Origin of the sequence: Devosia submarina (assembly GCF_003056345.1) — a bacterium.
Taxonomy (GTDB): domain Bacteria; phylum Pseudomonadota; class Alphaproteobacteria; order Rhizobiales; family Devosiaceae; genus Devosia; species Devosia submarina.
In genome coordinates this window covers 165,850-355,164 of sequence record NZ_PYWB01000003.1, presented here as the reverse complement: position 1 = coordinate 355,164, position 189,315 = coordinate 165,850, and the positions used below count along the sequence as shown (strand labels likewise).

Genomic DNA, 189,315 nt, shown 5'->3' with positions numbered 1-189,315 from the left:
ACGGAAGTAATCACTTCGACCCGTCGAAACGGCTCATCGGCACTCTTGGACATAGTCGTACTCATAGGCGTATGCCTATGCCTTATCAGCTATGCCACATGTCCGGTCAAAATAGGGTGCGCTCCACGACAAAACTCCCGCCAACGGGGTATACATCGACAACTGCACTTTCCGAGGTTGTTCATTTAAGCGGTTAACGATCGTAGTGCCGCAACTGGCCTACGACAATTTTGCCTACCTGGACTGGCTCAACTGGTTGAATGTCGAAGATGTAGAGCCGCAACTTCCTGGCCTTCATCTGGAAGAAGCTCCAGAAGTGGAGTCGACTACATTACTTCCTTCCTAAGTCTGTAGTCCTCCCGTGACTGTTTTGCTGCTAGATCCCGAACTGTTTGCAACAACAAGCTCCACAACTTGAAGCTTACATTTGGACATGCTCGAGGGTGTCGGCCTAGCTAATGGTGAGGTGATCAGGAGACTTCGCCGCTCAACGTATCCAACTCCATCTCCCGCAGCCGCTTCACCTCGTCCCTCAACCTCGCCGCCTTTTCGAACTCCAAATTCGTCGCCGCTTCGCGCATCTGGGCTTCCATGTCCTTGATGACGGCAGCGAGGTTGGCGCCGACCTGGATCTGTTCCTTTCCGTCGCGGCCTTTGCCGATGCTGACCGTGACGTGGTCGCGTTCGGCGACGGAGTCCACGATGTCGTGGATGTTGGAGCGGACGGACTGGGGGGTGATGCCGTGTTCGGCGTTGTAGGCGAGTTGTTTCTCACGACGCCGGTTGGTTTCGGCCAACGCCCGTTCCATGGAGCCGGTGGTTTTGTCGGCGTAGAGGACGACCTTGCCATCGACGTTGCGCGCGGCGCGGCCGATCGTTTGGATCAGGGAGGTTTCGGAGCGCAAGAAGCCTTCCTTGTCGGCGTCGAGAATGGCGACGAGGCCGCATTCGGGAATGTCGAGGCCTTCGCGCAGGAGGTTGATGCCGACGAGGACGTCGAAGGCGCCCAGGCGCAGATCGCGGATGATCTCGATGCGCTCGATGGTGTCCACATCGGAGTGCATGTAGCGCACGCGAATGCCCTGCTCGTGGAGGTATTCGGTGAGGTCCTCGGCCATGCGCTTGGTGAGGACGGTGAGGAGGGTGCGGTAGCCCTTCTTGTTGGTCTGGCGGATCTCGTCGACGACGTCATCGACCTGCGCCTTGGCGGGGCGGATTTCCACCGGCGGGTCGATCAGCCCGGTGGGGCGGATGACCTGTTCGGCAAAGACGCCGCCGGTCTGCTCCATTTCCCATGAGCCGGGGGTGGCCGAGACATAGACCGATTGAGGGCGCATGGCGTTCCACTCCTCGAAGCGGAGGGGGCGATTGTCCATGCAGGAGGGGAGGCGGAAGCCGTATTCGGCCAGGGTGGCCTTGCGGCGGAGGTCGCCGCGGTACATGGCGCCGAGCTGGCCGATGGTGACGTGGGATTCGTCGACGAACACTAGGGCGTTGTCGGGCAAATATTCGAACAGGGTCGGTGGTGGCTCGCCGGGCTTGCGGCCGGAGAAGTAGCGCGAATAGTTCTCGATGCCGGCGCAGGAGCCGGTGGCTTCCATCATTTCGAGATCGAACAGTGTGCGCTGTTCAAGGCGCTGGGCTTCAAGGAACCGGCCGGCGCCGTTGAGCTCCTGCAGGCGAGACTGCAGCTCCTGGCGGATCAGCTTGATCGCCTGGTTCATGGTGGTGCGGGGCGTGACGTGGTGCGAGTTCGCGAAGACGCGGATAAAGGAAAGGTCGGCCGATTTCTTCCCCGTAAGCGGGTCGAACTCGGTGATGGCCTCGATCTCGTTGCCGAACAGGGTCACGCGCCAGGCGGCGGCTTCATAGTGGGCGGGGAATATCTCAACCGTATCGCCGCGCACGCGAAACGTGCCGCGCACGAAGCCGGTGTCGCCGCGCTTGTACTGGAGGGCCACCAGCTTGGCGAGCAGCTCGCGCTGGTCGATTTTTTGGCCTTTTTGAACGTCGATCGTCATGGCGGTGTAGTCTTCCACCGAGCCGATGCCGTAGATGCAGGAGACCGAGGAGACGATGATCACGTCGTCCCGCTCGAGGATCGCCCGCGTCGCCGAGTGGCGCATGCGGTCGATCTGCTCGTTAATGGTGGATTCCTTTTCGATATAGGTGTCCGTGCGCGGCACATAGGCTTCGGGCTGGTAGTAGTCGTAGTAGGACACGAAATATTCGACGGCGTTGTCGGGAAAAAAGGTCTTGAACTCGCCATAGAGCTGGGCGGCGAGAGTCTTGTTGGGCGCAAGGATCAGCGCGGGGCGATTGGTCTGGGCGATGACCTGGGCGGCGGTGAACGTCTTGCCCGAGCCGGTGACGCCGAGCAGGACCTGATCAGTCTCGCCATTGTTGATGCCTTCCACGAGCTCGGCAATGGCAGTGGGCTGGTCGCCGGCGGGCTTGTAGTCGGTGACGAGGCGGAAGGGCTTGCCGCCCATGCGCCGTTCTAGCCGGTTCTGCGCCTTGTGCGGCACCCAGGGGGAGGAGCCTTCCACTTCCTTGCGGCCATGGAGGATGATCTGCTCGAGCGCCTTCACCGTGGCGGTGATGCCGACGGTCTGTGCGTTCTCCAGCGACTCGCCCTTACGCGCCTTGTTCTTCTTGATGGAGGCGTCGAGCGCATCCAGCATGTCCGCCTTCTTCTGGGGATCGCCAATCATGCCTGCGACGGTCTTGGCCGAAGGCATGTGGTTGAAGCCAGCCTGGGGCGCTTCGCCCATGCCGTCGAAGTCCGGGCGGACGACGGAGTTGATCTTGGTCTTGTTGGGCTTTGCCGCCATGCCGGTGACGGTGTCGTGCGAGGCCTTGCGGGTGCGGCGCTTTTCTAGCGGGGTCTTGGGCTCGGCAGCAGCGGCTTTCTCGGCGGCTTCGGCGCGATCCAGCGCGCGCTTGTTGCGCATCCTTTCGGCATAAAGCGGCTTGCTCGCGGCGAGATCCTCGGCCTTTTCGATCTCACCCAGGAAATCGTCGATAGAGAATTCAGCTTTGCCGGGGCGAGCGGATTTGGAGGCCATGGGTAAACACCGTGCGCTGGGGGAGCTCAACAGATGGGGATCATAGCAGGGAAATGCAATGTTCCCGGCAGTGTACCGGCAAACGAACGGAGAGGGAACAGGTGGTGCTGACAGGGGGTGTCAGGATGGTGTGATCGGGTAATATTCCCCCACCTAGCCTCCCCTTGGGAGGGGGAGGGACAGATCTGGGCTTTCCTTCGTCACCACCCGACTTGTTCGGGTGGTCCATGCGATGGCTGGGCGGAACTGGATTGCCCGGACGAGCCAAGCAATGACGACGAATGGAGGGCAGTGCGTCAGTATACCCGAACCGACGTCAGATTGCGGCGGAGGTATTGGTCGAGCACGGGTTGCGAGACGATGATGCGCTCGCAATAGCTCTGGAAGAAGCGGTCGCGGCAGGCGGCGACGGAGACGTTGCCGATCAGTTCAACGGACTGGAACTGGTTGTCGAGGTTGAGAAGGGCAAAATCCTGCACCACGCGACCCGTTTCGGCGCAGAAGCGGAAGCCGGTGTAGTTGGTACCGCTATAGAAGCAGACCTCGCCCGGGCCACCGGCGGGGTAATCGGGATTGATGCCGCCGGGCCAGTCGGTCGGAGTCTTGCCAAAGGCGATGCGGTCCTTGCTTGTCCAGCCGCGGCCGCCGGGGCCATCGACAAGGCACCAGAGGCGCTGGCAGCGCAAAACCTTGATGGCGGCGTTCTCCGGGATTTCGCCTGTCGTGTGATAGGCCGTGCCAGGGCCGGAGCTCAGCACCAGGGGGCGTGTGCTCCAGGCGTGGGTGCCCGATTCCGAATAGGCCAGGGCAGGGGCGGCGAGCCCGAGGAAAAGAAGAAAGGCGGCGAGAAAACTGGGGCGACGCATGGGAGTTTTCCTGGCTGAACGATGATGTGGCTTAGCAAAACCATTGGCTGATACCAAGAGCAACGAAAAAAGGCGCCAAACGATGCTGGCGCCTTTTCTTATTCGTAGATCGGCCAAGAACCGACGGGTTTAGCGGACGCGAACCGAGACGATGAAGTCGTCGAACTCACCCAGCGAAGAGGCTGAGGTGGTGTAGGTGCGGCAATTACGGAAATTGCGCTCGGAGCAGACCTGAACCTCCAGGCCATCGGGGTTCTCGATGGAGGACGCCCGATCGGCAAATGCGCCGAGGTTGCGGATGCTTTCGCCCTCTGCAATGCAATAGCTTTCGCCACGGAAGCGGGTGCGATCATAAAGGCAGACTTCGCCGGCAAAATCGGGCTCTTCGATCACGGGCGGACGCGGACGGCGGGGATTGTCATTGCCGCCACCGACGCCAATGGTGATCTCCGGGCCGCCATTGCCGCCGAAGTTGAACGAAATACCGGGCTGGGTCGGATTAACCGGGCGCCCGCCGGCACTGAGATAGGTGGCCGAAACCCAGCCGTCAGGGCCTGGCTTGCTGATGAAGCACCATGAGCCCTGGCACTGCTGCACATCCACCTGCGTGCCGCGCCGAACAGTGTCGACGACGCCGTAATTGGTGCCGGGGCCGGAGCGCACATTGATGTTGCTGGTAACAACGCCGGGCGCTGCATAGGCGGCCGGCACAAACACGGCAGCGGCTGTTGCAGCAACGGCGATCCCCGTCGCCACATTGAGCAGCATCTTGCGGGTATTGCGCTTCATAGATTGGCTCCTGAACTGGCGAACCGCGCTTTTGGGTGAAAACAAAAGAGGCGGCGCGCCGGATGATTATTGATCGGCCAAGAAACGAAGGCAGAAACCAAAGAGTTCCGCCCGCGCTGAAATGTCGAGCTAGAACTCGATGCTAGCTCAGTAGACTTCCACGGAGGATGCGCGCCGGTCAATGTCGGAGGGGAGCCGGCCGGTGTCGCGGCGCAGGGTTACGCAGGCGCCATAAAGATTGCGGTCGCTGCAAAGATCTACCTTGGCGCCACCGAAGACTTCCACCGAGCGGATCCGGTTGTCCCAGGTGCGGAAGCGGGCAAGTTCTTCACCTTGCTCCAGGCAGAAGCTGGCGCCCCCGAAATTGCGTTCGGCATAGAAGCAGGCGCCGGCATCCTGCTGCTCGGGGACAGGGGCGGGGATGGTAGGACGCGGCGGCCGCGGCCGGTCGGGACCCTGATGGGGCCGGCCAGAACCAGGCTTGGACCAATCCGGCTGCGGCCAATTGGGCTGAGGCTGAGTGGGCGGCTGTGGCTGAGGTTGTGGCTGTGGGCTGGGGAGCGGGGCGTCCACAAGGTATTGGCTGGAAACCCAGCCGGAGAGGCCGTAGCTCGAAATCTGGCACCAATCGCCGCGGCACTGCCCCAGATCTACTACAGTATTGCGCGGAACGGAGCCGACCGCCCGGTACTCGACGCCCGGACCACTGCGCACATTCACATGGGCTGTGACGGTCGCGGGTGCCGCAAAGGCGCCCAAGGTGCTGGCCAAAAGCGACAGCGTAGCAACAAGGCCGAGACGAACGGATTTCATGAGCTTTCGCACTCCAAGCGATGGGCCACTTGCTGGCCTGAACTGGTCCTGTTTTTACGTAAGCGCATGTGAACGCTGGCTGAACAGGGCGTTTAGGAACAGCTTGGTAGGCGTCGGCAGCCTATTGTTCGATACGGCGCTTTTGCCCGTCTTCGCCTAGCGCCACATAAACAAAGCGTCCTTCAGTGACCTTGTGGCGGCCTTCTAGGCGCCGCCGCGCCCAGGCCTCGATGGACACGGTGACCGATGTGTTTCCCACCCGTTCAATGGACGTGTAGACGCACAAGACGTCGCCGACCTTGACCGGGGCAATAAAAGTCATGGCTTCCACGGCCACGGTAACGACGCGGCCCTGGACGCGCTCCACGGCGGCGATGGAGCCGGCAATGTCCATCTGGCTCATGACCCAGCCGCCAAAAATGTCACCGGCCGGATTGGTGTCGGCCGGCATGGCTAGGGTACGGATGGTGAGGGCGCCTTGCGGCTCGGCTTGCGTGTCGTTCATGCATGAACTCCTTGTTCAGGGCCCCAGAACCGGCCAGCGGCCCACCGCTTCTTCCCAATGCTTGCGGCACAAGGAAACATAGACCGATTTTTCGATGGAAACCTGCTCTCCTTCAACAAGGACGCGGCCATCTGGGCTTTGGCGCACCACCATGGTCGCCTTGGCACCGCACTCGCAAATGGTGCGGATTTCGCGCAGCACATCGGCAATTGCCAGCAGTTCTGCGGAGCCGGGAAAGAGCTTGCCACGGAAGTCGGTACGCAGGCCAAAGCACATGACCGGGATCCTGAGGCGGTCGCTGACTCGGGCGAGCTGCCAGACCTGTTCGGGCGTGAGGAACTGCGCTTCGTCCACAAAGACGCAGTCGACCTTGCCTGCTTCCGTGTGGTCGCGAATGGCGAGGTAAAGGTCATCCTCGGCGCGGTAGAGTTCGGCGGGTTCGCTGATGCCGATGCGGGAGGAGATGAGGCCGACGCCGTCAGTTGCGTAGAGCGCCGATGTGTAGAGGAGGGGCCGCATGCCGCGCTCGCGATAATTATACGCGGCCTGCAGCAGCAAGGTCGATTTGCCGGCATTCATTGCCGCGAAGGAAAAGTAGAGCTTGGCCATGAGCAGGGCATAGCGCGGCCGGCGGCTGGGATGAAGGGGCTGGTGACCGGGATCAACAGGTGAATGGATGTTGTGCCTGCCGGGTAAGCTTGCAGGCCCGGATGACACTCGGGTCGATGAGGGGCAAGTGAAGCGATCCAGTTCGTAAAAAAAGGCCACCCGGTGGGCGGCCAAGTGCCGATTGGTCGGCGGGGAAGGGGTTGGCAACCGCTTTCCGCTGGGGCCAAGCGTACGTGGGCACGTAGGCTCGGCAGTCCCGGCTGCATGGGAAAGCCGGGATGGCTGAAGGCTATTGCGTCCGTGTGACGCCGGCATGACGCCCCTGTTCAGCCGGTATTCAGATGAAGGCGGACAAGGTGCTGGCAGTTCAGGCAGGAGTTTGGTTATGCGTTTCCTTCGATCGGTTTTTGCAGCGATGGTTGTAGCGGGCTCCATCATGCCCGCAACAGCGGCGTCGCCGGATGGAGTTTGGGAGCTGGAAACGCGGGACACGCGCATCCAGCTCAATACCTGTGGCGATGGGCAGCAATTATGCGGTGCGCTGGTCTGGCTGTCTGACGCTGACTACAACGAGCGCTATAAGCCCTTGCTCAACAAGCCAATGATGGAGCGGGTCACGCAGGTCAGCCCCACCCAATGGCGCGGCAAGATGCGGTTGTTCGGCCATTCGGCGCAGGGCACCATTACCCAGGTCAGCGAGGATCAACTGACACTCGAGGGCTGTGTCCTTCTGGTCGTCTGCAAGAGCTACCAGATGTATCGGCACGGGAAATAGGACGCCGATTCCGCCTCAATACCCCTTACGCAGCAGTGCTGCCGATAGGCCCCAGGGTATTGCGGCGCTTGCGCCGGGCGAGCATGGGGGGCAGGGCTTCGACCATAACGATGGCGGCGAACAAGAGCGTGGCGCCGGCATAGCCGATCGGGGTCAAGCGCTCCGCCATGAAAATGGCGCCGCCAAGCGCTGCGAACAAGGATTCCGAGGACAGGATGATCGCGGCATTGGCCGCGGGTACGTGTTGCTGGCCGACCGCCTGGAGCGAGAAGGCAATGGCGGTGGAGAAGATGCCGGCATAGGCGATCTGCTGCCAGCCCGCGAGGATGCCGGAGAGATTCGGTGTTTCAAGAATAAAGGCGAGGATCAGCCCGGCGGCGCCCACCAGAAGGAAGCTGACGCTGGAGACAAGAACCGGCTGGCCAGCCGTGCGCATGATGAAACCCAGCATGATGACCTGAATGGCCCAGAACACTGCGCCAACGACCACGAGGCCATCGCCGCTGTTGAGCCGGTCGAGCCCGCCGCCATTGAGATAGTAGATCCCGACAAGCGCCAGGGGAATGCCGATCCAGACGATCGCGTGCGGCCAATTGCGGAACAGGAGGAGGCCGATCAGCGGCACGAACAGCACATAAAGGCTGGTCAGGAAGCCACCATTGGTGGCCGTGGTGGTCATCAATCCCGCTTGCTGCAGCCAGGCGCCAAGAAAAAATGCCATGCTCATGGCGAACACGAACCACCATTGCCGCGCAGAGAGGCTCTGTGGGGCGCGGCGCGCGAGAAGCAATGCCAGGGGCAGGATGACAATGCCGCCCAGGAGATAGCGCACCCCTATAAAGGTGAGCGGGCCCATGCTGTCCATGGCCGATTTCTGCACCACAAAGGCAAAGCCCCAAAGAGATGTGCAGATCAGCAGGAGGAGGATGGCGATGGGGCGGGACATGGGCGCTTCTCGGGCCAGAGAGAGGTCTGCTGATGGATGGTGCTTGAAGGGCTTCTGGATAGATGAAGGATCGCCGAAAGCATAGCCTGCCAGAAGCCGAAAAGAAAAAGGCCGGCGCAAGGCCAGCCTCTAAGTCACTCTGCTTTGGAGGAATCAGTTTTCGGCGTGACGATCCGAAAGGGGAGGGCGACGGCTTCTGGCGGGTAGTTCGGCAGGAACGGCGCCGCGCAGCACCATTCGCGTGACTTCAAACATCACCGCCAGCACCAGAATGGTCAGGGGGATCATGAATACGGCGATCTGCGTGTCGGGCTGTTGCGCAAGACTGGCAGCGGTGGCGGGTGTGACACCCGCGATGAGCCCCGTTGCAGCGCCAGCGACAAGGAGGAGCGAAGTCGCAACGGCGTAGGGCGTGAGCTTCCGCTTGGAAGACGTAGTTTTTTGCATGGGATCAACGTCTTGGTTTGTCTTGACGATGAGCAGAGTAGGCCATCCGATTGCGGTTCGAGTTTGTATCGAATGGGGTTGGTTCCAGACCATTTCAGGGCATAAATGTGGCGCGTGTAATGCACTGGTATTGAGAAGCAGCCGGCATTGAGTGGTTGCGCCGGCTGCAGGACTTCAATCATAGGCATGAACACCGAGGGAGTGGCGGTGGGCGCCTATGCGATGCAGCAAGAACTTGAGCAGGCGATGGACGATGATGAGGTGACCCGATTGGGGCGCCTGCTGGGCGCCTTGAACCGGCCCGGCTTCCTGCTCCCAATGCTGATGGTAGTATCCTCTATACAAATAGCTTGCGGGAATCATACTAGCGCTCCTTGAATCGATTCAATTAGGGCATGCAGAAGCTTGTTGAACCGGTTCAAGATACGCCTGCGACACCTGAAGTCAAGCGGAGATTTGAACCGGTACAAAACTCCTGCTATGATGCGGTTTTAAGGATGAGGACTTAGGTGGCAGCACAAGGCGACAAACCCATCAAGCTGCGGGACGTGGCAAAGGCTGCCGGCGTTTCGCAAGGCACGGCATCGAATGCTTTCAGCCGGCCCGAAATCGTGCGCGAGGAAGTGCGCGAGCATGTGCTTAAGGTCGCAACGGAACTTGGCTACAGCGGACCAAGCATTACCGGCCGTCTGCTGCGGGGCGGCAAGGTCAATGCGGTGGGCGTCGCTGCCATCGAGCCGCTCAGCTATTTCTTCGAGGATCTCTGGGCGCGCCATCTGATGGCGGAAATTTCCGAGATCTGCGATGCGCGTGGGGCAGGGGTGGCGCTGGTTTCGGCGCTCAGCGGTGAACGGTTGGACTGGAACATCCAATCTGCCCTGGTGGACGGCTTTATCTTGCTGTGCGTCGAGGGCGGCGAGCGTCTCGTGGAACTCACCCGACAACGGCAATTGCCCTATGTGGCGCTGGCGATCGGTGCAGCCGACAATTCCATCCCCGCCATCGGCGTCAACAATCGCGGGGGCGCCCGAATGGCGGCCGAACACCTGCTTGCCTTGGGTCACCGGCGGCTTGCCATCCTGTCGACCGCCTTGAGCGAGAAGCATCAGGGGCCGGTCACTGCCGGGGAGATCGACGCTGCCGTTTATTCCACCTCGAGCACCCGTGTGCGCGGCTACTGGGACGCAATGGACGCCGCCGGCATTCCCCGCGTTTCCGTCCCCATCCACGAGACGCGGGAAAGCCGCGCCAGCACAATTGCAGCTCTGGAAGCTATCTTTGCCGCGGCCGAGGTTCCGACGGGCATTCTTGCGATGTCGGATATGGTCGCCATGTTTGCCATCGACTGGTTGATCCAGAACGGGTGGTCAGTGCCTGGCGATGTCTCGGTGATCGGCTTTGACGGCGTGCCGGAAGCGGCTTTGTCCACGCCCAAGCTCACCACCATTGAGCAGCCCATGAAGGAGATTGCGCGGCTTGCCGTCGAGGCCGCATTGGATGGCACGCAGGTAACGGGGCGCCGGGTGTTGGAGCCGCGGCTGGTGATCCGCGAATCGACGGCGTCGCCCCGCGATTGATCTGTTGCCCGTGGTCGCAGGAGCCCTTATCAATCCGGGCGTTCATGGGAGGCTTGATTGGCGTTTTTATCTGATGCCCTGGCGCGGGTTGCGCCCTCTGCTACGGTTGCGATTACCCAGAAGGCGCGTGTTCTTGCCGCAGAAGGGCGCGATATCATTGCACTCGCCGCTGGCGAACCGGATTTCGACACTCCGCAGCATGTACGCGATGCTGCCGTTCGGGCGATGAACGAGGGCAAGACGCGCTACACCAATGTGGACGGCATTCCCGAGCTCAAGGAGGCAGTGGCCGCCAAGTTCCGTCGCGACAACGGGCTCGATGTTACCGCTGCCGATTGCTTTGTGTCCTCGGGTGGCAAGCAGATCATTTTCAATGCCATGATGGCGACCCTTAACGCGGGCGACGAAGTGGTGGTGCCGGTGCCCTATTGGGTCAGCTATCCCGAGATCGTCCGGCTTTGCGGAGCCGAGCCCGTGTTCGCGGTCGCGGGTGCATCGACCGGGTTCAAGCTCAGCCCCGAGGCGCTCGAAGCAGCCATTTCGCCCCGAACCAAATGGCTGATCCTCAACACGCCATCCAATCCGACCGGTGCGGCCTATACAGCGCAGGAGCTCAAGGGCCTGGCGGAGGTGCTGATGCGGCACCCCCATGTACACATTCTGACCGACGACATTTATGAAGTGCTGGTTTATGACGGGGGCAGTTTCACTACCATTGCACAGGTGGAGCCAGCGCTTCAGGCGCGCACGCTCACCATGAATGGGGTGTCCAAATCCCATGCCATGACCGGCTGGCGCATTGGCTATTGCACGGGACCCCGCCCGCTACTTGCAGCCATGACAAAGCTGCAGGGGCAATCGACCACCAATCCAAGTTCTATTTCGCAATGGGCGGCGGTCGAGGCGCTCAACGGGCCGCAGGAATTCTTGGCTGAGTGGCGGGAAGTGTTCCAGCAAAGGCGCGATCTGGTGGTGGCAGGGCTGAACGCCAATACGGGGCTCGATTGCCTCACGCCGGAGGGGGCATTCTATGTGTTTCCCTCGTGCCAGCGCCTTCTGGGCAAGACGAGCGCCGGTGGCGCCCGGCTCGGAACGGACGAAGATTTTGTTATGGCTCTGCTCGAAGAGACCGGCGTGGCACTGGTGCATGGTGCAGCGTTTGGCCTGCCAGGGCATTTCCGCCTGAGCTATGCGGCGAGCAACAAGGAACTGGAAGAGGCTGTACGGCGCATACAGGAGTTCTGTGCCGGAATTCGGTAAGGACCGCCTGGCTGTCGCCGGAACGGCTCTACCCGCAAGCATGAATCGGGGGTCGAACCCGGGACAACAGGGCTATGGAGCTGCGGCTCCAGCATTACAGCAGATTGCTTTGGCGCTTTGCTACAGGGCCTTAGATCCCGGAAGAAAAAGGCCCCGCCCGAGGGGATGGGCGGGGCCAGGGGTCATCGGCCGAAGCGTCTGACCTTGGAGGGAGCGGCACCACGAATGCCGCCTGATCACGCGCAAAGATGTGGACCTGCCGTGACATTGGCGCAAATGCCGAATGGGAAGTGCAGCCATGCAAATTTCGTGACGGCCAAAAAAAGAGGCTCCAACCGAAGTTGGAGCCTTATGATAGGGCCGAAGCCAAATCTACAGTAATGGCCCGATGCAAGGGAGGAGGATATGCACCAAACCGAGTGGACCCAAGCCGAGGGAGGAGGATACGGCTTCGATCCGATGTCGCTTAAACGCGGGTCCGAGGGAGGAGGATACGGAGCGGCGTTTCCGGCGACAAAGCCAATATAGATTTTGACCATTTGGTCAGCAATAGATGGGTCAACATGCCTGCCATGCATTGCAAACAGCGACAAACTGTCAACCGGCGATACCAAGGCATCACTGCTTCATCTAATGCACATGGCGTCCTGCGGTTCCCAACTCGCCCAGGTTGATTTCTGCTGCACGGCAGGCAAACGAAAAAAAGGCCCTGTCCGAAGACAGGGCCTGCATGACTGGGCCGAAGCCAAATCCAGAGTCTTGGCAGAGGGCAAGGGAGGAGGAGATGCGCTCTGCCGGTGAGCCTTGATCGTGGGAGGAGGATACGATCGCGGCTCGGTGTTGCGATGCGGGGTCCGAGGGAGGAGGATACGGAGCGCGCCTCAGCAACGATACCTATATGAACTCTATTGCCTTGGTCGACAATACGGCGGCGGGCATGTCAGCCATGCGAAACCTGCAGATGAGAAGAAAAAAAATATGGCCCCGCCCGAGGGGAGAGCGGAGCCATAAGGCTAGCAGGATTTTTCACCAAGCTAGGAGGGAACGCAGGGGGCGCAAGGGAGGAGGAGGGAAGCGCCCGCTGTGTGTGGCCCATATAAGAGGCACGCGCCTGCCCAACAATCGGGCACCTGGCATATAAGATATGCAGTCAGCGCATGAGCTCTGAAAGGCTCCTAGAAGCTCCACTCACGCGCTTTACCCACGAGGAAATCGCGGAACACGCCGACGCGCTTGGAATTCTTCAGCGCTGGCGGATAGACGAAATAGGCCTCATAGGCCGGCAGCTCGATTTCTGGCAGCACCTGGACCAACCCGTCTTCTTCCTCGGTCACATAGTCTGGCAGCATGGCAATGCCGATGCCGGCGCGGCAGGCTTGCATCATGCCATATACAGCGTTGACCTTGAGCACGGCGCGGCGCGGGCTGGAATCAGTACGGCCCATGCGCTCAAGGAAGTTGATGTCGCCGAGATAAGAGGGGACTGGCTCGCCGAAGCTGATGATGCGGTGATCGTCCAGCTGCTCGGCGCTGGTAGGTACGCCGTGTTCCTCGATATAGCTGTTGGATGCGTAAAAATGGTTGTGCACCGTGAACAGCTTGCGCTGGATCATCTCGGACTGGTTTGGCCGGTGGAGGCGAATGGCCACGTCCGCCTCGCGCATGGCAAGGTCGAGTTCGGCGTCGTTGAGGCGGATCTCGAGCTGGATGAGGGGATAAAGCTTGAGAAACTCATCAAGCCGCGAAGACAGCCAGGTGGAGCCGATACCGACAGTCGTGGTGACGATCAGCGGCCCGGTCGGAACATCCTGGGACTCCGACATCTGCGTTTCCACCTGCTGCAGTTCCCAGTGCATGCGGTGGGCAGTGCGGAACAATTGCTCGCCCACCTCGGTCAGCACCAGGCCACGAGCATGGCGGATAAAGAGCTTCAAGCCCAAATCGTCTTCCAGCGCCGAGATCTGCCGCGACACCGCCGACTGACTCATGCCGAGCTTTTCGGCAGCGTGAGTGAAGCTGCCGGATTCTGCGGCGGTATGGAAAATTCTCAGTTTGTCCCAGTCGAGCATTTTGACGCTTTCTCGTTAGGTGGGCGGGCGGCGCTTACTCCGCCGCTTCGGCAAGTTCGTGTTCGGCCAGATATCGTTCGGCTTCCAGGGCCGCCATGCATCCCATGCCGGCGGCAGTGATGGCCTGGCGATAGACATCGTCGGTCACGTCGCCGGCGGCAAAGACGCCGGGGATGTTGGTTTCGGTCGTGCCGGGTTTGACCTTGAGATAGCCGCCCGGTTTCATCTCCAGCTTGCCCGCAAAAATGGACGTTGATGGTGCATGGCCAATGGCAATGAAAATGCCATCGATGGGCTGCTCGTAAGTGCGGTTTGCGGCAAGATCACGGAGCGTCACTGAATTCACCGATGGCGGCATGGCGGAACCACCGATGTCAGCGATTTCGGTGTTCCAGCGCACTTCGATCTTGGGGTTCTTGAACAGGCGTTCCTGCAGGATGCGCTCGGCGCGGAACTCGTTGCGACGATGAACCAGGATGACCTTGGAGGCAAAGTTGGTGAGGAAAAGGGCTTCCTCGACAGCCGTATTGCCCCCGCCAACCACCAGCACTTCCTTGTTGCGATAGAAAAAGCCGTCGCATGTGGCGCAAGCGGAAACGCCAAAGCCCTGGAATTTCTGCTCGGAAGGTAGGCCTAGCCATTTCGCCTGGGCGCCTGTGGCGATGATGATGCTGTCAGCGGTGTAGATCTCGCCGCTGTCGCCGGTCAGGACAAAGGGGCGGCGGTCGAAGTCGACATGGGTGATCAGGTCGCTCACCATCTTGGTGCCGACATGCTCGGCCTGAGCCTTCATCTGATCCATGAGCCATGGACCCTGGATCACATCGGCAAAGCCTGGATAGTTTTCCACATCGGTAGTGATGGTGAGCTGGCCGCCCGGTTGCAGACCCTGAATCATCACAGGTTCGAGCATGGCGCGCGCTGCATAGATGGCGGCAGTGTAGCCGGCAGGTCCCGAACCGATGATGACGACTTTGGCGTGCATCGCAGCGCTCTCCGACTTTCTGCCCTTTCCCGCACCACTAGTTAATGGGGGAAAGAGCAAGGTTTCAAGGCAAACTGTGCCACAAGGCGAGCGCGCCTGTGGTTAACAAACCGAAATATGGCGCCATGCAGGGCAAACGCCCTGCCAAGCAGCGCTAAATGTATTGGATCTTGATGATCTCGTAGCTTCTTGCGCCGCCCGGCGCCGATACTTCAAACGAATCGCCTTCTTCCTTGCCGATCATGGCGCGGGCGATGGGCGAGGAGATCGAGATGCGGCCTGCCGAGGCGTCGGCTTCCGGATCGCCCACCACTTGGTAGGTTTTTTCTTCCTCGGTGTCCTCGTCGATATAGGTGACGGTCGCGCCGAACTTGACCGTCTTGCCGCCGATTTTGGTGACATCGATGATGTCAGCGAGCGCGAGAATGGTCTCGAGTTCCTTGATGCGGCCTTCGTTGAGGCTCTGCTGTTCCTTGGCGGCGGAATATTCCGCGTTTTCGGACAGGTCCCCATGCGCGCGCGCTTCAGCAATGGCGTCGATGATGCGACGGCGCTCGTTAGAGGTGCGGTGCTCAAACTCGGCGGTCAGGGCCTTGTGGCCGCCTATCGTCATCGGGATCTTGTCCATTCATACGCCTCCATCGGCACGGCACAATAATAGGCTCACCCTCAGCCAAAATCCGTTCGGCCTGCGCTTCAGGAATAGTTCTGAGGGGAATAGGGGCAAATTGCCTGCCCGCCGCGTTGCGGTCAAGCAGGCGCCCACAAGTAGATGGGCATAATTATGCGCCTGTTCAAGTTTTTGACGAGATGGAAGGCATAGATAGGCCACCCCGCTCAATTAGGAGGGGGTGGCCGGGTCGTCAGGGCTGTGTCGCGGCTTCGATCACCGCACAGGCGATGCGGTCGCCAGAATTGCCGGAAGGGTCGGTGGCATAGTCGTCGGCATCGGCGTGAAGGACCAGGGCGGTGCCGTCATCGTCAAACACATAGGCGTCATCGCCTTCATCGAGCGAGACCATGTCGGTGCTGAGGTCCAGCGACACCGTTCCGGCTTCGCTTGCTGTGACATTGGGCAGATCGCCGGCATGCGGGCCATCCGGGTTCTCGTGCCCATGCTTGTGATCGGTGGGGTTGAAGTGCGATCCGGCTGATTCAAAAGCGGTGCTGGCGTCACAGTCACCGGTCTGGTGGAAGTGAAAACCATGCTCGCCTGCGGGGATTCCGGTCAGCTCGCCTGTGATGGCGACACCATCCTCGCCTTGGGTCAGTGTCGCAGTGCCGATCGCCACGCCCTCCGCGTTCACGAAGTTCGCGGTGGCGCTTGTTTCGCTCTGGGCCAGTGCGGGCAGTACCAGCGCCAGGGCAAGAGCTGAACTCAGGGCCATTTTCTGCATGATGCTTTATCCACAAGTGCGTCAGATGCTGCCCCAACGACGAGGAGGCGTGCTTGTTCCTTCTTGCGATCATGCTTACCGATTGTGAACGATCACAGCTCCAAGCGAAACCCTAGGGTGTAGGTTCCGCCTTGGGCCCGAGCAACATGGTAGTGGGCTTGGTGCCCAGAAGCTGGGCTGCGGCCGCCCGGACGTCCTCCATTTCAACCGCCTGCAGCATGGCGCTGCGTTCATTGATGTAGTCAGCGCCAAGACCGCGCAATTGCAGACCCACAATGGTGTTGGCGATGGCGCTCGAGGACGACAGCTCATTGAGCGCATAGGAGCCGATGAGGTATTTCTTGGCCAGGGCCAGTTCCTCGGGTGTCGGGCCCTCGGCAGCCATTCGGGCGACCACGTCCTTGATGACGCCCAGCGTTTCGCCGGCTCGTTCGGCATTGGTCGAGGTGCCGATCACCAGGGCATCGGCATGCTTGAGATTAAGCAGGTTCGCGCCGACGCCATAGCTCAGCCCCCGCTTCTCACGCACTTCCTGGTTGAGGCGGGACAATAGGCTGTCGCCACCCAGGATGTGGGTCATCAAATAGGCGGCAAAGAATTGCGGGTCGGTGCGCTCCATGCCGGGGAAAGCCATGTAGATCGAGGTCTGGGGCAGGGGGTATTCCACTGCAAGATCCTGCCCCAGGTTCAGCGCTGCGTCGGGCACGGGCTGGAGGTCTGGTTTTTCTGGCAGGGCGCCAAACAAATCATCCAGCGCACGCTCCGCATCTTCGGCATTGATGGCGCCGACAATGCCCACATGAAGGCGCTCGCGGGCAAAAACGGCGCGATGGAAGGCCCGCAGATCCTCAGCTGTCACTGCGGCTAGGCTTTCCGGCGTGCCTTCGCGCGGGCGGGCATAGGGGTGGTCGCCATAGATAGCCTGCGCCCACATTTTCTGCGCTGCCGTTTGCGGATTGCGCGCGGCGGCGCGAAGGCCGGAAACCAGTTGCGCCCGCATGCGATCGATCGGATTCTGGTCGAACCGGGGCTGCTGGATGGCGAGCTTGAGAAGGCCCAATGCTTCATCGCGCTGATCGGCAAGCAGGCGCATCGAACCATAAACTGCATCCAGATCAGACGCGAAGGCCATTTCAGCACCGGCATCATCAAGCCTGATCTGGAAGGCTTCGCTATCGAGATCGCCAGCGCCCTCGTCGAACAGGGCTGTGATGAGGTCCGACAACCCCTCCTTGCCGATGGGGTCCTGCGTGGCGCCTCCTTCAAAGGCGAAGCGGATGGTGATGATGGGGACCGAGTAATCCTCCACCAGCCAGGCATCGACGCCACCGGGCGAGGTGATTTCCTGGAACTCGACCACGGCAAAGGCGGGTGCCGTCCCCAGAAGAACGGCGAAGGTGACAAGGAGCGAGCGGAAGGCGCGGACGATGGTCATGGCTTACTCCTCTTCCTGCTCGGCAGGGAGCAGATAGCTGGTCACGGCAATGGATGGGTCGAGATATTTGGCAGCGACCGCCTGCACCTGTTCGGGCGTAACCGCGCGAATGCGATCAGGCCACTCTTCGATGTCCTGGAGGGTACGGCCGGTCGCGAGCATGCTGCCATAAATATTGGCCATGCTAGCCTGCTGGTCGCGGGCAAAGATCAGGCTGCGCACAAAGCGCATCTTGGCGCTTTCAAGTTCCCGCTCCGTAATGCCGTCGCGGATCAGCCGTTCCAGTTCACGATCAACCGCGGCTTCAACGTCTGCAATGGTGTGCTCGCCCTGCGGCGCGCCATAGACCGTGAAGGCTGATGGATCATAGGCGCCGCCGGCGTAACCGGCGCCGGCACCCGCTGCAATACCTGTTTTCACGACGATTTCCTGGTAGAATCGCGACCGCGTGCCGCCGCCCAGGATTTCGCTCAGGAGATCCAGCGCTTCGGCCTCGCCCGGCTCAGCCGTGCGGTAATTGGGGACGATCCAGTTGCGCGAAAAACTAGGCAGGCCCACGCGCTGGTCGGTGAGGGTCACGGTGCGGGCAGTGTCCTGCTTGGGCTCGGACGGGCGGATGCGCGGGGGGAGATCGGCTCCGCGTGGCACCCGGCCATAGCTTGCTTCGGCCAAAGTCCGAACTGTTTCGGGATCGACGTCGCCGGCGACAACCAGCACGGCATTATTGGGTGCATAGAAGCGCTTGTAGAACGCCATGGCGTCTTCCCAGTTGAGCTGCTCCACCTCGTGCATCCAGCCAATGGTGGGAATGCCATAGGGGTGGTTCTGGTACAGCGTTGCCGTCAACTCCTCCCCCAGCAAACCTTGCGGATTGTTGTCGGTCCGCTGGCGGCGTTCCTCGATCACCACATCGCGCTCGGCGCCAACGATCTCCGGCGTCAGTACCAGGCCAATCATGCGATCGGCCTCGAAATCCATCATCGTGCCGAGCGCCTCGGGCGGGATGGTCTGCATATAGGCCGTGACGTCGCTGGTGGTGAAGGCGTTGTGATTGCCGCCCAATTCATTGACCACGCGGTCCAGCTCGCTTGCCGGGTGCTTGGCCGTGCCCTTGAACATCAAATGCTCAAGGAAATGGGCATTGCCCGACTTACCCGGCAGATCATCGGCGCTGCCGACCTTGTACCACACCATATGGGTGACGATCGGCGCCCGCCGGTCTGGGATAACGACAACCTCCAGGCCATTGTCCATGGTCCAGCTGGCAATCTCCGTTTGCGGCGGCGGTTCCTGCGCCAGGGTCGGCATGGCAAGAACAAAACTAAGCGTCAGCGCCAACAGGTCGCGAAAGATCATGGAGGGCTCCGGAAAAACACCAAGGGCAGGTCGGGCAGCAATCATCGGCTAACGGGGCTGAATTGAGGCCGGTTGCCCTTCATGCCCGCATCCCTTAGATACGGGCCCAAATCCCTCAATGCCAAGGACTGCGCCGCATGGCTCGCCAGTTTATCTATCATATGCACGGAATGTCGAAATCCTATGCCGGCGGCAAAAAGGTGCTCGATAACATCCATCTCAGCTTCTACCCCGACGCCAAGATTGGTGTGCTGGGCCCCAATGGCTCGGGTAAATCGACCCTGCTCAAGATCATGGCGGGCATCGATACCGAGTTCCAGGGTGAAGCCTGGGCCGCGCAGGGCGCCAAGATCGGCTACCTCGCGCAGGAGCCCGAGCTTGACCCCAATCTGAACGTGCTGGGCAACGTGATGACCGGCGTCAAGGAAAAGAAGGCGATCGTTGATCGCTACAACGAGCTGATGATGGAGTATTCGGACGAAACGGCCGATGAAGCATCGCAGCTGCAGGACAAGATTGATGCCGAAAACCTCTGGGATCTGGAATCGCAGGTCGAGGTAGCCATGGAAGCCCTCGGCTGCCCTCCGGGCGATGCCGATGTAACCAAGCTTTCTGGTGGTGAGCGCCGCCGCGTGGCTCTTTGTGCGCTGCTGCTGAGCAAGCCCGATTTGCTGCTGCTCGACGAACCCACCAACCATCTCGACGCCGAAACTACGGCATGGCTGGAGCGCCACCTGCGCGAGTTCGAAGGCGCCGTTCTGATCATCACCCACGACCGCTACTTCCTCGACAATGTGACCGGCTGGATCCTCGAGCTCGATCGCGGTCGCGGCGTACCCTATGAAGGCAATTATTCTGCCTATCTGGAAGCCAAGGCGAAGCGCTTTGCTCAGGAAAAATCCGAAGACGCAGCGCGCGCCAAGGTGCTGGAGCGTGAACGCGAATGGATGGGTCAAAGCCCGCAGGCGCGCCAGTCCAAGTCCAAGGCCCGCCTCAAGGCCTATGACGAACTGGTCAAGCTCAACGAAGCTCGCACCCAGTCTACCGCAGCGCAGATCATTATTCCCCCGGGCGAACGGTTGGGCCACAATGTCATCGACGTGGAAGGGCTCAGCAAGTCTTTTGGCGATCGCCTGCTGATCGATAATCTCAGCTTCAAGCTGCCGCCCGGTGGCATTGTGGGCATTATCGGGCCAAACGGCGCCGGCAAGACCACCTTGTTCCGCATGCTGACGGGCCAAGAAAAGCCCGACGCGGGATCCATCACCGTGGCGGAGAATGTACACCTTGGCTATGTCGACCAAAGCCGGGACTCGCTTAATCCCAACAAGACCGTCTGGGAGGAAATCTCGGAAGGCGACGAGGTGCTCCTTCTGGGCAAGCGCGAGGTGAACTCACGCGCCTATACCTCCTCGTTCAACTTCAAGGGCGGCGATCAGCAGCAAAAGGTCGGCAATCTTTCGGGCGGCCAGCGCAATCGCGTTCACTTGGCCAAGATGCTCAAGAGTGGCGCGAACGTCCTACTCCTTGACGAGCCCACCAACGATCTGGACACCGAAACCCTCGCGGCGCTTGAAGAGGCGCTGGAGGAATTCGCCGGTTGCGCCGTGATCATCAGCCACGATCGCATGTTCCTTGATCGCCTGGCGACCCATATGCTGGCCTTTGAGGGCAACAGCCATGTGGAATGGTTCGAAGGCAATTTCGCCGACTACGAAGCCGACAAGATCCGCCGCCTGGGCGCCGATGCGGTGAACCCCAAGCGCGCGACCTACAAGCCGCTGACGCGGTAAGCTCCACACACCCACCCCCGATGTCATCCCGGCCTCCAGCCGGGATCCATCACGGGATGGGGCCACAGCCGCAAGGTGGATGAGATGATGCAGGATGGACCCTGGGCTGAGCCCGGGGTGACATCCAGCGTGGGTGCGGGCTGGTGCCCGAACCAGCGCATCGCCTCATTCACTCAACTCACTACAAACCCAAGACAAAGCCCTGCTTCTCACGCTAAACATGGTGGGACGCAGGCGTGACGAGGACTTAGGGGACGGGGTTGAACAAGAAGATGATGCTTGCGGCGGCGATCTTTGCTGCCGCAGCAATGGGTGGACCGGCAGCGGCACAGCCGGGGCAGTGCAGCGTTACCGGATGGGGCATATTCGATTGCGACGTGGTTGTTGATGGCGGCGGGTTCAGCTTCGGCTTGCCCGACGGGGCAATGCTGGCGTTCACCCTGACCGAGCCAGACGTCGGCCTGGCTTTTCTCCTTCCGTCAAACTCCGAGCCTGGCCAGCGTCCTCGCCCACAGGGTGAGTTCCAGCCTGCCAAGGGCAAGCCGGGCTGCTGGACGAATGGGGATGGCTTTGAGTTCTGCGCCATGGTGTTGGAGGAGCAAGGCACATGAAAGCCGAGGGATTTACGGTTGAGGTGAATGGCGCAACGCTCGCGGCGGTCCAGGTCGGCGAGGGCCTGCCCGTGGTGTTCCTTCACGCGGGCGTCTGTGACAAGCGCATGTGGGAAGCGCAGATGGCAGCTGTTGCCGAGGATGGCTGGCAGGCTCTCGCCTATGACCGGCGCGGCTATGGCGACACGGAAAGCGCCGATGTGTCGTTCAGCCACATCGATGATCTGGATGCCGTGCTGCGGCAACTGGACATCCATGCGGCTGTATTTGTCGGCTGCTCGCTGGGCGGTGGCCTCGTCGTCGACTTTGCCCTGCGCTATCCCGGTCGGGTGCTCGGCCTCGTGCTGATCGGTACTTCGGTGACAGGATCGCCGTGGACAGCGACAGAAGCAGAGCAGCAGATCGAAGCCGCCGAGGAAGATGCCTTTGAGCGTGGCGATTGGGACATGCTCAATCGCGTGCAGGCGCATGAATGGCTGGATGGCCCTCGGGGGCCAAATGGCCGCGTTGGCGGCGCCGTACGCGAGCTGTTCCTTGACATGAATAGCAAGGCCCTGAGCAAGCCATGGCTCGGGAAGGAAGAGCGCCCACTTGAAGCCTGGAGCCGGGTAGGGCAGATCGGCGCTCCCACGATGCTCCTGGTGGGAGACCAGGATTTCACCGCCCTGATCGAGCGGCACGACTATCTGTCCGAAGAAATGCCCAACGCCTTCGCCGCGGTGCTCGAAGGGGTCGCGCACATCCCCAGCATCGAGCGGCCAGATCTGGTCAATTCATTGCTGCTGGAATTCCTCGACGCCATCGATGGTGTGGATGATGAGGAGGCGGACGAAGAGTAAGCCCGAAGTGCTTCAAACCCGCGGTGTCATCCCGGCCTTGAGCCGGGATCCATCTTGAGATGTACGGTTGCGCCGCTAGCTTGATCATGCAGACCAACTTGCGGCTGTGGCGCGATCCTGAGATGGGCCCCGGGTCGAGCCCGGGGCGACACGCGCGTGCGACAGGCTTAAGCCGCAATAATCCCGTCGAAATGCTGGTCCAACTGCGCAGTGGGCAGATTGGTCAAATCCTTGTTCAGTTCCGCCACGATGGTCTTTTTCACCGCCGGCGACATGGCCTTGCGGATGTCGCCCAGAGCAATAGGCGCGGCGGCGATGATAAGCCGGTCGAACGAGCCCTGTTGCTGGTGCTTGTCGAGAATAACGGCCAGGTTCTTCACGAAATCCTGCTCGCGCTGTTCCACGGGGTCGACGCGCGGCGCCATGGACCCACCAGTCGCGCCGCCGCCAGGACGGTCGGTCACGAGGTCCTTGGCGCGCAACGGCTCATTGGACCATTGCAGACCTTCCACTTGCTTGAGCCCTTTTCCCGGACCAGTGTTTTCCAGAACGCGCGCCTGCGCACCGTCTGCGATCAAAACCCAGGTGACGGTCTTTTTCATGTGTAGCTCCTGCTGGTATCGGTCAAGACGCCCGGAATCGGGCCAAGGGTTCAACGCCGCGTCGGGCAAAAGGTTGGGGGAGCAATCAGCTTTTAGCCTGAATGTGATCACAAACTCTCATTGGTCGGCCGCCTCGGGCGCTGCTATCAGACCGGCGGTGCACCTGGTTTGAAGGTGCGGAGTTTGCCTGATGTCCCTGCCTGAAGCGGCCCCCGAAGCGCCCCTCTCTCCTGCCCAGTCGTCCCTTCCTGCCGTCGATGCACGCGACACACGCAACGGCGTCGTTGCCGCGCTTGTGGCCTACTTCGCCTGGGGTTTCCTGCCCATCCTGTTCCGTCAGCTGGATTCTGCCGGCTCGGTGCTGATTGTGGCGGAGCGCACCGTCTGGTCGCTGGTGCTGCTGGCGATCATCCTGCGGCTGATGGGCGGATTCGGCGAGGTGCGGGCGCTGTTTGCCGACCGTCGCCGGGTATTGGTCACCCTTCTTTCGGCGGTTCTGCTGGCCGGCAATTGGCTGCTTTATGTCTGGGCGGTGGAAACGGGGCAGGTGCTGGAGGCTAGCTTTGGCTATTTCATCAACCCCCTGGTCAATGTCGCCATGGGCATGGTCTTGCTGGGCGAGCGGCAGAACCGGCTGCAGACCGTTTCCATCCTGATCGCCATTGTCGCCATCGCCATTCAGGCTGTGGGCCTGGGCGCCATCCCCTTTGTGGCGCTTGGTCTAGCCCTGTCCTTCGGCTTTTACGGCTACTTCCGCAAGACCGCGCAATTGGGCCCGGCCAATGGGCTTTTTGCCGAAACCCTGATGATCGCACCTGCTGCGCTTGGCTATGTCATCTACGACATAGTCTCCCATGGCGCAGGGCCCCACGCCGATCCATATCTCATGACGCTGCTGGTGCTGACTGGTCCCGCCACGGCCGTGCCGCTGCTGCTGTTTGCCTATGCCGTGCGGCGCCTGCGCCTCACCACGATTGGCATGTTCCAGTATATCGCCCCGTCCATTCAGTTCCTGGTGGCGATCTTCCTGTTCGGCGAACACCTCAATGGATTGCGGCTCCTAAGCTTTGCGCTGATCTGGGTGTCGTTGGCCGTGTTCAGCTATGACAGCTTTCGCAGACGCAGCAGGTAGGGCAGGTCTATAAGGCTGGCTCAGCCCTCCGGATCAGCTCGACCATCCTTTCGAATATAGCGGCAAAGGGCGCTCCTTCGCGCCAAACGAGAGACAGCAGGCGCCCGGCGCCTGGAGACTCCAGCCTGTGAATGGCAATGCGCGGATCATTGGCTTCCTTGCGCAGGGCAATCTGCGGCAGGAGCGTCACGCCCTGACCATTGGCAACGAATTCCACGATGGTGGACAAGGAAGTCGCCGCAAAGGTGCGTATCGAGGATGCGCTTTGGAGCCGGCAAGCGGCTATTGTCTGGTCGCGAAAGCAATGGCCTTCATCCAGAAGCAGGATTCGCTCTGGCTCGAGGGCGTTGAGTGTGATCGGCCCGGGCGGCGCTTCGCCGGCCTTTGTTGCTAAAACGAAGGGGTCCTGGAAAAGGGGGCGGCTCACGATGCGCGGGCTGCCGCCGGGCGCTTCCGTGCCGATCAGCGCCACATCGAGGCTGCCATCCACCAAAGCCTCGATCATGGCTTCGGTGCGGTTTTCGCTCACGGTGAAGCCGACGGCCGGCAGTTCGGCAGTTAGGCGAGGAAATATCTCGGGCAGCAGATACGGCGCTACAGTGGGTATGAGGCCAAAGCGCAAGGGGCGGTCGGGCTGACCGCCATTGCCGCGCGCAAAGGTCCACAAGCCATCTGCCTCCTGCAGCACCTGGCGTGCCCGAGCAACAAACTCCTGACCAAACGGGGTCAGCCGCGTGCCGCCCCTGAGCCGATCGAACAAGGGCGTGCCGCAAATATCCTCAGCCATCTGGACTTGCTGGCTTAGCGCCGGCTGGCTGATGTTGCACAAGGCTGCCGCGCGGCCAAAGTGTCCTGTGTCTGCGACGGCCACGATATAGCGCATCTGCTTGAGGGTGAACGTCATAATAGGCCCAGCTTATCACATCAAGAAGATCAATCAATTTGCCTAATTGGTCTGCGGCGGCCAGAAGGGGCGTGGACACCATTCAGGGGAGAAAACAACATGGGCGATAGACCCATTATGACCACCAGCGCCGGCGCACCGGTGCCCGACAACCAGAACTCGGAATCCGCCGGCCCGCGCGGTCCGCTGCTGATGCAGGACTACCAGCTTATGGAAAAGCTGGCGCATCAGAATCGCGAGCGCATTCCCGAGCGCGTCGTGCATGCCAAAGGCTGGGGCGCCTATGGTACGCTGACCATCACCAACGATTTGTCCAAGTACACCATCGCCAAGATTTTCGGGGAAGTGGGCAAGAAGACGGACCTCCTGATCCGCTTTTCCACCGTTGCCGGCGAGATGGGCGCAGCCGATGCCGAACGCGACGTGCGCGGCTTCGCCGTCAAGTTCTATACGGACGAAGGCAATTGGGACCTAGTGGGCAACAACACGCCTGTGTTCTTTGTGCGTGATCCGCTGAAGTTCCCGGACTTCATCCACACGCAAAAGCGCAATCCGCGCACCAATATGCGCTCCAAGACTGCCATGTGGGATTTCTGGAGCCAGAGCCCGGAATCGCTGCATCAGATCACGACGCTCTTCTCGGACCGTGGCCTGCCGGTCGCGCCCATGTTCATGAACGGCTATGGCTCGCACACCTATTCCTTCTGGAACAAGGACGGGGAACGCTTCTGGGTGAAGTTCCACTTCAAGACCCAGCAGGGGCACAAGTTCTACACCAATGCGGAGGCCGAGAAGGTCATCGGGCAGGATCGCGAGAGCTATCAGGCCCATCTGTTCGGCACGATCGACCGGGGCGAGTTCCCGCGCTGGACCATGCAGGTCCAGATCATGCCAGAACTCGATGCCGACAAGACCGCTTACAACCCGTTCGACCTCACCAAGGTGTGGCCACATGCCGAATATCCGCCGATCGATGTCGGCGTGGTCGAGCTCAACCGCAACGCGGACAACTACTTCGCCGAGATCGAGCAGGCGGCCTTCTCGCCCTCCAACAAGGTGCCGGGCATCGGCTATTCGCCCGACAAGATGCTGCAGGCGCGCGTGTTCTCCTATGCCGATGCGCAGCGCTATCGCCTGGGCACGCACTACAACGCCCTGCCGGTGAACCAGCCCAAGGTGCCGGTGCATCACTACCACAAGGACGGAGCCATGCGCTTCTTCCCCAACAATCCCAACCCCAATGCCTATTACGAGCCGAACTCGTTTGGTGGCCCGGTTGAGGATCCATCGGTAAAAGAGCCGCCGCTGCGGATCGTTGGAGATGCGGATCGGTATAATCACCGCGATGGCAATGACGACTACAGCCAGCCCCGCGCCCTGTGGAATCTGTTCGACGACGCGCAAAAGGGCCGGCTCTACGACAATCTTGCCGCCGCCATGGATGGCGTTCCCGACGAGATCATTGAGCGGCAACTGGTGCATTTCGAGCGGATCGATCCCGCCTATGCCCAAGGCATTCGTGCCGCGCGCGCGGCGCTGATCGCAAAGGCCACGGACACGATCTCCGACAGCGAAAGCGCCGTCGCGGCGGAATAAGGCAAAGCGCGGCTTCACCACCGCGCGTCACCCTCGGGCATAAACCCGAGGGTTCTGTACTTGCCTCAGCAATGTGAAGTGAAGAGCCCGAGGGTGACGATCTATATGTGTTAAACCCATGGTTTCACCTCCTGGCCTTGTCGCCAAGGAGACCTCATGGTGAGCCTGTCGAACCATGAGGTTTGGTGCAGCAATGGTGCCACACCCTTGTCCTTCGACAGGCTCAGGATGAGGGCTACTACCGCCCCTCGGCAAATCTCATAAAATTTAAATCAAATCGCCCGCCCACGTTTGACTACGTACGAGCGAGTTCGGTCCAGATTGTGCCCATCTTTCCACGGGCAGGACCGGGGTCGCAGGGCAAATGAACAGAGAACTTGATCAAGGCGAGCGGGCGTTTTCGAGCTTTCGCGTATTGAATGGCGACGACAACCATTCCGAGCGCGAGCATCTGTTCCGCAATATGGCGCAGCTGTTCAGCTATGTCTCGGACCGGTGCGATGACGAGCAGGTTGCCCAATATGATGAGGTTCTGTGCCAGCTCGCTGAGCTTGTGGAAGTGGAGGCGCGGGCTCATGTCGCCAAGCTCCTAGCACCGCTGGAGCGGGCACCGGGCACGGTTGTCGTGAAGCTCGCCAACGACAATATCGAAGTGGCCGAGCCACTGCTGCAATTTTCCAATGTGTTGAGTGATGATGATCTAATCGACATTATCGGTCACCAGAGCGAAGAACATCGCATCGCCATTGCCGGGCGCAACAATGTGCCAGAGCGCGTGGGCGAAGCCATTGTGGAGCATGGCGACACTTCATCCGTGAAACGCCTCGTGCGCAATTCCAATGCCGAGTTCGACAAGGCCACGCTACAGAAGCTGGTGCGCCGTGCGACCGAGGACGCCGAGATTGCCGCCGATCTGCGGGGTAGGAGCGATCTGGATTGGAAGTCCCTGCGCAGTGAGATCGACAACGTTTCCACCAAGGTTCTCGAAAACCTTGGGCCCGCGAGCCAAATGGATCCCGTAGCAGCCGGCAAGATCAATGCCGTCGTCTACAACCGCATGCGCAACCGCGCCGGCTTCTCCGCGACCGAATGGAAAGTGGCCTATAACCAAGTAAAGGCCCTGAGCGATCGCAAGCAGCTCGATGAGCGCGCTCTCGCCCGTTTTGCCCGCTTTGGCTATGGCCACCACGCGGCAGCCGCGCTCGCGGTGATCCTGCGCGTCGGCCCCGAAGTGTTCGTAAAATGGCTGGCCAGCCAGGACTATGTGGCCATCACCGTCGCTCTGCGCGCCGCAGGTCTCAGCTCTGATATGTTCGAAGCGCTATTTGCGACCTTGCCCTGGCGGGACCTTCCCACCGAAGCCGACAAATCCATGGTCCTTTCCCGCTTCAGCGCGTTGGATGAGGACGAAGCGACCAGCATCTTCCAACTCTGGCGCGCCCATTCCTTCCGCAAGCGCGCCGCGAGCGAGCACAGGGAACAGATGAGCGCCTAGCACACGCAGGGCTGTAGACCATCAACTTCCCAACCATTGCGTGGCCCTCGGACCAGATCCGGGGGGCACTTTATTTGTCGTGAAGGACCTAGGCCAAACCGGATCGCCTACACTTGGAAAAAAGCGGGGGCGATCCTTTCATCTTTGAGAAACAACAAACTTCCCCCTAGACGAGCCCTGCATATCACATATAAAGATATCTTTATATCACATGTGGGGCGCTGGTGGCGGATCTCGGAGAATTGGTTGGCGTGCTGAAAGCCGCGGGGGAGGGGACGCGTTTGCGGCTCCTGGCCTTGCTGGCCGATGGCGATCATTCGGTCAAGGATCTGACCGAGATTCTCAAGCAAAGCCAGCCGCGCGTCTCGCGTCATCTCAAGCTTCTCGCCGATGCCGGGCTAATCCAGCGCAATGCTGAAGGGGCGTGGGCCTATTATGGCCTGGCTGAAGATGGCGATGGCGCCGCTCTGGCGCAGTGGCTGATCGGTCGGATCGACGGCGACCATCCCGACCGGCGCCGCGATGTGGAACGCCAGCAGGCGGTTCGCGCGCACCAGCAGGAACAGGCGACGCAATATTTCGCCAAGGTGGCGGGCAGTTGGGATCTGCTCAAGACGCTCCATGTTCCCGAAGAAGCGGTGGAAGCTGCAGTTGTTGAGGCCTTGGGCGGGCGCAGGGTCGATACGCTGATTGATTTGGGCACCGGTACTGGCCGCATGCTGGAGTTGCTTTCGGGCAGCTACAAGCGTGGCATCGGGCTTGATTCCAGCCGGGAAATGCTGGCCGTGGCCCGGTCACGCCTGGCCACCAGCGGCATCGGCCATGCCCAGGTGCGCCTTGGCGATATTGGCGATCCCGATGTGGTGGTGGGGCCCGCCGACGTGATCGTGATCCATCAGGTGCTGCATTATTTCGATGATCCCGGCCGAATGCTGGGGCAGGCCCGGCGCCTGCTCAAACGCGGCGGAGAGATGATCATCGTCGATTTCGCACCGCACAATCTTGAATTCCTGCGCACCGAACATGCCCATCGCCGGCTTGGTTTGTCGCAGGCACAAATGAGCGGTTGGGCTGCTGCGGCGGGCCTGGAAATTGCCCAAACGCGCGAATTCCCCAGCCAGGACAATGAAAATGGCCTGACGGTCTGCCTTTGGCGCCTCAGCGACCAAGTTGAACGGAACAGCAATGCTTGACGACAATCTTCGCGCCAGCCGCCAGACCGCTGCCCAGCGCCCGGACCTGCAGATTTCCTTTGAATTCTTCCCGCCCAAGACAGATGCGATGGAGGAGAAATTCTGGGATAGCGTCCACAAGCTGGCGCCGCTCAAGCCGCGTTTTGTGTCCGTGACCTACGGCGCGGGCGGCTCGACGCGCGAGCGCACCTTGCGCATGGTGCGCTCGATCAAGGCAGAGACCGGCGTTAACGCCGCAGCGCACCTCACCTGCGTCGGTGCCACGCGCGAGGAAGTGGATGATGTGGTGCGCGGCTACCAGGCTGCGGGCGTCAACGGCATCGTGGCCTTGCGCGGTGACCCGCCGGAGGGCGTTGGCCAGCCTTTTGTGCCGCACCCGCAAGGGTATCAAAATGCTGCCGACCTGGTTCGTGGCATTCGGCAGATCGGCGACTTCGATATCTCCGTTGCGGCCTATCCCGAAAAGCATCCGCAGAGCCCCGATTGGGCCACCGAGATCGACAATCTCAAGCGCAAGATCGATGCTGGCGCCAACCGGGCCATCACCCAGATGTTTTTCAGCAATGCAGATTATCTGCGCTATCTCGAGCGTGCTCGGGCGGCGGGGATCACGGCACCGATCGTGCCCGGCATTCAGCCCATCCACAGCTTCCGGCAGATTGCGAGCTTTGCGGCGCGCTGCGGCACCTCTATTCCCGCCTGGCTGGCTGAGCGCTTCGGCGGGCTCGACGATGAGCCCGAAACCCACGCCCTAGTAGCCTCGGCCGTTGCAGCCGAACAGGTGACCGAATTGCTCGATGAAGGCGTCACCGAATTTCACATCTATACGCACAACCGCTCCCCGCTGGCACTGGCGCTGGCGCGTATCCTTGGCCGGCGGCCCGCTGCACATTAGAGTGTTAACTATCTGTTCACCATGATCTGATGCCATGGTGCCAGCTGCGCTAAACAGATAGAAGACGGCGTTCAGGTTCTGTTCAGCTTGCCCTCCATACAAGGGCAGGCTGGAGCCGCTTCATAAAAAGGCCATGAAAACCGGCTTTGTCGCCGCCCGGGGGCGGAATAATTCGGGACGTTAGACCATGCAGATGAATCGCCGCTTGACCAATGGCCTGGCTTGGGCCGGTGCCTTTCTTGTTGTTGGCGTGCCCGCGGCTGACTTGCTGTCCGCCCAGCTTCTGGGTGACCGCACCGCTCCGCCGGCAGCGCAAGTCGCTGTGATCGAGCCCCAGACCGTTGCGCCCGTGCCCGCGCCACAAAACCAGCGTCCGGCCGCCAAGCCTGTCGAGGTTGCAGCCGTCGAGCCCAAGGCGCCTGCGGCAGCTGCGCCCGCCGAGCCGGCGGCGAGCGAGGATGTGGTCGACAAGTTTGTGCAGTCTGGCAAGCCCTTGCCGAGCTATATTACCGGTGCTCCTGCGCAAGCGGCTGCACCCAAGCCGGCGCCTGCTGCCGCGCCCAAGCCTGCCCAGACGGCAGCCGTCCAGCCCGCACCAGTTTCCGCGCCCAAGCCGGAACAGCCTGCCCCAGTGTCTCCGCCGCAGAACGCTGCTGCGCCCGCCGCACCAGCTCCGATCGGACCGCAGCCCGCTCCAGCCGCTCCCCCAGCGGATCCCGTGCAGACTGCTTCCATTCCTGCCAAAACTGCGCCCGTGCCCATGCCGCTCTCCATGCGACCCAAGCCGGTTGCCGTTGCTGCTGCCAACCCCGTTGTCAATCAGCCGGCTTTTGTGGTGAACGAGCCTGTCTTCGTGCCGCCTACGGTTGAGCGCGTTCCGTCCAGGGAGATCACGGCCGAGGATCTGGAGGACTGGGAAACCGGACCATTGGCCGACTTCCTAGCTCGCCGTGAGGCCCCGCGCCAAGCCGAGGCACCCGTTTTTGCTGAAGACGAAGAGTTCTTTGTTGAGCGTGAGCCGCGTTTTCCGCGCCGCGACCGTCTGGTTGGACCCGAGCTGTTCTTTTACGGGCAGTAAACCAACAAGGCCCCCATGCGCTGGAGCATCTGTACCTCCGCGCATGGACCCGCTAGCGTCCTCTTTTTGGCAAATCACTCGTCTCGATGAAAGGCGAAGGCATTTCCTTGCAACCCGGCCCTCAAGAGAAGTCCGACATGTGGCAGAAATTGTCAGAACGTGTCGGCTCATTCAGCCAGCGGACCGGTCTCGCCGGCTCGCTCGCCAATGCGCTTGACCCGGATAATTGGCTGCCCGGAGGGCGCGATGCTGCCTTCACACTGGCCTTGATTGCCCTTGCCGCCAAAATGGCGGTCGCGGACGGATTGGTGACCGCTTCCGAGGAACGTGCATTTCGCGCGACCGTCGAGATCGCCCATGGCCATGAAGAACAGGTGGCGCGGGTGTTCAACCTCGCCAAGCAGGACGTCGCCGGTTTTGACGCCTATGCCCGCAAGGTGCGTCGCTTTTTTGCCGACAGCCCGGAAACGCTGGAGCATGTTCTCGATTCGCTCTTCTATATCGCCACGGCAGACGGCATGGTGCATGAGGGCGAGCTGGAATACCTCCGCTCCGTCAGCAACATTTTCGGCTTTGATGAAGCTCGTTTCGAGCAATTGGCGAGCCAGCATGTCCAGCTCGAAGCAGGGATCGATCCCTATGCCGTTCTGGGCCTCTCGCCCGATGCACCACCAGACGAGATCCGCCGGGTTTACCGCGTCCTTGCGGCCGAGCACCATCCGGACCGGCTAATCGCACGCGGCGTGCCCGAGGATTTGATCGATGTGGCGACAGCCCGCATGAAGGCGATCAATCTCGCTTATCAGGCCCTGACGAGGCCCCGGCAAACCCCGCTTCTGCCCGCCAGCGCTTGACGGGGCAGGCCGGTTCTCTCTACACCACCCCAGCCAGTTGACCGGGTGGCCGCTGGCAGTGGGGTAACCTGCTGCTGGAGGAAAGTCCGGGCTCCTTCGAAACACGGTGCCGGCTAACGGCCGGCGGGGGCGACCTCAGGGAAAGTGCCACAGAAAGCAAACCGCCTCGGCATGCCGAGGCAAGGGTGAAAGGGTGCGGTAAGAGCGCACCGCGGACCTGGCAACAGGGACGGCACGGTAAACCCCACCGGGAGCAAGACCAAATAGGGATGACGCGGAACTTCGGTTCCAGCCAGTTTTGAGGCCAGATCATCCGGGTTGGTTGCACAAGGCGTCTGGCAACAGGCGTCGCAGATGAATGGTCACCACGTCCACGCCGCAAGGCGCGGGCCCTACAGAACCCGGCTTATAGGTCAACTGGCGTTTTCCTTTTGCACGCGATGTTCGTGACAGCGCGTGCGACCTTGGCTCTCGCCGCCCTTCTGTGAACATCCCCCACAAACCGCTTATGGGAAACAGATTCTTAAGCGTCCTTGTGCAAAGTGCGACAGAGTTTACGAACCGGTATTCTTGGCCGGGGATGGAGTAGTCGCAGCAATGGGCAAGCGTTCCGTGCCCGAAAGCAGCCCCCTTGGTGGTCCGCACGTGCCGGTCCTTATGGACGAGGTGTTGGCGTCGCTTTCTCCGCTCGCGGGCAAGCGCATCGTGGATGGTACGTTTGGCGCTGGTGGCTATTCGCGTGCCTTGCTGGAAGCGGGCGCCGCTGTGGTCGCCATTGATCGCGACCCAAGCGTGCAGCCTTTTGCCGATGCGCTCCGCGCGGACTTTTCCGATAGCTTCACCTTTGTCCCCGGCACGTTTTCCGAGCTCGACAGCCTCGCCGCGGAGCATGGGCCCATCGACGGGGTCGTGCTCGACATTGGTGTGTCCTCCATGCAGCTCGACCAAGCCGAGCGCGGCTTCTCCTTTATGCGCGAAGGACCGCTCGACATGCGCATGAGCGGGCAGGGGGAGAGCGCGGCTGACCTCGTCAACAATCTTGAGCCCGAAGCTTTGGCAAATCTGCTTTATGCCTTTGGCGAAGAGCGCAAATCGCGTCGCATCGCGCAGTTCATCGTCCAGGCCCGCGAAGCCGCTCCTATTGATACCACGACCGAGCTGGCGCGCATCATTGAAAAGGCCATTGGCCGCAAGCCGGGCGACGCCCATCCGGCAACCCGTTCCTTTCAAGCCTTGCGCATTGCCGTCAACGGGGAGTTCGACCAATTGGTGGAAGCCTTGTTCGCGGCCGAGCGCCTTCTTGATGAGGGCGGCCGGCTGGCTGTGGTCACCTTCCACTCGTTGGAAGACCGCATCGTCAAGCGTTTCTTTGACCCCGACAAGGGTGGCCCGGCACAGTCGCGCCACTTGCCGCAGGTGGAAACCGAGGCGCGGCGCTGGGCTGAGGTCGCAAAGGCCCGGAAGCCCGGCGAAGCCGAACTCAGCCGCAATCCACGCGCCCGTTCCGCCATTCTCAGGGCAGCCACACGCTCCGATGCCCCGGCGCGCCCGACGCGGTTCGATGGCCTCGGCGTGCCGCAGATAAGAGGCGCATAATGATCCGCAATCTCAACATCCTGCTGATCTTTTCCAGCGTCCTGATGCTCTCGGGCGTGTATGCGCTCAAATTCTCCATCGAGAATACGGCAAGCGAGCGGACTGCCCTGATCGCGCTGATCGATTCCCAGGAAGGGGATCTATCCATTCTCAAGGCAGACGAAGCCGTGCTGAGCCAGCCCGGCCATATCGAGCCTATCATCAAGCGGCATCAATATGCCCTGCTGATCGAGCCGGTGAAGCAAGAGCAGTTCGGCTCTTTCACCGCCATTCCCATGCGCCCGGCCAAGCCAAACAGCGCCGCCATGGATTCCCTGTTCCTTTCGCTGGAAGCCGGCATCGACCCGATCGACGCCATCCTGGAACTGGAGGGCATTGAATAATGGCTATGACTGCTGACGAGCTGGGCTCGACCATTTCGCTCGATGGCGCGCGCAAGGTGCGCGGCAACCTCACCCAGGCGCGCATTCGCTGGATGATCCTGGCGCTGGTGCTGGGCTTTGGCCTTGTTGGCGGGCGCCTCGTGCAGCTTGGCATGGTGGTGCCCGACAGCACGATCGAGGGACAGGCGCGCGATGTGATCACGGCGACTCGCCCCCCCATCCTGGACCGCAATGGCCTTGAGATGGCCGTCGATATTCGCGTGCCCTCGCTTTATGCCGAGCCGCGGCGCATCATCGATGTGGAAGAGGCGGTCCGCAAGATCAGGACCGTCTTGCCTGATCTTAGCGAAGACTGGCTGCGCAAACGCCTCACCGGCGACAAGGGCTTTGTCTGGGTGCAGCGCGAACTCTCGCCCGCCATCCAGGACCGCATCATGCGCCTGGGTATTCCCGGCATTGAATTCCTGACCGAATCCAAGCGCTTCTACCCCGGCATGAGCGAAGCGTCCCACATCCTCGGCTCCACCAATATCGACAACCAGGGCATTGCCGGCATCGAGCGGCACATGGATGGCGAGGATGTTGCGCTGCTCCAGGAGCTGGGCCTTGCCCGCGGCAATGCGCTCAAGCCTGTCGAGCTCTCCGTCGACATGCGCGTGCAACACGTCATGCACGAGCAATTGATGGACGCCATGACGCGCTACCAGGCCATCGCGGCCGCTGGCGTGATGATGGACATCCACACCGGCGAAGTCATTGCGCTGGCATCGGTCCCGGACTTCAACCCCAACGAGCCGGCAACCGCCCTGGTCAAGGACAGTTTCAACCGTATCACCGCTGGCATTTTTGAGCCCGGCTCCATCTTCAAGACCGTGACCCTGGCCGGCGCGCTCAGCAGTGGTGCCGTGTCCATCAACGAACAATTGGATGCCCGCTTCGGCATCCGCTTTGGTCGCTTCACCATCGACGACTTTCACGGCAAGCACCGCATCTTGAGCCTGCCGGAAGTTTATAAGTACTCGTCCAATATCGGCACCATCCGCATCATGCAGGCCATGGGCAAGGAAAACTTCCGCGCCTTCCTGACCACGATGGGCTTTGACGCACGTGTACAATTTGAACTCCCCGAAATGCGCCTGCCCACTGTCCCCAAGCAATTGTCGGAAGTGGGCGCCGCAACCGCCTCGTTCGGCCACGGTTTATCCGTTTCGCCGCTCCACATGCTCACCGCCTATGCGGCCTTCGTCAACGGGGGCAATTACGTTCCTCCCACGCTCTACAAGCGCGACAAGGCGGAAGCCGAACAGCTTTACCGCCGCGTCATCACCGAGGATGCAAGCGCCCAGATGCGCTACCTCATGCGCCTCAACGCCCTTGAGGGCTCGGGCTCTCAGATGAACAAGGCGGCCCTTGGCTATCGTGTCGGCGGCAAGACCGGCACTGCTGAAAAAGTGGTCGATGGGCGCTATTCCTCAAGCAAGGTCACCAATTTCTTCGGCTCGGCCTTCCCGCTCGACAATCCACGCTATGCCATGATCATCATGGTCGACGAGCCCAAGGCCGAAAATCCGCAGTCTGGCACCACGGCCGGCTGGAATGCCGGCGCCCTCACGGGCCGCATCGTGCAGCGCGTTGCCCCCATGCTCGGAATTGCGCCCGATTTCTCGCCCTTGATTGACGAACAACTCGTCCCACCTGAACTTCGCTGATATCCAGAAGGATCGCCTGCTTTGTCCCTAAGCGTCACACAATTGCTCGAAGGCTCCGGCGCCCGGCCCAAGAAGGGCCTCGGTGCGGTTTTCGGGCTGAATTCCGACAGCCGCCGGATCGAGCCGGGGGACATTTTCTTTGCCCTGCCGGGGAATAATGTGCACGGCAACCAGTTCGTGCCCGACGCCGTTCGCCGCGGCGCGCTCGCCATTATCACCGATATAGCGCCGCCCGGCGATCCCGGCGTGCCGGTGATAGTGGTCAAGGATGTGCGCGCTGCCTATGCGCGTGCTGCCTCCCGCATTTTCGAGCCGCAGCCTGAAATCACCGTCGCCGTCACTGGCACCAACGGGAAAACCTCCGTCGCTTCATTTGTGCGCCAGATCTGGGACTATGCCGGCATTCCTGGCGCGAGCGTTGGCACCTTGGGCGTGCAGACCGCCCGCCGGCTGATCGAGGGGAGCCTCACCACGCCCGATTCCCGCACGCTGCATCAATCCATGCGCTCCCTCAAGGCCCAGGGGATAGACCATGTGGCGATCGAGGCTTCTAGCCATGGCCTCGACCAGCGCCGGCTTGATGGCATGCACTTCGAAGCGGTCGCCTTCACCAATCTCAGCCGCGACCATCTCGACTACCACAAGGACATGGACGAGTACCGCAACGCCAAGCTGCGCCTCTTCACCGATTTGCTGGTGGATAGTGGCCCGGCAGTGGTTAATGTGGATGATCCCGAGCACGAACCCTTCATGTTCGCCGCGCTCAGCGCCAGCGCCACGCTTTTGACCGTGGGCCGCGAGGGCGCTTACATCGAAATCCTGTCCATCAAGCCCGAGGGCTATGGCCAGCGCGTTGAAGTGCGCCATATCGGGGAAAAGCTCAGTTTCCACCTGCCGCTCACTGGCGAGTTCCAGGTCAGCAATGCCCTGATTGCTGCCGCGCTCGCCATGTCGACGGGCGTGGAAAAGGCGCAGGCCTTTCCCGCCCTTTCCGAGCTCAAGGGGGCCAAGGGGCGTCTTGAATTGGTAGCCGAACACAATGGCGCGGCGGTGTTCGTCGACTATTCGCACACACCCGACGCCCTTAAGACCGCTCTTGAAGCGCTGCGCCCTTATGCCAAGCGCAAGCTCGTCGTGGTTTTCGGCTGCGGCGGCGATCGCGACAAGGGCAAGCGCCCGCAAATGGGTGCCATCGCCAACAAGCTGGCCGACATTGTTATCGTTACCGACGATAACCCTCGCACGGAAGACGCCAAGACCATTCGCAGCGAAATCCTCGCTGCTGCTCCCAACGCCAAGGAAATCGCCGATCGCAAGTCGGCCATCACCGAAGCGGTTACAAGCTTGCAGCCCGGAGACGTTTTACTGGTTGCAGGCAAGGGCCACGAGAACTACCAGATCGTGGGAACCACCAAACACCATTTCTCCGATCATGAAGCTGTGGCGGAGGCGATCAAGGGGTAGGCTGCTTCCTCCCTCATAGGCGATCGTCACCCTCAGGCTCGCCCCGATGGTTCTACACTTGCTGGCCGCTGCATAAGTGCAGTGCCCTCGGGTCGAGCCCGAGGGTGACGATCGATAGTGAGCATCGTCTCCATTCTCCTTGCAGTGTCAGGCAGGAGGGGGCTAGGGGTGGCATAGAACACTGAGGTATTTGTCCACTCATGACTAAGCCGCTCTACACGATCGAGGACATATGTACCGCCACCGGTGGACGCGTCACCGACCTCGATCCAGCCACCCCCATCAACTCCATCTCCATCGATTCCCGCGATCTTGGCCCCGACGCCCTGTTCGTAGCCATACGGGGCGACCGTTTCGATGGGCATGACTTCGTTGACGCCGCCCTGGCCAATGGCGCCGTTGCGGCCTTGGTGAGCCGGGGCGAGGGCCCGCGCCGGATCGTTGTCGGCGACGCCCTTGAAGGCCTCCGCAACATCGCCCGTGCTGCGCGTGAACGCAGCCGCGCCACGATCGTCGGCGTCACTGGAAGCGTAGGCAAGACCACCACCAAGGAAGCCATCCGTGTCGTGTTCGAGGCGGCAGGTGCCACCCACGCCTCCATCAAGAGCTTCAACAATCACTGGGGCGTGCCGCTCATGCTGTCGCGCCTGCCCCGCGAGGCGCAGTTCGGCGTCTTCGAAATGGGCATGAACCATGCCGACGAGATTCGTCCGTTGAGCCGCCTGGTACGGCCCCATATTGCGGTGATCACCACCATTGCCCCAGCGCATCTGGAAAACCTCGGCTCCCTCGATGCCATTGCCCGCGCAAAGGCGGAAATCTTTGCCGGCCTCGAGCCAGGCGGTACCGCCGTGCTGAACGCCGATCATCCGCAACTCCCCGTCCTGCTCGACGAAGCCAATGCCGCAGGCGTCCGCAGCATCGTCACATATGGCGAGGCCCGTGGTGCCGACTGGCAGATCATCGAGATGCAAACCGAAGCAGACCGCAGCATTGCCATGGTCGAGCACCGGGGCGTCCGCCACGAACTGGCGCTGTCCGTTCCCGGGCGCCACATGGTTGCCAATGCAACGGCCGCCCTTGCGGTTTCTTTCCTGGCCGGCGTCGAGCCTGCTGTCGCCCTGCGGGCTTTGGCAAGCTTTGGTGCCCAGGCCGGTCGCGGTCAGCGCAGCATACTCGGGCCTCAGGGCAACCCGCTTTTCCTGATCGATGAAAGCTACAACGCCAACACTGCCTCCATGAACGCGGCACTTGACGTTTTTGCCGCGCAGGCCGCTCCCAATGGGCGCAAGATCATCATTCTGGGCGACATGCGGGAGCTTGGGCCGCAGAGTCCGGCCCTTCATGCCGGCCTCAAGCCGGCCGTTGTCGCCTCGGGAGCCGAACGCGTTTATCTTGTGGGGCAGGAGATGGCGGCGCTTGCCGAAGCGCTTGGTCCCGGTCCTGTTGCCGCCCATACACAAACAGCGGCGGAGATGGCGGAGATCGTGTTGAACGATCTTGCCTATGGCGATGCAGTTATGATCAAAGGGTCCAACGGCGTGGGGCTGACGACCATCGTGGAACAAATTCGGCAAAAGTTCACGAACAACTGACTCCAAGCCAACAAGGACGCTTCCCCACATGCTCTATTTTCTCGGCCAGCTCGGTGAAGCGTTCGCGGCCTTCAACGTCTTCCGCTACATCACCTTCCGCACGGCCGGAGCCGTCATAACGGCACTGTTCTTTGTGTTCATGTTCGGCCCCGGCATGATCGCGCTGCTGCGCCTGAAGCAGGGCAAGGGCCAGCCGATCCGCGAGGACGGACCCGCCGGCCATTTGCTGACCAAGAAGGGCACGCCCACCATGGGCGGGCTGATGATCCTTTCGGGCGCGGTGATTTCCACCCTGATCTGGGCCAATCTCAGTAATGGCTATGTTTGGGTGGTGTTGTTTGTCACCGTCGGTTTCGGCGCCATCGGCTTTTACGACGACTATCTTAAGGTCAAGCGCATGAGCCACAAGGGCTTCGGCTCGCGCCAGCGCCTTCTGCTCGAAGCGCTGATCGGCTCCATCGCCGCCTTTGCCATTTCCCAACTCGCCTCAGGGGCTTACGGGACATCGCTCCTGTTTCCCTTCGTCAAGGATCTCGCGCTCAACCTTGGCTATTTCTATATCCTTTTTGGCGGTTTCGTCGTTGTGGCCGCCGGCAATTCGGTGAACCTTACCGATGGCCTTGATGGCCTTGCCATTGTTCCCGTGATGGTTGCCGCCGCCTGTTTTGCCCTTATCGCCTATCTCGTGGGCAGCCAGAATTTCTCCGATTACCTCCTGCTCAACCACGTTCCCGGCACGGCCGAACTCTCCGTGGTCTGCGGCGCCCTGATCGGCGCGGGCCTGGGTTTCCTCTGGTTCAACGCGCCACCGGCCCAGATCTTCATGGGCGACACCGGCTCGCTTGCCCTGGGCGGCGCGCTCGGCTCGATTGCCGTTGCCACCAAGCACGAGATCGTCCTCGCCATTATCGGGGGCCTGTTTGTGCTGGAAACCGTCTCGGTGATCGTCCAGGTCACGTCCTTCCGCCTCACCGGCAAGCGCGTCTTCCGCATGGCGCCCATTCACCACCATTTCGAGCATCTGGGCTGGACCGAGTCCCAGGTCGTGATCCGCTTCTGGATCATCAGCTTCGTTCTGGCTCTGGTAGGACTTTCGAGCCTCAAGCTTCGCTAGCGGCAGGGTCGCAATCCACCATAGTCGTCACCCTCGGGCTCGACCCGAGGGCTCTGCACTTTCTTTTTGCTGCAAAACTATAGTCCCCCTGGGTCAAGCCAAGGGTGACGAGCAGCATGTCCCTCGACTCGCAAATTGCACTTCGAGTTCGGACTTCGGTAACCATCGGCCTGCTACAATTGCACCGAGTTTGTACCGATTACCCCTGGCCATTCCCATGATGTTTTCCCGTGCTGAAAAGACACCGCTCGCCGAGTGGTGGTGGTCCATTGATCGGGAATTGCTTGGCGCCCTTATTCTGCTGATGACTTGCGGCATGGTGCTGAGCTTTGCTGCAAGCCCACCTGTGGCGGAGCGCATTGGCCTGTCGCCGTGGTTCTTCGTTATTCGCCACGCGCTGTTTTGCGTCGCTGCATTGCCGGTGATGATCGCCGCGTCCTTCCTCAATCATCGCCAGGCACGCATCGCTGCCCTTGTTACCCTCGTGGTGAGCCTGGCGCTCCTTTGGGCGACCCTCCGGTTCGGCACGGAAGTGAAAGGCGCCCGGCGCTGGATTTCACTCGCCGGGCAATCCATCCAGCCTTCCGAATTCGTCAAGCCGGCCTTCGCCGTGCTGGGGGCGTGGCTCTTTTCGGAATCCATGATCCACCGCAACGTGCCGGGCCGCATCCTTGCGACCTTGATCATGATGGCCATTGTCGGTGGCCTCCTGCTGCAGCCTGACATCGGCCAGACCGCGCTGGTTTCGGCCACCTGGGCAGTGCTGCTGTTTATCAGCGGCATTTCCTGGTTCATCATCTTTGGCCTAGCCGGAGCCGCCGGCGCGCTGATCTTTGGCGCCTACCTCCTCTTCCCCCACGTGTCGCGCCGCATAGATACCTTCCTCAACCCCGAAGGCGGCGGCAATACGTACCAGATCGACCGCGCGCTCCAGTCCCTGCTGGAAGGGGGCTGGTTCGGCCGCGGCCCCGGTGAATCCATCGCCAAAAAACTCATCCCCGACGCCCTCGCCGACTATGTATTCTCGGCCGCGGCGGGCGAATACGGCATTCTCTTTTGCATGGTGCTGGTGGCGCTGATCGCCTTTATCGTGCTGCGCGCCATGATGGGTGCCCAGCGCCAGTCGAGCCTCTTCTCGCGTCTGGCGGCGTCGACTTTGGCGATCCAGTTCGCTATGCAGTCTGGCATCAATCTGGCGGTGAACCTCAACCTCATCCCGCCCAAGGGCATGACGCTGCCTTTTGTGTCCTATGGTGGAACGTCCATGATCGCCATCGCTTTTGGCATGGGGCTGATGCTCGCCTTCACCCGCACCAAGCCTGAGGAACGCATGGCAACCGGAATTCCAAGCTACAAGAGCGCCGTGGCGCCACTGGTCCCCGCCGAATGAGCAAGTTCATGTTGATGGCAGGCGGCACGGGAGGACATCTCTTCCCGGCCATGGCTCTCGCGCAGGAACTGGGCCGGCGCGGCCATGTGGTCGAGCTGATGACCGACCATCGCGTCGAAAGCTATGGCGCCGATTTCCCCGCCAGCGCCATCCACATAGTCCCTTCTGCCACCCCCTCGGGCAAGAACCCGCTCCTGATGGCCGGGGCAGGGGTCAAGATCCTGCGTGGCCTTGCGGTGGCTGCGGGCAAGCTACGCGCGTCCAAGCCGCAATGCGTGATCGGCTTTGGTGGCTATCCGACCTTCCCCCCTTTCCTTGCCGCGCACTTCCTCGGCATTCCCGGCATCCTGCATGAACAGAACGCCGTCATGGGCCGCGCCAATCGTGCGCTTGGGCGCTTCGCCAACGTCCAGGCGCTGAGCTTTGCCACCACGAAATACGCCGACAAATTCGCCGGTGAGAAAGTCGTCACCGGCAATCCCGTGCGCGACCGTGTCCGCACCGTTGCGCAAACCCCATATCCGCCGCTGGAACAGGGCGGGGAAATCCGGCTCGTCATTTTTGGCGGCAGTCAGGGCGCCAAGGCTCTGTCCGATATCGTGCCATCCGCCATCGCCACGCTCCCACCAGAGCTGCGCCAGCGCATCAAGCTCGTCCAGCAATGCCGCGCCGAAGATGTCGAGCGGGTAGCGGCCGTGTACCGCGACGCCCAGATCAATGCCGAACTTGGCGCCTTCTTCACCGATCTGCCCGAGCGCATAGCCCAAAGCCACCTCGTGATCGGCCGTTCTGGCGCCTCCACCATTGCCGAGCTGACCGTGCTTGGCCGCCCCGCCATTCTGGTGCCCTTGCCAGGCGCGCTTGATGCCGATCAGAATAACAATGCGCTGATCATGGAAGCAGCGGGCGCGGGTTGGGTTGCCGAGCAGGCCACGCTGTCGCCGCAATCGCTAGGCACTCGCCTCACGACCCTGTTAACTGATCCGGCCACCCTGACAAAAGCGGCAGCCGCTGCCCGCACCCTCGGTCAGCCCCACGCCGTGGAAAAGCTGGCAGACCTTGCCGAAAAGCTGTCCGGCACGGACGCATCCAGAATGGAAAAACACTCATGAAAATGCCGCGCAATATCGGGCCAGTCCACTTCATCGGGATTGGCGGCATCGGCATGAGCGGCATTGCCGAGATCCTCCACAACCAGGGCTATACCGTCCAGGGTTCGGACGCTTCGCTCAACCCCAATGTGCAGCGGCTCCTCGACATGGGCATCAAGGTCGAGATCGGGCAGAGCGCCGACAATCTGGGTGCTGCCGAAGTGGTCGTCGTGTCCTCCGCCATCAAGAAGGACAATCCCGAACTCCTGGCCGCTCGTGCCAAGGCGCTGCCCATCGTGCGCCGTGCCGAGATGCTGGCCGAAATCATGCGCTTCAAGACGGCCATTGCCATTGGCGGCACGCATGGCAAGACCACAACCACAACACTGGTTGCAACCCTGCTAGACGCCGGCAATCTCGATCCCACCGTCATCAATGGCGGCATCATCAACGCCTATGGTACCAATGCGCGCCTTGGTGGCGGCGAATGGATGGTGGTCGAGGCCGACGAAAGCGACGGCACTTTCGTGAAACTCCCTGCGGACGTTGCAATCGTTACCAATATCGATCCTGAGCATCTCGACCATTACGGCGATTTCGATGGGGTCAAGAAGGCGTTCCTCCAGTTCGTCGAAAACGTGCCCTTCTATGGCTTTGCAGTGATGTGCCTCGACCACCCTGAAGTGCAGGCGCTCGTAGGCGAGATCAAGGACCGCCGCGTCATTACCTATGGCCGCAATCCCCAGGCCGATGTGCGTTTGATCGATCTGGAAAACCACGACGGCGTGCAACATTTCTCCGTCGAAATCCGCGACCGTATTCGCCTGACCCAGTTACGGATTGATGGGCTCGAGCTGCCCATGCCCGGCATTCATAACGCCCTCAATGCAACCGCCGCCATCGCTGTCGCCGACCAGCTCCATGTTCCCGCAGAGGCAATCCGCAAGGGGCTTAAGGGCTTTACGGGCGTCAAGCGCCGCTTCACCAAGACCGGTGTGGTCGGCGGCATTACCGTGATCGACGATTATGGCCACCATCCCGTGGAAATCGCCGCCGTGCTGCGCGCCGCTCGCCAGTCCACCAAGCGCGACGTGATCGCCGTGGTGCAGCCACACCGCTATTCGCGCCTGCATGATCTGTTTGACGATTTCTCCGCCTGCTTCAACGACGCCGACACGGTCATCATCGCCCCGGTCTACGCCGCTGGCGAGCAGCCCATCGCGGGCGTCACCCACGAAGAACTGGTCAACCGCATCCGTGCCCGCGGCCATCGTGACGCGCGCGTAATCGACCGCGCGGAAGCGCTGGCGCCCTTGCTGGCAAGCCGCGCTGCCGATGGCGACTATGTCGTGTGCCTCGGCGCTGGCAATATTACGCAATGGGCCGCGGCTCTTCCGGCAGAACTCGGGGCCCTGCTTGGGGCCGATCCGCAATGAGCTATCCGGACCTTGTCCCACAGTTCCAGCCCTGGATCGGTGAGGTCCGAGGCCGGCTGATCCCCAATCAGCCCTTGAGTGAAGTGACCTGGTTTCGCGTCGGCGGTCCGGCGCAGCTGTTCTTTACGCCCGCCGATGAAGAAGACCTCGCCTTCTTTCTGCGGCACTTGCCGGCCGATATCCGCGTCACCGTGATCGGGCTGGGCTCGAACCTTCTTATCCGCGACGGCGGCATAGATGGCGTGGTCATCAGGCTCGGGGGCAGGGCCTTCGGGCAGATAGAAATCCTCCCTCATCACAAGATCCGCGTCGGCACATCCTTGCCGGACGTGAAGGTCGCCAACGCCGCAGCTGAAGCGGGCATTGATGGCCTCACCTTCTATCGCGGCATTCCCGGCGGCATTGGCGGCGCCCTCTATATGAATGCGGGCTGCTACGGCACAGAAACGCGCGACCGCATGGTGGAATTGCGCGCCGTGACGCGCCGGGGCGAGATCATCACCCTCACCAATGCCGACATGGGCTATCTCTACCGCAAGAGCAACGGCCCGCGTGGCGCCGTTTTTACCTCCGCCGTTTACCAGGGCTTTCCCGGTGATCCCGCCGATATTCTCGAGCGAATGCGCGAAATCACCGAAAAGCGTGAAGCCTCCCAGCCAACCAAGGCCAAGACGGGCGGCTCCACCTTCAAGAATCCCGAAGGCCATTCCAGCTGGAAGCTGATCGACGCCGCCGGTTGCCGCGGCTTGGTCGTCGGGGGCGCGCAGATGAGCGAACTGCACGCCAATTTCCTCCTCAACATCGACAACGCCACAGCTCACGACATCGAAACCCTGGGCGAAACCGTGCGCAACCGCGTCCGCGCCCATTCCGGCATCGAACTTCAATGGGAAATCCGCCGCATGGGCCACTTCCTCCCGGGCCAGCAAGTGCGGCAGTTCCTCGATGGCGATGTGTTCACGGGGGCGGTTTAGCTTGGCCCGGTTCACGCACCGCCATCTCCCCACACACGGTGTCATCCCGGCCTTGAGCCGGAATCCATCCCAAGATCTGGCCGAACGCCGCAAGAGCAGGTGTAGATCGATCTCAAGATGGGCCCCGGCTCAAGGCCGGGGTGACATCGTGGATGGGGTTAAATGGTGCTCTTATTGCTTTCCAATTTACGCCGCACCTTCGGTGCGCGCCCACCGCGTTCTCCATTCAACCACCGGCGCCTCCCTCGGACTTGATCCGGAGGTCACGCGCCGCTTGTGCCGGGTGGAGAATGGCCCTCGGATCAAGTCCGAGGGAGGCGCCAGCGGTTGCGATAGATCTGGACCCACAAATAACAGGACCACACCATGACCAAACACGTCGCCGTTCTCATGGGTGGATGGTCTAATGAGCGCCCCGTCTCCCTAAAATCGGGCGCTGGCTGCGCTGCGGCCCTGCGCCGCGCCGGCTACCAGGTCACCGAAGTCGATGTCGATCGCAACATCGCCAACATGCTGGTCGAGCTCAAGCCAGACGTCGCCTTCAATGCGCTGCATGGCCCGTTCGGTGAAAGCGGCATGATCCAGGGCGTGCTGGAACTGCTGGAAATTCCCTATACCCATTCGGGCGTCATGGCCTCGGCGCTGGCCATGAACAAGCACCAGGCCAAGATCGTGATGAAGGCGGCCGGCATTCCGGTCACCGACCACGTCATCGTTCCGCGCTCGGAAGCAGCCCGCGCTCATGTCATGGCGCCGCCCTATGTAATGAAACCCATCGCCGATGGTTCGAGCTTTGGTGTCTTCATCGTCAAGGGCGACACCAGCCATCCGCCGCAGGAAATCCTGCGCGAAAACTGGAACTCTGGCGAAGAGCTCATGGTCGAGCGTTACATTCCCGGGCGCGAACTCACCTGCGCCGTGATGGGCGACGTCGCTCTTGGCGTCACCGAAATCGTAACCGACGCTGCCTTTTACGACTACGAGGCCAAATACTCTAAAGGCGGATCAGTCCACGTAATTCCAGCCCAGCTGAAACCGAAAATTTACGACAAAGTGCAAAAGTTGAGCCTGGCCGCCCATGCGGCTCTCGGCTGCCGGGGCGTGACGCGGTGTGACTTCCGCTACAATGACGCGGCAGGCGAGGATGGCGAACTGGTGTGCCTCGAGATCAATACCCAGCCGGGCATGACCGAGACATCGCTGGTGCCGGAGCAGGCCCTGCATGCAGGCCACTCCTATGAAGAACTGGTCGCCTGGATGGTGGAGGACGCGAGTTGCAACAGGTAAAAAGCGAGACCTTTCTCGCTGGTGCGCGGATCATCGATCCCAGCGCGCTGCCTGTTCCCATGCGCTCTCCGCGGCGCAAAATCGCCAATAATTGGGGCCGCGCCTGGGTCCTGCACCGCACGGCCATGGTGCGCAGCATCAGCGCGGTGGCGCTGCTCGCCCTTGGGGTAGGGCTCTATCAGGTGCGCGAACCCATCATGTTTGGCGCCATGACGCTGGGCGAAATGGCTCAAGGGCGCTTTGCCGCTGCGGGCTTCGCCATTGGCGAAATTTCCATCACCGGTCAGACCCTCACCAGCGAGCAGGCGATCTTTGATGCCCTGGGCATCGAGCCGCATACCTCCACTGTTAGTTTCGATGTGGAAGCCGCCCGCCAACGTATCGCCGAGCTGCCGGCCATCAAGACGGTCAGCGTACGCAAGACCTATCCCGGTGACGTTGTTGTTGAAGTCACGGAAAAAAAACCCGTGGCGCGCTGGCGCGTTGATGGCATCACCTTTCTGGTGGATGCCAAGGGCGAGCAGATCGGGGAAGACCGGGGCGCCTATGGCGAGCTGCCGCTCGTTGTTGGCGATGGCGCCAGCGACGACGCCCTCGTCATGATCCGCGCGCTTGACCAATATCCCAGCCTCAAGGAAGGCCTCGTGGCCCTCTCGCGCATTGCCGACCGCCGCTGGGATTTGATCTACGACACCGGCCTTCGCGTCCAATTGCCCGAGCTGGGCGTCGCCCGCGCGTTGCGCAATCTGGTCATGTACCAGGATCATTACCAGCTGCTCGATCGCGACGTGAACCTTGTGGATCTGCGCGTCGCCAACCTCGTCGCCGTCCGCCCCAACAAGACCGAAGAACAGCTGGCCGAGGACGAAAAGAAGCGCAAGGCCGAGCTGGCCGAACGCATTCGCTCGCCTAAGCCTTATCCGCTTCCGCCGCGCAACCTTCCCTCCCAAACACTTCCCCAACCGGCCGCCCCGCAATGATGACCGACGCCATGACCTCCCGGCTTCGCCCCGTGCAGCCGGGCAAGACCACCCTTGTCGCCGTGCTCGACATCGGCTCCACCAAGATCTGCTGCGTGATTGCGCGCCTGACGCCGCGTCCGGAAGGAAAGGCCCTGCGCGGCCGCTCGCACCAGGCCGAGGTAATTGGCTTCGGCTATGGTCCCTCTGCAGGCGTCAAGTCCGGGGTCGTCACCGATATCGAAAAGGCCGAGCACACCATTCGCTCCGTGGTCGGCATGGCCGAGCGCGCCGCCGGCCTCACGCTTGAATCGGTCCTCGTCAATGTCACTGCGGGCCGCCTGGGCTCCGAAACCTTCTCGGCTGCCGTGTCGCTGGATGGCCAGGAAGTTGAAAAAACCGACATCCACCGCGTCTTGCGGGCCGTCAATGAGCGCTCCGTCCGGCCTGAGCGCTCCATCATCCATGCGATGCCGATCGGTTACGCGATTGATGGGCAAAAAGGCATTCGTGATCCCAAGGGCATGGTGGGGGACAAGCTGGGCGTCGATGTGGCCGTGGTCAGCTCCGAGACGCTCGCCATGCGCAATCTCGAACTGGTTCTTCATCGCTGCCATCTGCAGATCGAGGCGCTGGTCGCCACCCCTTATGCGTCGGGCCTGGCTACCCTGGTCGATGATGAAGCCCAGCTTGGCGTTGCCTGTGTCGATTTCGGCGGCGCCACCACAACCGTGTCCGTCTTCAACGAAGGCCATCTGGTTTATGCCGATGCCATCGCCATTGGCGGCCATCACCTTACCCTGGACATTGCCCGCCAGCTCTCGGTTTCCATTGCCGACGCCGAGCGGCTCAAAACGTTCTATGGCTCCGTGCTTCCCGGTCAGGCCGATGAGCGCGATTTGATCCCGATCCAGCCGGTTGGCTCCATGCATGACGAAGCGCCGGGACAGGTGGCCCGTTCGGTGCTGACCCGCATCATGCGCCCCCGGATCGAGGAAATCCTCACCGCCATTCGCGACCGCATGCAGGCGACGGGCATGATGGATGTCTGCGGCCGCCGCTTTGTGCTGACCGGCGGCGCCAGCGAAATGACCGGCCTGCCCGAAGTCGCCCGCCGCACCCTTGCGCGCAATGTCCGCAACGGCCGGCCGATGGGTATTGCCGGCCTGCCCGAAATGGCAAAAGGCGCCGCCTTTGCCACGGTCGCGGGCATGCTGATCTACCCCCAGGTTTGCAGCCGCGAATACGCCGAACCCCGCGCCAGCCGCAAACTCACCGGCACCGACGGCTATTTCGCCCGCGTCGGCTCCTGGCTGCGCTCGAGCTTCTAACGAGACAAGCGGCTCGGATCAGCCCCCGCGCGTCCCCGATTACCGCTCGTCACCCTCGGGCTCGACCTGAGGGTGACGATCCGTAGAGGTTGGATGAGTCCGGTGCATGGCAAGATCTTTGGCGAACACCGCATTGTCCCCTACCGCTGCCAAGGGGAGAGGAGGTGGGGTCGGATCGAAATCCCACCCAAACCATTCTCCGACCAACACCCCCGGAGAACCTCTATGCTTCGATCCCTCCTTATTGGCCTTGTCGCGGGCCAGCGCGGCATCACCCCGCTTGCTACCATCGGCCTTGCCACCTATCGCGGCGAAGTGGATGACGACCTTCCCCTGCAGAAACTTTTCCACCACCCCATCGTCACTGCCGGCGCCATTGCCTTTGCGGTGGCTGAAATGGGCGGCGACAAGATGAAGACCGCGCCTGATCGCACCATTCCGGTGGGGCTCGCCGTGCGCAGCATCACCTCCGCCTATGCCGGCGCAGCGCTTGCCCCACGCGGTCAGCGCGCCACCGGTGCCGCTATCGCCGTGGGCGCAGCGCTCGTCTCCTCCTATATTGGGCTCAGCCTGCGCAAAAAGGCCATGAGCCGCGTCGGGCAAACACCGAGCGGCCTTGTCGAAGATGCCCTCGTGTTCGGCGCCGGCCTTGCCATCACCAATCCCGAATTGACGGGCACCAAGGCGCTGCTGCAGGCGCCCTAAGTGCCCGCATAGGCCTTCTGCAGATCCGCAACGATCAGCTTGCGCATGCCCATCATGGCCTGCATGGCGCGTTCGGCCCCGGCCTTGTCAGGGCCAAGAACGGTCTCATAGATCTGCTTGGGCGCAACCTGCCAGCTGAGACCAAACTTGTCCTTGCACCAGCCGCACATGCTTTCTTCCCCGCCATCGGCTGTCAGCCTGTCCCAGAAATAATCGACCTCCGCCTGATCCTGGCAGTCGATCATGAAGCTGACCGCTTCCGTGAACCGGAACTGCGGCCCGCCATTGAGCAGCATGAATTTATGCCCCTCAAGCTCGATCACAGCCGTGAGCGCCGGCTTATCGGGCGCCTGCCGCACCAGCTGATGAACCTTCGTGGCTCGGAAGGTTGAGGTATAAAAATCGACGGCCTGCTCGATCCGATCGTCGAACCAAAGGCAGGGCATGATCTTGGTCATCGGCTTTCTCCCATGTTGAACCCGAAGTCATGACGAACGAGGCGTGCCTCTTCCGACATCGACGTGGTTAACGAGAAACAAATCTGTTGCGGATTTGTCTCGCAAAATGCGTGTCCGTTAACACCGGTGGGACAATTGTTAGGAGCCGGTTAACGTTTGGCGGGGTAAATATTAACCCAACAACGCCACCACGAGGCCATTCATGACCATCAACCTCACCATCCCGGACATTCAGGAACTAAAGCCTCGCATCACCGTATTCGGTTGCGGTGGCGCTGGCGGCAACGCTGTAAACAACATGATCGAATCCGGGCTTGATGGCGTGGATTTCGTTGTGGCCAACACCGACGCGCAGGCGCTGGCCCTCTCCAAGGCTCAGCGAATCATCCAGCTCGGCGTCGGCGTCACCGAAGGCCTGGGCGCAGGCTCGCACCCCGAAGTGGGCCGCGCTGCCGCCGAGGAAAGCTGGGACGAGATCAATGATCACCTTTCCGGCTCGCACATGGTGTTCATCACTGCCGGCATGGGTGGTGGTACCGGCACCGGCGCTGCGCCTGTGGTGGCCCGCGCTGCTCGCGAGCAGGGGATCCTGACCGTTGGTGTTGTGACCAAGCCCTTCAACTTCGAAGGCAATCGTCGTGCCCGCCTTGCCGAAGACGGTATCGATGAGCTCCATCGCCATGTCGATACGCTGATCGTTATCCCGAATCAGAATCTGTTCCGGGTTGCCAACGAGAAGACCACCTTCGCCGACGCTTTCGCGATGGCCGACCAGGTGCTGTTCTCCGGCGTTGCCTGCATCACCGATCTGATGGTCAAGGAAGGCCTTATCAACCTCGACTTCGCCGACGTGCGCGCCGTGATGCGCGGCATGGGCAAGGCGATGATGGGTACCGGCGAAGCCTCAGGCGAAGATCGTGCCCGCCACGCCGCTGAAGCCGCCATTGCCAATCCGCTGCTTGATGATGTTTCGATGCAGGGTGCGCGTGGCCTCCTGATCTCCATCACCGGCGGTCCGGACCTTACCCTCTACGAAGTCGATGAAGCAGCCAGCCGCATCCGCGAGGAAGTGGATCCCGATTGCAACATCATCCTGGGCGCTACCTACGATCCGAGCCTCACCGGCACCATCCGCGTGTCCGTGGTTGCCACTGGCACCGATGCGGCCATGGTCCAGGCTCTGGAGCCCGCCAAGCCACATGCATCGCGCACCCCGCTTGAAGTGCGCCGCCATGTTCCCGTGGAGCCGACCCGCGTCCAGATGGAACGCGCCGCCGAGCGTCCGCAGGCTGCCCCTGCTGCGGCCCCTGTTGTTCCTCAGCAGATCGAGCATCAGGTTGAACAAGCCGTTGCCGAAGCCTTCAGCTTTGAAACGCCCGCGCCGAGCTACCAGCACGGGGAAGACGACGGCGTCTTCGTCGAGCCCTATATCCCTGCCGCTCCCGTGACGCACGAGATCGAAGAGCCCACCATGGTGCACGACGAATCGCCCGTGCCGAGCGTCTACGTGCCATCCAGCGCCGCCCGTCCCGAAACCCAGCGCCGCATGCCGCGGACCGAGGAGCTTCCGGTTGTTGCGCGCCGGACACAGGAGGTGCAGGAACGTCAGGACGCAGAGCCACGCAATGCCCGTGCCCTGTTCAAGCGTCTGGCTTCCAATGTTGGCCTCAATCTGGGCCAGCCGGCAGCCGGTGGCCGTGATGATACGGGTTATTCCCAAGCCGACGACAATGCCGCTCGCAGCGCCATTGAAGCAGGCGGCGCAAGGACTTCGCGTGTTCCCCACGCTTCGGAAGGCGCTCGTGGCAACCTCGATGCGCAGGGCCGGCAACCCGCTGCTGCGCCGCAAAAAGAAAGCCTGGAAATCCCAGCCTTCCTGCGTAAACACGGGTAAACCTGCCTTGTCCGGCAGACAAAACATGGCTCGGTGCGACTTTCGCACCGAGTTTTTTTTGGCTAACACAGCCTCGAGCTTTCGAGCTTGTTCGGAGTAGTTCCAGTATGCAGAAACTTTCCACGCGCCAGCGTACACTTGCCGCGGCCCTCAGCTTTTCGGGCTATGGCGTTCACAGCGGCCAGCCCGTTACGCTGACGATCAGGCCCGCTGCGGCCGATACTGGAATCACCATTTCACGCGATTTGGGTGACGGCCGTGTGACCATGCCCGTCCCGGTGCATTTTTCCCGCGTCACGCGGACCACGCTTTGCACTACGCTCGATCTGGGCGACAGCATCAGCGCCGCAACCATCGAGCATGTGATGTCGGCCCTTTCAGGCATGGGTGTCGACAATGCTTTGATCACTCTCGATGGTAGCGAATGCCCCATTCTTGATGGCAGCGCTCGGCCCTTTGCCGAAGCGATCCTCAATGTCGGTCTCGAAATCCAGCCCGCACAGCGCAAATTCCTCAAGATCATGCGCGCCGTTACGGTTCGGAACAACGACGCTTTTGCTGCGCTTGAGCCATACAATGGTCGCGCGCTCGATCTCGAGATCGATTTTGACTCCCAGGTGATCGGCCGCCAGCGCATGATCTTCGACTGGACGCCACGCCGCTATTACGAAGACGTTTCGCGCGCCCGCACCTTTGGCTTTGTGCGCGACGCCAAGATCCTGCGCCAGGCCGGCTATGCGCTGGGGTCGAGCCTTGATAATTCGGTCACCATCGACAATGACCGGATCCTGAACCCGCAAGGTCTGCGCTACGAAGACGAATTCGTGCGCCACAAGCTGCTCGATGCCATCGGCGATCTGGCGCTTGGTGGCCTTCCGATCTGGGGCCGCTTCCGCTCCTATAAGGGCGGTCACGCACTCAACGCACATGTGTTGGCCGGTCTCTTTTCGAGCGAAGCCAATTATGAAATAGTCAGCGCGGATAATCTGCCGCTGGAATTCGATGCCTTCGAAGACCAGCCGGCGGGTTTGGCAGTTAATCCATACCTGCGCGCAGTTCGCTAGCCTCTAAAGGCCGCCGGCCTGCGCCACAGTTTTGGACCAATTGCTGAATACTTCGCGGCAAAGACAAAGCTTTCAAGAACGGGGCACTTCGTGACAGGTGAATTTATTGGTGGTTTGACCACTCGGGCAGGTCGGATTGCGTCTGTTGCCCTGCTCACGCTCATTCTGGCCGGCTGCTCCGGCATGAATCTGTTTGGGCCGCCCAAGCTCAAGGAAGCGCCCGTTATTCCCGCCCAGGCGCTTTACCAAAAAGCGCTGGACGACATGGACCGCCAGTATTTCCAGACCGCCATCAAGGGCCTGGAGCAACTCGACCGCCAGCATCCGCGCGATCCGCTGGTGGAAAAGTCCAAGCTTATGCAGGTCTACGCCAACTACCGTGGCGGCGAGCTTGAACAGGCAATCCTTGCAGCGGACCGGTTCCTGGCCATCTACCCCAATGGCAAGGACGTGCCTTATGTCCTTTACCTCAAGGGCAATGCCTATTTCGCCCAGATCAAGGACATCACTCGCGACCAGCAGCTGTCGCGTGATGCGATCGACACCTACAACCTCCTGATCAGCAATTATCCCAAGTCCGAATACGCCAAGGACGCGCAGGAAAAGCTCCTTGTTGCCTATGACCAGCTCGCGGGCAAGGAAATGTCGGTTGGCCGGTACTATCTGGGCAATGGCCAGTACACCGCGGCCATCAACCGCTTCCGCACAGTGGTGGAAACCTGGCAGACTTCCACTCATATCGAAGAAGCCCTGTATCGCCTAACCGAAGCCTACCTCTCGCTCGGCCTCACCAATGAGGCCACCACCGCCGCTGCCGTTCTGGGACACAATTACCCGTCCAGCACCTGGTACCAGCAGGCCTTTGCGCTCCTGGGCAAGCAAGGCCTCGCGCCCGCCGTCAACAGCGGCAGCTGGATGGCCGGCCTGCGCACCTAGCCTGCCGCCGACTGCGCACCTAGTCTGTCATCCGGATAAGCAGTCGACACCCTCCCCCTTGCGGGGCTTGGGCGCGGCCCGAAGGGACAATTTGCTCCGGTGGAGCAAATTGAGCAACAAGGCCATGAGAGCTACGCTCGATTGGCAGATCAAGGGGGCTGTTTAGTCCCTATGCCGCCGCAGCTCTCCGTCTATCTTTTGTGCGATTACGGTGAAGCTTCTCCACAACTCACTTATTTGTTGCTAGTTTGTTCCGCGTCGCTAATATGCCTCCCGGTTCGCTAATTCTACACTTGGGCAAGACCCCGACGCGGCAGGGTAGAAGCGTGCGCGAGCGCACACGGAATTTGGGAATGGTACGCGCATGCTGAACGCGCTTTCGGTTCGCAATATCGTCCTGATCGACCAGCTCGATCTGGCGCTCGATGAGGGCATGACCGTGCTGACCGGCGAAACCGGCGCCGGCAAATCCATCCTTCTCGATGCCCTGACCCTGGCCCTGGGTGGCCGCGGCGATGCTTCGCTCGTGCGCAGTGGGCATGACAGCGGCCAGGTGGTGGCCGTACTCCAACTCGCCCCCAACCATCCCGCCCGCACCGCCCTGCGCGACAACGCCATCCCCGACGACGAGGACGTGATCCTGCGCCGCGTGCAGTTCGCCGATGGCCGCACCCGCGCCTTCATCAACGACCAGCCCGTCTCCGCCGCCCTGCTGCAAAAGGTCGGTGCGCAGATCGTTGAAATCCACGGCCAGCACGATGACCGCGCCCTGGTCGATGTCGCAACGCACCGCGCCGCCCTGGACGCCTTTGGCGAGCTGGAATCCATTGCCGCCAAGGTGCGCGACGCCTGGCAGGACCTTGCAGACGCCCAGGAAGCCGTTGCTGCGCAAAAGGCTCTCGTGGCCGAGGCGCTTGCCGCCGAAGATTATGCCCGCCACACCGTGGACGAGTTGGGCAAGCTCAAGCCGCAGCCCGGCGAAGAAGAAGAACTCGCCGAGCGCCGCCAGCATCTGCAGCAGGCCGAACGCGCCGCCTCGGATGTGGTCGAGATCGACGACATGCTCAACGGTCCTTCCGCACCAGGCCCGGCGCTGGCCGGCCTCATGCGCCGCCTCATGCGCAAGATCGATGGCGGGGCAACGCTGTTCCAGCCCTTGGTCGATACGCTCGATGGCTCGCTCGCTGCGCTTGATCGCACCACCGACGCGCTTGAAGAGCTCAAGCGCGAAATGGCCTATGACCCTAACGAGCTCGAAGCGGTCGAGGAGCGTCTTTTTGCCCTGCGCGCCGCGGCGCGCAAGCACCAGACAACTTGTGACGAGCTCAGCGAAGTGCTTGCGAAATATTCCGCCGATCTCGACACGCTCCAGAGTGGAGAGACCAAGCTCGCTGCGCTTGAGGCCTCTGAAGCCAAGGCCATGGAAACCTATCGCAAGCTCGCGGAAACCCTGAGCAAGGCCCGCGCAAAATCGGCCAATGCGCTCGGCAAGGCAGTTGGCGCCGAACTCCCCGACCTCAAGCTAGGCGCTGCAAAGTTCATCGTCGACCATCAGGTCGACACCAACCGCATTGCGCCATCGGGGTTCGACCAGATCGCCTTTCACGTCCAGACTAATCCGGGCACGGCCGCCGGCCCCTTGCTCAAGGTCGCCTCGGGCGGCGAGCTCAGCCGGTTTCTCCTCGCGCTCAAGGTCGTGCTGGCCGACCGCGGCTCGGCCCCCGTGCTCATCTTTGACGAAATCGACACGGGCGTTGGCGGCGCGGTGGCGGACGCCATCGGCCGGCGCTTGGCTCGGCTTGCCGGCAAGGTCCAGGTCCTCGCCGTCACCCACGCGCCCCAGGTCGCCGCTCGCGCCCAGCGTCACCTGCTGATCGAAAAGCAGGCCGTCAAGGAAGGCGCCTTCATGCGCACCCACGTCAAACTCCTCGACAGCGCCGCGCGCCAGGAAGAAGTCGCCCGCATGCTGGCAGGCGCTCAGGTTACGGACGAAGCCCGCGCTGCCGCCAGCAAATTGCTGAGCGAAGTGGGGTAGGGACCCCCACCCAACCTCCCCCTGATAGGGGGAGGGACAGATTGCGTTTGGGGCGGGGTGGTAGTTCGGCTACAGGCTGGTTCCTCCCCCTTCCAGGGGGAGGTTAGGTGGGGGTACTCGCCTTTGCCGGCTAGAAACCATTTCGCAGTAGACCTCATCCTGAGCCTGTCGAAGAACGAGGTCGTGGCATCGCACTGCCCCCAGTTCACAAGCTCACCATGAGGTCTATGATGATATCGTGCGGGGGCTAAAAAGAGACATGACCGACCTGTCCACCAAACCTGTCGAAGACCTTTCCCCTGACGAAGCCGAAGCCGAACTCGCGCGTCTCGCCGAAGCGATCGCCGCCGCTGATATCGCCTACCATCAAAACGACGCGCCCGAGATCACGGATGCCGAATACGACGCCATGCGGCGGCGCAATGATGCGATCGAGGAAGCCTTCCCTCATCTGATCCGTCCCGACAGTCCCGGCAACGCCGTGGGCGCGCCGCCGGTCGAAGGCTTTGCCAAGGTGCGCCACCAGGTGCCGATGCTCAGCCTCGCCAAGGCCTATACCGAACAGGACGTATTGGATTTCCTCGAGCGGGGCCGCCGCTTTTTCGAACGCGACAAGGATCTCGAACTCGCCTTCACCGCCGAGCCCAAGATCGACGGGCTTTCGGCTTCGCTGCGTTACGAAAATGGCGTGTTCGTTCAGGGCGCGACGCGCGGCGACGGGAGTGTGGGCGAGGACATCACTGCCAATCTGCGCACCATCAAGGATATTCCTCACAAGCTCAAGGGTTCCGGCTGGCCGCGGACCATTGAAATCCGTGGCGAGGTCTACATGACCTATGCCGAGTTCCAGGCGCTCAAGGCTCGCTCTGCGGCCTCCGGCGGGCAGCACTATGTCAACCCGCGCAACACCGCGGCCGGCTCCCTTCGCCAGAAGGACCCCTCCATAACTGCCAGCCGAAACTTACGCTTTTTCGCCTATGCCTGGGGCGCGACCAGCGAGGACCCAGCGCCCACGCAGTTCGAGGCCGTCCATAAATTTGCCGAATGGGGCTTCCCGATTAGCCCGCTCATGGCGCGCGCCAAAACGGTGGACGAGCTGATCGGCCACTACAAGAAGATCGAGGAACAGCGCTCCTCGCTGGGCTATGACATTGATGGCGTCGTCTACAAGGTCGACCAGCTCGAGCTGCAGCGCCGCTGGGGCTATGTTACCGGCGAGCCGCGCTGGGCCATTGCCCATAAATTTCCGGCCGAACAGGCAACAACCGTCGTGCGCCGCATCGATATCCAGGTCGGCCGCACCGGCACGCTCGCCCCCATCGCCCGGCTTGAGCCGGTGACCGTCGGTGGCGTGGTGGTGGAAAACGCGACGCTCCACAACGAAGACTATATCGCGGGCATCGACAGCAATGGTCTGCCTATTCGCGGCGACGTGCCGATCGATATCCGTATCGGCGACACGGTAGTGATCCAGCGGGCAGGGGACGTCATTCCCCAGATCGTGCGTGTCGTGCTCGAAAAGCGCACCGCCGACGCCGTGCCGTATGAATTTCCGCACACATGCCCGGTCTGCGGCTCCCCCGCCACGCGTGACCTCAACGAGAAAACAGGCAAGGAAGATTCCCGCCGCCGTTGCACGGGCGAATTGATCTGCCCTGCCCAGGCCATTGAGCGCCTGCGGCACTTCGTGTCGCGCGGCGCCATGGACATCGAGGGCCTCGGCGCTGAAAACATGGACTTGTTCTTCAATGCTGGTCTGGTCAAGACGGCCGCCGATATCTTCACCCTGCGTGATCGCCGCCCCGAAGTGCAGAAGGCCCTGGCCGAACGCCGCGAGCAACAGGCGCGCCAGCGCGAGGTCCTATCAGGCAAGACGCGCAAGAACGTGCGCAGCGTCGAAGACCGGAACTATGAAGGGCTCGACAAGCTCTTTGCTGCCATCGACGCCCGGCGCGAACCCGAGCTCGACCGCTTCATCTTTGCCCTGGGCATCCGCCATATCGGGGAAACCACCGCGGCAGCGCTGGCCCGAACCTTCTCCACCGTGGAAGAGCTCATCCGCGTCGGCAAGGAAACCGCGGCTGCAGCGGATCCCAAATCGGTGTTTCCCTCGATCGACGGCATCGGCGGCACGGTAATTGAAGCGCTGGTGGATTTCTTTGGCAACCAGCGCAATGACGACGTGCTCGATGCGCTGCTGGCCCAGGTCCGGCCAAAGCCCTATGTTGTCGCTGTTTCCGCCAACAGTGTTGTGGCCGGCAAGACGGTGGTGTTCACCGGCACGCTCGAGAAAATGTCGCGCTCGGAAGCCAAGGCCATGGCCGAGCGGCTGGGTGCGAAGGTTGCAGGTTCGGTCTCGGCAAAAACCGATATACTTGTGGCCGGCCCCGGTGCAGGCTCCAAGCTCAAGACGGCCGAAGCGCTGGGCGTCGAGGTCATCAGCGAAGACGAGTGGTTCGCGCGCGTCGGTCAGTAGGGGCCAGTCACGAGGAGACAGGCGATGAGGCTAGGATTGGCTGTTGCGGCGCTGGTGCCTCTGCTCTTTCCGGCGATCGCCCTTGGCGGCGAAGCCGCGGATGCCCTTGCCGACCACCTTTATGCCGGCACAGCGGCGCAGGGACTCGCTGCTGCAACCGAAGGGTGTTCGCGCAACGATGCCGAGGCATGCTTTGCCCGCGGCATCATCCAGCTCGTCACCGCCTATGAGGGGCTCGCGCAGGATCTTTACCGCCACGGCGCCACAGTCCCAGGCACGGCGCCCGCAGCCCTGCTGTTCGGGATCGAGGATGGTTTCGACACCGCCCCAGCCAATCCCAACCCCGAGCCGCTAAGCTACACGGGATTGCGCAGTCTGCTTGGCGATTTCCTCGCCGATGTAGACCAGGCGCGGCTCAGCTTCGAGCGTGCTGGCAACGGCGGCGACTATGTCGTCTCGCTCGAACCCATGCGGGTGCGGCTCGATCTTGATGGTGACGGCACGGCCGGGGAAGGCGAAAACCTTGGGGCCTTGCTCGGCGGCTTGTGGGAATCTGATGACATTCCCGCCCCGGATGCGCCGCCGCCTGGCAACAAGACGAAGACTAAGCGCGACCAGGCTGCCACAACACGATTCACCATCGGGTTCGATCGCGCCGATGCCATCTGGTTTGCCGGCTATATGCAGATCACCGCCGCACCTGTCGATCTCGTGCTGGCGCATGATTTCTCCGGGTTTTTCGGCGCCTTTCTGCATCGCGTCTTCCCAAAGGCCGGGCTGCCGATGGAAAACTATTCGCGCGGCGGCACGCTGCTCATGGACCCCGAGAGCGATACCAACATCGCCGATTTCATCGCTGCCATTCACACGCTCGATTTTCCTGTCACCGAGCCGGCGCGCCTTGCTGGAGTGCTCGATCGGCTCCGGGAAATCACAAGGCTATCGCGCCGCAATTGGGAGCTGATCCTGGCCGAAACCGATGACAATCGGGAACTCGTGCCATCGCCACGGCAGACGTCGCTCGCGCCCGATATGCCTGTGACCCAGCCGGTGGTTGATGCCTGGCTCGCCACGCTGGAAACTGTTGACCAGGTGCTCGCGGGCGAGTTGCTCGTGCCCCATTGGCGCTTCCGGCAGGGCTTTGATCTCAAGCATTATTTCGAGACAGCTACCGAAACGGACCTTGTCATGATCCTGACTGGGTCGGGCGCGCTGCCCTATCTCAAGGATGGCCCGATTGCCGATGCCGCGGCTTTTTCGCAGGCCAATGAGGTGCTTGGCACCAATTGGCTCGGCTACGCCTTCTGGTTCAACTGACACGTAACGCTTTTTCCGGAGTCGCTAATGCGCCTTGCTGCACTTGTTGCCGGCCTTTTCCTGTCGCTCACCGCCTTTGCCGCGGCCCAGTCCTATGACACACCGGAAGCCTTGCTTGAGGCTTTCTATGCGCCATACCTCGATGGCGAATTTCCCGAGGATGACGCGCACTTCCGCTCGGCCGCGCTGCAGGCCCTCTACGAGGGCGACGCCGAGATCACGCCCGAAGGCGAGATGGGCGCGCTGAGCTTCGACCCCTACGTCGACGGGCAGGACTACAGCATCAGCGACTTTGAAATCGATGCGCCCCTGATCGAGGGCGACACAGCCATTGTGGATGTGAGCTTCCGCAATTTCGACGAACCGCGCAGCCTCACTTATGAGCTGGTCAACGTAGACGGCTGGAAAATCGACGACGTGGTTTCCGCCAACCCTGCCAATCCCTATCGCCTGAGCGAGATCTTTGCCGAAGCGGCTGGGGAGTAGGGGCTTGGGCTAACCACCACGCTGCCGCTTCAGAGAGGGCTTCTGGAAAACCCGCCTACCAAGGCGGCTCAGATCGCTCGCGTCGCCTCCTCTAGCCAGGTTCGCACCTCCCCACTCACCAGCGGCCCGATCTCCGTCCAGACCCGCTGATGATAGGCATCCAGCCAGGCGCGCTCCTGCGCACTCAGCATCTCGGCCGCTATCAGCCGACGGTCGATTGGCGCCAGGGTCAGCGTTTCGAACTCCAGGAAGTTTTCGAACTTTCCGCTCTCCACAACCGTGATCAGGTTCTCGATGCGGATGCCGTATTCGCCCTCCTTGTAGTAGCCCGGCTCGTTGGAAACGACATTGCCCACCTCGAACGGCGTCGTGTAGCGCGAGGAGATGCCGACCGGCCCTTCGTGCACGCCCAGAAAAGCGCCCACGCCATGCCCGGTCCCGTGATTATAGGTCACCCCGTCCTGCCACAGAAACTGGCGCGCCAGGATGTCGATCTGCGCCCCGCTCGTTCCCCTGGGGAACCGCGCCATGGAAATGGCGATCATGCCCTTGAGCACGCGGGTGAAGCGGTCGCGCTGCTCGGCGGTTGCCGGCCCGCTTGCCATGGTGCGGGTGATGTCGGTCGTGCCGGACAAATACTGCGCCCCGCTGTCCACCAGCATGATCTCGCCGGGAGCCAGCCGGCGGTTGGTCCCATTGGTCACGCGGTAATGAACGATCGCCCCATTGGGCCCCGAACCCGAAATTGTATCGAAGCTCGCATCGACGCAGCTTTCCTCGTCGCGCCGGAATCCCTCCAGCGCCGAAACGATGTCGATCTCGGTGAGCGTGCCCTCCGGCGCATTGCTGTCGAACCAGTGGAGGAACTTCGCCAGCGCCACGCCATCGAGCCTATGCGCCTCCCGCATTCCCGCCAGTTCCGCTGCGTTCTTGCGCGATTTGGGCAGGAGCACGGGATCGCGTTTTTCGATCAACGTCGCCCCGGCTGACTTCAAACTCGTGGCAATTGCCTGGGGTACCGATGCCGGATCGATCAGCACGGCCTTGTCCTCGGCACCAAGCTGGCGCAGATCGGCAAGCAGATCCTCGCTGCTGGCGATCGCTGCAATTCCGGTCAAGCTCGTGCGGATCTCGTCCGTGATCTTGGCCGGGTCGAGGTAAAGGGTCGGCTGCCCATCGGTCGGAACAAGGGCAAAGCCCAACACGAACGGGGTGTTGGGCACATCGCGGCCGCGCATGTTGAATAGCCAGCAGATCGATTCAGGCAGGGTCAGCACGCTTGCATGGGCACCCTCCGCTGCCAGCACCTGCTGGATTTCGCCGATCTTGTCCTGGGCCGTCCGCCCAGCGCGGTTGTGGCCAAGAAATTCCACCGGGCTCACCGGCGCGCCGGGTCGATCGGTCCAGATCTGGTCCACCAGATTCTGGCTGGGCACCAGGTTTGCGTGCCCCTTCAGCAGCTGCTCCAATTCTCGCACTTCCCCCGGCGTATGCAGCCAGGGATCATAAGCCAGGGTGCCGCCCGCCGGGATCAGGTCCTTTGCCAAAGCATTGAGGCCGCCCCGATCGGTCTGGACGATTTCCACCAGTGCCGTATCGGTCTGGGTCGGCGCCTGCAGCGTATAGCGGCTGTCCACAAACAGGGCCGCTCGCTCGCGGCCGATCAGCGCCATGCCGGCCGAGCCGGTAAACCCCGTCAACCAGCCGAGTCGCGCTTCGCTCGCGGGCACCGATTCTCCGCGATGCCGGTCGGCCCGGGGCACCAGGAACCCATCTACGCCCGCTTTCGCCATCACCTCGCGCAGTGCGGCAAGCCGGGGCGCGACCAGCGCCTTGTCCGACTTTTCCTCGAAGCTTTGAAACGGGGGCACATTGGTCTTGGTCATGGGCAACTCTTGGCGGGTGATCGTGCAGGCAGGGCATAGGAGGTGTGCCCGACGCCCTCTGCAAAAAAGGGGCGGGGCGCCCTATCTTAGCGGTGGAAGCAAGGAGAGCGAAGATGGCGGATCGCAAGAATTTGGCAGCACGGGCATTTGCCGCATTGATCGCCGGTCGCGAGCGCCAGGCCCGGCTTTATGTGGAGCGTTTTGAGCGCAGCTATGGCCGCGCAAACAGCACATTAACAAAGCGCTAATACGGCTTGCGAGTCTTGCAGGGCTGGCTTGCCGATTGAGCCTCTAATCAAACCCTGCTCGGTGGCCTATCTAGAGCGCAACGGGGGCACTAACCGTTCTAGACGTGCATGGAGACTGAGATGACCGAGAGCAGAAACGATTTTCGCAAGGCATTGGGGTCGGTTATCGACGCCCGTGGCCGCGAATCGACCCGCCAGGTCAGCTATCGCATGCAGCATCAGCTGATCGGCGCATTCACCAAGCGCCCTTGAGGCCGCTGTTTTTCATAGCTGACGATCCCGATGTAGAGATCCCCGAAGCCTGGCTCCGGGGATTTTTCTTTAGCCAAACAGTGCCGCCGGCGCCATAGGCGGGGTTAAACGATAACAGTCTGCTAACCCGAACGCGCTTGTGCTAATCGCAATGCTAGCGCATTTCGAGCATCAGCGTGGTCCAATCTTTGCGCTGCAATTTCTGCCGCAAGGTCATGCCCTGGCGTTGATAGGCATTGATCACGCCGCGCGCCTGATGCTCCAAAATCCCAGACAGGATAATAGTCGCGCCCTTTTGCGCTGCGCGGCCGACAGCCGGGGCCAGCGCCATCAGGGGACCAGCTAAAATATTGGCGACGATCAAATCATAAGGCCCGTTTTGCGTGATGGTTGGGTGGGTTAGCCCTGTCGCCTCAACTGCAATGATGAGCTTGCCAACCCCGTTCTGGCTGGCATTCTCCTGCGTGGTCGTCACCGAAATCGGGTCGATATCGCTGGCAATAACGGGCATGCGCGTCCGTTTGGCGAGGGCAATTGCCAGCACGCCCGTTCCCGTGCCCACATCAATCATCCGCCGCGGTCTGGTGCGTTTCAGAAGGATGTTGATGGCTTCCAAACACCCTGTGGTTGTTTCGTGGTGTCCCGTGCCAAAGGCTTGAGCCGCATCGATTTTCATCGGCGTCAGCCCTGCCGGAATGGGTCCGCTTTCGTGGCTGCCATAGACATAAAAGCCCCCGGCGATCACCGGCGCCAGGCCTTCCAGCGACTTGGCCACCCAGTTGACCTCGGGGTCCAGCGGCTCGACGCTGAATTGCACTTCCCGCCCAATGGCTTGCCGCGCCAGATCGGCAAAAGGCTCGACCTGCGCCGGGCTTTCGCAACCGGCTTCAAACACCCAGAGGCCGGTCTCTTCATCCTCATGCGCCGAAGCCGTCAGGGCCAGATCGTCCCGCTCCATCACGGCATCGACCAAGGCATAAGCCTCGTCCTTGCTCAGCATTTCGGATGAGATCTGATCAACGGCCATGGCGCTTTTCCCTGTGTTTGCCGCCTCCTTGCGCCAAGCCTTCGCCTTCGTCAATCAAACTTATCCCCGCCCGAACGAGGGCAGGTAAATTGCTGGCGCACAGGAAACCTCATGGTGAGCCTGAGGTCTATTGAGCCAGAGGAGAAAAGCACCACGGCCGGACAGCCGCAAAGGAAGAGGAACCTCATGGTGAGCCTGTCGAACCACCAGAGCCTGCCCCGGGCTCGACCCGGGGTGAGCGAATGGAGGCATAGCTCCACGACAAAAAGCCTAAAGCCGCACAGCCGTCCCGGTAATGGACACCATCAGCATGGAGCCGTTCTGCCCCACCACTTCATAATCGAGATCAACCGCAACAACCGCATCGGCCCCCATGCGCTCGGCTTCATAGCTGAGTTCTTCATAGGCTTGCCGGCGTGCATCGCGTAGCGCACCCTCATAGGCACCCGCCCGGCCGCCCACAATGTCGCGAATGCCGGCAAACAGATCCTTGAAGATATTGGCGCCCACAATCACCTCGCCGGTGACGAGCCCAAGATATTCGCGGATAGGGCGGCCTTCGAGTGTCGGGGTCGTGGAAATGATCATGCGATGTGCTCTCTTGTTGGAAGCCAGACGGTTAGCGAGCGGGATCGGTCACCTGTTATACTCCGCTCGTCACCCTCGGGCTTGACCCGAGGGGTCTGCACTTGCGGCACACGTTTTCAGTACAGACCCCTCGGGTCAAGCCCGAGGGTGACGAGCGGATGGGGATTGCGGACCTTCGCAGGTCGGCATGTCCGAAGGCTGATCCGTCAGGAGCCAAAACTTGGAAAAGCCAAAATGCCCAGAAGCACTCACCCCTTGGTAATAAAACTCTCCAACACCTTCTTGCGCCCGGCTTTTTCGAAATCAATGGTCAGCTTGTTGCCCTCGATCTCGGCAATGTCGCCATAGCCAAATTTGAGATGAAACACCCGCTCCCCCTTGCCAAAAGCCGAACGGTCGCTGCCCAGATCCACCGAGCGGGCGACCAGATCGCCCTCTATGGTCAGGGGCCCGCCGCCCTTGCGCGTTGATTGCTGTGCCCGTGCGCGCTGCCAGCCCGGCGTCTGGTAGACGCTTTCAAACGGGTCGGCCTTGTTGAACCGCGAGGTCGCCCCGCCACCATAGCCATAGCCGCCATAGGAGGAGCCAGTATCCTTCACCTCCACCGCATCAGCCGGCAATTCATCGAGGAACCGCGAGGGAATGGCCGATTGCCAGAGCCCGTGGATGCGCCGGTTCTGTGCCGCCGAAATTCGGACGCGCTTGCGCCCCCGGGTGATCCCGACATAGGCCAGCCGCCGCTCTTCCTCGAGCCCCGCGCGGCCGCTTTCGTCCATCGAGCGTTGGCTGGGGAAAGTCCCTTCCTCCCAACCGGGCAGGAACACCGTATCGAATTCCAGACCCTTGGCGCCATGGAGGGTCATGATGGTAATGGCATCAGCGGCGTCGGTGCTGTCGCGGTCCATCACCAGCGAAATGTGCTCGAGGAAACCACCCAGCGTGTCGAACTCCTCCATGGAACGGCTCAGTTCCTTGAGGTTTTCCTTGCGCCCTTCGGACTCTGCCGATTTGTCGGCGCTCAGCATGTCCGTATAGCCGCTTTCCTCCAGGATCTGTTCCACGAGCTCGAACGGCTTCAGGGTTTCGGCGCGCATGGCCCAGTTATCGAACTGCGCCACCAGACCCCGCAAGGTCGTGCGCTGCTTGGGCTTGAGTTCCTCGGTTTCCACCAGCATGCGAATGGCCGAAAGCATAGGCACGTCGGCAGCCCGCGCGGCGCTATAAAGCAGCTGGACTGTCGAATCGCCGATCCCGCGCTTGGGCGTATTGATGATCCGTCCTAGGGCCAGGTCGTCGGCAGGCTGTGCCACAAGGCGCAGATAGGCGATGGCGTCGCGGATTTCCTTGCGCTCATAAAAGCGTGGGCCGCCGATCACCCGGTAATTCAGCCCCAGCGTGATGAAGCGCTCTTCAAACTCGCGCATCTGGAACGAGGCGCGCACCAAGATCGCCATGGAATTAAGGCTTTCGCCCTGGCGCTGGAACTGCTCGATCTCTTCGCCGACGCTGCGGGCTTCCTCTTCGGAATCCCAAACCTGGGTAACGGAAACCGGCTCCCCCCGATCCCCCACATCGGTCTGCAACGTCTTGCCCAGCCGGCTTTCGTTGAAGGCGATAAGATTCGAAGCAGCCTTGAGAATGTTGGATGTCGAGCGGTAATTGCGCTCGAGCTTGATCACCTTGGCGCCCGGGAAATCCTTTTCGAAGCGCAGGATATTGTCCACCTCGGCGCCGCGCCAGCCATAGATGGATTGGTCATCATCGCCCACGACGCAGATATTGGCTTCGCTCGCCGGTTTTCCCTGCGCCAGCAGCCGCAGCCAAAGGTATTGGGCGACATTGCTGTCCTGGTATTCGTCCACCAGCATGTAGCGGAACTTACGGTGATATTCCGCCAGAACGTCCGGGTTCTCCTTGAACAGCCGGATGCATTCGAGCAGCAGATCACCGAAATCGGCAGCGTTCAGCGATTTGAGCCGTGCCTGATAATCGGCATAAAGCTTTGCACCACGTCCATTGGCATAGCTGCCGCTATCGGCCGGAGAGACGTCCTTGGGCAAGAGTCCCTTGTTCTTCCAGCCATCCAGCATCGAGGCAAAAAGCTTGGCCGGCCAGCGCTTTTCATCGATATTGTCGGCTTCCAGCAATTGTTTGATCAGGCGGATCTGATCGTCCGTATCAAGGATCGTAAAGGACGAGGTGAGGCCCACCAGCCCCGCATGGGCCCGCAAGATGCGCGCCCCAATGGAGTGGAACGTGCCCATCCAAGGCATGGATTCAAGCCGCGGCACCAGCCGTTCGATGCGCTCCTTCATCTCGCGAGCGGCCTTGTTGGTAAAGGTCACCGACAGGATCTGCGAAGGCCAGGCGCGGTTGGTATTGATGATGTGGGCAATGCGGGTCGTCAGCACGCGCGTCTTGCCCGTGCCGGCACCCGCCAGCACCAGCAATGGACCTTCGATGGATTCCACCGCGTCGCGCTGCTCGGCGTTAAGACCGCTCAGGTAATCAGGGGCCTGGTTCCGCCGGAACTGGCTGGTGATGGCGCCTCCAGCGGGGCGCTCGAGATCATGGTTTTCACCGGGCATCTATGGCCTTTCCATCGCTGCAGGCCGGGGCGGGCAGGGCAGCGCGGGCATGGACGAATCTTGGTTTGTTCTGGTGGGCAATATAGGGACCAGAGGCGGTCCTGTATAGAACAGCGCGCCACACGCCGCGCCTCACATGGCCGTCATCACCAGACGAGGCAAAGGACCATCGCCATTTAGCTTTACGCAAGGGGGCAAGTGTGGTTGTCCAGTCCTTCAGACTTGCGCGGAGCCGCCGCTGGCCTAAACTCCGCGCAACAAAATCGGGTGGCCGCGCACAGTGCTCAATCGGATCTATATCGCTATCGGATTGCTGGCGATCATCGTGCTGGCCGGCGCATTCCTCGCGCCGCGATTTATTCAATGGGGCGACTACCGCGCCCGAATGGAAGAGCTGGCCAGTGATGTGTTGGGAACACCGGTCACCATCCGCGGCGATATCGACTTCGCCCTTCTGCCGCGCCCGCGCCTCAACCTTGCAGACGTGCTTGTGGGCTCACCCGAAGAACCCGCCGCAACGGTGGACCGGGTGGAAGCCGAGTTCTCGCTGCTCGAGTTCCTGCGCGACGACTACAACGTCACCAAGCTGGTGCTAGTCGCGCCGGTGGTGGACTTTACCCTGGATCAAACCGGGTTTTTCGGTAGCGGGGTAACGATCGCGCCGCAGGGCAATCCCGTGTCCCTCAGCCAGGCGACGATCCAGGACGCTACGGTCAGGCTGATGGACCAGCGCTCGGGCGAGAATTTCGTTGCTGATGACGTTGATGGCGAGCTCAGGATTTCGAGCTTTTCCGGCCCCTTCCAGTTCCAGGGCTCGGCTCTTTATCGTGATGGCCGCTATGTCATCCGCTTCAATTCGGCGGCCCTCGACAGTGCCGGCAATACACAAGCTTCCGCGGCGGTCTCGGGCAGCAATTTCGTCCTTAGCGCCCAGGGCATTTTGACCCCAGGCATGGCGCCCAGGTTCGATGGAACCATGGTTTACCGGCAAACGCCGCCGCCTGGCGAAGCCGCCGACGATATCCGAGGCGATCTGGTGCTGGAAAGCAAGGTGACGGGCTCCACCGACCGGATCGTTCTTTCCGGCTATACGCTGCAGCCCGACGAAAACAGGGCAGGGACCCGCCTCACTGGCGCCGCCAGCATTCAGCTGGGCAATAGGCGCAATTTCGACGCGGTGATCTCGGGCGGTGTGTTCAGCCTGCCACCGCGCGATGCCAATGAGGATGCCTCCATCCAGCCCTATGAGCTGGTGCGGCTCCTGGGCGAGCTGCCAGCGCCGCTGGTTCCGCCCATGGAGGGCCGGGTCGGGATCGATCTGGCCGAGATCGCCTTGCGCGGCTTTGCCCTGCGGGAAGTCCGGGTCGATGCCAGCACGGACGGCACAAACTGGCAGGTGGAGCAGCTTGTGGCGCAGCTTCCGGGCAACACCGAAGTGCGCGCGAGCGGGCAATTGGGTAATGAGAGCGGGGCGGCCGTGTTCAAAGGCCGTGTTTCGCTCAACAGCGAGCGGCTCGATGCCCTGGCGCAGCTTTGGCGCAAGCCTGATCCGGACAATGCGCTTTTCAACCAGCCCGGGCGGTTGGAGGGTGAAATCCTTCTCGGCGGGGACGCGGTTGGCCTCAATAATGGAGCGCTCACCTTTGCGGGCACAAGCCATGCGGTGGAACTTCGTTTGGGGTTCGGGGAAGAAAGGCGCCTCGACCTCGTCGGCCATTTCGATGCGCTGGGCCCTAGCGAAAGCTCCATCCTGGCTGCCCTTTTGCCCCCGATCGCCGCCGAGCCCGCCTTTGGAAACAGCTTTCCGGAAGGTAGTTTTTCCCTGACCGGCAAGAGCGCGACTGTGCTTGGTCTTGATGGCACTGAGCTCGCTGCCCAAGGTCATTGGCGCCCTGGCCAGATCATCCTGGACCAGCTCCAGGCCGGGGATTGGGGTGGCGCCAGCTTGGACACAACGATGTCGTTTGGCGGAAACGTGGCAGAGCCGGTGATCACCGCCTCGGGGCGTGTAGGCATCAACAACGGATCGGCTCCAGCCCTCGCCAGGCTCTACGACCTCGCACAAGTGCCGCTGTCCTGGCGCCAAGCTCTCGCACGGTCGATGCCCGCCGACCTTCTGGTCGACCTCTCGGCCCCAACCGAGACTGGCTCGCAAACGCTGACCCTTGGCGGAGCTGTGGGGGAAGCTGAACTCAATCTGCGGGCTGAGTTCGGGAGCGGCATGGCCGGTTTCTCGACGGGCCAGCTGCGCCTGACGGCTTCCCTTGATTCAAGTGATCCGCTGGCCCTGGCGCGCCAGCTGGGCCTGGGTGAAGAAAGCCCGTTCCAAGGGGCGAGCATGCTGGTAAGCGCGGGGCTACAAGGCATTCCTGCCGATGGGCTGCGCGGGTCGGTCAACGCCAGCTCGGACGAGGAAAGCATAGGCTTTTTCGGGGACTTGCAACTGGCTGCGGATGCAGAAATTCAAGGCACCGGCAGGCTCGACGTCAATGTTCTCAATATCGGCACACTGGCGCAGGTCGCCGGGCTGCAGGATCTTGCATTGGGCCAGGCGCAAGCCAGCGCTGACCTTCATTTCGAAGGCAACCGCCTTGCCCGGCTTGAGGCGATTACCGGTGCCTCGGGGGAGGCAGAGTTCTCCGGCGAATTGTCCTTGTCCCGTACCGGCGCAAATACTGCCGTCGCCGGCTCCATTCGAGCCGATGCCGTTTCAATCGAAGGCCTGGCTGCTGGCCTTTTCGGTCCCGCAGCGTTGGTGCCGGGCGCCGGCTTTTGGTCCGACGGACCGATCACGCTGGGCGAGGCACCGCGACAAACGCGTGGCACCGTATCGGTGGAGGTCGGAAGCCTTGCCGGCGGCGGGAAGCCTATCCTGGGCCCCTCAAGCTTTGAGCTGAGCTGGGATGAAACAAGGCTTCGCTTGGGCCGCTTCGAAGGCGCGCTGGGTGCAGGGCAAGCCAATCTTGATCTCACCATTTGCTGCGCTGGTCCGTTGCCGCAGAAAACCATGAGCGGGCGGCTGGGCTTGACCGGCGCCGCCATCGCAACCGTCGCGCCACCGGCAATTGCAGACTCGCTGGGGGGCATTCTTGACGGTGGTGTTCAGTTCGAAGCTACGGGCGCAAGCCTTGCCGAAGCCATTGGCGTGCTTGCTGGGGAGGGCAGCTTCACAATTGCCGACTTTGCGGTGAGCGGCCTAGCACCATCGGTATTTCCAACAATTGCGGGCCTTGAAGATGTTCTGAACACCGAAGCCGATGCGCTTGATGCCCTGATCGGGCTTGCACTGGGGCAGGGGAATTTCTCGGCGCCTTCTGCGGCCGGTGCCTTCACCATTGCCGGTGGCGTGGCCCGCCTGACCAATCTGATCGTTGAAGGCGAAGGGGGGCGGCTAGCGGGCGATATCAGCCTGGCGCTGCCCAGTCTTGGTCTTGCCGGCAGTTTCGTTTTGACCCCGCGCGGGTTCGAAGATCCCGAGGGCCTGGTCAACAACGACACGGCGCGCATCGTGTCCCACCTTGCGGGGACCTTGCTGGCGCCTGCGGTCACGCTTGATCTGGCCGAGATGGTTGCCGCCCTTCAGGTGCGCGCGAACGAGCTTGAGGTCGACCGCCTTGAAGCGCTTCGCATCGAGGATGCCGAGCGGCAAAGGGCTGCGGCGCAGGAGCGCAATAGGCTGATCGAGGCGCAACGGCAAAGGGCAGCCGCCGAGGCCGAGCGGCTTGCGGCCGAGGAAGCGGAGCGGCAGGCAGAGGCGCAAAGGGCTGAGGAGGAACGGCAAGTGCGCGAACTGCAGAGGCAGGCGCCAGCTGTTCCGGCCCCTACTGGTACGTTGGACCTGACCCTGCCAGGGCCAACGCTTCCGCCGGTGAGCGCGCCGGTCAGCCCGTCTCTCTGACGGCTTCAAGCTGGGCTTGATACCACCGCAACACCGCTAGCCGCGAGGCTGATGAAAGATTGGTCGTGGCACGATCCTGGTCGATCTGGCGGATCAGGGCGGCCATGGGCAGTTGCTGCTGCTCGGCCATCTGCTCCAGCGCGGCCCAGAACTCGGGCTCAAGCGCAATGGATGTGCGGTGGCCCGAAATGGACAGGGACCGCTTTTCCATTTGGGGCGAACTACGGCTTCTTGCGGAAAGCGTCGAGGCTGATGACCTTTTCGCCCGGCTTGTCTTCTTCGCTCGAAGCGGTCGCCAGAACGGCCTTGTCGGCCTCGGCTTCTACGGCCGAGGAGCTGGCCGCAGTGGCGGGATCGAATTGCAGGCCGAACTGCACTGAAGGATCGAAAAAGCCCTTCACAGCCGAGAAGGGGATCACCAGCGTTTCGGGGATGCCGTCAAACGACAGCCCTACCTCGAAAGCGGTCTCGGTGACCTTGAGGTCCCAATATTGGTTCTGGATGACGATGGTCATTTCCTTGTCGTATTGCCCGAGCAATTTCTCGCTCAGCCGAACGCCGGGGGCGCGGGTCACAAAGGAAATAAAGAAGTGGTGCTCGCCGGGCAGGCCAGTCTTGGCAACTTCGGCCAATACCTTGCGCACGACGCCGCGCAGGGCTTCCTGGGCGAGAATGTCGTAGCGCATATGGTCTTCGGCCATGGGTCACAGTCCGGTCAGATTAAAACGAATCCCGAATGGCCCATATCAGCCCTACGTTCCAAGGAAATTCAAGGATAAAGGGGCCAAGCAAGCAAGATTGAAGAGAAGGTGCAGGCTTCTGTTGCCAGGTGCCTGCGGACCCCGCCTGTCAGCCGGCTAGGGCTGGAGGACTTAGATTCCCAGAGCTAGCGCTGCTTACGCAGCGAGAGCGACTGGAGCCTTATGGTTGTCATTTGCAACTATAAGTTTCGGACCGATAACGGTGGTACCTCACCGAGCAAAAGCACACCCTTTACGCCCTCGTCGATCCTGTTTCGCCCCCATTGGCTGCCCGGCCAGGCCGGTAAAATGGTGGAGGCGCCGGGTACTGCCCCCGGGTCCGAAAGGTTTATTACGATGACAGTTTATTGCCATAGCTCTTGCGAGCCCTCCCTATATAAGGGCCGCGCGCGCGGATGCAAATGGCTCGGGCACAAAAAGCGCCCATAAATCAGCAGAACTTGTGGTGGAACCGCAGGGATTTGCTTCACCGCCTGCCGAATCGAATTACAGCTTGCCCCATGCAGCCCTATTTGAAGCTTCTCTCCGATATTCTCGAGCACGGGGTCGACAAGTCCGACCGCACCGGCACGGGCACGCGCAGCCTATTTGGCTACCAGATGCGATTTGATCTGGCCAAGGGCTTTCCCTTGCTGACCACCAAGAAGCTGCATCTGAAATCCATCATTTATGAACTCCTCTGGTTCATCCGCGGGGAAACCAATGTGCGCTGGCTTCAGGAGCGCGGCGTAAAGATCTGGGATGAATGGGCCGACGAGAATGGCGATCTGGGACCGGTCTACGGCTCGCAATGGCGCAGCTGGCCAGCGCCGGACGGCCGGCAGATCGACCAGCTGGCCAATGTGATCGAGTCCATCAAGACCAAGCCGGATTCACGACGCCATATCGTGAGTGCTTGGAACCCGGCGGAAGTGGACGACATGGCGCTGCCGCCATGCCATTGCCTATTCCAGTTCTATGTCGCCAATGGCAAGCTCAGTTGTCAGCTCTACCAGCGCTCGGCCGATAGCTTCCTTGGCGTCCCGTTCAACATTGCCTCTTATGCCCTGCTCACCCACATGATTGCGCAGGTGACGGGTCTGGAGCCCGGTGACTTCGTCCATAGCTTTGGCGATGTGCACCTCTATTCCAACCATTTCGAGCAGGCCAAGCTGCAGCTCACGCGTGAGCCACGTCCCTTGCCCAGGCTCCAGATCAACCCGGCCATTCGCTCGATCGAAGACTTCACCTTCGAAGATTTCGAATTCATCGGCTACGACCCGCACCCGCACATCAAGGCGCCGGTTTCTGTCTAGCTGCCTTCCACAAGAACCGGCTAGATAAGATCAAAATCAGCGCTGGCTCGCACGCCCTAGAGCCGGCGGAGGGAAACTAAATGAAGTCTCTTGCAGTACTCGGCCTTCTGCTGGCCGCCAGCGTTCCTGTTCTCGCCAATGACACGTCGGCTGTGCTGACGACGGGCGGGCTCCAGTTCGTCATCAATGATAAGATCGTCATGGAAAGCGAGGAGCTTTTCATCTCGGCGGACGAGATTCAGGTCGTCTATCAGTTCCGCAATGAAACGGCGGAAGACCAGAACGTGCTTGTGGCCTTTCCCATGCCCGATCTCGTGCCGGACTTCCACGCGATCGTGTCTTTTCCAACCGGGCCGGACGACAATCTTTTCGAGTTCCAGACCACGTTCAACGGCGAACCCGTGGACGCCCAATTGCACGAATATGCTTTCGCCCTGGGTGTGGATCGTACGGACGTCATAAAGGAGCTCGGCTTGCCAGTGGTGTCCTTCACCGACAAGGCCAATGACGCTGTCAATGCTTTGAGCGACGACGACAAGGCGCGTTTGCTGCATCTGGGCATGCTTTCCATCGACGAGTTCGATGAGGGAAGCGGCTGGGAGAGCCAGGTCTACCCGTTGTGGACTTATCGGGCCGCCTATACCTGGGAAGCCAGCTTTCCTGCTGGCGAAACCGTGACGGTTGAGCATCGCTACAAGCCCAGCGTTGGCGGCACCACCGGCGTCAGTTTCCTGTACGAGCCATCCGAAGGGCATGACTTTGCCAGCGAGTACAAAACCAAGTACTGCATGGACGAGGCTTTCATATCCGCTGTGCGCAAGACCCTGGCCAACCCTGATGAGCCCTGGAGTGCGCCGTTCTCCGAGAGCTGGATTTCCTATGTCCTGACCACCGGCGGGAACTGGAGCGGCGGCGCCATCGAGCGCTTCCGGCTCGTTGTGGACAAAGGCAGCCCCGACAATCTGGTTTCGTTTTGCGGCGAGGACGTCACCAAGATTGGGCCAACCACATTCGAAATGGTGAAGACCGATTTCTGGCCAGCGCGAGACCTGGAAATCCTGGTCCTGAACCGGCTGCCGGATCCTCAATGAGCCTCAACATTCGTCCCGCGATAAGGGAGGATGCTGCTCTCATCCTCCGCTTCATCAAGGATCTGGCGGCGTACGAAAAGCTGAGCCACGAGGTGCGGGCCAGCGAAGCCGACATCGTGCGGGACCTGTTCGGTCCCAAGCCCAAGGTCTTTTGCGATATTGCCGAATGGGACGGGGCGCCAGTAGGCTTTGCGCTTTGGTTCTACACCTATTCAACCTTCCAGGGCCGGCACGGCATCTGGCTGGAGGACTTGTTTGTGGATCCGTCCCTGCGCGGCAAGGGTATCGGCAAGGCTTTGCTGGTTCACCTTGCCCAGCGCTGCGGTAATGAAAAGCTCGGCCGGTTCGAATGGTGGGTGCTTGACTGGAATGAGCCTTCCATCAAGTTCTATCTTTCGCAGGGCGGCGTCTTGCAGGACGCGTGGACAAAGGTGCGTATCGAGGGCGAAGCGCTCTCCAAGCTGGGTGCAGCATGATGGTCAAGCTGTCGATGATTGCGGCTGTCGCCGAGAATGGTGTTATCGGTAGCGGGCAGGCCATGCCGTGGCATATCCCATCCGATTTCGCTTTCTTCAAGCGCACCACACTGGGCAAGCCCATCATCATGGGCCGCAAGCAGTTCGAAACGGTGGGCAAGCCCTTGCCCGGTCGGACCAATATTCTTGTTACGCGACAAGAGCGTTACCAGCCTGATGGTGTGCACGTCTTTTCCAGTGTCGAGCAGGCGCTGGAAAAGGCTATTGCGGTTGCGCAAAGCGATGGCGTCGACGAGGTCATGGTTATCGGTGGCGGCGATGTATATGCCCAGTTGATGGATCGGGCAGAGCGCCTCTACATCAGTCATGTCGACCTTTCCCCGGCCGGCGATGTTTATTTCCCGTCCATAGATCCTACGCGTTGGGCGGTGGTCGATCTGCCCGATGTTGAGCCGCATCCAAAGGATCAAGCCACCTACCGCGTCAAAGTGTACGAGCGGCGCAAGGCTTGAGCGCATTGATCGCGCGGAGTGCTTGCCTATATATGGCTCAACGAAACGAAATAGACTGAAAGGGACGCGATGCCGTGGGAGAGTAACGGAGGCGGGGGTGGCCGCAATAATAATGGCGGCCCCTGGGGGCAAGCGCCCGGTGGCGGTGGTGGTGGACCGCGTCGGCCCGGCGGCGGAAACACGCCCAACCTCGAGGATATTCTCAACCGCGGCCGCGATCAATTCCGCGGCGGGTTTCCCGGTGGCCGCTGGGCCATCATTGGTGGCGTGCTGGCGCTTGGGGCCTTTTGGGCGCTGAATTCGGTTTACACCATCAGCTCGAGTGAAGTCGGCGTCGAGCTGCGCTTCGGCACGCCCAAGCCCGAACTCTCGGGCGAAGGGCTCCATTTCCACCTTTGGCCGATTGAAACGGTTGAGCGCGTTCCCTTGACGCTGAACCAGACCCAGATCGGCAACGCATCTCCCGCCACCAACACCTCCAATCGCAATGCCGGCGCTGCCAGCGATGGCATGATGCTGTCGGGCGACCAGAACATTGTGAGCGTGCAGTTCTCGGTCTTCTGGGCGATCAACGACCCTATCGCTTACTTGTTCAACGTTCGCGACCAGGAAGCCATGATCCGCTACGCGTCAGAGAGCGCGATGCGCGAAGTGGTGGGCCGCCGTCCGGCGCAGGAAGTTTATAGTGACGACCGCGCGGGCATTCAGAACGAAGTTCTCGAGATTATCCGCACCGTGCTCGACAGTTACGGACTTGGCGTGAACGTAACGCAGGTTTTGATCGAAAACGCCGGGCCTCCGGCTGAAGTGATCGACGCCTTCAACGAAGTGCAGCGTGCCCGCCAGGATGAAACGCGCCTGCAGGAAGAAGCGCGCTCCTATGCCAACACCCTGTTGGGTGATGCCCGCGGACGAGCGGCGGCGTTGCGCGAAGACGCGGCTGCCTACACCAACCGAGTTGTGCAGGAAGCAACAGGTGAGGCCGAGCGCTTCAATTCCATCTATGCCGAATACGTCAACTCCCCCGAGGTGACACGCAAGCGGCTGTTCCTTGAAACAATGGAACAGGTTCTGGGTGAATCCCAGAAGGTCCTGGTCGAAAACGGGGCCGGCGCCCAGGGCGTCTTGCCCTATCTGCCGCTGCCCGAACTTCGCGCTGGCACCGTCGCGCCTGCGACTCACTCCACGTCGACGGGGAACTAACCGATGCAAAACCGTTTGATTATCATCGGCGTCGTCATCATTGCTGCGCTCTACGTCTTCTTCTCGTCGATCTACGTCGTCAACGAGCGTGAACAGGCGATCGTCACCCGCTTCGGCCAGATCACCGATATACGGACCGATCCGGGCATCTACTTCAAGATCCCGACCGACTTCGTTGATCGCGTTCAGATCATCGAAGACCGTCTCCTGCGCTATGACATTGCCAATATGCGCGTGCAGGTATCCGGTAACGCCTTCTACCAGGTCGACGCTTTCCTCACCTATCGCATTGCCGACGCTCGCCTGTTCCGGCAGCGTGCAACAGGCCAGCTTTCGGTCGTTGAAGATCGCATTGGCGCCAACCTCGACTCGGCCCTGCGCCAGGTCTATGCGGCACGCGAATTCAACGCGGCGCTGTCTGACCAGCGCGCCCAGATGATGCAGGAAACCCGCGATCTTATTCGTCCGGACCTTGCAGAACTCGGCATTGATGTCGTTGACGTCCGTATCCTGCGCACTGACCTGGACCAGGACGTGTCGGCCACCACGTTTGAACGCATGCGGGCAGAACGTCTCGCTGAAGCCGCACTGCTGCGTGCCCGTGGCCAGGAGCAGGCACAAAGCCTACGCGCTATCGCTGATCGCCAGGCGGTGGAAATCGTCGCCGCGGCAACCCGTGATGCTGAAATCATCCGTGGTACGGGCGATGCTGAACGGAACCGCTTGTTTGCTGCCGCTTACGGCCAGGACCGGGAATTCTTCGAATTCTACCGCTCCATGGAAGCGTATCGGACATCGATGCGCGGCGAGAACACGACGCTCGTTCTATCGCCCGAGAGCGCGTTCTTCAGCTATTTCGGCTCGGGCGGGGAACTGCCTCCGGCTAACCCCAACCTCGCACCGCCCATCAACCCGCCCGCGGCGCCTCCGGCACCAGCCGCAGCGCCGAACGAACCGGCTTTGGATGGGCTTGGCATCGAGGACACCACTGCTCCCACGCTGACGCTCGAGGATGGCTCGCAACTGGCACCAACAGTGGGGACGGAAGTTCCCGCGCCTGCCGAGGCACCGCCAGCGGCTCCGGTACCGGCCCCAGCTACGCAGCCTGCGCCGTCACCGGCTCCAGCGGAACCCGCTCCGGCGACCCCTTAAGAGTTCCAAGAACTGCAATCATCAAGCCGGCGCCATGCGCCGGCTTTTCCTTTTAGCGGACGATTTCTTCGTCGCTAAAGCCTTGCAGGTAGAGCAAAGCGGTCAGATCTCCATGATCGATCCGAATGGAGGCTTCTGCACCAACGGCGGGCTTGGCATGCATGGCTACCCCAAAGCCGGCTATGCGGATCATGTCGAGATCGTTCGCGCCATCGCCTACAGCCATGGTCTGGCTAAGCGGAATCTGGCGCTCGGCGGCCAAGGCCATCAGCCGGTCACGCTTGGTGTTCTTGTCCACAATCGGCTTCTGCACCGTTCCGGTCAGCCGCTCGCCATCGAACTCAAGGACATTGGCGACGGCTTCATCAAAACCAATGCGTTTGGCGAAATAGTCCGCGAAAAATGTGAACCCGCCGGACACAAGGGAGGTGTAGGCGCCATAGGCTTTCATGGTCTGCACCAAGGCGCGGCCGCCGGGCATAAGCGTGATCTGTTCACGCCTAACTTCTTCGATCACCTTGCGCTCCAGGCCCTTGAGCAGCGCCACCCGGGTGTCGAGCGCCTGGCCGAAATCCAGTTCGCCGCGCATGGCGCGATCGGTGATCTCGGCTACTTGATCCTTGATGCCCAGGGCCGCTGCGAGCTCGTCGATGCACTCCTGCTCGATCATGGTTGAGTCCATGTCGGCAACCAGGATCTGCTTGCGCCTTCCTTCGCTGGGCACAAGGGCCGCATCGACGCGCCGTGCACCGATGATCTCTCGTGCGAGGGCCAGCGCATCTGTTGACTTCGGCTCGATGATCTCGCAGGCAATGGCGTGGTTGAGCCAGTTCAACTCGCCACCCGTCTGCTTGAGTACGGCGGCGGCAAGATCAGGATCGAGTTCGGAGTCAAAGGGATTGGCGATCAGGCAAAGAACCGGCATAGGCAAGCCTCAAAGGGGAAACGCGTGACGTACCGCAGGCGTGCGGTGCTGATAGCGGGTCCCACCGCGAGCGGCAAGTCGGCCCTTGCCCTGGAACTGGCGCGCGCCCAAAACGGCATAATCGTCAATGCCGACGCCATGCAGGTCTACGACGTGCTGCAGGTCGTCACGGCGCGCCCAGCAGACAAGGATATGGCGCTGGCCGAGCATCGTCTTTACGGCCATGTCGATCCGGCAATCCGGTATTCAACCGGCCAATGGCTTGCTGCCACCAAGGATGTGATGGCTGCAACGCCTCCTGGGCGCCCGCTGATCTTTGTTGGCGGAACCGGCCTTTACTTTGACGCGCTGCTCAACGGCTTTGCCGATATTCCGCAGGTACCCGAAGAGGTTACGCTTCAAGTTCAACAAGAGATTCAAGCGCTGGACGGCGCGGGGCGCTTGGCATTGCTACAGCGCGAGGACGCGGCAACAGCGGCGAGGCTCGGAGTGGCCGACCCGCAACGACTGGTCCGCGCACTTGCGGTCAAGCGCGTTACCGGGCGGCTCCTGTCGAGCTTTCAGGACGATCAGCAGGCAGGATTGCTGGAGGGGTTCGCGGTGGAGCGTATGGTCCTTGGTCCGGATCGGCAGGTTTTGCGCGACCGTATCGCCAGGCGCTTCGAAGCCATGTTTGCCGGGGGCGCTATCGAGGAGGTCTCCACCCTGCGTTCGCTGCAGCTCGATCCCAGCCTGCCTGTCATGAAGGCGATCGGGGTACGCGAGATCGGGGCCTGGCTCGATGGGCAACTCAGCCGCGAAGAGGCGATCAGCCGGGCGACCATTGCGACCCATCAATATGCCAAGCGGCAACGAACCTGGTTTCGCAATCGCTTCGGTGACTGGCCACGAAACACTTAAGCGATCATCGAGGTCTGAGCAGCCCCAGCCTTTCGCGCATGGCAAAGCGTATGACTAGCACCACCGCCACAAAGGTGAGACCGGCTGCGAGGCCGATCCAGATGCCTACGCCGCGCCAGTTGGCAGCGAATCCCAAGCCATAGGCAATAGGCAGGCCAACGGCCCAATAGCCGAATATGGCCACCATCATCGGCACCTTGGTGTCGCTCAATCCGCGTAGGGCATGAGCCGCCACGACCTGGGCGCCATCAACCAGCTGGAAAACGCCCGCTACCACCAGGAACGTCGCGGCTAGCGCCACGGCATTGCTGTTGGCCACATTATGAGGATCAAGAAACAGGGCGACGACGCTTGGGCCGGCGGTCAGGAACACTGTGCAGGACAGGACCATGAACCCGGTTCCCAGCGCAAAAGCCGTCCAGCCCGCCTTGCGAATACCTTCCGGATCACCGCGCCCATAAGCCCTGCCGACCCGCACCGTTGCGGCGATGCCGATGCCCATGGGGACCATGAAGGCAAGGGACGCGCATTGCAGGGCAATGGCATGGGCGGCGACTTCATCGGTTCCAAGACGACCCATCAGGATTGCCGCGGCGGTGAAAAGACCCACCTCCGCCAGCACGGTCAGGCCGATCGGCAGGCCCACACTAAAAATCTCGCGAAAGCGCGGCCAGTCCGGCTTCCAGAAGCGTGCAAGGACATGAAAACGCTTCAGTCTGCGATGCCGAACGACATAGAGCATCATCATTGCCAGCATGGCGAAATTGGTGATCAGGGTAGCGGTAGCAGCCCCGCGCAGTTCCATGCGAGGAAAGCCGAAATGGCCAAAGATCAGCACGTAGGCGAGCGCCGCGTTGATCAGGACACCTGCAATGGTGATCACCAGGATAGCCCGCGTCGTATCAAATGCGGAGAGCAAAGAACGAAAGGCCATGAGCCCAATGGCCGGGAAAAGCGACCAGGCAGCAATGTGCATGAATTCCTCGGCCCGCTCGGTCGCCAAGGGGTCTTGCCCTAGCGCCAAATAGATCGGCTTGATCTGCCAGACGATGGGTACGAGCAGGGTGGCGAGCGCAATAGCTGCCCAGCAGCCTTGGCGTACAATCCGCCGGATCGCCTTTATGTCGCGCGCGCCCCGTGCTTGGGCCACAAGTGGCGCGACGGCGCCAACGATGCCGACGCCGGCAACCAGGAACGGCATCAGAAATGTGGTCGCAAGCGTTCCCGCGGCAAGATAGGACGGCCCCAGCCAGCCGAGCAGGATGACGTCAGTTGTATGCAGGGCATTTTGCGCCAATTGCGCCACGACCAAGGGCCAGGCAAGCGCAAAGGTCGCATATAGCTCTTTGGTCCAGCTGGTGTTTGGCGCAATGGTTGAAGCGGCGGCGCCGGGCGCAACCGTGATTTGCTCGTTCATCGGGTGATGTCCTACTCGCAGGACCTTGCTCTAACTCAAACCAGGAAGAGGCGAAAGATGCAGCCAGAGGAGAACCCCACCACGCCTGCGCGACTTGGTGCACGGCATCGCCTGCTGATTGCGGCAGGTGGAATTGCTGGTGCCGTCGGTGTCGCGGCTGCAGCGGCCGGGTCCCATGGCGAAAGCCGAAACCTTTCCGCCATTGCATTGATCTGCCTTGCCCATGGGCCGGCGCTGCTTGCACTGGGGCTTGCCGGAGCAGGCCGATTGTTCTGGTGGAGTGCGATCCTGCTGGCCGGGGGAACCGTCTTGTTTGCAGCAGATCTGGCTGTGCGCGAGTGGATGAACCGCGGGCTCTTTCCGGGCGCTGCGCCATTGGGCGGCATGGGCATGATCGTGGGATGGCTGGCCCTGGTGGTCGCTGCGGCGGCAGGCAAGCGGAATTAGTTCATATTTTGTCAAAAGGCGGCGGGAACCTTCTTGGCGAAAAGGTTGTTCTGTTTCCCGATAGTATCCTTGGAGGGTTCCGAATGCACAAGTTTCTGATCATTGCCGCAACAACGATGTCGCTGGCAGCATGCACCGCAACCGAGCAGGGTGCGGCCATCGGCGCTGGTACCGGTGCCATCGTCGGCGCAGCAACAACCGGTAGCGTGCTGGGCACGGCAGTTGGTGCAGGCGTTGGTGGCGTGGTTGGTGCTGCGGCAGGCAACGTCCTTGGCCGCGCCAGCAACGACAGCAACATCTGCATCTACGAACGCCCGAATGGTTCGCGCTACCGCGACACCTGCCCACGCGGCTAAGAAATTGCAGCATCGCCCCATGCTGCAACGCGCCACCTAGGCGCCATGCACCCGATCCGGAGTCCCTCCTGGATCGGGTGTTTCTTTTTACCCAGTTAACTGACTTGAAATTCGAGCGATTTCGCTGCATATATTTGCCATACGACACTATCTTGCGCTATCTGATCGACCGGAAAAACCGGGAACTTGGCTACCTCCTGATCTGTGAATCGTTAGGCCGGGCTTTTATTGGCTCGTTTTCAACCCTTAGCTGCAATAGCGGCGACCACTACTGAGGACCTCGTTCCATGGCAACCATCACCGGTACCGTCAAATTCTTCAACACCACCAAGGGCTTCGGCTTCATCTCGCCAGAAAACGGTGAAAAGGACGCTTTCGTGCACATTTCTGCCGTTCAGCGTTCGGGCCTGCAGGGCCTCTATGAAGGTGACAAGGTGACCTACGAACTCGAAACCGGCCGTGACGGCAAGGTTTCCGCTACGAACCTGACCCTGCTGAGCTAAGCCTAGCAGCCAGCGTTTCCGAAAGGGCCCCTTGGGGCCCTTTTTTGTTGCCCTGCGCACATCGCGATGCCGGCTCGACAGCTCGGCCTTTGGTGTGCGAAGACCAATTTCCTTTTACAGCGGGAGCCCACATGCTGCGCGGATTTCTGAGCAATTGGAGCCCGAAGGTGGAAACGACACCAGGGATGCGCCAGTCGGGTGCGCTGCCCTATTCGGTAATCGATGGCCGTGTTGTGTTCCTGCTGATTACCTCGCGCCGTACGGGCCGCTGGATATTCCCCAAGGGCGATATCGAGCCAGGCATGACGCCGTGGGAAAGTGCTGCCGTGGAGGCGATGGAAGAGGCCGGCGTATCTGGCCAGATTGCTGTGGACCCTATCGGCAGCTACCGCTCGAGTGCCAGCGTCGATGGATCAAGCCTTGTGGATGTCGATCTTTATCCGCTGCGGGTCGAGACACAGCTGGACGTCTGGAAGGAAATGGATCAGCGCCTGCGGCACTGGGCCGTGTTGCCCGAGGCGCGCCGCCTGCTCAATGACCGGGCCTTGTCGCGTATTGCCGTGCTGCTGCAGGCGAGCCTTCGCTCGGGCAGTTAACCCCCAATCGTCAGGCGCAGCAGCCAGAACAGCACAGCGGCCAAGGCGGCCGACGCCGGCACCGTTATAATCCAGGCAGCCGCAATGCTTGTCACATGCTGACGGCGCACCAGCTTGCGCCGTTCAGTCTTGCGCTCTTTGGAAAGGGCATCCTCGGGCGTCGCGTTCAGGGTTGCCGGGTCCACATGCTTGGCGTGAATAGGAACGGCGCTGAAGTCGAGGTCCTTGCGGGAATAATATTCACGCAGAAAGCCAACGCCGAAAATACCGCCCACGGCGATGTGGGTGGAGGAAACCGGCAGGCCCAGGGCCGATGCCGCCAGCACTGTGATCGCGGCTGAGAGCGCTACACAATAGGCCCGGATTTCGTTGAGCTTGGTGATCTGTTCGCCCACCGTGCGGATCAGGCGCGGTCCGAATAGCCAGAGGCCAAGCGAAATGCCGATAGCGCCAATCGCCAGCACCCAGAAGGGCAGGGCGATATTGGAGCTCGACGCGTCGCCCGACTGGAGCGTCGTCACAATGGCTGCAAAAGGGCCTACCGCATTGGCAACGTCGTTGGCACCATGGGCAAAGCTCAAGAGGGCCGCCGCGACGACGAGGGGCAGGCGAAACAGCGCCGCCACATGCTTCTTGCGGTTCTCCATTCCCATAGACTGCCGGCGCACCAGCGGCATCGCGCCAATCCAGCCAAGGGCAGTGAAGCCGATGCCAAGCGCGATCACCACAGGCATTCCGGGCTTCCAAATGCGGCTGAACCCCTTGGTGGCCATGTACATGGCGAAAACACCAGTCATGCCCGCCACCAGGACTGGTACCCAGACGCGTGCCGCCGAGACCTTGTCGATGCGATCCGTGATGGTTTGCTTGATTAATGAGAGCAGCAGGGCGGCCGCCAATCCGCCCAGCACAGGTGAAATGACCCAGCTTGCAGCGATTGTCCCCACGGTCGTCCAGGCGACACTTGTCCAGCCTGCGGCGGCGACACCGGCCCCCACTACACCGCCGACCACCGCATGAGTGGTTGATACCGGCGCACCGATATAGGTGGCGAGATTGACCCAAAGCGCCGAGGCCAGCAGCGCGGCCATCATCAGCAGCACGAAAGTGCTCGCCTCGATGCTGTCGCTGGTGAGCAGATCGCGCGCGACCGTGTTCACCACATCGCCCCCGGCGAGGATTGCGCCGGCGGCTTCGAAGATGGCAGCGATCACCAGGGCACCGCCCATGGTCAGCGCCTTGGAGCCAACCGCTGGGCCCATATTGTTCGCGACGTCATTGGCGCCGACATTGAGCGCCATGTAGCCAGCTATCGCCGCAGCAATAACCACCAAGAAGCTCATCGGACCGTCGGCCACGACGAAGCTTGCCCACACAGCTGCAAGCAGCAGGAAGACCAGTGCTATGCCGGGGGCCGCAAGCGTGCGGGCCAAATCATGCGTTGCCGATTCCAGCCCGGCTACACGCTGCAGGTCCTTGTCGAGGGCACTCTTGGACATATGTCATCTAACCGTCACATACTAAACACCTGCGCCAATAGCATCCTCCGCGCCAATGACCATCCTCTTCGGTGATCATTTGCGGCTTTGGTGGTGTTTTCTTGAGGTGACGTGACTGCAGGGAGACTCTGCGGCGCAGAAAGCTCAGCGGGCTTTGTGCCGCTGCAAATCGTAGCTCACCGCAAAAATCAGAACGACTGCGACAACGCACGAAACTGCGAGCATTTCAGGGACCCATTGGTGTTGATCCGGACAATCAATCACGACCGGCTTACCGCCTCGTTAGGATTTTAAGTTAATGCCGTCCAACACGCAGGCGTCATTGATCACAATCATGAGTTCAGGCGCCCCTTGACACCTGAACCTGCTTGCTCCTATCAATGCGGCCGATAATTTTGGTTTGGAGCGGTCCTGTGCGGGCACTCATTCTCGTAGTACGTAGGCGCATCGGCACCGTGGGATAAGATCCCGCGCGATAGCTGGTGCGCCGAAAACAAGGTCCCGAACGGGGCCTTTTTTATTGCCCGGTTTTCGCTTCGTCGAGATTGGGCCCCGAACAGGAAGACCTAGGGAAGGACTAGAACAATGGCCGAGAAGATGACCGGCGCGGAAATGGTGATCCAAGCGCTGACCGATCAGGGCGTAGAGCACATCTTTGGCTATCCGGGCGGCGCGGCCTTGCCGATCTATGACGCGATGTTCCAGCAGGATTTCGTGCAGCATATTCTTGTTCGGCACGAGCAGGGCGCGACGCATATGGCCGAGGGCTATGCCCGCTCCACTGGCAAGCCTGGCGTGGTCCTGGTGACCTCGGGCCCCGGCGCCACCAATGCGGTTACCGGTCTTACCGATGCCCTAATGGACTCCATCCCCCTGGTCTGCATCACGGCTCAGGTGCCCACTACATTGATCGGCTCGGACGCCTTCCAGGAATGCGACACGGTCGGTATTACCCGCTCCTGCACAAAGTACAATTACCTCGTTAAGCGCGTGGAAGACCTACCGCGTATCATGCACGAGGCCTTCCTGATCGCGACAACTGGCCGTCCAGGCCCGGTGGTGATCGACATCCCCAAAGACGTTCAGTTCGCGGTGGGCGAATACTACAAGCCGGACTCGGTAACCCTGCGCCACCAGAGCTATCGCCCGCAGGTCGATGGCGACGCGGCGGCGATCGAAGCTGCAGTGGATCTTATGCTCAAGGCCGAGCGGCCCATTTTTTATACCGGAGGAGGTGTGATCAATGCCGGCACGGAAGCGTCCGAGCACCTGCGCGAGCTGGCTGAACTAACTGGCTTTCCGGTCACATCAACCCTGATGGGACTTGGCGCCTTCCCCGCCTCTCATCCGCAATGGATGGGCATGCTGGGCATGCACGGCACCTACGAAGCCAATCTTGCGATGCATGATTGCGATGTGATGATCAATATCGGTGCGCGCTTCGATGACCGCATCACCGGCCGCGTCGACGCCTTTTCGCCCAATAGCCGCAAGATCCATGTCGATATCGATCCGTCGTCGATCAACAAGGTGGTGCGCGTGGATGTGCCAATCGTTGGCGATTGTGGTCGTGTGCTGGCCGAAATGGTGCGTGTGTGGCGGAGCAAGACCAACCAGCCCCGCACGGAAGCCATTGCACCATGGTGGGCAGAGATCGCAACATGGCGTGCGGTCAATTCGCTCGGCTACAAGAACTCCGACACCGTGATCAAGCCGCAATATGCAATCGAGCGGCTCTATGAGGCCACTCGCAAGCAAGGCAAGGACGTCTTCATCACCACCGAAGTGGGGCAGCACCAGATGTGGGCTGCGCAGCACTTCCACTTCGATAAGCCCAATCGCTGGATGACCTCAGGTGGCCTGGGCACCATGGGCTATGGCTTGCCTGCCGCCGTGGGCGTACAGGTGGCGCACCCCGATGCGCTGGTCATTGATATCGCCGGCGAAGCCAGTGTGCAGATGACCATGCAGGAGCTCTCGACGGCCGTGCAGTACCGACTGCCGATCAAGATCTTCATCCTCAACAATGAGCGGATGGGCATGGTTCGCCAGTGGCAGGACCTGCTGCATGGCTCGCGCTACGCCCACTCCTATTCGGAGTCGCTGCCTGATTTCGTTAAGCTCGCCGAGGCTTATGGGGGCAAGGGAATCCGCTGCGAGAACCCCGCAGAACTCGATGCGGCCATTGCCGAGATGCTCGACTATGACGGCCCGGTGCTGTTCGACGTGATCGTGGAGAAAGATGAGAACTGCCTCCCCATGATCCCCTCGGGCAAGCCACACAACGAAATCATCCTGCCCGATACCGCCAATATCGGCTCCATCATCGATGAAAAGGGAAGGGCGCTGGTTTAAGCGCTGCGGAGGAACATAACAATGAACGCACATCTGCAGCCGACCGGCTCGGCCTATTTCATCACTAGCGAAACCCAGGAAATCGAGCGGCACACGCTTTCGGTGCTCGTCGACAACGAACCGGGCATCCTCGCCCGCGTCGTGGGTCTTTTCTCTGCTCGCGGCTACAATATCGAGAGCCTGACCGTCAGCGAGACCGAACACGGCCGCCGACTTAGTCGCATCACTGTTGTTGTCACTGCCACGCCCAAGGTGCTGGTGCAGATCAAGCTGCAGCTCGAGCGGCTTGTGCCTGTTCACAAGGTGCATGATCTAACCGCGGAAGGCGCTTCGCTCGAGCGCGAACTGGCCCTGATCAAGGTCGCGGGCTCAGGCGATCACCGCGCCGAGACCCTGCGCCTTGCCGATGCTTTCCGCGCGCAGATCGTGGATGCGACGGTCGAAAGCTTTGTGTTTGAGGTGACCGGCAAGCCTGCCAAGATCGACAGCTTCATCACCCTGATGCAGCCGCTCGGCCTGGTTGAAGTGGTCCGCACCGGCCTGGCCGCTATTTCACGTGGGCCGCAGAGCATGTAAAGCGGGCTAAGGCCCTTCGGAAAGAACCAAAAGCATGACCGTGCTATCCGTGAACCTCAATGCCGTGGCTCAATTGCGCAACCGGCGCAATCTGCCCTGGCCCAGCGTGGTTGGCATTGCGCGCGTCGTGCTGGATGCGGGTGCAAGCGGCATCACCATCCACCCTCGGCCTGACGAGCGGCACATTCGCAGGAGCGATGTGTTCGATCTAGCGGCGGTGTTGGCAGATGAGTACCCGGGCGCCGAGTACAACATCGAAGGCTTTCCGAGCGAGGATTTCTTCTCGCTGATCGATGATGTCAGTCCGCACCAGGTGACATTGGTGCCCGATGATCCCGCCCAGGCCACTTCGGACCACGGCTGGGATTTCGACAGACAGGGCGAGTTCCTCCTCGGCGTAGTGAAGCAGATCAGATCACCCGGGCGGCGCATTTCGCTGTTCTGCGATCCCGATGCGGGCGCAAGGGGCGTCGCAGCTGCCAAGCAGACCGGTGCGGACCGTATCGAGCTCTATACCGGGCCTTATGGCGGTTGCTATGCGGACCCTGAAAGGGCAAGGGTCGAGTTGGTGGCCTTGGCTGAAACGGCTCGAGCTGCCCAAGAGGCGGGGCTCGGTGTCAATGCAGGTCACGATTTGACGCTGAACAATCTGCCGGCATTTCAGGCAGCCGTTCCCGGCGTTGATGAGGTTTCGATCGGCCATGGCATAACTGCGGATGCCTTGCTTTGGGGCTTTGCCGAAGCAGTACGGCAATACCGGGGCGTTCTGGAAGGCTGATCACCAGTTTGCCCTTAGGCCCAGAATGAACTGCTTCGTCTCACGCACGTTGCCAATGTGTGCACCGATCTGATCGGTGTGTGAAAAGCGAACAGTGTGTCTTCGGCTTTTGACCGCTTGTTCGCTGGGGCTCCGCAAACCTCGCGACACACGAGCTTTCCTCGTCTTTTCCGATACTTACACCGATGTGCCCTAGGCGGGGCTGTGGTGCCGCAGAACAAAAAGGTGCCTCCTTGTTATTGGTATCAGGAGGCACTTAAATCGCCTTAGTTATTAAATGTTACCAAGAGGCTGGAATGTCTAAATTGAAGATTGCCGTAATTATCTCGTCTACCCGCGACAGCCGCTTCGGCGACAAGCCGGCGCAGTGGATCCTCGACAAGGCCAATGCGCGCCCCGAAATCGAAGCCGAACTGGTCGACATCCGGAGCTTTGATCTGCCCTTCTTCAACGAAATGGCGTCTAATCTTTGGATGCCGTCGAGCGACCCGCGCGCTGTTGCCTGGCAGAACAAGATTGGCGAGTTTGACGGCTTTATCTTCGTGCTTGCCGAATATAACCGTTCGATCACCGGCGCGCTGAAGAACGCGATCGATCAGGCCTACAATGAATGGAACCGCAAGCCCTTTGGTATTGTGGGTTATGGCTCGGTGGGTGCCACACGCGCAGCCGAACACCTGCGTGGTATTGGCGTTGAAATGCAGATGGTGTCCACGCGCTCGGCCGTCCACATCGGCGGCAGCGACTTCTTCGCCGTGCATCCGCTGGGCCAGCAGAACAAGGCCTTCAGCGAGATCGAAGGCTCGATCGGCCCAAGCGCTAACGACATGCTCGATCAGCTGATCTGGTGGGGCAAGGCAACCAAGTCAGCCCGTGAAGAATCTGCTGTTGCCGCACAGGCCGCCGAATAAACCTGCCCAAGACCTCCAAAATCTGGCAGATGGATGGGGCCTCTCCGCAAGGAGCGGCCCCAAGCCGTTTGAACCATTGCGAGGACAAGGTGTTGTATGGGGCATCGGCCGGGTGTATAGCGGCGCCCGCCCAAGTCCCATGAAAGCATCAGGTTCATGACGCAGACGAATACGGCCGGTACCCACAGCGCCGGTGTCGATGCGAGCCAGCTTCACCATCCTTCCTCCCGAAAAGATCTCTCCCTGTTGACACTTGGTGCCCTGGGCGTCGTCTACGGAGATATCGGTACCAGCCCGATCTACGCCTTCCGCGAGGCGATGCACATTCGCCCCGGAGCAAGCTCGACCAGTGCCGAGATCCTGGGGCTCCTGTCCCTGATTGTCTGGGCGCTGACACTGACGGTTGCGGTCAAATATGTGTTCTTTGTCACCAAGGCCGACAATAACGGCGAGGGTGGCACGCTCTCTCTGGTCGCCCTGGCGCGCAAGGCATTCACCAACGCTCCGGGCTGGGTGACTGGGCTCGGCGTTATTGGCGCTGCACTGTTTTTTGGCGATGCGATCATCACGCCTGCTGTTTCGGTGCTTTCGGCCGTTGAAGGGCTGGAAGTCGTCGCCCCTAGGCTTACCCGCTTTGTTATTCCGATTACGCTGGTGCTGATTGTCGGCATCTTTGCGGTGCAGCGATTTGGCACGGCCAAGGTGTCCATTGTGTTTGGTCCGATCACGGCAATCTGGTTCCTGGTCCTGGGTATCTCTGGTCTTGCCCATATATTGCAGTACCCGTCGGTCCTCCTGGCGCTCAATCCCTGGCTGGGCATCGAATTTCTGGCGACCCATGCAGGGCTTGCTTTTGTGGTTGCCGGTGCCGTGTTCCTTGCAGTTACCGGTGCCGAAGCTCTTTACGTCGATTTGGGTCATTTTGGACGCCGGCCAATTGTTCTGGCCTGGTTCGGGCTGGTGTTCCCCTGCCTGCTGCTCAACTATTTCGGGCAGGGCGCGTTCGTACTCAGCGTCGGGCCGGAAAATGTCGAGAGCCCGTTTTTCGAGATGCAGCCGGAATGGGCGCTGCTGCCCTTTGTTGGCCTGGCTACCATGGCTACGATCATTGCCAGCCAGGCGGTGATCTCGGGCATGTTCAGCTTGGCGCAGCAGGCCATCGCGCTCAATCTGCTGCCGCGCATGGTGGTGCAACACACTTCCGAAACCCAGAGCGGGCAGATCTACATGCCGCAGATCAACGCCATGCTGATGATCGGCGTGCTGGTCCTGGTGCTATCCTTCAGAACGTCCGCGGCCTTGTCACATGCCTATGGCATTGCTGTTTCTGGGGTCATGGTGGTGACGCTGATGCTCCTGGTAATAGTCATGTGGCGGAACTGGAAATGGCATCCGCTTGCCGTGATCGCCTTCGGCATCGTGTTCGGGACGATTGACGGCTTCTTTTTCGCCGCCAATGCGTCCAAGCTGTTTCAAGGCGGCTGGGTTCCGGCGCTGGTCGCGGCCGTGGTTGCGATCCTGATGGCGAGCTGGGTGGGGGGCCGCAAGCGGCTGGCGGAAAAAACGCGGCGCGACGAGGTTCCCTTGCAGTTCCTGGTCGACAATCTGTCCAAGAAAAAGCCGACCCTTGTTCCCGGAACGGCGGTTTTTCTGACCAGTGACATCGAGGGCGCGCCAACAGCGCTGCTCCACAGCCTCAAGCACTACAAGGTACTGCACGAGCAGAACGTTATTCTCACCGTGCGCACGTCAGTGTCTCCCCGCGTGCCGGACGACGAGAAGGTGACGATCGACGCCTATAACGAGTTGTTCAGCCGCGTCGTGGTGACCTTTGGCTATATGGAAACGCCAAACATTCCCAAGGCGCTGGCCCTTGGCCGCAAGCTCGGCTGGAAGTTCGACATCATGTCGACCTCGTTCTTCCTGTCCCGGCGCTCGCTCAAGACAGGTGCTAAGCCGGGTCATGTCCTGCGCTACTGGCAGGATCGCCTCTTTGCCCGGCTAGCGCGCAATGCCAGCGATGCGACCGAATACTTTCACATTCCAACAGGACGCGTGGTGGAGATCGGCACACAGGTCATTCTCTAGGGGCGGCGAAGCGATTAGGTTTCCATATCGGGGCAGACATAGGGAACTTTGGCAGAAACGAAGCGCTGTTCCTGCACCTGGCTGCCCAGCTTGAGACTCAGCACGAGTTCATCGTCGCTGACGCTGGCGATATCGGCGCTGATGGTCATGCCATCCTCGTCCCAACTGATCGCGTGCGGTGAAACCTGCTGCCATTTGGAGAGGCGGTAGGTTTCCCAGCAGCTGTCGCTCACAAGCGTGCCATCGGCTAGGAATATCTGCATGGGGCCAGGCAGCGCCTCGTCGGCATCGGATCGCACCCAGACCTTGTTGAGCAGGGGATTGCTGCGCTCGTGCTTGTCTACCTCGGAAGCTTTACTCTCTCGCGCCAAGGCAAGAGCGAGAGTGGCGCCGGTTCCAACACCCCACACACTCAGTAGCGCCAGGATTGCAGCCTTGGTATCCATTGGTGCTCCTCCATGCCGGCGCTATCTCACGGCCATTCGCAATGCCGAACTGGCATTGCGAATGCGGTATTTTTGAGGGCCTCAGCTGGCAAAGCCACGGCGCTTGAGTGAACGGTCCAGACCTTCAACGCGGTTGGTTTGCACAGGCCAGAGCGTGTAGCCCGTCTCTCCCAGTATGTGGTTGGCATGAAGGGCCCAGTTCGGATCGTCCAACGCGCCACGGGCAAGCGCCACAAAATCCGCCTCGCCTTTGGCGAGAATTGCTTCGGCTTCCTTGGCCTCATCAATCAAACCAACAGCAATGGTCGGGATATCCGCGCCCTCTCGCACAGCCTGCGCGAAAGGCACCTGATAGTGTGCAACAGGCGTAATCGCCCCCCCATCGAAGCCGCCGCTCGAGCAGTCGATTGCATCAACACCCAACGCCTTGAGTTCTCGGGCGAAGACGACGCTGTCTTCCACCTGCCAGCCGTCAGGCCGGTTATCACTGACAGAGATCCGAACGAGGAGTGGCTTGTCCTCGGGCCAGACAGCCCGTACGGCCTTGGTGACTTCCAGGGGAAGCCGCATGCGGTTTTCGCGACTTCCGCCATATTGGTCGGTGCGCTTGTTGGCGAGGGGAGACAGGAACTGGTTCAGCAAATAGCCATGCGCCGCATGAATCTCTACAATATCGAACCCGGCAGCGAGCGCCCGCAGGGCACCGGAAACGAATGCATCAACAATGCCCTTGATCCCATCGAGGTCGAGGGCGGCGGGCAGGGTAAAGCTTGGATCGCTGCTATGGGCCTCCGCTGATGGGGCAACGGGAGTCCATTCGGTATAGCCCACAGAAGCGCGCCCTTCGGGCGACTTGATGATCTCTCCATTCCAGCTTACCGGCGTTGACGCCTTGCGGCCCGCATGGGCCAGTTGGATGCCCGCCGCCGCCTTCTGGCTGTGGATGAAATCAACAATGCGCTTGAGCGGCGCGATATGTTCGTCCTTCCAGATACCCAGATCGCCATAGGTGATCCGGCCCTCGGCCGTAACACCGGTGGCTTCCAGAATCACAAGGCCAAATCCACCCATGGCGAACCGGCCGAGGTGAACGAGATGCCAATCATTGGCGAACCCATCAATGGCGGAGTACTGGCACATGGGGGCGACGACAGTGCGATTGCGCAGATCAAGGCTGCGCAAGCTGGCAGGCGAAAATAAATGGGACATGAATGCTCGGTTGTTCTTGCCTTAAGCTGGCTAACACCAAGATGCATATTCCGCACTCCATCGGCAAGTGCCGATGGAAGAACAGTCTGTTGCGCTGTGCGCATGCGGCATGATGATTTTGCGTAAGGGGCAGTCATGAAGGTAACGCTGGATTTGGACCTGCTGGTCAGCCAGGGCAAGCTGTCGACGTTGGAAGCCGAGCGGCTCAAATCCTATGCCTCGCAAGAGACCACCGCCCTTGGCAGCAATATCTTTCTTGCTTTCGGCATTGTTGCGGTGGTGATCGGGGCAGGGGTGCTGTTGCCCACACTGGAAACGGTTCTGGTGCTGGGTGGCCTGCTGTTTGCCCTTGGTTTTGGATTCCGGATCGGCAAGGTCGAGCGCTGGGCCTTGTTTGCTCAGATCGTGATGGTGGCGGGCGCATTAGCGCTTGGCGGAGCCATCATCGGATTGTTCGGGGGAAGCTTGCTGATCAAGCTTCTGCTCGCGGCGGGTCTGGCAATTGCCGCTATCGCCGCCATGTCGGGACTGCTGGCCAGCCTCTCCGTTGTTTCGCTTGGCGCTGCAATCATGACGGGAAGCGAAATGCTGGAGCCCAGCAGTTACCTTACGGTGACAATCGTCATCCTCTCAGCACTGGTGCTGGCGCTCTATATTGTTTCCCTGCGCCTGCAGCCGCTGCAGGAACGTCTCGCCATTGTCGCCATGCGGACGGCGATTCTAATGGTCAATGTTGCTTTCTACGCCGGAACCCTGTTCGGTGACAGCGTGCTTGGTTTGCCTAGCGAGGCCTTCACTGTCGTATGGGCTCTAGCGCTTGTGCTCTTTGGCACCTGGGCCGTATTTGCCGATCGCCGCTGGGTCGTGAATAGTGTTGCGGTTTTTGGCGCGATCCACTTCTTCACCCAATGGTTCATGGCCTTGGGTGCCCAGCCGTTTTCCATTCTGGTTGGCGGCTTGTTGCTGATCGGTTTTGGCTTGGCGCTAGCGCGCTTCAACCAGATGCAGCATGGGCGGCGCCATCCGCCCAGACCGCTGGAAGCATAAAGCCTCACCAGCGGCCCGAGTCAGTGTCCTAGGGCATCAACTGCCCACCATTAACCTCGATTGTTTGGCCAATGATGTAGCCGGACAAGCTCTCGGACGCGAGAAAGAGGTAAGCGCCGACGCAATCCTCGGCCACGCCGAAGCGGCCCTGCGGAATGGTGGCGAGCATGGCATCCATCTGCGCCTTGGTGGAATAACGCTCGTGGAACGGCGTCGTGATCACACCCGGCGCCACGGCATTGACCCGGATGCCGAAGGGGATCAACTCCTTAGCCATGCCGCGCGTCACATTGGCGACAAAGGCCTTGGACGAGCCATATAGGCCAGCACCGCCACCAGCGCCATTGCGCGCCGCGATGGACGTCGTGTTGATGATGAAGCCGCCATTGATCTTGAGATGCGGAATGGCGGCGTGGGATGCGGCCAGGACCGACCGGGCGTTCAGATCCATGATCTGGTCATAGAGTGCGCTGGTCCATTCCCCATAAGGCTGGCGAGCCACCATGCCGCCGGCATTGTTGATCAGGCCATCAAGCCGGCCGAACGCCTTTTGTGCCGCCCCGACCGCGCCAACGATTTCCGCCTCCTGCGAGGCATCGGCGCGTATCAACTCAACAGTGCCGCCGTTGTCGCGAATAGTTTTCGCGAGCGTCTCGGCCGCTTCAAGGCTTGCATTGTAGTGCAGACCGACGAGCGCGCCCTGCGCGGCGAAAGCAACAGCAAGCGCTGCGCCAATGCCCGTCGAGGCTCCGGTGATAAGCACGGCTTTGCCGGCGAGATCAGGTATTGCGAGCGCCTGGATGGCCATGGTCAGTTCTCCGATATTTTCTTGGTGAGATATCAATCGGCCCCAACGCGATTGCCACGTCTTATCTGCTGGCGGCTGCAGGCAAGGACGCCCCGGAAGGCTCATGCGCTGCAACGGCGAACATCGCTGCCATGATGTCGGATTGGGTCACCATGCCCACGACGCGTCCGTCCTCGTCCACCACAGGAAGGTGATGGAGGCCCTGGTCACTCATGAAGGGGACAAGCTGCGCAATGGGCGTTTCGGGCCGTGCCGCCTTGACCGGCGTGCTCATGATGTCCTCGACCCGCCCCCTGAGCGCACGGTCCGAATTGCCTATAGAGCGCAAGCGCCAACCCAGGCCAGAGCCCATGGCCGGCATGCCCCAGTCTGCCTTATCCAGCAGATCGGTCTGCGTCAGTATGCCAACAAGTTTGTTGTCAATGTCGATCACTGGCAAGGCCTTGATATGGTGCTCGCGCAGGTGACGCAGCGCTTCGCGCAAACTGGTTTTGGGTCCCACAACCTGCACGTCCCGGCTCATGACCTTGGCACAGTCTATTCCGCCGGACCGTCGATCATAGGCCCGCATCTCTGCGCGATGCAGAATGTCCTCGAGATCGTCGGTCGCAACAGGCAGAACCAGATCATATTGCGCCAGCACCGCATGGATATCGTCCTGCGTCACGCCCAGCCGCCCACTCGGCAGCGGGTCTGCCGTCCGGTGCAGGTTGCCCGGCGCCGGGGCAAGGTGGGGATAGCGCCGTCCTGTCAGATTGTTGAACAGCAGTGCCGCGGCGAGCAACAGCAAGGAATTGATCATCACCGGCCAGATCACGAACCAGAAGCCGGCCTCCTGGATCGCCTGTCCCCCCAGAACAGCCGTTAGAGCCACCGCCCCGCTAGGCGGATGCAGGCACCGCAGGGCCATCATCACGGCAATGGCAAGCCCTGCAGCCACGCCGGCGGCAATGACGGGCTCGCCAATAAAGCGCGCGCAGAGCACGCCGATCAGTGCGGCCAGGGTGTTGCCGCCAAGAATTGACCAGGGCTGTGCCAGCGGGCTGGTGGGCACGGCAAACAGCAACACGGCCGACGCGCCCATGGGGGCAATCAGCAGGGGAACATCGGGCGAGCGGCCCAGCGCAAGGCTCGCGACCGTGCCTGTGACGACGATACCGATCAGTGCGCCAATGGACGCACGCAGGCGCTCGCCAAGACTGACCGGGGCAAGTCTGGGTATGAGCCGCTTTACAAAGGGAAGAAGAGGGAGAGCGCTGGACATCGGCGCGCGGTGTAGCAGGGCAAGAGGCCGCCGCCAACAATTCCCCGCTGCTGTTCCCAGTTTTGCTTAATCGCAAAAAGCCGCGGCTAGGATCTTGGGCCGATCAGCTCTGGTCAGGCCGATGAACCGGCAGGCTTCGCGCCAATCATCTCGGCAACCATTACTGCCAGTTGCTCAAGGGCAAATGGCTTGAGCAGCATGACACTGCCTGGCACGCCACATTCGGACCAGTCGGCCGCCTTGTCGCCGCTGCAATAGATGACCGGCATTTCCGGCTCCAGGTCGCGCGCGCGATAAGCAACATCCCAGCCGGATAACAGCCCCGGCATCCGGATATCCGTAACCACCGCCTGAATATGGCTATGCTCATTCTCGAGCTTCTGGATCGCCGAAGATGCGTCGCCGGCACTGATCACGGTGAAGCCCGCATCGGTGAGCGTGTCCTCCAGCGCCATGGCCACCAAAGGTTCGTCCTCAACAACTAAAACGCGAATGTCGTGCATCTGTCACCTACCGCCAGGATGCATAAGCAACCAGCCCGAAAAGTCCAGCCTGTTCTGCCCGCAAATGAGCAGAACATGAGGACCGACGAAACCAGACCGAGTGCTGACCATAGAATCGCTGACCTTTCTGTCCTCTTTACGACAGGGCGCTAGCCAACTAGCTAGGAACCCTTCGTTTGCCGGTGAATTGTGTGTCCACTCGTTCGAACCGCGCCTGAGCCGTACGGTCGGTGACCGCAAAGCATCAAGTGCCAAGGAGTATGCCGTAGTGCATGATGTTGTAGCGGCTCCGCAGCCGGCGTGGAGTAGTTTGGCCGACCAATCGAACTGGCCGGAGCTACTTCGCAGTTATGCTGGAACGATGATGGCTGCCAGACAGGCGATGTTTATCGCCTGGGGGCCAGATCTGCAGTTCCTCTACAACGAGGCTTATGCTCCCATATTGGGCAAGCGGCACCCTGGCGCGTTCGGCCGGCCGTTCAAGGAAGTCTGGCACGACATCTGGCCGCAGATCGAGCCTCTGGTCGAGCTCACCATGGCAGGGGAGGCAAGCTGGTTCGAGGATCTCCTGATCCCGATGCATCGCAACGGGCATCGGGAGGAAGCGTGGTTCAGCTTCTCCTATACCCCGATCCGGCAGGGGGGCGAGGTAATCGGTATGCTGTGTGCAGCTACCGAAACAACGCGCACCGTGCTCTCGATCGGCGCTCAGTCCTTTCACCTGGACCTTGAATCGCGTCTGCGCGAACTCAGCGACCCGGAAGATATCATCAAGGTCAGTCAGGAGGCCTTGGGAAAGCATCTCAAGACCAGCCGCGTCGGCTATGGCGAGGTGGATGGGAGCGAGCGGTTTTTCACCACTGGCCTGAACTGGACCGATGGTAGTGTCGGTCACTACGAGGGCACGCATGATCTGGCGGCCTTTGGGCCTGAGATCCATGGTGCGCTACGGCGCGGCGAACCTCTCATCGTGCATGACGTGGCCACGGACCCTCGCACGTCATCCCCTGAGAGCTTGCAGGCCTTCGCCCATCTCGAAACAGCCTCGGTACTCACGGCTAGCCTGATCAAGTCCGGTCAGATGATTGCGGCGCTTTATATCCATAACCGGACGGCCCGTACCTGGACGCAGGCTGAAGTGCGGCTGGTTCAGGAAGTTGCCGAACGGACCTGGTCCGCCCTGGAGCGTGCCCGTGCCGAAGCAGCGCAGCGCATGAGCGAGGAACGGTTCCGCAAACTTTCCGAACTCTCGCCTGCCATTGTCTGGTTCGGCAATGCCGATGGCTCGCTCAGCTACCTCAACGAGCGCTGGACGGAGTATAGCGGCCAGCCCATGAGCGAGGCGCTGCCGCTGGGCTGGGTGGATGTTATTCACCCCGATGACATCGAACATTTGCAGGCTGTTTGGTCCGATGCGCGGGCGCGCTCCACATTTTATCAGTTGGAGGCACGCCTCAGACGCCATGACAGTAGCTTCCGGTGGTTTTTGATCCGTGCCGAGCCTGTTATCGCCGATGATGGCACAATGAGCTGGATCGGCTTCAACAACGACATCGACGACATCGTCCTTGCCCGGCAGGAGCTTGCCCAATCCCGGGCCGCCCTGGAGCTCGCCAATCGCGAGCTGGAAGCCAATGTGCAGGCACGAACGCGCGACCACGACCGCCTGTGGCGGATTTCCCAGGAGCTCATGCTTGTTGCCGACCTCGAGGGCAGGATCACTTCGGTGAACCCGTCTGCGTCCCGTTTGCTGGGCTGGAAAGAGGAGGAGATGGTCGGCCAGCTGCTGCTCGATTTCATCCACCCCGATGACTTAGCCAGTACGCTCGCCGAGGTGGGCAAGCTTGCACAGGGCCAAACCACGCTGGCTTTTGAGAACCGCTATCGGCACCGGGATGGTTCATACCGCAGCCTGAGCTGGACGGCCGTGCCATTCGAGAACTTCATCCATGCTGTTGGCCGCGACATTTCTGCCGAGCGCGAAGCTCGGGAGGCGCTGCAAAAGACCGAGGAGGCCCTGCGCCAGGCACAGAAGATGGAAGCCGTCGGGCAGCTCACCGGGGGCATCGCGCACGATTTCAACAATCTCCTGCAAGGCATTATCGGCTCGCTCGATATCATCCAAAGGCGCGTCGCGCAGGGAAGAACCGGCGAGCTCGACCGGTTCCTTAACGCTGCGACCACCACGGCCAATCGCGCCGCAGCGCTGACCCACCGGCTGCTCGCCTTTTCGCGCCGCCAGCCGCTCGATCCCAAGCCGGTCAAGGCCAATCAATTGGTCAGCCAGATGGAAGACCTGCTGCGTCGCACTATTGGGGAAAGCATCCAGCTTGAAATGGTGCTGGCCGGTGGGCTCTGGACAACAAAATGCGATCCTCACCAGCTTGAAAGCGCGATCCTGAACCTTTCGATCAACGCGCGCGACGCCATGCCAAATGGCGGCAAGCTCACGATCGAAACCTGCAACGCCCATCTCGACAATGCCTATGCCGCACGCGAGCGCGAGGTTAAACCGGGCCAGTACGTCTGTATTTCGGTGAGCGATACGGGTACTGGCATGGCGCCCGACGTCATATCCCGGGCGTTTGAACCGTTCTTCACCACCAAGCCGATCGGGCAGGGTACGGGCCTGGGGCTCTCCATGATCTATGGCTTTGCCCGCCAGTCGGAAGGCTATGCCAAGATCTACAGCGAAGTGGGGCAGGGAACGGCTGTTAAACTGTATTTGCCCCGGCATTACGGAGAAGGTGAAGAAAGCGAAGAGCTTCCCCAGATCACCGAGGAGCATCTGACCCAGCATGGGGAGACCGTGCTAGTGGTAGAGGACGAGCAGGTCGTGCGCGATCTGGTTGTCGAGGTACTCACCGAACTCGGCTACAACGCGATCGAGGCTTATGATGGCCCGTCCGGTCTTGCCACGCTGCAAAGCAAGCAGAAGATAGATCTCTTGGTTACAGACATCGGCCTTCCTGGCCTCAACGGCCGGCAGATTGCTGATGCAGGGCGGCAGCTGCGTCCCGGTCTCAAGGTCTTGTTCATGACCGGATACGCAGAAAACGCGACGCTCGCCTCAGGCTTCCTGGAGCCGGGCATGCAGATGATCACCAAGCCGTTCTCCATGGAGAATCTAGCGACCCGCATCAAGGACATGGTTGAGTCCGGCAGGGATGACCACACTGGCAAGCACTGATGAGTGGTCTAGCGCGCCTGGGAAGCCACCAGCACCGCGTGGACGGTCGGCTCAGGGGATCGGTAGGGCAAAACCAAGCTAAAGGTTGAACCCCTGCCTTCAATGCTGCGCACATCCAGGCGCCCGTCATGCAGGTCCATGATCTGTGACACGAAGTTCAACCCGATCCCGGTTCCCGGCACGCCTTCGGCGTTCCGGGCGCGGAAAAAGCGTTCGCTGATGAAGCCGATTTCGTCGGCTGGAATGCCAACGCCGAAATCTTGGACATGGATCGCCACCTCATTGCCCCGCCGTTCGCCACGCACGATAACGCGCGCACTTGAGGGTGAATATTTCAGCGCGTTGGAGACAAGGTTCTGCAAGGCCTGCTCGAGCAGGATATTGTCTACACTGACCAAGGCGGGCAGACCGTCCAACTGCAGCTCGATGCGGCCTTGATCTTCTTCAGGCTGGTTCTCGCATACGGACGCGATCAGCTGATGCACGTCATAGGGGCGGGGATTGTAGCCGATTTCGCCATCTTCCAGACGCGCCGCGTTCAGCGTGCTTTCCATCAGCCGCGTCAGCCGCTGGCAGGCATTGCGGATCTTGGTCGCCCGATTGGTTATTTCTTCGGCTGACATGGCCACGCCACGTCGGATCATGCGTTGTGAGCTGGCATCGATGATCGAGAGCGGCGTGCGGAACTGGTGCGAGACGACGGATGTAAAGGCACGATGCAGCCGCGAGACCTCCCGCTCGTGCTCCAATGCAGCCTCCGCATGGGCGACGCTGCGCTGTCCGCGCACCACGATGATGGCCACCAGCACTCCCGCTACCAAGGTTGCGACGAGATAGCCTAACACCTCAAGCAGGATCTGTTTCCGCTGCGCTATGACGTTTTCCTGCCGGTTGCGACCATCCAGCATGCCGGCATTGGCCAGATCGCGCATGGTTTGCGCGATTGCTTCGGCGGTAGCGTGAAGTTCGGTGATCCCGGCGGTGTTATCGGGTGTGAGCGTCTCGAGCGCCGCCCTTTGCTTGTCCAGCATGGGACGCAGGGTCGCGACCTCGTCTTCAAAGCCCATAGCCTCGGCGCGACGAAAAACCTGACCCTGTTCGAACAGGTCAACGCGGCTGTCTAGCAGGTCGAGGCGCAGGACGAGCTCGTCAAGCGGGACGCGGTTGGATTCATACAGAAGCGCCGTACCCGCCAGGCGCATGGCTTCATACTGCCCTTGGCTCGAAAACCAGATCACGCCTTCCGAAAGCCCTCCACTAAGCCGGCTTTCATTGAGCGCCAAGCGCGTGACAGCCGCCAGGAGCAGGGCAAATAGAACGGTCAGCGTAAGGGCAGCGGCAAGAAACGGCCGCGACAACCACGGCCGGGTGTTCATTGAACTTCTAAAGCCTTGAGCTGCCAAACCCATCGCTCGCTGATGCGACGCTCCTGCAGTTCTGGATGATCATCGCGTGGGTACACGATCCAGACTGGTCCCTTGTCGCTGACGCGCATCTCCTCGCCGTTCATCTCGGTAGCGAGGAGCACGTCATAGTTCTGGAAATCATCCATCGGAATGGAAACGGTGTAGTCGTTGAGCGCAGTCGCAACAACCATAGTGCCTTGGGCGCCGAGGCGGTCGAACAGCGTTTTCGCCAAAACACCCTTGAACACCTGCTCGCCGTCCGTCCACGGTGTGGTTGTCTTGAGCTCCGTCGTGCCCAGATCGCCAAACATCTGCCGATCAAAGGCAGAGCCGTTGTCCCCATTGGTGATCGCAATATTGCCGGTCACGGTCAGGATAAGCGGCCCTTCCAGCGCTGGCAGTGGCTCCAGATCCTGCCCCAAGGCTGGAGCGATCAACAGGAGGGCAGGAGCGATGCAGGCCAAAGCCAGCCAATGTCCAAGGCTTGCGCGTGCAGAATACAGAACCGGAGCCCAATTCATCAAAGACACAGCGTTCGCCTCAGCAATTATCAAGAGCAAAAAACCACGATATACAGGCCCTACTTCAGGAGCCATGAAGAAGCTTAGATTCGGCCAAAGCACTCGTGAAGTGTTCACCTGCGCCAATCCCACACCAATCTGGGTGCGAGCTGCTTTTTCCCCCGAACTCTTGGCAGGTGTCGCTTAGACCCTCGGCGGGGAAATCGCCCCACCCATTTAGGGCGGGTCAAGAATTTCTCGAGAAGCTTTGCGCATCGCCATGCAGTTGTCGAAAGGTGATGGAGAACCGCAATTGCTCAACTGGCGGAATGGAATGTTCCCATTCGTGGCGCGCAGGTCCGGACAGCACATACACTGAGCCAGGTTCTGCTTTAACCGACACGCGCTCCCATTTGCCTGCGAGTTTGCGCCGCAGGCGAAAATTGCAAGCGGACAGAAGCGACACGCCCACAATGGTGCCGAACACTGACTTGTCCTTGTGCCAGCCGATCGGTGCTTCCGGACCATACTCAGTCACAAGCGCCTGCTGTAGCTGCTCGGTCGCTATACCCGCAAACGCTGCAGCAAGTTCCCGCACAGGCAGCAAGAAGCTGGGCATCGGCTCTGCCGGAACCAGGCTTTCCTTGGAAAAGTCGTAGCGCCAGCCAAACGAAACCACGCGCCTCTTGCCCTCGAAACCATGAAAGTCGAAGGCGCGGAAAGGCAGCTGCCGAATTTTGCTCAACAGTTCATCCTGCATCGCTGGCGGGATAATTTCACGCGAATAACGGAAGCCCTCCGGAAGCGAGGGTTCGGGCGCTGCAAACAGGTCAGGCTGAAATGTCATCGACTTGCCTATCAAAGTCTGCCGCGGTGAGCCGCACATCGCCAGCATCAACCTTCATGGAGTGAACCCTTCCGGCCCACCGCCGTTCCCTAGGGACCAATTTAGGGGAGTGCCCATGACGGAAGATGATCTCAAGATGCAGTTTGAACTCGTGCGGCAGTCCATCGGCACATGGTCCGCCGATGCCGCTCATTTCGTCGGCACGGGCAGCGAGGCACGCCAAATTGGCACCCATGACACCGACCAGATAGCCGCTGCTGAACGGACGCTGGAGGCTATCAGGTTGGAACGGAAAGCCCTAGCCGACGCCTCTGCCTCTGCGCCTGTTCGATCCGATGATCTGGCGCGCGGCATAGAGATCGCCCTCAATGAACTGGACCTGCTTGAGCGCGACATCGGCGCCGCTCTTGATCAAATGTGATAGGGGTTTAACACTGGCCTCGGCACCCGGTGCTGCGTTAGCACCGACAGACGACCTGCACTGATCCGCTCGAAAACGCGGCTATGCAGCTGCAGGATTTCGCTCAGGCACCAACAAGCTTCAAGGAGAATGACGTGGCTGACAAGAACAAGGACGCAACCAGCTCCTCGGATCGCACCCTCACAAATCGGCAGGGGCATCCCATCACCAACAATCAGTCCCAGCGAACGGTGGGCAGCCGTGGGCCGGCAACGCTCGAGAACTACCAATTTCTCGAAAAGATCACCCATTTTGACCGCGAGCGCATCCCCGAGCGCGTCGTGCATGCCCGCGGTTTCGTGTGCTATGGCGAGTTCGAGGCGACCGGCAAGATCGGCGACGAACCCGCATCGAAATACACCCGTGCCAAGCTGTTCCAGCAGCCTGGCAAGAAGACGCCGCTGGCGATCCGATTTTCAACCGTGATTGGCGGCCGCGATTCCTCCGAAGTCGCGCGCGATCCACGCGGCTTTGCCGTCAAGTTCTATACCGAGGACGGCAATTGGGACCTCGTGGGAAACAATCTCGCGATCTTCTTCATTCGGGACGCCATCAAGTTCCCCGACGTCATCCATTCGCTTAAGCCAGATCCGGTGACTTTCCGGCAGGAGCCAAACCGCATTTTCGACTTCATGAGCCAGACGCCCGAGTCGATGCACATGCTGACTCATCTGTTCAGCCCGCGCGGCATTCCGGCGAGCTACCGCCACATGGAAGGCTTCGGCGTCAACACCTACAAAATGGTCAATGCCGAAGGTGGCACGGTTCTGGTGAAGTACCATTTCCATCCGCGCTGTGGCCTTGCGAGCCTCACGGCCGAAGAAGCCGGCAAGGTGCAGGGACAAGATCTGGGCACCGCCTCCAAGGACCTCTACGAGGCCATTGAGCGTGGGGAATATCCACAATGGGATATGTTCGTGCAGATCATGGAGGACCACGAGCATCCTGAACTCGATTGGGATCCGCTGGACGACACCAAGATCTGGCCGGAAAAGGATTTCCCGCTGCGCCATATCGGCGTCATGACGCTAAACCGCAATGTGCAGGACCATTTCAACGAGAACGAGCAGATCGCCATGGGCACTGGCGTTCTGGTGGATGGCCTGGATTTCTCCGACGACAAGATGCTGGTCGGCCGTACCTTCTCCTATTCGGACACCCAGCGCTATCGCGTCGGCACCAACTACCTACAATTGCCGGTCAACCAGGCCAAAAACGCCAAAGTGGCCACCAATTTGAACGGTGGTCAGATGTCGTATGGCCGCGATTTGGCGCCCGGGCAGAACCCGCATGTCAATTTCGAGCCGTCGATCCACAATGGCTTGCATGAGGCTCAGCGCGAGGAGCCCCAGAACGCGCCGGAAATTCATGGCCGGCTGACGCGCAGCGTCATCGAGCGCCGCAATGACTATGTCCAGGCTCGTGGCCGATATTGCACCATGATGGATTGGGAGCGCGACGACCTCGTGCTCAACATGGGCACGCTGTTGGCCGATTGCGAACGGGACATCCAGGAGCGTATGCTTTGGCACTTCCTGCTGGTGCATGATGACTACGGCAATCGCGTGGGTCAGATGCTGGGCATCACCGCTGATCAGGTCAAGCACCTGCCGCCCCTGCCCAAGCAGGTCCTCACCGACGAAGACCAGCGGCGTCTGCAAAACCTTGGCCGAAACGGCGACAAAATCGACCCCTCTGTCTGGGGGCAGTGGACCAGCTCGGTCAAGAACCACAAGGCTTCCGCCGAAGAGATTTTGGGCGGCAAGCTGCCGATGGGTGAAGCCAACGCTAAGGCGGCCGAATAGCCCAGGACCAAGGGTGGATGTAGGCGAGCTGAGATAGTCAAGGTTCACCCATCTTCACCTGAACATGCAGAAGCGCCACAAGGCGCTTCTGCTCCTCACCAGCAATGTGCCACGCTTGATAAATTAGGCTTGCTTGGAACCGTACCGTACGGTACGGCTGCCGCTGACGCATCAGGAAGCGTTTGCGGAGACTGCAGATCGTGCCAGTGACCATCAAGGTCAACGAAGAGGTTTTCACGCCGCGCCAGCAGGCAGTGCTGACGGCTGCGCTGGACCTCCTTGTGGAGAATGGCGACGGTCTGACCATGACGGCCGTTGCGCGCCGCGCCTCCTGCTCCAAGGAAACGCTCTACAAATGGTTCGGTGATCGGGACGGGCTGCTCACTGCAACGGTCCAGTGGCAGGCTGCAAAGGTGCGGATGCCGCAAGTTTCACGCACCGGGCTCACGGCCAAGACGCTACGCCTCAGCATCGAACAATTTGCGCGTGACCTTTTGACGGTCATCACCGGCGAAGTCTCCATCACGCTCAACCGCACTGCGGTAACCCATGCGGCCCAGGAGAAAGACAGCCTGGGCATCATCGTTCTCGAGAACGGCCCCCTCGCCATCCGCCGCAGGCTCAAGCCCATCCTGGAGGCCGGCCGCGATGCACGCCTCCTGCGCTTTGACTCCAGCGAGGATGCCTATCGCACGTTTTTCGGCCTTGTGGTCCGCGACGTGCAGATTCGCCTATTGCTGGGCGACAAATCGCTGACCCAATCCAATGTGACCGACAATATCGAGGCCGACGTGAAGGCCGCGACCGACCAGTTCTTCGCCCTTTATGGGGCGAAAGCCACCGTATAACAGCCATTCTCAGGGAGAAACCCATGCGCGTTTACTACGATCGGGATGCCGATCTCAACATCATCAAGTCCAAGAAGGTCGCGATTGTCGGCTATGGCTCGCAAGGCCACGCCCACGTGCTGAACCTGCGCGACTCAGGCGTTACCGACGTCGTCGTCGCCCTGCGTCCAGGCTCCCCATCGGCAAAGAAGGCCGAGGGCGAAGGCCTCAAGGTGATGAGCGTTGCCGAGGCTTCCGCATGGGCTGACGTCATCATGATGCTCACCCCTGACGAACTCCAGGCCGACATCTACAAGCAGCACATCGAGCCAAATATCCGCGACGGCGCCGCTCTGGCCTTCGCCCACGGTCTCAATGTGCACTTCAACCTGATTGAGCCAAAGTCTACGGTCGACGTGATCATGATCGCGCCAAAGGGCCCTGGCCACACCGTGCGTGGCGAATACCAGAAGGGTGGCGGCGTGCCATGCCTGATCGCCGTGCATCAGGACGCTTCGGGCAATGCCCATGACATCGCGCTCGCCTATGCATCGGGCGTCGGCGGCGGCCGTTCCGGCGTTATCGAAACCAATTTCCGCGAAGAATGCGAAACCGATCTGTTCGGTGAGCAGGCCGTGCTCTGCGGCGGTCTTGTTGAGCTGATCCGCGCTGGCTTCGAAACGCTGGTGGAAGCTGGCTACGCCCCCGAAATGGCCTATTTCGAGTGCCTCCATGAAGTGAAGCTGATCGTCGACCTGATCTATCAGGGCGGCATCGCTAACATGAATTACTCGATCTCCAACACGGCCGAGTGGGGCGAATACGTTACTGGCCCACGCATCATCACCTCGGAAACCAAGGCCGAGATGAAGCGCGTGCTGCATGACATTCAGTCTGGCAAGTTCACCGCCGAGTGGATGCAGGAAATCAAGGCTGGCGGTTCCCGCTTCAAGGCGACCCGTCGCCTCCATGACGAGCACCAGATCGAGGAAGTTGGCGAAAAGCTGCGCGACATGATGCCTTGGATCAAGGCTGGCGCGCTGGTTGACAAGGCCAAGAACTAAAGCCATTGGCAGAATAGAGCAGGGGTCCTTCGGGGCCCCTGTTTGTTTAGGGCCAAGCTGCGCTACAAGCACGGCGGAAATGTTGTTCGAGTCGCGAGGGGGGTGCGATGAGCTTGCCTGATTTTCCCGTTGAGGGCGGCTGCCAATGTGGCGCTGTTCGCTATCGGCTGATGCACAGCCCGCTCAGCGTCTACAATTGTCATTGCAAGGATTGTCAGCGCTATTCGGGTGCGGGTTGGTCCATGTCCATGGTTGTTGCGGATCACAGTTTCGAACGCATCAGCGGGCACACCGTGCACTATGATCGTCTTGCCGACAGTGGCAATTTCATCCGCATGAACTTTTGTGCACATTGCCGCAACTGGATCTGGAACGACCCGCCTGCCCCTGGCATCAAGATCGTTCGCGCCGGAACACTGGACGATCTCGACTGGGCCGCCCCGGTCGGCAATATCTGGACAGATAGCAAGGCGTCCTGGGTCGAGATGGACGTTGACCTTGTCAACTTCACCAAGGGCGCCGCGGATCGCACTCCCTTATACAAGGCGTGGGCACGTTCCCATCAGGATTGAGGATCATGGCTGTTAGTGACGATATCGCACTGGTGAAACACCAGGAGCAGGCGCTGGTGCTTCCCCTGTTCGACGAAGATGTTGCTTTCGAGCTGGGCAGCGCCGTCCGCGCTCGGGCGCTCGCCGAAGGTCTGAGCCTTGTGGTCGATGTTCGCACCTGGGACCGGCAGCTGTTTTTTGCTGCCACCGCCGGCACGAATGCGGATAACAGCGAGTGGGTGCGCCGCAAGATCAATACGGTGCGCCGCTTTGGCCGCGCCAGCTATCGCATGGTGCTGGAGCGCGGCGAGGTGCCGTTCTCGCCACAATCGGGCGCTGATCCGGCTGACTACGTCATTGCAGGCGGTGGCTTTCCCATTCGCGTCAAGGGCGCGGGGATTATCGGTTGCCTTACCATATCCGGGCTTCCCGGGCGCGCTGATCATGGTGTTGCCGTTGCCGCCCTGGCCGTTCACCTCGGCTTCGTACCCGAAGACTTTGCACTTCCAGCCGAGGCAACGCCATGAAGCTCGACTATCTGCTGATGGACGTTTTCACCCGCGAGCCGCTCAAGGGCAACCAGCTGGCCGTTGTGCCCAAGGCCGATGGGCTGCTCGATGATGAGATGCAGGCTATCGCGCGCGAATTCAATCTGAGCGAAACCGTGTTCATCCTCAAGCCCAAGGCCGATCGCAACACGGCAGAGGTGCGCATCTTTACCCCCTATACCGAATTGCCATTTGCAGGGCACCCAACCATTGGTGCGGCCGTTGCCCTGGGGCTGCAGAACAAGGTGAGCGCCGTTCGGCTTGAGGAAAAAGTGGGGCTTATCACCGCGCTCTTCGAGAAAACCGACAGATGCTCCGGCGAAGCCCGCTTCGCCTTGCCGCGCCTACCGTCCCGTGTCGCTGATCTTAGCGACAAGCTGGGCATAGCCCAGGCGCTGGGCATCGAGGTGGAAGATATCGGCTGCGATGTCTACAAGCCCGCTGTGTTTTCCGCCGGCGTGACCTTTCACCTTGTGCCTGTTCGCAATGCGGAGGTATTGCGCCGGGTGCAGGTCAATTCCGCCTTGTTCAACAAGGTTTTTCACCACGATCATAACTCGGCCTATATCTTTACGCTCACGCCCGAAGAGCCCAATAACGACATTGCTGCGCGCATGTTCGGGATGAACCTTGGGGAGGACCCTGGCACAGGTTCAGCCGCCGCCGCGCTGATCGGACTCCTTGCCGAAGAAGCTCTCTCGACTGACCAAGCCGATTATGTGCTCCGCCAAGGCCATGAAATGGGCCGCCCGTGCCGCATTACCCTCCAGTTCCGCAGGGATCACGAGGTGCTGATTCATGGCGGCATCGGGGGGCATGCGGTAATCATCGGGGAGGGGACTTTGGATTTGGGAACTGAAAGCAAACCCCAGTAGCTCCTATCGAACCACGAGGGCGTACCCGCTATGGTGCCACGACCTCGTCCTTCGGCAGGCTCAGGATGAGGTCTAATGGTATCGAAGGCAAAAACTTCACCCTCTTGCTGCCCCCGCACTTGCAACCGCCAGCACTTTGTCGCATTCTCCCCGCGCAAATCGAGACCGCATCCATGCAGCGCACAAGCGCACAAGCCAAAGCAATCAGCCAGCGTGAGGCCCTCCGGGCCCGCCTGACCCTTGCGGCTGCCATGCTGCTGCTTCCGGCTGCGCTCCTTCTTCTTCTTATCAGCCCCTGATCACCGGCAGCTCGATTATGCGAGCGGGTCGTCAGGGGATAACGCCATAAGCCGAACATTTAATGTCCGGCCTCACGAGAGCTTTGCTCCGGGCCGTTCGATAGGAAACAAGACCATGTCTGCTGCTACCGATACCAACAAAGACCGTGTATTCATTTTCGACACCACGCTGCGCGACGGCGAACAATCGCCCGGCGCTACCATGACGCTGGAAGAAAAGCTGCAGGTCGCCGAAACGCTCGACGACATGGGCGTCGACATCATCGAGGCCGGCTTCCCCATTGCCTCCAATGGTGATTTCGAAGCTGTGGTGGCCGTAGCCAAGCAGGTCAAGCGCGCCACGGTTGCAGGGCTGGCCCGCGCCATCACCGCTGATATCGACAGGGCGGGCGAAGCCGTTCGTCATGCCCGCCGGGGACGCATCCATACATTTGTTTCAACCTCGCCCATTCATCTGGCCCATCAGATGAAAAAGACCGAGGACGAGGTGATCGAGATCATCTCGCGCACCGTTGCCCAGGCGCGCAACCTCATCGACGACGTTGAATGGTCCGCCATGGACGCAACGCGCACACCCCTGGAATTCCTCAAGCGCTGCGTCGAGGCCGCGATCAAGGCCGGCGCTACCACCATCAATCTGCCAGACACCGTGGGCTATGCCGTGCCGGACGAGCACGAGGCCATGTTCCGCACGATCATCACCTCCGTGCCGGGCGCCGACAAGGCGATCTTCTCGGCCCACTGCCACAATGATCTTGGCCTGGCCGTCGCCAATTCGCTGGCCGCTGTTCGTGGTGGCGCGCGGCAGGTTGAATGCACCATCAATGGATTGGGCGAGCGCGCCGGCAATGCTGCGCTCGAAGAAATCGTCATGTCGCTGCGCACGCGCGGCGATGTCATGCCCTATCAGACCGGCATCGAAACTACCCATTTGGCCCGCGCCAGCCGCATCGTTTCGGCTGCAGCCAATTTCCCTGTGCAGTTCAACAAGGCAATCGTGGGCAAGAATGCTTTCGCGCACGAAAGCGGCATCCATCAGGATGGCATGCTCAAGAATGCCGAGACATATGAAATCATGACCCCGGCGAGCGTCGGCATCAAGGCCACGACCCTGGTCATGGGCAAGCATTCGGGTCGCGCGGCCTTCAAGGACAAGCTCAAGGAACTCGGTTACGAGCTGGGCGACAATGCCTTCCAGGAAGCCTTTGTGCGCTTCAAGGACCTCGCCGACCGCAAGAAACACGTTTATGACGCCGATATCGTCGCGCTGGTCGATGACGAAGTGGGGTCGGTTGGGGATCGGATCCGCCTTGTCGACATGGAAGTGGTCAGCAAGACCGGCGGCATGCACCGCTGCGATCTGACTCTCTCCATCGACGGCGAAGAATCCTCCGTTTCCTACGAGGGCACCGGCTCAGTAGATGCGATCTTCAACGCCATCAAGCAGGCCGTCGGCCAGCAGCCTCATCTGGTGCTCTATGCCATCGACGGCGTCACCGGCGGCACCGACGCGCAGGCGAGCGCCCATGTGCGCCTTGAAATGAACGGCCGCATCGTTTCAGGCAATGCCGCAGAGCCCGACACGCTCGTCGCCTCTGCCCGCGCCTATCTCAACGCCTATAACCGCCTGCTGATCGACCGCGGCGCGGCAGCCCAGGGGGCCATGGCTGGTTGATAGCTTCGTTGCAATTGCCGATCGGCCCCGAGCCGGTCGGCAAATGCATCAGCTTCGCTTGCTGACCAGGATTCTTGGACTAGAGCGCCGCTAGCACCTTAGCCAAGGCCTCGTCCAGCAAGCGCCTGTCACCGTCCGTTCCCGCACTCACGCGAATGCACTGGTTCAATCCCGGTGCCGCAGGCTTGCGCACAAAAACGCCTTGCGCCGCGAGCCCGTCGAGAATGGCCTGCGCATAGGACGCATCGCGTCCGCAGTCGATGGCAATGAAATTAGTAGCGGTCGGCAGAGGCATCAGCCCATGCCGGCGGGCGATCGCTGCTGTATCCGTCAGCGCTTCGCGCACTGCTTGCAGCGAAGCCTGCAGATGCTCCTGGTCCGCCAGCGCGGCAATAGCTCCGGTCTGGGCGATGTTGCTGATGCCGAAGTGATTACGGATGCGGTTAAAGGCGGACACGCTCTCCGCTTCCCCGAACACATAGCCGACGCGCGCACCAGCCAGCCCATAGGCCTTGGAAAATGTGCGCATGCGCAAAAGATTGGGCTGCTTCAGATCGATGGGCGGCAGAGTTCCTTCCGGAGCAAATTCACCATAAGCCTCGTCGAGGATGATCATGGTGCTTTCGGGCACAGCATCAATGAAACGCGCGACGGAATCGGCGTCCCACCAGCTGCCCATCGGATTATCCGGGTTCGCCAGGTACACCATGGCGGCCCCAGTCTCTCGAGCCGCCGCTGCAAGCCCATCGATATCCTCGCGCGTGCCCACATAGGGTACGGTATGCATGCGCGCCCCATACCCCGCGATATGGTAGTTGAAGGTTGGATAGCCACCCAGCGAGGTCACCACGGTCGACCCTGGCGCGGCATAAATCCGAACAGCCATGCCCAGAATTGCGTCCACACCTTCACCGGGCATGACATTGCCCGCAGGTATTCCCAGATGCGCGGCAATCGCTTCGCGCAGGTCATGGTTCTCCGGATCGCCATAGTGCCACGTATGCCGAGCCGCCTCTTGCATCGCCGCCAGCACGGAAGGCGCCGGCCCAAAAGGATTTTCGTTGGCGCCAATGCGCGCCAGGGTCGGTATGCCGTCCCGCCGCACAATGGCTTCAGGGCCAACAAAGGGCGTTGTTTCAGGCAGGGCGGCAACAATGGGGGATAGAGCGGGACGGGGCAAGGCAATCACTCGCGTTGGAGTCGCCCGAATGGGGCAGTCGCCCTATGGATGCCAAGCCAGCACCGTCGTGGCAAGCGCGACAACACGATCTTCTGCACAGCTGGCATTTGTCCCCAGATGGCGCAAACTGCGGTCGCCCGGGGGGATATGGCCGCAATATACATGGACGTTATTTGCGGAAAATTGCATGCACCTTGGTAAGGTTCTCGAAGGCATGGCGCCGCACCCTTGCCGGGCGTCAACGAATCGACGCTCCCCATTTTTTACCAGGAGCTACGCCCAATGCTGTCGACCTATCTCCTTGCCCGCGACCATCTTGAGTGTGCCGCTGCAATCCTTCAGGGCTCGGACAATCGCTCCCAACAATTGCGCAACATCATCGAGCGCACCGTGGCGTTGATGGACGACGCGCACCCGCGGCCGCAAACGATAAGCAATGTGCTCGACTTTGCCGAGTTCCGGGAGCGCGTCGCCCGCAGCTAAACTAATTTATGCTTGTGCTGGCGGAGCAAATCCGCCGGCGCGATCCAGAACGGTCTTGAGCTTTTCCTGCAGATCCGCCCGTGCCATGTTCCAGTCCCGGCTATTGACCCGCACCCGCAGGACCATGGTCACAGTGGCATCCGCCAGTGTATCCACCAGAACCTCCGGCTGGCTGTCTGCGGCCACATAGTCCCCAACCACGCCCTGTTGCACTTCGCTGCGTACCCGCCCGATATCAGCAGAGCGCGGCACGTTGAACTTGAGCTCCACCACGCGCGAGGCTCCCCGGCTGTAATTGGTGATCTTGGCATTGGACAGCTTGCTGTTGGGCGCAAACACAAACACCCCGTCATGGGTCCGCAGTTCGGTGCCAAACAGGCCCACTTCCACCACGGTGCCGATGATGCCGTCAGCGTCGATATAGTCGCCCACGTTGAAAGGGCGAAGGAAGATCAACAAAATGCCCGAGGCGATGTTGGAAAGCGTGCCCTGCAGTGCCAGGGCAATGGCCAGTCCCGCTGCACCCAGAACCGCAAGAATCGACGCGGTCTCTACGCCAAACTGCCCAAGCACAATGATGCAGGTCACAAACAGAATCGCGTAGCGCACGATCTGGCTGACCAAAGGCCCCACCGTCGCGTCGCGCTTGAGCTTGGTGCCCAATAGGGACCGCACATAGCCCGATACCAACCCCGCAAGGAACCAGCCTGCTGCCAGGACCGCCAGCGCCACCAGGAGGGACCAGAGATTGCCTAGGAACCAGGCCGTGGGGATGCCGAAAATGGCTGTGTTGTTCATGCATTCGCCTCAACAATGGTGTGATCGGTAAAGCCGCTGTCGCCGCTCCGGTTGCGGCATAGCATTCATGAGTCCAGATTCGCCTGGACGAAACAGGGGTTTGTTGGAGCTTCCGCGGGCCTCGCCGCTTTGCAATGGCACTCCGGCGAACGTCGAATGTGAGGAAATTGCGATCAAGCGCTGGACATGCGAAAACGCCTTTGCTAGAGAGGCGCCACTTTGGAAGCTCCAGTAGGGGCGAGTAGCTCAGCTGGTAGAGCAGACGACTCTTAATCGTCGGGTCCACGGTTCGAATCCGTGCTCGCCCACCAAAGTTCCCCTCCTTTCGAATTCACGGTGGTCCCCTATCAAGGACGCGCCTTTGTTCGCCCCAACCTGTCCCCAAGCTGTCAGCAGGGGCAATAAACATCTGATATCGCTTCAACTCTGTGCCTCGGTGCCGAGTTGTACTTCCCAGCCTCGCAAGCTGGCGCTATAGCCCTTCCACTCTTCTGCTGACCTCCAACAAGGAAAATCCATGTTCGGCATCGACCCGAGCTTTCTCAGCTCGCTCCTTCAGGTGATCCTGATCGACCTCGTGCTCGCTGGCGACAATGCCGTCGTGATTGGCTTGGCAGCCGCCGGCCTTGCAAGCGACGTCCGCCGCAAGGCCATTCTGATCGGCATCATCGCCGCTACCCTGCTGCGCATTTTCTTTGCGTTGATCACCACTCAATTGCTGGCTCTCGGGGGCGGGCTGTTGATCGCTGGCGGCGTGCTGCTGCTTTATGTCTGCTGGAAGATGTATCGCGAGCTCACCACGTCGCATGACGAAGAGGATGAAGCGCAGGAAGCGCTGACCGATTCCGACATGAACGCCGATGGAAGTGTTGCCGGCAAGGCGCCGCGCAAGACCTTGCGCCAGGCCGTTACACAGATCATCATCGCCGACGTTTCGATGTCGCTCGACAACGTGCTGGCCGTGGCCGGTGCTGCGGCGCACCATTTCGAAGCGCTGATCATCGGCCTGGGCCTGTCTGTTGTCATGATGGGTGTTGCGGCGACCTTTATCGCCGGCCTGCTGCACAAATATCGCTGGATCGCCTGGGTGGGCCTGCTGATCATCCTCTTTGTTGCCATCCGCATGGCGCTCGAGGGACTCGGTGCTTTCGTGGATATTCCAGCCATACCGCTGCTTTATACGCCGCACGCCGAAGTGGCTGCTGCCGCTGCGCATTAATGTTTGCTAACCACCGGATGAACTTTGCGGCATTTGCCGCATCCCAATAGGGATTTGATCATCTCCAAGCCTTAGCTTTCCGCTCAAATCTCATGAGCGGAAAGTATTCGATGTCCGTCATCGCCGATCAAATGGCTGAAGTGGCGCCAAATGCGCGCCAGGCTGCGCGAGCGCCCGCTTCACCCCTGCCAGTCCTTGAAACCAGGATCATCGGCACGTCGGAATGGGATTCTGCGATCGCTGGCTTCGATGAGGTCTGCCAGGAGCAGCTTTTCGCTTTTGCCATCAGCCGCTGGCCCCATGTCCAGCAGGAGCCCATGCTGTTTCTGCGCGATGGTGAGGTCGTGGGCGGCTCCCTCGTGATGATCCAGCGCCTTCCGCTTGGCCTCGGCAAGATTGCCGTATCTAAATGGGGTCCGATGCTGAAATCGGCCGCCGATCCTGATGCGGATCTCCTCCATGCCGCAATGATCGAAGCGCTGATAAGCGAACATGCCGACAAGCGCGGCCACATGCTCTCGGTACTGCCACGGGCCTCCATAACAGCCGTCAACCATGCCTATGAGCGGCTCTCTGCGCGTGGTTTTAAGCGCGGGTCGGAACTGATGTTCCCCAACCGCTATATCGTGGCGCTCCGGCTTGATGACGCTGCCCAACGCAAGAGCTTCCACCAGAAATGGCGCTATCACCTCAACAAATCACAAAAAGCCGGCCTCAGCTTTGAGCATGCCGGACCCGAACGGCTCGGCGAATTCGAAACGCTCTACACGGCGATGACCGATCGCAAGCAGTTCCCGGATCACTCCGCTTATGAAACCATAGCCGCCCTGATGCAGCTTCCAGACCCACTGCGACCCGAGCTCTTTTTCGTCAGGCACCAAGGGGAAACTGTTGCTGGTGCCTTGATCTTCAAGGCCGGGGACCGCGCCGTTTATCTTTATGGCGCGACAAACGACAAGGCGCTGCCGCTGCGTGCGGGCTATTTTCTTCAATGGAACATCATTCGCTGGCTCCGTGACCATACCTGCGCAACTTGGTATGATCTGGGCGGCACTGACGGCTTCCAGGGCCTGCATCAGTTCAAGAAGGGCATGGTCGGCGATGCCGGCGTCATCCGCCCCGTGCCGCCCGTCGCAAACTACGCCAGCAACCCCCTGGCCTTTCTGGCAGGGACGGGCGCCTTTGCCGCACGTGACGCCTTCTACCAGGTTCGCCGGGTTGTCACGGGATGGCTTAATCCAAAAGCCCGTCCCACACAGTCTCGCGCCGTCGACGGGGCTGATGAATGAGCTTGCACCGGCGCCTTGCGTCCCAGTCCAGCGTGATTTTTGCCGCTCGCCTCGGCGGCGCGGGGCTGATCTTCCTTGTGCAGGCCTTTATCGCCCGCCTTTGGGGCCCGGTGCTTCTGGGCGAGTATCTGGTGGTGATCGCTACCGTGAACATCATCGCCGTGGTCATGCCGCTGGGCTTTCAAACGATCGGCACCTATTTCGCCGCCGAATACCGCGCGCGTGGCGAACGCAAGCAGTTCACAATTTTCCTCCTGCGCAGCTATGGCCATGTGGTCGGCGCTTTCGTGCTGCTGGTGGTGCTCGGCATGCCCGTGCTTCACGCGCTGGGACAGGGTGACAGCGTTCTTGCCCATCACTTTGTGCCCCTGCTGCTGATGGCCCTCGCCACGGCCATAAACTATGTAAGCGGCGCCGTGCTTGTAGGGCTCAAGCGTCCCTTTGCAGGTTTTTTCTCCGATACCATTTTCCGCCCCATGGTGATTCTTGGCTCGTTTGTGGGTGGCCTTGCCTTCTTCACCGCGCCGGTTGAAGGCTTCTCCTTCATGCTTTGGGCGGTAGGACTTTGTTATATCCTGGTGTCGCTCGCACAGTTCGTGTTTGTGCTCACATCGCTCCCGCGCATTGCCGATAACATCCCCGTCCGCCCGCTTGAGGCGCGGCGCTGGTGGCGCTTTGCCATGCCGTGGGTGCTGATTTCGCTCGCGACCGACTTCTTTTTCGACATCGACCTCCTGCTGCTCAGCCATACGCTGAGCCGGGAAGAGCTGGCGATCTTTGGCGTGTGCACCCGCATCTTCTCGCTTGTGTCATTTGGCGTCGCAGCGGTTTATGCCGTAACCTTGCCCGACATGTTCGAGAGCGAAGCCAATGCCGATCGCGAATCGTTCAAGCGCAAGATTGGTGAAGCCAATGTTGTCGCGAGCGGCCTGTCCGTGATCCTGTTCAGCCTGATGGCTATTGGTGCACCATTCGCCCTGATGCTGTTTGGCCCCGCATTCTCCGCCGGCGCTGGTCCGCTGGCGGTGCTGTGCCTGGGCCTCGTGGTGCGCTCCGTCATGGGTCCGGCCTCGCTGGTCATGTCCATTCACGACCGCCCCTATGCGAGCCTTCCATCCGTCGCATTGGGAATGGGCACGCTGGTCCTGGGCAATTGGCTCCTGGTGCCGCCGTTCGGCTTGATGGGCTCCGCTATTTCCGCACTGGTTTCGATCAGCGTGTGGTCGCTGGGCCAGTGGTGGATTGCTCTTCACACCACCAAGATGGACGTGTCCATCCTGGCCTGGTTCCGCGGCCGGCGGGCGGTTCCGGTGGCGGCAGAGTAGGGCGCCCTACTTTCCCAAGCGCAGCTTGAGTCGGCGGATCAGCTTGTGTCTGAGCCCGCTCTTGGTGCCACGGTCATAGCCAGGCGATGTCTTGGTGAGCTTGTGCTCGAACAGCAAATAGTCTTCGCCAAAAATGTGCTGCTCAAGCGTTGCAACGTGCTTGAACCCCAGGCGCAGCATGATCGCCGCTGCGGCCTCATTGCCGTGTTTTGTATAGGTCGCAATCTTATGGAAGCGACCATTGTCCCAATGCTTGAGGAATGCACGCATGCCCTGGACGCCTAGGGTAGAGCGGCGATATTCGGGGAAAACATAGGACCAGTAGAGCCACAAGGTCCCCAGTTCCGGCCCCGAAATTTGAAAGCCGCCTACTATTCCGTCGCGTGAATGCAGCATCACGTGAAAGGGGTCGGCATCGATCAAGCCGGCCAGATATTCAGGCGTTAGCCGCGCGCTCTCATAGGCCTTGAACTCCTCGCTATAGAAGGGCGAGGTGGTAATCGCCTCCTGCAGCCTTTGATGCACCATGGGGATATCGGCATAACGAGCGCCGCGCACGCTAGCGATTTTCGCCGGTGCCGGCGCATCTGCCTTGGAAGCAGCGATCAGTGTATCCGTCATCAGGGGCTCCGATCTTGCGAATTCGGACCATAACACCCGCGCAATAGGCGCCGAAGCGATGTCGCACGCTGCGGTTAACATCGTCCCCCCAAAGACTTGCACCGAGTTTAACGGCTATCCCCTTGCCCCCCGTCGAACGGGTCACTAGAACGAGTACTGGGAGAGATAAGGGAGGAAAACTATGAGCGAGCAGCTCGTATTCCAGCCAAGTGCGGCTGCCATCGCACGCACCCACGTCAATGCGGCACAGTACGATAAGATGTACGCCCGCTCGCTCAGCGATCCTGAAGGGTTCTGGGCAGAACAGGCTAAGCGTCTCGACTGGTTCAAGTTCCCGACCAAGATCAAGAACACGAGCTATGCCTATCCCGATATCTCCATAAAATGGTTCGAGGACGGCGAGCTCAACGTCTCCTTCAATTGCCTCGACCGGCATCTGGAAAAGCGGGGCGACCAGACCGCCATTATCTGGGAAGGCGATACACCCGGCACCGATGGCAAGGTCACCTATCACGAACTCCATGACCGCGTTTGCCGCTTCGCCAATGTCCTCAAGGCCAATGGCGTCAAAAAGGGCGATCGCGTCACCATCTACATGCCCATGGTCATCGACACTGCCGTCGCCATGCTCGCCTGCACGCGCATCGGCGCGGTTCATTCGGTGATCTTTGGCGGCTTCTCGCCCGATTCAATTGCTGGCCGCGTCTCCGATTGCGGCTCCAAAATCATCCTTACGGCCGATGAAGGCCGCCGCGGCGGCAAGACCATTGCGCTCAAGAAAAACGTCGATGACGCCCTGGCCAAGATCGATGGCGTCGAAAAGGTCATCGTTGTCCGGGTCACGGGCAATCCGGTCAACATGGTCGAGGGCCGCGACATCTGGTTTCATGATGCCGTTGCGAGCGTCGATGGCGATTGCCCACCCGAGAAGATGAATGCGGAAGATCCGCTCTTTATCCTTTACACCTCCGGCTCCACGGGCAAGCCCAAGGGTGTGCTGCACACCACCGGCGGTTATCTGCTTTGGGGCTCGCTTACCCACCAGATGAGCTTTGACTACCAGGACGGCGAGATCTTCTGGTGCACGGCCGACGTGGGCTGGATCACGGGGCACACCTATATCGTCTATGGCCCTCTCGCCAATGGCGCGACCACGCTGATGTTCGAGGGCATCCCTAGCTATCCTGATTGCAGCCGCCTTTGGGAGGTTGTTGAAAAGCACAAGGTCAACATCTTTCACACCGCACCCACAGCGATCCGCGCGCTGATGGGAGCAGGACACGAATTTGCCGACAAGCACGACATGCCGACCCTTCGCCTCCTCGGCACCGTCGGGGAGCCGATCAATCCCGAAGCCTGGATGTGGTACCACAAGCATGTGGGCAAGGGTCGTTGCGAGATCGTCGACGCCTGGTGGCAGACCGAAACCGGCGGTCACATGATTGCTCCATTCCCCGGGGCCATCCCGACCAAGCCGGGTTCGGCCACAAAGCCATTCTTTGGTGTGCGCCCGGTCGTGCTTTCGCCAGAAGGCAAGCTGCAGGAGCAGACCAAGGCCGAGGGCGTGCTCGCCATTGCCGACAGCTGGCCGGGGCAGATGCGCACCGTTTATGGCGATCACCAGCGCTTCATCGACACCTATTTCACCCAGTACAAGGGCTATTACTTCACGGGCGATGGCTGTCGCCGCGACGAAGACGGCTATTATTGGATCACGGGCCGCGTCGATGACGTGCTCAACGTATCCGGCCACCGCCTCGGCACGGCCGAAGTGGAAAGCGCCCTGGTCGCGCACCCCAAGGTTTCCGAAGCTGCCGTAGTCGGCTATCCCCACGACATCAAGGGGCAGGGGATCTATTGCTATGTCACCCTGATGGCCGGCGAAAACAGCACCGACGAGCTCAAGACCGAGCTGCGGAACTGGGTTCGCAAGGAGATTGGCCCCATTGCCACGCCTGACCTCATCCAATGGGCGCCGGGCCTGCCGAAAACCCGTTCCGGCAAGATCATGCGCCGCATTCTGCGCAAGGTCGCCGAAAACGACTTCGGCTCGCTGGGCGACACGTCCACACTGGCGGACCCTGCGGTGGTCAACGATCTGATTGAAAACCGTCAGAACCGCTAGGGCCAACACATGCACCGCTCGTCACCCTCGGGCTCGCCCCGAGGGTGACTGTTGCCGAAGACGAAAGCCCTGCCATCGTTTTGGCTGCTTTATGGGTTCAACGTCCGGTCGCCCCTTTCAAGACCGGACCTTGCCGTGATCTCGCTGCTTCGCATCGCCCTTGCCGTGCCTTTCTTCGCCTTCAGCTCCGTCGCCCAGGCCGCAACGCTGGAGCAGATGGCTGGCCAGATGATCGTTGTCGGCTTTCAAGGCGATGATGCCAGCGATTCTTCAGTCCAAAAACTGCGCGAGGACATCGCCGCCAGCCGGCTGGGCGGCGTCATGCTGCTCAAGACCAATGTGAAGAACCTCAAGGCCGTTGCCGCGCTGAACACTGCGCTTCGCGATGCCTCGCCCGATTTACCGCCCTTCATAACCGTTGACCAGGAAGGCGGCTCCGTCGAGCGCCTGACCAAGGCCGTGGGATTCACCGAAATCCCCAATGCGGCCACCATCGCAGCCAAGAACTCCCCCGAAGAAGCCGAAGCCGTCTATGCCAAGATGGCCAGCGCCGTGGCCGATCTGGGCTTCAGCGTCAATTTTGGCCCGGTCGCAGACGTCAACGTCAACAAGAACAACCAGATCATCGCCAAATATGGCCGCGCCTTCAGCGCCGATGCCCAGACTGTCGCCGCCTACAGCGAAGCCTTCATCAGGGCCCACCACGCCGCCGGTATGTTGACGGCGCTCAAGCATTTTCCCGGCCATGGCTCATCCACTGCCGATAGCCATGAGGGATTCGTTGATATCACCGATACCTGGAGCTCTTCGGAGCTCGATCCCTATAAGACGCTGATCGCGGCTGGCTATGTCGACATGATCATGGTTGGCCACCTCTACCACGCCAATTATTCCGATGCGGACGCACAAACCCCTTCGTCGCTGTCTCCGCAGTGGGTCACCGGCGTCCTGCGGGAAGAGCTGGGCTTTGATGGTGTGGTGATCAGCGACGATCTCGAAATGGGTGCTATTCGCGAGCATTTCTCGCTCGAGCAAACGGTCACCAAGGCCGTACGCGCCGGCATGGATGTGCTGCTGTTTTCCAATACGGCCAAATACCGTCCGAGCCTGGGCCAGGAAATCCTCGACATTCTCCTTGCCGAAGCCGCTGCGGACCCGGCTTTTGCCGCCCGGATCGAAGAGAGCTATAACCGCATCATTGCGCTCAAGGCGCGGATCGGCGCAGCTGGGCCAGCCTGAGCGGGCTTGCAGAGGCGGGCGGGCAACAGTTCCAATCTTTCGGCATGCACGGTTTCCTCGCGGGCCAACGCTGGTTAATATGCCGCTCCCGAAGCAGGAGTCGTTGCCTTAATGCCGGATGACCGCCAAGTCCGACAGGTCCGTGCCATGTTCATCTCGGATGTTCACCTTGGCATGAAGCCCATCAGGGTCGGCCAGCTTATCGAGTTCCTCCGGGCACACGACGCCGAAACGATCTACCTGGTCGGTGACATCCTTGATGGGTGGCGCTTGGCCAAGGCATGGCACTGGCCCAGTGAATATAATCTTGTCGGCCAGATCCTGCTCGACAAGGCCAATGCCGGTACCAGGATCGTCTACCTGCCCGGCAATCATGATGAATTCCTGCGTGAATATCTGGGCACCTATTTCGGGGAAATTGAGTTCGTCGACCGCACGGTTCACACCACGGCGACTGGCAAGACCTACCTGGTCATTCACGGCGACCAATTTGACGTCGTCGTGATGAATGCCAAATGGCTCGCCCATGTCGGCGACTGGGCCTACAATGCGGCTCTCCGTATCAACATCGCCATCAACTGGGTGCGTCGGCGCTTGGGACTGCAATATTGGTCGCTTAGCGCCTGGGCCAAGCAGAAGGTGAAGAACGCTGTGTCCGTGATTGGGCGCTTCGAGGAAGCCCTGGTGCACGAGGCCAAGCAATCGGGCGTTGATGGTGTTATCTGCGGCCATATCCACTTTGCCGACATGCACGATCGCCTGGGCATCCACTACATCAACACCGGCGATTGGGTGGAATCCTGCACCGCCATTGTTGAAACCACCGAGGGCGGGTTCGAGCTCATCAAGTGGACGGAAATGGTGGTGGGCGAGCCGCGCAAGTTCCGGCTCAGGCGCGCGGCGACGGGATGAGCCAACAGACTTGATCGCCACCACATTGGCGGCGCATTGTTGAGCCACCTGACCAAAGTCTGATTTCTCCCCGGAGTTGCATCGCATGGGACTGCCCTCGGCAGCGCGTTTTGATTCGCCCGCGGTTCGCACCGGCACTTACTACGCGACGCTCTTCACCTCTGGCGCGGTCAGCAATCCGTTCCTGCCGATCTGGCTCAGCGAGCGCGGCTTCGACACCCCTGCCATCGGCGTCATCAATGCCGTGCCGATCTTTGCCATGATCGTCATCAACATGGTCGTGGGGCGCCTCGCCGACCGCGCCAGCGATTGGCGCACGGTGATTGTGATTGGCTCGATCCTCGCGGCCATTCCGCCGATCTTCATGCTGTTCATGGATGGCTATGTCGCCATCATCATCCTGTGGACCCTGGTGATCGTGCCGTTCCAGGCCATATCACCCGTGGTGGATGCCGCTGCTTATCGCATGGCACGCCGCACCGGCCTGGACTTCGGCGCCATCCGCGTCTGGGGTACGATTGGCTTTGTTGTCTGTACGCTCCTCGCCGGTGTGGTGCTTGATCGCCTAGGCCCCAACGCCTTCATCCCCCTTTTGCTCGCCGTCAGCGTCATACGCGCGCTCGTCTCCCTCCGCCTGCCTCTGTTCCGGGGCCAGGAGGACAATGTGCGTCCGGTTCACCCGATCGACGCGCCCATCAATCCGCTGATCGCGATACGCCTCGGAGAAATGTGGCGTCCCTGGTTCCTGATGACCCTGATCGGTGCCTCGCTGCTCCATGGCAGCCACATGATGCAGATGGGGTTCGGCGCGCTGCTGTGGGCAGAGCAGGGTGTGCCGGGCTGGGCCATCGGCCTGCTCTGGGCGGTCGCGCCCACGGCCGAGATTCTCGCCATGCTGTATTTCGAGCGCATCACGAAGCGCTTTGCGGCCCGCCACCTTATCCTGATTGGCTGCATCTGCGGCGCCATCCGGTGGTGGGGTTTTGCCCTCGAGCCCAGCGTTGCTGTCCTCATCCTCCTCCAGACGCTCCACATGGCCACGGTCGGCCTAACCTTTCTAGGCGTCACCAATTTTATTGCCAACTGGACCAGCGAGGACATTGCCGCCGAAGCGCAAAGCTTTTTCGTCATGTTGCGCCAGATCGTGACGGTTGTGGCTTTGCTCGGCTTCGGCGTGCTGGCTGGCAGCATTGGCTCGGGCGGCTACTACGTCGCCGCCATCCTCAGCGGCGCCGGCGCCATCATGGTTCTTGTTTCCCTCATGATCATGAACCCGAAACGCGAATCGGCCCTGGCCTAGTCGGGGCGATGCACAATCGCACTTGCCTTGAAGGGGCAACGGAGTCACCTAGGGCTCCGGGCGCTGATTTGCCCGGAGTTCAATTTTCCCATGCCATCGGCACTATCGCGTTCAGTCTCGCCTGAGCTGCGCGCTTCCCTGTTCCAGTCCACCGTTTACCTGCCCGGCGCGATCAGCTCGGTTTTCCTGGGCATCTGGCTTAGTGATCACGGCATACCCGCTGACCAGATCGGCATCATCAATTCGTTGCCTATGCTGTGCCTGCTCGCCCTCAACATTGTTGTCGGGCGCCTGGCCGACCGCGCCAACGACTGGCGGACGGTGATCATTATCCTGGCCCTGATCGGCGCGGCCGTGCCTATCGGGCTGTTCTGGGTCACCGAATTTTGGGGCATTATGCTGATCTGGGCGCTCGTGACCATGACGGGGGGCACCATTCCACCGATCACAGACGCGGCCACAATGCGCATGACGCGCCGCAACGGAACCGATTTCGGCGCCGTGCGCGCCTGGGGAACGGTGGGCTACGTGGTGGGTGCTGGTGCCATAGGCCTGCTGATTACCCCTTGGGGCTCGGCTGCATTCGTTCCGCTCTTTGTCCTCATGTGCTTCCTCCGGGCGGGCCTCAGCCTGCTGCTCCCCCGGTTCCGGGCGCCTGGCCACGTGGCCACCCTGGCGGAAGCCGCGCCAGCCGCCAAGCTGCGCGATAGTCTCAAGCCGTGGTTCGTCCTGCCGCTCGTCGCCTTCGCGCTGGTCAATTCCAGCCATGCCCTGATCGGCGGTTTCGCCGCCCTGATCTGGCACCAGAACGGCGTCCCCGCCTATTATATCGGTCCCTTGCTGGCGATATCGGCGGCAGCTGAAGCCGTCATGATGTTTGCCTGGCGCCGCTTCGGCGGGCGGATAACGGCCCGCAACATGATCCTCGCTGCCTGTGTCGCTTCGGCGGTGCGCTTTGGCGTCATGGCCTTCAATCCGTCGGTGGAACTGTTGTTTGTGGTCCAGATGCTCCACGCCATCACCTTCGGGGTCGGCTATTTCGGCATTGTGCATTTCATCGCCAACTGGACCGACGAGTCCAACGCTGCCGAGGCGCAGGGCTTTGCAAACACGCTCCAGCAGGCCGCCTCTGTTCTTTCGCTGGCCGGCTTTGGCTGGCTGGTGGTCTTTATGGGCAGCTATGCCTTTTTCGCGCCCGCTATCCTGGCCCTCGCCGGCCTCCTCTGCGTACTCATCTCCCTCCGCCTCCGCCCGCCCAAGGACGCTTAGCGGTAGCAAGACTGCCAGGCCTTGGTTTGGACCAAAAGGCCATCGCCAACCACGATGTCATCCCGGCCTCGAGCCGGGATCCATCCCGAGATGCCCGCCCGAGCGCCGACCTCTTTCAAGCATCCCAAACGAAAACGGCCCCGGTTTCCCGGGGCCGCATCATTGATTGAAAAGCCTTAGCTCAACCGCCCGCTGGCATGCGCAAGGGTCGTATAAACCTTGCCGCGATCGCTCAGCAGATACTCACGCGTTTCCTGCGCCGGACGCGGCCCAGCAGCGGCACGCTTCAGCAATTGCTCGAACTCACCCATATAGGCCTGGGCCGTGCGGGCAAATTCCGGATCACGCTGGAGGCGCTTGCGGACATCGTCATAGGTGCCTTGACCCGAGAGGGTGTAGATGCGGCGGGAGAACACATTGGACTCGCCCGACTGGTACCGTGCCCAGGCATCGGCGAGAGCCGCATCGTCGATGGAGCGGGCGATCTCTTCGGTCAGCCCCGAGAGGCCTGCCTGCGCCGGCTGAGCGCTTTGCTGCTTGGCCGTGGCATTGCGCAGCACATCGCGCAGCCAGCCACCGGCCTCGGTCAGCTGGGGCGCTGCCTCGGCGGCAGGCTGTGGCTCCGGTGCCGGCTGTGGCTCGGGCTGGCGTTGCGCTTCAGGCTGACGCACGGGCTCTGGACGGACCGGCTCGGCCGGGCGGCGTAGTTCTGCCTGGCGCACTGGCTGCATCGGACCTTGGAACACCGGCTGGCGCGCCGGCTGTGCAGGTGCGGGGCGTTCGCTCGGACGGATCGGGTCTACCAGTGTCTGGCGCGCGGGTTCCGCCGGGCGCGGCTGATAGCTGGGTTCTGCCGCACGCGGGGCAGGGCGGGACACCCGACGGTCGCTGATATCAAGCGTTGCGGGCTGGCTGCGAACGATGGCGTTGAGCTCGCTCAGCGCTTCGATCTGTTCGGCCACCACACGGCGCATGGCTGCGGCGCTGGCGCGGGTTTCCTCGGGCAGTTCGTTGACGCCGCGGGCCAGTTCGGCGCGCGTGGCTTCAAGCTCAGTGCCCACTTCCTTGGCCGTCTCGCGCATGGCGCGGGCGGTTTCGTTGAAGCGCTGCGTGGCTTCCTCGATGGCGCGCTGCATTTCGGCGACCATCTGCTGCTGGGCTTGCTGGAGAGCAGCATTGGCCCGGCGGCCTTCGGCGCCTGCCGTGTCGCGGAACTCGCTGAGGCGCGAGGATACATCGCCCGTTGCTTCGTCCATGACCTGACGGAGGCGATCGCCCGTGCCGTCGATGGCCTGGTGGAAATGCCCCGAGGTTTCGTCCAGCCGCTGGCGGAACGTGCCGGTGGTTTCGTCGAGAGCCTCGCGCACGGCGCCAGTGGTCTGGTCCATGACCTCGCGCAGATTGTTGGTGGTCTCGTCCATCGCCTGGCGAACGCTGCCCGTGCTCTGGTCGATCGCATTGCGCAACTGTCCGGTATTGGATGCGATGGCATTGCGCACCGAAACCGAGGAGTCGTTGAGCGTATCGGCCAGCGTGCTTGTCGTTGTGTTGAGCACATCGGTCACGCTGGTGGCCGTTGAGGTCAGCACTTCGCTCACGCGGTTGGCATTGTCCTCCAGTGCCTCGTTGACCTGGTGAACCTGATCCGACAGCGCCATGCGCACCGAGGATGCCGTCTGATTGAGCGCCTGGGCCGCCGCTTCTGCTGCCCGCTGCACCACATTGTCCACCTGGGCAACATTGCTGTTGATGGTGGAGGTGAAGCGCTCATTGGTTGAATAAAGCGCATTGCTGACGTTGTCGGTCGTCGTGCGCAGCGTCTCGTTGATCTCGCCCGTGGCGGTGGACAATTCTTCGCGGATGGTCGCGGTGGTCTGCGCCAGGGTTTCGGCAACAGTGCCGGTTGTTGCGCTGAGCGCTTCGTCCATGGCCCGGCGCGCGCCGATCAGGCGGCGTTCGGTCTCGTTCACCGTATCGGCGATCGACTGCGCGAACATGCGCATGCGGCCATCGATATCGTCAGCGCGGTTGGCAAAGCTTTGCGCCAGGGCATCCATGGCGCCACGGCGCTCTTCAAGCACTTCCATCGCGTTGTCGCCGCTGGTCGTGAGGGCGCGTGAAGCCTGGTTCATGGTCTCCGCTTCGGCGTCAAGGCGGCCCAGCACGCTCGAGAATTCATCCACCATGCCGCGGATCGTGGCCTGCAGCGCCGAAACGTGCTGGCTGACCATGGTGCCGGCCTGTTCGGTCTGCCCGATCGCATCGCGGATGGTGTTGGAATAGTTCGACGTCTGCTGCGCCACCGAGGTTTCGAGATTGGCCAGGTTTGCTGTCGACGCATCCAGCACGCGCTGCAGCAAGAGATTGCTGTCGTTGAGCTTGCCAAGGGCTGCCGTAACGTCGGTGAGGATACGCGAGGTGGAAACCGCCATGATGGCTTCGGCCTCCCGCGCATTGTCGCCCAGGGCGTCGCGCAAGATATTGCCGTGGCTGGCCAATGCGCCCTGCAACTGGTCGGAACGCTCGCTTACCAGGGCCGCAAAGGCATTGGTGTGCTCTTCCACCGAGCGGTTCATGTCGGTGAGGCGCGTTTCGATATTGTTCACCGCACCCACCGCGCGGACGGTCAGCAGATCGTCGATGTTGCCGGCGGCCGAGCGGATCTGCTCCAGCGCCGTGCGCACGGCATTGTCCATGCGATCGGCCGTGGTGGTGATGTCCGTGGCGATGTTTTGCGTCGCGGCCGTGATGCGGGTGGCGATAGTTTCCTCGATCCGATCAGCGCCGGCTTCAAGGTCCGCCATGGACTGGGTGATGGACGTATTGATCGAGGCGTTCAGCGCAGCCAGGCGTTCGGCCGTAATGTCGGCGCGGGCGGTGATGGCCTCGGGCAGGGTGCCCAGGCGGCTGTCCACCATGTCGGTGATGGCCTTGCGCGCGGAGTCCACACCGCTTTCAATAAGATCGGCAGCCTGCCGGGCGCTCTCGCTGACCGAGGCGCTAGCCGTTTCGATGCGGCTGGTCATACCGTTCTCGGCATCGTTGATACGGGCAATGGCGCTGTCGAGGCCGGTTCCGAGATTGGTGTTGAGCTCCAGGACCCGGCCGGTGATGAGGTCGGTCATGGAGTTGACGCGCTGGTCCATGTCGTCGCCTGCGGCGCGCATGGATTCTTCGATCTTGCGGCGCGCTTCATCGCCCTGCGTCGTAAGTGTATCGGCCAGTTCGCTCGTGCGCAGGCCGATGGTTTCGCCAATGGACGTCGTGTGCGTGGCGAGCGTATCGCCCAGCGCCTGGGTGCGCATGTTGAGCGCTTCGGACAATTGCTGAGTCCGCGTACCAACGGTCTGCGCCAGATCCTGCGTGCCATTGTCCAGCGCCGAACGAAGCTCGGCAGCGCGGCTATCCAGTTCGCTGGTCAGGGCGCTGGTGCTCTCGGCAATCTCGGCCGAAAGCTGGCCGGTCCGTTCCGCAATGCGGTTGGACAGATTGGCGGTGCGCGCTTCGATCTCGCCGGCAAGGCTCGTTGTGCGCGCATCGATCTGCTCGACCAGGGTGCCGGTGCGGGCGTCGAGGCTTTCCACCAGCGTTCCGGTGCGCATATCAAGGCTATCGGCCAGCGCAACAGTGCGCTGATCGAGATTGTCGATGAAGTCCCCAGTGCGGCGATCAAGGCCCTGCGTCAGCTGCCCGGCGCGTTCGTCGATATTGGTGAGCAGCGAGCCCACGCGATCATCCAGCGCGGCAGCAAGCGTACCCGTGCGGCTGTCGAGCCCCTGCGTGAGCTGGCTGGCGCGCTCATCGATATTGCTCAGGAGGGCGCCCGTGCGGTCATCAAGGGCTGCGGCGAGTGTACCCGTGCGGCTGTCGAGGCCTTCAAACAGATGCGCGCCCTGCGACTCGATCTCGCCCCGGAAAAGTTGCGTTCCCTGCGAAAGCCGGTCGGCCAGCTCGCCCGTGCGCTCGGCAATCTGCGTTGCCAGGGCCTGGGTGCGCTCATCCAAGTCGCTTGCAAGCGTGCCGGTGCGGCTGTCCAATTCCAGCGACAGGGCAGTGGTCCGCTCCGAAAGCGTATCGGCCAGCCGCTGGGTGCGTCCAGCAATCGCCTGGTCAAAGGCGCTGGTGCTGGTGGAAAGTGTTTCGCCCAGTTCCTGCGAACGCACGCGAATGGCTTCGCTGAGCTCGCGGCTGCGGCCCGACAGAGTTTCGTCCAGCGCCTGCGTATGGGTTTCGATCGACGCGGTCAGCTCGCCCGTGCGGCTTGCCAGGATATTGTCGATGGCCTGTGTGCGGCCATCCAGCGCTTCGGCGATAATGCCGGCATGGCCTTCCAGCGAGTCGGCGATCTCGCGGGTGCGGCTGACCAGCGTCTCGGTGATGGCATGGGTGCGCGCGCCCAGCACTTCGCCCATTTCGCGCGTACGTTCGGCCACAACATCGTTGAAGCGGCCCGATTCTTCGTTGAGGGCCATTTCGAGCACATTGGCGCGGGCGGCAAAGCTCGTGCCCTGCTGCTCGAGGCGCGCAATGAGCGACTCGCCCTTGTCGCCAATCACGCCGTCCAGCGTATTGAGGCGGCTGTCGAGAATGGAGGCAATTTCGGTGAGGCGCGCGTCGAACTGGCTCAGCGAATCCTGCCCGGCCGAAGCCAGTGTGATGCGGGCGCGTTCGGACGTGTCATCCAGCGCGCCGTTGATTTCGATCACTGCGGACTGCAGGCGGCTATCCATGGCGTTGAGCTGGATGGATACGGATTCATCGAGTTGGCGGCCCAGGGTGGAGAGCAGGGCCTCTGCCTCGCGGGAGCGGGCGGCGATATCGTCGCTGATGCGCTGCCCGATCAAATCCAGCCCTGTTGTCACTTCATCGCCGCGGGTGCGCAAATCATCGAGCAGCGAAGCGCCGCCGGTGCTGAGAAGGCCCGAAATTGCAGCGGTGCGCTGGTCCAGTTCAGCGGCAAGGCGATCGGTGCTTTCATGCAGCGTGTCGGCAATTTGCCCACTCGTGCTGCCCAGCAGCCCGGCAAGGGCCGAGGTGCGCTCGTCCAGCGCCGTGGTTAGGCGGCCCGTCGTCTGGTCCAGCGTGTCGGCAATCCGTCCCGTGCTGCTGCCAAGCAGTCCCGCCAGCGCGGCGGTGCGTTCATCCAGTGTCGAGGCCAACTGGCCGGCAGTATCGTCCAGAGCGCCCGCAATGCGGCCGCTCGTGCCGTCCAGCATGGTTTCGAGCCGTGCTGTGCGCTCGTCCAGCGTGGAAGCAAGCCGGCCGGTTGTTTCGTCCAATGCGCCGGCGATACGCCCGCTCGTGCCATCCAGCATGGTTTCGAGCCGCGTAGTGCGCTCGTCCAGCGCCGAGGCAACGCGCCCCGTAGTCACATCAAGGGCGTCAACGATCTTGCCGCTGGTGTTTTCAAGCAGGCCAGCGAGGTTGGCAGTGCGCTCCTCGAAATTGCCCGTGATGGTCCCGGTTCGCTCATCGATCAGGCGCGCGCGCTCATCCATGGCGCTAGCGATGGACGCGGCATGGTTGTCCAGCGCGTCGGTCAGTGCCGCAATGCGCGATTCTACGCCCTGATTGAGCATGCCGGCGCGGCTATCGAGTGCCTCGGTCAGCGATGCCGTCTTGTCGTCAAAGCTCAGCGACAGACGTGCCGCGCTATCACCCAGCGCCGAGATGAAATTGGTGGTGCGGTTTTCCACCAGGGACACAAAGCCTTCTGTCTGCTCGCCAAAGGAATTGGTCAGCGTATTGCCGGCCGTTTCCAGCGCGCGGGTGAGATTCCCGCCGCTTTCAACGATAGTGCCGGAAATGCGCTGGCTGATCATGTCGAGGTCGAAGACGAGTCCGGTGTGGCTCTCGGTGATCGCTTCGCGCACCCGCTCGGTGTTCGTGAGAACGCTTTCGCGCTGGCTGGCAAGTTCGGCAATCAGCGCACGCATGCGCGATTCGTTGTCCGAATAGGTGCGCTCGAGCGCGGTGACCTCGTTGTGGATCATGACTTCGAGTTCGCCCGCGCGGGAGAGGGCGCGTTCCAGCCCATCGCCAAGGGCATTGACCTCGCGGCGCACGGCCTGGCCCACGGAAGCAACCTTGTCGGCAGCTGTCACCTCGGGCTCCGCCAGCCGGATCGCGGCCTGGGTAATGGAAGAGGCGGCATTGCGCAGATCCTGCGCGCGACGGAAAAGGGTCGCTACGGCGAAAAAGCCCGCGACCGGCAGAAGCAGGATGGCCAGGAGGACGACGAAGTCGATTGTGCCGACGAACTGCCCGAAATTGTTGAACTCCGCGCCATAGCGCAGAAAGGCGCCCACACCGGCAACGACCAGCCAAAGAACCGAAAGCCCTGTCGCAATCCAGATCGGGGTCGCCGAAGAGGTGTTGTGGAGGCCATAAAGAACCTTGGACGGCGCGAACCTGTCGTCATTGGCAACTGTGCCGGCCTGCTGGGCGATTTTGTCGGCTGCGCGCAGGCGCTCCGCGCGGGCCGGGTCCGACTTTTTCTCCGCCGGCTTGGCGGCAGGGGGGCTGTCGAGATTGAACACCGAGTCCTTGAGGGCATCTTCCACCGCCGAAAACGCCAGCGCTGCAGGATCATTATTGGGGGTCGGGTTCTTCGCCATACTCTTTACAACTCTCGCGTCGGCTTAACAGCAACAAGGCGGATAGTAGGAGTGGTCATGCCAGCCCATCCGTTGCCGGTTGGACTGCCAAATACGAACAATTCGAGGCAAACACCACGGATTGTTCCCTTTCACCCACGCCGCCGCGCGCTGGTTCAAAGCCCATTAATACATTCAATTTGAGTCAAACCGAACCCTTTCTTACCCATAGGTTAATTTTCTGGGGAAGAAGCGGACCTCATCGAGAATGGAGAGGCGTGGCGAAGATGTGGCCGGGGATCATAGCGGCACGCCCTCGTGGTTCGACAAGCTCACCATGAGGGCTGTTGGAAAATTCAGGCGTAGTGGTGGCCTCATGGTAAGCCTATCGAACCATGGGGCGTGTCCTTGGGCTTCACCCTGGGGGCGTGCCACAGTGCGGTGAGTCGTTTGACCCTCCACCCATCATTCACTATATACCCCTCCAAACGCCGCGCCTCCACGCGCCCCAACACTTTTCAGCAGATCCGATGTCCTTATCCACTGCCGCCGTGGCTGCGCCCCGGCCCAATGCCGAACCGTTCCGCACGCGCCGGACCTTTGCGATCATCTCGCACCCGGACGCGGGCAAGACGACGCTTACAGAGCGCCTGTTGGCGGCTGCCGGCGCGATCCAGTCGGCCGGTGCCGTGCGCGGCAAGTCGGGCGTGCGCTCGACCCGTTCGGACTGGATGGAAATGGAGCAGCAGCGTGGCATTTCCATCACCTCCTCGGTCATGACCTTCGATTATGACGGGCTGACGCTGAACCTGCTTGATACACCCGGCCACTCGGATTTCTCGGAAGACACCTACCGGACACTGACGGCGGTTGACGCCGCCATCATGGTGATCGACGCCGCCAAGGGCATCGAGGCGCAAACCCTCAAGCTTTTTGAAGTCTGCCGCCTGCGCGACATTCCCATCATTACCTTTATCAACAAGATCGACCGCGAGGGTCTGTCTCCGCTCGACCTCATCGACGAGATCCAGGGCAAGCTCGCGCTCGACCTTACACCCGTTCTCTGGCCGATCGGGCAGGGTGTCGACTTCCACGGCTATCTCGACCTGCTCGAAAAGCGCGTGCTGTCGCCCCAGGGCAAGCCGATTGCCGAGTTCGAGCAGATCGAGGATTTGCTGGATAACGACGCCCTGGTGGATGATCCGGTCTTCATGACCGCGCTTGAAACGCTGGAAATGGCTACAGCCATGCTCCCGCCCTTTGATCTTGACACCTTCCACGCCGGCCACCTTAGCCCGGTCCTGTTTGGCTCTGCGCTCAAGGGCATTGGCGTGGCCGAACTCCTGCGCACACTGGGCGAATGGGGTCCCGAGCCGCGCCCGCAGCCGGCCATCCCCGCGCCCATCGAACCCGCCGACAAGAAGGTCACCGGGTTCGTGTTCAAGGTGCAGGCCAACATGGACGCCAACCACCGCGACCGCATCGCCTTCGTGCGCCTGTGCTCGGGCACCTTCACCCGCGGCATGCGTTTGAAAAACGTACGTTCCGGCAAGGACATGGCTGTGTCCAATCCCATGTTCTTTTTCGGCAATGACCGCGAACTGGCCGATTCTGCCGTAGCCGGCGACATCGTCGGCATCCCTAATCACGGCACTCTATCCGTTGGCGATACGCTCACCGAAGGCGCGGCCATCAACGTCACCGGCATTCCCAATTTCGCGCCGGAAATCATCCGCCGCGTGCGCCTCACGGACCATATGAAGACCAAGCAGATGGCCAAGGCGCTGTCCGACCTTTCCGAGGAGGGCGTCACGCAGGTGTTCCGCCGCGTTATTGGCGCTGACTGGATCGTAGGCGTCGTGGGCCAGCTGCAGCTGGAAGTTTTGAGTTCGCGCGTTGCCAAGGAATATGGCGTTCCGATCACCTTCGAAAGCCTCAACTACGAGGTTGCCCGCTGGATCGAGAGCGACGAGCCCGAAGAACTCAAGCGGTTTATTGCCGTCCAAAAGGCCAATATCGCCGAAGACCGCACCGGCGCGCCTGTGTTCCTGGCGCAGAACGCCTGGTGGGCTGACCGCGCCAAGCAGGATTTCCCCAAGATCCGCTTCCTCACCACCAAGGAACGGCATTGAGCGCCCCCGGCCGCATCGAAGAGCTCCTGAGTGCCGTCAAGACGTCGTTTGCGGACGGCTCCTTGGTACGCCTGAAGCTCGGCGGCTACCATGGCAGCGAGCCCGATCTTAAATCGGTGGAGATCAAGAAGATCGCGCTCAAGGCCGGCGATCGCTTCTCCTTCACCTATCGCTACAAGACGCGCGACATCATCAAGAACTTCATCCAGCCCGAAGCGCTGGCCCTGCTGCGCGCTGGCCTTCGCGACGAGTTCCGCAGCGCCCAGCTAGCCACGACCCAATTCGATATGAGCTTTGAGCGGAACGGCGACAAGATCCGCCTCAAGCGCACCGAAGTATCTGGCCGCCAGGCGCCATCCACCGAGCACAACCGCGCCAAGAACCGTCTACTGGCGGAAACAAATAAGCCATACCTCCACGCCCTCGGCATTACGGGCAAGGACGGTCAGGTGCGCAACGATGCGCAGGACAAGTTCCGCCAGATCAACAAGATGGTGGAAATCTTTGCGCCTCTGATTCAAGCGATCAAGGCCGACAAGCCCCGTATCGTCGATATGGGGGCGGGCAAGGGCTACCTCGATTTCGCGCTCTATGACTATCTAGGCGGAAAGGCCGAAATCATCGGCGTCGAGATGCGGCCCAAGCTTGTCGAAGATGGCAATGCCACTGCAGCCGCCTCAGGCTTTGAGGGGCTGAGCTTTCAGCCCGGCACCATCCTCGACTACGACGCCACCGGCGCCGACGCTGTGATCGCCCTTCATGCCTGCGACACCGCAACGGACGACGCCATCTTCAAGGGCATTTCAGCCGGCGCTTGGCTCATCGCCGTCGCGCCCTGCTGCCACAAGCAGATCCGCCGCGAAATGGAAGCGGGCCAGCCCGAAGGCAAGCTTGATGTCCTCCTGCGCCACGGCATCTTCCTCGAGCGCCAGGCCGAAATGGTCACCGACGCCCTCCGTGCGCTGCTGCTGGAACTCAACGGCTACCGCACCAAGGTCTTTGAGTTTGTGTCCGACGCCCATACGCCCAAGAACAACCTGATCGTCGCGGAAAAAGATGGAAGGGCAGGGCGCGACCGCGAGGCAGTGCTCCGGCAGATCGCTGAGACCAAGGCCATGTTCGGCATCAAACAGCACTACCTTGAAGGGCTGCTGGGCATCTAACCGTTCCAAACACTCGATGTCACCCCGGGCTCGACCCGGGGCCCATCTCGAGATCGTGCCACGGCCGCAAGGTGGCCATGACGACCTGCTACCGAAGGAACCACGATCTCAGGATGGATCCCGGCGCAAGGCCGGGATGACGCCGCATGTGTTGCCGCATCGGGTGCCATCCCCTATATCCGGTTGAACCCCATACCCTCAGGACCCCATGACCAAGATCACATTCGTTCAAACCAGCGGCGAACGCATCGAGACCGAGGCGCAGAACGGCGCGACGGTCATGGAAACGGCGATCATGAATGGCGTGCCCGGCATTGTCGCCGAATGTGGCGGCGCTTGCACCTGCGCCACATGCCATGTCTATGTGGATGACGCCTGGACCGAAACTGTCGGCGGCCCCTCCATGATGGAGGAGGACATGCTCGACTTCGCCTTTGACGTGAAGGCCACGAGCCGCCTCAGCTGCCAGATCAAGGTCAAGGACAATCTCGACGGCCTGGTCGTCCACGTCCCGACCCGCCAGGGCTGAGCGGCGCTCTATCCACGGTTTCGCAGTCCCCTCCAGACGTCACCCTCGGGCTCGACCCGAGGGCTCGTCACTTCGCCAAACGCAGATAAGTGCAATGTCCTCGGGTCGAGCCCAAGGATGACGATCGGCATTCAAACTCGAATGAGAGCCATAGCCGCTTGAGCAAAATTTGCTCCGCACCCGTGCCGCTAAGATTCATTTAGCGGCAGCGGCGCTACAAGCCCCTCGCTTGTTCCAAGCCGGTCGCGCCAAGGGAAATATCCAAGCGATTGATTTTCAACGCCTTGTTGCAACCAGCGGCTTGGCCTATTTTTCCCGTCATTGTTTTCAGGATCAAAATGGGCGCTCTCAACACATTTCCGTTGAGCTACAAAGTCGAGGGCAAACGCATCGTCATCATCGGCGGTGGAGATGAAGCCCTCAACAAGGCCCGGCTGGTTACTAAGACTACTGCTGAGGTAGTGATTATCTCCCGCCAGATCGAAGCCGATTTTACAGGCTTCGACGTTCAGGCTCTGGAGCGTGCTTTCGAGCCATCGGATCTCGACGGGGCCGCCCTCGTTTTCGTGGCTGAAGAAAGCGCAGATGCCGATCTGGCCAAACACGAAGCGCGCAGCCGCAATATCCCGCTCAACGTCGTCGACGTGCCCCCCGAGTGCGATTTCTATACGCCCTCCATTGTCGAGCGCGCTCCGCTGACCATCGCCATCTCCAGCGAAGGCAAGGCGCCGGTGCTGGCGCGTCTCGTGCGTGCGCGCATCGAGGCCATGTTGCCGCCCGGCTTTGGCAAAATCGCGAGTCTCGCCGGTGGCTTGCGCGAACGTGTTGAAAATTTGATTCACGATGGCGCTGGCCGCCGTCGCTTCTACGAAGCGCTGGTGACCTCCCCCAGGATCGAAACCGCTGCCAGCCAGAGCGCTGCGGCCGGGCTGCACGAAGCCGAAGCGCTCCTTGAGCAGCATGTGGCGCAAGGCGCGGGGCAGGGCGTCGTCTGGCTGATCGGGGCAGGGCCCGGATCGGAGGATCTTCTGACCCTTCGTGCCCAGCGCCTGCTGCAGGAAGCCGATGTGATCGTGCATGATCAGCTGGTTCCCGCCGTCGTGGTGGACATGGGCCGGCGCGATGCCGAGCGGATCGATGTTGGCAAGGCCAAGGGCCATCACAGCTTTTCCCAAGCCCAGATCAACACCCTGATCGTGCGGCTTGCCAGCGAAGGCAAGCGCGTCGCACGCCTCAAATCGGGCGATCCCATGGTGTTCGGCCGCGCCGGCGAGGAGTTGGATGCTCTGCGCAAGGCTGGCATCGACTATCGCATCGTGCCTGGCGTCAGCGCCGCCCTTGCTGCCGCTGCCGATACGGCCACCCCCGTTACCCTGCGCAATGTGTCCAGCGGCTTTGTCATGGCAACGGCCCATGGTGCCAACGACCAGGATCTCGACCATTGGGCAGCGCTGGCAAAGGCCGGTCTGACCTTGGCCCTCTACATGGGCAAGTCCGTGGCGGCAGAAGTGGCTAAGCGGCTTGTGGACCATGGCGCCGACCCACTGACCCCCATCGGCATCGTCGTCAATGCCGGCCGTGCGAACGTTTCCACCCATGTGGGCACTCTGCGCTCATTGAGCGAGCGCGCCGTCCAGTTTGCCGACGGTCCCGCAATCATTTTCGTAGGCCCAGCGATCGCCTCCGGCGATTGGGCCGATGGCGCCCGGTTGGCTGCGCAAGGCTTCAAGGTAGCATGACATCCATAGAAATTCTGACAGGAAACGAGCTGACGTCCGGCGCGACGGTTTATCTCGATCATGGCGGCAGCTGGGTCGAGGACCTGCAATCTGCCCGGCTCTTTGCCAAGGAAGAGGTTGCCGCGCGTGACGCAGCAATCGACGCCACCAAGGCCACTGGGCGTATCGTTGGCGTCGAGATCGAGGAAGTAGCGCTTTTCGAAGGGCAGATCACGCCCAAGCGCCTGCGCGAACGCATTCGGGCCAAGGGTCCGACGGCGCCATTGACACTGAACGGCGAGATCTACGACCGCCAGCATTTGGGTGAGGACGGTCATGTATCGATATGACGAATTCGACGAAGCGTTTGTTGCCGGGCGCACTGCGCAGTTTACGGACCAGATCAATCGCCGCCTTTCAGGCGAGTTGAGCGAGGACCAGTTTCGCCCCCTGCGGCTGATGAACGGCCTTTATCTGCAGCTCCATGCCTATATGCTGCGTATCGCCGTGCCCTATGGCACCCTGTCCTCGCGGCAGATGCGCAAGCTGGCCCATATCGCGCGCACCTATGATCGTGGCTATGGCCACTTTACCACCCGGCAGAACATCCAGTTCAACTGGCCCAAGCTCAAGGATGTGCCCGCCATTTTGCGCGAGCTTGGCTCGGTGGAAATGCACTCGATCCAGACTTCGGGTAATTGCATTCGCAATACGACCACGGACCAGTTTGCCGGCGCCGCCGCCGACGAGATCATCGATCCGCGCCCTGTCGCCGAGATCATCCGGCAGTGGTCTAGCCTTCACCCCGAGTTCAGCTATCTGCCGCGCAAGTTCAAGATCGCGATGACGGGCTCTCCCAATGATCGTGCTGCCATCCGCTTCCACGATATTGGACTGCAGGCTGCCACCAATGCTGCAGGCGATATCGGCTGGGAAGTCTGGGTTGGCGGCGGTCTTGGCCGTACGCCCATGATCGGCAAGCTGATCAACAGCTTCGTGCCGAACGAGCACCTGTTGGCCTACCTCGAGTCGATCATGCGCGTGTACAATCGCTATGGCCGGCGGGACAACAAGTTCAAGGCGCGCATTAAGATCCTGGTGCACGAGGAAGGCCTTGAAACGATCAAGGGTCAGGTGGAGGCCGAGTTTGCCGAAGTGCGTGGTGGCGTACTGACTCTCCCGCAAGAGGAAGTCGACCGTATTACCGCCTATTTCGCGCCGCCCCAGTTCACGCCGCAGCCCGCCACCAAGATCGATGTGGCTTACCAGTCCATCATCGATCCGGCCTATGGCCGCTGGCTCGACAACAACATCAACTCGCACCGCGAGCCTGGCTATGCCTCGGTCACCATCTCGCTCAAGCCCATCGGCGGCGCCCCTGGCGACGCCACGGCGCAGCAGATGGATGATGTCGCCGATATCGCCGAGCGCTACGCCTTTGACGAATTGCGCGTGACCCACGAGCAGAACCTCGTGCTGCCCCATGTTGCGGTGGCCGATCTCCGCGCCGTTTATGACGCCCTGTTGGCCACTGGCTTGGCTGAGGGCAATACAGGGCTCATCACCGACATGATCTGCTGCCCGGGCCTTGATTTCTGCGCCCTGGCCAATGCTCGCTCGATCCCGATCGCGCAGGAAATCAGCCGCACTTTTGCCGAACCCAAGCGGCAGGCCGAGATCGGCGATCTCAAGATCAAGATTTCGGGCTGCATCAATGCCTGCGGCCACCACCATGTCGGCCATATCGGCATTCTGGGCGTCGAGAAGAAGGGCGGCGAGCTCTACCAGATCACCCTGGGTGGCGACGCTACGCAGCAGGCTGCCGTCGGCAAGATCATCGGTCCCGGATTCGAAGCCGAGAAATTGCCCAAGGCCATCGAAACCCTCGTCGACACCTATATCGCCAAGCGCGAAAGCGCCGACGAGACGTTCATCCAAGCCTATCGGCGTCTTGGGGAAGCGCCGTTCAAGGAGGCCCTTTATGGCACTGCCTAAACTCGCACCGGCCCAGCCCGCGCATGACAAGCTGCGCGCGCTTGGCATCATAGCGCTCAATGGCATGTTCGACGAAATGGACGCCCTTGGCGTGCTGCGCTATGCCGCGAGCGACGTCCTGCCGGGCGACCTCGCAATTGTCTCCTCCTTCGGCGCCGACTCGGCCGTGCTGCTGCACCTTGTGGCGCAGGTGGATCCGAGCCTTCCCGTTTATTTCCTTGAGACCGGCAAGCACTTCACCGAAACGCTCGACTATGTCGAGGCGCTCAAGAAGCATCTGGGCCTGATCAATGTTCAGGCGATCTATCCCAACCAGGCTGACGTGGAGCGCTTCGATCCGGCCGGAACGCTCTGGGAAACCGATCCCGACTCTTGCTGCCACATCCGCAAGACCGAGCCGCTCGAGCCCATCACCGAGCAGTTCGGCGGCTGGGTTACTGGCCGCAAGCGCTTCCAGACGGTTGAGCGTGGCGTGCTGCCCCATTTCGAATTGACCAGCGATGATCGCATCAAGGTCAATCCGCTCGCCTATTTCTCCGACGCCGACGTTAATCGCTATAAGATCGAGCATGGCTTGCCCGAGCACCCGCTGTTCGCTAAGGGCTACAAATCGATCGGCTGCGCGCCTTGCACCTCAGTGGTTGCCGAGGGCGAAGACCCGCGCGCTGGTCGCTGGCGCGGCCTCAACAAAAAAGAGTGCGGCATCCATTTCGACTTCAACGGAGCGATCGCCTCGCCCATGACTGCCCCTGCCACCCGACACACACTATGGAAGAACGGTGGCTTTATCGCTGATCCATTCCATGCCTGGGCCGAGGGCGACGAGCCGACCGGCGCAAGCTACAAGCATGTGCCGCTCCCCGTGTTCCTCGCCAACCGCGAAGCCATCTTGGCCAACCCGCATCCGCTTGGTCTTCTGGTTGCGCCGGGCGACCGGATCGAGGACGTGGAAGCCGACCTTCACCGCTTTGCTTCGGTCGCCATCCAGTTCCCGGGCTTCACTGACGGACGTGGCTATTCAACCGCCCGTTTGCTGTCTCAACGTTATCAGTACGCTAACGAGATCAGGGCCATTGGTGACGTTTTGCAGGACCAGATTCCGCTGATGCGCCGCTGCGGAATCAATGCTTTCGTGGTGACTCATGAGCCTACCCGCCAGGCCCTGATCGAGAACCGCCTGCCCGAAGTGAACATCTTCTACCAGCCCGTCGGCACAGCCGAAATTCCCGTCGGCACGCGCCCCTTCCTTCGCCGTGTGTCCTGAATAGCGGGATCGCGCATCAATAACAACAAGAATGCCAGAGACTTAAGGCATTCTGGTCCGCTGCGACGCTGCTCCTGTATAATGGAGCAGCGGCCGGCGAACCCCGGACAAAACGGATTTTGAGATCGACATGAGCACTGAAATCACCACCGACGTTGTCGTGATCGGCGCAGGCCCCTGCGGGCTCTTTGCAGCCTTCGAACTCGGTCTGCTCGATATCAAATGCCACTTCATCGATATCCTCGATCGGCCCGGCGGCCAATGCGCCGAGCTTTATCCCGAGAAGCCGATCTATGATATTCCTGGTTTTCCAGTGGTTACAGGCCAGCAGCTGACCGATAACCTCATGGCGCAGATTGCGCCGTTCTCGCCTGAGTTCCACTTCAGCCGCATGGTCAATTCCATTGAAAAGCAGCCGGACGGCTCATTCAAGCTGACCACCGATGCCGACGAAATCTTCTACACCAAAGTCGTGGTGATCGCTGCCGGCGGTGGCTCATTCCAGCCCAAGCGCCCACCCGTGCCGGAAATCGAGCAATACGAGAACAAGTCGGTCTTCTATGCCGTGCGCAAGATGGACGACTTCCGCGGCCAGGACGTGGTGATCGTCGGGGGCGGGGACTCGGCCTTGGACTGGACGCTGAACCTGCAGCCCATCGTGCGTACGCTGACGCTGGTGCACCGTCGCGACGCCTTCAAGGCCGCGCCGGCTTCGGTCAACAAGATGAAGGAGCTGGTGGCCGAAGGTAAGGTCAACTTCCAGCTCGGCCAAGTGGCCAAGCTCGACGGTGAAGATGGCCAGATAAACCACGTTCACCTGACCACTGAAGCGGGCGATCTTTCTATTCCCGCAACGCGTCTCCTGCCGTTCTTCGGCCTTACCATGAAGCTGGGTCCTGTTGCTGATTGGGGCCTCGAGCTCAACGACAACACCATTGTGGTCGATACTGAAAAGTTCGAGACCTCCGTTCCCGGCATTTTTGCCATTGGGGACATCAACTACTATCCCGGCAAGCTGAAGCTGATCCTCTCGGGCTTCCACGAAGCCGCCTTGATGGCCCAAGCCGCCAAGGCGATCGTTTCCCCCGGCGAGCGCGTGGTCTTCCAGTACACTACCAGCTCCACCAAGCTGCAAAAGAAGCTCGGCGTGGCATGAACCTCTCCGGAACTCTTGAGCTTGCGGCTCCAGCCCATGAACGCTAAGTCCCCTGCGCTAAGGAGCGCCCCATGATCATCCACGTCACCGACCAGGCCGGCGAAAACCACGAGCTCGAAGGGCTTGAGGGCTGGCGCGTCATGGAAGTGATCCGCGATTGGGGACTTAACATCAAGGCCGAATGCGGCGGCGCCCTCAGCTGCGCCACCTGCCACGTCTATGTCGATCCCGCCTGGACCGACGCCGTTGGCAAGCCCAGCGAGGAAGAAGAGGACATGCTGGATAGTGTTGGCGACGTCCGCCCTACTTCGCGCTTGTCATGCCAGATCCTGATGAGCGATGCGCTGGACGGCCTAAAGCTCACCTTGGCCCCTAGTGCAGGCAAAGACTGAGCTTCTCAGCTAATTAAAACAAAAGCTTAGCCCTGTTGCTGTGGATAAAGGTGCATCTCGGAACAGCACTGTTTTTTGTTGCCGACACTGGTATTCATTCGTAACTGACGCTACATGAATAACCTTGCTGCCGAACGGCAGCGCGGCGACAAGGGCACCATAATGAAACCATCGGCTGAAACCGTTGAGCACGATTGCCGCCCCGTGGGTGAAATCCTGCACCAGATCGGCGGCAAGTGGACCGTGCTGGTCATCAACACGCTAAGCGATGGTCCAATGCGCTTCTCCGAGATCAAGCGCATGGTTGGCGGCATCAGCCAGAAGGTGCTGACCGCAACACTGCGCGAGCTCGAAATGGACGGCTTCGTCACCCGCACAGTCACCCCCTCCATCCCGCCACGCGTCGACTACGAGCTGACCGAACTCGGCCGCGACCTCCAGCGGCCGCTCCATGCACTGGGGCAATGGGCCATTGAAAATCGGAGCAAGGTCCTGGAAGCCAGGCGCCAGTACTTCTTTGAGAATCCCCGTGCTGCCCGCCCGCATCAGCTTGTAGGGGGCGTTCCGAGCATCGCTGCCGAATGACAATAGTTGTTGCCGTCGGTCACTCAACGGCCAAGCCTTTCAGCCTGCTTAACTAATTTGCGCGACTCTGTGCTCAATATTTGTCCCGCACGCAATGAGCAGAGCCCTATGGCCACCAGCTGTGAAGGTTGTCGCAACACCGACGCCAGTTCTTTTTCCATTCCCTTCACCATGGCCTTCCAGCCCATCCTCGACATGTCGGCGGGCCGGATCTGGGGCTATGAGGCACTGGTGCGCGGCGTGGCCGGGCAGGGCGCCTATGAGGTCCTGAGCCAGGTCACGGACAAGAACCGCTATGCCTTCGACCAGGCGTGCCGGGTGAAAGCCATCGAACTGGCCGCCGCTTCTATCGGCAACAATGACGCCAAGCTCAGCATCAACTTCATGCCCAACGCTGTCTACGAGCCCCGCGCCTGCATCCGTGCAACGCTGGAAACGGCCGCCCGCACCCATTTCGATCCAAGCCGGCTCATGTTCGAATTCACTGAAAACGAACGCATGTCCGATGTCGATCACGTCACCAACATCGTCAATGAATACCGCAGGATGGGCTTCACGACCGCGCTTGATGATTTCGGCGCCGGCTATGCAGGCTTGTCGTTGCTCTCCCGCTTTCAAACCGATCTGATCAAGCTCGACATGGAATTGTTGCGCGGCATCGAGTCCTCGCATGTCAAGCAGGCGATTGTACGAGGCCTGGCCGGCATTGCTGCCGAGTTGAACATCGTCTTGCTCGCTGAAGGTATTGAGACGGCCGAGGAGCTTGCTGTTCTGCGCGCCCTGGGTATCAAGCTCTTCCAGGGCTATTTCTTTGCCAAGCCGAAGCTCGAAAGCTTCGTTTCCATGGGAGAAATGGCGAGGGCCGCCTAAGGCCTTCAGCCCTGCTTGGCGGTATCACCAACGAGCTTTGTAAGCTCGGGGATGAAGTCGCGCACCAATGGCTGCGGCAAGGTCTGGAATGGCACTGGCCGAACAACCCGCATTGCCGCAATGCCGACGCGGACGGTCATCAAGCCATTCACCACGCCCTCGCCCAGCCGTGCAGACAGCTTGGCAGCAATTCCTTGCCCTACAAGCTGCTCAACAATGCCGTCGGTGAGCACCAGGCCGCCTGTGACGGCAAGATGGGCCAGTACAGCGCCTGTGAGTCGCCAAAAGCCGAAAAAGCCTGGGCGGGCTCCGTAGAGCGCTGCAATGGCTCCAGCGAGGCGAATGCTTTCGTAAACAACAAAGGCAATGTCTACCAAGGCACGTGGCGACACGGCAGTCACCAGGGCCACCCGTCGGGCCGACGCCGCCGTCAGCGCCTTTGCCCGGGCATCCAGCGGGCTCATGAGGTTGCGCTCGCCCAAGGCGATGATTTCCTGTCCGTCGAACAGATGCGGCAAATTTTCTTTGACCGACTGCCGGGCACGCGCGAGGTCAGCCCTAGCGCTATAGACGCCCAGGAGCCGAGCAAGCACAGCCCTGGCGCGGTGCCGGTCATTCTCCGCTGAAGCCAATGCCGCGTCACCCTGGAGCTCATCCAAAACTCGCAGGCGCCGCAGGGCAAAGGCTTCACGAGTGGCCAGCACCACAAGGGCGAGTATGAGTAGAGCGAGCACGGCAAGGCCCAGCCAACCCAGCCAGTGATGTGCTTCGAAAAGGTTGCGGATCAGGCGGTCTGCGGCGAGGCCCAGCCCCGCAGAGACCAAAATGCCTGCCGCAGTCCAAGCAAGCCGCCCAAGCCCGCCCATGCGTCGCGCTGGCGGAGCAGCAAGCGTTTCAGCAGTCTCGGCATCGAACACGGGCTCCGAAACAATTGCACTTTCCGGCGAGTAGGCACGCGGTGCGCGAGTGGCCGCCGCGCTTGCCTCAGGAGGGACAGGATGGGCGATTGGTTGCTTCACTTGAGCCAATCTCCGATCAGGTAATCAAGGGCACGGTCAAAGCGGATATGCGGCAGCACCAAATCCCCATTGAAATTGTGCTCCAAACCTCGTGGCGGCGCGAAGCGCAGGAAGTTCAGTGAAACTGGACTTCCGTTCTCAAACAATGAATCGGGCCGCTCAGGTAAATCCCCGGGAAACAAAGCGATTTCACTCTTGCCATCGTAAAGAGTGCTGCCAAGCATTTCCCCCTCAAGCGGTGTCCCAATTATGGTGGGCAGTTGTTCGCCATTCTCGTTGATCGTACCTTCGCGCGTAGCCCTGATGCCCGCAATTGCCATTGACTTGGTTTCGGCCCCGGCAAACCGGGCCCGTCTTGCGGCATTGGCCACCAGCCGATTGAGGATCGCCTCGAGCCGGTTGTGGCTCGTGTGATGAACATGGTCGGCCTTGGTTGCGGCAAACAGGATGCGGTCGATCTTGCGGGTAAACGGGCGCAACAGCAGATTGCTCTCGCCTTGCCTGAAGCAGGCTAGAACGGCACTCAGGGCAGTTTCGAGATCCGCAACGGCAGCAGGCCCCGCATTTAGCGCCCGCAACGTGTCCACCAGCACCACTTGCCGGTCGAGCCGGGCAAAGTGCTCGCGAAAGAAGGGGCGAACCACCCGGTCCTTGTAGGCTTCGTAGCGATGCTCCAGCATGCTGTAGAGCGTCGAGCCGCGTTGCGGTCCTCCGGCTGGTAGTGGCGCAAAAGTCAGGGCTGGCGAGCCTTCAAGGTCCCCCGGCAACAGAAAACGTCCAGGGGGCAGGCTCGACAGCGCGCCGTGCTCTTGGCTACGCCGGAGATATTCGGTGAAAGCGGCCGCAAGCTGTTCTGCATCGACATCGTTGGCTGCCTGGCCGGGATCAATGCTCGCAAGCAAATCAAGAAAGGGCTTGGCTTCCTTACCCGATCCTGGCTGGCGCGCCCGCTCCAGCGCCTCAATGCTCCATTCAGCAAAGCTCAATCCTAGAAGCGGCAGGTCCAGCAGCCACTCGCCGGGATAATCAACGATATCAAGATTGAGCGTCGAGGGGCCGGACAGCCGCGCCCGCCAACTGGCTGACTGGAATTTCAGAACTAACCTCAATTGCGAGATACGCCGCGTTCCTTCGGGCCATGCAGGCGTCGGCCCTGTCAGGGTTGCCAGATGCTGTTCATAGGCAAAGCGTGGAATAGTTGCGTCAGGATATTCGGCCAGCTGCGCGCCGATAAACCGCCCTTCTGCCATGGGCGTAAAGCCCGGAAGTCGACCGCCGGTGAGCAAATTGTGCACAAGGGCGGTGATGAAAATCGTCTTGCCCGCACGGCTCAGCCCCGTCACACCCAGGCGCAGGGTAGGGATGAAAGCGCCGGTCGCGCTGTCCGCCAGATTGGCCAGGGCAATGCCCAGTTCATCCACAATCGTCGTAGGCGGCTGGGGCACGCGTGGTTCTCTCGGTTCAAACGGAAGATAAGGCTTTGTCCTGCGCAATCAATGTTTGTGAAAGCCCGATCCTGAGTTTGACCAACGAGGCGCTCGGATTCGCCAGGCTTCTAACCCCCGACCTCATCGGCTCCGATCTTGCTCAGCTCGTATGGCGTTGTCTGGTAAATCTCGTTGATCCAGTTCTGGAACAGGAGATGGGCGTGGCTACGCCAGCGGTTTTCCGGTTCCGCCGACGGATCGCCGTTCGGAAAGAGATTAGCGGGCAGGGGCGTGTCCAGCCCCGCCTTGATGTCCCGCTCGTACTCGTCTGCCAGTGAACGATTGTCGTACTCAAGATGGTTCAGGAAGTGCACGGCACGATGCTTCTGGTCACCCAGCATGCAAACGCCGATTTCAGGGTTGTCGATCATGATCTCCAGATCGGCGCCCAGCGTGGTTCGATCGATGTCGTTGTAGCGCGACACCGGTATCATCGGGCTATCGGAAAACCCGCGCAAGAACGGCGATTTGGGCGCTGAGACCTTGTGGCGGAACACGCCAAACGCCTTGGTCGGCATACGATAGCGCTGGGCCCCATGGAAGTGGTGCAGCGCGGCCTGCGCGCCCCAGCAGATAAACATGGTGTGGTGCACATTGGTTTGTGTCCAGTCCATGATCTCCAGCATTTCGGGCCAATAGCGAACTTCCTCGAAGGGGATATTGGCGACCGGCGCGCCTGTGACGATGAAACCATCGAACTTCTTGTTCCGGATCTCTTCCCAGGTCTTGTAGAAGGTCTTGAGGTAGTCCTCGGGCGTATTCTTGGCGATGTGGTCGGTGACACGCACCAGCGTCAGTTCCACCTGCAGGGGCGTGGAGCCGATCAAGCGCGTAAACTGGGTTTCCGTCCGCTCCTTGTTGGGCATCAGGTTCAGCAGGCCAATCTCTAGGGGGCGAATGTCCTGCCGGGCAGCGCGTGCCGAGTCCATGACATAGACGCCCTCGTCCTCAAGGGTTTTGCGGGCGGGCAAATTATCGGGAATTCGAATAGGCATTGGTGCCTCTTAAAGGAGGTGGTGCGATAAGCGACGTGAAGCGATGCGCGTCTCCAGCTGGAGCCGCGCTATCGCATTCGCTTTTCGATTGCTGCAGCCACCAGATCCACGAACTCATCTCCATCGCGCACCATGGCGAGATCAGACGCTTCTACCACATAGCCGAAATTGTCGGCCAGCGCTTGGTAGCGCGGCAGCCTGTCGTGCAGCAGCGCCTCAAAACCCCAGGCGCCGAAACCGGCAGGGTCGACATCGCAATCATCCACGATGCCGTTGATCAGCTTGTACTCAGCCCATTTTTCCAGAAGGAAATGAGGGCGGTAGTACATGGGCTTTGGGCTTTGCGTGAAGCGCCGCACCAATTCGGCCGCGTCCTTGCCGGTGCCGCGGATATAGAGGAGCGCCGTGGAACCAGCCAGGGTTTTGACCACGAGATCTTCGGGATCGGTGGGATCAATGACCTCGATTAAAGAGCCGCCAGTATCGGCAATGAAATTGTCATAGCCATAGAGCGACTTGGCGCGCTCCACGAAGTAGGGGACGTCCTGCAGCGCTGCGATCTCGGCTACGCGATGCTGCTCCTGCCGCCGCTGATACTCGGCGAGAGGCAAGCCGCCCTTATCTGGATTTCCGGGGGTACCGAGATAGGTGGACAGGGGATCGAGATTGTCGAAGGTGATATTGGACGAGATGTAGATGGAGTCCGATCGCAGCAGATCGCGCAGAAACGGCACCTTCATGGCCTCGGCCTTGAAGTTGTCGACTATGAACTCGCCCATATAGCGCGTGCCAATCCGGTAGTCGGCGGAATAGTGAAACCAATTGCTGGCGCGCAGCATGTTGGACAGGCGCGTCTTGCCCACACCCGCCATGCCGAACACAGTCACCGCGCGGCGCGGGGATCGAACGAACTCATCGACGCTATTGAACAGCATAAAAGGCCCCGTCTTGCGGGGGTTCAATACTGCAAGCCAACTCGCTTCACAAGCATGCGGCAAGAACTGCCGCCCGGTCGGACTCTTCTGCCGGTTGGAGCAGGCTCGCCGCAGGTGCCAGCGAGAAAAGCCAAACAAAAACAAAGCATCAGCTAGTTGGCATTCAAATTGCTCCTCCCGAAGCGAATAGGCGCGTCTGGCGCCACATCGTTTCAGGAGTTTTTGATGGGCATCTACGGGGCTCTTTCCGCAGCGGTCACTGGCCTTCGGGCCCAGTCGCATGCGCTGGAAAATATTTCGGGCAATATCGCGAACTCGCAGACAACCGGCTACAAGCGCATCGAGACGGACTTCCTCGACCTGATCCCTGACGCCCCACTCAAGCGCCAGGTGCCCGGCGCCGTTATCGCTCAATCGCGCAGCACCAATGATGTTCAGGGTGATATCAAGACCGTATCCAACGAAACTTTTATTGCCTTGAACGGCAATGGCTTCTTCGTTGTCGAGCCTAAAGTTGGTCAAGCCGACGGCAGTCCGGTCTTCGCCGGTACGAATTTTTATACCCGTCGCGGCGATTTCCAGATCGACAAGGACGGCTATCTGGTCAATGGCGCCGGTTACTATTTGAAAGGCCTGGAAGTCGATAAGACGACCGGGAACATTTCGGGTTCGGTCCCGGGCATGATCCAGTTATCCAACAACTTCCTTGCTGCGAACCAGACGCAGGTCATCAACTATCAGGCCAACCTGCCGCAGTTGCCTAAGACAGACAACTACAATCCCAATGTTAAGGGCAGTGAGTTGATGGGTTCTGGCGCCACCCTGAAGTTCCCTCTTGATCTTGATGCTGATGATCTTCTGGGCAAGTCCGTCACCTTGACAATTAATGGAGAGACTGTCGAGTACAAGTTCATTGCCCCAACCGATCCAACTCCGCCTCCAGCTGAGGGAATTAAAATAGTTAATATCGAGAGTGCGGACAGCATTGAGTCCGCTCTAGTCAAGCTTGCAGATCAAGTGGGCACCGATAAGTTTATACTCTTGCCTAGCGGCGGCATTTCTCTTCCGGCTGGGTCCAGAGTTGAAACTGAAATTGCTGGTATTGAGATCGAGGAAGGTCCTGCTGCGCTGGTGCCAACTATATCGAAAGATAGGGAGCCGGACTTCCTACGCAACACAATCTCTGGCGGCGCGATCACTGTATATGGGCAGAACGGAGCGCCCGCTAACGTACAGATGCGCTGGGCCAAGGTATCAAGTGCCAGCCCAGCAGTCGCGGAAGATTTAACAGCTGTCCCGCCTATTTCGGCATCACCGGCAACTGTAGATAAGTGGCACCTGTTCTACATGTCTGACAGCAATGCGGCAGGAGCGAATGCAAAGTGGACCAAAGTAGATGCTGACTTCACCTTTGGCGCGAACGGAGCGCTTACGTCTCCTAATGGAGGTGAAATCAACATTGAGCCGCTGACCGTTAACGGCGTTTCGATTGACAAGATAAAGCTTCGTTACAACACAACCGGCCTGTCCCAGTTCGCTGACGTCAATGGCACTGTGAATGTGTCGATGCTGAACCAGGACGGGTACGGTGCCGGCGAGTTCGTCTCCGTTGCCATCAACGATAACGGCCGCGTTGTCGCCACTTACTCCAATGGCGAGCGGTTGGATGTGGCGCAGGTGGTGACCGCGCAGTTCAATGCCACCAATCAGCTGAAGCGCCTGGATGGTGGCGTCTTCTCGGCAACATCCGAGTCTGGTGAGGCTATTCTGGATCTGGCTGGATCAGGCGTGATAGGCGGGGCGCTTGAGGCCTCCAACACCGACATCTCGGATGAGTTCACCAAGCTCATCGTTACGCAGCAGGCCTATGCGGCGAGCACACGCATTGTTTCGAGCGCAGACGAGATGCTGCAAGAAGCACTCAACATGGTCCGCTAGGCGGAATTGGTGCTGTGGGGTCCGGGCAAATGCCCGGGCCGTGGTGCTTAGGGAGTTCGTCCAATGGGCTTGACAACCTCTTTGAACAATGCGGTCTCGGGGCTGCGTATCAATCAGGACTCAATCGACGTCCTGAGCCGCAACGTCGCAAATGCTGGCACACCCGGCTACAACCGGCAGTCGCTTAATGTCATAGACTACAATTCGCAGTCGGGTAGCTATGCCCGCTCGGCTGGGGTCACGCGCGCGTTCAATTCGAGCCTGCAGACCTATTACACGCGCCAAGTCGCGGACGCCGCCAATTCAGGTGTTCAGGCCAAATATCTCGATCGGCTGCAAGGCTTCCTTGGCAAGCCAGGCTCGGCGGCTTCGCTCGATACGCTTTATGGCAATCTGCAGAATGCCTTGCAGAAATTGGCGACGAGCCCTGATGATTATACTGTTCGTGCCCAGGCCGTTGAAGCCGCCCAGGGGATGGCAGAAACGCTTAATCGTCTCTCCACAACAGTGCAGGAGATGCGGCGGGAAACCGAAGGGCAGATTGCCTCCAACGTCAACAACATCAACGGCATGCTCTCTTCGCTATCGGAGGTCAATTCCCGACTTCTCGACCTTGGCATGACGGATTCCGCCCGTTCGGCGCTGCTTGATCAGCGTGATCGGCTGGTGTCTTCTGTGGCCGAGATCATCGACGTTCAGGCCGATTATCGGCCCAATGGCACCGTTGCTCTTATGACCCGCTCGGGCGTTGGCATTCTCGACAATGGGGTTTCGAGGTTCCAGTTCGACAGTGCGGGAAGTCTGGACGCGACTTCTCAGTTCAACGTTGACACAGCGCGAAGTGGTGTAGGCCGGCTGACACTGACGACGCCCTCGGGCCTCACCGTCGATCTGGTGCAACAGGGGGTGCTGCAGGGTGGCGAGCTTGCTGGGCTCGTTACGCTTCGGGACAAAACGCTGGTTGAGGCCCAGTCGCAGCTGGACGAAATCGCTGCCGGACTGGCGCAGGCTTTTTCCACGCAGCAAACCACTGGCATAGAAAGCGATACAACCCCAGGCACATACCTGGTTCCAGTAACCGCCATGTCACCTGGAGACAGCCTGACTATTAAGGTTAGGAATGACAGCGGTGAGCAGACCATCAAGGTCGTCAACACCACGGAAATAGGTGTAGACTATCGCGACGCGTCGGGGACACGGGTGGTCGGCGTTGACCTCTCGGAGTTCCCGGCGAACACCACGGATGCGCTTGCTGATATACGCTCCGCACTCGGATCAGCAGCTCCAGCCATATCAATTAACATTGATGCTGGTCCTAAGTGGGAGCTGCGCGGCGTGGCTCCTGCTGTTGTGACCGGGTTCAGCACGGAAGTGACGGCAGGCAACTCGCAAGGCAGTCTTGCTTTCAATCTCTTTGTCGACGGAAGCAACGCGGTATTCACCAATAATCCGGGTGGCACGCCGCCGCAGAAGGTGGGGTTCGCTCAGCGCATCGCCATCAACAGTGATATTCTTGCCGACAATCGTCTGATGGTGAGATCCAACCCAAGCGATCCGCTTGGGAATGCGGACCGTCCGAACTACATCCTGGACCAACTCAAATCGCTGCAGTTCGTATCGGGCGGTGACCCCAAGACCAGTAGCGGTCGCTTTCAGCTCAATGGCAATCTGGGTGAGGTGATCGCCCAGGTTATCAACTTCCAGGGCTCTACTATTGGCGCTGCCATCACCCGCAGCGATGATCGGCAGCTGACGCTGGATACCATCGTTGATCAGATGAGCAGCGAATATGGCGTGGACGTCAACGACGAGATGGCGCGCCTCATGGAACTGCAAAATGCCTACGCCGCCAATGCCCGTGTCGTATCAGTGGTCAAGGAACTGCTTGACCAACTTTTCGCATCGACTTGAGGGAGACAATAGATGATCGTCAATAAGTCGATGTATCCGCTGCAAACTAGCTTCGGCGTGATCTCCAAAATGCAGGACAAGTTCGCCACGCTGCAGATGCAACTTGGCACTGGCGAGAAATCGTCGACTCTTGCCGGCATGGGGCGCGACCTGCCGCTATCGCTGTCCGTTCGATCCAGGCTCGACAAGATCGAGGGCTACTCGGCCAATATAGAAACGGTCAATCTGCGTTTGAGCTTTCTCGATAAAACCCTAACCCGCTTCGACAAGATCGAAGGGGAAGCCCGCAACGCTGCTGTGCCTGGTCAATACGGCACCGGCGGCATCAACATGGCTACGCTTCCGGGCCTTTCCAAAGCCCGGTTGGATGAAATTGTTACCATGCTCAACGAGGACGTAGCAGGACGATACCTCTTCGGCGGCACTGCCACGGATAAGGCACCGCTGCCGGATACGGAAACGCTGTTAAACGGGGCAGGGGGGAAGGGCGGGTTCGAACAGGCTGTCGCGGTGCGCCAGGATGCCGACGGCGTCAAGGGGTCCTATACTGGCCTCGTTGATGATGATGGTTTTGTCGAGACGCCTGGGCGTCTGAACATGAAGCTGACTGGAAATACGCTCTCGATTGGTGAAGATGGCATCAAGCCTCACCACTTCGGCCTTAAAATTTCGACCTATTCGACGAGCTCCGCCAACTCTTCGATGACATTCACGCCGTCAGCTTCCGTCGCCCAGACCAAATCCTTGGATGTAAATTTTGTCGCCCAGCCCCAGGTGGGTGACAGTATCAATCTGGGCTTTACTTTGCCCGACGAGACCGAGACTGGTGTTAGGCTAACGGCCACTTTCGAGGAGCCGGTGCCGCAAGGATCCTTCAAAATCGGCGGATCGCTCGAAGAAACAGCGCTTAATTTTCAGAACGCGCTCGGTAGTGCACTGGAGCGCACAGCGAAAACTGAGCTTCGGGCAGCATCGGTCTTTGCAGCTGCAAACAACTTCTTTCACGAAAGCGGGGTGGCTCAGATCCCAACCACTTCTGAAGGCGCGGCCAAGCCTGATGGTCTAGCGGGCAATGCAAACAATTACGTGCAGTGGTATAGGGGTGGCGTAGTGCCCAAAGACGCTAATCCGAGGATGACAATTTCGGCAGCCGTCGATGATACCGCGCGCGTCAACTACGGCATGCAAGCCAATGAGAGCGGGTTCCTTCGCCTTATTCGCTCACAGGCAGCGCTTGCGGTGTCGGAATACAAATCGGAGTCTACCGTTCGCTCGGGCTTCGAAGCGGACCGCCTGACCGCGATGGGAAAGCCTGAGGGCGCAGATCGAGATGCAGCGCTGGCTAAGTACGAGGCAGATGTAATTGCAGCCCATCGCCTCGAAACAGGCTTCTTCGACGGCATGGCACGGCGGCAGCAGGCGGAGCTTTCGGAGGCGCATAATACAGAGGCTGGGTCGATCGAGATCATTACAATGGAGATCGGGCTGGCCCGGGGGGCGTTGCAGAGTGCTACGGCGCGCCATACCGATTACAAGGCGCAGTTGAACAATCTTCTGAGTGACATCGAGACCGTGTCCAAGGAAGATGTGGCGATGGAGATCCTGGCGCTGCAGACGCGGTTGCAGGCGAGCTTTCAGACCACTGCGATGGTAAGCCAATTGAGCCTTGTGAACTTCCTCTGAGCTGATGATCGGATCAATAAAAAGCCCCGCCATTATGGCGGGGCTTTTTATTGGGAGGAGTTCTTTGTGTCAGTTGCCGCGCAGGCCTGCGGCGAGCTGGCGGTTGATGTTGATCAGCGGATCAAGGCGGGCGGGCGAGACGGGATCAAGCAGGATCTCGCGCGTCTCGTTGAGAATATAGATGCCCAGGTTTGCGATGTTCTGGCGGATCGGAGCAGACAGAGCGTTGTCTTCGCGCGTAACGGACGTCATGAAGATGGTCCACAATTTGCGGTTGAAGGTCAGCGCCGTCTTGAGCGCCTCGGCATCTTCCAGCCAATTGTCACGCACGGACTGGATCGAGGCTGCGGCCTTGATCAGGAGTGCGGCTTCACGTTCGCGGGGAGATTCAACTGTCTTGGCCGTCGTCTGGTAGGCTGCCGCGCCGTAATGCTGCATGCTCAAACAAGTCCTGTTCGTACTGGATCAGCTCTTTCGCTGTCTTGAGAGCTTTGTACAGATTTCCGGTTAATATCTCGTTATTTATACGGTCCGCGATCGCCACGGTGGAGGGCGCCGCAGCCACGAAGTCATTGATGAGCCTAAAATATTGTTCGCGCAGCGTATCTATATCCTCTTGGATATACATGAGCTGCACAGCGAAATAGACGCGCTTGGCAGGAGTGTCGGCGGTGTCAGGCGTCAGGATGTCCTTTTCCCGCAAAATCGGGGCCTGGCCTTCTATAAAAAGCCGCGCCCTCTGGTCGGAATTTGTGATGATGCATTGGCCCACCAACAGCTTCTCGCCCGGCCTGAGTTCAACCTTTAGTGCCATGCTGACGCTCCTTCACCGCTCGCCCTGAGCAGCATTGTGCGCTTGTAGCGGGAGCAGGGGAAAAGAAAAGGCTTTGTCCGAATGCCGGTGCAACTAAGCCGTGAGGTCCTTCAGCCGGCCCTCGAATGCGTCCGGAGCGGCGTTCGAGCCAATCTGCTTGAAGAGCTCTTCCGATGCGCGCAGCGTGGAGCCGGGAGCGCTGGAAAGAATGGCAGCAGCAAACGCTGCGGAGGGTTCGTTGTCCAAGGACAGAGGCTCATGGACGGTTGACTCTTCGGGTAGGTCGGTGCCGAGGGCTGCAGTCTCTGATGTCGCGGGCGTGCTGCTTGGCAAGATGGTGCGGGTGGTAGACGCTGATCGGGAGCGATGGGCAGACGTGCTCGGAACTGTTGACGCAGCCAATCCCCAAGGTGGTGCAATGATCACGGCGCTTCCCTGCATCTAGCAATGCCAATGGGAAGTGTGATCACGCATTGTTTGAACCGAAATTAGAAGATCAGCTGCAAGTTGAATCAAGTTCTTAGCATCACAGCGCGCGGTTGATTGCGATGCCCCGGGCGGAGGTGGACGGGTCGGCCTTGATGGCACCGCCATAGCCATAGGTCTTGGCGCGGTCTTGCTGGCCGACGATCTTAGCGACGTCGGTGAGTAGGTCCTCGGTAACGGTGCGAGAGGTAGCAAGCACGCGCAGGTTTTCGGCCATTTGGGTGGCGAGACGTTCGTGGCCTTTGCGCAAGCTTGCGACGGCTTCGGGGGCTTGCTGGTGCAGGCGCGCGGATTGGCGCTGAACGGAGCGGGCGAAGCCGACATAGTCCTGAGCGAGGCGGGTCTTCTCGGGTGTTAGGGTGCTGGCTTGGCGCATGTGGCCGGCGCGCAGGAGCGTGGTTTCCTGGTTCATGACGTCTACCAGGGCAGCGAGTGTGGCTTCGGCCATCTGGCACAGTTCGTCAGCCGGCAGGCTATCGAGCGCGGCAAGGCGTGCGGCTGCGGTCATTTGTAGGTTCCCTTGGGCAAAATATTGTTCTGGGTGTTGGCAGCTTCCTGGAGCGCCAGAAGATCGGGCAGCAATTGCTCGGCTACGCCGAGACCGCCGTTCTGGGACATAGTGGCGGCAAGCTGTTCGGCCTGCATGGAACGCCAGGTCTGCTCACCGAAGCCGCCGCCCATGGCGCTCTCGTCGGTCTTGATGCTCGAGAACATCTGCTTGGTCAGCGTGTTGAGGAAGATTCCCTCGAATTCTTCTGCTTGCCGGCGGACCTGTGCGATCTGGTCGAAACTGAGCGTGCTGGGTTTTGGTGCGACTTGGGTAATCATCAAAGCACCTCGATTTCGGCCTGAAGGGCGCCGGTAGCCTTTATGGCCTGGAGGATCGCGATCAGGTCGCGCGGAGCTATTCCAAGGGCATTCAGACCGTCGACCAATTGCTGGAGCGTCACGGATTCGTTCACCACGGCTAGGGCTGTGTCTGAGAGATTGGCGTTGAGCGTGGTGTTAGGCTCCACCGCCGTGACGCCATTGCTGAGGGGCTCGGGCTGAACGACGGTTGGATCTTCGGCAATGGTTACGGTGAGATTGGACTGTGCCACGGCAACGCTCGAGACGCGGACATCCTTGCCCATGACGATGATGCCGGAATTCTCGTCTATGACGATCTTAGCATTCTGGTCGGTTTGGACCATGAGCTGCTCAATGTCGGTGAGCAGGTCTACGATGTTGCCGTTGAAGCCAGGGGGCAGGGTGAGGCGGACGGTTGCGGGATCTTCGGGCGTCGCAGTGGGGGCGCCAATGAAGTCGTTGACTGCGAGGGCAATGCGGCGGGCGGTGGTGAGGTCGGGATTGCGCAAGGCAAGGCGCAGGGAGGTTTGCGAGCCGAGGTGGAAGTCGATCTCGCGCTCGACCAGGGCTCCGGAGGAAATGCGGCCGGTGGTCGGCACGCCCGAAATAATGCTGGCGGCGTCCCCCTCGGCCTTGAAGCCGTTGATGCTAACGGGGCCCTGGGCAATGGCATAGACCTCGCCGTCGGCGCCCAGGAGCGGGGTGACAAGGAGCGTGCCGCCCTGGAGGCTGTCGCTGTCGCCCAGCGCTGCAACTGAAACGTCCATGCGCGAGCCCTGGGTGGCGAAGGGCGGCAGATTGGCGGTGACCATAACCGCGGCAACATTGGCGGTGCGCACGTTTTCGCCGGCTGTGTTGACGCCCAAGCGTTCCAGCATGGATTGGAGGGATTGCTTGGTGAAGGGCGAATTGTTGAGGCTATCGCCGGTGCCGTTCAGGCCAACCACGAGACCATAGCCGACGAGCTGGTTCTCGCGAATGCCTTCGAAGTCGACAATGTCCTTGATGCGAGCGGCCGCCGCAAAGGCGTCGCTAACTGGCGCAAGGATCATTGCAACGCTTGTGGCAGCTGCCAGAACTGTCCAAATCCAATGCTTGTTCATAGCTTTCCCATCGGTGCCGCGCCTTGGGGGCGGCGCTTCGGCTGGTACTTTGCGAAAACCGTGCCAACCTCCCCGCCGCTGCATAACCCCTTGGATGGGCGAGTATATTCCTGCCTCGAGGGGCGGGGAGAAAGAGGGGTGAGCAGTTCTTGCCGGGTTCGTTAAGGGGCTGTTAACCGTTATGGGCAGAATTTGCCGACTGGCAGCGAACTGATTTGAGTTTCCCTTTGCGCATCAATGGTACGGGCCGGACTTCCGGCATGAGCAGGAGCGGATTGGCCGGGCGAGCGGGATCAGGCGCGGACTTCGTGCCTGCTGGGATGAGCGGACCAGCAAGAACCGCACCCTCGGTGCATATGGCCGGGGTGGGAGGGCTCGATGCGTTGCTGGCGCTCCAAGCTGTAGGTGGGCCGCTGGAGGGAAAGAAGAAAGCAGTGCGGCGCGGGCAGTCGCTGCTTGATACGCTGGACGAGATCAAGGCGGATCTGCTGCTTGGGCGGGTGAGTTTCGAGCGGCTCGACCGGTTGGCGTCCATGCTCGATGAGGTGCGCGAGCAGTCCCTGCCTGGGCTTGATGCTGTACTTGACGAGATCGAGTTGCGGGTTCGGGTGGAATTGGCAAAGTTCGGGCGCTTTCCAGCATGAGCCCTTTCATCAAATTGTTGTCACTGCCGGGCTATTCGCCTGAGGGGCCGGGCAGTTTACGTGTTAATCACCGTCGATTTGTGCGCTTGCCCGGCCCTTCGCACGCGCATATATAGGCGGCCTTAGGGGCGCATTGGGAGTTGAGTCCACTAATGTCTTCGGTTGCTGACGTAATTGAATACCGGCCCAGTGACGACGAGCCGTTCATGAACCCGCGCCAGCGGGACTATTTCCGAAACAAGTTGAACACTTGGAAGGAAGATATTCTTCGCGAGAGCCGGGAAACACTCGAGAACTTGCAGGAAGAGTCGCAAAACCATCCAGACATGGCCGACCGGGCAAGCTCGGAAAGCGATCGTTCGCTGGAACTGCGGACACGCGATCGCCAGCGCAAGCTGATCGCCAAGATCGATGCAGCGCTGAAGCGCATTGACGATGGCACCTATGGCTATTGCGAGGAAACCGGCGACCCGATCGGTATTGCCCGGCTGGATGCCCGCCCGATTGCAACCTTGAGCCTTGAAGCCCAGGAGATGCATGAACGACGCGAAAAGGTTTATCGCGACGAATGATCGTCACGCACGAATAATGGCCCGCAACGATGCGGGCCTTTTTCGTTTTGAGTTGACCCATTCAGAAGCCGAACACCGTGGTGAGGCTGGATTGACCATTGCCATTCTGGCTGCAGGCGGCATTTGTGTTCTTGCCGAATTGAAACAGGCCGCATGAATTGTTGTTGCCGTTCTGCTGAACGGCGCCGGTGTGGTTATTGCCCTTCTGAACGATGATGCCGTTGTGGCCCCAGCCGTTCTGCGCTCCGCCGGCAGAATTGTTGTTGCCACGCTGGCTGACGTAGGCTCCGCCTGATTTCACGCCCTTGATGAGCGAGTAGACCGAAAGTCCCAGGCCCAGTGCACGCTGCTGGTCGGGGTTGGATGGCGAGTAGGTTACCGAAAGTTGGCCGCCAGCCATGGCGGGAGCGGGCAGACTGGCAATGCCGATCAGCGTAGCAGCAAGAGTGGCAGCGAAGATCCTGGGGAACTTGATCGTCATGGTGTGTCTCCCGTTTGAGTGCATTGTGCTGGTGTTTCAGCCTATGGGGAGAAACTAGCTTGGGGCAGCTGAACAGGTCTGGAGCAGGGTGTTCAGAATGGGTTCAGCGAGGGGCCGTAGTTCCAGACGCAAAAGGGCTCCAGTTGCCTGGAACCCTCCGAGAAATGCTGTAGGTGACCTCAAAGCAAGCGGGATAGTTCATGGTCACAATCGAGACGCTTGCCATTGGCGGTGACGGCGAGGTCCACTTTGTAGTTGGAGCCGGCGTTGATCATCACCTTGCCCAGCGTGGTTCGCTGGTTTGCCGCGGCAGAAAAATCGCTGCCTTGGCTGATGTTTGTGTTGCCACCGCCGCCTGAACTCTGGACCTTGAACTGGTATGCGCCCTGAAGGGGAACGGGGCTCAGAAGGGAGCCCTCGAGCACCAGCATGCCGTTGCTGGTTGAGATGAGGACGCCGCATTGGGCGGAGCTTCCGGCAGGGTTAGCCATGCCGCTGGTTGCAGCGAATGCTCCGAGCCCAAGGGCAAGGACGGCGGCGGCGCTGAGTTTAAGCTGGGTATTCATCTGGTCCTCCCAGGGGCTTCGGCGATCCGGAAGGGCGCTCCCTTCCGGCAATGGGGCGGAAATCAGAGGGTTCAGGGGCAAGCCTGGACGAAGGCCGTGACATTGCCCGAGCCGACCTGGGTGACATCGGCGCTGCAATTGTTGCCGACCTGGACGCCGGCGACGATGTTGCCATTGCCATCCTGGGTGATCATGGTGCGGTGATTGTTGCCGAACTGGCCGACACCTGCGGCATTGTTGTTGCCGCGCTGCCAGGTGTCGGCGGAATTTCTGCGCCCTTCCTGGCCCACGGCGCCGACATTGTTTTTGCCCCATTGCTGCCCGACCTGAGAATTCCACTTGCCGGTTTGCTGAACGGAATAACGATTGTTCCAGCCATTCTGATTGCCGCCGGTGGAATTGCCATAGCCGGATTGGTGGACCCAGAAGCCGCCGGCCATTGCGGGAGCCGCGGTGACGGCAAACATGGCAGCGATGGCTGTGCTGATGACGATGCGCTTCATTTGAACTCTCCTGTTTGGCAGCGCTCCCTCCGAGCGCTTGGTGCCGATGAGGATTGGTTTAAGCAGGAGAGCCGGAACGGGGGCTGAACCTGCAGTTCAGAAATCGTTCATCGTCGATTTTCCCTCCGCCTGTGCCAGGTTGATGGTTCGATTGATGCCGATGTGCCGGAGAAAATCGGCGTCATGGCTGACGACAAGGAGGGCGCCACCATAGGCGCGCAGGCCTGCTTCCACCTGTTCGATGGCGTGGATATCGAGATGATTGGTGGGTTCGTCGAGGATCAGCAATTGCGGCGGAGTGTTGCCGCCAATGGTGCAGGCGAGGCCCGCGCGCAGGGTTTCGCCACCGCTGAGGGTGCCGACTGGCTGAAGCGCCGCATCAGCGCGGAACATGAAACGGGCGAGGGCGGCGCGGCAAGTGTTCTCGTCGGCTTGGGGGTTGAGGCGGCGGAAGTTCTCGCGGATGTCGAGCACTGGATCAAGCAGGCTCACGGTCTGGTCGAGCAGGGCGAAGGGAATGTTGATGCGCGCTGTTCCATTGATGGGCGGCAGGGCTCCGGTGAGCAGGCGCAGCAGCGTTGTCTTGCCGGAGCCGTTTGGTCCGGTGATGGCGACGCGCTCGGGGCCGGTGAGGGTGAGGGAGAGATGGCGGATGATCGGCATGGCCGGGTCCGGACCGCCGCAGAGATTATCGGCTTGAAGGACTGTCCGACCAGCAGGCAGATCGGTCGCGGTCAGGGTCACTGAAAGGGGCGCCAAGATTTCGATCTTGCTGCGTGCTTCGCTAGCGGCTTCGGCAGCCTCCTCGCGCAAGCGGCCAGCGAGGCGGACGCCAGCTGCGCTGGTGTTTTCAGCGTTTTCCTTCATGCCGCCCAGCAAAATCTTGGGGATGTCACCCCTTCTAGCCTTGCGCTTGCCGGCACTGTCCTTGTGCGCTTTGCGCTCGGCGACGGCTTGGATCTTGCGGTCGATCTCGGCGACGCGGCGTTCGGCGGTAGAGAGGTCGTGTTCGGCGGCAGCGAGTTCGAGGGCCTTGCGTTCAGCGTAATGATCCCAATTGCCGCCATAGGTCGTGGCGCCAAGCAAGGTCAGCTCGACTATGGCATCCATCTTGCGCAGCAGGGCCCGATCGTGGCTGACAACGATGGCGGCGCCGCGCCAGCGACGGAGCAGGTCGGCCACAGCCTGCCGGCCTTCGGCGTCGAGGTTGTTGGTGGGTTCATCGAGGAGGATGATGTCGGGGCGATCGAGCAGGAGGCGTGCAAGCGCCACGCGGGTACGCTGGCCGCCGCTGAGGGTGTCGATTGGCCGGTCGGGATCGAATGGCGGCAGGCCCAGTTCGGCGAGGGTGGTGTCGATGTCGCCCAGAAGGCTCCAGTCAGCTTCTGCAGCATCCTCGGCGGTGCCCAGGCCCTGTTCAAGACGATCGAGTATGGCCAAGGGCTCCCGTACTCCGAGATGGTCCGCCATGGTTTGCGCGGTGACCTGTACGGTTTGGTCGAGCATGCCAAGCGTTCCGGTGATCGTAACCGATCCGGAGGACAGGGGGATAAGCCCGGCGATGATGCGCAGCAGGGTGGACTTGCCGGTGCCGTTGCGGCCGATCAGCCCTGTGCGGCCGGAGCCGAAGGACAGGTTGAGGCTGGAAAAGAGGGGCTGGTTGTCAGGCGTCGAATAGCTGAGGTCGTGCAGGGAAACGGAGGCAGGCATGGGTGGAGTCCAGGTGAGCGATGCGGGCGAGGCAGTCGTTCAAGTGGAAATCCATGGGGTACCGTCCGGTCATTGCTGCGGATGAGGGGAGGATAGGGATGGGGAAGGGGATGTCAAGCTTTGCCACCTGCTCTACTATGCACCGGAGGGTACCTCCCCCTTGCCGGGGGAGGCTAGGAGGAGGTGTGGGCTGGCCCGGTCATTGGGGCCAATCGCCTCCCACCCTTGATCCCTCCCCGCAAGGGGGAGGGTGTCGACTGAGACGCCGCAGCTCATGCCAGATAGCGCTTCGTAACATGTGCTTTGAAGTAGTCGGCGTTGAGGGGTTCGCCGGTGGCGCGGGTGATGAGGTCGGGGGTGGAGTAGCGGGAGCCCTGGGACCAGATGTTGTCGGCGCGCCATTGGTTGACGCCGGTGAAATCGCCCTGGCGAATGGCTTCGCGGACATTGGGCTGCGTTTTTTCGAGGGCGGCCCATTGCTGGGCGGCGATCATGGCGCCCAGGGTGTAGCTTGGGAAATAGCCGAAGGCGCCGCTGGGCCAGTGGACGTCCTGCATGGGGCCGTCCTTGGGGTCGTTGATGGTGGAAAGGCCCAGATATTCAGTCATCTTGGCGTCCCAGGCTTCCGGGATATGGCTGGCTTCAAGCTTGCCGTTGACGAGATCCTGTTCCAGTTCGTAGCGCAGGATGACGTGGAGGGGGTAGGTGACCTCGTCGGCATCGACGCGGATATAGCCGCGCTGCACGAAGTTCACTTCGTTGAGCACGTCGGCGACGTCCCAGCCCGGGATGGCGTCTTGACCGAGGTGCAGATGCACGAGCGGCAGCATGAATTCCCAGAACTCGGGGCTGCGGGAAAGCTGCATTTCGACGAACAGGGATTGGGACTCATGGATGCCCATGCCGCGCGCCTTGCCCAGTGGCCAGTGCGACCATTCCTTGGGCAAGCCTTGCTCGTAAAGGGCATGGCCGGTTTCGTGGAGGACGCCCATGAGCGAGGATAGGAACTCGTCGGTGCGATAGCGCGTCGTCATGCGCACGTCGGTCGGCACGCCGCCGCAGAAGGGGTGGTGCGAGACGGCGAGCGAGCCGTGGGTGAAATCGAAGCCAACGGCACGCATGGCGGCAAGGCCAAGCTCGCGCTGCTGTTCGATGGGGTAGGGGCCGTTGAGAGCTTTGCGCGGTCGCTGGGAGAGGCGCTGTTCCTGCGCATCAAGCGCTTGGGGTACGAAGCTTTTGAGGAAGGTCTTAAGGTCGCCAAAGACGCGGTCGAGTTCGGCTGTCCTGTTACCGGGATCGTATTGCTCCATGAGGGCGTCGTAGGGCGCAAGGCCTAGAGCCTCGGCGCGGAGCTGGGCTTCTTCGCGGACCAGGGCGACAACGCCTTCCAGGGCGGGCAGAAAGCTGTCCCAGTCGTTCTTTGCGCGCAATTCGCGCCAGAGCTGTTCGGAGCGCATGCTGGCGGCAGTGCGACGCTCGACGAACTCGGTGGGCAGGCACGTGGCGTTGATGTATTGGCGCTTGAACTCGGCAAGGGCGAGCTTCTGGTCCTCGGTTACGGGCTGGGCGGCCTCGATCCAGTCGGCGATTTCGGGGGCGGTCGCCTGGGCATGGTACATGCCTGCGAGGTTCGACATGGCCTCGGCGCGCTTCTCGCCACCGCCGACGGCCATGTGCGTAGCTTCGTCGGCACCCAGGATGGAGATGGCATGTTCGAGGGCTTCGAGCTTGCGGCCGAGTTGATCGAGTTTTTCGAATGACATGATGGGCTCCGATTTGTGCGATGAGGTTTTTCACACGGTGGAGCGAAGGGCAAGGCGTGCCGAAGCGCCGCCTCGGTTGCGGTTTTGAACAGCGTTGATGTGGCGAGGCCTTGCCCCGGTAAGTTTTAGTGTAGTGAGACAAAGCCTCGCCACATCAGATGGGATTTTCCGGCGCGCGCGACTCTGGTCCCTGAGCCCCCCGGAGGCATTGGTGACACTTCCGCTTGCCTACGGGGATCACGAACATCCCCGCCCCATCTGCCCCTTCACAAGCCGGTTCGCGCGACCCGCTGGTTCGTGAAGGCAGTGAGGGGAGATTAGCGCGGGATGATGGTGGGGGGAGAAGGGGGAGAGATTTTGAGATTTGTGGGTGCGGAGAGGACCCCCACCTAACCTCCCCCTGAGAGGGGAGGGACAGGGCGGTGGGTGGGGAAGAATGCTGCCACACCCGCGATAGTCATCCTCGGGCTTGACCCGAGGAGACTGTACTTGCGGAGCGATGGCGAAGTGCAGAGCCCCTCGGATCGAGTCCGAGGGCAGGCTCTCGGGTCAGGCCCCAGGGTGACGAGCGGTGGTGGGGATAGATTGAGTCCCCTCAGTAGACCTCATGGTGAGCCTGTCGAACCATGGGGGCGTGGCAATAAACCCTCCACTCGCGCGGCCTCGTGGTTCGACAGGCTCACCATGAGGCCTTTGGGACGCTGTGGGGTGTTCGCAAAGTGTAGTGCGCTCGGGTCGAGCCCGTGGGTGACGAATGGTGGGCGTGGGATTGTGCCTTGAAGAAGCATCAATCCTTCGGCTTGTCGCTCTTCCAGGTGTACCAGGCGGCGCCCAGGGATGCGCCTAGGGCTAGGCCGGCGCCTATGCCCAGGGCTGTGTTGTCGAGAGCGATGCCGACGGCGGTGCCTATTGCCAGACCGATGGCGATGCCGATGCCCGTGCTGTTGCCCATGTTCATGGCGTGCCTCCTTGGTTCTTTAAGCCAAGTCGGGTCAAAACCGTTCCCGCCGAATGGGGAAAGGCGCAGCCGGGGAGCTGCGCCTTTGGGGAGGGCTGAGCCTGATGTGAGCCCGCCGGGGAGCCGTACCGTGCAATGGGGAGGGCACAGCACGGGAGGGGTTAGAAGGGGAGGATGGCGTCCATCACCTGCTGGCCGTAGCGGGGCTGCTGGACTTCGGTGATCTGGCCGCGGCCGCCGTAGGAGATGCGGGCCTCGGCAATTTTGGAGGAGGGGATGGTGTTGTTGGCCTGGATGTCGGAGGGGCGGACGATGCCGGCGACGATGAGGTCGCGCACCTCGAAATTGACGCGGACTTCCTGGCGGCCCTCGATCACAAGGTTGCCGTTGGGCAGGACCTGGGTAACCACGGCTGCAACGGAGGTTTCGAGGCTCTCTGACCGATTAACCGAGCCGTTGCCGGCGTTCTGCATGCCGGAGGTGAAATCGACGGCAGCGGAAGGATCGATGGCGCCGCCCGAAATATTGGTCACGGCCGTGCCGAAGATGCCGCCCATGCCGGCGCTGTTGGAGGCCGTGCGGCCCGAAGACGTGCTGTTGGCCATCTTGGCGCTGTCGTCGATGGTGACAAGGACGGTCAGGATGTCGCCAATGCGGTGGGCGCGCTCATCCTTGAAGAAGCCCTTGGCCGAGGTGCGATAGAGCGAATTGGGCTGATAGGTGTCGGCGATGGCCGCAGGCATGGGCATGTTGACGGGCTGATAGCCGGCCGTGGTGGTCGGGTCGGTGATGGGGGTCAGCACCGGGGCCTTGCCGACATTGGCGAGGCGGTCGGTGGTGTTGCAGCCGGCCAGGGCAGCGGCAAGGGTCAGGAGGGTTGCGAGCTTGATCAGTTTCATTGGATTTCTCCTGAGCATTCAGAGGCCGGCAAGCGTCAGCGGGTCATTGCTGACCTCGACGGCGCCTGCGGCAATGGCGGTGGCGCTGATGACGCGCTTGGACATGAGGTTGATGACCTGTACCGGGGCGCCAATCGTGGCGCCGGTGACGGCCTGGCCCTTGACGGTGAGCGTCATAGGACCCTGGCGGAAGTAGATGGTGACGAGGTCGTTTTTCGAAATAGTGAGCGGCGAGGAGACGTCACTGGCCTTGAGCACCATGCCGTCCCGGCTGGCACGCTTGAGGGCCTTGCCAACAAGGTCTTCGAGCCGTGCAATGCCGGTGCTTTCGGCAAAGCGCAGGGGAATGGGGCGCATCGCAATGTCGTCGGCCGAAAGGATGGCACCGGCGGGGAATGTGCCGGTGAGGTGGGGAGCCTCGATCATCATTTCGATATTGCCGGAAACGTCGAGCGGCTGCTCAATGCCGGCGATGGCAAAGCGGGCAGAGAAGGCGCCTGTGCCGGGGAGATAGCGCAGGGACACAACCGAAGCGGGCTGGGGAATGGCTTCGGCGCTGAGGGGGGTGACGGGGGTGGTGAAGATCGTGTCTGCTGACATGCCTGATGTGATGATGCCGCGGTTGGCGAGGTCCTGGTTGATGAGCGCGGCAAGGGTGGACTGATCCACAATGGTGGCGGCGCGGCTGACGCGAACAGCGTCGAGCCCGGCAGCGTCAAAAGTTTCGATGCCGATACGGGCGGTGGCCGAGCGGATGTCCGCGAGCTGCACCAAGCCCGAGGTGCCAGGCTTGGGAGCGCGGAAAAGCGGGTTCTCGGCGGTAAGGCCGGCATCGTCGAACATATCGCCGACGGTGACGATCGGGCCGGATACGGTGATCTCGCGCTTGAGGACAGGTGCGGCAAAAGCTGTGCTTGAGAGCAGCAGAAGGGCGAGGGCGGAACGGATGATCATGGCTCAGTTCCCCCTTAGCGCAGCTGGCTCGTCGACTGCATCATCTCGTCCGCGCCCGAGATAACGCGGGCGTTCATCTCGTAGGCGCGCTGGGCGGCGATGAGGTCGGCGATTTCGGTGACGGAATTGACGTTGGCCATTTCGAGATAGTTCTGCAGCAGATTGCCGGTGCCCTCGGCGTTCGGCATGCTGACCTGTGCAGGACCACTGGACGCCGTTTCGATGAAAAGGTTGTCGCCCAGGGATTCGAGGCCGGACTTGTTGACAAAGCGCGCGAGCTGGAGCTGGCCAAGCTGGGTGGGGATGGACTCGTTATCGAGATAGGCGGAGACAGTGCCGTCGGGCGCGATGGCGACAGAGGTGGCGTTGCCAGGAATGGTGATGCCGGGGTCGACTTCATAGCCCGCCGAGGTGACGATGGTGCCTTCGGGGCTCCGTTCAAAGGAGCCGTCGCGGGTGTAGGCGGTGCGACCATCGGGCAGGTTCACCATGAAGAAGCCTTCGCCACGGATGGCAACGTCCATCTCGCGCTCGGTGCCGTTGATGGAGCCCTGGCTCATGATGCGTGGGGTGGAGACGGTGCGCACGCCCGAGCCGATTTCGAGGCCTGACGGGAGCTGGGTACCCTGTTCGGAACTCGGCGAGCCGGCGCGCGTGATCTGCTGGTAAAGGAGGTCCTCGAACTCAGCGCGCTGGCGCTTAAAGCCCGTGGTGCGCATGTTGGCGATGTTGTTGGAGATGACTTCGACGTTGCGCTCCTGCGCGCTCATGCCGGTCGATGCGATGTAGAGAGCTTTCATGGCACTGGTTCCGGGTTTTACGCGTTGGTGTCGCCGAGGCGCTGGATGGCGGTGCGGCGCAACTCGTCCTGCTTGGCGGAGAGGTTGGCGGCCGATTCATAGGCGCGTTGAACGCGGATCATTTCGGCCATTTCGGCAATGCCGGACACATTGGATTTCTCGATGAAGCCCTGCATGGCGCGGGTCTGCGTCGCGGCCATAGGCGTGCCGCCGGCGAAGAGATTGCTGCCTTCGCGCTGGAGGTCTTGTGGATTGTCGAATTCGACGAGGCGCAGGCTGCCCTTGGCCCCAGCGCTGGAGCTGACCGAGCCGTCGCTGCCGATCAGAATATTGGTTTCTTCAGGGCCAAACTGGATGGGGCCGCCATTGCCCAGAACGGGGTTGCCGTTGAGGTCGACCAGGGTGCCATTGGCGCTGAGCTGGAAAGAACCGGCCTTGGTGAAGCGTTCGCCCGCAGGCGTCTGCACGGCAAAGAAGCCGGGGCCGTTGAGGGCAATGTCGAGCTCGCTCCCCGTCTGCACCATGGCGCCGCCGGACAGGTCATGCATGGTTGCCCAGTCCTGAACATAGGAGAGGGGCTGGTCGAGGCGCGGGAAGTCGCGGTCGCGGGCGACCGGCATGACATATTCCTCGAACAGGATGTTTTCGGCCTTGAAGCCCGTGGTGTTGATGTTGGCCATGTTGTTGGCCACCACGTCCATCTGGCGCTGCAATCCTATCTGCCTGGACAGGCCGATCAGTTGTGCATTCTCGATCATCGCTGATCCCCGGTTAGCTATTCCCCAAGGCCGCCGCTTCCCCAAGCCGCTGCCTCGCCGTTTACCTTGCAGAAACCATGCCAGAGCGAAAACGCTAACGATCTCAGTGATCTGCTTAGAGGCGTTGGGCTGTGTCTGTGGGGACTTGTCTGGTAGGCGGGCAAAACCTACCCGGCAAAATCTGCCGCCCAGACCCTGATTGTAACCATTCGTTAACCATGCGGGCCTTAGCTGGAGCCTGTGCCGGAATCGTCCGGAACCCCTTCTATTTTGGGCAGGTTCGCATGGCCGCTGAGGCAGACATCGGGGAAGGCGCGTCAGCCAAGAAAGGCGTTCCCAAGCTCTTTATCATTATCGGGGCTGCCGCGCTGGTCGTGGTGCTGGGCGGGGCAGGGCTGTTCTTTTTCCTCAGCAAAGGCACGGCAGAGGCCGAACATGCCGCCGGCGAACACGGGGCAGTTATCGAGGCGCCGCACAGCTTCATCTTCAATTTGCCGCCCATGATCATCAACCTCAACAAGGATGGCGAAGGCGACGCGGTGATGAAGCTCACCGTGGCGCTGGAAGTGGCCGATGAGGCGATGATGACCGAAATCCAGCCGCGCCTGGCCAAGGTGGTCGATGCGTTCCAGGTCTATCTGCGCGAGCTGCGCCGGTCGGACCTGGAAGGATCGGCGGGCATCTACCGGCTCAAGGAAGAGCTGCTGCGCCGGGTGAATGTTTCGATCTATCCCTCTCGCGTGGAATCCGTTTTGTTTAAAGAGATCCTGGTGCAGTAATGGCTGGGTCGAGCGAGCAGGACAAGCTGAGCGAGGATTGGACCCTGGACGATGCCATTGTAGGGCTCGACGTTCCTGAACAGAGCGATGAGGAAAAAGCGGCCGAAGCTGCTGCCGAATGGGCAGCCATGCTGGAGGGCGGTGGCGACGACGAGAATGGTGTCGATCGCGTCCTCAACCAGGACGAAATCGACAGCCTCCTGGGGTTCGACGCGAGCATCGGCGACGATGTGGAACTGACGGGCGTACAGGCGCTGATCAACTCGGCGCTGGTGAGCTATGAACGCCTGCCCATGCTGGAAATCGTGTTCGACCGGCTCGTGAGGCTGGCCACGACGTCCTTGCGCAATTTCACGTCCGACAATGTCGAAGTGACCATGGACTCGATCTCCTCGGTGCGGTTCGGCGATTATCTCAATTCCATTCCCTTGCCGGCGATCCTGTCGGTGATCCGGGCTGAGGAGTGGGAGAATTATGGCCTGCTGACGGTCGATTCGAGCCTGATCTATTCCATGATCGACGTCCTGCTCGGCGGGCGGCGGATCAATGGCAATATCCGCGTCGAGGGGCGGCCCTATACGACCATCGAGATGGCGCTGGCGCGCAAGATGATTGAGATCATTCTCGAGGACACCCATCGCGCTTTCGAGCCAGTGACTCAGGTCAATTTCAAGCTCGAACGGATGGAAACCAATCCGCGCTTCGCTGCAATTTCACGGCCGGCCAATGCTGCAATCCTGATCGAGCTGCGCATCGAAATGGATGATCGCGGCGGCAAGGTCGAGATCCTTTTGCCCTATGCAACCATCGAGCCGATCCGCGAGCAGCTCTTGCAGATGTTCATGGGCGAAAAGTTCGGGCGCGATCCGATCTGGGAAGGGCATCTGGCGACCGAAATCTATTCGGCCGAGGTGGAAATCGAGGCGATCCTGCACGAGCAGGATTTGCCGCTTTCGCGCATGTTGTCCATGAAGCGGGGCGATACGGTGATGTTCGAGCGCCTGCCGAGTGATCCGGTGCGTTTGCGCTGCGGGGATGTGGAGCTGACCGAAGCCATTATGGGCCATATCGGCAATCATGTTTCGGTGCGGGTTGCCCGGCCGCTGAATCCGCCAAAGGTCACGATGGCGGCCTTTGAAGCACTCGATGAGAAATTGGAACAGAAATAATGTTTGGCTTGCCGTTTGGAATTGTCGTGGAAGCTGCCGTTGCCATCCTGCTGGCGCTGACAATTGGCTATTGCGTCATCCTCAATGCGCGCCTCAAGCGCCTGCATGCCGACAAGGACGTGCTGCGGCAGATGGTTGCCGATCTGGTTGGCGCCACCAATCTGGCCAATCAGGCGATCAGGGAACTCAAGCAGACGGCTGTAGAGGCTGATCTGGCGCTGAGCACGCGGCTGGAAGAAGCCGAGCGCTTCGGGATCGAGCTGGCCAATCATGTAAATGCCGGCACGGTGCTGATGGACCGCATCGTCAAGATCACGACGGCAGCGCGCCAGAGCCCTGTTGTCGCCGAACCAGTGATTGAGACGCCCAACAAGGTGCAGTCGGCGCTTGAGCAATTGTCGAGCCGTGTCCGGACCCGTGGAGCTGCTGCGTGAACAGGATCCGCCTGCTCCCCGTCGTCGTGATGGCCATTGCCGCGCTGCTGGTGCTCAAGACCCTGGGTCTGGTCACCAATGGTGGCTATGTGCTGGGCGGTGTTGGGGTGGCACAGGCTGCATCCGGGGCTCCGGCGGCGCATGGCAGTGGTGGAGAGGCGAGCGAGGGCGGTGATGCGGCCCTGCCGGGCGAGCACACCATCGAGGATATCAGCCCAACGCTTGTTGATACCAGCCCAACCTTGGCTTCCGGCAAAGCCGACGCTGGTGGGCATGGCGCTCCTGCTGCAGCAGTTGCACATGGGGAAGCCGCTGCCGAAGGCGGGCACGATGCAGATGTGGCCGAACATCCAGCCGGTGAGAACGGGCATGAAGTGCCCGTTGCTCACGGGGGCACGACTTTTTGCCGCGAATCGGATGCAGAGATCGATGAAGATGGCGTCGTGACGCTGAACAATCCGCCCGCTGAAGAGGGCGGCCACGGTGCCGAGCCGGAAACGGCAACTCAAGGCGAGGCAAGCTTTGCCCAGTCCATGACGGAGTGCCTGGAGAGCGGCGACGCCATTCCCGTTGTGATCGACGGCCAGGGCGGCACTGCTCCCCTGAGCAATAGCGGCGGTACGGCGTTGAGCGAACAGCAATTGCTGGAACGTTTGGCTGAGCGGCGCACGGCACTGGAGAAGTACGAACAGGATCTGGCCCTTCGCGCATCCATTGTGGATGCTGCCGAAAAGCGGATCGAGGAACGGGCGGCAACGCTGGAAGCACTTGAGGCGCAGATTTCAGCCTTGGTGGACCAGCGTACGGAGATGGAATCGGGTCAGTTCGCAGGGATTGTGGCGATGTACGAAACCATGAAGCCCAAGGACGCCGCGGGGATTTTCAACAATCTCGACATGGAAGTGCTCCTGCGCGTAGCCAAGACCATGAGCCCGCGAAAGATGGCGCCGATCCTGGCGGCAATGGATCCGGCCCGGGCGCAGGAGCTGACGGTCAAGATGGCCTCCCTGGCCGACCGCCCGGCAGCGCAGATGACGGCGGATGACCTTGCTGCCCTGCCGCAAATCGTGGGGCAGTAGGGCGTTCCCAAGTGTAAGGCGACGTTAAGCTGGGCTCGCTAGGGTGCACGCATTGAGTGTTGTACCCTTGCGTGCATGGCGGCCCAGAAATCGGCCAAGTCCGGCATACGGGAATTGCGTCGGGCGGGCAGAAGCCGGTGAAGACTGCTGAGAAGGCTGGGTGGACAAAAGCCCTACGAGCGCTTGTGCTTGGCGCTATGCTCGCCTCGTCCAGCCTTGTGCAATCCGCTTATGCGCAGATCGACGGGCAGCTTTTTGCCACCGAAGAAGCGGGTTATGGCCGGCTGATACTGAGTTTCCCCGGTCGCGACAGCCTGCCGGAATACCAGATGCGCCTCGAGAATGGCGTGCTCTCCCTTGAGTTCAGCGAGCAAGTGTCGGTGCTGCTGCCTGATGTCGGCTCGACCATGCCGGATTATCTTTCGGTCGCGCGGGTCGATCCAGACGGAAGGGGGCTTCGCCTCGGGCTGCGCTCCGCGTTCAAGTTCAACAGGATCGAAGCGGGCGAGAAGCTCTTTATCGACCTGCTGCCCACAAGCTGGCAGGGTATGCCTCCCACCTTGCCACAGGACATCATAGATGAGTTGGCTGAGCGGGCGCGGCTGGCAGCGATCCGGGCTGAGCAGGAACGTAAGGCCAAGGGAGTGGCGGAGCTGGACCCCAAGGCCAGTGTCCGGATCGGGCGGAACCCTACTTTCCTGCGCCTTCAGTTCGACTGGACTGTGCCGACCAGTGCCAATTATGCCCAGCTTGAAAACGAGGGCATGCTCGCGTTCGAATGGCCGGTCGAGATTGATCTGAACGAACTTCTGGCCGATCTGCCGCCCGAGATCCTCGCGGTGGAGCCGGAAGTTACTCCCGACGGGACCATGATTGCGCTCAAGCTTGCGCCAAAAGTTACGCCCCGGTTTTACCAGAACACGCCAGCGCAGCAGATCCTCGACATCGACATTGCCGGAGAGGGGCGTCCTTCCTTTGCTGCTGCCAGCCTTGTGCCGCTTGAGGCAGAAAGCGACAGTGCTGCCGGGCTGCCCCCCTATTCGGCGCCTTTTGTCGACAAGCTCAAACCACAATTGACGACGCAAACGGTGGAGCCGTTTGTCAGCGTGCTTGGCTCGACCGTTCGCGTGGTTTTCCCATTTGAACAGGATACGCCTGCAGCTGTGTTCCGGCGGGGCGACAGCGTCTGGATGATTTTTGACACGGTAGCTGGTGTCGTGCCGCCCGCGCGCTCGCAAGAATTCGATGCGATCGCCAGCACGTTTGAGGTGGTTGCGGCCGGCGATACGCAGGTCGTGCGGATCGACCTGTCGCAGGATCGGCTGGCAACGCTGGGTTCGGAAGGAATGGCCTGGGTGCTGTCGCTGGGCGACATCATGCTGACGCCGACCGAGCCCATTACCATGTCGCGCCGCAGAGATGTCGAAGGAGATTTCGAGCTGGTTGCCGATGTGGCGCGGCCGGCTCGGGCACATGACTTCCGCGATCCCGTCGTGGGCGACATGCTCAAGGTCGTCACGGCCTATCCACCCGCACGCGGGGTTACGCGCACGCTGGATTATGTGGACTTTTCAGCCCTGCGCAGTGTGCATGGGCTTGTGCTCAAGCCCAAGACCGAAGATGTCGATCTGGCGATCGAGAACACGCTTGCCGTGATCTCGTCCCCAGATGGATTGACCGTGTCCGAACTGGAAGGGCAGCGGGTCGCAGGAACGGGCCTCAACGACGCCATGCGAGGGAGCTTCGTTGACCTCGCGCGGCTGGAGCAGCGCGACCTGGCCGAATTCGGCAAGCAGCAAAACCAACTGCTGATGCAGGCGGCTAGCGCCGAAGGACGCCAGCGTGACCAGACGCGGCTTGATCTGGCTCAGTTTCTTATCGCCAACCAGTTTGGCCTTGAAGCGGTCGGCGTGCTCGATGTGCTCGCGGCCGAGCTCAAGGACGACAAGCTGACGCGCAAAATGTTGCTGGCGCGCGCCATGGCGAATGCCTTGGCTGGCCGCAGCCGTGATGCGCTCAATGTTCTCAACCAGGCGGCCCTCGGCAACGAGATCGACGCGCTGATCTGGCGCGCGATCGCCCGGGCTGATGTATCCGATTTCAAGGGCGCCAAGGTAGATGCCTTGGCGGCGTTGCCTGTTGTCGCCAGCTATCCACTTTGGGTGCAGAACCGCTTCACCTTTGCCGCAATCCGGGCGGCTGTTGAAACGGGCGATGCTCGCATGGCCGAACAATTGCTCGATGGCATGGAATTCACCAGTCTGGATGCCGAAGGCGCCAGCCTTTACCTGCTTATGAATGGACGCATTGCCGAGCTGCAGGGGCGGGCGGACGAGGCAATCGACATCTATGGTCAAGTCATTGCGGCCGACGTACGGCCTACTCGGGCCGAGGCGATTTTCCGCACGCTGCACGTGCTGGACAAGGCGGGCAAGCTCAACCTTCACAAGGCGGCCGAGACCCTGGGGGCGGAAGCCTTGCTCTGGAGGGGCAATCCGCTCGAAGCTGACATGCTCAACATGCTTGCCGATTTCTTTTTCCGCGATGGTGATTACCGCGCCGGATTTGAAACCGTGCAGCAGGCGGTCAGCACCTACCCTGAAAGCCCGCAAGTCAACGCTCTGCGCGACAATGCGCAGGAAGTATTTGCAGACCTCTTTTTGAACGGTACGGCTGATGCCTTGGCGCCGGTGAAAGCGCTGGGGCTCTACTACGATTTCCGAGCCCTGACGCCACCGGGAGCGCGTGGCGATGAAATGATCCGGAATTTGGCACGGCGCTTGGTGCGGGTTGATCTGCTGAACCAGGCGGCTGTTCTTCTGGAGTATCAGCTTGAGAACCGGCTGCGTGGTGTCGCGAGGACCCAGGTGGCGGCTGATCTGGCGGTGATCTACCTTGCAGATCGCAAGCCAACAGAAGCCCTGCGTGTGCTCAATGCGACGCGGTTGCCCGAGATGCCCGCGACCCTGGCACGACAGCGGCGGGTGCTGGAAGCGCGGGCCATGATCGACGGGGGACGCGATCAGCTAGCCCTTAATATGTTGAGGGAGATGGAAGGGAGCGATGTGGCGCAGCTGCGGATCGATGCGCAGTGGAAGGCCAAGCGCTATTCGCAAGCCGGCGAAATGATCGAGGCGCTTTATACCGATCCCAGTGACATTACGCGCAGCCAGCAGGCGCGGATGGGATTGATCAAGGCTGCCGTTGGCTATGTTCTGGCTGATGACCGGTTTGGACTGGCGCGGCTGCGTTCCAAGTTCGGCGAGGCCATGGTCACCACGCCGGAATGGCCTATGTTCGATCTGGTGACGGGCAATATCTCGGTGACGAGCGTTGAGTTCAAAACGGTGGCTAGCCAAGTGTCAGGGCTTGAAGGGATCAACGCCTTTCTTGCAGCCTATCGCGAGACTTATGGTTCCGGTGGGGCGCTGGCGCCCATGACAGCGAGCCAGCCGGGTGCTGTTGCCGCCCGCGCAGGGTGATTAGCCTGCGCCTGTTGTTCCGCTGACAAAGCTGCGGACAAGCGATCCGGCAACCAGATACCAGCCGTCCACCAGCACGAAGAAGATCAGCTTGAAGGGCAGTGAGATCACCACCGGCGGGAGCATCATCATGCCCATGCCCATCAGCACCGATGCGACGACCATGTCGATGACGACAAAGGGCAGGAACAAGAGGAAGCCGATCTCGAAGGCCCGACGCAGTTCCGAAATCATGAAGGCGGGGATCAACAGCTGCAGCGGGATGGCTTCGGGTTCGTCCGGAGGGACGGCGTCGGTCAGGTCATAGAACAGGGACAGGTCCTGTTCGCGCACATTGGCGCGCATGAACTCGTGCAGCGGGGCGCTGCCGAGCTCGAAGGCTTCGGCAATTTCGATATCGCCTGCCAGCAGGGGTGCGATGCCGACGTCATAGGTTTGCTGCAGCGTGGGCTGCATCACGAAAATGGTGAGGAAAAGTGCAAGCGACACCATGACCGAATTGGGTGGCGCGGTCTGCAGGCCAATGGCGGTGCGCAGGAGCGAGAGCACCACCACGATGCGGGTGAAGCTGGTCACCATCACGAGGATGGAGGGCGCCAGCGACAGGAGCGTGATAAGCCCGATGATCTGGACGGCACGTTCGGTTATGGTCGTATCGTCGCCAAAATCGATCGACACGTCCTGCCCGAAGGCAAAGCTAGGCGCTAGTGCCAGAAAGAGGACAAGCAGCCCTGCGACGGGCAAGAACCGGCGCTGGCGCAAAGGCTTAAATCCGGTTTGCCCCGTGGTTGCCACCAATATCGCTGCCTTCGGTATCGCGTTGCGCTCTGCCTTCTTTAGCTGAGTCGCGATCCGCGCCACTGGGGATCACCGAGTTTTCAGCAGCTACAATGGGCTCGATCTCGCTGACGGGGCGAAGCAGGCCCGTGTGACGCAGCGAAAGATGGGTCTTCTTGTCCGTGGGCTGGCCCATTTCGCGCAGCTGGTCGGCCACTGTCGCAGGGCCGGGCGAAAGAGGTTTGACGGCAGCGTGGGTGGGCGTCTCGACGGGGGGCGCCGCGTTTTTTGCCGCCGCCGGACGGCGGGAGGCGACCATGGGCACGGGCCGGCGGGTGGGCTGGGTAGCCTGCTCTTCGAGGACCGGGATACCGGTTTCCACCACCAGATCCTGCGTGCCGCCGACAAGGATCAGGTGCTCCACATCGTCTCGGCGCACGATCAGCAAGTGGCGTTTTGGATCAAGCGCCAAACTGTCCACAACGCTCAGGCGCTTGTGACGACCACGCGAGACATTGCCCGAAGCGTTGAACAGGAATTTCAGCAGCCAGACGGCCAGGAAGATCAGCACCACCACGATGCCAAGGGCCAACAGCATGGTAATCCAGCTATTGCCCGACCCACCAAAGAGGCTCGTGATGAACTGCATAGTCACTCCAGATCGTTCCAGCCTGATTCACCAGGCGGCATAGTTTGCCTACTTGCCCACGCAAATGTGCAAATTGCGAGGCTCTTTGTGCCCTAAGTGCACAGGGTTAACACTTGATTAACCATGACGCGGCAAGATTTGCCTATCGAGCGGGACTCGCGAGGACCTTGGGCCATGGCCTTTCTGAACATGCCGGTGTTTTCGGCGCTGACCGACAAGATGCGCTGGCACCAAACGCGTCAAGGCCTTCTGGCGGAAAACGTGGCCAATGCGGAAACGCCGGGTTTCCGCGGGCGGGATCTAGCGCAATACAATTTTGCCGATCAGAAGCGCGCTTTCTCTGTGGCAAGTGTCACGACCACAGCGACCCAGCCCATGCATTTCAGCGTTGCAAGCGCTTCCCAGTCGCCCTTCGGCGCGCAGCGCATGGCCAATTTCGAGGTGACGCCAGAGGGTAACGGCGTGACGCTGGAAGACGAGATGATGAAGGTCACCACCAATATGATGGACTACCAGGCCGCTACGGGCCTTTACACCAAATCCATCGCCATTCTCAAAACCGCGCTCGGCCGGCAGGCATAAGGAATAAGCCAGAATGGATTTCAATTCCTCGCTCCGCATCGCTGCAACCGGCATGCACGCCCAGACCGCGCGTATGCGGGTGATCGCAGAGAACCTTGCTAACACCGATTCAGCCGGGAAAGCGCCGGGGGAGGAGCCCTATCGTCGGCGAGTGCCTACGTTTGAAACGAGCTTTGATGCAGAATTGGGTGGTCAGGTCGTGGAAGTAGGAAAGCTGGCCTATGACATGAGTGACTTCACGTCGCGCTTTGAGCCCGGACATCCGGCGGCCGACGAGCGCGGCTATGTTCAATATCCGAACGTCAACCCGCTGATCGAAACAATGGATATGCGCGAGGCCCAGCGTACCTACGAGGCCAATCTCAATGTCGTTTCCGTCACGCGGCAGATGCTCGGGCGCACGCTCGACATCCTGCGCGGCTGATTGAACAGGAGTTCCTGATGGCCGTAACCACTCCCTTCAATGCCGCGACTGCCGCCTATGGCAATGCGAGCCGGCTGATCAATCAGGCTACCAAGCCCAATACCGATCTGACCGCTTTAGCTGCGCCCAGTGGCGGCAACAGTTTTGCCGATTTGCTCGCCCAACAGGTGCAGGGCGTGGTCGATAGCGGCAAGACGTCGGATGCCATGGCCATCGACATGGTCAACGGCAAGGCCAATGTGGTCGACATGGTGACGGCGCTTAGCGAAACCGAGATTGCAATCCAGAGCATGGTGACGGTGCGCGACCGCGTGATCTCGGCTTATGAAGAAATCATGCGGATGCCGATCTAGGCCGCTCAATGGGTTGATCGTCATTGCCCAGCTTGTTCGGGGAATCCATGGTTCCGCTGGTGTGGAGAGTTGGATCACCCGGACGAGCCGGGTGATGACAACCGCGGCCCGCTCGTATTCACGCCGCTTTGTATGCGGCAATGCTCGCAGGCCGCTCAATACGGCGGAGGCATGGTAATGCTGGGCATGGAAACTTAACGATTCGCAGATTGGCATGACCGGCGCCGAAGTTCTTGATATTGCCAGCGACGGCATCTGGACGCTGATCATCGTGTCGGCGCCTATGATGCTGGTCGGGCTGGTGGTGGGCGTCGTGATTGCGCTGTTCCAGGCGCTGACACAGATCCAGGAACAGACGCTGGTGTTCGTGCCCAAGATCATCGCCATCTTCTTGACCATGCTGCTGACGCTGCCGTTTCTGGGGGCGACCATGGGCGCCTACATGAACCGGGTGGTCGACATGATCATCGTCGGCGGCTAGCCAAGTGACGATCGGGCTCGATTGGCTGCCCAATACGGCCTTCCTGTTCCTGCTGCTGTTTACGCGCATCGGCGCCATTCTGATGCTGATGCCGGCGCTGGGAGAGGACATGATCCCCGCCCGCATGCGCCTGAGTTTCGCGCTGGCCTTTACCCTGGTCGTTTATCCGCTCCTGTCGCCGAACCTGCCGACCCTGCCAGACGATGTCATGTCTATCGTGGGCCTGATCTTTCATGAGCTAGCCGTTGGTCTCATTCTGGGCGGCATTGCGCGACTTGTGGTCTCGGCAACGCAGGTCGCCGGTGCGATCATTGCATTTCAGGTGGGGCTGTCCACCGCCATGGCGGCGGACCCGACACAGACCGGGGTGCAGGGCGCAATTTTTGGTAGTTTTCTGAGCTTTCTGGGCATGGTGCTGATCTTTGCGACGGACTTGCATCACCTTGCGCTCGCCGCCACCTATGACAGCTATGTGGTGTTTCCCATCGATGCGCCCTTGATGTTCGACGATGCTGCGCAGATGGCGATCCAGACTGTGGCCAAGGCATTTTCCATTGGCATCCAGATGTCGGCGCCATTTATCGTTTTTGGGCTGGTTTTCAATTTGGGGGCGGGGATCCTGGCACGGCTGATGCCAGCGCTGCAGGTGTTCTTTCTCCTTATGCCCGCGAACATCTTCGCGGGCTTGGCGCTGTTTGCCCTGCTGCTCACCATGATGATGGGGTGGTATCTCTCTGCGTTCGAAGACCATCTGATGATGTGGAGGGGCTAGATGTCGGACGAAGCCCCCGAGAACGACGCAAAAACAGAAGACCCTTCCCAAAAGAAGCTCGAAGATGCCTTCAAGAAGGGTGACGTGGTCAAGAGCCAGGAAGTGGTGACCTGGTTCATGCTTCTGGGCTCCGCAATTGTGTTTGCGTCGATGGGGCCGGCTGCTGCGCAGAGCCTGATGGGCTCGCTCAAGGGCATCATGGCCAATGCCGACCAGGTGGAATTGGGCGGATCGGGCTTTCAGGTGTTCTTTAATGGGCTGGCGCTGGCGACGCTGGGCACGGTGATGATCCCGCTGATGGTGCTCTCCGCCTGTGCGGTGATCGCCAATCTGATCCAGCACAAGCCGCTGGTTTCGGTGGAGCCGATTACACCCAAATTTTCCAAGATTTCACCCTTGGCCGGCTTCAAGAGGCTGTTTTCGCCGGACTCGTTGGTCAATTTCGGCAAGGGCCTGTTCAAGATCGGGGTCGTCGGCGGCGTGCTCGTGGCCGTAGTCTGGCCCGAGCGGGACCGGCTCGACACCATGATGACGGCCGATCCGATCCTGATTCTGCTCAATTTTCAGGACATTGGGCTCAAGATCTTCATGGCGACGCTCGCCGTGGTGATTGTGATCGCCGGGGCCGACTATTTCTACACCCGCCAGAAATGGTGGAAGCGCTTGATGATGACGGTGCAGGAGCAGCGCGACGAATACAAGCAGATGGAAGGCGATCCGCACGTCAAGGGCCGTATACGCCAGCTGCGCCAGGAGCGTTCGCGCAAGCGCATGATGGCTGCCGTGCCGGACGCAACGGTAGTCATTACCAACCCGACGCACTTTGCCGTGGCGCTTAAATACGACCGCGACATGGGCGCTCCGCAATGCGTCGCCAAGGGTGCTGACGCGGTGGCGTTCCGCATTCGCGAGCTGGCCAAGGAGCATGATGTGCCGATCGTGGAGAATCCGCCGCTCGCCCGTGCGCTGTTCGCCAGCGTCGATGTGGACGAAACCATTCCCACCGAACATTTCAAGGCCGTGGCGGAAGTAATCGGCTTTGTGATGCGGCTGAAAAAGGGTGCGGGCTGGAAGGCGCGTTAGCGCGAGGCAGGTGGTCTGTGCTTGCCGAGTTGCACTCCAGGGCTTTTATTGGCCGCGCACTTGTTGAAAATGCCGATCAGCCTCCCCTCGTGTTAGGGCTTTTGATAGACCCTTATGCAGGCCCTGATTCGGCCCGTCCCTAGGTATTGGAGCAGATCGACTCATGGCATCGGCGCCCATCGGCGAAGACAATTACCCCGACCCACTGCTTTCCGCTGGTCGTGGCAGCGCAGGCTTGTGGCGCGTGCTCGTGCTGGGGGTGTTTCTTGTTGCGCTTGCCGTCGTGTTCTCTGTGTTCGGAAGTCAGATTTCGCCTGAACTGGTGATGACCTTTGTGGGCGTGCTGGCTGTGGTGGGCGTGTTTTGCCTCTTCGCACTGGCTGCTGGCCTGTTTCGCTTCGCCAATGGCGAAGAGCGCCGCACGATTTCCAATGCTGTTGTCGACAGCCTGCCCTTTGGCGCCGTGGTGGCCGACCGTGATGGCAAGATCGCCTATGTGAACGCGCATTACGGCAGTTTCTCGGGGGCTGTAACCAATGGCGTGCCCGTAGGCGTGCCCCGACTTTTTGCCGGCGAGGCCGATGCCAGCGAGGCGATCTACCGTCTTTCACGCGCCGCCAAGGATGGAAGAGCCGCTGTTGAGGATGTTCGCGTGCTGGGTGGCTTGGGCGGACACGCTCCCGACAGCTCCAAGGCTTTCTGGTATCGCGTGGGTGTGCGCCCGCTGCCCGAGTCCGACGAGGCGCGCAAACCTTTGGTGATCTGGTCGGTCGAGGACATTACCCGCGACCGGGACAACAATGAGAGTGCGTTTCGCGACCTGCAGCGCGCCATTGATTATCTCGATCATTCGCCGGCCGGCTTTTTCTCGGCCGACGCGCATGGGCGCATTCAATATCTCAACTCCACGCTGGCGGACTGGCTAGGGTATGATCTGGCCGAGTTCAATTCCGGGCATCTTGGCATGTCGGACATTGTTCGCGGCGATGGCGCGACGCTGCTGATGCGCGGCCGGCGCGATGGGGAAATCCATACCGAGATCATCGATATCGACCTTGTCCGCCGGAATGGCACCAGCCTGCCTGTGCGGCTGCTGCACCGCGCAGCCCGGCTGGCGGATGGCGAACTTGGCGAGACGCGCACGCTGGTGCTCGACAAATCCAATGCGCCGGATACCGAAGAAGAATTGCGAGCGGCAGAAGTGCGATTCTCGCGCTTCTTTAACGACACGCCGTTTGCCATCGCGACCCTTGATGCAGAAGGACGGATCATCCGCACCAACGCGCCGTTCGGGCGCATCTTTAAGTGGTCGGGCGAGGAAAAAAGTCTCGAAATGCAGCCGCTCACCGAGTTGATCGGTGAAGGCAGCCGCGAGAAATTCGCCCGTGCCCTCGCCGACGCTGCGGCACATCGCTCCGAAATCGAGCCAGTCGATGCGCTTCTGAGCGCAGAAGGCGAACATGCCGTACGCCTTTACCTCTCCGCATCGGAGATGAGCGCCGGCTCGCCCGAGCAGGTTAATGTTTATGCGCTCGATATGACCGACCAGCGCAAACTCGAGGCGCAGTTTGCCCAGTCGCAGAAGATGCAGGCTGTGGGGCAATTGGCCGGTGGCGTCGCGCACGACTTCAACAATTTGCTGACGGCCATCATCGGCTTTTCGGACCTCCTGCTGCTCAAGCACAAGCCGGGCGATCCCTCGTTCGGCGAGCTGATGCAGATCAAGCAAAACGCCAATCGTGCCGCTGGCCTGACGCGTCAACTGCTGGCGTTTTCGCGCCGACAAACACTGCGCCCGCAGGTGCTGGAACTGCCGCTTATTGTGGACGATCTGACGGTTCTGCTGAAGCGTATGATCGGGGAAAAGAACACGCTATCAGTCGAGCACGGCCGCAATATCTGGCCGGTACGCGCCGACGTGGTGCAACTCGAGCAGGTCATCATCAATCTGGTGGTGAACGCCCGCGATGCCATGCCCAATGGTGGCGCCATCACTATCCGTACGGCCAATGTCGCGGAAGCCGAAGTTGGCGGCATGAGCTTTGAAGGCATGGTGCCGGCCGATTATGTGCTGATCGAAGTGCAGGATACCGGCACGGGCATGTCGGCCGAAGTCATCGAGAAGATCTTCGAGCCGTTCTTTACCACCAAGGAATTGGGCAAGGGTACGGGGCTTGGACTGTCCACGGTATATGGCATCGTCAAGCAGACCGAGGGCTATATCTATCCCGTTTCTACCGTCGGGGTCGGGACGACCTTCAAGATATTCCTGCCGCGCCATGTGGTGAGTGCCGCCGAAGCTGCGGGCAAGGCCGCCGGGGTGGCGCCGGTCAAGGATCTTACGGGACATGAGCGGATCCTTCTTGTGGAAGACGAGGAAAGCGTGCGTGCGTTCTCCGCTCGGGCTCTGCGCGCAACGGGCTATGAGGTGTTCGAGGCCGATGGCGGCGAGGAAGCGCTTGAGGTGCTGGAAGATCTCGATTTCAAGATCGACCTCATGATTTCGGACGTGGTGATGCCCGAAATGGACGGACCGACGCTGTTGCGCCACGTGCGCGAGTCAATGCCCAATCTCAAGGTGATCTTTGTTTCTGGTTACGCCGAGGAAAGCGTACGCCGGGACATAGAGGACGACCAAAGCGTCGAATTTCTGCCAAAGCCCTATTCGCTCGACCAGATCAATTCCAAGGTCAAGGAAGTGCTGCAAAAGCTGGGCAAGGGTGACTCGGCTTGAACGAGCAGGGGCGCTTTGAGGGTCCTGCCGAGTTCAACGTGCTCGGCGAGCCCCTGCAGCCTTGTTCAAGCGATCCCTTAACCGGCTTTTTCCGCACCGGGTATTGTGCAGCAGGGCCTGACAGCGCTGCTGTGCATCTGGTGTGCATCGAAGCCAGCGATGCGTTTCTGCGCTATTCCCAATCGGTGGGGAATGACCTTTCGACACCCAGGCCCGAGTTCGGCTTTAAGGGACTGGTGGCCGGAAATCGCTGGTGCCTTGTGGCGCAGCGCTGGTGGCAGGCGTACGAGGCCAAGGAGGCGCCGCGCGTGTTCCTGCGCGCCACCAACCAAAAGGTTCTCGGCTTTATTCCGCTCGAAATCCTAAAGACCTATGCGCGTGACCTGAACTAGGCTGCCGGGACGGCACAGCTCCTAAGATCAGGAGAAACCACCCGGGACAGGTGTGCCCGGGGCGAGCAGTCCTTTTTCCTCCAGCCTTGTCCAAAGCTCATGCGGAATGTCCATGAACCACCAGTCGAGAATTTCGTCCAGCTCCTGCGGCGAGCGCGGTCCAGGCAGGACATTGCACACGGCGGGATGGGTGAGGGGGAACTGGAGGGCTGCAGCGGGCAGGGGAACGGCGAACTCCTGGCAGACCGCCTCGATGGCGCGCACCTTGCGGACGATTTCCTCAGGTGCCTTGGCGTAGTTGAACGTCGAGCGGCCCACGAGGATGCCCGAATTGAATGGTCCGCCAACAACAACGGAGGCGCCCCGGGAAAGGCAGGTGCTCAAAAACGGATCAAGCGAGGTCTGCTCGAGCAACGTGTAGCGACCAGCCAGGAGGAAGACGTCCCAATCGCCCAGGGCGAAGGCCTCCATGAGCACTTGCCATTCATTGACACCCAGGCCGATAGCCTTAACGGCACCGCCGTCGCGCAATTCGCGCAGGGCCTTGTAGCCGCCATCGACCAATTGCTGCCAAAGCGGCTTGTTGGCTTCCTCGCCATGCGTGGCCGCGCCGATGTCGTGGACATAAAGAATGTCGATGTTGCTCAGGCCGAGCCGCTGCTGGCTGTCCTCGAAAGAGCGCATGACGCCGTCATAGGAATAGTCGTACCGGGCCTGGAAGGGCAGGGGCTGGACGAACTCGGTCTTGTTGTCGGCCTCGCCCCGCACGCCTTTGAAGAGACGCCCGACCTTGGTGGACAAAACAGCTTCGCCGAGCCGCTCGCGCAGGACGTCGCCGATCAGATGCTCGGAGCGGCCGGCGCCATAATGGGGCGCGGTGTCGACATAAGTGATGCCGCTATCAAGCGCATGGGCGACAGTGGCACGCGCCTGTTCGGCACTAACGGCGCTGAAGCTCCCGGCCAAGGTCGCGCCGCCCAATCCCAAGGTCGTGACTTCCAGATCGGTTTGCCCGACGCGGCGCTTTTCGAATGTGCGAGCAGTCATGTTATCCCTCCAAAACAGAGGGATAACTGACATGTTAGTTGGTGTGCTTCAAGCTCAATAGAGATTGCCGACGATGACTGGATGCTCGTCGTCGACCCGGATGGGGTTGCGCAAGGGGCTCCCGAACTGCTTTTCCTCGATCTCGAACACATCATTTGGCTGGGTTGAAATGCCATCGGCAAAGCTCAGCGTTGCCGTGCCGAAACAGTGGACATGCACATCGCCGGGTGTGCGGAACAGCTCGTACTTGAAGTGGTGATATTCAAGGTTTGCGATGGTATGGCTCATATTGTCTTCGCCACTGAGGAATGGCTTTTCCCAGAGCACTTCGCCATTGCGATAGATGCGGGACATCCCTTCCACGTGCCGCGGCAGATCACCAACGCGCAGCTCGGGGCCAAAAGAACAGGCGCGCAGCTTGGAATGGGCGAGATAGAGGTAGTTGATGCGCTCGGTCACGTGATCAGAAAATTCGTTGGCCAGCGCGAAGCCAAGCCGGCGTGGCTGGCCATTGCGATCGATCACGTAGATGCCGGCGATCTCCGGCTCTTCGCCGGCATCCAGCGCAAAGCCGGGCGAGGGGATTGGGTGACCGGGATTGACTACGGTGTAGCCATTGCCCTTGTAGAACCATTCGGGCTGCACGCCTTTGGCGCCCTCTGAAGGCTTGCCCCCTTCAAGACCCATGCGGAACATCTTCATGGAGTCGGTGAGGCTGTCTTCGGTCTTGGTGCCGTTGGCCTTGTGCATCGCATCGCGAGTTGCGGCGGAGCCGAGATGGGTCAGCCCCGTGCCTGTCACATAAAGGTGGGCCGGGTCGGGATGGTCGATGGGGGAAAGCATGCGCCCTTCGGCAAGGATCTGGTCGCGATCCACTGTTTCGCCAAGGCCGCGCGCCTCGATCAGCGCGGCAAGGCCGCCATTGGCGTCCAGCGCCGCAAGAGCCAGTTCGTAAACGCTTGTTGCGCCATTGACCTGCCGCGCGACGCCGCTTTCGACGGCGGCAACGGCGCGTGCGCCGTGCTTGTCGAAAAACTGGATAAGATTCATGGCTGAGCTCCTCTGCCGGCCCCCATCGGGCGCTATTTTGCGGGCATAAAACGCAACATGGTCGCCTGGCGCAAGCCCAAATATCATACTTTTGTGCCGCTACCGCTTCTGTGACTCTGTTCACTAGGTTTCTTCTGCAGGCCGGCCGTTCCGTTCTCAATTTGTACTTGACTTGGTCGGAACAAAATGAGAACAAAGGGCATAGATTCAAAGCATGACCACAGGCGATGTCAGCGCGTTGCGCAGTCTTCCGATGCGTGGAATAAGGAGAGAACTTATGGCTAATGCGCCGCTTCGTGTTGTTGAAGGTGGATCGATGGATAAAGACAAGGCACTTGCCGCAGCGCTCAGCCAGATTGAGCGCAATTTCGGCAAGGGCTCGATCATGCGTCTGGGCGAGAACTCGTCCATCGAGGTCGAGGCCATCTCTACCGGTTCGCTGGGGCTGGACATTGCCCTTGGCATTGGCGGGCTGCCCAAGGGTCGTATCGTCGAGATCTTCGGGCCCGAATCATCGGGTAAGACCACGCTCGCCCTCCATGTGATCGCCGAAGCCCAGAAGTCTGGTGGCATCTGCGCGTTCGTGGACGCCGAGCATGCGCTGGACCCGGTTTATGCCCGCAAGCTGGGCGTCAATGTCGATGATCTGCTGATTTCCCAGCCGGACGCCGGCGAGCAGGCGCTCGAAATTACCGATACGCTGGTGCGCTCTGGTGCCATCGACGTGCTGGTGGTCGATTCGGTTGCTGCACTTACCCCGCGGGCTGAACTAGAAGGGGAAATGGGCGATTCCTTGCCGGGCCTGCAGGCGCGCCTGATGAGCCAGGCTATGCGCAAGCTGACCTCTTCGATCAGCAAGTCCAAGTGTCTGGTCATCTTCATCAACCAAATCCGCATGAAGATCGGTGTGATGTACGGCTCGCCCGAGACCACCACGGGCGGTAATGCGCTCAAGTTCTATGCGTCAGTGCGCCTGGACATCCGTCGCATCGGGGCGCTCAAGGATCGCGAGGAGATCGTGGGCAATCAGACGCGCGTGAAAGTCGTCAAGAACAAGCTGGCGCCTCCGTTCCGCCAGGTCGAGTTCGACATCATGTATGGCGAAGGTATCTCCAAGACCGGCGAATTGCTGGATTTGGGCGTCAAGTCGGGCATCATCGACAAGTCTGGTGCCTGGTTCTCCTGGGATTCCCAGCGCCTCGGGCAGGGGCGTGAGAATGCGCGCCAGTTCCTCAAGGATAATCCAGAAGCCGCCAATATCATCGAACAAGGCGTGCGAGAGAGCTCGGGTCTTTTGGGCGAAGTGCTGCTTGTTGCCGGTGGCGAGGACGTTGGCGACGACGACTAATCGTCCTCCTCCCATGCAGAGGATTTTTGGAGGGGCATTGCGCGAGCGGTGCCCCTTTGCTTTGCCATTGAAGGTATCAGTTCCGGTGCGCCGAATGTTCCTTGCCGCCTGATTGCCGCAATGCTGGACATTGCCGCAGGCTGCACGATAGAAAGCCAGCCAAACCAGTCTCTGGCGCCCAAGCGCCTGCTTACGCAATGAAAGCCTCTCTATGACCAGCGTAAACGATCTTCGCTCGAGCTTTGTTGATTACTTTGCCCGCAATGGTCATGAGGCGGTTGCGTCGAGCCCATTGGTGCCGCGCAACGATCCGACCCTGATGTTCACCAATTCGGGTATGGTGCAGTTCAAGAACACCTTCACCGGTGTGGAGAAGCGGCCCTATTCGCGCGCCACCACTGCGCAGAAATGCGTGCGTGCCGGCGGCAAGCACAACGACCTCGACAATGTCGGCTTCACCGCGCGCCACCACACCTTCTTTGAAATGCTCGGCAATTTCTCGTTCGGCGATTACTTCAAGGATCGTGCGATCGAACTGGCCTGGGGCCTGCTGACCAAGGATTGGGCTCTCCCCAAGGAGAAGCTCATGGTCACTGTCTATGAGGACGATGACGAGGCGCTGAACCTCTGGAAGAAAATTGCCGGTCTTTCCGACGATCGCATTGTGCGGCTCGGCGCCAAGTCTAACTTCTGGCAAATGGGCGATACCGGGCCATGCGGTCCGTGCTCTGAGATCTTTTATGATCATGGCGACCATGTCTGGGGCGGCCCTCCGGGATCGCCTGATGAAGATGGCGATCGCTGGATCGAGATCTGGAACCTCGTCTTCATGCAGTACGAACAGCATGGTGACGGCTCGCGTACCGGCCTGCCACGGCCGTCGATCGACACGGGCATGGGGCTCGAGCGCGTCGCTGCAGTTATGCAGGGCGTCCATGACAATTACGACATCGATCTCTTTAAGTCGCTGATCTCGGCCGCCGCGAACGCGACAGGGGCTGACGCGGGCGGTGAAGGCAATCGCAGCCTGCGCGTGATCGCCGATCATCTGCGTTCCATGAGCTTCCTGATTGCCGAAGGCGTGCTGCCCTCCAATGAAGGACGCGGCTATGTGCTGCGCCGTATCATGCGCCGCGCCATGCGGCATGCAACCCTGCTCGGCAGCAATGAGCCGGTCATCTTCAAGCTCGTGCCCAATCTGGTGCGCGAAATGGGTCAGGCCTATCCCGAACTGAGCCGTGGCGAAGCCCTCATCACCGAGACCGTTCGCCTTGAAGAAGGCCGGTTCCTCAAGACGCTCGGCCGTGGCCTGCAGATCCTGGCCGATGAAACCCGCGACATGGGTGAAGGCGCTGTGCTGAACGGAGCATCGGCGTTCAAGCTTTATGACACCTACGGATTCCCGCTTGATCTGACGCAGGATGCGTTGCGCCTGCGCGGCATCACGGTGGATCAGCCAGGATTTGATGCTGCCATGGCCGCGCAAAAAGCCGAGGCGCGCAAGAGCTGGTCGGGTTCTGGCGAGGCCGCAACGGACAATGTCTGGTTCGGCATTGCGGATAGGCTCGGGCCAACCGAGTTCCTCGGCTATGAAACCGAGACCGCCGAGGGCGAGGTCAAGGCCCTGCTCAAGGACGGGGCGGAAGTCGCTGTGCTCGCTGCGGGCGAAGAAGGCTTTGTGGTGCTCAACCAAACGCCGTTCTATGGCGAAAGCGGCGGCCAGGTCGGCGATACCGGCGTGCTCAAGGGCGAGAATGCGCAGGCCGTTGTGACCGACACGCTGAAAAATCATGGCGTCTTCGCTCATAAGGTGAAGGTGTCCGAGGGTGAACTCAAGGTGGGTCAGGCGCTGAGCCTCCTTGTGGATCATGATCGGCGCTCGTCCATCCGCGCCAACCATTCGGCTACCCATTTGCTGCATGAAGCGCTCCGGATCGTGCTGGGCGACCATGTGGCGCAAAAGGGTTCAATGGTTGCCCCCGACCGGCTACGTTTCGACTTTGTCCATACCAAGCCCATGAGCCCGCAGGAAATGGCCGAGGTCGAGGACCTGGCCAACAGCATCGTGCTGCAGAACACGCCTGTCGAGACGCGCCTGATGGGCGTCGAGGAAGCCAAGGAATCGGGTGCACGCGCCCTGTTTGGCGAGAAATATGGCGATGAAGTACGAGTGGTCTCCATGGGCGAGCCGACCGGAAATGGTCTGGGCTGGTCGGTGGAGCTGTGCGGTGGCACACATGTGCGCCGCACTGGCGATATCGGGCTTGTGTCCATCGTGGCCGAAAGTGCCGTGGGTGCGGGGGTCCGGCGCATTGAGGCGTTAACCGGTCATGCAGCACGCCATCGCGGCAATGCGCATGTGGCGATCGTCGAAAACGCGGCGGGCCTGCTCCGTTCGGGCAGCCAAGATGTGCTCGATCGGATAACGGCGCTGCAGGAAAGCCTCAAAAAGACCGAGCGTGAACTCAGCGATGCTCGCAAGAAGCTTGCCCTGGGCGGCACAAGTGCTGGCGGTTCTGCCTCGGGCGACGAGACGGTGAATGGGATTACCTATGTTGCCCGCACCGTTGAAGGTATTGCGGCCAAGGACGTCAAAGGCCTTGTCGACAGCGAAAAGAAGCGCATCGGTTCGGGCGTCGTCGCTGTCGTGCTCAAGGGCGAGGACGGGAAGGGCACTGTGGCTGTAGGTGTCACGCAGGATCTGACGGCGCGCTATGCTGCGGGTGATCTGGTGAAGCTTGCAACGTCAGCCCTGGGTGGCCAGGGCGGCGGGGGGCGGCCCGACATGGCGCAGGGTGGCGGGCCCGACGGCAGCAAGGCCAGCGAGGCCATCGCTGCGGTGCGTGCCGCGCTCTAGGAAATCCGAGTGGCCTGCAAGCAATTGCAGGCCACTTTCGTTAGAGGCCGGTGCGGAAAAAGAAGAGCCGCGGCTTCCACACGATCCTGAGCTTTTCCGTTAGGACATTGGCAAGGCCCGCAGCCAGCACGATAAAGAGCCCAATCACTGCGACATAGTCAGGGTATTCGCCAAAGAATGCTGCGCCAAAAACAATGGCCCAGATCAACTGGCTATATTGAACCGGCGCGACGATGTTGGCGGGCGATCGCCGGGTAGCGGCGATCAGCAACAAGCCGCCAGTGCCTCCGATCAAGCCGATGCAGATAAAGATGGCAAACTGTTCGAGCGTTGGAACGGTGAAACTGGGTAGCATGAGAATGCCGTTGATCAGGCCGGAATAAAGGACCTGCAGGCCCACAAGGCTAACCCGGCGTTCGCGCGGCGCGATGTAGCGCAGGACGATCGTGGTCGTGGCACCCAGGAAAATGCTGCAAAAGATGGCCACATGCCCCAGTTGCAGCTCGCGCACGCCGGGCCGGATCACCAGCAACACACCCATGAAGCTGATCAGCAGCAAGAGCCAACGGTGGATTGCCACGTGCTCCTTGAGCACCAGCACGCCCAGCAGGGTCACACCGATCGGCGTCAGGAAGCTGATTGCGTAAACGTCGGCAAAGGGGATGTGGGTAAAGGCATACATCACGCATGCCGTGCTGCTTATAGCTGTGGCGCAACGCAAATGAACGAGCCAGGGATGGCGGAGCTTGTAGATATCGCGCCAGCGCTCGCCTCGCTTGGTCAGCATGGCCGGAATAATCGAGAAGCTGGTTGTGAAGAACGCGATCTCAAAAACCGACACCGAAGTGCCAGTTGTCTTGATCAGCGCATCGGCGACGGAAAAACTGGCATAGGCCAGAAAGGCCAGGAGGACGCCGACCGGCATCGTAAATCCAGATCGTTGGAGGGTGGAACAGATAATCTGCCATACAAGATCTGGAACATGGCGTCCATGTCCCTGTGCTAAATCTCGGGCGTTTGTGCTTCGGTTATGTTGGTGACGGGCCGTCCGGCCCGGGCACGGTAACGTGCCCACCGCCCCGAGATACGGGCGCGCGCGCCGTCCATGAGGATGTTGATAAGGCCCGAAAGGATCACGACCGCAATGCCGCTATAGGCGATCCAATCGGGAAATTCGCTGAAGAAGAACGCGCCCAAGGCAATGGCCCAGACGATCTGCAGATATTGGATCGGCGCGACCTGGCTGGCTGGAGCGTTGCGCGTCGCCGCGATCAGAAGGATATGGCCCAAGCCAATCAGCGTGCCGCTGCCCGCCAGCAGGGCGAATTGGGTAGGCGTCGGAACAACAAAGCCGGGGAGCATCAGTGCGGCATTGACCACGATCACATAGAGCGCGGGCACCATGATGAGGCTGACGCGCTTTTCGCTCGGTGCCACGATCCGCAGGATTGTTGTCGTCGCCGCGCCAAAGAACGCGCAGCAGAGCGCGGCCAGATGTCCGAGCTCAAGCTCGCGGAAGCCGGGCCGCACCACCAGCATGACCCCGAGAAAGCCCAAAGCCAGCATGGCCCAGCGCGTAACATCCACGCGCTCCTTGAGCAGCAGCACGGACATAATGGTGATGAACACCGGCATCATGAACACAAGCGAATAGGCTTCGGCGAAAGGGATGGTGACAAAGGCGTAGGTTACCAGCGCGGATGAGCTGACGCCGCTAAAGGCACGCAGATGGACCAGAAGCGGGCGCTTGAGCTGGAAGCTGTCGCGCCAGCGCTCGCCCCTGGGCTTGGCAAAGATCGCCGGCAACAGCGAAAAGAGCGCAACGAAAAAGCCGATTTCGAAGATGGAGAGGCTTTGCCCGAAGCCTTTGATGATGGCGTCGCCACAGGAATAAACGGAATAGGCAACGACCGCATAGAGCACGCCGATGGGCATAGGCTGATCCAGGATCTAGGAGGGCAAGGCAGCGCCTCCTTCTCTAGATAAACTTGCCGGAGCCGTCGATGATTATTCGCGCAATCGGCAACATAGAAGCCCGGAGGCAGGATCCCGGGCCTTCATGTGTCTAACGCGTCCTAGAACGATGCCTTGGCGCTGACGCTGAATGCCAGGACATTGCCGGTGCCCCATGTTTCGCCAAGCGCATTGCTGTCGGCGCTGATCAGCGAATAGGAGACGCCGCCCGAGAGCTCGAAGTTCTGGCTTGGACGGTAAGCCGCGCCTAGCGAAATGCCATAGCGATCACTTTGCGTTCCTGCCACCAGCACCCCCGCGTCATTGCGCTGCGAAGTGCCCTTGTCCCAGTTCAGCGAGCCCAGGACGGTGAGCTCTTCGGTCAGGACATGAGCGACACCAGCCGAAACCGACCAGCCATCCTCGTAAGCAAGCGTAGTGCTGACCGGCTGGACAGAATTGTTGACGGTGAGCACATCAATCACGGACCAATCGACCCATTTGATGCTGCCCAACGCCAGCCAGCGTGGGGCAATGCCAGTCTGCGCCTTGATCTCGAAGCTCTGCGGCATGGTTACATCGGCTGTTGCGCCGACATTGGGGAATAAAGTGCCGTAAGCGCTGCCTTCCAGATCGTAGTC

168 protein-coding genes, 1 tRNA gene, 2 other RNA genes and 1 pseudogene (1 of these 172 only partly in view) are annotated in these 189,315 nt (G+C 60.9%); 105 read left to right on the top strand and 67 right to left on the bottom strand.

Going from position 1 to position 189,315, the window contains the following annotated elements; genetic code table 11:
* Positions 1-470: 470 nt before the first annotated feature.
* The 6 genes from uvrB to DDE77_RS06335 form a co-directional block, all read right to left on the bottom strand.
* Entirely contained in the window at positions 471-2,834 is a 2,364-nt protein-coding gene (gene uvrB, locus DDE77_RS06360; protein ID WP_425430730.1) for an excinuclease ABC subunit UvrB, read from the bottom strand.
* 530 nt (positions 2,835-3,364) lie between these two features.
* Complete coding sequence (locus tag DDE77_RS06355; RefSeq protein WP_108396588.1) at positions 3,365-3,934, bottom strand: peptidase inhibitor family I36 protein; 570 nt, start codon at positions 3,932-3,934, stop codon at positions 3,365-3,367.
* Positions 3,935-4,063: 129 nt separating this feature from the next.
* Positions 4,064-4,723 (bottom strand): SH3 domain-containing protein, encoded by a 660-nt coding sequence (locus DDE77_RS06350; protein WP_108396587.1) that lies wholly within the window; start codon positions 4,721-4,723, stop codon positions 4,064-4,066.
* Positions 4,724-4,870: 147 nt separating this feature from the next.
* The gene (locus DDE77_RS06345) at positions 4,871-5,536 is read right to left on the bottom strand and encodes an SH3 domain-containing protein (protein ID WP_108396586.1); all 666 of its coding nucleotides are present in this window, start codon (positions 5,534-5,536) and stop codon (positions 4,871-4,873) included.
* 121 nt (positions 5,537-5,657) lie between these two features.
* Positions 5,658-6,041, bottom strand: a complete 384-nt coding sequence (locus DDE77_RS06340; RefSeq protein ID WP_108396585.1) for an acyl-CoA thioesterase — start codon at positions 6,039-6,041, stop codon at positions 5,658-5,660.
* Between the two features lie 15 nt (positions 6,042-6,056).
* Positions 6,057-6,650 (bottom strand): thymidine kinase, encoded by a 594-nt coding sequence (locus DDE77_RS06335; RefSeq protein WP_108396584.1) that lies wholly within the window; start codon positions 6,648-6,650, stop codon positions 6,057-6,059.
* A 385-nt stretch (positions 6,651-7,035) separates the two neighbouring features.
* Between DDE77_RS06335 and DDE77_RS06330 the strand changes: the two genes are divergently transcribed.
* On the top strand, positions 7,036-7,425 hold the full coding sequence (locus tag DDE77_RS06330; protein WP_157959696.1) for a DUF2147 domain-containing protein: 390 nt from the start codon (positions 7,036-7,038) through the stop codon (positions 7,423-7,425).
* A gap of 25 nt (positions 7,426-7,450) precedes the next feature.
* On the opposite strand, the gene DDE77_RS06325 is transcribed toward DDE77_RS06330, so the two are convergent.
* The 3 genes from DDE77_RS06325 to DDE77_RS19415 form a co-directional block, all read right to left on the bottom strand.
* Positions 7,451-8,371 carry a DMT family transporter gene (locus tag DDE77_RS06325; protein ID WP_157959695.1) on the bottom strand — a complete coding sequence of 307 codons (921 nt, stop codon included), beginning with the start codon at positions 8,369-8,371 and terminating at the stop codon, positions 7,451-7,453.
* 153 nt (positions 8,372-8,524) lie between these two features.
* Positions 8,525-8,818, bottom strand: coding sequence for a hypothetical protein (locus DDE77_RS06320; RefSeq protein WP_108396581.1), 294 nt, complete (start codon positions 8,816-8,818; stop codon positions 8,525-8,527).
* Between the two features lie 174 nt (positions 8,819-8,992).
* Positions 8,993-9,181, bottom strand: a complete 189-nt coding sequence (locus DDE77_RS19415) for a hypothetical protein (RefSeq protein ID WP_157959694.1) — start codon at positions 9,179-9,181, stop codon at positions 8,993-8,995.
* A gap of 146 nt (positions 9,182-9,327) precedes the next feature.
* On the opposite strand from DDE77_RS19415, the gene DDE77_RS06310 reads away from it, so the two are divergent.
* Both DDE77_RS06310 and DDE77_RS06305 read left to right on the top strand, forming a co-directional pair.
* Positions 9,328-10,395, top strand: a complete 1,068-nt coding sequence (locus tag DDE77_RS06310; protein ID WP_108396579.1) for a LacI family DNA-binding transcriptional regulator — start codon at positions 9,328-9,330, stop codon at positions 10,393-10,395.
* A 57-nt stretch (positions 10,396-10,452) separates the two neighbouring features.
* Complete coding sequence (locus DDE77_RS06305) at positions 10,453-11,655, top strand: pyridoxal phosphate-dependent aminotransferase (RefSeq protein ID WP_108396578.1); 1,203 nt, start codon at positions 10,453-10,455, stop codon at positions 11,653-11,655.
* Positions 11,656-12,830: 1,175 nt separating this feature from the next.
* Here DDE77_RS06305 and DDE77_RS06300 read toward each other — a convergent pair.
* The 6 genes from DDE77_RS06300 to DDE77_RS06275 form a co-directional block, all read right to left on the bottom strand.
* Complete coding sequence (locus DDE77_RS06300; protein ID WP_108396577.1) at positions 12,831-13,724, bottom strand: LysR family transcriptional regulator; 894 nt, start codon at positions 13,722-13,724, stop codon at positions 12,831-12,833.
* A 34-nt stretch (positions 13,725-13,758) separates the two neighbouring features.
* Complete coding sequence (gene trxB / locus DDE77_RS06295; RefSeq protein WP_108396576.1) at positions 13,759-14,709, bottom strand: thioredoxin-disulfide reductase; 951 nt, start codon at positions 14,707-14,709, stop codon at positions 13,759-13,761.
* Positions 14,710-14,863: 154 nt separating this feature from the next.
* Complete coding sequence (greA, locus tag DDE77_RS06290) at positions 14,864-15,337, bottom strand: transcription elongation factor GreA (protein WP_108396575.1); 474 nt, start codon at positions 15,335-15,337, stop codon at positions 14,864-14,866.
* 235 nt (positions 15,338-15,572) lie between these two features.
* Positions 15,573-16,106, bottom strand: coding sequence for a superoxide dismutase family protein (locus tag DDE77_RS06285; RefSeq protein ID WP_108396574.1), 534 nt, complete (start codon positions 16,104-16,106; stop codon positions 15,573-15,575).
* 112 nt (positions 16,107-16,218) lie between these two features.
* Positions 16,219-17,541 carry a M16 family metallopeptidase gene (locus DDE77_RS06280; RefSeq protein ID WP_108396573.1) on the bottom strand — a complete coding sequence of 441 codons (1,323 nt, stop codon included), beginning with the start codon at positions 17,539-17,541 and terminating at the stop codon, positions 16,219-16,221.
* Positions 17,542-17,544: 3 nt separating this feature from the next.
* Positions 17,545-18,897 (bottom strand): M16 family metallopeptidase, encoded by a 1,353-nt coding sequence (locus DDE77_RS06275; RefSeq protein WP_108396628.1) that lies wholly within the window; start codon positions 18,895-18,897, stop codon positions 17,545-17,547.
* Between the two features lie 137 nt (positions 18,898-19,034).
* Between DDE77_RS06275 and ettA the strand changes: the two genes are divergently transcribed.
* From ettA to DDE77_RS06260, 3 genes are all read left to right on the top strand, one after another.
* Positions 19,035-20,690: an energy-dependent translational throttle protein EttA gene (ettA, locus tag DDE77_RS06270; RefSeq protein ID WP_108396572.1), complete on the top strand. Its 1,656-nt coding sequence runs from the start codon at positions 19,035-19,037 to the stop codon at positions 20,688-20,690.
* A gap of 260 nt (positions 20,691-20,950) precedes the next feature.
* Positions 20,951-21,301, top strand: a complete 351-nt coding sequence (locus DDE77_RS06265) for a hypothetical protein (RefSeq protein WP_108396571.1) — start codon at positions 20,951-20,953, stop codon at positions 21,299-21,301.
* Entirely contained in the window at positions 21,298-22,140 is an 843-nt protein-coding gene (locus DDE77_RS06260) for an alpha/beta fold hydrolase (protein WP_108396570.1), read from the top strand. Before DDE77_RS06265 ends, DDE77_RS06260 begins: the two co-directional genes overlap by 4 nt.
* A gap of 167 nt (positions 22,141-22,307) precedes the next feature.
* Here the strand turns inward: DDE77_RS06260 and DDE77_RS06255 are convergent, their stop codons facing one another.
* On the bottom strand, positions 22,308-22,742 hold the full coding sequence (locus DDE77_RS06255) for a host attachment protein (RefSeq protein WP_108396569.1): 435 nt from the start codon (positions 22,740-22,742) through the stop codon (positions 22,308-22,310).
* Between the two features lie 190 nt (positions 22,743-22,932).
* On the opposite strand from DDE77_RS06255, the gene rarD reads away from it, so the two are divergent.
* Positions 22,933-23,874 (top strand): EamA family transporter RarD, encoded by a 942-nt coding sequence (gene rarD / locus DDE77_RS06250; protein ID WP_108396568.1) that lies wholly within the window; start codon positions 22,933-22,935, stop codon positions 23,872-23,874.
* 7 nt (positions 23,875-23,881) lie between these two features.
* Here rarD and DDE77_RS06245 read toward each other — a convergent pair whose 3' ends face one another.
* Positions 23,882-24,778 (bottom strand): hydrogen peroxide-inducible genes activator, encoded by an 897-nt coding sequence (locus DDE77_RS06245; RefSeq protein ID WP_108396567.1) that lies wholly within the window; start codon positions 24,776-24,778, stop codon positions 23,882-23,884.
* A 99-nt stretch (positions 24,779-24,877) separates the two neighbouring features.
* Between DDE77_RS06245 and DDE77_RS06240 the strand changes: the two genes are divergently transcribed.
* From DDE77_RS06240 to DDE77_RS06140, 21 genes are all read left to right on the top strand, one after another.
* Positions 24,878-26,374: a catalase gene (locus DDE77_RS06240; protein WP_108396566.1), complete on the top strand. Its 1,497-nt coding sequence runs from the start codon at positions 24,878-24,880 to the stop codon at positions 26,372-26,374.
* A 364-nt stretch (positions 26,375-26,738) separates the two neighbouring features.
* A complete protein-coding gene (locus tag DDE77_RS06235; protein ID WP_108396565.1) occupies positions 26,739-27,869 on the top strand; it encodes a DUF2336 domain-containing protein in 1,131 nt (376 codons plus the stop codon).
* A 224-nt stretch (positions 27,870-28,093) separates the two neighbouring features.
* Entirely contained in the window at positions 28,094-29,062 is a 969-nt protein-coding gene (locus tag DDE77_RS06230) for an ArsR/SmtB family transcription factor (RefSeq protein ID WP_108396564.1), read from the top strand.
* A complete protein-coding gene (gene metF / locus DDE77_RS06225) occupies positions 29,055-29,957 on the top strand; it encodes a methylenetetrahydrofolate reductase [NAD(P)H] (protein ID WP_108396563.1) in 903 nt (300 codons plus the stop codon). The genes DDE77_RS06230 and metF overlap by 8 nt, the downstream gene beginning before the upstream one ends.
* 187 nt (positions 29,958-30,144) lie before the next feature.
* Positions 30,145-31,035, top strand: coding sequence for a hypothetical protein (locus DDE77_RS06220; RefSeq protein WP_108396562.1), 891 nt, complete (start codon positions 30,145-30,147; stop codon positions 31,033-31,035).
* A 137-nt stretch (positions 31,036-31,172) separates the two neighbouring features.
* Positions 31,173-31,889 (top strand): molecular chaperone DjiA, encoded by a 717-nt coding sequence (locus DDE77_RS06215; RefSeq protein ID WP_108396627.1) that lies wholly within the window; start codon positions 31,173-31,175, stop codon positions 31,887-31,889.
* A 33-nt stretch (positions 31,890-31,922) separates the two neighbouring features.
* An RNA gene (rnpB, locus tag DDE77_RS06210) (RNase P RNA component class A) lies at positions 31,923-32,314 on the top strand.
* 172 nt (positions 32,315-32,486) lie between these two features.
* Positions 32,487-33,485: a 16S rRNA (cytosine(1402)-N(4))-methyltransferase RsmH gene (gene rsmH, locus DDE77_RS06205; RefSeq protein ID WP_108396561.1), complete on the top strand. Its 999-nt coding sequence runs from the start codon at positions 32,487-32,489 to the stop codon at positions 33,483-33,485.
* Entirely contained in the window at positions 33,485-33,868 is a 384-nt protein-coding gene (ftsL, locus tag DDE77_RS06200; RefSeq protein ID WP_108396560.1) for a cell division protein FtsL, read from the top strand. Before rsmH ends, ftsL begins: the two co-directional genes overlap by 1 nt.
* Positions 33,868-35,577 (top strand): peptidoglycan D,D-transpeptidase FtsI family protein, encoded by a 1,710-nt coding sequence (locus DDE77_RS06195; protein ID WP_245895108.1) that lies wholly within the window; start codon positions 33,868-33,870, stop codon positions 35,575-35,577. Before ftsL ends, DDE77_RS06195 begins: the two co-directional genes overlap by 1 nt.
* Positions 35,578-35,598: 21 nt before the next feature.
* Complete coding sequence (locus DDE77_RS06190) at positions 35,599-37,041, top strand: UDP-N-acetylmuramoyl-L-alanyl-D-glutamate--2,6-diaminopimelate ligase (protein ID WP_245895107.1); 1,443 nt, start codon at positions 35,599-35,601, stop codon at positions 37,039-37,041.
* Positions 37,042-37,241: 200 nt separating this feature from the next.
* Complete coding sequence (locus DDE77_RS06185; RefSeq protein WP_108396558.1) at positions 37,242-38,636, top strand: UDP-N-acetylmuramoyl-tripeptide--D-alanyl-D-alanine ligase; 1,395 nt, start codon at positions 37,242-37,244, stop codon at positions 38,634-38,636.
* Positions 38,637-38,664: 28 nt separating this feature from the next.
* Positions 38,665-39,750 carry a phospho-N-acetylmuramoyl-pentapeptide-transferase gene (gene mraY, locus DDE77_RS06180; RefSeq protein ID WP_108396557.1) on the top strand — a complete coding sequence of 362 codons (1,086 nt, stop codon included), beginning with the start codon at positions 38,665-38,667 and terminating at the stop codon, positions 39,748-39,750.
* Positions 39,751-39,970: 220 nt separating this feature from the next.
* Positions 39,971-41,140 (top strand): FtsW/RodA/SpoVE family cell cycle protein, encoded by a 1,170-nt coding sequence (locus DDE77_RS06175; RefSeq protein WP_108396625.1) that lies wholly within the window; start codon positions 39,971-39,973, stop codon positions 41,138-41,140.
* On the top strand, positions 41,137-42,252 hold the full coding sequence (murG, locus tag DDE77_RS06170) for an undecaprenyldiphospho-muramoylpentapeptide beta-N-acetylglucosaminyltransferase (protein WP_108396556.1): 1,116 nt from the start codon (positions 41,137-41,139) through the stop codon (positions 42,250-42,252). The genes DDE77_RS06175 and murG overlap by 4 nt, the downstream gene beginning before the upstream one ends.
* Positions 42,249-43,667 carry a UDP-N-acetylmuramate--L-alanine ligase gene (murC, locus tag DDE77_RS06165; RefSeq protein WP_108396555.1) on the top strand — a complete coding sequence of 473 codons (1,419 nt, stop codon included), beginning with the start codon at positions 42,249-42,251 and terminating at the stop codon, positions 43,665-43,667. Before murG ends, murC begins: the two co-directional genes overlap by 4 nt.
* Positions 43,664-44,641: a UDP-N-acetylmuramate dehydrogenase gene (murB, locus tag DDE77_RS06160; protein ID WP_108396554.1), complete on the top strand. Its 978-nt coding sequence runs from the start codon at positions 43,664-43,666 to the stop codon at positions 44,639-44,641. The genes murC and murB overlap by 4 nt, the downstream gene beginning before the upstream one ends.
* A 366-nt stretch (positions 44,642-45,007) precedes the next feature.
* On the top strand, positions 45,008-45,928 hold the full coding sequence (locus tag DDE77_RS06155) for a D-alanine--D-alanine ligase (RefSeq protein WP_108396553.1): 921 nt from the start codon (positions 45,008-45,010) through the stop codon (positions 45,926-45,928).
* A complete protein-coding gene (locus DDE77_RS06150; protein WP_108396552.1) occupies positions 45,916-46,908 on the top strand; it encodes a cell division protein FtsQ/DivIB in 993 nt (330 codons plus the stop codon). Before DDE77_RS06155 ends, DDE77_RS06150 begins: the two co-directional genes overlap by 13 nt.
* 11 nt (positions 46,909-46,919) lie before the next feature.
* Positions 46,920-48,218: a cell division protein FtsA gene (ftsA, locus tag DDE77_RS06145; protein ID WP_245895106.1), complete on the top strand. Its 1,299-nt coding sequence runs from the start codon at positions 46,920-46,922 to the stop codon at positions 48,216-48,218.
* A 225-nt stretch (positions 48,219-48,443) separates the two neighbouring features.
* Positions 48,444-48,923: a DUF4126 domain-containing protein gene (locus tag DDE77_RS06140; RefSeq protein WP_108396550.1), complete on the top strand. Its 480-nt coding sequence runs from the start codon at positions 48,444-48,446 to the stop codon at positions 48,921-48,923.
* On the opposite strand, the gene DDE77_RS06135 is transcribed toward DDE77_RS06140, so the two are convergent.
* On the bottom strand, positions 48,920-49,381 hold the full coding sequence (locus DDE77_RS06135) for a VOC family protein (protein ID WP_108396549.1): 462 nt from the start codon (positions 49,379-49,381) through the stop codon (positions 48,920-48,922). The two genes, DDE77_RS06140 and DDE77_RS06135, sit on opposite strands and share 4 nt — an antisense overlap.
* 202 nt (positions 49,382-49,583) lie before the next feature.
* On the opposite strand from DDE77_RS06135, the gene ftsZ reads away from it, so the two are divergent.
* The 7 genes from ftsZ (at position 49,584) to DDE77_RS06100 (ending at position 59,589) form a co-directional block, all read left to right on the top strand.
* Complete coding sequence (gene ftsZ, locus DDE77_RS06130; RefSeq protein WP_108396548.1) at positions 49,584-51,275, top strand: cell division protein FtsZ; 1,692 nt, start codon at positions 49,584-49,586, stop codon at positions 51,273-51,275.
* Between the two features lie 107 nt (positions 51,276-51,382).
* Positions 51,383-52,339, top strand: a complete 957-nt coding sequence (lpxC, locus tag DDE77_RS06125; protein WP_108396547.1) for a UDP-3-O-acyl-N-acetylglucosamine deacetylase — start codon at positions 51,383-51,385, stop codon at positions 52,337-52,339.
* Between the two features lie 90 nt (positions 52,340-52,429).
* On the top strand, positions 52,430-53,275 hold the full coding sequence (locus DDE77_RS06120; RefSeq protein WP_245895105.1) for an outer membrane protein assembly factor BamD: 846 nt from the start codon (positions 52,430-52,432) through the stop codon (positions 53,273-53,275).
* 364 nt (positions 53,276-53,639) lie between these two features.
* Positions 53,640-55,310 (top strand): DNA repair protein RecN, encoded by a 1,671-nt coding sequence (gene recN, locus DDE77_RS06115; RefSeq protein ID WP_108396546.1) that lies wholly within the window; start codon positions 53,640-53,642, stop codon positions 55,308-55,310.
* A gap of 268 nt (positions 55,311-55,578) precedes the next feature.
* Positions 55,579-57,786, top strand: a complete 2,208-nt coding sequence (ligA, locus tag DDE77_RS06110) for an NAD-dependent DNA ligase LigA (RefSeq protein WP_108396623.1) — start codon at positions 55,579-55,581, stop codon at positions 57,784-57,786.
* Positions 57,787-57,810: 24 nt separating this feature from the next.
* Positions 57,811-59,103 carry a hypothetical protein gene (locus DDE77_RS06105; RefSeq protein WP_157959693.1) on the top strand — a complete coding sequence of 431 codons (1,293 nt, stop codon included), beginning with the start codon at positions 57,811-57,813 and terminating at the stop codon, positions 59,101-59,103.
* Between the two features lie 27 nt (positions 59,104-59,130).
* A complete protein-coding gene (locus DDE77_RS06100) occupies positions 59,131-59,589 on the top strand; it encodes a YqhG/Tai3 family protein (RefSeq protein WP_108396544.1) in 459 nt (152 codons plus the stop codon).
* 68 nt (positions 59,590-59,657) lie between these two features.
* Here DDE77_RS06100 and DDE77_RS06095 read toward each other — a convergent pair whose 3' ends face one another.
* Positions 59,658-61,475 (bottom strand): aminopeptidase P family protein, encoded by a 1,818-nt coding sequence (locus DDE77_RS06095; protein WP_108396543.1) that lies wholly within the window; start codon positions 61,473-61,475, stop codon positions 59,658-59,660.
* Between the two features lie 113 nt (positions 61,476-61,588).
* Here DDE77_RS06095 and DDE77_RS20055 point away from each other — a divergent pair, with 113 nt between their 5' ends.
* Positions 61,589-61,723 carry a hypothetical protein gene (locus tag DDE77_RS20055; protein ID WP_281261292.1) on the top strand — a complete coding sequence of 45 codons (135 nt, stop codon included), beginning with the start codon at positions 61,589-61,591 and terminating at the stop codon, positions 61,721-61,723.
* Between the two features lie 120 nt (positions 61,724-61,843).
* A complete protein-coding gene (locus DDE77_RS20050; RefSeq protein WP_281261291.1) occupies positions 61,844-61,975 on the top strand; it encodes a hypothetical protein in 132 nt (43 codons plus the stop codon).
* 154 nt (positions 61,976-62,129) lie between these two features.
* On the opposite strand, the gene DDE77_RS06090 is transcribed toward DDE77_RS20050, so the two are convergent.
* The 3 genes from DDE77_RS06090 to DDE77_RS06080 all read right to left on the bottom strand — a co-directional run bounded on the left by DDE77_RS06090 (position 62,130) and on the right by DDE77_RS06080 (position 66,178).
* Positions 62,130-63,002: a 50S ribosomal protein L11 methyltransferase gene (locus DDE77_RS06090; protein WP_108396542.1), complete on the bottom strand. Its 873-nt coding sequence runs from the start codon at positions 63,000-63,002 to the stop codon at positions 62,130-62,132.
* A gap of 270 nt (positions 63,003-63,272) precedes the next feature.
* Positions 63,273-63,590, bottom strand: coding sequence for a heavy metal-binding domain-containing protein (locus tag DDE77_RS06085; protein ID WP_108396541.1), 318 nt, complete (start codon positions 63,588-63,590; stop codon positions 63,273-63,275).
* Positions 63,591-63,838: 248 nt separating this feature from the next.
* A complete protein-coding gene (locus DDE77_RS06080; protein ID WP_108396540.1) occupies positions 63,839-66,178 on the bottom strand; it encodes an ATP-dependent helicase in 2,340 nt (779 codons plus the stop codon).
* 280 nt (positions 66,179-66,458) lie between these two features.
* Here DDE77_RS06080 and DDE77_RS19665 point away from each other — a divergent pair, with 280 nt between their 5' ends.
* On the top strand, positions 66,459-70,076 hold the full coding sequence (locus DDE77_RS19665) for an AsmA family protein (protein ID WP_108396539.1): 3,618 nt from the start codon (positions 66,459-66,461) through the stop codon (positions 70,074-70,076).
* On the opposite strand, the gene DDE77_RS06070 is transcribed toward DDE77_RS19665, so the two are convergent.
* The 3 genes from DDE77_RS06070 to ssrA all read right to left on the bottom strand — a co-directional run bounded on the left by DDE77_RS06070 (position 70,060) and on the right by ssrA (position 71,243).
* Positions 70,060-70,287 carry a ribbon-helix-helix domain-containing protein gene (locus tag DDE77_RS06070; RefSeq protein ID WP_108396538.1) on the bottom strand — a complete coding sequence of 76 codons (228 nt, stop codon included), beginning with the start codon at positions 70,285-70,287 and terminating at the stop codon, positions 70,060-70,062. The genes DDE77_RS19665 and DDE77_RS06070 overlap by 17 nt on opposite strands.
* Positions 70,288-70,297: 10 nt before the next feature.
* Positions 70,298-70,777, bottom strand: a complete 480-nt coding sequence (locus DDE77_RS06065; protein WP_108396537.1) for an SspB family protein — start codon at positions 70,775-70,777, stop codon at positions 70,298-70,300.
* Between the two features lie 107 nt (positions 70,778-70,884).
* Positions 70,885-71,243, bottom strand: a transfer-messenger RNA (tmRNA) gene (ssrA, locus tag DDE77_RS06060).
* Positions 71,244-71,337: 94 nt separating this feature from the next.
* Between ssrA and DDE77_RS06055 the strand changes: the two genes are divergently transcribed.
* From DDE77_RS06055 to hflC, 6 genes and pseudogenes are all read left to right on the top strand, one after another.
* A complete protein-coding gene (locus tag DDE77_RS06055) occupies positions 71,338-72,132 on the top strand; it encodes a thymidylate synthase (protein WP_108396536.1) in 795 nt (264 codons plus the stop codon).
* An 80-nt stretch (positions 72,133-72,212) separates the two neighbouring features.
* Complete coding sequence (locus DDE77_RS06050) at positions 72,213-73,223, top strand: DUF4424 domain-containing protein (RefSeq protein WP_108396535.1); 1,011 nt, start codon at positions 72,213-72,215, stop codon at positions 73,221-73,223.
* Positions 73,220-73,699 carry a GNAT family N-acetyltransferase gene (locus DDE77_RS06045; RefSeq protein ID WP_108396534.1) on the top strand — a complete coding sequence of 160 codons (480 nt, stop codon included), beginning with the start codon at positions 73,220-73,222 and terminating at the stop codon, positions 73,697-73,699. Before DDE77_RS06050 ends, DDE77_RS06045 begins: the two co-directional genes overlap by 4 nt.
* A complete protein-coding gene (locus DDE77_RS06040) occupies positions 73,696-74,211 on the top strand; it encodes a dihydrofolate reductase (protein WP_108396533.1) in 516 nt (171 codons plus the stop codon). The genes DDE77_RS06045 and DDE77_RS06040 overlap by 4 nt, the downstream gene beginning before the upstream one ends.
* Before the next feature lie 69 nt (positions 74,212-74,280).
* On the top strand, positions 74,281-75,414 hold the full coding sequence (gene hflK, locus DDE77_RS06035) for an FtsH protease activity modulator HflK (RefSeq protein WP_108396532.1): 1,134 nt from the start codon (positions 74,281-74,283) through the stop codon (positions 75,412-75,414).
* A 3-nt stretch (positions 75,415-75,417) separates the two neighbouring features.
* Positions 75,418-76,353 (top strand): annotated as a pseudogene (gene hflC, locus DDE77_RS06030) (protease modulator HflC); the annotation flags it as partial.
* Positions 76,354-76,618: 265 nt separating this feature from the next.
* On the opposite strand, the gene serB reads toward hflC, so the two are convergent.
* Positions 76,619-77,491: a phosphoserine phosphatase SerB gene (gene serB / locus DDE77_RS06025; RefSeq protein WP_108396530.1), complete on the bottom strand. Its 873-nt coding sequence runs from the start codon at positions 77,489-77,491 to the stop codon at positions 76,619-76,621.
* Positions 77,492-77,515: 24 nt separating this feature from the next.
* Here serB and miaA point away from each other — a divergent pair, with 24 nt between their 5' ends.
* Positions 77,516-78,391 (top strand): tRNA (adenosine(37)-N6)-dimethylallyltransferase MiaA, encoded by an 876-nt coding sequence (miaA, locus tag DDE77_RS06020; RefSeq protein WP_108396529.1) that lies wholly within the window; start codon positions 77,516-77,518, stop codon positions 78,389-78,391.
* 4 nt (positions 78,392-78,395) lie between these two features.
* Here the strand turns inward: miaA and DDE77_RS06015 are convergent, their stop codons facing one another.
* Positions 78,396-79,808: an MATE family efflux transporter gene (locus DDE77_RS06015; RefSeq protein WP_108396528.1), complete on the bottom strand. Its 1,413-nt coding sequence runs from the start codon at positions 79,806-79,808 to the stop codon at positions 78,396-78,398.
* A gap of 57 nt (positions 79,809-79,865) precedes the next feature.
* On the opposite strand from DDE77_RS06015, the gene DDE77_RS06010 reads away from it, so the two are divergent.
* From DDE77_RS06010 to DDE77_RS05995, 4 genes are all read left to right on the top strand, one after another.
* Positions 79,866-80,255, top strand: a complete 390-nt coding sequence (locus DDE77_RS06010) for a DUF423 domain-containing protein (protein WP_108396527.1) — start codon at positions 79,866-79,868, stop codon at positions 80,253-80,255.
* An 83-nt stretch (positions 80,256-80,338) separates the two neighbouring features.
* Complete coding sequence (locus DDE77_RS06005) at positions 80,339-80,611, top strand: glycine zipper domain-containing protein (RefSeq protein WP_108396526.1); 273 nt, start codon at positions 80,339-80,341, stop codon at positions 80,609-80,611.
* Positions 80,612-80,898: 287 nt separating this feature from the next.
* The gene (locus tag DDE77_RS06000) at positions 80,899-81,114 is read left to right on the top strand and encodes a cold-shock protein (protein WP_035101027.1); all 216 of its coding nucleotides are present in this window, start codon (positions 80,899-80,901) and stop codon (positions 81,112-81,114) included.
* A 131-nt stretch (positions 81,115-81,245) separates the two neighbouring features.
* A complete protein-coding gene (locus tag DDE77_RS05995) occupies positions 81,246-81,710 on the top strand; it encodes an NUDIX hydrolase (protein WP_108396525.1) in 465 nt (154 codons plus the stop codon).
* On the opposite strand, the gene DDE77_RS05990 is transcribed toward DDE77_RS05995, so the two are convergent.
* Positions 81,707-83,209, bottom strand: a complete 1,503-nt coding sequence (locus tag DDE77_RS05990) for an inorganic phosphate transporter (RefSeq protein ID WP_108396524.1) — start codon at positions 83,207-83,209, stop codon at positions 81,707-81,709. The genes DDE77_RS05995 and DDE77_RS05990 overlap by 4 nt on opposite strands.
* A gap of 585 nt (positions 83,210-83,794) precedes the next feature.
* Between DDE77_RS05990 and DDE77_RS05985 the strand changes: the two genes are divergently transcribed.
* The 5 genes from DDE77_RS05985 (at position 83,795) to DDE77_RS05965 (ending at position 89,917) form a co-directional block, all read left to right on the top strand.
* Positions 83,795-85,564: an acetolactate synthase 3 large subunit gene (locus DDE77_RS05985; RefSeq protein ID WP_108396523.1), complete on the top strand. Its 1,770-nt coding sequence runs from the start codon at positions 83,795-83,797 to the stop codon at positions 85,562-85,564.
* Between the two features lie 21 nt (positions 85,565-85,585).
* Positions 85,586-86,140 (top strand): acetolactate synthase small subunit, encoded by a 555-nt coding sequence (gene ilvN, locus DDE77_RS05980; protein ID WP_108396522.1) that lies wholly within the window; start codon positions 85,586-85,588, stop codon positions 86,138-86,140.
* A gap of 34 nt (positions 86,141-86,174) precedes the next feature.
* Positions 86,175-86,918, top strand: a complete 744-nt coding sequence (locus tag DDE77_RS05975) for a pyridoxine 5'-phosphate synthase (protein ID WP_108396521.1) — start codon at positions 86,175-86,177, stop codon at positions 86,916-86,918.
* A gap of 296 nt (positions 86,919-87,214) precedes the next feature.
* On the top strand, positions 87,215-87,829 hold the full coding sequence (locus DDE77_RS05970) for an NADPH-dependent FMN reductase (protein ID WP_108396520.1): 615 nt from the start codon (positions 87,215-87,217) through the stop codon (positions 87,827-87,829).
* Positions 87,830-87,985: 156 nt separating this feature from the next.
* Complete coding sequence (locus DDE77_RS05965) at positions 87,986-89,917, top strand: potassium transporter Kup (protein ID WP_108396519.1); 1,932 nt, start codon at positions 87,986-87,988, stop codon at positions 89,915-89,917.
* A 14-nt stretch (positions 89,918-89,931) separates the two neighbouring features.
* Here DDE77_RS05965 and DDE77_RS05960 read toward each other — a convergent pair whose 3' ends face one another.
* Positions 89,932-90,363 carry a hypothetical protein gene (locus DDE77_RS05960; protein ID WP_108396518.1) on the bottom strand — a complete coding sequence of 144 codons (432 nt, stop codon included), beginning with the start codon at positions 90,361-90,363 and terminating at the stop codon, positions 89,932-89,934.
* Between the two features lie 81 nt (positions 90,364-90,444).
* Positions 90,445-91,572, bottom strand: coding sequence for an NADH:flavin oxidoreductase/NADH oxidase (locus tag DDE77_RS05955; RefSeq protein ID WP_108396517.1), 1,128 nt, complete (start codon positions 91,570-91,572; stop codon positions 90,445-90,447).
* Between the two features lie 135 nt (positions 91,573-91,707).
* On the opposite strand from DDE77_RS05955, the gene DDE77_RS05950 reads away from it, so the two are divergent.
* Positions 91,708-92,619, top strand: coding sequence for a hypothetical protein (locus DDE77_RS05950; RefSeq protein ID WP_108396516.1), 912 nt, complete (start codon positions 91,708-91,710; stop codon positions 92,617-92,619).
* A gap of 28 nt (positions 92,620-92,647) precedes the next feature.
* Here DDE77_RS05950 and DDE77_RS05945 read toward each other — a convergent pair whose 3' ends face one another.
* From DDE77_RS05945 to DDE77_RS05935, 3 genes are all read right to left on the bottom strand, one after another.
* Positions 92,648-93,442: an SDR family NAD(P)-dependent oxidoreductase gene (locus DDE77_RS05945; protein ID WP_425430729.1), complete on the bottom strand. Its 795-nt coding sequence runs from the start codon at positions 93,440-93,442 to the stop codon at positions 92,648-92,650.
* 46 nt (positions 93,443-93,488) lie between these two features.
* Positions 93,489-94,691, bottom strand: a complete 1,203-nt coding sequence (locus tag DDE77_RS05940) for an HPP family protein (protein WP_108396514.1) — start codon at positions 94,689-94,691, stop codon at positions 93,489-93,491.
* Positions 94,692-94,804: 113 nt separating this feature from the next.
* A complete protein-coding gene (locus tag DDE77_RS05935; protein WP_108396513.1) occupies positions 94,805-95,194 on the bottom strand; it encodes a response regulator in 390 nt (129 codons plus the stop codon).
* 364 nt (positions 95,195-95,558) lie between these two features.
* Between DDE77_RS05935 and DDE77_RS05930 the strand changes: the two genes are divergently transcribed.
* Complete coding sequence (locus tag DDE77_RS05930; protein ID WP_170116485.1) at positions 95,559-98,384, top strand: PAS domain S-box protein; 2,826 nt, start codon at positions 95,559-95,561, stop codon at positions 98,382-98,384.
* A gap of 8 nt (positions 98,385-98,392) precedes the next feature.
* On the opposite strand, the gene DDE77_RS05925 is transcribed toward DDE77_RS05930, so the two are convergent.
* The 3 genes from DDE77_RS05925 to DDE77_RS05915 form a co-directional block, all read right to left on the bottom strand.
* On the bottom strand, positions 98,393-99,760 hold the full coding sequence (locus tag DDE77_RS05925; RefSeq protein ID WP_170116484.1) for a sensor histidine kinase: 1,368 nt from the start codon (positions 99,758-99,760) through the stop codon (positions 98,393-98,395).
* Complete coding sequence (locus tag DDE77_RS05920) at positions 99,757-100,311, bottom strand: putative pterin-binding protein (protein ID WP_108396511.1); 555 nt, start codon at positions 100,309-100,311, stop codon at positions 99,757-99,759. The genes DDE77_RS05925 and DDE77_RS05920 overlap by 4 nt, the downstream gene beginning before the upstream one ends.
* 226 nt (positions 100,312-100,537) lie before the next feature.
* Entirely contained in the window at positions 100,538-101,137 is a 600-nt protein-coding gene (locus DDE77_RS05915) for an alpha-ketoglutarate-dependent dioxygenase AlkB (protein ID WP_108396510.1), read from the bottom strand.
* A 115-nt stretch (positions 101,138-101,252) separates the two neighbouring features.
* Between DDE77_RS05915 and DDE77_RS05910 the strand changes: the two genes are divergently transcribed.
* The 8 genes from DDE77_RS05910 (at position 101,253) to DDE77_RS05875 (ending at position 109,241) form a co-directional block, all read left to right on the top strand.
* Positions 101,253-101,558: a hypothetical protein gene (locus DDE77_RS05910; RefSeq protein ID WP_108396509.1), complete on the top strand. Its 306-nt coding sequence runs from the start codon at positions 101,253-101,255 to the stop codon at positions 101,556-101,558.
* Between the two features lie 134 nt (positions 101,559-101,692).
* Positions 101,693-103,402 (top strand): catalase, encoded by a 1,710-nt coding sequence (locus tag DDE77_RS05905; protein WP_108396621.1) that lies wholly within the window; start codon positions 101,693-101,695, stop codon positions 103,400-103,402.
* Between the two features lie 200 nt (positions 103,403-103,602).
* Entirely contained in the window at positions 103,603-104,250 is a 648-nt protein-coding gene (locus DDE77_RS05900) for a TetR/AcrR family transcriptional regulator (protein ID WP_425430728.1), read from the top strand.
* A gap of 23 nt (positions 104,251-104,273) precedes the next feature.
* Positions 104,274-105,293, top strand: coding sequence for a ketol-acid reductoisomerase (gene ilvC, locus DDE77_RS05895; protein WP_108396508.1), 1,020 nt, complete (start codon positions 104,274-104,276; stop codon positions 105,291-105,293).
* Positions 105,294-105,400: 107 nt separating this feature from the next.
* On the top strand, positions 105,401-105,865 hold the full coding sequence (locus DDE77_RS05890) for a GFA family protein (RefSeq protein WP_108396507.1): 465 nt from the start codon (positions 105,401-105,403) through the stop codon (positions 105,863-105,865).
* A 5-nt stretch (positions 105,866-105,870) separates the two neighbouring features.
* Positions 105,871-106,371: a heme-degrading domain-containing protein gene (locus DDE77_RS05885; RefSeq protein WP_108396506.1), complete on the top strand. Its 501-nt coding sequence runs from the start codon at positions 105,871-105,873 to the stop codon at positions 106,369-106,371.
* Complete coding sequence (locus tag DDE77_RS05880; protein ID WP_108396505.1) at positions 106,368-107,267, top strand: PhzF family phenazine biosynthesis protein; 900 nt, start codon at positions 106,368-106,370, stop codon at positions 107,265-107,267. Before DDE77_RS05885 ends, DDE77_RS05880 begins: the two co-directional genes overlap by 4 nt.
* Positions 107,268-107,681: 414 nt before the next feature.
* Entirely contained in the window at positions 107,682-109,241 is a 1,560-nt protein-coding gene (locus DDE77_RS05875; protein WP_108396504.1) for a 2-isopropylmalate synthase, read from the top strand.
* Between the two features lie 79 nt (positions 109,242-109,320).
* On the opposite strand, the gene DDE77_RS05870 is transcribed toward DDE77_RS05875, so the two are convergent.
* Positions 109,321-110,421, bottom strand: coding sequence for a pyridoxal phosphate-dependent aminotransferase (locus DDE77_RS05870; protein ID WP_108396619.1), 1,101 nt, complete (start codon positions 110,419-110,421; stop codon positions 109,321-109,323).
* Positions 110,422-110,703: 282 nt separating this feature from the next.
* Between DDE77_RS05870 and DDE77_RS05865 the strand changes: the two genes are divergently transcribed.
* Positions 110,704-110,904: a hypothetical protein gene (locus DDE77_RS05865; protein ID WP_157959692.1), complete on the top strand. Its 201-nt coding sequence runs from the start codon at positions 110,704-110,706 to the stop codon at positions 110,902-110,904.
* Between the two features lie 6 nt (positions 110,905-110,910).
* On the opposite strand, the gene DDE77_RS05860 is transcribed toward DDE77_RS05865, so the two are convergent.
* Complete coding sequence (locus tag DDE77_RS05860) at positions 110,911-111,702, bottom strand: mechanosensitive ion channel family protein (protein ID WP_108396502.1); 792 nt, start codon at positions 111,700-111,702, stop codon at positions 110,911-110,913.
* A gap of 235 nt (positions 111,703-111,937) precedes the next feature.
* On the opposite strand from DDE77_RS05860, the gene DDE77_RS05855 reads away from it, so the two are divergent.
* From DDE77_RS05855 to DDE77_RS05840, 4 genes are all read left to right on the top strand, one after another.
* A tRNA-Lys gene (locus DDE77_RS05855) sits at positions 111,938-112,013 on the top strand.
* Between the two features lie 206 nt (positions 112,014-112,219).
* Positions 112,220-112,921 carry a YjbE family putative metal transport protein gene (locus DDE77_RS05850; protein WP_108396501.1) on the top strand — a complete coding sequence of 234 codons (702 nt, stop codon included), beginning with the start codon at positions 112,220-112,222 and terminating at the stop codon, positions 112,919-112,921.
* 110 nt (positions 112,922-113,031) lie between these two features.
* A complete protein-coding gene (locus tag DDE77_RS05845) occupies positions 113,032-114,210 on the top strand; it encodes a lipid II:glycine glycyltransferase FemX (RefSeq protein ID WP_157959691.1) in 1,179 nt (392 codons plus the stop codon).
* Positions 114,207-115,535 carry a lipopolysaccharide biosynthesis protein gene (locus DDE77_RS05840; RefSeq protein ID WP_108396499.1) on the top strand — a complete coding sequence of 443 codons (1,329 nt, stop codon included), beginning with the start codon at positions 114,207-114,209 and terminating at the stop codon, positions 115,533-115,535. Before DDE77_RS05845 ends, DDE77_RS05840 begins: the two co-directional genes overlap by 4 nt.
* 6 nt (positions 115,536-115,541) lie before the next feature.
* Here the strand turns inward: DDE77_RS05840 and DDE77_RS05835 are convergent, their stop codons facing one another.
* Positions 115,542-116,156 (bottom strand): GNAT family N-acetyltransferase, encoded by a 615-nt coding sequence (locus DDE77_RS05835; protein ID WP_157959690.1) that lies wholly within the window; start codon positions 116,154-116,156, stop codon positions 115,542-115,544.
* 181 nt (positions 116,157-116,337) lie between these two features.
* Between DDE77_RS05835 and acs the strand changes: the two genes are divergently transcribed.
* The 5 genes from acs (at position 116,338) to DDE77_RS05810 (ending at position 123,001) form a co-directional block, all read left to right on the top strand.
* Positions 116,338-118,281, top strand: coding sequence for an acetate--CoA ligase (gene acs / locus DDE77_RS05830; protein ID WP_108396497.1), 1,944 nt, complete (start codon positions 116,338-116,340; stop codon positions 118,279-118,281).
* A 51-nt stretch (positions 118,282-118,332) separates the two neighbouring features.
* On the top strand, positions 118,333-119,520 hold the full coding sequence (locus tag DDE77_RS05825; protein WP_157959689.1) for a glycoside hydrolase family 3 N-terminal domain-containing protein: 1,188 nt from the start codon (positions 118,333-118,335) through the stop codon (positions 119,518-119,520).
* Between the two features lie 111 nt (positions 119,521-119,631).
* Positions 119,632-120,432: a UDP-2,3-diacylglucosamine diphosphatase gene (locus DDE77_RS05820; RefSeq protein WP_108396495.1), complete on the top strand. Its 801-nt coding sequence runs from the start codon at positions 119,632-119,634 to the stop codon at positions 120,430-120,432.
* Between the two features lie 85 nt (positions 120,433-120,517).
* Positions 120,518-121,732, top strand: coding sequence for an MFS transporter (locus DDE77_RS05815; protein ID WP_108396494.1), 1,215 nt, complete (start codon positions 120,518-120,520; stop codon positions 121,730-121,732).
* Between the two features lie 90 nt (positions 121,733-121,822).
* Positions 121,823-123,001 carry an MFS transporter gene (locus DDE77_RS05810; protein WP_108396493.1) on the top strand — a complete coding sequence of 393 codons (1,179 nt, stop codon included), beginning with the start codon at positions 121,823-121,825 and terminating at the stop codon, positions 122,999-123,001.
* 176 nt (positions 123,002-123,177) lie between these two features.
* On the opposite strand, the gene DDE77_RS05805 is transcribed toward DDE77_RS05810, so the two are convergent.
* Entirely contained in the window at positions 123,178-129,618 is a 6,441-nt protein-coding gene (locus tag DDE77_RS05805) for an apolipoprotein A-IV repeat region-like domain-containing protein (RefSeq protein ID WP_108396492.1), read from the bottom strand.
* A 509-nt stretch (positions 129,619-130,127) separates the two neighbouring features.
* Between DDE77_RS05805 and DDE77_RS05800 the strand changes: the two genes are divergently transcribed.
* From DDE77_RS05800 to DDE77_RS05750, 11 genes are all read left to right on the top strand, one after another.
* Positions 130,128-131,729 (top strand): peptide chain release factor 3, encoded by a 1,602-nt coding sequence (locus tag DDE77_RS05800; protein WP_108396491.1) that lies wholly within the window; start codon positions 130,128-130,130, stop codon positions 131,727-131,729.
* Entirely contained in the window at positions 131,726-132,892 is a 1,167-nt protein-coding gene (locus DDE77_RS05795) for a class I SAM-dependent methyltransferase (protein ID WP_108396490.1), read from the top strand. Before DDE77_RS05800 ends, DDE77_RS05795 begins: the two co-directional genes overlap by 4 nt.
* Before the next feature lie 208 nt (positions 132,893-133,100).
* Complete coding sequence (locus DDE77_RS05790; protein WP_108396489.1) at positions 133,101-133,421, top strand: 2Fe-2S iron-sulfur cluster-binding protein; 321 nt, start codon at positions 133,101-133,103, stop codon at positions 133,419-133,421.
* Positions 133,422-133,759: 338 nt separating this feature from the next.
* Entirely contained in the window at positions 133,760-135,160 is a 1,401-nt protein-coding gene (gene cysG / locus DDE77_RS05785) for a siroheme synthase CysG (RefSeq protein ID WP_108396488.1), read from the top strand.
* Positions 135,157-135,489: a DUF2849 domain-containing protein gene (locus DDE77_RS05780; RefSeq protein WP_108396487.1), complete on the top strand. Its 333-nt coding sequence runs from the start codon at positions 135,157-135,159 to the stop codon at positions 135,487-135,489. The genes cysG and DDE77_RS05780 overlap by 4 nt, the downstream gene beginning before the upstream one ends.
* Positions 135,476-137,134, top strand: a complete 1,659-nt coding sequence (locus DDE77_RS05775) for a nitrite/sulfite reductase (protein WP_108396486.1) — start codon at positions 135,476-135,478, stop codon at positions 137,132-137,134. The genes DDE77_RS05780 and DDE77_RS05775 overlap by 14 nt, the downstream gene beginning before the upstream one ends.
* Positions 137,121-138,398 carry a phosphoadenylyl-sulfate reductase gene (locus tag DDE77_RS05770; protein WP_108396485.1) on the top strand — a complete coding sequence of 426 codons (1,278 nt, stop codon included), beginning with the start codon at positions 137,121-137,123 and terminating at the stop codon, positions 138,396-138,398. Before DDE77_RS05775 ends, DDE77_RS05770 begins: the two co-directional genes overlap by 14 nt.
* A gap of 130 nt (positions 138,399-138,528) precedes the next feature.
* Positions 138,529-139,554, top strand: coding sequence for an NAD(P)/FAD-dependent oxidoreductase (locus DDE77_RS05765; RefSeq protein WP_108396484.1), 1,026 nt, complete (start codon positions 138,529-138,531; stop codon positions 139,552-139,554).
* A 71-nt stretch (positions 139,555-139,625) separates the two neighbouring features.
* Complete coding sequence (locus DDE77_RS05760; RefSeq protein ID WP_108396483.1) at positions 139,626-139,946, top strand: 2Fe-2S iron-sulfur cluster-binding protein; 321 nt, start codon at positions 139,626-139,628, stop codon at positions 139,944-139,946.
* 162 nt (positions 139,947-140,108) lie between these two features.
* Positions 140,109-140,531, top strand: a complete 423-nt coding sequence (locus DDE77_RS05755) for a winged helix-turn-helix transcriptional regulator (protein ID WP_108396618.1) — start codon at positions 140,109-140,111, stop codon at positions 140,529-140,531.
* A gap of 108 nt (positions 140,532-140,639) precedes the next feature.
* Positions 140,640-141,401, top strand: coding sequence for an EAL domain-containing protein (locus tag DDE77_RS05750; protein ID WP_108396482.1), 762 nt, complete (start codon positions 140,640-140,642; stop codon positions 141,399-141,401).
* A gap of 5 nt (positions 141,402-141,406) precedes the next feature.
* Here the strand turns inward: DDE77_RS05750 and DDE77_RS05745 are convergent, their stop codons facing one another.
* The 4 genes from DDE77_RS05745 to DDE77_RS05730 form a co-directional block, all read right to left on the bottom strand.
* Positions 141,407-142,420: a YcjF family protein gene (locus tag DDE77_RS05745; RefSeq protein WP_108396481.1), complete on the bottom strand. Its 1,014-nt coding sequence runs from the start codon at positions 142,418-142,420 to the stop codon at positions 141,407-141,409.
* Positions 142,417-143,865, bottom strand: a complete 1,449-nt coding sequence (locus tag DDE77_RS05740) for a YcjX family GTP-binding protein (protein WP_108396480.1) — start codon at positions 143,863-143,865, stop codon at positions 142,417-142,419. The genes DDE77_RS05745 and DDE77_RS05740 overlap by 4 nt, the downstream gene beginning before the upstream one ends.
* 110 nt (positions 143,866-143,975) lie before the next feature.
* The gene (locus DDE77_RS05735; protein ID WP_108396479.1) at positions 143,976-144,902 is read right to left on the bottom strand and encodes a homoserine O-succinyltransferase; all 927 of its coding nucleotides are present in this window, start codon (positions 144,900-144,902) and stop codon (positions 143,976-143,978) included.
* Positions 144,903-144,970: 68 nt separating this feature from the next.
* Complete coding sequence (locus tag DDE77_RS05730; protein ID WP_108396478.1) at positions 144,971-145,837, bottom strand: ATPase; 867 nt, start codon at positions 145,835-145,837, stop codon at positions 144,971-144,973.
* Positions 145,838-146,062: 225 nt separating this feature from the next.
* Here DDE77_RS05730 and DDE77_RS05725 point away from each other — a divergent pair, with 225 nt between their 5' ends.
* From DDE77_RS05725 to DDE77_RS05715, 3 genes are all read left to right on the top strand, one after another.
* Positions 146,063-147,775, top strand: a complete 1,713-nt coding sequence (locus DDE77_RS05725) for a flagellar hook protein FlgE (protein WP_108396477.1) — start codon at positions 146,063-146,065, stop codon at positions 147,773-147,775.
* Positions 147,776-147,838: 63 nt separating this feature from the next.
* Positions 147,839-149,686, top strand: a complete 1,848-nt coding sequence (gene flgK / locus DDE77_RS05720; RefSeq protein WP_108396476.1) for a flagellar hook-associated protein FlgK — start codon at positions 147,839-147,841, stop codon at positions 149,684-149,686.
* A 12-nt stretch (positions 149,687-149,698) separates the two neighbouring features.
* Positions 149,699-151,369 carry a flagellin gene (locus DDE77_RS05715; RefSeq protein WP_108396475.1) on the top strand — a complete coding sequence of 557 codons (1,671 nt, stop codon included), beginning with the start codon at positions 149,699-149,701 and terminating at the stop codon, positions 151,367-151,369.
* Between the two features lie 69 nt (positions 151,370-151,438).
* Here the strand turns inward: DDE77_RS05715 and flaF are convergent, their stop codons facing one another.
* The 6 genes from flaF to DDE77_RS05690 all read right to left on the bottom strand — a co-directional run bounded on the left by flaF (position 151,439) and on the right by DDE77_RS05690 (position 154,570).
* The gene (gene flaF, locus DDE77_RS05710) at positions 151,439-151,807 is read right to left on the bottom strand and encodes a flagellar biosynthesis regulator FlaF (RefSeq protein WP_108396474.1); all 369 of its coding nucleotides are present in this window, start codon (positions 151,805-151,807) and stop codon (positions 151,439-151,441) included.
* Positions 151,758-152,183, bottom strand: a complete 426-nt coding sequence (flbT, locus tag DDE77_RS05705; RefSeq protein WP_108396473.1) for a flagellar biosynthesis repressor FlbT — start codon at positions 152,181-152,183, stop codon at positions 151,758-151,760. Before flbT ends, flaF begins: the two co-directional genes overlap by 50 nt.
* Before the next feature lie 93 nt (positions 152,184-152,276).
* Complete coding sequence (locus DDE77_RS19405) at positions 152,277-152,429, bottom strand: hypothetical protein (RefSeq protein ID WP_157959688.1); 153 nt, start codon at positions 152,427-152,429, stop codon at positions 152,277-152,279.
* Positions 152,430-152,709: 280 nt separating this feature from the next.
* Positions 152,710-153,177, bottom strand: coding sequence for a hypothetical protein (locus DDE77_RS05700; RefSeq protein WP_108396472.1), 468 nt, complete (start codon positions 153,175-153,177; stop codon positions 152,710-152,712).
* Positions 153,174-153,497, bottom strand: coding sequence for a rod-binding protein (locus tag DDE77_RS05695; protein WP_108396471.1), 324 nt, complete (start codon positions 153,495-153,497; stop codon positions 153,174-153,176). Before DDE77_RS05695 ends, DDE77_RS05700 begins: the two co-directional genes overlap by 4 nt.
* A complete protein-coding gene (locus tag DDE77_RS05690) occupies positions 153,497-154,570 on the bottom strand; it encodes a flagellar basal body P-ring protein FlgI (RefSeq protein WP_108396617.1) in 1,074 nt (357 codons plus the stop codon). Before DDE77_RS05690 ends, DDE77_RS05695 begins: the two co-directional genes overlap by 1 nt.
* Positions 154,571-154,836: 266 nt before the next feature.
* On the opposite strand from DDE77_RS05690, the gene DDE77_RS05685 reads away from it, so the two are divergent.
* Positions 154,837-155,265, top strand: coding sequence for a flagellar assembly protein FliX (locus DDE77_RS05685; protein WP_342748546.1), 429 nt, complete (start codon positions 154,837-154,839; stop codon positions 155,263-155,265).
* A gap of 152 nt (positions 155,266-155,417) precedes the next feature.
* Positions 155,418-155,837 (top strand): RNA polymerase-binding protein DksA, encoded by a 420-nt coding sequence (gene dksA / locus DDE77_RS05680; RefSeq protein ID WP_108396469.1) that lies wholly within the window; start codon positions 155,418-155,420, stop codon positions 155,835-155,837.
* Between the two features lie 61 nt (positions 155,838-155,898).
* Here the strand turns inward: dksA and DDE77_RS05675 are convergent, their stop codons facing one another.
* The 10 genes from DDE77_RS05675 to flgF form a co-directional block, all read right to left on the bottom strand.
* Positions 155,899-156,318, bottom strand: coding sequence for a curlin (locus DDE77_RS05675; RefSeq protein WP_108396468.1), 420 nt, complete (start codon positions 156,316-156,318; stop codon positions 155,899-155,901).
* 179 nt (positions 156,319-156,497) lie between these two features.
* Positions 156,498-156,884, bottom strand: coding sequence for a curli-like amyloid fiber formation chaperone CsgH (gene csgH / locus DDE77_RS05670; protein ID WP_108396467.1), 387 nt, complete (start codon positions 156,882-156,884; stop codon positions 156,498-156,500).
* A gap of 71 nt (positions 156,885-156,955) precedes the next feature.
* Positions 156,956-157,387, bottom strand: coding sequence for a curlin (locus DDE77_RS05665; RefSeq protein ID WP_108396466.1), 432 nt, complete (start codon positions 157,385-157,387; stop codon positions 156,956-156,958).
* A gap of 96 nt (positions 157,388-157,483) precedes the next feature.
* A complete protein-coding gene (locus DDE77_RS05660; RefSeq protein ID WP_108396465.1) occupies positions 157,484-159,097 on the bottom strand; it encodes an ABC-F family ATP-binding cassette domain-containing protein in 1,614 nt (537 codons plus the stop codon).
* 272 nt (positions 159,098-159,369) lie between these two features.
* A complete protein-coding gene (locus DDE77_RS05655) occupies positions 159,370-160,860 on the bottom strand; it encodes a carboxypeptidase M32 (protein ID WP_108396464.1) in 1,491 nt (496 codons plus the stop codon).
* A 787-nt stretch (positions 160,861-161,647) separates the two neighbouring features.
* Positions 161,648-161,818, bottom strand: a complete 171-nt coding sequence (locus DDE77_RS19660) for a glycine zipper domain-containing protein (protein WP_170116483.1) — start codon at positions 161,816-161,818, stop codon at positions 161,648-161,650.
* 161 nt (positions 161,819-161,979) lie between these two features.
* Complete coding sequence (gene flgH, locus DDE77_RS05650) at positions 161,980-162,717, bottom strand: flagellar basal body L-ring protein FlgH (RefSeq protein ID WP_245895103.1); 738 nt, start codon at positions 162,715-162,717, stop codon at positions 161,980-161,982.
* Positions 162,718-162,735: 18 nt separating this feature from the next.
* Positions 162,736-163,671: a flagellar basal body P-ring formation chaperone FlgA gene (gene flgA / locus DDE77_RS05645; RefSeq protein ID WP_108396462.1), complete on the bottom strand. Its 936-nt coding sequence runs from the start codon at positions 163,669-163,671 to the stop codon at positions 162,736-162,738.
* Positions 163,672-163,685: 14 nt separating this feature from the next.
* Positions 163,686-164,471, bottom strand: coding sequence for a flagellar basal-body rod protein FlgG (flgG, locus tag DDE77_RS05640; RefSeq protein ID WP_108396461.1), 786 nt, complete (start codon positions 164,469-164,471; stop codon positions 163,686-163,688).
* Positions 164,472-164,488: 17 nt separating this feature from the next.
* Positions 164,489-165,226: a flagellar basal-body rod protein FlgF gene (flgF, locus tag DDE77_RS05635; RefSeq protein ID WP_108396616.1), complete on the bottom strand. Its 738-nt coding sequence runs from the start codon at positions 165,224-165,226 to the stop codon at positions 164,489-164,491.
* Between the two features lie 287 nt (positions 165,227-165,513).
* On the opposite strand from flgF, the gene DDE77_RS05630 reads away from it, so the two are divergent.
* The 5 genes from DDE77_RS05630 (at position 165,514) to DDE77_RS05610 (ending at position 172,172) form a co-directional block, all read left to right on the top strand.
* Positions 165,514-166,008 carry a flagellar basal body-associated FliL family protein gene (locus DDE77_RS05630; protein WP_108396460.1) on the top strand — a complete coding sequence of 165 codons (495 nt, stop codon included), beginning with the start codon at positions 165,514-165,516 and terminating at the stop codon, positions 166,006-166,008.
* The gene (fliM, locus tag DDE77_RS05625) at positions 166,008-167,177 is read left to right on the top strand and encodes a flagellar motor switch protein FliM (protein WP_108396459.1); all 1,170 of its coding nucleotides are present in this window, start codon (positions 166,008-166,010) and stop codon (positions 167,175-167,177) included. Before DDE77_RS05630 ends, fliM begins: the two co-directional genes overlap by 1 nt.
* The gene (locus tag DDE77_RS05620) at positions 167,177-167,611 is read left to right on the top strand and encodes a DUF6468 domain-containing protein (protein ID WP_108396458.1); all 435 of its coding nucleotides are present in this window, start codon (positions 167,177-167,179) and stop codon (positions 167,609-167,611) included. Before fliM ends, DDE77_RS05620 begins: the two co-directional genes overlap by 1 nt.
* Complete coding sequence (locus DDE77_RS05615; RefSeq protein ID WP_108396457.1) at positions 167,608-168,690, top strand: MotE family protein; 1,083 nt, start codon at positions 167,608-167,610, stop codon at positions 168,688-168,690. Before DDE77_RS05620 ends, DDE77_RS05615 begins: the two co-directional genes overlap by 4 nt.
* Before the next feature lie 137 nt (positions 168,691-168,827).
* Complete coding sequence (locus DDE77_RS05610; RefSeq protein ID WP_157959687.1) at positions 168,828-172,172, top strand: tetratricopeptide repeat protein; 3,345 nt, start codon at positions 168,828-168,830, stop codon at positions 172,170-172,172.
* On the opposite strand, the gene fliP is transcribed toward DDE77_RS05610, so the two are convergent.
* Together fliP and DDE77_RS05600 are read right to left on the bottom strand one after the other, a co-directional pair.
* On the bottom strand, positions 172,173-172,934 hold the full coding sequence (gene fliP / locus DDE77_RS05605; RefSeq protein ID WP_108396455.1) for a flagellar type III secretion system pore protein FliP: 762 nt from the start codon (positions 172,932-172,934) through the stop codon (positions 172,173-172,175).
* A gap of 4 nt (positions 172,935-172,938) precedes the next feature.
* Positions 172,939-173,598, bottom strand: coding sequence for a FliO/MopB family protein (locus DDE77_RS05600; protein WP_108396454.1), 660 nt, complete (start codon positions 173,596-173,598; stop codon positions 172,939-172,941).
* Positions 173,599-173,772: 174 nt separating this feature from the next.
* Between DDE77_RS05600 and flgB the strand changes: the two genes are divergently transcribed.
* From flgB to DDE77_RS05560, 8 genes are all read left to right on the top strand, one after another.
* Positions 173,773-174,180, top strand: coding sequence for a flagellar basal body rod protein FlgB (gene flgB / locus DDE77_RS05595; protein ID WP_108396453.1), 408 nt, complete (start codon positions 173,773-173,775; stop codon positions 174,178-174,180).
* Between the two features lie 13 nt (positions 174,181-174,193).
* A complete protein-coding gene (gene flgC, locus DDE77_RS05590) occupies positions 174,194-174,604 on the top strand; it encodes a flagellar basal body rod protein FlgC (protein ID WP_108396452.1) in 411 nt (136 codons plus the stop codon).
* A 17-nt stretch (positions 174,605-174,621) separates the two neighbouring features.
* Entirely contained in the window at positions 174,622-174,957 is a 336-nt protein-coding gene (gene fliE / locus DDE77_RS05585) for a flagellar hook-basal body complex protein FliE (protein WP_108396451.1), read from the top strand.
* 214 nt (positions 174,958-175,171) lie between these two features.
* Entirely contained in the window at positions 175,172-175,438 is a 267-nt protein-coding gene (fliQ, locus tag DDE77_RS05580) for a flagellar biosynthesis protein FliQ (RefSeq protein ID WP_108396450.1), read from the top strand.
* Positions 175,439-175,442: 4 nt separating this feature from the next.
* On the top strand, positions 175,443-176,210 hold the full coding sequence (gene fliR / locus DDE77_RS05575; protein ID WP_245895102.1) for a flagellar biosynthetic protein FliR: 768 nt from the start codon (positions 175,443-175,445) through the stop codon (positions 176,208-176,210).
* Complete coding sequence (flhB, locus tag DDE77_RS05570) at positions 176,211-177,293, top strand: flagellar biosynthesis protein FlhB (RefSeq protein WP_108396449.1); 1,083 nt, start codon at positions 176,211-176,213, stop codon at positions 177,291-177,293.
* Positions 177,294-177,456: 163 nt separating this feature from the next.
* A complete protein-coding gene (gene cckA, locus DDE77_RS05565) occupies positions 177,457-180,027 on the top strand; it encodes a cell cycle histidine kinase CckA (protein ID WP_108396448.1) in 2,571 nt (856 codons plus the stop codon).
* Complete coding sequence (locus tag DDE77_RS05560) at positions 180,024-180,419, top strand: DUF2237 family protein (RefSeq protein ID WP_108396447.1); 396 nt, start codon at positions 180,024-180,026, stop codon at positions 180,417-180,419. The genes cckA and DDE77_RS05560 overlap by 4 nt, the downstream gene beginning before the upstream one ends.
* Positions 180,420-180,446: 27 nt before the next feature.
* Here DDE77_RS05560 and DDE77_RS05555 read toward each other — a convergent pair whose 3' ends face one another.
* Together DDE77_RS05555 and araD1 are read right to left on the bottom strand one after the other, a co-directional pair.
* Positions 180,447-181,466, bottom strand: a complete 1,020-nt coding sequence (locus DDE77_RS05555; RefSeq protein WP_108396446.1) for an aldo/keto reductase — start codon at positions 181,464-181,466, stop codon at positions 180,447-180,449.
* Positions 181,467-181,520: 54 nt separating this feature from the next.
* On the bottom strand, positions 181,521-182,516 hold the full coding sequence (gene araD1 / locus DDE77_RS05550) for an AraD1 family protein (RefSeq protein ID WP_108396445.1): 996 nt from the start codon (positions 182,514-182,516) through the stop codon (positions 181,521-181,523).
* Between the two features lie 277 nt (positions 182,517-182,793).
* On the opposite strand from araD1, the gene recA reads away from it, so the two are divergent.
* Both recA and alaS read left to right on the top strand, forming a co-directional pair.
* On the top strand, positions 182,794-183,864 hold the full coding sequence (gene recA / locus DDE77_RS05545; protein WP_108396444.1) for a recombinase RecA: 1,071 nt from the start codon (positions 182,794-182,796) through the stop codon (positions 183,862-183,864).
* Between the two features lie 211 nt (positions 183,865-184,075).
* On the top strand, positions 184,076-186,721 hold the full coding sequence (alaS, locus tag DDE77_RS05540) for an alanine--tRNA ligase (RefSeq protein ID WP_108396443.1): 2,646 nt from the start codon (positions 184,076-184,078) through the stop codon (positions 186,719-186,721).
* 40 nt (positions 186,722-186,761) lie between these two features.
* Here alaS and DDE77_RS05535 read toward each other — a convergent pair whose 3' ends face one another.
* From DDE77_RS05535 to DDE77_RS05525, 3 genes are all read right to left on the bottom strand, one after another.
* A complete protein-coding gene (locus DDE77_RS05535; protein ID WP_108396442.1) occupies positions 186,762-187,646 on the bottom strand; it encodes a DMT family transporter in 885 nt (294 codons plus the stop codon).
* Positions 187,647-187,723: 77 nt separating this feature from the next.
* Entirely contained in the window at positions 187,724-188,656 is a 933-nt protein-coding gene (locus DDE77_RS05530) for a DMT family transporter (protein ID WP_108396441.1), read from the bottom strand.
* A gap of 140 nt (positions 188,657-188,796) precedes the next feature.
* Positions 188,797-189,315, bottom strand: partial view of an OmpP1/FadL family transporter gene (locus DDE77_RS05525; RefSeq protein WP_108396440.1) — the end only. 612 nt of this gene lie beyond the right edge of the window; the window shows 519 of its 1,131 coding nt (coding positions 613-1,131); its start codon lies off the right edge, out of view; its stop codon occupies positions 188,797-188,799.

What these genes read in the sequence shown, in the direction of transcription:
- uvrB (WP_425430730.1), bottom strand. Translation starts at nt 2,834, where the DNA reads ATGGCGGCAAAGCCCAACAAGACCAAGATCAACTCCGTCGTCCGCCCG.
- DDE77_RS06355 (WP_108396588.1), bottom strand. Translation starts at nt 3,934, where the DNA reads ATGCGTCGCCCCAGTTTTCTCGCCGCCTTTCTTCTTTTCCTCGGGCTC.
- DDE77_RS06350 (WP_108396587.1), bottom strand. Translation starts at nt 4,723, where the DNA reads ATGAAGCGCAATACCCGCAAGATGCTGCTCAATGTGGCGACGGGGATC.
- DDE77_RS06345 (WP_108396586.1), bottom strand. Translation starts at nt 5,536, where the DNA reads ATGAAATCCGTTCGTCTCGGCCTTGTTGCTACGCTGTCGCTTTTGGCC.
- DDE77_RS06340 (WP_108396585.1), bottom strand. Translation starts at nt 6,041, where the DNA reads ATGAACGACACGCAAGCCGAGCCGCAAGGCGCCCTCACCATCCGTACC.
- DDE77_RS06335 (WP_108396584.1), bottom strand. Translation starts at nt 6,650, where the DNA reads ATGGCCAAGCTCTACTTTTCCTTCGCGGCAATGAATGCCGGCAAATCG.
- DDE77_RS06330 (WP_157959696.1), top strand. Translation starts at nt 7,036, where the DNA reads ATGCGTTTCCTTCGATCGGTTTTTGCAGCGATGGTTGTAGCGGGCTCC.
- DDE77_RS06325 (WP_157959695.1), bottom strand. Translation starts at nt 8,371, where the DNA reads ATGTCCCGCCCCATCGCCATCCTCCTCCTGCTGATCTGCACATCTCTT.
- DDE77_RS06320 (WP_108396581.1), bottom strand. Translation starts at nt 8,818, where the DNA reads ATGCAAAAAACTACGTCTTCCAAGCGGAAGCTCACGCCCTACGCCGTT.
- DDE77_RS19415 (WP_157959694.1), bottom strand. Translation starts at nt 9,181, where the DNA reads ATGATTCCCGCAAGCTATTTGTATAGAGGATACTACCATCAGCATTGG.
- DDE77_RS06300 (WP_108396577.1), bottom strand. Translation starts at nt 13,724, where the DNA reads ATGCTCGACTGGGACAAACTGAGAATTTTCCATACCGCCGCAGAATCC.
- trxB (WP_108396576.1), bottom strand. Translation starts at nt 14,709, where the DNA reads ATGCACGCCAAAGTCGTCATCATCGGTTCGGGACCTGCCGGCTACACT.
- greA (WP_108396575.1), bottom strand. Translation starts at nt 15,337, where the DNA reads ATGGACAAGATCCCGATGACGATAGGCGGCCACAAGGCCCTGACCGCC.
- DDE77_RS06285 (WP_108396574.1), bottom strand. Translation starts at nt 16,106, where the DNA reads ATGCAGAAAATGGCCCTGAGTTCAGCTCTTGCCCTGGCGCTGGTACTG.
- DDE77_RS06280 (WP_108396573.1), bottom strand. Translation starts at nt 17,541, where the DNA reads ATGACCATCGTCCGCGCCTTCCGCTCGCTCCTTGTCACCTTCGCCGTT.
- DDE77_RS06275 (WP_108396628.1), bottom strand. Translation starts at nt 18,897, where the DNA reads ATGATCTTTCGCGACCTGTTGGCGCTGACGCTTAGTTTTGTTCTTGCC.
- ettA (WP_108396572.1), top strand. Translation starts at nt 19,035, where the DNA reads ATGGCTCGCCAGTTTATCTATCATATGCACGGAATGTCGAAATCCTAT.
- DDE77_RS06260 (WP_108396570.1), top strand. Translation starts at nt 21,298, where the DNA reads ATGAAAGCCGAGGGATTTACGGTTGAGGTGAATGGCGCAACGCTCGCG.
- DDE77_RS06255 (WP_108396569.1), bottom strand. Translation starts at nt 22,742, where the DNA reads ATGAAAAAGACCGTCACCTGGGTTTTGATCGCAGACGGTGCGCAGGCG.
- rarD (WP_108396568.1), top strand. Translation starts at nt 22,933, where the DNA reads ATGTCCCTGCCTGAAGCGGCCCCCGAAGCGCCCCTCTCTCCTGCCCAG.
- DDE77_RS06245 (WP_108396567.1), bottom strand. Translation starts at nt 24,778, where the DNA reads ATGACGTTCACCCTCAAGCAGATGCGCTATATCGTGGCCGTCGCAGAC.
- DDE77_RS06240 (WP_108396566.1), top strand. Translation starts at nt 24,878, where the DNA reads ATGGGCGATAGACCCATTATGACCACCAGCGCCGGCGCACCGGTGCCC.
- DDE77_RS06235 (WP_108396565.1), top strand. Translation starts at nt 26,739, where the DNA reads ATGAACAGAGAACTTGATCAAGGCGAGCGGGCGTTTTCGAGCTTTCGC.
- metF (WP_108396563.1), top strand. Translation starts at nt 29,055, where the DNA reads ATGCTTGACGACAATCTTCGCGCCAGCCGCCAGACCGCTGCCCAGCGC.
- DDE77_RS06220 (WP_108396562.1), top strand. Translation starts at nt 30,145, where the DNA reads ATGCAGATGAATCGCCGCTTGACCAATGGCCTGGCTTGGGCCGGTGCC.
- DDE77_RS06215 (WP_108396627.1), top strand. Translation starts at nt 31,173, where the DNA reads ATGTGGCAGAAATTGTCAGAACGTGTCGGCTCATTCAGCCAGCGGACC.
- rsmH (WP_108396561.1), top strand. Translation starts at nt 32,487, where the DNA reads ATGGGCAAGCGTTCCGTGCCCGAAAGCAGCCCCCTTGGTGGTCCGCAC.
- ftsL (WP_108396560.1), top strand. Translation starts at nt 33,485, where the DNA reads ATGATCCGCAATCTCAACATCCTGCTGATCTTTTCCAGCGTCCTGATG.
- DDE77_RS06195 (WP_245895108.1), top strand. Translation starts at nt 33,868, where the DNA reads ATGGCTATGACTGCTGACGAGCTGGGCTCGACCATTTCGCTCGATGGC.
- DDE77_RS06185 (WP_108396558.1), top strand. Translation starts at nt 37,242, where the DNA reads ATGACTAAGCCGCTCTACACGATCGAGGACATATGTACCGCCACCGGT.
- mraY (WP_108396557.1), top strand. Translation starts at nt 38,665, where the DNA reads ATGCTCTATTTTCTCGGCCAGCTCGGTGAAGCGTTCGCGGCCTTCAAC.
- DDE77_RS06175 (WP_108396625.1), top strand. Translation starts at nt 39,971, where the DNA reads ATGTTTTCCCGTGCTGAAAAGACACCGCTCGCCGAGTGGTGGTGGTCC.
- murG (WP_108396556.1), top strand. Translation starts at nt 41,137, where the DNA reads ATGAGCAAGTTCATGTTGATGGCAGGCGGCACGGGAGGACATCTCTTC.
- murC (WP_108396555.1), top strand. Translation starts at nt 42,249, where the DNA reads ATGAAAATGCCGCGCAATATCGGGCCAGTCCACTTCATCGGGATTGGC.
- murB (WP_108396554.1), top strand. Translation starts at nt 43,664, where the DNA reads ATGAGCTATCCGGACCTTGTCCCACAGTTCCAGCCCTGGATCGGTGAG.
- DDE77_RS06155 (WP_108396553.1), top strand. Translation starts at nt 45,008, where the DNA reads ATGACCAAACACGTCGCCGTTCTCATGGGTGGATGGTCTAATGAGCGC.
- ftsA (WP_245895106.1), top strand. Translation starts at nt 46,920, where the DNA reads ATGACCTCCCGGCTTCGCCCCGTGCAGCCGGGCAAGACCACCCTTGTC.
- DDE77_RS06140 (WP_108396550.1), top strand. Translation starts at nt 48,444, where the DNA reads ATGCTTCGATCCCTCCTTATTGGCCTTGTCGCGGGCCAGCGCGGCATC.
- DDE77_RS06135 (WP_108396549.1), bottom strand. Translation starts at nt 49,381, where the DNA reads ATGACCAAGATCATGCCCTGCCTTTGGTTCGACGATCGGATCGAGCAG.
- ftsZ (WP_108396548.1), top strand. Translation starts at nt 49,584, where the DNA reads ATGACCATCAACCTCACCATCCCGGACATTCAGGAACTAAAGCCTCGC.
- lpxC (WP_108396547.1), top strand. Translation starts at nt 51,383, where the DNA reads ATGCAGAAACTTTCCACGCGCCAGCGTACACTTGCCGCGGCCCTCAGC.
- recN (WP_108396546.1), top strand. Translation starts at nt 53,640, where the DNA reads ATGCTGAACGCGCTTTCGGTTCGCAATATCGTCCTGATCGACCAGCTC.
- DDE77_RS06105 (WP_157959693.1), top strand. Translation starts at nt 57,811, where the DNA reads ATGAGGCTAGGATTGGCTGTTGCGGCGCTGGTGCCTCTGCTCTTTCCG.
- DDE77_RS06100 (WP_108396544.1), top strand. Translation starts at nt 59,131, where the DNA reads ATGCGCCTTGCTGCACTTGTTGCCGGCCTTTTCCTGTCGCTCACCGCC.
- DDE77_RS06095 (WP_108396543.1), bottom strand. Translation starts at nt 61,475, where the DNA reads ATGACCAAGACCAATGTGCCCCCGTTTCAAAGCTTCGAGGAAAAGTCG.
- DDE77_RS20055 (WP_281261292.1), top strand. Translation starts at nt 61,589, where the DNA reads ATGGCGGATCGCAAGAATTTGGCAGCACGGGCATTTGCCGCATTGATC.
- DDE77_RS20050 (WP_281261291.1), top strand. Translation starts at nt 61,844, where the DNA reads ATGACCGAGAGCAGAAACGATTTTCGCAAGGCATTGGGGTCGGTTATC.
- DDE77_RS06090 (WP_108396542.1), bottom strand. Translation starts at nt 63,002, where the DNA reads ATGGCCGTTGATCAGATCTCATCCGAAATGCTGAGCAAGGACGAGGCT.
- DDE77_RS06085 (WP_108396541.1), bottom strand. Translation starts at nt 63,590, where the DNA reads ATGATCATTTCCACGACCCCGACACTCGAAGGCCGCCCTATCCGCGAA.
- DDE77_RS06080 (WP_108396540.1), bottom strand. Translation starts at nt 66,178, where the DNA reads ATGCCCGGTGAAAACCATGATCTCGAGCGCCCCGCTGGAGGCGCCATC.
- DDE77_RS06070 (WP_108396538.1), bottom strand. Translation starts at nt 70,287, where the DNA reads ATGGAAAAGCGGTCCCTGTCCATTTCGGGCCACCGCACATCCATTGCG.
- DDE77_RS06065 (WP_108396537.1), bottom strand. Translation starts at nt 70,777, where the DNA reads ATGGCCGAAGACCATATGCGCTACGACATTCTCGCCCAGGAAGCCCTG.
- DDE77_RS06055 (WP_108396536.1), top strand. Translation starts at nt 71,338, where the DNA reads ATGCAGCCCTATTTGAAGCTTCTCTCCGATATTCTCGAGCACGGGGTC.
- DDE77_RS06050 (WP_108396535.1), top strand. Translation starts at nt 72,213, where the DNA reads ATGAAGTCTCTTGCAGTACTCGGCCTTCTGCTGGCCGCCAGCGTTCCT.
- DDE77_RS06045 (WP_108396534.1), top strand. Translation starts at nt 73,220, where the DNA reads ATGAGCCTCAACATTCGTCCCGCGATAAGGGAGGATGCTGCTCTCATC.
- DDE77_RS06040 (WP_108396533.1), top strand. Translation starts at nt 73,696, where the DNA reads ATGATGGTCAAGCTGTCGATGATTGCGGCTGTCGCCGAGAATGGTGTT.
- hflK (WP_108396532.1), top strand. Translation starts at nt 74,281, where the DNA reads ATGCCGTGGGAGAGTAACGGAGGCGGGGGTGGCCGCAATAATAATGGC.
- serB (WP_108396530.1), bottom strand. Translation starts at nt 77,491, where the DNA reads ATGCCGGTTCTTTGCCTGATCGCCAATCCCTTTGACTCCGAACTCGAT.
- DDE77_RS06015 (WP_108396528.1), bottom strand. Translation starts at nt 79,808, where the DNA reads ATGAACGAGCAAATCACGGTTGCGCCCGGCGCCGCCGCTTCAACCATT.
- DDE77_RS06010 (WP_108396527.1), top strand. Translation starts at nt 79,866, where the DNA reads ATGCAGCCAGAGGAGAACCCCACCACGCCTGCGCGACTTGGTGCACGG.
- DDE77_RS06005 (WP_108396526.1), top strand. Translation starts at nt 80,339, where the DNA reads ATGCACAAGTTTCTGATCATTGCCGCAACAACGATGTCGCTGGCAGCA.
- DDE77_RS06000 (WP_035101027.1), top strand. Translation starts at nt 80,899, where the DNA reads ATGGCAACCATCACCGGTACCGTCAAATTCTTCAACACCACCAAGGGC.
- DDE77_RS05995 (WP_108396525.1), top strand. Translation starts at nt 81,246, where the DNA reads ATGCTGCGCGGATTTCTGAGCAATTGGAGCCCGAAGGTGGAAACGACA.
- DDE77_RS05990 (WP_108396524.1), bottom strand. Translation starts at nt 83,209, where the DNA reads ATGTCCAAGAGTGCCCTCGACAAGGACCTGCAGCGTGTAGCCGGGCTG.
- DDE77_RS05985 (WP_108396523.1), top strand. Translation starts at nt 83,795, where the DNA reads ATGGCCGAGAAGATGACCGGCGCGGAAATGGTGATCCAAGCGCTGACC.
- ilvN (WP_108396522.1), top strand. Translation starts at nt 85,586, where the DNA reads ATGAACGCACATCTGCAGCCGACCGGCTCGGCCTATTTCATCACTAGC.
- DDE77_RS05975 (WP_108396521.1), top strand. Translation starts at nt 86,175, where the DNA reads ATGACCGTGCTATCCGTGAACCTCAATGCCGTGGCTCAATTGCGCAAC.
- DDE77_RS05970 (WP_108396520.1), top strand. Translation starts at nt 87,215, where the DNA reads ATGTCTAAATTGAAGATTGCCGTAATTATCTCGTCTACCCGCGACAGC.
- DDE77_RS05965 (WP_108396519.1), top strand. Translation starts at nt 87,986, where the DNA reads ATGACGCAGACGAATACGGCCGGTACCCACAGCGCCGGTGTCGATGCG.
- DDE77_RS05960 (WP_108396518.1), bottom strand. Translation starts at nt 90,363, where the DNA reads ATGGATACCAAGGCTGCAATCCTGGCGCTACTGAGTGTGTGGGGTGTT.
- DDE77_RS05955 (WP_108396517.1), bottom strand. Translation starts at nt 91,572, where the DNA reads ATGTCCCATTTATTTTCGCCTGCCAGCTTGCGCAGCCTTGATCTGCGC.
- DDE77_RS05950 (WP_108396516.1), top strand. Translation starts at nt 91,708, where the DNA reads ATGAAGGTAACGCTGGATTTGGACCTGCTGGTCAGCCAGGGCAAGCTG.
- DDE77_RS05940 (WP_108396514.1), bottom strand. Translation starts at nt 94,691, where the DNA reads ATGTCCAGCGCTCTCCCTCTTCTTCCCTTTGTAAAGCGGCTCATACCC.
- DDE77_RS05935 (WP_108396513.1), bottom strand. Translation starts at nt 95,194, where the DNA reads ATGCACGACATTCGCGTTTTAGTTGTTGAGGACGAACCTTTGGTGGCC.
- DDE77_RS05930 (WP_170116485.1), top strand. Translation starts at nt 95,559, where the DNA reads ATGGCTGCCAGACAGGCGATGTTTATCGCCTGGGGGCCAGATCTGCAG.
- DDE77_RS05925 (WP_170116484.1), bottom strand. Translation starts at nt 99,760, where the DNA reads ATGAACACCCGGCCGTGGTTGTCGCGGCCGTTTCTTGCCGCTGCCCTT.
- DDE77_RS05920 (WP_108396511.1), bottom strand. Translation starts at nt 100,311, where the DNA reads ATGAATTGGGCTCCGGTTCTGTATTCTGCACGCGCAAGCCTTGGACAT.
- DDE77_RS05915 (WP_108396510.1), bottom strand. Translation starts at nt 101,137, where the DNA reads ATGACATTTCAGCCTGACCTGTTTGCAGCGCCCGAACCCTCGCTTCCG.
- DDE77_RS05910 (WP_108396509.1), top strand. Translation starts at nt 101,253, where the DNA reads ATGACGGAAGATGATCTCAAGATGCAGTTTGAACTCGTGCGGCAGTCC.
- ilvC (WP_108396508.1), top strand. Translation starts at nt 104,274, where the DNA reads ATGCGCGTTTACTACGATCGGGATGCCGATCTCAACATCATCAAGTCC.
- DDE77_RS05890 (WP_108396507.1), top strand. Translation starts at nt 105,401, where the DNA reads ATGAGCTTGCCTGATTTTCCCGTTGAGGGCGGCTGCCAATGTGGCGCT.
- DDE77_RS05885 (WP_108396506.1), top strand. Translation starts at nt 105,871, where the DNA reads ATGGCTGTTAGTGACGATATCGCACTGGTGAAACACCAGGAGCAGGCG.
- DDE77_RS05880 (WP_108396505.1), top strand. Translation starts at nt 106,368, where the DNA reads ATGAAGCTCGACTATCTGCTGATGGACGTTTTCACCCGCGAGCCGCTC.
- DDE77_RS05875 (WP_108396504.1), top strand. Translation starts at nt 107,682, where the DNA reads ATGTCTGCTGCTACCGATACCAACAAAGACCGTGTATTCATTTTCGAC.
- DDE77_RS05865 (WP_157959692.1), top strand. Translation starts at nt 110,704, where the DNA reads ATGCTGTCGACCTATCTCCTTGCCCGCGACCATCTTGAGTGTGCCGCT.
- DDE77_RS05860 (WP_108396502.1), bottom strand. Translation starts at nt 111,702, where the DNA reads ATGAACAACACAGCCATTTTCGGCATCCCCACGGCCTGGTTCCTAGGC.
- DDE77_RS05850 (WP_108396501.1), top strand. Translation starts at nt 112,220, where the DNA reads ATGTTCGGCATCGACCCGAGCTTTCTCAGCTCGCTCCTTCAGGTGATC.
- DDE77_RS05845 (WP_157959691.1), top strand. Translation starts at nt 113,032, where the DNA reads ATGTCCGTCATCGCCGATCAAATGGCTGAAGTGGCGCCAAATGCGCGC.
- DDE77_RS05840 (WP_108396499.1), top strand. Translation starts at nt 114,207, where the DNA reads ATGAGCTTGCACCGGCGCCTTGCGTCCCAGTCCAGCGTGATTTTTGCC.
- DDE77_RS05835 (WP_157959690.1), bottom strand. Translation starts at nt 116,156, where the DNA reads ATGACGGATACACTGATCGCTGCTTCCAAGGCAGATGCGCCGGCACCG.
- acs (WP_108396497.1), top strand. Translation starts at nt 116,338, where the DNA reads ATGAGCGAGCAGCTCGTATTCCAGCCAAGTGCGGCTGCCATCGCACGC.
- DDE77_RS05820 (WP_108396495.1), top strand. Translation starts at nt 119,632, where the DNA reads ATGCCGGATGACCGCCAAGTCCGACAGGTCCGTGCCATGTTCATCTCG.
- DDE77_RS05815 (WP_108396494.1), top strand. Translation starts at nt 120,518, where the DNA reads ATGGGACTGCCCTCGGCAGCGCGTTTTGATTCGCCCGCGGTTCGCACC.
- DDE77_RS05810 (WP_108396493.1), top strand. Translation starts at nt 121,823, where the DNA reads ATGCCATCGGCACTATCGCGTTCAGTCTCGCCTGAGCTGCGCGCTTCC.
- DDE77_RS05805 (WP_108396492.1), bottom strand. Translation starts at nt 129,618, where the DNA reads ATGGCGAAGAACCCGACCCCCAATAATGATCCTGCAGCGCTGGCGTTT.
- DDE77_RS05800 (WP_108396491.1), top strand. Translation starts at nt 130,128, where the DNA reads ATGTCCTTATCCACTGCCGCCGTGGCTGCGCCCCGGCCCAATGCCGAA.
- DDE77_RS05790 (WP_108396489.1), top strand. Translation starts at nt 133,101, where the DNA reads ATGACCAAGATCACATTCGTTCAAACCAGCGGCGAACGCATCGAGACC.
- cysG (WP_108396488.1), top strand. Translation starts at nt 133,760, where the DNA reads ATGGGCGCTCTCAACACATTTCCGTTGAGCTACAAAGTCGAGGGCAAA.
- DDE77_RS05780 (WP_108396487.1), top strand. Translation starts at nt 135,157, where the DNA reads ATGACATCCATAGAAATTCTGACAGGAAACGAGCTGACGTCCGGCGCG.
- DDE77_RS05775 (WP_108396486.1), top strand. Translation starts at nt 135,476, where the DNA reads ATGTATCGATATGACGAATTCGACGAAGCGTTTGTTGCCGGGCGCACT.
- DDE77_RS05770 (WP_108396485.1), top strand. Translation starts at nt 137,121, where the DNA reads ATGGCACTGCCTAAACTCGCACCGGCCCAGCCCGCGCATGACAAGCTG.
- DDE77_RS05765 (WP_108396484.1), top strand. Translation starts at nt 138,529, where the DNA reads ATGAGCACTGAAATCACCACCGACGTTGTCGTGATCGGCGCAGGCCCC.
- DDE77_RS05760 (WP_108396483.1), top strand. Translation starts at nt 139,626, where the DNA reads ATGATCATCCACGTCACCGACCAGGCCGGCGAAAACCACGAGCTCGAA.
- DDE77_RS05755 (WP_108396618.1), top strand. Translation starts at nt 140,109, where the DNA reads ATGAAACCATCGGCTGAAACCGTTGAGCACGATTGCCGCCCCGTGGGT.
- DDE77_RS05750 (WP_108396482.1), top strand. Translation starts at nt 140,640, where the DNA reads ATGGCCACCAGCTGTGAAGGTTGTCGCAACACCGACGCCAGTTCTTTT.
- DDE77_RS05735 (WP_108396479.1), bottom strand. Translation starts at nt 144,902, where the DNA reads ATGCCTATTCGAATTCCCGATAATTTGCCCGCCCGCAAAACCCTTGAG.
- DDE77_RS05730 (WP_108396478.1), bottom strand. Translation starts at nt 145,837, where the DNA reads ATGCTGTTCAATAGCGTCGATGAGTTCGTTCGATCCCCGCGCCGCGCG.
- DDE77_RS05725 (WP_108396477.1), top strand. Translation starts at nt 146,063, where the DNA reads ATGGGCATCTACGGGGCTCTTTCCGCAGCGGTCACTGGCCTTCGGGCC.
- flgK (WP_108396476.1), top strand. Translation starts at nt 147,839, where the DNA reads ATGGGCTTGACAACCTCTTTGAACAATGCGGTCTCGGGGCTGCGTATC.
- DDE77_RS05715 (WP_108396475.1), top strand. Translation starts at nt 149,699, where the DNA reads ATGATCGTCAATAAGTCGATGTATCCGCTGCAAACTAGCTTCGGCGTG.
- flaF (WP_108396474.1), bottom strand. Translation starts at nt 151,807, where the DNA reads ATGCAGCATTACGGCGCGGCAGCCTACCAGACGACGGCCAAGACAGTT.
- flbT (WP_108396473.1), bottom strand. Translation starts at nt 152,183, where the DNA reads ATGGCACTAAAGGTTGAACTCAGGCCGGGCGAGAAGCTGTTGGTGGGC.
- DDE77_RS05700 (WP_108396472.1), bottom strand. Translation starts at nt 153,177, where the DNA reads ATGACCGCAGCCGCACGCCTTGCCGCGCTCGATAGCCTGCCGGCTGAC.
- DDE77_RS05695 (WP_108396471.1), bottom strand. Translation starts at nt 153,497, where the DNA reads ATGATTACCCAAGTCGCACCAAAACCCAGCACGCTCAGTTTCGACCAG.
- DDE77_RS05690 (WP_108396617.1), bottom strand. Translation starts at nt 154,570, where the DNA reads ATGATCCTTGCGCCAGTTAGCGACGCCTTTGCGGCGGCCGCTCGCATC.
- dksA (WP_108396469.1), top strand. Translation starts at nt 155,418, where the DNA reads ATGTCTTCGGTTGCTGACGTAATTGAATACCGGCCCAGTGACGACGAG.
- DDE77_RS05675 (WP_108396468.1), bottom strand. Translation starts at nt 156,318, where the DNA reads ATGACGATCAAGTTCCCCAGGATCTTCGCTGCCACTCTTGCTGCTACG.
- csgH (WP_108396467.1), bottom strand. Translation starts at nt 156,884, where the DNA reads ATGAATACCCAGCTTAAACTCAGCGCCGCCGCCGTCCTTGCCCTTGGG.
- DDE77_RS05665 (WP_108396466.1), bottom strand. Translation starts at nt 157,387, where the DNA reads ATGAAGCGCATCGTCATCAGCACAGCCATCGCTGCCATGTTTGCCGTC.
- DDE77_RS05660 (WP_108396465.1), bottom strand. Translation starts at nt 159,097, where the DNA reads ATGCCTGCCTCCGTTTCCCTGCACGACCTCAGCTATTCGACGCCTGAC.
- DDE77_RS05655 (WP_108396464.1), bottom strand. Translation starts at nt 160,860, where the DNA reads ATGTCATTCGAAAAACTCGATCAACTCGGCCGCAAGCTCGAAGCCCTC.
- DDE77_RS19660 (WP_170116483.1), bottom strand. Translation starts at nt 161,818, where the DNA reads ATGAACATGGGCAACAGCACGGGCATCGGCATCGCCATCGGTCTGGCA.
- flgH (WP_245895103.1), bottom strand. Translation starts at nt 162,717, where the DNA reads ATGAAACTGATCAAGCTCGCAACCCTCCTGACCCTTGCCGCTGCCCTG.
- flgA (WP_108396462.1), bottom strand. Translation starts at nt 163,671, where the DNA reads ATGATCATCCGTTCCGCCCTCGCCCTTCTGCTGCTCTCAAGCACAGCT.
- flgG (WP_108396461.1), bottom strand. Translation starts at nt 164,471, where the DNA reads ATGAAAGCTCTCTACATCGCATCGACCGGCATGAGCGCGCAGGAGCGC.
- DDE77_RS05630 (WP_108396460.1), top strand. Translation starts at nt 165,514, where the DNA reads ATGGCCGCTGAGGCAGACATCGGGGAAGGCGCGTCAGCCAAGAAAGGC.
- fliM (WP_108396459.1), top strand. Translation starts at nt 166,008, where the DNA reads ATGGCTGGGTCGAGCGAGCAGGACAAGCTGAGCGAGGATTGGACCCTG.
- DDE77_RS05620 (WP_108396458.1), top strand. Translation starts at nt 167,177, where the DNA reads ATGTTTGGCTTGCCGTTTGGAATTGTCGTGGAAGCTGCCGTTGCCATC.
- DDE77_RS05600 (WP_108396454.1), bottom strand. Translation starts at nt 173,598, where the DNA reads ATGCAGTTCATCACGAGCCTCTTTGGTGGGTCGGGCAATAGCTGGATT.
- flgB (WP_108396453.1), top strand. Translation starts at nt 173,773, where the DNA reads ATGGCCTTTCTGAACATGCCGGTGTTTTCGGCGCTGACCGACAAGATG.
- flgC (WP_108396452.1), top strand. Translation starts at nt 174,194, where the DNA reads ATGGATTTCAATTCCTCGCTCCGCATCGCTGCAACCGGCATGCACGCC.
- fliE (WP_108396451.1), top strand. Translation starts at nt 174,622, where the DNA reads ATGGCCGTAACCACTCCCTTCAATGCCGCGACTGCCGCCTATGGCAAT.
- fliQ (WP_108396450.1), top strand. Translation starts at nt 175,172, where the DNA reads ATGACCGGCGCCGAAGTTCTTGATATTGCCAGCGACGGCATCTGGACG.
- flhB (WP_108396449.1), top strand. Translation starts at nt 176,211, where the DNA reads ATGTCGGACGAAGCCCCCGAGAACGACGCAAAAACAGAAGACCCTTCC.
- cckA (WP_108396448.1), top strand. Translation starts at nt 177,457, where the DNA reads ATGGCATCGGCGCCCATCGGCGAAGACAATTACCCCGACCCACTGCTT.
- DDE77_RS05555 (WP_108396446.1), bottom strand. Translation starts at nt 181,466, where the DNA reads ATGACTGCTCGCACATTCGAAAAGCGCCGCGTCGGGCAAACCGATCTG.
- araD1 (WP_108396445.1), bottom strand. Translation starts at nt 182,516, where the DNA reads ATGAATCTTATCCAGTTTTTCGACAAGCACGGCGCACGCGCCGTTGCC.
- recA (WP_108396444.1), top strand. Translation starts at nt 182,794, where the DNA reads ATGGCTAATGCGCCGCTTCGTGTTGTTGAAGGTGGATCGATGGATAAA.
- alaS (WP_108396443.1), top strand. Translation starts at nt 184,076, where the DNA reads ATGACCAGCGTAAACGATCTTCGCTCGAGCTTTGTTGATTACTTTGCC.
- DDE77_RS05535 (WP_108396442.1), bottom strand. Translation starts at nt 187,646, where the DNA reads ATGCCGGTCGGCGTCCTCCTGGCCTTTCTGGCCTATGCCAGTTTTTCC.
- DDE77_RS05530 (WP_108396441.1), bottom strand. Translation starts at nt 188,656, where the DNA reads ATGCCCATCGGCGTGCTCTATGCGGTCGTTGCCTATTCCGTTTATTCC.